This window comes from Aliamphritea hakodatensis (assembly GCF_024347195.1).
Taxonomy (GTDB): Bacteria; Pseudomonadota; Gammaproteobacteria; order Pseudomonadales; family Balneatricaceae; genus Amphritea; species Amphritea hakodatensis.
Genome location: NZ_AP025281.1, coordinates 1,037,564 through 1,268,249, shown reverse-complemented (window position 1 = coordinate 1,268,249; position 230,686 = coordinate 1,037,564). Strand labels below are relative to the sequence as shown.

The 230,686-nt window shown below is 51.7% G+C and carries 215 protein-coding genes, 1 tRNA gene and 3 rRNA genes (2 of these 219 cut by a window edge); 79 read left to right on the top strand and 140 right to left on the bottom strand.

Translation table 11 applies throughout. From position 1 onward, the window contains the following. Both mltF and PCI15_RS05785 read left to right on the top strand, forming a co-directional pair. Positions 1-783: the 3' portion of a membrane-bound lytic murein transglycosylase MltF gene (gene mltF, locus PCI15_RS05790; protein ID WP_271273405.1), read on the top strand. Its footprint begins 732 nt before the window's first position; only the last 783 of its 1,515 coding nucleotides appear in the window; its start codon lies off the left edge, out of view; its stop codon occupies positions 781-783. A 181-nt stretch (positions 784-964) separates the two neighbouring features. After that, positions 965-2,605, top strand: coding sequence for a M14 family zinc carboxypeptidase (locus PCI15_RS05785; RefSeq protein WP_271273404.1), 1,641 nt, complete (start codon positions 965-967; stop codon positions 2,603-2,605). A gap of 3 nt (positions 2,606-2,608) precedes the next feature. Here PCI15_RS05785 and tadA read toward each other — a convergent pair whose 3' ends face one another. From tadA to guaB, 3 genes are all read right to left on the bottom strand, one after another. Further along, positions 2,609-3,124 carry a tRNA adenosine(34) deaminase TadA gene (gene tadA, locus PCI15_RS05780; RefSeq protein ID WP_271273403.1) on the bottom strand — a complete coding sequence of 172 codons (516 nt, stop codon included), beginning with the start codon at positions 3,122-3,124 and terminating at the stop codon, positions 2,609-2,611. 77 nt (positions 3,125-3,201) lie between these two features. Further along, the gene (gene guaA / locus PCI15_RS05775; RefSeq protein ID WP_271273402.1) at positions 3,202-4,782 is read right to left on the bottom strand and encodes a glutamine-hydrolyzing GMP synthase; all 1,581 of its coding nucleotides are present in this window, start codon (positions 4,780-4,782) and stop codon (positions 3,202-3,204) included. A gap of 102 nt (positions 4,783-4,884) precedes the next feature. After that, positions 4,885-6,354 carry an IMP dehydrogenase gene (gene guaB / locus PCI15_RS05770; RefSeq protein WP_271273401.1) on the bottom strand — a complete coding sequence of 490 codons (1,470 nt, stop codon included), beginning with the start codon at positions 6,352-6,354 and terminating at the stop codon, positions 4,885-4,887. 177 nt (positions 6,355-6,531) lie between these two features. Between guaB and xseA the strand changes: the two genes are divergently transcribed. The 3 genes from xseA to PCI15_RS05755 all read left to right on the top strand — a co-directional run bounded on the left by xseA (position 6,532) and on the right by PCI15_RS05755 (position 9,433). Beyond that, on the top strand, positions 6,532-7,878 hold the full coding sequence (xseA, locus tag PCI15_RS05765) for an exodeoxyribonuclease VII large subunit (protein WP_271273400.1): 1,347 nt from the start codon (positions 6,532-6,534) through the stop codon (positions 7,876-7,878). A gap of 77 nt (positions 7,879-7,955) precedes the next feature. Next, positions 7,956-8,582, top strand: coding sequence for a BamJ family beta-barrel-assembly machinery protein (gene bamJ / locus PCI15_RS05760; RefSeq protein ID WP_271273399.1), 627 nt, complete (start codon positions 7,956-7,958; stop codon positions 8,580-8,582). Between the two features lie 80 nt (positions 8,583-8,662). Next, positions 8,663-9,433 (top strand): alpha/beta fold hydrolase, encoded by a 771-nt coding sequence (locus PCI15_RS05755; RefSeq protein WP_271273398.1) that lies wholly within the window; start codon positions 8,663-8,665, stop codon positions 9,431-9,433. A 12-nt stretch (positions 9,434-9,445) separates the two neighbouring features. On the opposite strand, the gene PCI15_RS05750 is transcribed toward PCI15_RS05755, so the two are convergent. The 7 genes from PCI15_RS05750 to bioB all read right to left on the bottom strand — a co-directional run bounded on the left by PCI15_RS05750 (position 9,446) and on the right by bioB (position 15,357). After that, complete coding sequence (locus PCI15_RS05750) at positions 9,446-10,453, bottom strand: putative metalloprotease CJM1_0395 family protein (RefSeq protein ID WP_271273397.1); 1,008 nt, start codon at positions 10,451-10,453, stop codon at positions 9,446-9,448. A 29-nt stretch (positions 10,454-10,482) separates the two neighbouring features. Beyond that, on the bottom strand, positions 10,483-10,728 hold the full coding sequence (locus PCI15_RS05745; protein WP_271273396.1) for a hypothetical protein: 246 nt from the start codon (positions 10,726-10,728) through the stop codon (positions 10,483-10,485). Positions 10,729-10,810: 82 nt separating this feature from the next. After that, positions 10,811-11,497 (bottom strand): dethiobiotin synthase, encoded by a 687-nt coding sequence (gene bioD, locus PCI15_RS05740; RefSeq protein ID WP_271273395.1) that lies wholly within the window; start codon positions 11,495-11,497, stop codon positions 10,811-10,813. Positions 11,498-11,521: 24 nt separating this feature from the next. After that, positions 11,522-12,313, bottom strand: coding sequence for a malonyl-ACP O-methyltransferase BioC (bioC, locus tag PCI15_RS05735; protein ID WP_271273394.1), 792 nt, complete (start codon positions 12,311-12,313; stop codon positions 11,522-11,524). After that, the gene (locus tag PCI15_RS05730) at positions 12,310-13,101 is read right to left on the bottom strand and encodes an alpha/beta fold hydrolase (RefSeq protein ID WP_271273393.1); all 792 of its coding nucleotides are present in this window, start codon (positions 13,099-13,101) and stop codon (positions 12,310-12,312) included. Before PCI15_RS05730 ends, bioC begins: the two co-directional genes overlap by 4 nt. Then, the gene (gene bioF / locus PCI15_RS05725) at positions 13,098-14,255 is read right to left on the bottom strand and encodes an 8-amino-7-oxononanoate synthase (protein ID WP_271274585.1); all 1,158 of its coding nucleotides are present in this window, start codon (positions 14,253-14,255) and stop codon (positions 13,098-13,100) included. The genes PCI15_RS05730 and bioF overlap by 4 nt, the downstream gene beginning before the upstream one ends. Before the next feature lie 58 nt (positions 14,256-14,313). Next, a complete protein-coding gene (gene bioB, locus PCI15_RS05720; protein ID WP_271274584.1) occupies positions 14,314-15,357 on the bottom strand; it encodes a biotin synthase BioB in 1,044 nt (347 codons plus the stop codon). 336 nt (positions 15,358-15,693) lie between these two features. Between bioB and PCI15_RS05715 the strand changes: the two genes are divergently transcribed. The 3 genes from PCI15_RS05715 to PCI15_RS05705 all read left to right on the top strand — a co-directional run bounded on the left by PCI15_RS05715 (position 15,694) and on the right by PCI15_RS05705 (position 17,388). Next, positions 15,694-16,152 carry a ComF family protein gene (locus PCI15_RS05715; RefSeq protein ID WP_271273392.1) on the top strand — a complete coding sequence of 153 codons (459 nt, stop codon included), beginning with the start codon at positions 15,694-15,696 and terminating at the stop codon, positions 16,150-16,152. 64 nt (positions 16,153-16,216) lie between these two features. Continuing rightward, positions 16,217-16,933, top strand: coding sequence for a tRNA (N6-threonylcarbamoyladenosine(37)-N6)-methyltransferase TrmO (tsaA, locus tag PCI15_RS05710; protein ID WP_271273391.1), 717 nt, complete (start codon positions 16,217-16,219; stop codon positions 16,931-16,933). A gap of 32 nt (positions 16,934-16,965) precedes the next feature. Beyond that, a complete protein-coding gene (locus PCI15_RS05705; protein WP_271273390.1) occupies positions 16,966-17,388 on the top strand; it encodes a hypothetical protein in 423 nt (140 codons plus the stop codon). Between the two features lie 71 nt (positions 17,389-17,459). Here the strand turns inward: PCI15_RS05705 and PCI15_RS05700 are convergent, their stop codons facing one another. From PCI15_RS05700 to gyrA, 16 genes are all read right to left on the bottom strand, one after another. Beyond that, the gene (locus PCI15_RS05700) at positions 17,460-18,071 is read right to left on the bottom strand and encodes an HvfX family Cu-binding RiPP maturation protein (protein WP_271273389.1); all 612 of its coding nucleotides are present in this window, start codon (positions 18,069-18,071) and stop codon (positions 17,460-17,462) included. A gap of 16 nt (positions 18,072-18,087) precedes the next feature. Continuing rightward, entirely contained in the window at positions 18,088-18,858 is a 771-nt protein-coding gene (locus tag PCI15_RS05695) for an HvfC family RiPP maturation protein (RefSeq protein WP_271273388.1), read from the bottom strand. Next, positions 18,845-19,717: an HvfB family MNIO-type RiPP peptide maturase gene (locus PCI15_RS05690; RefSeq protein WP_271273387.1), complete on the bottom strand. Its 873-nt coding sequence runs from the start codon at positions 19,715-19,717 to the stop codon at positions 18,845-18,847. The genes PCI15_RS05695 and PCI15_RS05690 overlap by 14 nt, the downstream gene beginning before the upstream one ends. A 100-nt stretch (positions 19,718-19,817) precedes the next feature. After that, positions 19,818-20,243, bottom strand: a complete 426-nt coding sequence (locus PCI15_RS05685) for an HvfA family oxazolone/thioamide-modified RiPP metallophore (RefSeq protein WP_271273386.1) — start codon at positions 20,241-20,243, stop codon at positions 19,818-19,820. 338 nt (positions 20,244-20,581) lie between these two features. Next, positions 20,582-20,920, bottom strand: a complete 339-nt coding sequence (locus PCI15_RS05680) for a ComEA family DNA-binding protein (protein WP_271273385.1) — start codon at positions 20,918-20,920, stop codon at positions 20,582-20,584. A 100-nt stretch (positions 20,921-21,020) separates the two neighbouring features. Continuing rightward, the gene (gene pyrF / locus PCI15_RS05675) at positions 21,021-21,725 is read right to left on the bottom strand and encodes an orotidine-5'-phosphate decarboxylase (protein WP_271273384.1); all 705 of its coding nucleotides are present in this window, start codon (positions 21,723-21,725) and stop codon (positions 21,021-21,023) included. 27 nt (positions 21,726-21,752) lie between these two features. Then, entirely contained in the window at positions 21,753-22,931 is a 1,179-nt protein-coding gene (gene lapB / locus PCI15_RS05670; RefSeq protein ID WP_271273383.1) for a lipopolysaccharide assembly protein LapB, read from the bottom strand. Between the two features lies 1 nt (position 22,932). Beyond that, on the bottom strand, positions 22,933-23,238 hold the full coding sequence (locus PCI15_RS05665) for a LapA family protein (RefSeq protein WP_271273382.1): 306 nt from the start codon (positions 23,236-23,238) through the stop codon (positions 22,933-22,935). 34 nt (positions 23,239-23,272) lie between these two features. Next, entirely contained in the window at positions 23,273-23,566 is a 294-nt protein-coding gene (locus PCI15_RS05660) for an integration host factor subunit beta (protein ID WP_205659763.1), read from the bottom strand. 79 nt (positions 23,567-23,645) lie between these two features. After that, entirely contained in the window at positions 23,646-25,325 is a 1,680-nt protein-coding gene (gene rpsA / locus PCI15_RS05655; protein WP_271273381.1) for a 30S ribosomal protein S1, read from the bottom strand. Between the two features lie 26 nt (positions 25,326-25,351). Next, a complete protein-coding gene (gene cmk / locus PCI15_RS05650; protein ID WP_271273380.1) occupies positions 25,352-26,035 on the bottom strand; it encodes a (d)CMP kinase in 684 nt (227 codons plus the stop codon). Further along, on the bottom strand, positions 26,035-28,254 hold the full coding sequence (locus PCI15_RS05645; protein WP_271273379.1) for a bifunctional prephenate dehydrogenase/3-phosphoshikimate 1-carboxyvinyltransferase: 2,220 nt from the start codon (positions 28,252-28,254) through the stop codon (positions 26,035-26,037). Before PCI15_RS05645 ends, cmk begins: the two co-directional genes overlap by 1 nt. After that, on the bottom strand, positions 28,251-29,354 hold the full coding sequence (gene hisC, locus PCI15_RS05640) for a histidinol-phosphate transaminase (protein ID WP_271273378.1): 1,104 nt from the start codon (positions 29,352-29,354) through the stop codon (positions 28,251-28,253). Before hisC ends, PCI15_RS05645 begins: the two co-directional genes overlap by 4 nt. Positions 29,355-29,385: 31 nt before the next feature. Then, entirely contained in the window at positions 29,386-30,483 is a 1,098-nt protein-coding gene (gene pheA / locus PCI15_RS05635) for a prephenate dehydratase (protein WP_271273377.1), read from the bottom strand. A 39-nt stretch (positions 30,484-30,522) separates the two neighbouring features. Continuing rightward, the gene (gene serC / locus PCI15_RS05630) at positions 30,523-31,605 is read right to left on the bottom strand and encodes a 3-phosphoserine/phosphohydroxythreonine transaminase (RefSeq protein WP_271274583.1); all 1,083 of its coding nucleotides are present in this window, start codon (positions 31,603-31,605) and stop codon (positions 30,523-30,525) included. 137 nt (positions 31,606-31,742) lie between these two features. Further along, complete coding sequence (gene gyrA / locus PCI15_RS05625; RefSeq protein WP_271273376.1) at positions 31,743-34,385, bottom strand: DNA gyrase subunit A; 2,643 nt, start codon at positions 34,383-34,385, stop codon at positions 31,743-31,745. Positions 34,386-34,663: 278 nt separating this feature from the next. Here gyrA and ubiG point away from each other — a divergent pair, with 278 nt between their 5' ends. The 3 genes from ubiG to PCI15_RS05610 are packed head-to-tail and all read left to right on the top strand — an operon-like array spanning position 34,664 to position 36,918. Then, positions 34,664-35,395 (top strand): bifunctional 2-polyprenyl-6-hydroxyphenol methylase/3-demethylubiquinol 3-O-methyltransferase UbiG, encoded by a 732-nt coding sequence (gene ubiG / locus PCI15_RS05620; protein ID WP_271273375.1) that lies wholly within the window; start codon positions 34,664-34,666, stop codon positions 35,393-35,395. Between the two features lie 59 nt (positions 35,396-35,454). Then, positions 35,455-36,147 (top strand): HAD family hydrolase, encoded by a 693-nt coding sequence (locus PCI15_RS05615; protein WP_271273374.1) that lies wholly within the window; start codon positions 35,455-35,457, stop codon positions 36,145-36,147. Positions 36,148-36,177: 30 nt separating this feature from the next. Beyond that, positions 36,178-36,918, top strand: coding sequence for a YciK family oxidoreductase (locus PCI15_RS05610; RefSeq protein ID WP_271273373.1), 741 nt, complete (start codon positions 36,178-36,180; stop codon positions 36,916-36,918). A gap of 124 nt (positions 36,919-37,042) precedes the next feature. On the opposite strand, the gene rluB is transcribed toward PCI15_RS05610, so the two are convergent. From rluB to PCI15_RS05590, 4 genes are all read right to left on the bottom strand, one after another. Beyond that, complete coding sequence (gene rluB, locus PCI15_RS05605; RefSeq protein ID WP_271273372.1) at positions 37,043-37,885, bottom strand: 23S rRNA pseudouridine(2605) synthase RluB; 843 nt, start codon at positions 37,883-37,885, stop codon at positions 37,043-37,045. Positions 37,886-37,993: 108 nt separating this feature from the next. Further along, entirely contained in the window at positions 37,994-38,434 is a 441-nt protein-coding gene (locus tag PCI15_RS05600) for an H-NS histone family protein (protein ID WP_271273371.1), read from the bottom strand. A 92-nt stretch (positions 38,435-38,526) separates the two neighbouring features. After that, positions 38,527-39,144, bottom strand: coding sequence for an L-threonylcarbamoyladenylate synthase (locus PCI15_RS05595; RefSeq protein WP_271273370.1), 618 nt, complete (start codon positions 39,142-39,144; stop codon positions 38,527-38,529). 120 nt (positions 39,145-39,264) lie between these two features. Beyond that, the gene (locus PCI15_RS05590; RefSeq protein ID WP_271273369.1) at positions 39,265-40,125 is read right to left on the bottom strand and encodes a PHP domain-containing protein; all 861 of its coding nucleotides are present in this window, start codon (positions 40,123-40,125) and stop codon (positions 39,265-39,267) included. A 45-nt stretch (positions 40,126-40,170) separates the two neighbouring features. Between PCI15_RS05590 and PCI15_RS05585 the strand changes: the two genes are divergently transcribed. The 4 genes from PCI15_RS05585 to PCI15_RS05570 all read left to right on the top strand — a co-directional run bounded on the left by PCI15_RS05585 (position 40,171) and on the right by PCI15_RS05570 (position 42,298). Further along, positions 40,171-40,719: a septation protein A gene (locus PCI15_RS05585; protein WP_271273368.1), complete on the top strand. Its 549-nt coding sequence runs from the start codon at positions 40,171-40,173 to the stop codon at positions 40,717-40,719. Between the two features lie 12 nt (positions 40,720-40,731). Next, positions 40,732-41,031, top strand: a complete 300-nt coding sequence (locus PCI15_RS05580; RefSeq protein WP_271273367.1) for a YciI family protein — start codon at positions 40,732-40,734, stop codon at positions 41,029-41,031. Between the two features lie 137 nt (positions 41,032-41,168). Beyond that, complete coding sequence (locus tag PCI15_RS05575) at positions 41,169-41,786, top strand: OmpA family protein (RefSeq protein WP_271273366.1); 618 nt, start codon at positions 41,169-41,171, stop codon at positions 41,784-41,786. A 65-nt stretch (positions 41,787-41,851) separates the two neighbouring features. Beyond that, positions 41,852-42,298, top strand: coding sequence for a DsrE family protein (locus PCI15_RS05570; RefSeq protein WP_271273365.1), 447 nt, complete (start codon positions 41,852-41,854; stop codon positions 42,296-42,298). Between the two features lie 45 nt (positions 42,299-42,343). Here PCI15_RS05570 and PCI15_RS05565 read toward each other — a convergent pair whose 3' ends face one another. Then, positions 42,344-43,579 carry a L,D-transpeptidase family protein gene (locus PCI15_RS05565; RefSeq protein WP_271273364.1) on the bottom strand — a complete coding sequence of 412 codons (1,236 nt, stop codon included), beginning with the start codon at positions 43,577-43,579 and terminating at the stop codon, positions 42,344-42,346. 442 nt (positions 43,580-44,021) lie between these two features. Between PCI15_RS05565 and PCI15_RS05560 the strand changes: the two genes are divergently transcribed. The 10 genes from PCI15_RS05560 to PCI15_RS05515 all read left to right on the top strand — a co-directional run bounded on the left by PCI15_RS05560 (position 44,022) and on the right by PCI15_RS05515 (position 55,992). After that, positions 44,022-45,068, top strand: coding sequence for a Leu/Phe/Val dehydrogenase (locus PCI15_RS05560; RefSeq protein WP_271273363.1), 1,047 nt, complete (start codon positions 44,022-44,024; stop codon positions 45,066-45,068). A gap of 21 nt (positions 45,069-45,089) precedes the next feature. Beyond that, positions 45,090-46,181 (top strand): pyruvate dehydrogenase (acetyl-transferring) E1 component subunit alpha, encoded by a 1,092-nt coding sequence (pdhA, locus tag PCI15_RS05555; RefSeq protein ID WP_271273362.1) that lies wholly within the window; start codon positions 45,090-45,092, stop codon positions 46,179-46,181. Further along, positions 46,171-47,163, top strand: coding sequence for an alpha-ketoacid dehydrogenase subunit beta (locus PCI15_RS05550; protein WP_271273361.1), 993 nt, complete (start codon positions 46,171-46,173; stop codon positions 47,161-47,163). The genes pdhA and PCI15_RS05550 overlap by 11 nt, the downstream gene beginning before the upstream one ends. Next, the gene (locus PCI15_RS05545; protein WP_271273360.1) at positions 47,160-48,323 is read left to right on the top strand and encodes a dihydrolipoamide acetyltransferase family protein; all 1,164 of its coding nucleotides are present in this window, start codon (positions 47,160-47,162) and stop codon (positions 48,321-48,323) included. Before PCI15_RS05550 ends, PCI15_RS05545 begins: the two co-directional genes overlap by 4 nt. Before the next feature lie 87 nt (positions 48,324-48,410). Then, positions 48,411-50,333: a PrkA family serine protein kinase gene (locus tag PCI15_RS05540; protein WP_271273359.1), complete on the top strand. Its 1,923-nt coding sequence runs from the start codon at positions 48,411-48,413 to the stop codon at positions 50,331-50,333. A gap of 30 nt (positions 50,334-50,363) precedes the next feature. Then, positions 50,364-51,638, top strand: a complete 1,275-nt coding sequence (locus PCI15_RS05535; RefSeq protein WP_271273358.1) for a YeaH/YhbH family protein — start codon at positions 50,364-50,366, stop codon at positions 51,636-51,638. A 6-nt stretch (positions 51,639-51,644) separates the two neighbouring features. Next, positions 51,645-53,162, top strand: a complete 1,518-nt coding sequence (locus PCI15_RS05530) for a SpoVR family protein (RefSeq protein WP_271273357.1) — start codon at positions 51,645-51,647, stop codon at positions 53,160-53,162. 115 nt (positions 53,163-53,277) lie between these two features. Further along, positions 53,278-53,640, top strand: coding sequence for a histidine triad nucleotide-binding protein (locus tag PCI15_RS05525; RefSeq protein ID WP_271273356.1), 363 nt, complete (start codon positions 53,278-53,280; stop codon positions 53,638-53,640). A gap of 124 nt (positions 53,641-53,764) precedes the next feature. Beyond that, positions 53,765-54,766, top strand: coding sequence for a bifunctional enoyl-CoA hydratase/phosphate acetyltransferase (locus tag PCI15_RS05520; RefSeq protein WP_271273355.1), 1,002 nt, complete (start codon positions 53,765-53,767; stop codon positions 54,764-54,766). After that, complete coding sequence (locus PCI15_RS05515; protein ID WP_271273354.1) at positions 54,763-55,992, top strand: acetate/propionate family kinase; 1,230 nt, start codon at positions 54,763-54,765, stop codon at positions 55,990-55,992. Before PCI15_RS05520 ends, PCI15_RS05515 begins: the two co-directional genes overlap by 4 nt. Before the next feature lie 61 nt (positions 55,993-56,053). Here the strand turns inward: PCI15_RS05515 and rlmB are convergent, their stop codons facing one another. The 24 genes from rlmB to rpoE form a co-directional block, all read right to left on the bottom strand. Beyond that, the gene (gene rlmB / locus PCI15_RS05510; RefSeq protein WP_271273353.1) at positions 56,054-56,791 is read right to left on the bottom strand and encodes a 23S rRNA (guanosine(2251)-2'-O)-methyltransferase RlmB; all 738 of its coding nucleotides are present in this window, start codon (positions 56,789-56,791) and stop codon (positions 56,054-56,056) included. Then, on the bottom strand, positions 56,781-57,803 hold the full coding sequence (gene hemH / locus PCI15_RS05505) for a ferrochelatase (RefSeq protein WP_271273352.1): 1,023 nt from the start codon (positions 57,801-57,803) through the stop codon (positions 56,781-56,783). Before hemH ends, rlmB begins: the two co-directional genes overlap by 11 nt. Before the next feature lie 131 nt (positions 57,804-57,934). Continuing rightward, complete coding sequence (locus tag PCI15_RS05500; RefSeq protein ID WP_271274582.1) at positions 57,935-58,663, bottom strand: amino acid ABC transporter ATP-binding protein; 729 nt, start codon at positions 58,661-58,663, stop codon at positions 57,935-57,937. A 49-nt stretch (positions 58,664-58,712) separates the two neighbouring features. After that, complete coding sequence (locus PCI15_RS05495) at positions 58,713-59,813, bottom strand: amino acid ABC transporter permease (RefSeq protein WP_271273351.1); 1,101 nt, start codon at positions 59,811-59,813, stop codon at positions 58,713-58,715. Between the two features lie 11 nt (positions 59,814-59,824). After that, entirely contained in the window at positions 59,825-61,015 is a 1,191-nt protein-coding gene (locus tag PCI15_RS05490; RefSeq protein ID WP_271273350.1) for an amino acid ABC transporter permease, read from the bottom strand. A 134-nt stretch (positions 61,016-61,149) separates the two neighbouring features. Further along, positions 61,150-62,169, bottom strand: coding sequence for an amino acid ABC transporter substrate-binding protein (locus PCI15_RS05485; protein ID WP_271273349.1), 1,020 nt, complete (start codon positions 62,167-62,169; stop codon positions 61,150-61,152). 488 nt (positions 62,170-62,657) lie between these two features. Continuing rightward, the gene (gene adk / locus PCI15_RS05480; protein ID WP_271273348.1) at positions 62,658-63,314 is read right to left on the bottom strand and encodes an adenylate kinase; all 657 of its coding nucleotides are present in this window, start codon (positions 63,312-63,314) and stop codon (positions 62,658-62,660) included. Positions 63,315-63,605: 291 nt separating this feature from the next. Then, on the bottom strand, positions 63,606-66,212 hold the full coding sequence (gene ppc / locus PCI15_RS05475) for a phosphoenolpyruvate carboxylase (protein ID WP_271273347.1): 2,607 nt from the start codon (positions 66,210-66,212) through the stop codon (positions 63,606-63,608). Between the two features lie 104 nt (positions 66,213-66,316). Continuing rightward, a complete protein-coding gene (locus PCI15_RS05470; protein ID WP_271273346.1) occupies positions 66,317-66,709 on the bottom strand; it encodes a hypothetical protein in 393 nt (130 codons plus the stop codon). A 19-nt stretch (positions 66,710-66,728) separates the two neighbouring features. Then, on the bottom strand, positions 66,729-67,544 hold the full coding sequence (mazG, locus tag PCI15_RS05465; RefSeq protein ID WP_271273345.1) for a nucleoside triphosphate pyrophosphohydrolase: 816 nt from the start codon (positions 67,542-67,544) through the stop codon (positions 66,729-66,731). 23 nt (positions 67,545-67,567) lie between these two features. Continuing rightward, positions 67,568-69,826 carry a GTP diphosphokinase gene (gene relA / locus PCI15_RS05460; protein ID WP_271273344.1) on the bottom strand — a complete coding sequence of 753 codons (2,259 nt, stop codon included), beginning with the start codon at positions 69,824-69,826 and terminating at the stop codon, positions 67,568-67,570. 246 nt (positions 69,827-70,072) lie between these two features. Continuing rightward, a complete protein-coding gene (cysM, locus tag PCI15_RS05455; RefSeq protein ID WP_271273343.1) occupies positions 70,073-70,969 on the bottom strand; it encodes a cysteine synthase CysM in 897 nt (298 codons plus the stop codon). A 162-nt stretch (positions 70,970-71,131) separates the two neighbouring features. After that, positions 71,132-71,506 (bottom strand): holo-ACP synthase, encoded by a 375-nt coding sequence (gene acpS / locus PCI15_RS05450; RefSeq protein WP_271273342.1) that lies wholly within the window; start codon positions 71,504-71,506, stop codon positions 71,132-71,134. A gap of 9 nt (positions 71,507-71,515) precedes the next feature. Next, on the bottom strand, positions 71,516-72,295 hold the full coding sequence (gene pdxJ / locus PCI15_RS05445) for a pyridoxine 5'-phosphate synthase (protein ID WP_271273341.1): 780 nt from the start codon (positions 72,293-72,295) through the stop codon (positions 71,516-71,518). Positions 72,296-72,369: 74 nt separating this feature from the next. Then, on the bottom strand, positions 72,370-73,074 hold the full coding sequence (gene recO, locus PCI15_RS05440) for a DNA repair protein RecO (RefSeq protein ID WP_271273340.1): 705 nt from the start codon (positions 73,072-73,074) through the stop codon (positions 72,370-72,372). 26 nt (positions 73,075-73,100) lie between these two features. Continuing rightward, complete coding sequence (gene era, locus PCI15_RS05435) at positions 73,101-74,036, bottom strand: GTPase Era (protein ID WP_271273339.1); 936 nt, start codon at positions 74,034-74,036, stop codon at positions 73,101-73,103. Further along, positions 74,033-74,716, bottom strand: coding sequence for a ribonuclease III (rnc, locus tag PCI15_RS05430; protein ID WP_271274581.1), 684 nt, complete (start codon positions 74,714-74,716; stop codon positions 74,033-74,035). The genes era and rnc overlap by 4 nt, the downstream gene beginning before the upstream one ends. Then, positions 74,716-75,084, bottom strand: a complete 369-nt coding sequence (locus tag PCI15_RS05425) for a DUF4845 domain-containing protein (protein WP_271273338.1) — start codon at positions 75,082-75,084, stop codon at positions 74,716-74,718. Before PCI15_RS05425 ends, rnc begins: the two co-directional genes overlap by 1 nt. Positions 75,085-75,103: 19 nt before the next feature. Further along, complete coding sequence (gene lepB / locus PCI15_RS05420) at positions 75,104-75,925, bottom strand: signal peptidase I (RefSeq protein WP_271273337.1); 822 nt, start codon at positions 75,923-75,925, stop codon at positions 75,104-75,106. A gap of 8 nt (positions 75,926-75,933) precedes the next feature. Next, on the bottom strand, positions 75,934-77,733 hold the full coding sequence (gene lepA / locus PCI15_RS05415; RefSeq protein ID WP_271273336.1) for a translation elongation factor 4: 1,800 nt from the start codon (positions 77,731-77,733) through the stop codon (positions 75,934-75,936). Between the two features lie 197 nt (positions 77,734-77,930). Next, positions 77,931-79,337 (bottom strand): DegQ family serine endoprotease, encoded by a 1,407-nt coding sequence (locus PCI15_RS05410; RefSeq protein WP_271273335.1) that lies wholly within the window; start codon positions 79,335-79,337, stop codon positions 77,931-77,933. A 23-nt stretch (positions 79,338-79,360) separates the two neighbouring features. Further along, complete coding sequence (locus PCI15_RS05405) at positions 79,361-79,804, bottom strand: SoxR reducing system RseC family protein (protein ID WP_271273334.1); 444 nt, start codon at positions 79,802-79,804, stop codon at positions 79,361-79,363. A gap of 36 nt (positions 79,805-79,840) precedes the next feature. After that, positions 79,841-80,680, bottom strand: coding sequence for a MucB/RseB C-terminal domain-containing protein (locus PCI15_RS05400; protein ID WP_271273333.1), 840 nt, complete (start codon positions 80,678-80,680; stop codon positions 79,841-79,843). Positions 80,681-80,753: 73 nt separating this feature from the next. Further along, complete coding sequence (gene rpoE / locus PCI15_RS05395) at positions 80,754-81,338, bottom strand: RNA polymerase sigma factor RpoE (protein ID WP_205659813.1); 585 nt, start codon at positions 81,336-81,338, stop codon at positions 80,754-80,756. Between the two features lie 255 nt (positions 81,339-81,593). Here rpoE and nadB point away from each other — a divergent pair, with 255 nt between their 5' ends. Beyond that, on the top strand, positions 81,594-83,186 hold the full coding sequence (gene nadB, locus PCI15_RS05390) for an L-aspartate oxidase (RefSeq protein ID WP_271273332.1): 1,593 nt from the start codon (positions 81,594-81,596) through the stop codon (positions 83,184-83,186). Between the two features lie 16 nt (positions 83,187-83,202). Here nadB and PCI15_RS05385 read toward each other — a convergent pair whose 3' ends face one another. Together PCI15_RS05385 and PCI15_RS05380 are read right to left on the bottom strand one after the other, a co-directional pair. Continuing rightward, on the bottom strand, positions 83,203-83,664 hold the full coding sequence (locus PCI15_RS05385) for a protein YgfX (RefSeq protein WP_271273331.1): 462 nt from the start codon (positions 83,662-83,664) through the stop codon (positions 83,203-83,205). Continuing rightward, on the bottom strand, positions 83,642-83,902 hold the full coding sequence (locus PCI15_RS05380; protein ID WP_271273330.1) for an FAD assembly factor SdhE: 261 nt from the start codon (positions 83,900-83,902) through the stop codon (positions 83,642-83,644). The genes PCI15_RS05385 and PCI15_RS05380 overlap by 23 nt, the downstream gene beginning before the upstream one ends. Positions 83,903-84,308: 406 nt before the next feature. Between PCI15_RS05380 and PCI15_RS05375 the strand changes: the two genes are divergently transcribed. Beyond that, positions 84,309-85,538, top strand: coding sequence for an ATP-grasp domain-containing protein (locus tag PCI15_RS05375; protein ID WP_271273329.1), 1,230 nt, complete (start codon positions 84,309-84,311; stop codon positions 85,536-85,538). 43 nt (positions 85,539-85,581) lie between these two features. Here PCI15_RS05375 and PCI15_RS05370 read toward each other — a convergent pair whose 3' ends face one another. Further along, positions 85,582-86,463 (bottom strand): AraC family transcriptional regulator, encoded by an 882-nt coding sequence (locus PCI15_RS05370; RefSeq protein ID WP_271273328.1) that lies wholly within the window; start codon positions 86,461-86,463, stop codon positions 85,582-85,584. 223 nt (positions 86,464-86,686) lie between these two features. Between PCI15_RS05370 and PCI15_RS05365 the strand changes: the two genes are divergently transcribed. Genes PCI15_RS05365 through PCI15_RS05355 form a run of 3 tightly spaced genes read left to right on the top strand, consistent with a single transcriptional unit; the run spans position 86,687 to position 89,913 of the window. Continuing rightward, positions 86,687-87,601 (top strand): DMT family transporter, encoded by a 915-nt coding sequence (locus PCI15_RS05365; protein WP_271273327.1) that lies wholly within the window; start codon positions 86,687-86,689, stop codon positions 87,599-87,601. Positions 87,602-87,610: 9 nt separating this feature from the next. Then, positions 87,611-88,747 carry an amidohydrolase gene (locus PCI15_RS05360; RefSeq protein WP_271273326.1) on the top strand — a complete coding sequence of 379 codons (1,137 nt, stop codon included), beginning with the start codon at positions 87,611-87,613 and terminating at the stop codon, positions 88,745-88,747. Positions 88,748-88,788: 41 nt separating this feature from the next. Further along, positions 88,789-89,913 (top strand): tRNA-queuosine alpha-mannosyltransferase domain-containing protein, encoded by a 1,125-nt coding sequence (locus PCI15_RS05355; RefSeq protein ID WP_271273325.1) that lies wholly within the window; start codon positions 88,789-88,791, stop codon positions 89,911-89,913. Here PCI15_RS05355 and PCI15_RS05350 read toward each other — a convergent pair. Next, entirely contained in the window at positions 89,903-90,436 is a 534-nt protein-coding gene (locus PCI15_RS05350) for a cysteine hydrolase family protein (protein WP_271273324.1), read from the bottom strand. The two genes, PCI15_RS05355 and PCI15_RS05350, sit on opposite strands and share 11 nt — an antisense overlap. Positions 90,437-90,559: 123 nt before the next feature. Between PCI15_RS05350 and PCI15_RS05345 the strand changes: the two genes are divergently transcribed. Beyond that, entirely contained in the window at positions 90,560-91,060 is a 501-nt protein-coding gene (locus PCI15_RS05345) for a redoxin family protein (protein WP_271273323.1), read from the top strand. Here the strand turns inward: PCI15_RS05345 and PCI15_RS05340 are convergent. The 22 genes from PCI15_RS05340 to trmJ form a co-directional block, all read right to left on the bottom strand. Then, positions 91,057-93,435, bottom strand: a complete 2,379-nt coding sequence (locus tag PCI15_RS05340; protein ID WP_271273322.1) for a putative bifunctional diguanylate cyclase/phosphodiesterase — start codon at positions 93,433-93,435, stop codon at positions 91,057-91,059. The two genes, PCI15_RS05345 and PCI15_RS05340, sit on opposite strands and share 4 nt — an antisense overlap. An 838-nt stretch (positions 93,436-94,273) precedes the next feature. Next, a 5S ribosomal RNA gene (gene rrf, locus PCI15_RS05335) occupies positions 94,274-94,389 on the bottom strand. Positions 94,390-94,561: 172 nt separating this feature from the next. Continuing rightward, positions 94,562-97,451: ribosomal RNA gene (locus tag PCI15_RS05330) — 23S ribosomal RNA — on the bottom strand. A gap of 334 nt (positions 97,452-97,785) precedes the next feature. Next, positions 97,786-97,862, bottom strand: a tRNA-Ile gene (locus PCI15_RS05325). Between the two features lie 85 nt (positions 97,863-97,947). Continuing rightward, positions 97,948-99,489, bottom strand: a 16S ribosomal RNA gene (locus PCI15_RS05320). Together the 16S, 23S and 5S rRNA genes with 1 tRNA gene alongside form the textbook arrangement of a ribosomal RNA operon. A 670-nt stretch (positions 99,490-100,159) precedes the next feature. Continuing rightward, positions 100,160-101,575, bottom strand: coding sequence for a ribosome biogenesis GTPase Der (gene der, locus PCI15_RS05315; protein WP_271273321.1), 1,416 nt, complete (start codon positions 101,573-101,575; stop codon positions 100,160-100,162). A gap of 150 nt (positions 101,576-101,725) precedes the next feature. Further along, the gene (bamB, locus tag PCI15_RS05310; protein ID WP_271273320.1) at positions 101,726-102,871 is read right to left on the bottom strand and encodes an outer membrane protein assembly factor BamB; all 1,146 of its coding nucleotides are present in this window, start codon (positions 102,869-102,871) and stop codon (positions 101,726-101,728) included. A gap of 2 nt (positions 102,872-102,873) precedes the next feature. Beyond that, on the bottom strand, positions 102,874-103,527 hold the full coding sequence (locus tag PCI15_RS05305) for a YfgM family protein (protein ID WP_271273319.1): 654 nt from the start codon (positions 103,525-103,527) through the stop codon (positions 102,874-102,876). A gap of 38 nt (positions 103,528-103,565) precedes the next feature. Then, positions 103,566-104,804, bottom strand: coding sequence for a histidine--tRNA ligase (gene hisS, locus PCI15_RS05300; protein ID WP_271274580.1), 1,239 nt, complete (start codon positions 104,802-104,804; stop codon positions 103,566-103,568). 50 nt (positions 104,805-104,854) lie between these two features. Then, on the bottom strand, positions 104,855-105,949 hold the full coding sequence (locus tag PCI15_RS05295) for a RodZ domain-containing protein (RefSeq protein ID WP_271273318.1): 1,095 nt from the start codon (positions 105,947-105,949) through the stop codon (positions 104,855-104,857). Further along, positions 105,946-106,707, bottom strand: coding sequence for a type IV pilus biogenesis/stability protein PilW (gene pilW / locus PCI15_RS05290; RefSeq protein WP_271273317.1), 762 nt, complete (start codon positions 106,705-106,707; stop codon positions 105,946-105,948). The genes PCI15_RS05295 and pilW overlap by 4 nt, the downstream gene beginning before the upstream one ends. A 20-nt stretch (positions 106,708-106,727) precedes the next feature. Further along, positions 106,728-107,867 carry a dual-specificity RNA methyltransferase RlmN gene (gene rlmN, locus PCI15_RS05285; protein WP_271273316.1) on the bottom strand — a complete coding sequence of 380 codons (1,140 nt, stop codon included), beginning with the start codon at positions 107,865-107,867 and terminating at the stop codon, positions 106,728-106,730. Between the two features lie 58 nt (positions 107,868-107,925). Next, complete coding sequence (gene ndk, locus PCI15_RS05280) at positions 107,926-108,333, bottom strand: nucleoside-diphosphate kinase (protein ID WP_205659207.1); 408 nt, start codon at positions 108,331-108,333, stop codon at positions 107,926-107,928. Between the two features lie 131 nt (positions 108,334-108,464). Further along, positions 108,465-108,665 (bottom strand): Fe-S cluster assembly protein IscX, encoded by a 201-nt coding sequence (gene iscX, locus PCI15_RS05275; RefSeq protein WP_271273315.1) that lies wholly within the window; start codon positions 108,663-108,665, stop codon positions 108,465-108,467. A 17-nt stretch (positions 108,666-108,682) separates the two neighbouring features. Beyond that, a complete protein-coding gene (gene fdx, locus PCI15_RS05270; RefSeq protein WP_205659205.1) occupies positions 108,683-109,021 on the bottom strand; it encodes an ISC system 2Fe-2S type ferredoxin in 339 nt (112 codons plus the stop codon). Further along, entirely contained in the window at positions 109,021-110,895 is a 1,875-nt protein-coding gene (gene hscA / locus PCI15_RS05265; protein WP_271273314.1) for a Fe-S protein assembly chaperone HscA, read from the bottom strand. Before hscA ends, fdx begins: the two co-directional genes overlap by 1 nt. Positions 110,896-110,900: 5 nt before the next feature. After that, positions 110,901-111,428, bottom strand: coding sequence for a Fe-S protein assembly co-chaperone HscB (hscB, locus tag PCI15_RS05260; RefSeq protein WP_271273313.1), 528 nt, complete (start codon positions 111,426-111,428; stop codon positions 110,901-110,903). Positions 111,429-111,528: 100 nt separating this feature from the next. Next, positions 111,529-111,852, bottom strand: coding sequence for an iron-sulfur cluster assembly protein IscA (gene iscA, locus PCI15_RS05255; protein ID WP_271273312.1), 324 nt, complete (start codon positions 111,850-111,852; stop codon positions 111,529-111,531). A 56-nt stretch (positions 111,853-111,908) separates the two neighbouring features. Further along, the gene (iscU, locus tag PCI15_RS05250) at positions 111,909-112,292 is read right to left on the bottom strand and encodes a Fe-S cluster assembly scaffold IscU (RefSeq protein ID WP_271273311.1); all 384 of its coding nucleotides are present in this window, start codon (positions 112,290-112,292) and stop codon (positions 111,909-111,911) included. A 39-nt stretch (positions 112,293-112,331) separates the two neighbouring features. Next, the gene (locus PCI15_RS05245) at positions 112,332-113,546 is read right to left on the bottom strand and encodes an IscS subfamily cysteine desulfurase (RefSeq protein WP_271273310.1); all 1,215 of its coding nucleotides are present in this window, start codon (positions 113,544-113,546) and stop codon (positions 112,332-112,334) included. Positions 113,547-113,583: 37 nt separating this feature from the next. Next, on the bottom strand, positions 113,584-114,084 hold the full coding sequence (gene iscR / locus PCI15_RS05240) for a Fe-S cluster assembly transcriptional regulator IscR (RefSeq protein ID WP_271273309.1): 501 nt from the start codon (positions 114,082-114,084) through the stop codon (positions 113,584-113,586). 206 nt (positions 114,085-114,290) lie between these two features. Continuing rightward, complete coding sequence (gene trmJ, locus PCI15_RS05235; protein WP_271273308.1) at positions 114,291-115,043, bottom strand: tRNA (cytosine(32)/uridine(32)-2'-O)-methyltransferase TrmJ; 753 nt, start codon at positions 115,041-115,043, stop codon at positions 114,291-114,293. A gap of 144 nt (positions 115,044-115,187) precedes the next feature. Between trmJ and PCI15_RS05230 the strand changes: the two genes are divergently transcribed. After that, entirely contained in the window at positions 115,188-115,994 is an 807-nt protein-coding gene (locus PCI15_RS05230; RefSeq protein ID WP_271273307.1) for an inositol monophosphatase family protein, read from the top strand. Between the two features lie 135 nt (positions 115,995-116,129). Here PCI15_RS05230 and PCI15_RS05225 read toward each other — a convergent pair whose 3' ends face one another. From PCI15_RS05225 to PCI15_RS05170, 12 genes are all read right to left on the bottom strand, one after another. Continuing rightward, positions 116,130-117,425: an adenylosuccinate synthase gene (locus PCI15_RS05225; RefSeq protein WP_271273306.1), complete on the bottom strand. Its 1,296-nt coding sequence runs from the start codon at positions 117,423-117,425 to the stop codon at positions 116,130-116,132. Positions 117,426-117,464: 39 nt separating this feature from the next. After that, entirely contained in the window at positions 117,465-118,643 is a 1,179-nt protein-coding gene (locus PCI15_RS05220) for an ATP phosphoribosyltransferase regulatory subunit (protein WP_271273305.1), read from the bottom strand. Positions 118,644-118,664: 21 nt separating this feature from the next. After that, a complete protein-coding gene (locus PCI15_RS05215) occupies positions 118,665-118,862 on the bottom strand; it encodes a DUF2065 domain-containing protein (RefSeq protein WP_271273304.1) in 198 nt (65 codons plus the stop codon). A 117-nt stretch (positions 118,863-118,979) separates the two neighbouring features. Next, positions 118,980-119,855 carry a protease modulator HflC gene (hflC, locus tag PCI15_RS05210; RefSeq protein WP_271273303.1) on the bottom strand — a complete coding sequence of 292 codons (876 nt, stop codon included), beginning with the start codon at positions 119,853-119,855 and terminating at the stop codon, positions 118,980-118,982. After that, the gene (gene hflK, locus PCI15_RS05205; protein WP_271273302.1) at positions 119,855-121,042 is read right to left on the bottom strand and encodes an FtsH protease activity modulator HflK; all 1,188 of its coding nucleotides are present in this window, start codon (positions 121,040-121,042) and stop codon (positions 119,855-119,857) included. Before hflK ends, hflC begins: the two co-directional genes overlap by 1 nt. Positions 121,043-121,189: 147 nt before the next feature. Further along, positions 121,190-122,506, bottom strand: a complete 1,317-nt coding sequence (gene hflX, locus PCI15_RS05200) for a ribosome rescue GTPase HflX (RefSeq protein WP_271273301.1) — start codon at positions 122,504-122,506, stop codon at positions 121,190-121,192. Between the two features lie 8 nt (positions 122,507-122,514). Further along, positions 122,515-122,751, bottom strand: a complete 237-nt coding sequence (gene hfq / locus PCI15_RS05195) for an RNA chaperone Hfq (protein ID WP_124925946.1) — start codon at positions 122,749-122,751, stop codon at positions 122,515-122,517. Positions 122,752-122,872: 121 nt separating this feature from the next. Continuing rightward, positions 122,873-123,778, bottom strand: coding sequence for a tRNA (adenosine(37)-N6)-dimethylallyltransferase MiaA (miaA, locus tag PCI15_RS05190; protein WP_271274579.1), 906 nt, complete (start codon positions 123,776-123,778; stop codon positions 122,873-122,875). 79 nt (positions 123,779-123,857) lie between these two features. Then, entirely contained in the window at positions 123,858-125,750 is a 1,893-nt protein-coding gene (gene mutL / locus PCI15_RS05185; RefSeq protein WP_271273300.1) for a DNA mismatch repair endonuclease MutL, read from the bottom strand. A gap of 41 nt (positions 125,751-125,791) precedes the next feature. Beyond that, complete coding sequence (locus PCI15_RS05180; RefSeq protein WP_271273299.1) at positions 125,792-127,138, bottom strand: N-acetylmuramoyl-L-alanine amidase family protein; 1,347 nt, start codon at positions 127,136-127,138, stop codon at positions 125,792-125,794. A 14-nt stretch (positions 127,139-127,152) separates the two neighbouring features. Then, positions 127,153-127,629, bottom strand: a complete 477-nt coding sequence (gene tsaE / locus PCI15_RS05175) for a tRNA (adenosine(37)-N6)-threonylcarbamoyltransferase complex ATPase subunit type 1 TsaE (RefSeq protein WP_271273298.1) — start codon at positions 127,627-127,629, stop codon at positions 127,153-127,155. A gap of 26 nt (positions 127,630-127,655) precedes the next feature. Next, positions 127,656-129,215 carry an NAD(P)H-hydrate dehydratase gene (locus PCI15_RS05170; protein ID WP_271273297.1) on the bottom strand — a complete coding sequence of 520 codons (1,560 nt, stop codon included), beginning with the start codon at positions 129,213-129,215 and terminating at the stop codon, positions 127,656-127,658. Between the two features lie 44 nt (positions 129,216-129,259). Between PCI15_RS05170 and queG the strand changes: the two genes are divergently transcribed. Beyond that, entirely contained in the window at positions 129,260-130,393 is a 1,134-nt protein-coding gene (gene queG / locus PCI15_RS05165) for a tRNA epoxyqueuosine(34) reductase QueG (RefSeq protein WP_271273296.1), read from the top strand. A gap of 31 nt (positions 130,394-130,424) precedes the next feature. Here the strand turns inward: queG and PCI15_RS05160 are convergent, their stop codons facing one another. Then, positions 130,425-132,743 (bottom strand): methyl-accepting chemotaxis protein, encoded by a 2,319-nt coding sequence (locus PCI15_RS05160; RefSeq protein ID WP_271273295.1) that lies wholly within the window; start codon positions 132,741-132,743, stop codon positions 130,425-130,427. Positions 132,744-133,232: 489 nt separating this feature from the next. Then, the gene (orn, locus tag PCI15_RS05155; protein ID WP_271273294.1) at positions 133,233-133,775 is read right to left on the bottom strand and encodes an oligoribonuclease; all 543 of its coding nucleotides are present in this window, start codon (positions 133,773-133,775) and stop codon (positions 133,233-133,235) included. 167 nt (positions 133,776-133,942) lie between these two features. Between orn and rsgA the strand changes: the two genes are divergently transcribed. The 6 genes from rsgA (at position 133,943) to PCI15_RS05125 (ending at position 140,151) form a co-directional block, all read left to right on the top strand. Continuing rightward, positions 133,943-134,965, top strand: a complete 1,023-nt coding sequence (gene rsgA / locus PCI15_RS05150) for a small ribosomal subunit biogenesis GTPase RsgA (protein ID WP_271273293.1) — start codon at positions 133,943-133,945, stop codon at positions 134,963-134,965. Between the two features lie 101 nt (positions 134,966-135,066). Beyond that, the gene (locus PCI15_RS05145; RefSeq protein WP_271273292.1) at positions 135,067-136,662 is read left to right on the top strand and encodes an HDOD domain-containing protein; all 1,596 of its coding nucleotides are present in this window, start codon (positions 135,067-135,069) and stop codon (positions 136,660-136,662) included. 30 nt (positions 136,663-136,692) lie between these two features. Beyond that, positions 136,693-137,511 (top strand): sulfurtransferase, encoded by an 819-nt coding sequence (locus PCI15_RS05140; protein WP_271273291.1) that lies wholly within the window; start codon positions 136,693-136,695, stop codon positions 137,509-137,511. A 90-nt stretch (positions 137,512-137,601) separates the two neighbouring features. Further along, positions 137,602-138,453, top strand: a complete 852-nt coding sequence (gene asd / locus PCI15_RS05135) for an archaetidylserine decarboxylase (protein WP_271273290.1) — start codon at positions 137,602-137,604, stop codon at positions 138,451-138,453. 100 nt (positions 138,454-138,553) lie between these two features. Then, positions 138,554-139,588, top strand: coding sequence for a CAF17-like 4Fe-4S cluster assembly/insertion protein YgfZ (ygfZ, locus tag PCI15_RS05130; protein WP_271273289.1), 1,035 nt, complete (start codon positions 138,554-138,556; stop codon positions 139,586-139,588). Beyond that, positions 139,585-140,151 (top strand): hypothetical protein, encoded by a 567-nt coding sequence (locus PCI15_RS05125; RefSeq protein WP_271273288.1) that lies wholly within the window; start codon positions 139,585-139,587, stop codon positions 140,149-140,151. Before ygfZ ends, PCI15_RS05125 begins: the two co-directional genes overlap by 4 nt. A gap of 71 nt (positions 140,152-140,222) precedes the next feature. Here PCI15_RS05125 and PCI15_RS05120 read toward each other — a convergent pair whose 3' ends face one another. The 6 genes from PCI15_RS05120 to prfB all read right to left on the bottom strand — a co-directional run bounded on the left by PCI15_RS05120 (position 140,223) and on the right by prfB (position 145,995). Beyond that, on the bottom strand, positions 140,223-140,969 hold the full coding sequence (locus tag PCI15_RS05120; RefSeq protein WP_271273287.1) for a Cif family virulence factor: 747 nt from the start codon (positions 140,967-140,969) through the stop codon (positions 140,223-140,225). Between the two features lie 116 nt (positions 140,970-141,085). Continuing rightward, positions 141,086-141,964 (bottom strand): DMT family transporter, encoded by an 879-nt coding sequence (locus PCI15_RS05115; protein WP_271273286.1) that lies wholly within the window; start codon positions 141,962-141,964, stop codon positions 141,086-141,088. Further along, a complete protein-coding gene (gene ung, locus PCI15_RS05110) occupies positions 141,965-142,699 on the bottom strand; it encodes a uracil-DNA glycosylase (RefSeq protein WP_271273285.1) in 735 nt (244 codons plus the stop codon). Beyond that, positions 142,696-143,148 carry a hypothetical protein gene (locus PCI15_RS05105; RefSeq protein WP_271273284.1) on the bottom strand — a complete coding sequence of 151 codons (453 nt, stop codon included), beginning with the start codon at positions 143,146-143,148 and terminating at the stop codon, positions 142,696-142,698. The genes ung and PCI15_RS05105 overlap by 4 nt, the downstream gene beginning before the upstream one ends. 165 nt (positions 143,149-143,313) lie before the next feature. Then, complete coding sequence (lysS, locus tag PCI15_RS05100; protein ID WP_271273283.1) at positions 143,314-144,786, bottom strand: lysine--tRNA ligase; 1,473 nt, start codon at positions 144,784-144,786, stop codon at positions 143,314-143,316. A 114-nt stretch (positions 144,787-144,900) separates the two neighbouring features. Then, positions 144,901-145,995, bottom strand: coding sequence for a peptide chain release factor 2 (prfB, locus tag PCI15_RS05095; RefSeq protein ID WP_271273282.1), 1,095 nt, complete (start codon positions 145,993-145,995; stop codon positions 144,901-144,903). Between the two features lie 205 nt (positions 145,996-146,200). Here prfB and PCI15_RS05090 point away from each other — a divergent pair, with 205 nt between their 5' ends. Continuing rightward, positions 146,201-146,959, top strand: a complete 759-nt coding sequence (locus PCI15_RS05090) for a sulfite exporter TauE/SafE family protein (RefSeq protein ID WP_271273281.1) — start codon at positions 146,201-146,203, stop codon at positions 146,957-146,959. Between the two features lie 5 nt (positions 146,960-146,964). Here the strand turns inward: PCI15_RS05090 and fldB are convergent, their stop codons facing one another. Both fldB and PCI15_RS05080 read right to left on the bottom strand, forming a co-directional pair. Further along, on the bottom strand, positions 146,965-147,483 hold the full coding sequence (gene fldB, locus PCI15_RS05085; RefSeq protein WP_271273280.1) for a flavodoxin FldB: 519 nt from the start codon (positions 147,481-147,483) through the stop codon (positions 146,965-146,967). A 77-nt stretch (positions 147,484-147,560) separates the two neighbouring features. Continuing rightward, on the bottom strand, positions 147,561-147,890 hold the full coding sequence (locus PCI15_RS05080) for a phasin family protein (RefSeq protein ID WP_205659171.1): 330 nt from the start codon (positions 147,888-147,890) through the stop codon (positions 147,561-147,563). Between the two features lie 509 nt (positions 147,891-148,399). Here PCI15_RS05080 and PCI15_RS05075 point away from each other — a divergent pair. The 3 genes from PCI15_RS05075 (at position 148,400) to PCI15_RS05065 (ending at position 151,070) form a co-directional block, all read left to right on the top strand. Beyond that, a complete protein-coding gene (locus PCI15_RS05075) occupies positions 148,400-149,203 on the top strand; it encodes a tetratricopeptide repeat protein (RefSeq protein WP_271273279.1) in 804 nt (267 codons plus the stop codon). 166 nt (positions 149,204-149,369) lie between these two features. Next, positions 149,370-150,572 carry a YeeE/YedE family protein gene (locus PCI15_RS05070; protein WP_271273278.1) on the top strand — a complete coding sequence of 401 codons (1,203 nt, stop codon included), beginning with the start codon at positions 149,370-149,372 and terminating at the stop codon, positions 150,570-150,572. 48 nt (positions 150,573-150,620) lie between these two features. After that, positions 150,621-151,070, top strand: coding sequence for an RDD family protein (locus tag PCI15_RS05065; protein WP_271273277.1), 450 nt, complete (start codon positions 150,621-150,623; stop codon positions 151,068-151,070). Between the two features lie 66 nt (positions 151,071-151,136). Here PCI15_RS05065 and lptG read toward each other — a convergent pair whose 3' ends face one another. After that, complete coding sequence (gene lptG / locus PCI15_RS05060; RefSeq protein ID WP_271273276.1) at positions 151,137-152,210, bottom strand: LPS export ABC transporter permease LptG; 1,074 nt, start codon at positions 152,208-152,210, stop codon at positions 151,137-151,139. Then, positions 152,203-153,336, bottom strand: coding sequence for an LPS export ABC transporter permease LptF (lptF, locus tag PCI15_RS05055; RefSeq protein ID WP_271273275.1), 1,134 nt, complete (start codon positions 153,334-153,336; stop codon positions 152,203-152,205). The genes lptG and lptF overlap by 8 nt, the downstream gene beginning before the upstream one ends. Positions 153,337-153,625: 289 nt before the next feature. On the opposite strand from lptF, the gene PCI15_RS05050 reads away from it, so the two are divergent. The 4 genes from PCI15_RS05050 to PCI15_RS05035 all read left to right on the top strand — a co-directional run bounded on the left by PCI15_RS05050 (position 153,626) and on the right by PCI15_RS05035 (position 160,130). After that, positions 153,626-155,146, top strand: coding sequence for a leucyl aminopeptidase (locus tag PCI15_RS05050; RefSeq protein ID WP_271273274.1), 1,521 nt, complete (start codon positions 153,626-153,628; stop codon positions 155,144-155,146). A gap of 113 nt (positions 155,147-155,259) precedes the next feature. Next, positions 155,260-155,706, top strand: a complete 447-nt coding sequence (locus PCI15_RS05045) for a DNA polymerase III subunit chi (RefSeq protein ID WP_271273273.1) — start codon at positions 155,260-155,262, stop codon at positions 155,704-155,706. 237 nt (positions 155,707-155,943) lie between these two features. Continuing rightward, complete coding sequence (locus PCI15_RS05040) at positions 155,944-158,799, top strand: valine--tRNA ligase (RefSeq protein ID WP_271273272.1); 2,856 nt, start codon at positions 155,944-155,946, stop codon at positions 158,797-158,799. A gap of 518 nt (positions 158,800-159,317) precedes the next feature. After that, positions 159,318-160,130, top strand: a complete 813-nt coding sequence (locus tag PCI15_RS05035) for a hypothetical protein (protein WP_271273271.1) — start codon at positions 159,318-159,320, stop codon at positions 160,128-160,130. Positions 160,131-160,150: 20 nt separating this feature from the next. On the opposite strand, the gene PCI15_RS05030 is transcribed toward PCI15_RS05035, so the two are convergent. Both PCI15_RS05030 and PCI15_RS05025 read right to left on the bottom strand, forming a co-directional pair. Further along, complete coding sequence (locus PCI15_RS05030) at positions 160,151-160,873, bottom strand: spermidine synthase family protein (RefSeq protein WP_271273270.1); 723 nt, start codon at positions 160,871-160,873, stop codon at positions 160,151-160,153. A 218-nt stretch (positions 160,874-161,091) separates the two neighbouring features. Further along, positions 161,092-163,128 (bottom strand): HAMP domain-containing methyl-accepting chemotaxis protein, encoded by a 2,037-nt coding sequence (locus PCI15_RS05025; protein ID WP_271273269.1) that lies wholly within the window; start codon positions 163,126-163,128, stop codon positions 161,092-161,094. 409 nt (positions 163,129-163,537) lie between these two features. Here PCI15_RS05025 and PCI15_RS05020 point away from each other — a divergent pair, with 409 nt between their 5' ends. The 3 genes from PCI15_RS05020 (at position 163,538) to PCI15_RS05010 (ending at position 164,650) form a co-directional block, all read left to right on the top strand. Further along, positions 163,538-163,798, top strand: a complete 261-nt coding sequence (locus PCI15_RS05020; protein ID WP_271273268.1) for a type II toxin-antitoxin system Phd/YefM family antitoxin — start codon at positions 163,538-163,540, stop codon at positions 163,796-163,798. Between the two features lie 3 nt (positions 163,799-163,801). Then, a complete protein-coding gene (locus PCI15_RS05015; protein ID WP_271273267.1) occupies positions 163,802-164,020 on the top strand; it encodes a type II toxin-antitoxin system RelE/ParE family toxin in 219 nt (72 codons plus the stop codon). A gap of 168 nt (positions 164,021-164,188) precedes the next feature. Further along, positions 164,189-164,650: a hypothetical protein gene (locus PCI15_RS05010; RefSeq protein ID WP_271273266.1), complete on the top strand. Its 462-nt coding sequence runs from the start codon at positions 164,189-164,191 to the stop codon at positions 164,648-164,650. 58 nt (positions 164,651-164,708) lie between these two features. Here PCI15_RS05010 and PCI15_RS05005 read toward each other — a convergent pair whose 3' ends face one another. The 3 genes from PCI15_RS05005 to PCI15_RS04995 form a co-directional block, all read right to left on the bottom strand. Further along, positions 164,709-165,059 carry a DUF4870 domain-containing protein gene (locus tag PCI15_RS05005; protein WP_271273265.1) on the bottom strand — a complete coding sequence of 117 codons (351 nt, stop codon included), beginning with the start codon at positions 165,057-165,059 and terminating at the stop codon, positions 164,709-164,711. Between the two features lie 182 nt (positions 165,060-165,241). After that, positions 165,242-165,559, bottom strand: a complete 318-nt coding sequence (locus PCI15_RS05000; RefSeq protein WP_271273264.1) for a helix-turn-helix domain-containing protein — start codon at positions 165,557-165,559, stop codon at positions 165,242-165,244. 119 nt (positions 165,560-165,678) lie between these two features. Next, positions 165,679-166,059, bottom strand: coding sequence for a VOC family protein (locus tag PCI15_RS04995; protein WP_271273263.1), 381 nt, complete (start codon positions 166,057-166,059; stop codon positions 165,679-165,681). Between the two features lie 276 nt (positions 166,060-166,335). Between PCI15_RS04995 and PCI15_RS04990 the strand changes: the two genes are divergently transcribed. Then, positions 166,336-167,316 carry an NAD(P)H-binding protein gene (locus PCI15_RS04990; RefSeq protein ID WP_271273262.1) on the top strand — a complete coding sequence of 327 codons (981 nt, stop codon included), beginning with the start codon at positions 166,336-166,338 and terminating at the stop codon, positions 167,314-167,316. Between the two features lie 59 nt (positions 167,317-167,375). On the opposite strand, the gene PCI15_RS04985 is transcribed toward PCI15_RS04990, so the two are convergent. The 6 genes from PCI15_RS04985 to PCI15_RS04960 all read right to left on the bottom strand — a co-directional run bounded on the left by PCI15_RS04985 (position 167,376) and on the right by PCI15_RS04960 (position 174,726). Next, positions 167,376-167,618: a DUF2442 domain-containing protein gene (locus PCI15_RS04985; RefSeq protein ID WP_271273261.1), complete on the bottom strand. Its 243-nt coding sequence runs from the start codon at positions 167,616-167,618 to the stop codon at positions 167,376-167,378. A 5-nt stretch (positions 167,619-167,623) separates the two neighbouring features. Continuing rightward, on the bottom strand, positions 167,624-167,893 hold the full coding sequence (gene dhiT, locus PCI15_RS04980) for a type II toxin-antitoxin system toxin DhiT (RefSeq protein WP_271273260.1): 270 nt from the start codon (positions 167,891-167,893) through the stop codon (positions 167,624-167,626). A gap of 131 nt (positions 167,894-168,024) precedes the next feature. Then, positions 168,025-169,758: an OFA family MFS transporter gene (locus tag PCI15_RS04975; RefSeq protein ID WP_271273259.1), complete on the bottom strand. Its 1,734-nt coding sequence runs from the start codon at positions 169,756-169,758 to the stop codon at positions 168,025-168,027. Positions 169,759-169,962: 204 nt separating this feature from the next. Next, positions 169,963-171,945 carry a sensor histidine kinase gene (locus PCI15_RS04970; protein ID WP_271273258.1) on the bottom strand — a complete coding sequence of 661 codons (1,983 nt, stop codon included), beginning with the start codon at positions 171,943-171,945 and terminating at the stop codon, positions 169,963-169,965. Next, a complete protein-coding gene (locus PCI15_RS04965; protein ID WP_271273257.1) occupies positions 171,946-173,322 on the bottom strand; it encodes a sigma-54-dependent transcriptional regulator in 1,377 nt (458 codons plus the stop codon). It abuts the gene before it with no gap. Positions 173,323-173,520: 198 nt separating this feature from the next. After that, positions 173,521-174,726 carry a BCCT family transporter gene (locus PCI15_RS04960; RefSeq protein WP_271273256.1) on the bottom strand — a complete coding sequence of 402 codons (1,206 nt, stop codon included), beginning with the start codon at positions 174,724-174,726 and terminating at the stop codon, positions 173,521-173,523. A gap of 398 nt (positions 174,727-175,124) precedes the next feature. On the opposite strand from PCI15_RS04960, the gene PCI15_RS04955 reads away from it, so the two are divergent. Continuing rightward, complete coding sequence (locus PCI15_RS04955) at positions 175,125-175,409, top strand: hypothetical protein (RefSeq protein ID WP_271273255.1); 285 nt, start codon at positions 175,125-175,127, stop codon at positions 175,407-175,409. Positions 175,410-175,438: 29 nt separating this feature from the next. Here the strand turns inward: PCI15_RS04955 and PCI15_RS04950 are convergent, their stop codons facing one another. Then, positions 175,439-176,077, bottom strand: coding sequence for a LysE family translocator (locus PCI15_RS04950; RefSeq protein WP_271273254.1), 639 nt, complete (start codon positions 176,075-176,077; stop codon positions 175,439-175,441). A gap of 175 nt (positions 176,078-176,252) precedes the next feature. After that, positions 176,253-177,110 (bottom strand): LysR family transcriptional regulator, encoded by an 858-nt coding sequence (locus tag PCI15_RS04945; RefSeq protein WP_271273253.1) that lies wholly within the window; start codon positions 177,108-177,110, stop codon positions 176,253-176,255. Positions 177,111-177,297: 187 nt separating this feature from the next. Here PCI15_RS04945 and PCI15_RS04940 point away from each other — a divergent pair, with 187 nt between their 5' ends. Together PCI15_RS04940 and PCI15_RS04935 are read left to right on the top strand one after the other, a co-directional pair. Beyond that, a complete protein-coding gene (locus PCI15_RS04940) occupies positions 177,298-178,854 on the top strand; it encodes a trimethylamine methyltransferase family protein (protein WP_271273252.1) in 1,557 nt (518 codons plus the stop codon). Between the two features lie 119 nt (positions 178,855-178,973). Continuing rightward, positions 178,974-180,038 carry a hypothetical protein gene (locus PCI15_RS04935; protein WP_271273251.1) on the top strand — a complete coding sequence of 355 codons (1,065 nt, stop codon included), beginning with the start codon at positions 178,974-178,976 and terminating at the stop codon, positions 180,036-180,038. Positions 180,039-180,153: 115 nt separating this feature from the next. Here the strand turns inward: PCI15_RS04935 and PCI15_RS04930 are convergent, their stop codons facing one another. Further along, complete coding sequence (locus PCI15_RS04930; RefSeq protein WP_271273250.1) at positions 180,154-181,083, bottom strand: exopolyphosphatase; 930 nt, start codon at positions 181,081-181,083, stop codon at positions 180,154-180,156. A gap of 489 nt (positions 181,084-181,572) precedes the next feature. Between PCI15_RS04930 and PCI15_RS04925 the strand changes: the two genes are divergently transcribed. Further along, positions 181,573-181,959, top strand: coding sequence for a DUF1425 domain-containing protein (locus PCI15_RS04925; protein WP_271273249.1), 387 nt, complete (start codon positions 181,573-181,575; stop codon positions 181,957-181,959). 139 nt (positions 181,960-182,098) lie between these two features. On the opposite strand, the gene PCI15_RS04920 is transcribed toward PCI15_RS04925, so the two are convergent. Then, positions 182,099-182,596, bottom strand: a complete 498-nt coding sequence (locus tag PCI15_RS04920) for a tRNA-uridine aminocarboxypropyltransferase (RefSeq protein ID WP_271273248.1) — start codon at positions 182,594-182,596, stop codon at positions 182,099-182,101. Between the two features lie 185 nt (positions 182,597-182,781). Between PCI15_RS04920 and PCI15_RS04915 the strand changes: the two genes are divergently transcribed. After that, the gene (locus tag PCI15_RS04915) at positions 182,782-184,398 is read left to right on the top strand and encodes an ABC-F family ATPase (RefSeq protein WP_271273247.1); all 1,617 of its coding nucleotides are present in this window, start codon (positions 182,782-182,784) and stop codon (positions 184,396-184,398) included. Positions 184,399-184,485: 87 nt separating this feature from the next. On the opposite strand, the gene PCI15_RS04910 is transcribed toward PCI15_RS04915, so the two are convergent. Together PCI15_RS04910 and PCI15_RS04905 are read right to left on the bottom strand one after the other, a co-directional pair. Further along, complete coding sequence (locus PCI15_RS04910) at positions 184,486-186,045, bottom strand: alanine/glycine:cation symporter family protein (protein WP_271273246.1); 1,560 nt, start codon at positions 186,043-186,045, stop codon at positions 184,486-184,488. A 9-nt stretch (positions 186,046-186,054) separates the two neighbouring features. Beyond that, positions 186,055-186,492: a universal stress protein gene (locus PCI15_RS04905; RefSeq protein WP_271273245.1), complete on the bottom strand. Its 438-nt coding sequence runs from the start codon at positions 186,490-186,492 to the stop codon at positions 186,055-186,057. 398 nt (positions 186,493-186,890) lie between these two features. Between PCI15_RS04905 and PCI15_RS04900 the strand changes: the two genes are divergently transcribed. Continuing rightward, entirely contained in the window at positions 186,891-187,313 is a 423-nt protein-coding gene (locus PCI15_RS04900) for an Lrp/AsnC family transcriptional regulator (protein WP_205659139.1), read from the top strand. A 14-nt stretch (positions 187,314-187,327) separates the two neighbouring features. On the opposite strand, the gene PCI15_RS04895 is transcribed toward PCI15_RS04900, so the two are convergent. The 6 genes from PCI15_RS04895 to PCI15_RS04870 form a co-directional block, all read right to left on the bottom strand. Beyond that, positions 187,328-187,594 (bottom strand): hypothetical protein, encoded by a 267-nt coding sequence (locus PCI15_RS04895; protein ID WP_271273244.1) that lies wholly within the window; start codon positions 187,592-187,594, stop codon positions 187,328-187,330. 56 nt (positions 187,595-187,650) lie between these two features. After that, complete coding sequence (locus PCI15_RS04890; RefSeq protein WP_271273243.1) at positions 187,651-187,992, bottom strand: Fis family transcriptional regulator; 342 nt, start codon at positions 187,990-187,992, stop codon at positions 187,651-187,653. 43 nt (positions 187,993-188,035) lie between these two features. Beyond that, positions 188,036-188,902 carry a phytanoyl-CoA dioxygenase family protein gene (locus PCI15_RS04885; protein ID WP_271273242.1) on the bottom strand — a complete coding sequence of 289 codons (867 nt, stop codon included), beginning with the start codon at positions 188,900-188,902 and terminating at the stop codon, positions 188,036-188,038. Between the two features lie 144 nt (positions 188,903-189,046). Beyond that, positions 189,047-189,508, bottom strand: coding sequence for a GNAT family N-acetyltransferase (locus PCI15_RS04880; protein WP_271273241.1), 462 nt, complete (start codon positions 189,506-189,508; stop codon positions 189,047-189,049). Between the two features lie 15 nt (positions 189,509-189,523). Further along, the gene (locus PCI15_RS04875) at positions 189,524-190,249 is read right to left on the bottom strand and encodes a sulfite exporter TauE/SafE family protein (RefSeq protein ID WP_271273240.1); all 726 of its coding nucleotides are present in this window, start codon (positions 190,247-190,249) and stop codon (positions 189,524-189,526) included. A 95-nt stretch (positions 190,250-190,344) separates the two neighbouring features. Continuing rightward, entirely contained in the window at positions 190,345-190,572 is a 228-nt protein-coding gene (locus PCI15_RS04870) for a DUF2970 domain-containing protein (protein WP_271273239.1), read from the bottom strand. Between the two features lie 180 nt (positions 190,573-190,752). On the opposite strand from PCI15_RS04870, the gene PCI15_RS04865 reads away from it, so the two are divergent. From PCI15_RS04865 to PCI15_RS04825, 9 genes are all read left to right on the top strand, one after another. Then, entirely contained in the window at positions 190,753-191,715 is a 963-nt protein-coding gene (locus PCI15_RS04865; protein ID WP_271273238.1) for an NAD(P)/FAD-dependent oxidoreductase, read from the top strand. Between the two features lie 43 nt (positions 191,716-191,758). Continuing rightward, the gene (locus tag PCI15_RS04860) at positions 191,759-192,754 is read left to right on the top strand and encodes a YbgA family protein (RefSeq protein WP_271273237.1); all 996 of its coding nucleotides are present in this window, start codon (positions 191,759-191,761) and stop codon (positions 192,752-192,754) included. A gap of 34 nt (positions 192,755-192,788) precedes the next feature. Then, positions 192,789-194,180 carry a cryptochrome/photolyase family protein gene (locus PCI15_RS04855; RefSeq protein WP_271273236.1) on the top strand — a complete coding sequence of 464 codons (1,392 nt, stop codon included), beginning with the start codon at positions 192,789-192,791 and terminating at the stop codon, positions 194,178-194,180. Positions 194,181-194,366: 186 nt separating this feature from the next. Then, positions 194,367-195,845, top strand: coding sequence for a MocR-like pyridoxine biosynthesis transcription factor PdxR (gene pdxR / locus PCI15_RS04850; protein WP_271273235.1), 1,479 nt, complete (start codon positions 194,367-194,369; stop codon positions 195,843-195,845). 291 nt (positions 195,846-196,136) lie between these two features. After that, positions 196,137-197,255 carry an ABC transporter ATP-binding protein gene (locus tag PCI15_RS04845; protein WP_271273234.1) on the top strand — a complete coding sequence of 373 codons (1,119 nt, stop codon included), beginning with the start codon at positions 196,137-196,139 and terminating at the stop codon, positions 197,253-197,255. Between the two features lie 49 nt (positions 197,256-197,304). Further along, positions 197,305-198,360: an ABC transporter substrate-binding protein gene (locus PCI15_RS04840; RefSeq protein WP_271273233.1), complete on the top strand. Its 1,056-nt coding sequence runs from the start codon at positions 197,305-197,307 to the stop codon at positions 198,358-198,360. A 71-nt stretch (positions 198,361-198,431) separates the two neighbouring features. Next, positions 198,432-199,730 (top strand): ABC transporter permease, encoded by a 1,299-nt coding sequence (locus PCI15_RS04835; RefSeq protein WP_271273232.1) that lies wholly within the window; start codon positions 198,432-198,434, stop codon positions 199,728-199,730. Positions 199,731-199,736: 6 nt separating this feature from the next. Beyond that, positions 199,737-200,588, top strand: coding sequence for an ABC transporter permease (locus PCI15_RS04830; protein WP_271273231.1), 852 nt, complete (start codon positions 199,737-199,739; stop codon positions 200,586-200,588). A gap of 65 nt (positions 200,589-200,653) precedes the next feature. After that, positions 200,654-202,183: an aldehyde dehydrogenase family protein gene (locus PCI15_RS04825; RefSeq protein ID WP_271273230.1), complete on the top strand. Its 1,530-nt coding sequence runs from the start codon at positions 200,654-200,656 to the stop codon at positions 202,181-202,183. 70 nt (positions 202,184-202,253) lie between these two features. Here PCI15_RS04825 and PCI15_RS04820 read toward each other — a convergent pair whose 3' ends face one another. Beyond that, on the bottom strand, positions 202,254-202,592 hold the full coding sequence (locus PCI15_RS04820) for a DUF6515 family protein (RefSeq protein ID WP_271273229.1): 339 nt from the start codon (positions 202,590-202,592) through the stop codon (positions 202,254-202,256). Positions 202,593-202,945: 353 nt separating this feature from the next. Here PCI15_RS04820 and PCI15_RS04815 point away from each other — a divergent pair, with 353 nt between their 5' ends. Together PCI15_RS04815 and PCI15_RS04810 are read left to right on the top strand one after the other, a co-directional pair. Next, on the top strand, positions 202,946-204,250 hold the full coding sequence (locus tag PCI15_RS04815; RefSeq protein ID WP_271273228.1) for an ATP-binding protein: 1,305 nt from the start codon (positions 202,946-202,948) through the stop codon (positions 204,248-204,250). Beyond that, entirely contained in the window at positions 204,247-204,783 is a 537-nt protein-coding gene (locus PCI15_RS04810; RefSeq protein ID WP_271273227.1) for a response regulator transcription factor, read from the top strand. Before PCI15_RS04815 ends, PCI15_RS04810 begins: the two co-directional genes overlap by 4 nt. Positions 204,784-204,802: 19 nt before the next feature. Here PCI15_RS04810 and PCI15_RS04805 read toward each other — a convergent pair whose 3' ends face one another. From PCI15_RS04805 to PCI15_RS04790, 4 genes are read right to left on the bottom strand one after another with little or no spacing between them, the layout of a single operon-like run. Further along, the gene (locus PCI15_RS04805) at positions 204,803-205,471 is read right to left on the bottom strand and encodes an energy-coupling factor ABC transporter permease (protein WP_271273226.1); all 669 of its coding nucleotides are present in this window, start codon (positions 205,469-205,471) and stop codon (positions 204,803-204,805) included. Position 205,472: 1 nt separating this feature from the next. Beyond that, the gene (gene rimI, locus PCI15_RS04800) at positions 205,473-205,934 is read right to left on the bottom strand and encodes a ribosomal protein S18-alanine N-acetyltransferase (protein WP_271273225.1); all 462 of its coding nucleotides are present in this window, start codon (positions 205,932-205,934) and stop codon (positions 205,473-205,475) included. A 23-nt stretch (positions 205,935-205,957) separates the two neighbouring features. Then, complete coding sequence (locus tag PCI15_RS04795; protein WP_271273224.1) at positions 205,958-206,932, bottom strand: uracil-DNA glycosylase family protein; 975 nt, start codon at positions 206,930-206,932, stop codon at positions 205,958-205,960. 36 nt (positions 206,933-206,968) lie between these two features. After that, the gene (locus tag PCI15_RS04790; protein WP_271273223.1) at positions 206,969-208,510 is read right to left on the bottom strand and encodes a 2-isopropylmalate synthase; all 1,542 of its coding nucleotides are present in this window, start codon (positions 208,508-208,510) and stop codon (positions 206,969-206,971) included. Positions 208,511-208,773: 263 nt separating this feature from the next. On the opposite strand from PCI15_RS04790, the gene PCI15_RS04785 reads away from it, so the two are divergent. Further along, a complete protein-coding gene (locus PCI15_RS04785; RefSeq protein ID WP_271273222.1) occupies positions 208,774-209,910 on the top strand; it encodes a MalY/PatB family protein in 1,137 nt (378 codons plus the stop codon). An 18-nt stretch (positions 209,911-209,928) separates the two neighbouring features. On the opposite strand, the gene epmA is transcribed toward PCI15_RS04785, so the two are convergent. Beyond that, the gene (gene epmA, locus PCI15_RS04780) at positions 209,929-210,906 is read right to left on the bottom strand and encodes an EF-P lysine aminoacylase EpmA (RefSeq protein WP_271273221.1); all 978 of its coding nucleotides are present in this window, start codon (positions 210,904-210,906) and stop codon (positions 209,929-209,931) included. A 111-nt stretch (positions 210,907-211,017) separates the two neighbouring features. Next, positions 211,018-211,581, bottom strand: a complete 564-nt coding sequence (gene efp / locus PCI15_RS04775; protein WP_271273220.1) for an elongation factor P — start codon at positions 211,579-211,581, stop codon at positions 211,018-211,020. Positions 211,582-211,748: 167 nt separating this feature from the next. Between efp and epmB the strand changes: the two genes are divergently transcribed. Next, entirely contained in the window at positions 211,749-212,798 is a 1,050-nt protein-coding gene (gene epmB / locus PCI15_RS04770; protein WP_271273219.1) for an EF-P beta-lysylation protein EpmB, read from the top strand. A gap of 3 nt (positions 212,799-212,801) precedes the next feature. Here epmB and PCI15_RS04765 read toward each other — a convergent pair whose 3' ends face one another. Together PCI15_RS04765 and PCI15_RS04760 are read right to left on the bottom strand one after the other, a co-directional pair. Continuing rightward, entirely contained in the window at positions 212,802-216,086 is a 3,285-nt protein-coding gene (locus tag PCI15_RS04765) for an EAL domain-containing protein (RefSeq protein ID WP_271273218.1), read from the bottom strand. A gap of 360 nt (positions 216,087-216,446) precedes the next feature. Further along, a complete protein-coding gene (locus tag PCI15_RS04760) occupies positions 216,447-216,767 on the bottom strand; it encodes a DUF1820 family protein (RefSeq protein ID WP_271273217.1) in 321 nt (106 codons plus the stop codon). Positions 216,768-217,010: 243 nt separating this feature from the next. Here PCI15_RS04760 and miaB point away from each other — a divergent pair, with 243 nt between their 5' ends. Genes miaB through lnt form a run of 5 tightly spaced genes read left to right on the top strand, consistent with a single transcriptional unit; the run spans position 217,011 to position 222,225 of the window. Further along, positions 217,011-218,369 carry a tRNA (N6-isopentenyl adenosine(37)-C2)-methylthiotransferase MiaB gene (gene miaB / locus PCI15_RS04755; protein ID WP_271273216.1) on the top strand — a complete coding sequence of 453 codons (1,359 nt, stop codon included), beginning with the start codon at positions 217,011-217,013 and terminating at the stop codon, positions 218,367-218,369. A gap of 10 nt (positions 218,370-218,379) precedes the next feature. After that, entirely contained in the window at positions 218,380-219,372 is a 993-nt protein-coding gene (locus PCI15_RS04750) for a PhoH family protein (protein WP_271273215.1), read from the top strand. Between the two features lie 3 nt (positions 219,373-219,375). Continuing rightward, positions 219,376-219,837: an rRNA maturation RNase YbeY gene (gene ybeY, locus PCI15_RS04745; protein WP_271273214.1), complete on the top strand. Its 462-nt coding sequence runs from the start codon at positions 219,376-219,378 to the stop codon at positions 219,835-219,837. A 7-nt stretch (positions 219,838-219,844) separates the two neighbouring features. After that, the gene (locus PCI15_RS04740) at positions 219,845-220,693 is read left to right on the top strand and encodes a CorC family transporter (protein ID WP_271273213.1); all 849 of its coding nucleotides are present in this window, start codon (positions 219,845-219,847) and stop codon (positions 220,691-220,693) included. Positions 220,694-220,725: 32 nt separating this feature from the next. Next, a complete protein-coding gene (lnt, locus tag PCI15_RS04735; protein WP_271273212.1) occupies positions 220,726-222,225 on the top strand; it encodes an apolipoprotein N-acyltransferase in 1,500 nt (499 codons plus the stop codon). Here the strand turns inward: lnt and PCI15_RS04730 are convergent. Further along, complete coding sequence (locus tag PCI15_RS04730; RefSeq protein WP_271273211.1) at positions 222,222-222,761, bottom strand: zinc ribbon-containing protein; 540 nt, start codon at positions 222,759-222,761, stop codon at positions 222,222-222,224. The two genes, lnt and PCI15_RS04730, sit on opposite strands and share 4 nt — an antisense overlap. 207 nt (positions 222,762-222,968) lie before the next feature. On the opposite strand from PCI15_RS04730, the gene leuS reads away from it, so the two are divergent. From leuS to holA, 3 genes are read left to right on the top strand one after another with little or no spacing between them, the layout of a single operon-like run. Continuing rightward, positions 222,969-225,560, top strand: coding sequence for a leucine--tRNA ligase (leuS, locus tag PCI15_RS04725; RefSeq protein ID WP_271273210.1), 2,592 nt, complete (start codon positions 222,969-222,971; stop codon positions 225,558-225,560). A 22-nt stretch (positions 225,561-225,582) separates the two neighbouring features. After that, a complete protein-coding gene (locus tag PCI15_RS04720) occupies positions 225,583-226,107 on the top strand; it encodes an LPS-assembly lipoprotein LptE (RefSeq protein ID WP_271273209.1) in 525 nt (174 codons plus the stop codon). A 6-nt stretch (positions 226,108-226,113) separates the two neighbouring features. Continuing rightward, on the top strand, positions 226,114-227,139 hold the full coding sequence (gene holA / locus PCI15_RS04715) for a DNA polymerase III subunit delta (protein ID WP_271273208.1): 1,026 nt from the start codon (positions 226,114-226,116) through the stop codon (positions 227,137-227,139). Positions 227,140-227,143: 4 nt separating this feature from the next. Here holA and dsdA read toward each other — a convergent pair whose 3' ends face one another. Beyond that, on the bottom strand, positions 227,144-228,460 hold the full coding sequence (gene dsdA / locus PCI15_RS04710; RefSeq protein ID WP_271273207.1) for a D-serine ammonia-lyase: 1,317 nt from the start codon (positions 228,458-228,460) through the stop codon (positions 227,144-227,146). A 134-nt stretch (positions 228,461-228,594) separates the two neighbouring features. Between dsdA and PCI15_RS04705 the strand changes: the two genes are divergently transcribed. After that, positions 228,595-229,527, top strand: coding sequence for a LysR family transcriptional regulator (locus tag PCI15_RS04705; protein WP_271273206.1), 933 nt, complete (start codon positions 228,595-228,597; stop codon positions 229,525-229,527). A gap of 144 nt (positions 229,528-229,671) precedes the next feature. Here PCI15_RS04705 and PCI15_RS04700 read toward each other — a convergent pair whose 3' ends face one another. Further along, a protein-coding gene (locus PCI15_RS04700; RefSeq protein WP_271273205.1) for an efflux RND transporter permease subunit crosses the window boundary here: on the bottom strand, positions 229,672-230,686 show its end. The gene runs 2,123 nt beyond the window's last position; only the last 1,015 of its 3,138 coding nucleotides appear in the window; its start codon lies off the right edge, out of view — the gene reads right to left on this strand; the stop codon is at positions 229,672-229,674.

Sequence of the window (230,686 nt, the reverse complement as noted above, 5' to 3'; positions counted from 1 at the left end):
GCACTCGAAGTGTTTTTCTCAAAACCGGAAACCAAACAACTGGTCGCAGAATTGCAGGAAAAATACTTTAACCGGGAAAACACCCTTACCTATGTGGATATAGAAACCTTTAAACGGGATCTGAACACCCGCTTCTGTAAGCTTGAGCAGTACTTTTACATGGCCGAGCAGGAAACGGATATAGACTGGCTGCTGCTGGCTGCCATTGCTTATCAGGAATCCCACTGGAACCCCAAAGCCGTCTCTCCGACAGGGGTTAAAGGGATCATGATGCTCACCAACGCTGCGGCAAAAGAGGTCGGCGTTGAAGACCGTACCGACCCGGTACAGAGCGTACTGGGTGGCGCGGAATACCTTACCCGGGTCATGAAAAAAATCCCTGAGCGTATTCAGGGGGATGACCGGATCTGGTTTGCACTGGCAGCTTACAACGTCGGTTATGGCCATCTTGAAGACGCCCGCATTCTGACCAGCCGCGCAGGGAAAAATCCGGATATCTGGGAGGATGTTAAGCAGTTTCTGCCGTTACTGACCCAACCCAAATACTATAAAACCGTGAAGCGCGGCTACGCCAGAGGTTATGAGCCGGTTATTTATGTTAAAAACATCCGCCAGTACTACGACCTGATTCTCTGGCAACAGCAACTTGCAGAAATTGAAGCCAGTAAACCTGAGCCAACGCCGGCTGAGAATGAAGGCGAAATCGTGATGCCCGGCAACCCGGAGGATAGCGATCCCAACCTGGATATTACACCCCCTTCTGAACTGGCCACCCCCCCCTGAACCGGGCATCGAAGCACAGATTTTACCCATAGCAAAGCCGGCTATTGAACTTCACAAAAGCGAATAAAAGACTCCACATAACCTCCAAAGGCGATTAAAATGTGATCGATTTTTGCACTTTAATCGCTGTCTCCCTGTTTTTATTCAGCTTTTTTAACCTTAACTAATTAGTTCAGTGCTCATGGCTTTAACACTAGACACCTCTTTTGCTTCAACACCTGAGATTTTATGGCGTAAATCCGCCCTGAGAACGGTTATTTTGGGTTGTCTGTTGATAAATACACAAACAGCAAATGCCGAATCAGCGATCACTGCCAGCGGGCTGACCCTGCCTGCTCAGAGCCTCAGCGAACCGGTCGTTTCCCATCAACAGGAACAGGCTTCTGACGTGCTGACCGGCAGCGCCAGAAATCTGCTGTCCGGCCTTAACAAAAAACTGACAATTGATAACAGCACCGGTACTCATCCCGTGGCTTCAGTAAATGAACAAATGTCGGCTGCCAGCAGTGAGACATCATCAGAGAAGCCACCGGCCACGGCTGGTCAAGTGAACGCATTACCGGCACAGATCACCAAAACGGAAGAGCTCACTAAAGAATCTGAGTTAATCCGGACTGAAAGCACCGCCGCCACAGCGAACACCCTTGCAACCTCGCAATTGTTGAAGCAACCCGCTCTGACACTAAAGCCTGTCAGCACTGCAACGGCACAACCGGCTAAAAACGGCACGCTGAAAGGTAATGCCAAAAAGCTGCTCAGCCAGGCCACTGTTGACGCGAAAATTAACAACGCGCACAACACCCCTATCCTGCCCTCCATGATCAGCGCAACGGCACCCTTGCAGGAAAGCATCAGCCAGGTACACAAACCCACCGCGTCACAGGCAGCACAACGGGAAGCTCAGTCGCTGAACAGCAGCACACTGGAACAGGCGACCAAAGCCGCCCCTGAAAAAGCACTTACAGACCCCAGCTTACCGGCCCGGTATCAGCTTCACCAGGAAGACTACGCGCCTCATCCTGATGTTACCGATATCTGCACAAAAATCGGCAATAAACTCAGCAGCGTTTCGGTTAAAGACTGCCTGGATCTGGAGTTCATATCACCCCGCTTTTATTCAAATAACGGCGAGCTGATCCTTGAAAAACATTACCCGGCCTCACCGGATACGGAAACACCGGTCAAAATCCTCTTTATCGGCGGCATCCATGGCGATGAATATTCCAGCATCAGCGTTACCTTTAAATGGCTGAAAACACTGGATGAAAATCACAGCGGCGCTTATGACTGGCACTTTTTACCCCTGGCGAACCCTGACGGCCTTCTGAAGAAACGCGCTACCCGGGTCAATGCCAATAAAGTAGACCTTAACCGCAACTTTATTCCGGCAAAAGCTGCTGTCGATCCGATAAAACACTGGCAAACTTATGCCAAAAAACGCCCCCGCTACTTCCCGGGTCGCAAACCACTGAGTGAACCGGAATCGCAGGCCATTCACACGCTGATTGATGAATTAAAACCGGATGTCATTGTGTCTGTTCATGCACCCCATGGCATTCTTGATTTTGACGGCAGCATACAACCGCCCCGCAAACTGGGCCCTCTGTACCTGAAACAACTGGGAACCTATCCGGGATCACTCGGTAACTATGGCTGGTTTGTGAAAAGTATTCCGGTCATGACAATCGAACTGAAACATGCGGGCATCATGCCGAAAAAAGCAGAAATATCCCGCATGTGGACGGATCTGATCAGCTGGGTCAAGCTACGGACTAACGGTAAAAACAGCCTGCTGGCACGCCGCACAGACGCAGCACAGTAAAGATCAGTCACCGCCGGTGCGTTCAGCCTGCTGCTTTGCGCGCTTAGCAGCTTTTTTCTCTTCGCGACGTTGCTGAAAAAAAGCGCTGATGCAATCACTGCAACGCTCTGCCATCACACCGCCCTGATACTCCACCCGGTAATTCATCCAGGGCTGATCAAGCACCTGCCCGTTACTGATCACCGCACCGGCCTTGGGCTCTGTTGCACCAAAGACCAGTCGCTTAACCCGGCTGTGTATAATCGCTCCGGCACACATGGTACATGGCTCAATGGTCACATAGAGCGTGGCATCCACCAGCCGGTAATTGGCAACATTTGCCGCCGCATCCCGTAAGGCAATGATTTCAGCATGGGCGCAGGGATCATGTCCTGAAATAGGCCGGTTCCAGCCTTCCCCCAGCACTTCACCGTCACGGACAACCACTGCCCCCACAGGCACCTCTCCTTTTTCCGCGGCTTTATCCGCCAACTTAAGCGCATAGGCCATCCACTTTTCATCGTCTTCAGATGTTGTCATCAGTACCTCTGTCTCACTCAACCGACCTGACACAAAAAAGCCCGCTACTGCGGGCTTTTATCAGAATTAACGGAAGATTATTCCCATTCAATCGTCGCCGGCGGCTTAGAGCTTACATCGTAAGTCACGCGGGATACTTTTGGAATCTCGTTAATGATACGGCTGGATACAGTCTCCAGCAGCTCATATGGCAGATGCGCCCAGCGCGCTGTCATAAAGTCGATGGTTTCAACAGCACGTAACGCAATAACATATTCATAACGGCGGCCATCACCCACGACACCGACCGATTTAACCGGCAGGAATACCGCAAAAGACTGGCTGGTTTTATGATACCAGTCAGCGGCATGCAGCTCTTCCAGGAAGATAGCATCAGCTTCACGCAGGATATCCGCATACTCTTTCTTCACTTCACCCAGAATACGCACACCCAGACCCGGGCCCGGGAACGGATGACGGTAAACCATGTCGTATGGCAGGCCCAGTTCAAGACCGATCTTACGGACTTCGTCCTTGAACAGCTCACGCAGCGGTTCAACCAGCTCAAACGCCATATCTTCCGGCAGACCACCCACATTGTGGTGAGACTTGATGACGTGTGCTTTGCCTGTCTTGGCAGCGGCAGATTCGATGACGTCCGGATAAATTGTACCCTGCGCAAGGAAGTTAACATCCTTCAGCTTGGCTGCTTCGTCATCAAATACTTCAATAAAGGTATTACCGATGATCTTACGCTTGGTTTCCGGATCCGCTTCCCCTTCCAGACGGCCCAGGAACAGCTCCTCGGAATCAGAACGGATAACCTTAACCCCCATGTTCTTAGCGAACATGTCCATTACCTGATCGCCTTCGCGCTTACGCAGCAAACCGTTATCCACGAATACGCAAGTCAGCTGATCGCCGATAGCCTTGTGCAATAACGCAGCCACAACAGAAGAATCAACCCCGCCGGAAAGGCCAAGTAACACTTTCTGATTGCCGACCTGTTCGCGAACACGGGCAATCAGATCAGCAATAATGTTTTCTGCCGTCCACAAAGCATCACATTCACAGATTTCCTGAACGAAACGCGTCAGCATCCGTCCGCCCTGCTTCGTGTGGGTAACTTCAGGGTGGAACTGTACACCAAAGTAGTTTTTACCCGGGTGACACATGGCGGCGATTGGCGCACTTTCAGTACTGGCGATCACATGGAAACCTTCCGGCAGGTCACTGACCTTGTCACCATGGCTCATCCACACATCCAGCAACAATGAACCATTGTTGGCAATGTGATCTTCAATGCCTTCAAACAAACGGCTCGGGCTGTCTTCCAGGCGCACCTTCGCGTAACCGAACTCACGCTTATCAGAGGTAACAACGGCACCGCCCAGCTGCTCAGCCATGGTCTGCATGCCATAGCAAATACCCAGGATCGGTACGTTCAGATCAAAAACGGCCTGCGGTGCCCGCGGCGAGTCACCTTCGGTAACTGATTCCGGGCCACCCGCCAGGATAATCCCCCGCGGATTAAATTCGGTAATTGCGGCATTATCCATATCGTAAGGATAAATTTCACAGTAAACACCGATCTCACGAATACGTCGCGCAATCAGCTGCGTGTACTGTGAGCCGAAATCGAGGATTAAAATCCGTTGTGCATGAATATCTTGGGACATTTCGATGACTCCAAAGGAATCTCTACAAGTGTTGTAGCTTGTTAAAAACAAAAGTGGGATAGCCGAAGCCATCCCACCTACTGGTATTTTTCTGGTCGCGAATTATCCAACCCGGTAATTCGGCGCCTCTTTCGTGATGCTCACATCATGAACATGGCTTTCTGCCATACCGGCGTTTGTAATGCGTACAAACTCCGGTACCGTGCGCATGGTGGTAATATCGGAACTGCCGGTATACCCCATGGAAGCCCGCAGACCACCCATCAGCTGATGCACCACACCGCCCATCGGACCTTTACAGGCTACCCGGCCTTCAATGCCTTCCGGCACCAGCTTTTCAGCACCCTGAGCAGCATCCTGGAAATAACGGTCAGAAGAACCGGTCGTCTGAGCCATCGCACCCAGCGAGCCCATACCGCGGTAAGATTTGTATGCACGGCCCTGGAACAGCTCAACATCACCCGGCGCCTCATCAGTACCGGCCAGCATTGAACCGACCATAACGGCCGAAGCACCGGCAACAATCGCCTTGGACAAATCACCGGAGAAACGGATACCGCCATCAGCGATGCAGGGTACACCATACTCTTCCAGCGCCGCCGCAACGTTAGCAACCGCACTGACCTGAGGTACACCAACACCGGCAACAATACGGGTCGTACAGATAGATCCCGGACCTATGCCCACTTTAACACCGTCAGCACCAGCCTTCGCCAGTGCCACCGCTGCCGCAGCAGTCGCAATGTTACCGCCAATGACCTGTACATCAGGGAAGTTTGCTTTCACCCAGGCAACCCGGTCGATAACGCCTTTTGAGTGACCGTGAGCCGTGTCAACAATGATGACATCAACTTCAGCATTCACCAGCGCTTCAACACGCTCGCCAGTATCTGCACCGGTACCCACAGCCGCACCGACAATCAGACGGCCTTTCTCGTCTTTCGCAGCGTTCGGGTGCGTCTGCGCTTTGTTCATGTCTTTTACTGTCATCATACCGCGCAGACCAAAGCTGTCATCGACAACCAGAATCTTTTCAATGCGGTGCTTGCGCAGCAGGTTACGTACGACGTCAGGATCAACACCTTCCTTCACCGTAACCAGACGGTCTTTCGGGGTCATGATAGACGCTACGGTTGCATCCAGTTTGTGTTCAAAACGTGCATCCCGGCTGGTAACAATACCCACCAGATCACCGTTATCCACAACCGGGAAACCGGAGAAGCCGACCCGTGCACTCAGTGCGTTCAGCTCGCCTACGGTCATATCAGATGTACAGGTAACAGGATCACTGACCACACCCGCCTCGTACTTCTTAACGCGGCGAACTTCGTCAGCTTGCTGTTCAATTGTAAGGTTTTTATGGATGATACCGATGCCGCCTTCCTGAGCCATTGCAATGGCCAGACGGGATTCCGTAACAGTATCCATCGCTGCGGAAGCCAAAGGAATATTCAATTCAATCCCTTTGGTCAGGCGAGTCTTAAGTGACACGTCCTTAGGCAGAACTTCGGAATAACCAGGAACCAAAAGAACATCGTCGAAAGTAAGTGCTTCTTCAGCAATTCGCAACATAGTGAGGGCGTGCCTTTATTCTGTATATAAAGAAGGCACGGGATTATAGCCTTTTACAACAGTGGCGACAATTAATACCGGGTGAAAAAATACAGTTTTCATGACTATTTTTTCAGGCTGAAACGCTGACCCCGTAAAAGCCTTAAATAAGCCTTCTGAATAGTTTACTATCGCGTCATGCAAAGCAACCAAACTCCCCCCGCGTTTACCGTCAGCGAACTTAACAATGAAGTTAAATCACTGCTGGAAAGCAGCTTCAGAATTATTCAGGTTGAAGGTGAACTTTCTAACTTTGTTCGTCCCGGCTCAGGTCACTGGTATTTCACGCTGAAAGACAGCGGCGCTCAGGTACGCTGCGCCATGTTTAAGAACCGCAACCACTACCTGAACTACCAGCCGAAAAACGGTGACAAGGTGCGTGTCCGCGCCAAAGTCAGCCTGTACCCTGGCCGCGGTGACTACCAACTGATCTGTGATTATATGGAAGATGCCGGTATCGGCTCTTTACAGCAGGCCTATGAAGCCCTGAAGTTACAGCTGCAGCATCAGGGGCTGTTTGATCAGTCACATAAGAAACCCTTACCCGCCCAGCCAAAGCGACTTGGCATTATTACCTCACCGACCGGCGCGGCGGTCCACGATATTCTGACCGTCTTACAGCGCCGTTTTCCCTCATTACCGGTCAATATTTATCCGACCCGGGTGCAGGGCAATGAAGCAACCGGTGAAATCGTCGCAGCCATTGAAACCGCGAATAATCATAACGCCTGTGATGTGCTGATTGTGGGCCGCGGGGGCGGTTCTCTTGAAGACCTCTGGTGTTTCAACGAAGCCAGAGTGGCCCGGGCCATTTTTAACAGCCATATACCGGTGATCAGCGCTGTCGGCCATGAAACCGATGTGTCGATAGCAGACTTTGTTGCTGATGTCCGTGCACCAACACCCTCGGCTGCCGCTGAAATTATCAGTCCGGATCAGGCGCATCTGCAGCTGCGCCTGCAGCAGCTGCAGAACAGACTGCAATTAAACCTGCAGCAGAAGCTGAGCCGCTATCAGGAAAAACTCCGCTGGATCAGCAGCCGCCTGAAACACCCGGGCGATAAACTCAACGAACACGCCCAGAGGCTGGACGACCTGGAACTGCGCCTCAGTAAAGCCATGCAGCAAACTGTAACGGTACGGCAAGATAAACTGCAGCAGTTACAACAGCGGCAGCAACGCTGCCTGCAGCAGCCCCGCATCGGTGCTTTACAACAAAAAGTAAACGAGCTGGGACACCGGCTGGAACAGCTCAGCCTCCAGTATCAGGCACGGCAGCAGTTGCGCTTACAGGCCATTGCCGGACGCCTTAACGGCGTTAGCCCACTGGCGACGCTGGAGAGGGGCTATGCTATTACCGAACGCCCTGACGGAAAAGTTATTCAGCAGGTCAGGGCCATCAACCCGGGAGAAGAAATCCATATTCGCCTGCAGGACGGACGGATTCGCAGCCAGGTGACCGAGGTCATCCCGGACCTGCTCTGATACGGCCAGCCATAGCGTTTAACCGCGGAGTTTGCTAGGCTTGGCCGCCTTAATGAACCCTCAATTGATCGAGTCTCATGTCTGAACTAAAACTAGAAACCACCGAACAAATCGCCAGCTACGGTATCGGCCGTCAAATGGGCGATCAACTGGCCAACAACAGCTTTGAAGGCGTTTCCCTGAACGCAGTTGTAACCGGTATCCAGGATGCCTTTGAAGGCGCGGAGCTGAAAGTCGCCGGCGAACAGATCCAGGCTGCATTCAACGAAATCCAGAAGCGCATGCAGGAAGAAGCGGAAGCGGCTGCTAAAAAAGCAGCGGCTGAAGGCGAAATCTTCCTGGAGAAAAACTCTCAGCGTGAAGAAATATTCGTCACCGATTCCGGCCTGCAGTACGAAGTAATCGAAGCCGGTAGCGAAGCAGGCGAAAAACCAACTGCTGAATCAACCGTACGCGTTCACTATCACGGCACGTTCACTGACGGCAAGGTATTCGACAGCTCTTATGAGCGTGGTCAGCCTGCTGAATTCCCTGTGGGCGGCGTAATCGCTGGCTGGACCGAAGCACTGCAGCTGATGACTCCAGGTAACAAATGGCGTCTGTACGTACCGTATCAACTGGCATACGGTGCACAAGGCTCGCCAGGCGGCATCCCTCCTTACGCCACCCTGATTTTTGACGTTGAGCTGCTGGCTGTTCTGTAACAGAACGGGTCTGTTAAGCACAATGACTAAGCCGATGCCCGCATCGGCTTTTTTACGGATATGTAAAAGAGGCTACACGCATGCAACTTCACGTGAATATTCAGGGCCAGGGTGAACCGCTGATCATTCTGCACGGATTATTCGGCACGCTGGATAACTGGGGCAGCCAGATCAAAGTACTGGCTGAGCAGTATGAGGTATATGCCGTAGATTTACGTAACCACGGCCGCTCCCCCCACAGCGATGAAATGAGTTATGCCGCCATGGCGGAGGATATTGCTGAGCTGATGGATAATCACGGCCTGCAAAGCGCCCATATACTGGGACACTCCATGGGCGGAAAAGCAGCCATGCAGTTAGCCCTGACGCAACCTGAACGTATCCGGCAACTGATCATTGTTGATATCGCACCGGTACAGTACAGCCATGACCATGACACTGTTATTCAGGGGCTGAAATCCGTCAGCCTGAACACGGTTACGTCACGGCGGGACGCTGAACAGCAACTGGCAGAACATGTCACGGAAACCGGCCTGCGGCAGTTCCTGCTGAAAAATCTGTACCGGACAGAAAACGGCTTTGCCTGGCGGGTGAATCTGGCAGTTATCGAAAGCCAGTATGACAATATCAGCGCCCCTCCTGAAGGCACCCCCTATCGCGGCAAGACACTGTTCATTAAAGGCGGGCAGTCGGAATACATTACCCTTGATCACAAAGATGCGCTGTTACAGTATTTCCCGGCTGCATCTTATAAAATCATTCAGAATGCCGGGCACTGGCCCCATGCGGAAAAGCCGGCGGCGTTCAGTAAACTGGTTATGAATTTTCTGCAGGAAGCAGACAACGGATAAAGAAAAAACCGCTTACACACTCTGGTCGATGATCAGCCCTTCGGGGAAAAACTTTTTAAACACCCCCGCCTCGACCAGGCGCTGATTCACTTCTGCGAACCGCTCCCCCACTTCGTCAAGACGCTGGTTATAATCTTCCAGACTTTGAGAAACGGCAGCACTGTGTTCTTCCCGATCGGTATTAAGCTCGTCCAGCGCATCCTGTCGGCGTACGGCATCCGCAGCCTGTGATTCACGCTGGGCATCCTGACGGGCAGCGTCCTGCTCATCTTCCTCACGCTCAGAAGCAGCCTGATTATCAGACAACTCTTCTTTTAACGCATCAGCCCGGCCGGCATCCGTCTCACCTGAAAGGCCATCAGCTGTAACAGACTCTTCCCCGGCTGATTCAGCACCGGACGCATCCTGAGTAGAAAGCTCAGCACGTGCCTGTTCGGCCAAAGCTGTTGCGCGGGCGGCGACTGCACGGTCGGCCCCGGACGGCTCAGAAACCGCCAGCGCTGCTCGTAAGACTATTTCTGCCTTCTCCAGAGTCGCCTGAGGGTCGTTAGGCACCGCGGACGTATCAATACTGACTTCACCGGAAACCGCATATAAACGCCCGTCCGGCCCTTTCCTGTATTCATAGCTCGGTGCACCCGCATGGGCACCGCCTGCAGAGGCATGCGCCTGCTCATGCTGGCGAACCTCCCGGTCACGGGTGGCTAACTGTTGTATCTGTTCATTTTCAAGCGCGGTCAGATCTGCTTTTACAGCAGTAGCAGTACGCTGATCAGAACCTGCCTGGTCGGAAGCTTTCTGATCAGACGTATTTCTTTCAGCACTATGAGTATCAGCACCGCTGACATCCGCTGATTTTGGGGTAGACGTAGTTGGCGAAGATTCTGCTGAATGCAGAGATACTGATGACCCGCTGACGGCCGGGTCCCGGACGGAACTGACGGCATCAGTCTGGCTGGTACCGGCAGCACCGCCAACACCTGATGACTGGATCTGAAGGCTATTTATATTGAGTTGCATACCTGCACCTCACTGGTCACAAGACTGAATCAGACGCGAATGTCGATCAGTGTACCGAGCACTTCATCTGCTGACTGTACAACTTTAGTGGACGCAGCAGTTGCGTTTTTCTCAACAGTCAGATCAACCAGTGCTTCATTAACATCCCGGCCTGTCGCCTCTTCCGGCGCCTGCGGTTTACCCGCACCGGCAATATCAGACGCAGCCTTCTGAACACCGTCGAGACCACGGTTTATCCCTAACACACCTGTCTGAAGAGCAGAGGTTACATTCATGGCAACACCCCTAAGTTAATTGGTCTTCAAAGCAACAGACACATCTGTCACCCTGTAAGTATCCGAACTGTACAGTAATTAATCAACCAATCAGAGCATCAATGTCCACAAATTGGGCAATGTTTTGTGGCGAGCAATCATCAGAATGTGGTACTTCCGCAATCAGCGGCGCTGACAGCATGGTTTTTAACGTTTGCAGATTTTCTTCGTAACAGCTCATGTCCGGATCCACCTGATTGGCAACCCATCCGGCCAGCGGCAAACCGTCTCTGACAATGCTTTCAACCGTCAGTAATGTATGGCTGATACAGCCAAGCTTCATCCCCACCACCAGCACAACCGGGGTATTGAGCATTTTCGGAATGTCGGCAATCGTCTGCCGGTTATTCAGGGGCACCCGCCAGCCGCCGGCACCTTCAATCACCGCCAGGTCTGCCGGCTGCAGCATGACGCCGCGGCATAAGGCAGCAATACGGTCTGCATCCAGTCTCCGCCCCACCTGCTCAGCAGCAATGTGCGGCGCAATTGGCGGCTCAAACGCAATCGGATTAATCTGCTCATAGTTCAGCTCAATGCTTGCAGTTGCCTGTAACAACAGCGCATCTGAGTTACGCAGCCCTTCAGGGGTATTTTCACACCCGGCAGCAATGGGCTTTACAGCAACTGTCGTCAGGCCTTTGCGGTTAGCAGCTTCAAGGATACCGGCAGCCACTACGGTCTTGCCGACATCAGTATCAGTGCCTGCAATAAAAATACTTTTCTTTGCCATAACGGATCGTCTTTATTGTAAATATTACTCAGGTTTACGTAATACAACGTAAGCCACTTCATAAGTAGCCGGCAGCAACCCATCATCACGCCGGTACGCTTCATACGCATCTCTGAAGGCAAGCAGATGCCTTTTTCCAGTCAGCCCTTCAGGCCGGCCCGCACTCATATTATGTGCACCAATGCGCTTCAGTTCATTGGTCAGGCCACGCAGTTCACGGTATAACAGCTGCACCGGGACGACATCAAAACTGACTTCCTCAAGGCCCCCAATGCTGCTCCGCAACTGAGATAAAGGGGTAAACTCACTGACATGCTGATAGCGATCTACCGTTGCCCAGGATGCCCGCAGCTCACAAAGGCTTTCCGGCCCCAGCGTACTGAAAACAAACTGCCCGCCCGGACGTAATACCCGGTATACCTCAGCAAACAACCGGGGCAGGTTCTCACACCACTGAATGGCCAGGCTTGAAAAAATCAGATCAACGCTATCTGCAGCCAGCGGCAATGCTTCGGCATCACCGCACACCCAACGGATATTCTCCCCCGCATGATGCTCCCGCGCATAGCTCAGCATACCCGGTGCCAGATCAATCCCCGTCAGGCACTCTGGCTGAAAGCTATCCATCAGCCGGGGAATGAAATAACCGGTGCCACATCCCAGATCAACAGCTTGCCTGACCTGCTGCCCGGTTCCTGCAGACACCGTCGCCAGCAGCTGTTCGCCCACCTGCTGCTGCAGCTTGGCATAATTATCATAGCTGCTGGCCGCACGGCTGAATGAAGTCGCAACTTCCTGCTTGGAAAACTGACTCATTTCAGATGCTCCCTTATCCGCCCGGCAAGCATCTGCGGATCTGACAGCATAGGTACATGGGACGAGCCTGCTAATACGGCCACAGCGGACCCCGGCAGCTGCTGCAGATACTCAGTAGCACTTATCGGCGCCAGCGTATCAAGCTCACACAAAAGATGCGTCACCGGGAGGTCAGACTGATCCGCGGCACTGAAGAGCGACCGGTAATCTGCTTCGAGAACTTCCAGCGCCGCGCTGACAGCCGGATAATCAGGGTCCGGAATACTGCTGATCAGTGACTTCAGTTGCTTGAGATCCTGCCGGGCGCTTGCTGATCCCTGCACCTGAAGCATGGCGAAACGCTGCAGGGTTTTCTGTGGCTGTGTTTTAAAGGCTTCACTGAACTGAGCGAACGTTTCGGCATCCATCCCCGCCGCCCAGTCTTCCCGTGCAACAAAACAAGGGCTTGTGCAGAGTGTCATTAATGACGTGATATTTTCCCTGTAGGTCAACGCATAAGTCATCGCCACAATGCCACCCAGCGACCAACCCAACCAGGCTGCTTGTGGAATGCCGGCTTGCAGCAACGCGTTGTGAATCTCCGTCACCATGCCATTCAGCGTACTGCTTTCAGCGGCGGCCTGACTTCGCCCGTGGCCTGGTAAATCAACCAGCACCAGTGAAAAATCATCTTCCAGTAACCCACTCAGAGGCCGCCAGATTTCACTGTGCATCCCCCAACCATGCAGCAGCACCAGGGTCGGCGCCTGATGCAACGGCTGGCCTGCATAACTCAGATGCAGCTTCATATCTTCACCTCACTGAGCGCGACCAGCAAACGGTCAACGTCCGCTTCAGTATGGCTGGCACTGAGGGTTACACGTAACCTGGCTTCATTCTTCGGCACGGTCGGCGGGCGGATTGCCGTAATAAAGATACCCTTTGCTTCCAGCGCTGCACTCATCTGCATAGCCGTCTCACTGCTACCGACCATCACCGGCTGAATAGGTGTCTGTGAATCCATTAAAGCTAAACCCAGTGACTCACAGCCGGTCCGGAACTGTGCGATCAACGCCCGAAGTTTTTCCCGCCGCCATTCTTCTTCCCGCACCAGTTGCAAGCTCCGCAGGGTTGCAGCAGCAACGGCCGGCGGCATACTGGTGGTATAGATATAACTGCGGGCATGCTGAATTAAGGTTTCGATCAGCACGTCTGAACCGGCGATAAATGCTCCGGCAGTCCCGAATGCTTTGCCCAGCGTTCCCATCAGAATCTGCACATCATCCTGCCCAAGCCCGAAGTGATCAACGCTGCCCCGCCCTTCTTTACCGATACATCCCAGGCCATGAGCATCATCAACCATCATCCAGGCATCCGCTGCGCAGCTGACATCTGCCAGCTCAGATAATGGTGCAATGTCGCCGTCCATACTGAACACACCGTCCGTGATCACTAACTTACGGCGGGTTTCACTGCGCTGCAGACGGGTCTGCAGGTTTGTCGCATCGTTATGTAAATAACGCTGAAAACGGGCACCGCTTAACAGGCCTGCATCCAACAGGGAAGCATGGTTTACCCGGTCTTCAAACACGCCGTCCTGCTTATCAAGCAACGCAGTTACCGCGCCCAGATTTGCCATATATCCGGTTGAAAATAACAGCGCTCTGTCGCGGCCGGTAAATTCTGCCAGTGCCAGCTCAAGTTCATGGTGGGCCTGACTGTGGCCACTGACCAGGTGCGAGGCACCGCCCCCCACGCCGTAAAGATTGGCAGCGTTCTGAAAAGCAGCTATCACATCAGGATGGTTAGCCAGCCCCAGATAATCATTTGAACAGAACGCCAGATAGTCCTTCCCATCCACTTTGATGTTCGGCGACTGAGGCGTTTGCAGGGTTCTGCGGGTACGGTAAAGTGAAGCCTGCTTGCGCAGATTCAGTTCATCCTGTAACTGTGAGAATGACATAGTCGAACCATCAGGTACGGCCATGGCAAGGCGCCATGGCCGGAAGAAATGCGTTTAATCAGGCTTCGTAGAAGAACGAATCGTCCTGCTGCTTTTGCAGTGACTGCATAATCACCTGTTCCTGAGTATCGTCATTTTCACTGATACGCTGTTCAGGATTAATACCCAGGCGCTTAAAGAGCTGCAGGTCACGGTGAGTTTCCGGGTTAGGGGTTGTCAGCAGACATTCACCATAGAAAATGGAGTTAGCACCCGCCATAAAAGTCATCGCCTGCATTTCATCACTCATACTCTCCCGGCCAGCGGACAGACGTACGTGGGAAGCCGGCATCATAATACGTGCTACAGCGATAGTACGGACAAACTCAAGATGATCCAGGTCATCCACATTTTCCATTGGCGTGCCTTTTACCTTCACCAGCATGTTAATAGGCACACTTTCAGGTTGCGTTGGCATATTTGCCAACTGACGCAATAAACCGATACGGTCAGTTGCGGTCTCACCCATCCCCAGAATACCGCCACTGCATACCTTCATGCCGGATTCACGCACGTTATGCAGAGTATCCAGACGGTCCTGGAAAGTACGGGTGGTAATAATCTTGTCGTAATATTCCGGTGAGGTATCCAGGTTGTGGTTATAGTAATCCAGACCCGCATCCGCCAGGCGTTCAGCTTTGTCCTGATCCAGCATGCCCAGTGTCATACAGGTTTCCAGACCTAACTTCTTAACTTCTTTAACCATTTCCAGTACATACGGCATGTCTTTTTCAGCCGGATGCTTCCAGGCGGCTCCCATGCAGAAACGGGTTGAACCGGTTTCCTTTGCTTTACGGGCCTTTTCCAGAACCTTTTCAACCTGCATCAGGCGCTCTTTTTCCAGGCCTGTGTTGTAATGACCACTCTGAGGGCAATACTTACAGTCTTCCGGACAGGCACCTGTTTTGATCGACAGCAGCGTACTTACCTGTACTTCGTTAGGATTAAAATTTTCACGGTGAACAAGCTGTGCCTGAAACAACAGATCGTTAAAAGGCAGGTCAAATAAAGCCTGTACTTCGTCTTTAGTCCAGTCGTGTCGGATAGCACTTAATTGCTGCATACTCATGTCGGTCCTGTCACTTGATGAACGGTTGGAAAACAACCGCTTTTGGCAAGTGGCTAATGATAAACGGATAAGGAAATCTGTCAACTCATGTTACGCAAACCCAAAGACATCTGTACATTTTTTAAGCAGCGCATCTGTCTGATTTGTCAGCTTAAACATCCCTGCGATTCTCAGATATGCAGGGACTGCCAGCTGGAGTTACCCTGGCTTGAAGAACAATGTCTCACATGCGCACTGCCGCTCAGCTCGACAAATAACCACTGCCCGGCATGCCTGCGAACAAAACCGGTTTTTGACCGGGTGTACTGCGCTTTCCGATACGCATTTCCGGTGAACGCGCTGATCCCACCGGGAAAGTTTAACAACCGTACCGATTATCTGTCAGCGCTGCATCAACTTGCCCTGCAAAGCGTCAGTCTGGCGGTCAAACCCGATTGCCTGATTCCTGTCCCGATGCACCCGAGAAAACTGTTAAAGCGGGAATATAATCATGCCTGGTTGCTGGCACGGGATGTGAACCGGAAGCTAAATATCCCGATAAGAAATGACATTTTGCATAAACGCATACACACCCGGAATCAGATTAACCTCAGCGCAGCCAGGCGCAGGCAAAATCTGCGACACAGTTTTCAGTGCGTGAATGCCCCGCCACCTCACGTCATGCTGATTGACGACGTCGTCACTACGGGCACTACGGCAAATATACTCAGCAGAATACTCAAACAGGCCGGCTGCAAGCGGGTTGAGGTTTTCGCTCTGGCCAGAACAGATAAACCGTCCGGTAAATAAAGCCATCATAAACAGCCCGGTTTAGGGCTATAATTGCGCTTCGTTTAACTCAGGACACCTGATAATGATTGCCGAACTCAACCTTAAACCAATAGCTATCATTCACAGTGGATTTAAAGAAAAGTTCGGCATTCCCCGTCAGCCCGGCCTGGCATCTTCAATGACAGCCACCATTGAGCTGCTACCTGAGTTTGCATCCGCTGAAGCTGTCAAAGGATTGGAGACCTGCTCACACATATGGCTGGTTTTTGTATTCAGCGCCTGTGTTGATAAAGGCTGGTCACCCAGTGTCAGACCACCCCGGCTCGGCGGCAATCAGAAACTCGGGGTTCTGGCATCCCGCTCACCGTTCAGACCAAATCCTATCGGCCTTTCACCGGTCAGGCTGGAAACTGTCCGGATTGAAAATAACGGCATCTATCTGGATGTCAGCGGCGCGGATTTACTGGACCAGACACCGATCCTAGATATTAAACCCTACCTTCCGTACAGCGATATCATTGAGGATGCCAGCTTTGAGCTGGCAACCCGGGCTGAATCGCTGGACCTGGATGTCAGGTTCACGCCGGCAGCCGAAGCAGCCTTACACACTCACGCAGCTCGTTTAGCTGTTCCCCTGCAGACACAGATTGAAGAGATTCTTCGCTGTGACCCCCGCCCGGCTTACCACAAGAACAAACAGGACGAACGCGTATATGGCATCCGGTTACATGACCTGAATATTCGCTGGATGATTAATTCCGAGTATATTCAGGTCAACGAAATTATACTGGATAGTTAGTCCTTTCTTCTGCAACTGTGCCGGAGGTATCCATGTCATTTCATCACCTGAAATCTGCACACAGACTGATAAGACATTCGCTGCTGTGCAGCGGCCTGATCATTGCGTCTGCGGTTTCCCTTGCAGGGGACCACGCCGCTTCCGGCCCGGCAGCAGCTGAACCTTTCACTGAGCTCAGACAGCTTTTTCAGACACTGGAGCAGCAAAGCCAGATTCTGGGAAAAAATACAGACGATTATATTCGCTGCATCGAACAGAACACCCGTGCCGAAACAGACAGCCTGCCTGAGATACAAACACCGGAAATGATCACCCGGGAATGGCTCAGTCAGTTACTCAATAATCTGAGCGCAGGCGTGAACAGCAGTGAAACCTGCCAGTTCTTACTGGATGAAATACTGGAGAAACTGCCCCAACGCCCTCCGGCCAGTGCGGAAACCGATCAGAGTATCTGATTAACAGGCATAAAAAAGCAGCACCCAAAGGTGCTGCAAAGGTCTACTCACTGTGGAGAACAGCGAACTACTCAATCCTGGTTACGAAACGACTTCGCCAGCCAGTAATCAATGCTCAGGTAACGGCCACCGCCAGTAAAGAACAGGCTCAGAAGCATAATGAAGTAAGTGATAGCAAACTCAATACCATTATTCAGAATGACCACTGATCCCCGGCCGGTCAGCCAGCTATAGTTACCATTGTCACGTAAAATTTCTTTCGCACGGGCCAGACGCTCTGACGCTTCCATTACCCGGTCATTGGCCAACCAGCTGCTTGCATCGGAAATTGCCAGCCAGCCGTTATCAATATGCACGGTGAACGCCGCCACCAGCATGGTGACCATCAGCGGAATTGAAATCCAGCGGGTCGCCAGACCAATAATCAGTAAAATACCGCCAAAGAACTCTGTACCCGCAGCCAGTGCTGCCATCACTTCCGGAAATGGCAGTCCCAGACCCCAGTCAGGATTACCAAACCAGGCGGCGGTGTCTTCAAAATGAGAAAGTTTGTTATAACCTGCCTGCATCAGCACAGGCGCCAGATAGAGCCGGAGCAGTAAAGGCGCAATGCCATCTGCAAAGCGGGTCTTGTCCAGCAAATTATGTACTGAGTTATAGTGTTTCACCAATTGGTTAGCCATAGAACATTCCTAGCTTTTAGTTATTGTTGGTACCTAAAATTATTTCTGTCTGTCGCAGTTGTTCTAATATGCTCAGCCCGCCCTGCACAATCACTTCCGGATCAGGGTGTGCCATTTCAGCAGCAATCTGGAGCAGCGCGTCACGCCCGCTCAAATCAGTATCTTCAGCTAACAGGTGGAGTAACCGTGCAGTTAACGGATTTATCTCCATAAACTTCACCTGGTCCCGGTTATTCCGGTAAACCACCAGGCAGGTTGGCACTTCAGACTTCGCCTCAGGAATAAAAGATTCACTGATATGATGTACCGGATACTCATACATCAGCGACCATGCAAGCGGAGACTGAACAGGGTGCCCGCTAAGTAAATCCCCTTCAGGATTAACAGTACTCAGATCATCAGGGTCTTCAGCGGTATCCAGCGCCAGTTCAGCCCATTCGTAATGAGCCAGTGCCGCTAAAAAAGGTAAATCTTCGCTGCGCGGTTCCCGAACCTCAGAAACGTAAGTCACGAATTCCTGAGCAATTTCAAGAAAATAAGGCGTCTGACAACGGTGTTCGATCAGGAAGTCACGGATCAGTTGCTGCCAGTAGGCTTCATCAGACAGGCTTTTCAAAACCGGAAATCCGGAATTCACAAAGCCTGCGACGTTGTTATAAAAAAGCTCGCGGTATATTTTCATGCGACGCTCTTCTACATCTTCCAGCGTCGCCACATGCTCAGGGTCGCGGATGGTACCGGCAAACCGGTACTGCAGGTCGGTAAACTCCGGCTTAGGCGACTGCATGCTGAGCCCCCTTCGCAGACGATAAACGCGCCGCGTCTGCTGCCTGCTGATAGCCGCGAATCAGATCAACTTCTTTCAGTAATTCCTGCATCGGCGGGATATTAAAATCGCGCTCCAGCAATGTGGGAACAGTACCGAACCGGGCATAAGTATGCTGCAAAATATCCCAGACAGGATCAATCACATCAGCACCATGGGTATCAACGATCAGGTCTTCCGCTTCGTTATAGTGGCCGGCAACATGAATGTAACTGATCCGCTCACCCGGTACCTGATTCAAAAACTCAATTGCGTCATAACCGTGATTGATACTGTTAACATAAATGTTATTCACATCCAGCAGCATATCGCAGTCTGCTTCCTTCAATACCGCAGTAAAGAATTCCATTTCCGTCATTTCTGAACCGGGCGCGGCATAATAGGAAATATTTTCCATTGCGATACGCTGTTCAAGGATATCCTGCACCTGACGGATACGCCCGGCAACATAATGTACCGCTTCTTCAGTGAAAGGAATTGGCATCAGATCATAAAGGTGCCCGTCATCACTGCAGTAACTCAGATGTTCGGAATAGCCTTTCATATTATGCTCAGCCATAAAGACCTTAAGTTCTTTCAGAAACTCTACGTCCAGAGGTGAAGGGCTACCGATTGAAAGAGATAAACCATGAGCAACAAAGTCATACTGCTCAGTATAGCGGCGGAACAGCTTGGCAAACCGGCCACCTAAGCGCATCCAGTTTTCCGGAGCTACCTCCAGAAAATCAACCCGACCGGATCCGGCCTCTGCCAGCGAATCACCCATACAGCGGCGAAATCCCAGGCCAGCACCTTCAATCTGAAATGCCTGATTAGTCATGGTTTATCCTCTCTTAGTAAATATAACCCCTCTGTTATGAAGTAAAGCTGATAAAGCTCAGCTTTACTTCCCGGAGGGGTCACTTAAGCGGTATCAGGTATTAACCTTCAACGATTGGCTTCTTCTCTCCGCCGCACTTACCTTCGCCACACTTACCTTCTTCAGCTTTCTCGGAAGAACCGCCGCACTTACCTTCGCCGCACTTACCTTCTTCAGCTTTCTCAGAAGAACCGCCACATTTACCTTCGCCGCACTTACCTTCTTCAGCTTTCTCAGAAGAACCGCCGCACTTACCTTCGCCGCACTTGCCTTCTTCAGTCTTTTCAGAAGAACCGCCGCACTTACCTTCACCACACTTACCTTCTTCAACTACTTTCTTAGCAGCTTCAGCTAACTGGTAACCGGAGGTCAGTTCCTGTGCAGCAAACGGGTTTTCAGCAGCAGTAACAGGCATTGAAGCAACACCAGCCAGCAGAACAGCACCAACAGCAGCAGTAATCGGCTTAATTGTAGTCTTAGTTTTCATAGTTCACCTCGGGTTTACAGATATCGTCGTATGGATTTAGTTTAACAACACTTTGATATTAAAAGCATTATAAGAGCGGACTGCGAATACCTATTCTGTGTCCTTCTCTGAGAATGAGTTCACTATAATTTTCCAATCTGAAATTAAACTGAAAAGCCTGAAGAAAAATATTAAAGGAGAAAAATCAGCAACCTGCACCGAGCCGGCTGATTGGGATTGCAGGACTTTTAAAACGACTACAACCGGCAGAACCGGCCTGAAGTGCCCTGCAGCAAAAAGCACAGCCATAAAAAAAGCCCTGCTTGGCAGGGCTTTAACGGTTTATTAGCATTCTTCGCCTAAGACGCGGGCTCAGATTCAGCTTCAGGTTTCATCTCCGGGCCTGACGCAGGCGCCGCAGGCAAAGAGAGCATTATCCTGTCACGGTTTTTAGCAAAGATACCTTCGCCTATTCCCTTTACATCTTTCAGCTGTTCAAGATCTGTAAAACCGCCCAGCTGTTCACGATAAGCAACAATCGCAGTTGCCTTTTTTGCCCCCACACCATTCAGGTGCTCCGCAAACTGAACGGCACTGGCTGTATTGATATCTAACTGATGATTACCTGCAGAAGTAAATGCTGAAGCGATCAGGAAAAAAGAAATCAGAACGGTTTGAAGATATTTCCATATATACATATTAAGCATCCTTGCTGAATAATTAACTGGACTTTAAAAATAGCATATAAAGCCAGCCTGATCCAAACTCCCCATCCCTGATCCGATCTTCTGCATGTAATCAGCCCAGACCGGCAATTTCCTGCTGAATATTAATCAACGCGGTTTCAGGTGCATCAGCCTGTGTAATCGGGCGACCGATCACCAGATAACTGCTGCCCGCTGTAATTGCCTGTGAAGGCGTCATGATACGTTTCTGATCCCCCGCATCCGCCTCTGCAGGCCGGATGCCAGGCGTAACCAGTTTAAAGTCAGACTGAATAATTTCCCGCAGAGGCTTAACTTCCTGGGCTGAACACACAACACCGTCCATGCCTGAACTTTCAGCCAGCAATGCCAGTCGCTTTACCTGATCCAGCGGATCCAGATCAAGCCCCAGCTCAACCATATCGCTGCGTTCCATGCTGGTCAGCACTGTCACAGCAATCAGCAGTGTTTGCGCCCCATTCACCTTATCCAGTTCGTTCCGGGCCGTTTCCATCATGCTGCGACCACCGCTGGCATGAAGATCAACCATCCAGACCCCCAGTTCCGCCGCAGCGCGCACAGCTTTTGCGGTGGTGTTTGGAATATCATGGTATTTCAGATCAAGAAAAACATCGAAGCCCATCGCATGCAGCTTTTCCACCATTGCGGGGCCTGCACGGGTGAATAATTCTTTGCCCACTTTGACACGACACAAGTTTGGATCAAGGCGTTCAGCCATCGCCAGCGCGGCGGCCTGCTCTGGATAATCAAGGGCTACAATAATTTGCTTTTTGCTCATCAGCTTCTCTTACATCAATTGAATATATTATTCGCCTTCAAGGCCCTGAATAGGTTTGGTCGTTCCCCAGCTCTGGCATGAAGGACACTGCCAGAGTAAATTTTTTCCTGAAAAGCCACAGCGATGACACAGGTAAACCGGCTTGCTCTGCTCTAACTGTCCGGTCAGCCCCCTGAGCACAATCAGGCTCTCATTGGTGCCTTTGGCCGCATGCGCGATATACAAATCAATCAGACGGTTAAACCCCTTTACCGCAGGCCGCTTCTTTAACTCATCGGTAATAAACGTGCCTGCAGGGTAAGCCCCCTGCTTTTCCAGAATAATATCCGCCAGCGCCAGCATCACTGATGTTGAGGGTGTACTGATCAGACACTGTTTTAAATATGCTTCAAACTCGTCCGAACGGGTCAGTTCATCATAGCAACGTTTCAGTAAATGAACGGTTTCTGAGACAAATACAGGGTCCTGCTGGGAGACAGCTTTAAGGTCTTTTATTGCCGCACGCCAGTTTTCCTGCTGCATTTCCATCTGTGCGCGTAATAACGAAACCCTGACCGCATTACTGTCATAATTCAGTGCCTGAGACAGGCGCACCCGTGCCTGCTTATAGCGGTGCTTTCTGATATCTTCCGTCGCCAGCTCACAACAGTAATGACTGAGTTCAGTCTGAATTTCCCGGGTTTCATTCGCAGCCAACTGGCGGGCAATCTGCAACGCCTGCTGCCATTCCTGCTCTTTTTCATACAGCTTTGTCAGCAGCGTTAACACTTTTTGCCGGGGTTCTGCAGGGGGGTTCTGCTGGTTTATTTCAAGCAGTAACTTTTCAGCCCGGTCGAATAAACCGATTGCAAAGTAATCTTTGGCCAGCGCTATCTGGATACGCAGAAAGTCATGCCGGGATAAATCCGGTCTTGCAAGCAGGTTTTGATGGATCTGAATCGCCCGGTCAACATCCCCTTTTCTGCGAAACAGTTTTGCCAGGGCGATATGGGCTGGAAGGGTATCGGAGTTAATCTCTAATGCACGAATGAAGCTATCAATAGCTTCATCCGTTTTTTCACTGAGCAGGTAGTCAAGGCCTGCAAAATATTCCCGCTGCAGGGCCCCCGAAGGCTTTTCCTGAGGGGCTGTTTTACGTAATCGCCCGAGCATCCACCCCAGAGCAATTGCTATAAAAAACAGCCCTATTAACAGCAGGTCTGACATATCAGGCACTTTGTTTCAGAGACGCCGTTCTTAGTCGGTCCAGTTCCTGATTAGCGGCATTCATTTTGCGCTTTGCCGCATTTAGCCGTGCCTTTAATAACATCATGCCAACACCGGTTGCCAGAATGCCGGCAAAACCACCGAGGACGAAACTCGCCATCAGCCATAGAGACAGGCTGGCCTCAGGCAGGGTTACAAAAAATAAATCGATCACCACATCATCGGTATTCAGCCAGGCAAAACCGATACCAACAACCAACGCAATTACACACAACATCACGATGATCAGATATTTTAACCAACGCATTACTATCCCCTGAATGACTCAAAAACGCAGCGCTTTACTGCTGCGTCAGACTGTTATTTACCTGCTCACGCAAATCTTTGCCCGGCTTGAAATGAGGCACATATTTCGCTGATAACGCGACCGAATCTCCGGTTTTTGGATTCCGGCCAACACGAGGTGCACGGTAGTGTAAACAAAAACTGCCAAAACCTCTAATCTCAATCCGCTCACCTTCAGACAAAGACTCTGTCATATGATCCAGCATGGTTTTTACCGCCAGTTCCACATCTTTGATAGAAAGCTGCTGATTCTGATCTATCAGTTGCTCGATCAGCTCTGACTTTGTCATAGCTCTCCTCCTGCATTGATATCGTGTTATATATGAAGCATGTAATGAACAAACCGCTAAACAGACTTTTTGGCCAAGTCTATTTTTTCTTATCCATCTGTGCCTTTATTAAATCACCAATCGTTGTTGGCCCACTGCCACCAACATCCTGATTCGATATGGCTTCCATTGCCTCTTTTTCCTGATGTTTTTCAACTTGCTTAACTGACAATCCCAGGTGCCTGTTGCGCCGGTCAATCTGTATCACCAGAGCGTCAAGTGTATCCCCGACCCGGAAATGATCCTGTAACTGATCAATTCGCTCGCGGCTCGCTTCAGCAATTTTGATAACACCTTCCACACCTTCAGCAAGGGTAATAATCAGCTGACGGGGTTCAATATGACTGACAGTCCCAGTCACCACCGCACCTTTACGCACGTCTTCTATGTACATTGAAAAAGGATCACCGGATAACTGACGAACCCCCAGTGATACTCTTTCCCGTTCAGCATCAACAGCCAGCACCACGGCATCAAGGCTGTCGCCCTTTTTATACTGTTTTACTGCTTCACTGCCATCTTCATCCCAGGATAGGTCTGACAGGTGAACAAGCCCGTCAATACCGCCATCCAGCCCGATGAAGACACCAAAATCCGTGATCGATTTGATCACACCGGATATCTGTGTGCCTTTGGTATGGGTATGTGCAAAGGTATCCCACGGATTCTCTTTACACTGTTTCATACCCAGAGAGATACGGCGTTTCTGCGTATCTATGTCGAGGATCATCACCTCGACTTCATCATTGACCTGCACCACCTTGGAGGGGTGAACATTTTTATTCGTCCAGTCCATTTCAGAGACATGCACCAGGCCTTCAATGCCTTCGCGGATCTGGGCAAAACAACCGTAGTCGGTCAGATTTGTTACTTTTGCTTTTACCCGGCTGCCCACCGGAAACGCTTCGCTGAATTCATCCCAGGGATCAGCACTCAGTTGCTTAAGCCCCAGTGATACACGGCTTTTTTCTTTATCAAACCGTAATACCTGCACATCCAGCTCATCACCCATTGTCAGCAATTCACTGGGATGCCGAATCCGCTTCCAGGCCATGTCCGTAATATGTAACAGACCGTCGACACCGCCCAGATCAATAAACGCACCGTAATCGGTCAGGTTTTTAACGATACCTTTAACACGCTGACCTTCTTCCAGACTTGCAAGCAGCTTCTCCCGTTCCTGGTTATACGCCGTTTCAAGAACTGCCCGGCGGGAAACGACAATGTTATTTCGTTTCGCATCAAGCTTAACCAGCTTAAATTCGAGTTCCTGATTTTCGATGTGAGACGTGTCCCGGACAGGACGGATATCCACCAGAGAACCCGGTAAAAAAGCATTGACGGAGTTTACACTGACCGTAAACCCGCCTCTTACCTTGCCGGTTATCCGGCCGGTAACAATTTCATCATTCGCAAACGCCTGCTCAAGCACCTGCCAGGCTTCGTAGCGCTTGGCCCGCTCTCTTGAAAGCTGGGTTTCACCGTTACCGTCTTCCAGCGATACCAGTGCAACCCTTACCTCATCACCAACTGCAATGAGCAATTCACCATTGTCATCGAGAAACTGTTGCCGGGGTATGATCCCTTCTGATTTAAGTCCTGCATTGACTGTGACATAGTCACCGTCAATCGCCATTACCACTCCGGTGACAATCGTCCCGGGGGTCATATCGATTTCTTTTAAACTCTGTTCAAACAGTTCAGCAAAACTTTCATTCATACCCCTCAACCCTCGCAGAATGGTCGTTAGCGCAGGCCTTTATGCCTGGCTTGCTCCAGCACCTCCGCCAAGACTTCATCAATACTCATGGTTGTAGTATCGAGCTTAATAGCATCTTCAGCTGGTTTTAATGGCGCTACTGAACGGCCCATATCCCGTGCGTCACGCGCCCTGATATCCTCTGTGATTGCTTGAAGACTAGCACCCAGTCCCTTATTTATCAACTGGTTATATCTGCGCTTCGCACGCTCTTCAGCACTCGCTGTCAGATAGACTTTAAGCATAGCATCCGGGAATACAACTGTGCCCATGTCACGGCCGTCAGCAATCAGCCCCGGCTCAGCAACAAAGGCCCGCTGACGTTCCAGTAACGCATCCCGAACCGGGCCAAGTGCCGCGACCCGAGAAGCATCTGCACCACACTCTTCTGTACGGATGGTATCAGTGACTTCCTCACCTTCGAGGATAATCTGCACATCACCGGTCTGGCCGGTTAAAAACTGCACATCCAGATGTGCCGCCAGAACAACCAGCGCAGCTTCGTCGTCCAGGGCAACACCATGATGCCGGGCCGCCAGAGCAACCAGACGGTACAGCGCACCGCTGTCCAGCAATGACCAGCCCAGCTCCCGGGCCAGCAAGCTGCATATTGTGCCCTTACCTGAACCGCTGGGGCCGTCTACCGTTATAACCGGAAATTCCTGAGTCATCAGACATCCTCCTTACGGATGTTCAGGCCAAGCTCCTGTGCTAACTCTACAAAGTTCGGGAACGAGGTTGCGACATTATTACATTCACGGATCTCAATATTTTCTGAAGCACGCAAAGAAGCAATACTGAATGCCATCGCGATACGGTGGTCATCATGGCTCTGCACCACACCACCCTGCAGCTGACTCTTACGAATGATTGCGCCGTCGGGCGTACCTTCAACATCCGCACCCAGAATTTTCAGACCATCCACCATTGCCTGAATCCGGTCACTTTCCTTAACCCGTAACTCTTCAGCACCGCTGAGGACTGTCTCGCCTTCTGCACAGGCTGCAGCAATAAACAGCGCCGGGAATTCATCGATCGCCAGCGGTACTTGATCTTCAGGAATATGAATACCTTTCAGGGGCGCGTAACGTACCCGGATATCCGCTACCGGCTCTCCGCCCACTTCACGCTCATTCAGCATGTCAATCTGCGTACCCATCAGGGTCAGGATGTTGATAACACCGATCCGGGTCGGGTTAATGCCAACATGCTCAAGCACCACGTCAGAATCCGGTGAGATAGCGGCCGCCACCATGAAGAAAGTCGCCGAAGAAATATCAGCAGGCACATCAATGTTGGTGGCCTGCAGGCTACCACCGCCCTGCAGATCAATTTCACCGTTACTGGCGTTAACACTGTAGCCAAAACCCTGCAGCATCCGCTCAGTATGGTCACGGGTCGGAGCTGGTTCCGTTACCCGGGTTGTGCCGTCTGCATACAAACCTGCCAGCATCAGGCAGGACTTAACCTGCGCGCTGGCCATTGGCATATCATAATCTACGCCTTTCAGCGCCTGACCACCGGTCACTTTAACCGGAGGACAACCGTTTTCACCGGTTGCTACTTTGGCCCCCATTAACCGCAGCGGAGCAGCGACTCGCTCCATCGGACGCTTAGTCAGAGATGCATCACCGGTCAGTTCAGCATCGAAAGCCTGTCCAGCCAGCAGCCCTGACAACAGACGCATTGAGGTGCCGGAATTGCCCACATAAAGCGGACCCGGCGGCTGACGAAGACCGTTCAGGCCAACCCCGTAAATTTTAACTTCTCCCTGATGAGGGCCTTCAATGACCACTCCCATGTCCCGGAATGCCTGCAGCGTGGCAAGGCTGTCTTCACCTTCCAGAAAACCACTGACATGGGTCACACCATCTGCCAGGGAACCCAGCATGATTGAACGGTGAGAAATTGATTTGTCACCAGGTACGCGTACCTGACCTTTAACCTGTCCGCCAGGCTGTAAATGAAATACGGTTTCTTTTGTTGTAGTCATATCGTTTGCGTAGGCTGAGCCTGATAAAATCTTGGAAAAATGTTCACGAGCCGCCTTTGCCCGGGTAAAAACCCCTAACATAGTACGGCTGTCTTCTGTTTCGATAGCCTGACGTAATTGCGCCAGGCCCTCGGTAAATTCATCTATCTTACTTAAGATTGCAGCTTTGTTGGCAATACCAACATCATGCCACATCGTCGGATCACTGGCGGCTATCCGGGTAAAGTCCCTGAAACCACCGGCGGCATAACGGAAAATATTATTCCGTTCCTGTTCCTGAGAAAGCGTATCCACCAGCGAAAATGCCAGCAGGTGCGGTAAGTGACTGGTGGCAGCCAGTACTTCATCATGACGGTCAACCGGCATACGCAGGACTTCTGCCCCGACCAGTTGCCACATACGGCTGATTAATGTCACAGCGTCAGCATCACTGTCCGGCAAAGGCGTAATAATGACTTTATGGGATTTAAACAGACCTGAGTCTGCGGCGGCGACACCGCTCTTTTCCGAACCGGCAATCGGATGCCCCGGGATGAAACGGGCCGGCATGTTGCCATAAATTGCTTCTGCCGCCCGTACAACATTACCCTTAACACTGCCTACATCGGTAATAACAGTCGTATCTTTCACTACCGGCTTTAACTCAGCCAGCACAGACTCCATTACTTTTACCGGAACCGCCAGAACGATAACATCAGCCTGTTCTGCAGCCGCCACCAGAGAATCAGCAACTTCATCAATAACCCCCAGGCGTAACCCGGCGGCTAATTCATCAGGATTCCGGTCATAACCGATTACCGTCCTGCACAGGCCACGTTCACGCAATGCCTTTGCCAGTGAGCCACCAATCAAACCTAAACCGATCACAGCAATGCGCTGTGCTAAAAAACCACTCACAAATCTAAAACCTTCTGCAACGCATCCAGACAACGCTGATTTTCTTCAGGCAAGCCGACCGTAATACGTAAATGATCGGGCATACAATAATTGGCAACAGGACGAACAATCACCCCTTCCTGCAATAACCCCTGATACACCGGCGCAGCGTCCCGGCCACAATCAACAGTAATGAAGTTTCCCACTGAAGGAATCCAGCTCAGCCCTAATGACGCAAGCCCTTTTTCCAACTGCTGCATACCCTGCGCATTCAGACTTACACTGCGCTGCAAATGTTCTTCATCGCCCAACGCTGCGACGGCCGCCGCAAGGGCCAGAGAGTTCACATTAAACGGGGGGCGCACCCGGTTCAGTAAATCGGTGATCTCAGGGGTGGCAACCGCATACCCCACCCGCATTGCTGCCAGCCCATAAGCCTTGGAAAATGTTCGGGTAACAATGAGGTTTTTAAACGTCTTTTGCAATTCAAGGCCGTTCGGAAAATCAGACTCCGCAACATACTCGGTATATGCTTCATCCAGCACCACCAACACATCCTCCGGCACCTTCTCCAGAAAGCTCTGCAACGCCGCTTTACCCAGCCAGGTACCGGTTGGATTATTAGGATTGGCGATAAAGATCATCCGGGTGTTTGCCGTTACCGCGCCGGCCATTGCATCCAGATCATGGCCCCAGTTCCGGGCCGGTGTTGCCACACCACTTGCACCACTGGCCTGAGTTACCAGCATATATACAACAAATGCATGGGCCGAATAAATGACTTCATCACCCGGCTGTAAAAACACCCGCCCCAGTAACTCAAGCACGTCGTTAGAACCATTTCCCAACGTAATGCAGTCGGCTGTAATCCCTAAGCGTTGCTGCAGGGCTTCCTTCAGCGCAAAACCATTTGCGTCCGGATAACGGCTCAGATCAGCCAGCTCAGCATGTATCGCACGGCCGACAGCACTGCTGGGCCCAAGTGGGTTCTCATTACTGGCCAGCTTAATGCTGTTACTGATACCCAGTTCCCGCTCAAGCTCTTCAACGGGCTTACCGGGCTGGTAGGGGTGCAGGTCCTTTACCCCGGGAACCGCAAGCTTATAAAAGTCACACGCCATGAATGTTTTCTCTTCTGTCACCGGATCGCTGTCAGATAACGGCAACCGGGTAAGATCCCAGTAATTTAAGTTCCACAGAATCAGCAATCAGTGCATTCAAAACAGTCTGCACCCCCGGATCACTGAAATGTCCTTCGAAGTCGATATAGAACATATATTTCCACGCTTCCTGCCCCGCAGGACGGGTTTCAATCCGGGTCAGGCTGATATCTGAGGCATGAAAATGCTGTAACAGTTCATACAAGGCACCGGGCTTATTCTGCGCAGTAACCAGAATCGACGTTTTATCATTGCCGCTCTTGCCAACTTCCTGATCACCGATAATCAGGAAGCGGGTTGAATTATCCGGCTGATCTTCGATATTCCGGGTAATCACATTCATCTGATAAAGATCAGCCGCCATTTCACTGGCAATAGCAGCGACTTCAACACCTTCTTCTGCAGCACGGCGCGCCGCTTCAGCATTACTGCTGACAGCAACCCGCTCAACTGACGGAAAATGGCTGTCCAGCCAGCTGCGACACTGGGCGAATGACTGCTGGTGAGAATAAATACGCTTTATACCACTGATATCATCAGCGTTCTTACGTAACAAATGATGATGTACCCGCAACTCTACTTCACCGCAAATCTGCAAGTTAAAGCGTTTAAACAGATCCAGGGTATGGTTAACCATGCCTTCGGTGGAATTCTCGATAGGCACGACACCGTAATGCGCACTGCCCGCTTCAACTTCACGAAAGACTTCATCCGTTGAGTTGAAAGGAGCTCCCTGCGCAGAATTGCCGAAATGCTTAGTTACAGCCTGCTGAGTAAAGGTGCCTTCCGGCCCCAGAAAAGCAACCCGCATGGGCTCTTCCAATGCCAGACAGACCGACATCACTTCACGGAATAACCGGGCCACTTCTTTATCAGGCAGCGGCCCCTCATTTCGTTCCATTACCCGGCGCAGCACCTGAGCCTCACGCTCCGGACGGTAAAAAACAGCATCACCCGCCTGATATTTCTCTTTAACCTCAGCAACTTTCTGAGCACAACGGGCACGATCATTCAGCAACTGGTGCATCTGACGATCAATACTGTCGATCTGATCGCGTAATACTTTTAATTCTGCTTCCTGATTACTCATCTTCTACAGCAACCTCTTATTATTCTTACCCTAACCTGGTTAACCATGGGTCTCAGCAAAGTCTTTCATAAACGCAATCAACGCATCGACTGCCGCTTCAGGAACAGCATTATAAATACTCGCCCGCATCCCGCCAACAGAACGGTGACCCGCCAGATTTAACAGCCCCGCTGCAGTTGCTTCATCCAGGAACTGCTTATCCAGTTCTGGCTTTGCCAGTATAAAGGGTACATTCATGCGCGAACGCACAGCCAGATCAACAGGGTTAGAGTAGAACGCACTGTTATCAATATAGCCGTACAGTTTTTCAGCCTTTATATCATTCAGCCGGTCCATCGCCGGAACCCCACCCTGCGCCTTCAGCCACTCAAATACCAGACCGGCAAGATACCAGCCAAAGGTCGGCGGTGTATTCAGCATGGAGTCTGCGTCAGCAATGGCTTTATAGCTGAACAGTGTCGGCGTTTTATCAACAGGGGCCTGCAACAGATCATCGCGAATGATAACAACGGTCAAACCTGCCGGGCCTATATTTTTCTGAGCACCGGCATAAATCATCCCGAAGCGGCTCACATCCACAGGGGCAGACAAAATATTCGACGACATGTCAGCCACCAGCGGCACATCGCCGGTTTCCGGGATGTAGTCAAACTCCACACCGCGGATCGTTTCGTTGGGCGTGTAATGCACATAAGCGGCATCCGGATCAAGCTTAAGCTCATCCTGTGCCGGAACACCGGTAAAGTTCGAATCTTCGGCACTGCCTGCAACGTTAACGTCTATATAACGTCGGGCTTCTTTAATGGCCTTAGACGACCAGTCACCGGTGTTAATATAATCCGCACCTGTTTTAGTGCCCATTAAATTCATCGGAATCATGCTGAACTGGCTGGTTGCCCCACCCTGCATAAACAGTACCTGATAGTTATCAGGAATATCCATCAGGTCACGCAAATCCTGCTCAGCCTTCTTCGCCACCCCAACATACTCAGGGCTGCGGTGACTCATTTCCATTACCGACAGCCCCATTCCCTGCCAGTCAAGTAATTCTGTTTGCGCCCGAAGCAGAACATCTTCAGGCAATGCCGCCGGACCGGCGCTGAAATTAAATTTGCGTGTCATGGTCATGATTACAATTCTTTACACTGTTTCCGAAGGATCTTCTCTGAGACCTTTTAAGGGCCTTTACGGCCTCATTGTTAAGTATCTGCCTAAAATAAAATGTGCGGCTTAAGCCGCACATTTTGATCTGTCAGATATTATGCTTCATCGTTCTCAGACGAATCAGCCGGTGCATCCGTTGCCGGCTCGGTATCAGCAACCGCTTCACCGTCACCCGCAGCATCCTGCACCTCACCTTCAAGCTCATCACTCTCAGGCTCGTCAATACGCGCAATACCGACCAGGCTTTCATCTTCAGCAATCCGGATAACACGTACGCCCTGTGTATTCCGGCCCAGCACTGAAATTTCATCACTGCGGGTCCGCACCAGCGTACCTTTATCACTGATCAGCATGACGTCATCGCCTTCAAACATCTGCACTGCACCGGCCAGATCACCGTTTCGCTCAGTACACTGCATAGCAATAACACCCTGACCGCCACGACCATACGTCGGGAAGTCATCAACCAGCGTCTGCTTACCAAAGCCATTGATACTGGTTGTCAGAATCCGGCCACCTTCCTGAGGAATGATCAGGGCAATGACATGAGCCTCATCGGCAAGTTTAATACCACGGACACCACGGGCTGTACGTCCCATCGGACGCACATCACCTTCTGCAAAGCGAATAGACTTACCCTGGTTGGACATTAGCATTACTTCAGCGGTGCCATCGGTAATTGCAGCCCCCACCAGAGAGTCACCCTCATCCAGTGCAAGCGCAATCAGACCGGAAGAACGCGGACGGGAGAAGTTCTCCAGCGGCGTTTTCTTAACGGTACCCGCAGCAGTTGCCATGAACACATAGTGATCATCTGCGTATTCATTCACCGGCAGAATCGTGGTAATCCGCTCACCTTCAGATAAAGGCAGGATATTCACCACCGGGCGACCACGGGCGGCGCGGCTTGCCGGCGGAATTTCATAGACTTTCAGCCAGTAAACCTTGCCGAAGTTGGTAAAGCATAAAATCGTATCGTGGGTGCTGGCGATCAGCAGCTTTTCAACGAAATCTTCATCTTTAACCGCTGTTGCAGATTTACCCTTACCACCCCGGCGCTGGGCCTGATACATCGTCAGTGGCTGGGTTTTGGCATAACCACCGTGAGAAATGGTTACAACCATATCTTCTTCAGTGATCAGATCAGCAACGGTCAGATCTTGCTGGGATGCTGTGATTTCAGTGCGGCGCTCATCACCGTATTCCTCAACAATTGCTTCAAGCTCTTCACGGATAACTTCCATCAGACGCTCGGCGCTGTTCAGAATTTCCAGCAACTCAGCAATTTTTTCCAGCAGCTCACGGTATTCGCCGATCAGCTTGTCATGTTCAAGCCCGGTCAGACGGTGTAAACGCAATTCCAGAATTGCCTGCGCCTGTACCGGTGACAGGAAGTACTGACCGTCGCGCATACCATACTGAGGTTCCAGATCTTCCGGACGACAGGCGTTTTCACCGGCACGCTCCAGCATGGCTGTTACATCACCCAGCTCCCAGGAGCTTGCCAGCAGGCGTTCTTTAGCTTCCGCGGGGGTCGGCGAGCTCTTAATCAGCTCAATGATCGGATCAATGTTCGCCAGCGCAATCGCCAGACCTTCAAGGATATGTCCACGCTCACGGGCTTTACGTAACTCGTAAACCGTACGGCGGGTAACAACTTCACGGCGGTGGCGAACGAAGCACTCAAGGATCGACTTCAGATCCAGCGTACGCGGCTGACCATCAACCAGCGCAACCATGTTGATACCGAACACATTCTGCAGCTGAGTCTGGGCGAACAGGTTATTAACAATAACTTCTGCCACTTCACCACGGCGCAACTCAATCACGATCCGCATGCCGTCCTTATCGGACTCATCACGCAGTTCGGTTATACCTTCAAGTTTCTTTTCTTTTACCAGCTCAGCGATCTTTTCAATCAGCCGGGCTTTGTTCACCTGATACGGAATTTCAGTAAAGATGATCGACTCTTTACCGTTCTTCTCGTTTTCTTCAATATGGTGTTTGGCACGGATATAGATACGTCCACGCCCGGTACGGTAAGCCTGCAGGATTCCGGCACGGCCATTAATAATGGCACCGGTCGGGAAATCAGGCCCCGGAATAAATTCCATCAGCTCATCAATGGACAGATCCGGATTATCGATCAGCGCAATACAGCCACGAACTACTTCGGACAGGCTGTGTGGCGGAATATTTGTCGCCATACCCACCGCGATACCTGCAGAACCGTTAACCAGCAGGGCCGGCACACGGGTCGGTAAGACTTCCGGTATCTGTTCGGTTCCGTCATAGTTCGGAACGAAATCTACGGTTTCTTTGTCCAGGTCCGCCAGTAAGTCATGGGAAATTTTCGCCATGCGTATTTCGGTATAACGCATTGCCGCCGCCGAGTCGCCGTCAACGGAACCAAAGTTCCCCTGACCATCAACCAGCATATAGCGCATGGAGAACGGCTGTGCCATCCGTACAATGGTGTCATATACCGCACTGTCACCATGGGGATGGTATTTACCGATTACATCACCAACCACACGGGCAGACTTTTTATATGCTTTATTCCAGTCATTACCCAGTTCGCTCATGGCAAACAGCACCCGACGATGCACCGGTTTCAGGCCATCACGGACATCAGGTAAGGCACGTCCCACGATTACACTCATGGCGTAATCAAGATACGACTGCTTCAGTTCATCTTCGATGTTAACTGGCAGAATTTCTCTGGCTAAATCACCCATAATAGCTTTGGCTATCCTTGAATCAGACTGCTGAGAATTAATGGATCAGAGTATACAGCTACACCCCTGATCAGAACCGCCGAAGTATACCATAAATATGCAGCAATAATCCCGCAAAATTAAGACCTTGAGCCATACCTGATCGCTCTGTTCTTTACAATGTATTTCTGTAGTTTTTTAAGGCTCCCTGCGCCTCACAGAGAAAGCTTTTTGTATTCATCCTGACTGCAATGCTAAAATCCCCGCCAATATTTTTTAACCGACGGTCAGCCACGACTATGAGCGACACAAACAACCAGCACTCCGCGAATATCGATCCTGAAGAGATCGCTAAATTCGAAGAACTTGCCAGCCGGTGGTGGGATAAAGAAAGCGAATTCAAACCCCTTCATGACATCAACCCCCTGAGGGTAGGTTTTATCGACAAACAGGCAAGTCTGGCGGGTAAAAAAGTACTGGATGTTGGTTGTGGCGGCGGGATTCTTTCGGAATCAATGGCCCAGCGTGGCGCTGAAGTGACCGGCATCGATATGGGCGCCGAGCCTCTGAAAGTCGCTAAACTTCACGGCCTGGAAAGCGGTGTCAGTGTCAGTTACCGTCAGGTAACCGTTGAGCAACTGGCGGAAGAACAGCCCGGTAGCTTTGACGTTGTGACCTGCATGGAAATGATGGAACACGTACCGGACCCAGCGTCGGTCGTTGAAGCCTGCGCCCGACTGACAAAACCCGGCGGAAAGGTTTTTTTCTCGACCCTTAACCGCAATCCGAAAAGCTATCTGATGGCGATTGTCGGAGCTGAACATATTCTGCAGCTGGTCCCGAAAGGCACCCATGATTTCAAAAAGTTTATCCGCCCTTCAGAACTGGCGAACTGGATTCGCTCTGCCGGCCTGCAAAGCAACGAAATCACCGGCCTGACCTATAATCCGATCACCAAAACTTACCGCCTGAATCCACGGGATGTAGACGTTAACTATATGGTTGCCTGCAGTAAACCGGCACTGAGCTGAAACCTCATGCGCAGCCTCTGGCTGCGCAGTCATCCGCCAAGCCAAACAGGCCTGAATCAATGACCCGTCACAGCAAGCAACTTGAAGCCGTTCTTTTTGATCTGGACGGCACGCTGATTGATACCGCCGCTGACTTTCACCGCATTATCAACATCCTGCGCGGGGAGCAAAACCTGCCTCCGATCAGCTACGAAGCTCTGCTGCCTTCAGTATCCGATGGCGCCCGGGCGATGGTAGAAAGCGCATTTTCTGCACATGTGGGCACAATCTCCTCCAACCTGGCTGAGCTGCAAACCCGCATGCTGGAACTGTATCTGCAGCAAACCTGTGTAGACAGCCACCCGTTCAGCGGCATTACGGCGCTGTTACACTGGCTGGGTGAACAGTCCGTTCCATGGGGTGTGGTTACCAACAAACCCTGGTTATATACCGAACCCTTAATGGAGCAACTCAACCTGCAACCGCCAGCAGGCAGCCTGGTATGCCCGGAACACATACAGCACAAAAAACCGCACCCGGAAGGGCTGCTACTTGCCTGCCAGCAGCTTAACTGCGCACCGCAAAACTGTGTCTACGTAGGCGATCATATCCGCGACATTGAAGCAGGTAACCGTGCTGGCATGCTGACAGTTGCCGCCGCTTATGGCTACATTAACAGCAACGAAGACATATCCGGCTGGAACAGCGACTACTGCATCGACCAGGCAACCGAACTGCAACCTTTATTAGCCAGGCATTACAATATTCACTGACCTTTGGCACGCACTCAGGAAACAACAATCATGTTTGATTATCAGGCTCCGGCAAACCTACTCGCCAACAAGAATATTCTGATCACCGGTGCCGGTGACGGAATTGGCCGCGCAGCAGCACTTTGCTTCGCCTCATACGGTGCAACGGTTATCCTGCTCGGCCGCACAGAAGAAAAACTCGAATACGTGTATGACGAAATTGAAGCGGCAGGCTATCCACAGGCAGCCATCGTTCCGCTGAACCTGGAATCTGCAACCGAAACCGATTACGACAGCCTCGCAGCAATGCTGGAGCAGGAGTTCGGCAAGCTGGACGGCATTCTGCACAACGCCAGCCTGCTGGGTATGCGCACCCCGCTTGAAGGCTACGACCCGAGCATCTGGCAACGGGTAATGCAGGTGAACGTCAATGCCGCCTTCATGCTCACTCAGGCACTGCTGTCGCTGACACAGGCCGCTGAGAATGCATCAATCGTCTTCACATCTTCAAGCGTCGGCCGCAAAGGCAAAGCCTACTGGGGCGCATACAGCGTGTCTAAGTTTGCCACCGAAGGCATGATGCAAATACTGGCCGATGAACTTGAATCGGTCACTAATATCCGGGTTAACTGTATTAATCCGGGAGCGACCCGCACCAACATGCGTGCCAATGCATATCCGGCCGAAAATCCATCGACCGTCGCAGCGCCGGCAGACATTATGCCTGTGTATCTTTACCTTTTCGGTGATGACAGTCTCACGATTAAAGGCCAGTCGTTAGACGCCCAGTAAATCCGGAGATTATGCCCCCCTTCACGGGCTGAATTACCCACAAAATGAACACTGCTTTTTTCTGAGCATAAAAAAACGGCTACCTGCATCAGGTAGCCGTTTGTGTTTATTGCCATTCACACGATTATTCAGCGCGCTTAGGTCCTACTTCACGACGGGTTTTCTGCCGCTTAGCTCTCCGCTGGGCAGCGTCTTTCTCTTTTGGCGTCAGCGCCTTATTTCGCTTCTGCTTCATACCCATCATATTGGAAAGCTGATTAATTTCTTTCTGCTCAAGCTCTTTCCAGGTACCGGCCTTAACTTCACTCGGCAAGAAGAAAGGTCCGTAACGCACCCGCTTCAGACGGCTTACCTTAACGCCCTGAGATTCCCACAAACGCCGTACCTCACGGTTGCGACCTTCCATCACAACAACGTGATACCACTTATTGGCGCCGGCACCGTCGAAATACTGAACATCTGTAAATTTCGCCATACCGTCTTCCAACAGCACACCTTTCTTCAGACGTTTAATCATATCCTCATCGACATCACCCAGCACTCTGACTGCGTACTCACGGTCAATGTTGGCTGAAGGGTGCATCAGGTTATTGGCCAAATCACCGTCAGTGGTAAACAGCAGCAAGCCCGACGTATTAATATCAAGACGGCCCACCGCTATCCAGCGCCCCTGCTTCAGAGGTGGCAGATGGTCAAATACCGTGCCGCGACCTTCAGGATCATGCCGCGTGGACACCTCGCCTAAAGGCTTATTATAAACCAATACCCGGCGCTCACTCTTACGGTCAAACACCATGTCTTTCGGATGACCGTCAATCTCAACCTGATCTTTCGGTGAAATCCGGTCTCCCAGCGTTGCTACCTGTTCATTAACCCGGATACGCCCCGCTTCAATCCACCGTTCCATCTCACGACGTGAACCAAACCCGGAACGCGCCAGCACTTTCTGCAACTTTTCATCGCTCATCTGCGCATCCTCAGTGCCGGAGATATAACCCCGGCTTAAATTTCAAAAATAAAAAAAGCTCTCCGGCAACCAAGCCGGAGAGCTTTCAGTAAGTATACAAGAAAGCGCTTATTTAATTAAGCAATCTTCCTTGGAAAAACCTTTATCAAAATGCTTCTGGAACGCAATCGGTGTACGGCCGCGACCAGACCAGAAGTGCTGCTCGCCTTCTTCATCAGTCACCTGATACTTAGGCTCAACTTTTTTCTTAGTTGTGGTTTCAACCATGCCCATTAAATCATCAAGTTCAATACCTGCTTCCTGCATACTTTTTCTGATTGCATCGATTTTATCCAGACGCTCCTGCTCAGCAGCAACCATCGCCTGTTCGCTTTCACGCTTTTCTTCCAGAATCAGGGTCAGATCAGTAACAACTTTTTCAATTTCCGCAGCTGTTAATTCCTGACACTGTTTTCTCAAAGAGTTTTTGCGCGTCAGCATTTTTACAAAATCAGTCATTTTCACCATCCAAAGATATACTAAACAAAAACGATTTATATTATTTTCCATTGATCATATCTTTTCAAGAATATATCAGGGAAAACTCACATCATTTAAACATTATTCGGCTAACAAACCCAGTTTAGTATAAGACTATATATTTAGAAATCAGAAATATCACCGGCACCTTCCCGCACAACAACCGGCACATCATCGACTAAATTAATAACCGACGTCGCTTCCATTCCACAATATCCGCCATCAATAACCAGATCCACCTCATGCTGTAAAAGGTCACGGATTTCATAAGGATCTGTTAAAGGCTGCTCATCACCGGGCATAATCAGTGAAGTACTCATAATCGGCTCACCCAGCGCAGCCATTAATTCCAGCGCAATGGTATTTTGAGGAATACGTAAACCGATTGTCCGGCGCTTTGGGTGCAATAAACGCCGGGGCACTTCTGTTGTTGCATTTAAAATAAAAGTATACGCACCCGGAGTATGGGCCTTTAACAAACGATATGCGACATTATCCACTTTAGCGTATGTCCCTATGTCAGATAAATCCCGGCATACCAGCGTAAAGTTATGCTTATCATCAAGCTTACGGATGCGCTTTATTTTTTCTAACGCAGACTTATCCCCTAAATGGCAGCCTAATGCATATGCACTGTCGGTAGGGTATACAATGACACCACCTTTATTGATTATCTCAACGGCCTGTTTGATTAAACGGGCTTGCGGTGTATCCGGATGAATCTGGAAAAATTGGCTCACGATCAGACCTGCATAAAGGTTATCTAAGATGAACAGAATTCTACTGAATAATAGCCTGTAGCAACAGAGCCGATGTGTAATGCGGTACAAAAAAGGAAATATAAATAACAGGCTTAGCACTCAGAGAAGCTGATTAAGAATATGCATCTCACTGTCAGGTGCTTTAGGGTATTTACCCAACTCACTCCAGCTAAAGCCAGTGCAATGAAAATCACTGCCTGCTGACAGCAATAAACCATGTCGCTGTGCAGCAATTTCGATTTGCCGTGTTTGCCCGGGATCAACACCCGGATAACGAGCTTCTATGCCATCACCTCCGGATTCAGCAAACGCAGCAATCATCTCCCGGATTTTTGTAAAGGTAAGCTTATATTTTGTCGGATGCGCTAAAACCGCACATCCGCCCGCCTGATGTAAACAGGTAATTGCTGCTACCATATCTGGCCAGTCAACTTTAATATCACCGGGCTTACCGGCACCTAAATATAAGCTGAAAGCTTTGGCCGGAGAATCCACAACCCTTGCTGCGACCATCGCCTGAGCAAAATGCGGACGTCCAATCTGCCCCTCGCCTGCCAGCGCCTTTGCCTTCTCAAGCAAATCCGGACAGCCCTTTTTAACCAGCCTGGCTGCAATCAGCTCAGCCCGCTGATCCCGCAACTTTTTAAGATCCTGAAGATACACCTGCAACCCGGGATTATCAGGATCAAACCCCAGCCCTACTATATGAACAACCCGCTTTCCCCAAAGTGCCGTCAACTCAACCCCGGGGATCAGTTTAAGCGCATAGTCATCACTGGCTGCCCTGGCCTCAGCAACACCATCAACCGTATCATGATCCGTTAATGCTAAAATCCTGACCCCTTTATCCGCCGCCCGCGCAACCAGCTCACGGGGCGACAATTCACCGTCAGAGCAGTAAGAATGACAATGAAGGTCAGAAAAGGCGAAATCCTCCGCCAGATTGGGTTTATAACTCATCAGGCTCACTTTATACTGATTGCATTTTTCCGAAGACGAGCGCACATGAAACTATTACTCGATTTCCTGCCGGTTATTATCTTCTTTATCGTTTACAAAAGCACGGACGATATAATTTTAGCAACCGCTGTCCTGATCCCTGCCACCCTGTTACAGATGCTGTATACCTGGATCAAAACCCGAAAAGTTGAAATGATTCAGCTGGTAACCCTTGGCCTGGTGATTGTTCTCGGCGGGGCAACGGTTATCTTTCAGGATAAGACCTTTATTCAGTGGAAACCAACCGTTGTCACCTGGTTATTTGCGGTCGCTTTCCTTGGCAGCCAGTATATCGGCGACAAAACCATCATCCAGCGCCTGATGCAAAGCGCTATTCAGTTACCCCAGTACGCCTGGCGTCAGCTTAATTACGCCTGGGTTGTTTTCTACATTATTCTGGGGGCCCTGAACCTCTTCGTTGCCTTTACGATGGATGAAGAAACCTGGGTTAACTTTAAACTCTTTGGCATGATGGGGCTCACTTTCCTGTTCATCCTGCTACAAGGGTTTTACATTTCTAAACACATCGAAACCGAGTCTACAAACAGCGACTGAGGAATTCAGAACATGTTTTACGCAATCATCAGCGAAGACAAACCCAATACACTCGAACAGCGCATGGCGGCGCGCCCCGCGCATCTCGAGCGGCTGATTGCACTTAAAGATGAAGGCCGCCTCTTAATTGCCGGGCCTCATCCGGCTATCGACAGTGAAGACCCGGGCCCTGCCGGCTTTACCGGCAGCCTGGTTGTTGCAGAGTTTAACTCCCTGGAATCTGCGCAGGAATGGGCCAGCGATGACCCTTATCTGCACCAGGGAGTATACGAGCGGGTAGTAGTCAAACCCTATAAAAAAGTATTACCATAAGCTGCTTGATGCAGTAATAGTGGCTGTTTTTTCGAGGCGATTTTGGACAAATTTAGCTGCTGTTCAGGTTAATCTGGTATACATAGCGGTTTATTATGTACCCGATTTTATTTGATCTCTCATAAGGACGTATAACAATGAAAAAGCTTGCACTGTGCGCTGGTTTAATCACAGCAATGGGCCTTTCCGGTGTTGCCCAGGCACACAACGATCATACTGGTTACGCAGTAAACTCTTCTGACACTAACTGGAAAACAAGCGCCGGTGAATGCTGGCAGATTTCCGAGTTTAAATCTGAAGACCTTACTGTTGACTGTGGCGCAGAACCGGCCAAAGAGCCTGCACCGGTTATGGCAAAAGAAGAACCAAAAACTAAAACAATGATGGTTTCAGAAAGCAAATCATTTGTTGTTAACTTTGCGTTTGACAGCTCTGAAGTAGAATCTGTCAGCAACATTGCGAACTACGCAAACTCTCTGAAAAAGCTGGACGCGATCCGTTTAAACGGTTACACCGATGATATCGGTAGCAACAGCTACAACAACGCGCTGTCTGAGCGTCGTGTTAAAGCGGTAGAAGCTGCTCTGACTAACGCTGGCGTTAGCACGTCTAGCATCGTTTCTCACCACTACGGTGAAGCTGACCCGGTTCGCACCTGTGCAGAATCAGGCAAAAGCCAGATCAGCTGCCTGCGCGCTAACCGTCGTGTAGAAGTTATGATTGAAGGTCAGAATCAGGTTACTGTTAGCCAGTAATTCCCTGACAGTAAAAAAACCGATAGGCTATTCGTTATATCATTAACGAAACTATCGGTTTTTTTATGTCTGTTTATCTGCTTCGTATTGTTACAACCGCTGTACTGCTGCTCAGCCTAACCACGAATATCAGTGTTGCTGAACAGACTTACCCGCCACAAAAAGTCATTTATCATATAAATTATCCTGACACTTCCCGGATAAATGCCACCTTCACAAATATAAGCAATCATCTTGCCGCTGTTGGTGAAGACAACATTGATCTTAAAGTTATGATTCACGGGGCAGCGCTGGAGTATTTTCTTTCAGCCAGTGAAGATGAGGCAAAACAGATCCTCCTTGACAGCATCAGACTGGAAGGTGCACACCTATTATTTTGCGGTAATACTCTCGACGCTTACAGCAAAACAATTGATGATATATACGGTGCTGAAACACAAGACCGGGTTCAGGCGGGACTGCCTGCTATTGTAGCGTTACAACAGCAGGGATACATTTACGTTCGCCCATAAAAAAACCACGCCGTGTTCGTGGTTTTTAATACTTTCATTTCAGGCCTATGGAATACCTTTACTGGGCGCACCTTCATACGCAATTTGCCACTTACCGTCCTGCTTTACCCAGTACTGACGTTTAATGCTGTCACCGTTGTAATTATTACTGCTGTAACTTTGTTCAAACGATGCAACCAATAAATCTGGCTGATCCGGGTACTGATATAAACTCAGGTTTTCGATATCCACATCAATAAAAGACTTTGCCGCATTTACCCGGCGCTTATGCGCCACAAAACGCTTATAGTCTTCTTTACCGTTATCAAAATCCCGCGAGTAATGGCTGACAAACTTATCGGTATCCAGGCTTTGCCAGTCATCCCGCCAGTTATTCACAACCCGAACTAACTGTGCCTGATTTTCCAGCCAGCTTTGCTGATCAATCCACTCGAAATTTGTGCCTAACAATACCGGCGTTGCATTAAAATCGACAATTCCATCCAACTCAGAAAAATGCTGATTCGTTAATGACAGACATCCTTCACTGGCCTGCGGCGGACGGCTGAAGGTATCTTTTGGAGAGCCGTGCAGCCATATACCACTGCCGTTATAACCGTTACGGACATCCCACACATTAGGATAGTTAATCGGTAACGCACCTGAACCGTAGCGGGCAGGCAGCTGTTCATCCGTCAGCCGGCTGGTTGTAAAATACACACCCAGCGGGGTTTTTAAATCCCCCCGGATACGTTTATTCACCCCGCCACGACCATAAGATACGTAATAATCTTTAATTAAAACGGGAATACCCTTTTGATTTTCAAAAAGGTACAAACGTGAACTGGACATATCAACAACGATGACATGCTCCTGATCACCAGACATCTTAATCAGGCTTGAAGGAATCAGCCCGGTATCAGGACGAACCGATGCAATGTTCATCCGGGCCTTAGCTTCTTTAATCAACCCGCTCAGGGCTTTGGCATCAGCATCCGTTTTATTATTGCCAACCGTGCTCAGGGGGGCTCCCTGTGCAGCCATCAGATCTGCATAGATTAACTGAGCGAGACGGAAATCAGGCTGCTCATCAATCAGTGTTTTCAGTTTATCAACCGCACCGTTAAGCTGGTTTTGCTGTAAATCACCCAGGCTTGATAACAGTAATGTTTCACGGTCCAGCGTCTGATCAGCATACGTAATCTGATCGGCAACCACTGATGCTGAAAAACAAGCACAAAAGGTCAGTAAACTGACACTGCGTCGCAGCGACGCTCCTTGATTAATAAATCGTCGTATCATTATGAAATCAACCAGGCCCTGATGCTATTTATTGACCGAATTATACAGTTCTGTACATTCGCCGCAAACAGGAATGTTAGCGATTACAAACCCCTATGGTTATATAATTCTTTAGATATTCCCTGAAAAGATATCAGAAGCCGGATTCACAGGTCAGGTTACCGGAAAACAAAACCATGCCGCTTTATACATTCATCACATGCTCTGTTTAACAATTTTAATTGCCACAATGATCATTTTTTATTTCCCCCCCGGAAGCGGCACGGTGCGGGGGTTTATAGCGTACTACACAAAAAAAACAGTATATAAAATAAACAATTGTCAGCTGAACTTTACTGAATCCTGTGCTATCCAATTATTAAACGCTAGTAAAATCAGTTCCGGTTGATTTATCAGTTCAACCCGGAATTTCCAAAGTTTTATGCGTACGGAGGATCCCGTCATGTTTAAACAAATGGAAACCGACGCGCTGGAACAACTGCATTTTTTCAGCGACCCTGGCACCGGATTACGAGCCGTGATTGCTATACATAGCACAGTACGCGGCCCGGCTCTCGGCGGCTGCCGGTTTATTCCCTACAGTACGAATGATGATGCCATCACGGATGCGATCCGGCTGGCGAAAGGCATGAGTTATAAAGCCGCGTTAGCGGGGCTGCCATTCGGTGGCGGCAAAGCCGTTATCATCCGGCCAGACAATCTTAATGACCGGCACGCGCTGATGCGCAGCTTCGGTCAGGCCATAGACAGCCTCAGTGGTCAGTATATTACCGCCATGGACAGCGGCACCCTGGTAGATGATATGGATGACATCGCAACCCGGACGTCCTATGTATCCTGTACACAGCAGATGGGAGATCCTTCTCCGGCAACCGCCAGAGGCGTCTTCGCCGGCATCCGCGCAAACCTGCAATATACCACCGGCAGCGATTCCCTGAAGGGACGCCACATTGCCATACAGGGCCTCGGTCATGTTGGTCTTAATCTGGCATTCCGGCTGCGTCAGGCCGGCGCTCATCTGACCGTTACAGACATCGATGACAATAAAATGCTGCAAGCCAGACAACAGCTCAGTACTGCTATCTGCAGACCTGAAGAAATCTATGATGTGAGTTGCGACGTATTCAGCCCGTGTGGTCTGGGTGCAGTGATCAACGACGATACCCTGCCCCGGTTACGCTGTAAAAGCATTGCAGGATCTGCAAATAACCAGTTGAAAACGCCGGCCGCAGGCCTGCAACTAAAACAGCGGAATATACTTTACGCGCCGGATTACGTCATTAATGCCGGTGGTCTGATGTTTGTTGCTATGCGTTATCAGCAACAGACCGATACCGCTATCGAAGCAAAAATAACCGGCATTTTTGACACATTATCAGACCTCTATATGGAGGCCAGACAAAGCAGTCAGGTTATCAGTGATATCGCTGATCAGCGCGCATCAGAGATTATTCAACAGGCAGATTCGGGACAGTTTCAGGCAGCCTGAAACCCTACAGGAGTGCAGCATATGACACAGGTATATCAGGGCGAAATACAATTTCGCCGCTTTCTGGACGAACAGGGCACCCCGGTTGCTGATCTCCCCGAATGGGCCAGACAGCCCGAACCCCTGCAAAGCTACTACCGCAATATGGTACTGGCACGGCAACTTGATACGAAAATCATTGCCCTGCAACGCACAGGCCAGATGGGCACCTACCCCTCAATGCTGGGCGCAGAAGCCATAGACGCTGTCAGCGGAGAGTTAATGCAGCCGGACGACGTACTGGTGCCGTATTACCGCAATCACTCTCTGCAGATAATCCGTGGTGCAGAGATACTCGACATTCTCAATTACTGGGGCGGAGATGAGCGGGGCAATGCTTCTCCCGGCTACGGACAAGACTTTCCAAATGCGGTACCGATTGCCACCCAGAGCCTGCACGCCACCGGGGTCGCCACAGCATTAAAAATCCGCGGTGAAAAACGTGTGGCTGTCAGTTTTTGCGGTGACGGCGCGACCTCGAAAGGTGACTTTATGGAAGCCCTTAACCTGGCCGGCGCCTGGCAATTACCGGTGGTGTTTTTCGTGAACAATAACCAGTGGGCGATTTCTGTGCCCAGAAGTATTCAGTGCGGCGCTGAAACACTGGCACAAAAAGGCCTCGGAGCAGGTATCCGGTGTGAGCAGATTGACGGCAATGATGTCATCGCCATTCACGAAGCAATGGCAGATGCCCTGAAGCATGCCCGTGACGGTAAAGGTGCCACCCTTATTGAAGCGATCAGCTATCGGCTGAGCGACCACACAACCGCTGATGATGCAACCCGCTACCGTCACAACGATGAGCTCAAAGCGGCCTGGCAAAAAGAGCCGGTTAAACGCTTACAGAACTACCTGGTTGCCAACGGATGGTGGGACGAGGTTCAGGAACAGGCCTGGCTGAATGAAGTCCAGAAAATTATTCAGGATCAGGTTGATGCGTATCTGAACATGGACACGCAGCCGGTGGAAAGCATCTTTGATTACCTCTATGCAGAGCTGCCCAAAGCACTTCAGGAACAACGGACCAGTGCAGTCATCAAAGCAATGACGGGAGGATCACATCATGAGTCATGAAGTCCATAACGTTACCCTGGTAGAAGCCGTCAATCTGGCACTGATGTCTGAAATGCAAAAAGACGAATCGGTTATCGTTCTGGGGGAAGATATCGGCACCAATGGTGGTGTTTTCCGCGCCACAGTGGGCCTGCGTGAAGCTTTTGGTCTGAAACGGGTACTCGACACCCCCCTTGCTGAAAACATGATTGCCGGCCTGAGCATTGGCATGGCTACCCAGGGACTTAAACCGGTTGCTGAGATTCAGTTTATGGGATTCATTTTCCCCACCATGGAACAGCTGATCTGCCATGGTGCCCGGATGCGTAACCGCACCCGGGGACGCCTCAGTTGCCCGCTGGTCATCCGCGCCCCTTTTGGCGGCGGCATTCATGCCCCGGAACATCATTCAGAAAGCACAGAAGCCCTGCTGGCGCACATTCCGGGCATCCGGGTAGTCATTCCCTCCTCGCCGGCCCGCGCATACGGCCTTCTGCTGGCAGCAATACGGGATCCTGATCCGGTGGTGTTTCTGGAACCCAAACGAATATACCGGCTCAGCGCACAGCCTGTTGAAGATAACGGCCAGGCCCTGCCACTGGATACCTGCTTCACCCTCCGGGAAGGTAACGACATAACACTGATCAGTTGGGGGGCTATGATAAAAGAAACTCTAGAAGCCGCTGACGCCCTCAAAGAACAGAACATCGACTGTGAAGTCATCGATGTTGCCTGTATGAACCCGCTGGATCACGACACCATACTTTCCTCAGTGGCCAAAACTGGCCGGTGTGTGATTATCCACGAAGCCCCTAAAAGCTGTGCAGTCGGTGCTGAAATTTCCGCCACCATCGCGGAAAGGGCCCTGCTCAGCCTCAAAGCGCCGGTACAGCGTGTTACCGGCTACGACACAGTAATGCCTTACTACAAGCTTGAGCAGCAATATATGCCGAACACGGCAGACATTCTCGCAGCAGTTCAGACAACACTGGAGTTCGCATGAAGTATTTCAAATTACCGGATTTAGGCGAAGGCTTACCGGAAGCCGAAATTCTGGAATGGCGCATACAGGAAGGTGATACCGTTAAAACCGATCAGATACTGGTCTCAGTTGAAACGGCAAAAGCAATCATCGAGATTCCCTCCCCTCAGGACGGCACAATTGCTCACCTGTTCGGCGCAGCTGGCGACACTATTCATACCGGTGAACCCCTGATTGAATTCGCTGGCGAAGAAGATACCGACAGCGGCACCGTGGTCGGCAAGCTCAGCCAGGAAGCCAGCAGCACAGATGATCATTTTTATATCGGTGCAGCCCCCAGTACACAAAACCACCAGCCACAGATGACGCCGGCGGTAAGAGCACTTGCACAGCGTCTGGGGGTCGATATCAACCAGCTACAGGGCAGCGGGCACGACGGCCATATAACCCCGAGAGACATTGAGCATGCCGCCCATCTTGATCAGTTGCACGGTAAAGCAGAGCCCCTTCGCGGCGTGCGTAAACAGATGGCTAAAAATATGGCCCGTGCACAGGCTGAAGTGGTCCCCGTTACCCTGAATGATGACGTCAACATCAGTAACTGGGAAGGCAAGCAGGACATAACCATGCGGCTGATGCATGCCATTGCCGCCGGCTGTCGCGCTGAGCCTTCACTCAATGCATGGTTTGACGGCCCGCGGCTGGCCAGACGGCTGCACAGCAAAATTCATCTCGGAGTGGCCGTTGATACCGAGCAGGGATTATTTGTGCCGGTCATGCGGGATATCGGCAACCGGGACCTGAACGACCTTCGTCAGGGCCTCGACAACCTGCGCAAGGATGTTATCAACCGGACAATTCCACCCGCTGAACTGACCGGTAACACCATTACCCTTTCCAACTTCGGAACCATCGCCGGACGCTATGCCAACCCCATTGTCGTACCGCCAACCGTTGCTATTCTCGGTGCCGGCGCCATCTACATGGCCGCCTATCTGAATGCTCAGGATGAACCTGAAATGCACCCCACCCTGCCTCTCTCCCTGACCTTTGATCACCGCGCAGCCACCGGGGGCGAAGCCGCCCGTTTCATGCGGGCTGTTAAAGAGGATCTGATTAAAAATCAAATAGTTGATTCAACACAAAATGAGGAAAATTTCGTCAGGGAAGAGCAATCTTGAACTACACTGATTAATAAAGGTTGACCGAGAAAAGCGTTATGAGTCCTTAAGTAAGACAATTTAATTCACGTTTAAGGAAGGTGGGACATGAATATTTTTGAACAATACAAAGCACGCTTTGATGCCACGCAAGAACAGGAATACAGCCTGCAAGAGTATTTAGATATCTGTAAAGAAGATCCGATGGCTTACGCCAGTGCAGCAGAGCGTATCCTTGATGCCATCGGCAAACCTGAGCTGGTTGATACATCACTGGACCCAAGACTGAGCCGGATTTTCTCTAACAAACTGATCCAGCGCTACCCTTCTTTTGATGAGTTCTACGGCATGGAAGATGCCATCGAACAGATTGTTTCTTACTTTAAACATGCCGCACAGGGCCTGGAAGAACGTAAACAGATTCTGTACCTGCTTGGCCCGGTGGGCGGCGGTAAATCTTCTCTGGCCGAACGCCTGAAAGCACTGATGGAGCACATTCCCTTCTATGCCATTAAAGGGTCTCCTATCAACGAATCCCCACTGGGTCTTTTCAATCCGGCTGAAGATGCGGACATTCTTGAAGAAGAATACGGCATTCCACGCCGTTACATTAAAGGTCTGATGTCCCCATGGGCAGTAAAACGCCTGAACGAATACGGTGGCGATATCAGCCAGTTCAGAGTCGTGAAACTGTATCCCTCCATCCTGAATCAGATCGCCATCGCAAAAACCGAACCGGGTGACGAGAACAATCAGGACATCTCCAGCCTTGTCGGTAAAGTGGATATCCGTATGCTGGAAGAATATCCGCAACACGATCCCGATGCCTACAGTTTCTCCGGTGCGCTGTGTCACGCTAACCAGGGTATGATGGAATTTGTCGAAATGTTCAAGGCGCCGATTAAGGTACTGCACCCGTTACTGACTGCCACGCAGGAAGGTAACTACAACAGTACAGAAGGCATGGCATCCATTCCGTTCGAAGGCATTTTGCTGGCCCACTCAAACGAATCAGAATGGCAGAGCTTTAAAAACAACAAAACCAACGAGGCCTTCATCGACCGGGTATATATCGTCAAAGTACCTTATTGCATGCGTGTCTCTGAAGAAATTCATATCTATCAGAAACTGCTGGAACACAGCTCATTACGTAACGCACCCTGCGCACCGGATACGCTGCATATGCTGGCACAGTTCTCCGTTCTGTCACGGATTAAAGAACCAGAGAATTCTAATACCTTCTCGAAGATGCGTATCTATGACGGCGAAAACCTGAAAGATACCGATCCTAAGGCTAAATCCCTGCAGGAATATAAAGACTCTGCCGGAGTGGATGAAGGCATGGAAGGCCTGTCGACCCGTTTTGCCTTTAAGATACTCTCCAAGGTATTCAATTTCGACCCGGTGGAGATTGCCGCGAACCCGGTACACCTGATGTATGTACTTGAGCAGCAAATTGAACAGCAACAGTTCCCGGCGGAAGTTCAGGAACGTCTGATTGGCTTCCTGAAAGAATATATTGCGCCGAAGTATATTGAGTTCCTGGGTAAAGAAATTCAGACCGCCTATCTGGAATCTTATTCTGAGTATGGTCAGAACATCTTTGACCGTTATGTTACCTATGCAGATTTCTGGATTCAGGATCAGGAATACAGAGATCCGGAAACCGGCGATATTCTGAACCGGGTAGCCATCAGCGAAGAGCTTGAGAAAATTGAGAAGCCGGCCGGTATCAGCAACCCCAAAGACTTCCGTCATGAAATCGTCAATTTCGTACTCCGTGCCCGGGCTGACAACAAAGGCAAAAATCCGGCGTGGAACAGCTACGAAAAAATGCGCACGGTCATCGAAAAGAAAATGTTCTCTAATACAGAGGATCTGTTGCCGGTCATTTCCTTCAATCCGAAGGCATCCAGCGAAGACCAGAAGAAACACAGCGAATTCGTGAAACGTATGACCGAACGGGGTTATACAGAGAAACAGGTTCGCTTGTTGTCTGAATGGTATATACGGGTCAGAAAGTCGCAGTAACTGCCCCCCTAAAACAGCTGGAGGACGAGTATGAGTTATATCATTGACCGTCGCCTCAACGCGAAGAAGAAAAGTACCGTGAATCGCCAGCGCTTTTTACGACGGTACAAAGCGCATATCAAGCGTTCAGTGGAAGAAGCAGTAAACAGCCGGAGCATCACCGACATCAATCAGGGCAGTGAAATATCTATCCCGAATAAAGATGTCTCAGAACCGGTATTTCATCACGGTAACGGTGGTTTCAGGCAACGGGTGTTCCCGGGCAACAAAGAATTTGTTGTCGGGGACGAAATCGAACGCCCGCAGGGTGGCGGTGGCGGCGGTGCCGGCGAAGGCTCCGCCAGCAATCAGGGGGAAGGTGAAGACGACTTCACCTTCCAGATCAATCAGGAAGAGTTTCTGGACTTCATGTTTGAAGATCTTGAGCTGCCCTACATGATCAAAAAGCAATTGCGTGACGCCACCAGTTTTGAAACCCGCCGGGCAGGATTTACCAATGTGGGTTCCCCGGACAAACTGAATGTCGTCCGCTCCCTGCGCTCGGCTCAGGCACGGCGAATCGCATTGTCAGGTAAGGAACGCCGGGAAATCAGAGTACTTAAGAAAGAGCTGATGCAGCTGCAAACCATGCTGCCTGATGACGATGCTGCCCTGAAAATAGCCGATATCGAAGCACAGATCGAAGCCCTGCAGAAACGCATTAAGCGAATGCCGTTTATCGACGAGTTTGATCTTAAATATAACAACCTGATACGCACCCCTGTTCCCAGCAGTAAAGCGATGATGCTCTGCATCATGGATGTCTCAGGTTCGATGACCCAGTCGATAAAAGACATCGCCAAACGTTTTTTCATTCTCCTTTATCTGTTCCTTAACCGGAACTACAAACAGATAGAACTGGTATTTGTGCGGCATCACACCCATGCCAAAGAAGTCGACGAACAGGAGTTTTTCTACTCCCGTGAAACCGGCGGCACCATTGTATCCAGTGCCCTGAATCTGTCGGCAGACATTATCCGCGACCGCTATCCAAGCAATGACTGGAACATCTATGTTGCCCAGGCTTCAGACGGTGACAACTGGGATGGTGACTCACATATTTGCCGTCAGGTATTGCAGGAACAGATCCTGCCACTCACCCAGTATTTCGCCTACATAGAAATCACCACAGGCCCACCCCAAAACCTCTGGCTGGAATATCAGCAGATACAGGAACAGTTCGAAGAAAGTTTTGCCATGCATAACATAACCGAAGCGGCAGATATCTATCCGGTCTTCCGCAAACTGTTCGAAAAAAAGGAGTGACCTAATATGAAGAAGCGCGAGCCGATTTCTACCGGGTCAGAATGGACCTTCGAACTGATCCAGAAATACGACACTGAAATCGCCCGGGTGGCAAAACACTACGGGCTGGATACTTATCCCAATCAGATCGAAGTCATCACCTCAGAACAAATGATGGATGCTTACTCGTCTGTCGGGATGCCACTGAACTACAACCACTGGTCTTACGGCAAGCAGTTCGTCTCCACCGAACAGCAGTACCGGCGTGGCCAGATGGGGCTGGCCTATGAGATAGTGATTAATTCAGACCCGTGCATATCCTACCTCATGGAAGAAAATACCATGACGATGCAGGCTCTGGTGATCGCCCACGCCTGTTATGGTCATAACTCGTTCTTCAAAGGCAATTACCTGTTCCGCACCTGGACAGACGCCTCCGCAATCATTGACTACCTGCTGTTCGCAAAAAATTACATTACCAAATGTGAAGAACGGCACGGACTGGAAGCCGTCGAGCAGATACTTGATGCCTGCCACGCATTAATGAATTATGGCGTAAACCGCTATCAGCGCCCTCAGCCAATTACACCGGATGAAGAAAAAGCCCGTCAGGCTGAGCGGGAAGAATATGTCCAGCGGCATATTAATCAGCTTTGGAATACCATTCCCAAAAAAGACGAGGCAGAAGTTGTTCAGGAGATTCGCTTCCCCAGCGACCCTGAAGAAAACTTACTTTACTTTGTTGAAAAAAATGCACCATTACTTGAATCCTGGCAGCGGGAGCTGGTGCGGATAGTACGCAAAATTGCCCAGTATTTTTACCCACAGCGTCAGACTCAGGTCATGAACGAAGGCTGGGCCTGTTTCTGGCATTACACCCTGTTGCATCACCTGCACGATGAAGGCCTGGTAACAGACGGTTTCATCATGGAATTCCTGCACTCGCACACCAGCGTGGTGTTTCAACCCCCTTTTGACGCCTCCTATTTCAGTGGCATAAACCCTTATGCGCTGGGCTATGGCATGATGCAGGACATTCGCCGGATATGTGAAAATCCAACCGATGAAGACAGGGAATGGTTTCCGGACATTGCCGGCAGTGACTGGAATGACACCATTCAGGACGCCATGCGCAACTATAAGGATGAAAGTTTTATCCTGCAGTTCCTGTCCCCCAACATGATCCGTGAACTTAAACTGTTCACCATTGACGATGACAGCCGCAGCAATACCCTGCAGGTCAGCGCTATCCATAACAGCAGCGGCTATCAGAAAGTCCGTGAAAACCTGGCGGCTCAGTACAATATCGGTAACCGGGAACCCAACATTCAGGTCTATAACGTGAATGTTCGCGGCGACCGCTCCCTGACACTCCGCCACTACATTCACAACGGACAACCGCTGGGTGACTCCACTCATGAAGTCCTCAAACACCTTCATGTACTCTGGGGCTTTGATATACATCTCGAATCGGTCACACCGGAGGGGAATGTCCATAAAAGTCATCACTGTCCGCCGCAACCGGAACCTGCTGTAGCAGAATAACCTGATCCGGCCTCTGTGCCTCAGAGGCCGGCACTTTATCCGCCTGCTGGCTTATTCAGCCCACCCCGATTAGTATCATCAGCATAGCCAACAAGATAATTCTTAAGGACGCACCATGGATTGCCTTTTCTGTAAAATCCTTAATCAGGAAATACCCGCCCAGATCGTTTATGAAGACGATAAAGTCATCGCATTCAACGACATAAACCCTGAAGCGCCCACTCACGTACTGATTATTCCCCGCAAACACATCGCCACCATTAATGATATCGAACCTCAGGACTGTGAACTGGTCGGTCACATGGTCATGGTAGCCAGTATAATCGCCAAACAGGCCGGTTTTGCAGACGACGGCTACCGTACGGTATTCAACTGCAATGAACACGGTGGCCAGACGGTTTATCACATTCACCTGCATCTTCTGGGTGGCAAACCAATGGGCTGGCCCCCTTATCAGGATAAGCTGAAAACAGTCTGATACCCGTCTGTCCGGCACGCTGTTGCCGGACTTTCCCATTGTCCCGGCATTCAACTTTTGTCGCACATCAATAAACACTCACTCTTGAGCGCTGTTACTCAAAATCAGATATTTTCATATTGCAGTGCAACATAGAGCGGCGCAGAATACAGCCAACGATTTAACCGAGCAGAGAACGGCTACCATGATGCCCTCCCGCCTTGACGACATAATCAGCCAGTCAAAACAACAGCCACCCGTACAAACAGCGGTCGTGCATCCGGTAGACGCGAACGGTCTGAGGGGCGCACTGGATGCGGCAGAACAGGGCATTATCACTCCGGTACTGGTAGGACCGGCCGCTCGCATACAGGCACAGGCAGAACAGCTCAGGCGCCCTGTTGATCATTACCGGATCGTCGATACAGCCCACAGCCATGCAGCGGCACTTAAAGCGGTAGAACTGGCGAAAACAGGTGACGTTCAGGCACTTATGAAAGGCGACCTGGCAACGGCCGAACTGCTCAGCGCCATTTTAGATAAAACGTCCGGTCTGAGAACCGAGCGCCGGCTAAGCCATGCCTTTCTGATGGATATCCCCCGCTACCATAAACCTTTGGTGATAACCGATGCTGCCATCAACGTCACACCGGACCTGATGGCCAAAGCAGATATTCTGCAAAATGCCATCGACTTCTGCCGGGCACTGGGCATTGCCACTCCGAAAGCCGCTATCCTGGCGGCTGTCGAAAAGGTAAAGCCGGCCATGCCCAGCACTCTGGACGCTGCTGCTTTATGCAAAATGGCAGACCGCCGGCAAATTCAGCATGCCATTATTGACGGGCCTCTGGCTTTCGATAATGCCATCTCCCTGCAGGCTGCCCGGGATAAACATATTCAGTCCCCGGTAAGCGGCGACGCTGATATCCTGCTCGCCCCGGACCTGGAAGCCGCTAACATGCTGGCAAAACAACTGATTTATCTGGCAGACGCCCGCTCAGCGGGACTGCTACTCGGTGCCAGCGTCCCCGTCATACTGAACAGCCGTGCCGACGGCAGCGAAGCCCGTCTGGCTTCCTGTGCACTGGCCTCACTGATCATGCAACATACGCAACAATCCCTAACAGAGATTCTGACAAACTCATGAGCTTAATACTGACCGTTAACGGTGGTTCCTCCAGCCTCAAATGTGCACTCTTTATCCGCTATGCTGACCACGATGAATGCCTGTACCGGTTCCGGTTCAGCAATATTCTCGAAAAAGCCCAGGTGCTGGTCCGCCGTGACAAAGCCTTTGGCCGTGAATCCAGCGTTGAGAAAAACGATCTGCCGCTGTCGGAAATCCCCCGTGAAGAGCGTCATCAGGCTTGCCTTAAGTACGTCATGGAATGGATTGATGCGCAATTTCTGGACGGTGAAATCTCTGCATTTGGCCACCGGGTCGTACACGGCGGAGAAACCTTTACCGCACCGGTACTGGTGACCGATGATGTGATGCAGGAACTGGAGCAGCTAATCCCTCTGGCCCCTCTGCATCAGCCTTACAACCTCAAACTGATTGAAGTCTGCCAACAACTGGTACCTTCCGCCATTCAGGTGGCCAGTTTCGACACTATGTTCCACCATGGCCACGCGCCGGAAGAAAAGTATTACGCCATCCCGCGGGAATACAGCGAGGCAGGCATCCATAAATACGGTTTTCACGGCCTGTCTTACGAATTCATCAATCATAAACTGAACGAGCTGCCTGAACCGGATAAAAAGGCCAATACCATCGTTTGCCATCTCGGAGCCGGTGCCAGCATGTGCGCCATCAAAGACGGTCAGTCTGTCGCTTCCAGTATGGGCTTCACCGCTGTTGAAGGCCTGCCAATGGGCACCCGGTGCGGCACCATTGATCCCGGGGTTTTGCTGTTTTTACAACGCCATTATCAGTTGGATAACGATCAACTGGAAAACGTCCTGTATCAGCAAAGTGGCTGGCTGGGAGTCTCCGGGGAAAGCGCCGATATGCTGACCCTCCGTCACAGTGATAATCCCCACGCGCAGGAAGCCATCGATATGTTCTGCTACCGTGCAGCACTTGAAATTGGCCGTTTAAGCGCTGCGTTAGGCGGCCTTCAGCAACTGGTTTTCACCGGCGGTGTCGGGGAAAACGATAGCTATATACGTGAGCAGATTTGTCAGCGCAGCGCCTGGCTGGGCGTTAAAATCAATGATCTGGCTAACAGCAATAACCTGGCATGCATCAGCACGTCAGACAGTTCTGTCAGCGTCCGGGTCATTGCCACGAATGAAGAAGCCATGATTGCCCGCCATACTGAAGAAGTGATGGACTGGCTTGCTGCACGGGAAGAACAGGCAGCGGTTTAACTCTGAAATAAACAAAAATGCCGGATTCAGCTCCGGCATTTTTTTAACAATACGGATTGAGTCAGCGACGCTGACGCACTGCCTCAAACAGGCAGACCCCCGTTGCAACGGAAACGTTCAGACTGCTTACTTCTCCGGCCATCGGGATTTTAATCAGATGGTCACAGTGCTCCCGGGTTAAGCGGCGCAGCCCTTTACCTTCGGCCCCCATTACCAGTGCCATCGGGCCTTTCAGATCAGCGTCATATACCATCACTTCGGCCTCACCGGCAGTTCCGCTAATCCAGATGCCTCTCTGCTGCAGATCTTTTAAGGTCCGCGCCAGATTGGTCACCTGCACATAGGGCACAGCATCCGCCGCCCCGCAGGCCACCTTACTGACAGTTGCATTCAGCGGTGCCGATTTATCTTTAGGCGCAATCACAGCATGTACACCGGCAGCATCTGCAGTACGCAGGCACGCGCCCAGATTATGCGGGTCTGTTACACCATCCAGCACCAGCAGAAAAGCAGGCTCTTCCGTTCGGTCAAGCAAGGCCTGCAAAAACTGTTCATTTTTAGCCTGCACCAGTTCGCAGCCTAGCACTACCCCCTGATGAACCCCATCACCGGCCAGCTCATCCAGCTGTTTACGCTGAACCTGTGTGCACTTAAGTCCGTTCTTTTGTGCCAAATGCAGGATTTTCTGAACTTTGTCATCCTGACGCCCTTTCTGAACCAGCAGTTCCCGGCAGCGTTTTGCATCACGCTGTAATGCTGTGGTAACAGCGTGAATACCAAAAATATAATCAAGCTGCATGATTCTTCTCCGCCTTTAGCCAGTCATTTGCCTGCGCTTCAGTCAGCGCAGCCAGTAAATCAATCATCATCGTTGACGCATTCAGCGCCGGAATATACTGATAGCCTTTACCACCGGCCTCACTGAAAACCTCACAGTTTTCAACCGTGATCTCCTCAAGCGTTTCAAGACAGTCCGCAGCAAACGCCGGACACATGATATCCACCGATTCACAGCCTGATTTTGCAAGAGAGTCCAACGTTTTATCTGTGTAAGGCTGTAACCATTCCATCGGTCCGAAACGGGACTGGAAGGTCTGCTGCCACTGGCTTTCCTGTAACCCCAGTTTAGCTGCCAGTAAAGCAGAGGTCTGCTGGCACTGAACTGCATACGGATCACCTTTATCCGCATATTCCTGTGGAATACCGTGATAAGAAAGAATCAGTTTATCGTTGCGGCCATTTTTCTGCCAAAAGTCCGTCACACTGTTCGCCAGCGCACTGATATACAGCGGATGATCGTGATATTCCTTCACAATCCGTATATCCATTACGTTACGCTGCTGGCGCTGGAATGCCTGCACCTGATCGTAAACCGGTGCTGTAGTGGTCGCAGAATACTGCGGATATAACGGAATGATCAGCACTTTCTCATAACCGGCCGCGACCAGATCAGTAAGACGTTGTTGCAAACCGGGCGAGCCGTAGGTCATAGCCGGAAACACCTGAACACTGGCCGCCGGAAATGCATTCTGCAACCGGACGCTTAAACCCGCCACCTGCTGATTCAGAATTTTACGAAGCGGGGAATCTTCATCCCAGATACTGGCATACAGTTTCGCCACTTTTTTTGGCCGGATATTGAGAATAATAAAGTTCAGTACCGCGAGCCAGAACAGACGCCGTAAACCTTTGCCTTCAACAACGCGGGCATCAGATAAGAACTCTTTCAGATAGTGGCGCACGGCACCGGGGGTGGGTGCATCCGGTGTTCCCAGATTCACCAGAACAACAGCGAGTTTTTGCTGTGGCATTAATCTTCCTAAACAATCAGTAATTCAGGCGGCATTATCCCAGAATTCCAGTGACAACACAGCCGACTGACATCAAATTCCGGGCATAAAAAACGGGCCTTACGGCCCGTCTCTGAATTCAGATCATAAGATCAGTGATTCAGGATCTGACTTAAGAACAGCTGGGTACGTTCATGCTGCGGATTATTGAAGAACTCCTGAGGTTCATTCTCTTCAATAATCTGTCCACCATCCATGAAGATAACCCGGTCTGCGACCGTTTTAGCAAACCCCATCTCGTGTGTTACACACAACATGGTCATGCCTTCATGTGCCAGCTCAATCATTACATCCAGTACTTCCTTGATCATCTCAGGGTCAAGTGCGGATGTAGGCTCATCAAACAGCATGACATCCGGGTTCATGCACAGGGAACGGGCAATCGCCACACGCTGTTGCTGACCACCGGACAGCTGACCCGGATACTTCAGTGCCTGCTCAGGAATTTTAACCCGCTCCAGGTACTGCATCGCTAACGCTTCTGCTTCTTTACGGGGAACCTTCTTCACCCAGATAGGTGCCAGTACACAGTTCTCCAGCACAGTAAGATGCGGAAACAAATTAAAATGCTGGAACACCATGCCCACATCTTTACGGATGGCATCAATCTTTTTAATGTCCGATGCCATTTCAATGCCGTTAACAAAGATATCACCTTCCTGATGCTCTTCCAGGTGGTTGATACAACGGATCATGGTTGATTTACCGGAACCTGAAGGCCCACAAATAACGATTTTTTCACCGCGGCGAACATCAAGATTTACATTTTTCAGCACATGGAAATCACCGTACCATTTATTCATGTTACGGATCTGAACCATCAACTGGTCTTCTTGCTTATTTACTTCATTCATTATTCTTACTCCAGAATCAGGCTCGACTTCCGTGACCGGTATGCAACATTCTTTCTAAGTGCTGGCTGTAACGGGACATACCGAAACAGAAAATCCAGAAAACAAAGGCAACAAAGACGTAACCTTCCGTTGCATAACCTATCCACTTAGGATCGTTCTGAGCGGCCTGCACAATCGCCAGCAGGTCAAACAGACCGATAATCAATACCAGACTGGTATCTTTAAACAGTGCGATAAAGGTATTCACTACGCCCGGAATCATCAGTTTCAGCGCCTGCGGAAGAATGATCATAACCATCTTCTGCCAGTACCCCAGACCCAGTGCGTCAGCCGCTTCGTACTGCCCCTTAGGAATTGCCTGAAGACCACCACGGATAACCTCTGCCATATAGGCAGTCTGGAACATGGTAATACCGATCAGTGCCCGCAACAGCTTATCAAAATGCATATCCTCAGGTAAAAACAGAGGCAGCATTACCGACGCCATAAACAGCACGGTAATCAGCGGAACACCCCGCCAGATTTCGATATACGCCACCGACATCGCACGAACGATTGGCATTTCGGAACGGCGTCCCAGCGCCAGCAGAATCCCCAGCGGTAACGCAGCCACGATACCCACCACAGCCAGTACCAGTGTCAGACTCAGTCCGCCCCATTTGTGGGTTTCAACGTGCTCTAATCCAAAGTAACCGCCGCTCAGCAACACGAATGCGATAAACGGAAAGACCAGCAACGTAAATGCGGCAACCAAGCCTTTTTTCGGCAGGTTAGGCCATACAAGCCAGGCAATCAGGGCAACAAATGCAAGAAAGGTCACATCCAGACGCCAGGTTTCATCTGCCGGATAAAAGCCATACATAAACTGGTCTATCCGCTGGGTAATAAATACCCAACATGCGCCACCGCTGGTGCAACTCTCCCGGGTTGTTCCCGCCCAGTCAGCGCTGATAAATACCCAGTCAAATATCGGCGTCAGCCAGATATAACAGAGATACAGCATCACCAGAGTTGCCACACTGTTCACCGGAGTGTTGAACAGATTGGTGCGCAGCCAGCCTACCAGGCCAATGGTACTCGCCGGTGCGGGCAGAGTAGGTTGTTGTTCATTAATCATTAGCCCGCCTCCTATCGTTCAATCAGCGACATGCGCTTGTTGTACCAGTTCATGAAGACCGAGGTGAGGATACTCATGGTCAGATAGACTGCCATGGTCATCGACATAATCTCGACCGCCTGTCCCGTCTGGTTCAGTGTGGTACCGGCAAACACCGCCACAAGATCCGGATAGGCAACCGCAGCTGCCAGCGAAGAGTTCTTCGCCAGGTTCAGGTACTGACTGGTCAACGGTGGGATGATTACCCGCATCGCCTGTGGAATAACGATCAGGCGCAAGGTACGCACTTTAGGCAGACCCAGAGCGAACGCGGCTTCAAGCTGCCCTTTAGGGACGGCAAGAATACCTGCACGCACGGTTTCTGCGATAAACGCAGCGGTATAGATTGTCAGCGCTAACCACAGGGCTACCAGTTCCGGAATCAGCGTCATACCGCCACGGAAGTTGAAGCCCTTAAGCACCGGATAATCCAGGTGCATAGGCATACCTGCCAGCATAAAGACAACCAACGGCAAACCAATTATCAGACCCAGACCCGCCCAGAACATAGGAAATATCTGACCCGTCTGATCCTGACGTTTATGCGCCCAGCGTGACGTAACAAAGGTCAGCACGATACCGATTACAAACGCACCGATCACCAGATTAAAACCGCTTTCTGGCACTGGTGCCGGCATTGAGAGCCCCCTGATATTCAGGAAACTGCTCATAAACTCAATACTCTGACGTGGCGAAGGCAAGGTTCGCAGTACAGCAAAGTACCAAAAGAAAATTTGTAACAGCAAAGGAATATTACGAAATATCTCGATATACACCGATGACAGTTTAGCGATTAACCAGTTGTCAGATAAACGCGCGACACCCATGACAAAACCAAGGAAAGTCGCCGCGATAATGCCCAGAACAGACACTAACAGGGTATTTAACAGACCAACCCAGAAGGTCGTTCCGTAGGTAGATGCTTCATTATACTCGATAAGAGTCAGTGGAATACCGAAGCCGGCTTTCTGGGATAAGAAATCAAAACCGGTGGTGATACCACGTTGTTCAAGGTTGTTAAGCGTATTAGATATTAAAGACCCGGCGAAGAGAAGGATTGCGCCAATGAGAAGAACCTGGAAAAGAAGTGCTCGTTTAGCCGGATCATTCCAAAAACGAGTTTTCTCTCCCGGAGGCGCGCTGCGAGATAGATCGGTAGGCATATAAAATCTCCGCTCATCTGATAACCACTGCGACAAGTGCTGCAGACGACAACTTATCTGAGTATCAGACGGTTTATTTCAAAAGATGACCCCGGCAGGTATAAGCCTGCCGGGGTTTCAGCTAATGATTTAAATTAGCGGATCGGTGGCGCGTACAGGAAACCACCCTGGTTCCACAGTGCGTTGATACCGCGGTCGATACCCAGTGCAGACCCTGCACCCAGGTTGCGGTCGAAAGACTCACCGTAGTTACCTACCTGCTTAACAATACGGTATGCCCAGTCGTCATCTACACCCAGACCTTTAGACAGACCTTCAGAACCGCCCAGCAGACGCTGGATGCTTGGGTTCTTGCTGTTGGCTTTCAGGTCATCAACGTTTTCAGAAGTAATACCCAGCTCTTCCGCGTTGATCATTGCATTCAGAGACCACTTAACCATGTTGAACCACTGGTCATCCGCCTGCTTAACAGATGGACCCAAAGGCTCTTTAGAAATAACTTCTGGCAGCGCTACAACAGAGTTTGGATCACCCATGCGTGAACGCAGTGCGAATGCCTGAGACAAGTCAGTTGTGAAAGCGTCACAACGGCCGGTATCAAATGCTGTTGCCGCCTGATCGTTAGTATCGAAAGTTACCGGTGTGTGAGCCAGACCGTTCGCATTGAAGTAGTCTGCAGTATTCAGCTCAGTCGTTGTACCGGACTGGATACAGATAGTTGCACCGTCCAGTTCTTTAACGCTGCTTACGCCCAGATCTTTCTTCACCAGGAAGCCCTGACCGTCGTAATAGTTTACACCGGCAAAGTTAATACCCAGCTGGCTGTCGCGGGTAAGAGTCCAGGTTGTGGTACGGGATAAAACATCAATCTCGCCGGAAGACAGTGCAGTAAAACGCTCTTTCGCTGTCAGAGGGATATACTTAACTTTGCTGGCATCGCCCAGAACAGCGGCAGCAATTGCACGGCATACGTCAACATCCAGGCCAGTCCAGGTACCTTTATCGTCCGGTACAGAGTAACCAGGTACACCGGAGCTCACACCACACTGCAGGGAGCCACGCTCTTTAACGCTGTCCAGAGTGCCAGCAAAAGATGCAGAAGATGCAAGAGCCGCAGATACTGCAGCGGCGGTCAGTAATTTTTTATTGAACATTGAAAGTGTCCTCACGATAGTTTTGTCCAAACACAGTTTTATTATTGTTGTGCAGCCTTGAAACGGTAAATCTATTCAAGATGAGCTATTCAAACACCCCAATTTAATAACATGAGGTATTTTCAGGCGCAACACGACCGTCGGTTAAATATAGTACAAAAACAACATCTAACTGACCGGCAGGTAAAAACTATGGAACTTAAATGACCGTTTAAACACCGCTAAAAGCAGCATATTTCCTCGGTTTTCGCTTGCGAAACCAGTAATTATCACTGGCACAAAAAAATCTGTTACATAAGTCGTAAAGCACAAAAAAACTGTGCATTATTCTGCACATAATCATTTCTTCTTAATTAAACCTCCCTAATATAAAGGCGTTAGGGACGATTCAAGCTGTGCAAAATTCAGCCCTCTTAAGCAACAAAAAAGAAAATCAGACAAAAAAAATGGGCCATCCGGCCCATTTTTCATCATTATAAACGCTCTGATCAGGCATCCAGTGCTGCAAATACTGCATCCCTGATATCGTCTACGCTGCCAACACCGGCAATATACTTATACTGCGGCGCAGACTCAGGCGCTTCTTCAGACCAGCCCTTGTAGTAGCTAACCAGTGGTGCAGTTTGCTCATGGTATACACCCAGACGCAGACGTACAGTTTCTTCCTGATCATCATCACGCTGAACCAGATCTTCTCCGGTTACGTCATCTTTGCCTTCTTCTTTAGGCGGATTGAAAACCACGTGGTAAGTACGTCCAGAACCCGGGTGAACACGGCGACCGCTCATACGCTTGATGATTTCTTCGTCAGCAACATCGATTTCAACCACGGCATCAATCTCGACACCGGCATCCTTCATAGCATCGGCCTGAGGAATGGTCCGCGGGAAACCGTCAAACAGGCAACCATTTACGCAGTCAGCTTCTTTAATACGCTCTTTAACCAGACCAATGATAATGTCATCAGATACCAGACCACCAGCGTCCATTACCTTTTTAGCTTCAATACCCAGAGGCGTACCTGCTTTTACCGCCGCGCGTAACATATCGCCGGTTGAGATCTGTGGAATGCTGTACTTGTCACAAATATACTGTGCCTGAGTACCTTTACCGGCACCCGGGGCACCTAAAAGAATGATACGCATATCAGGATTGCTCCTCGTCAATTTATAATAATCCGGACCCCGGCTGCCGTAGCAACCGGAGTATAATTCTGTTGTCCGTACTTTTGCACGTCACGCATTATTTGCGCGTACCGCCAGCCCTGCTTAACTCGGTGAAATCTGCTCAGACACCGGCGCTTCGCTCTGAATTGGCAATGCTGAAACTGCCAAAGCAAATACAAGCCATCAAGGCTAGTCAAAACCGCAGCCGGGTTCAACCCCCTAATAGACTAACATCTTGCCCGGATACGACAGTTTTGATCTGAAACCCGGTTATCCGGTATTTCTCATCCCGGCGGAGATGCCTGCCATGGTAATCATCAATGCCTGTTCAAGCCGCTCATCTGGCTGGTTTCTGTCGCGGTAGAGCAACTCAGCCTGCAATAAATGCAACGGATCAATATAAGGATTGCGAACATCTATCGACTGTCGGATAACAGGATTTTCCAACAGCAAAGCCTGCTGACCTTTAATCTGTTTCACCAGCGATATCGTATGCGCCAGCCGGCAACGTAAATCAGCACCCAATACCGCCAGCTCATCTGACACCAGACGCTTATCATAATAAGCCGCGATATTTCCATCCGCCTTGGCAACCACCATTTCCAGCATGTCGATATAGGTACGGAAAAACGGCCACTGCTGCCGCATTTCATTAATCAGCGGCAACTGCTGTTGATCAACAGCATCCTGTAAGGCGTTATCGCTCCCCAGCCAGGCCGGCAACATCAGCCTTATCTGCGTCCAGGCAAAGATCCAGGGAATCGCCCGCAGGCTTTCTACCCCGCCATCGGCACGTCTTTTCGCCGGCCGGCTTCCCAGCGGCAGTTTTGCCAGCTCCTGTTCCGGCGTCGCAGCCCGGAAATAAGCAACAAATTGCGGATCATGGCGTACCACTTCCCGATAATGCTTTAAACCGGTTCCCGACAGCTGCGTCATCAGCCCCCGCCACTCATCTTTCGGCGGCGCATGAGGATTTAATGTCGCTTCCAGCGTGGCTGAGGTATACAGCTCCATATTGCGCTCGGCAATTTCCGGCACACCAAACTTAAACCGGATCATCTCCCCCTGCTCTGTCACCCTGAGACTGCCATCTACTGACCCGGGAGGCTGCGCAAGAATGGCAGTATGGCTCGGACCACCACCACGGCCTACCGTACCACCACGCCCATGGAACAGCTTCAGATGTACCCCGTGGGATTGACACAATTCTGTCAGTGCTTCCTGCGCCCGGTACTGACCCCAGGCAGCGGCAAGCTGACCGGCATCCTTGGCGGAATCGGAATAGCCGATCATCACTTCCTGGTGCCCGCCGATATAGGCTTTATACCAGGGAATATCTAACAACTGGCCAATACACTGACGGGCATTATCCAGATCATCCAGTGTTTCAAATAACGGCACGACCGGAATATTATGCTCAATACCCTGTTCTCTCAGCAGCAGGATGACCGCCAGTACATCCGATGGCTGACTGGCCATTGAAATCACATAAGAGCCCAGCGAGTCCGCCTCTTCACGGGCGACCACCTTACAGGTTTCAAGTACCTCTGCGACATCAGCGGTTGGTTGCCAGCGGGCAGGCAGTAACGGCCGCTTATTCTCCAGTTCACCGATCAGCCAGGCCTGTTTTTCGGCTTCTGTCCAGCTGGCATAGTCACCCAGATCATAATATTCACTGAGTTCCGAAAAGACCTGTTCATGGCGGTCCGAATTCTGCCGAATGTCCAGACGCACAAGATTCATTCCGAAACAGGCCACCCGCCGTAGCATATCCTGCAGCAGCCCATCGGCAATTACCGCCATCCCATTGGCCCGCAGCGAACGGTCGATCAGTAATAAGGGGACTTCAACCAACTGACGGGTAATAACCATCTCATAACGGTCAACCGGCTCCCCCCTCAGACATTGCTGCAAACACTGCTGGCTGGTTTGGAAACGCTGACGCAACCTACGTAATAACTCCCGGTAAGGTTCTTTATGGTCACCAACAGCCGCCCGCAGCTCGTCTGAACACGCCCCCATGGAGAGCTCAATACGTAACTGTTCGATATCTTTCAGGTACAGGTCCGTTGCCATCCAGCGGGATAACAGCAGCACCCGTTCAGTGACTTCTGCGGTCACATTCGGATTACCGTCCCGGTCGCCGCCCATCCAGGAAGCAAACCGGACCGGCGCAGCATCTAAAGGTAAATGATGCCCTGTGGCATCAAACAATTGCCGGTCAAGCCGGCGCAAAAATGCCGGAACTGCCTGCCATAAAGAATTTTCAATGACCGTAAATCCCCATTTCGCCTCGTCAACCGGCGTGGGGCGCTCGGTACGGATTTCGTTGGTATGCCAGGCCTGCGCAATCAGATCCCGTAACCGGTGTTCAACCACTTCTCCCCGGTCATTGCGTTTTAAGCAATCCGTAATCGCATCAAATTTCTGAATCAGGGTACGGCGGTTAACTTCGGTAGGATGCGCAGTCAGCACCAGCTCAACATCCAGCTGACTCACTTGCTCTGCAATCTTTTCTTTACTCAGCCCCTGCGCTAGCAGCCGGCCCAGCAAGCCACAAAAAGAATCACTGTGGCAGGCATCGAGAATACCTGAACGGCGCCGCACCCGGTGGTGTTCTTCAGCGAGATTAGCAAGATTTAAAAACTGGCTGAACGCTCTGGCGACAGCCAGCAGTTCATCATCGGAGAGTTGTTTAAGCGCTTCCAGCAGCTCATTGTCCGCAGGCTGCCCGGAGGCCCTTGCCTGCTTGGCCAGATGGCGGATCTGTTCAATTTTTGCCACAAAATCATCGCCACGTTGCGCTGCTATGATTTCCCCCAGACAATCCCCCAGCATCCTTACATCATCGCGAAGGTCTTCGTGCAGACTATTCATCGTAATCTCCTCAGACGGGCATGTGATTACGATACTACTCTATTCTGAAACGGGCACAATAGGCCTTAAGGACGAACAGACAGAGGGGATCTGTCAGCAAATTCTCAGTCAGAAAGCAGCTTATCCAAGGTATATTTAGCCAATTCTAACTGATGATCATTCTGAAAATGCACCCGCCATTCCGTTGAATCAGCATCACGAAGCGTGATGACTAACTGCCGGTTCATACGTTCCTGCTGCTTGTTCAGCTGAAAATCCATCGCCACTGCGGAAACCTCACTGAAGGGGCTGCGCACAAAACCATCAGGATACAGCACCGCCAGTTGCTGACGGGCTTCACTGATAAGAATCGCCGGGGAGCTATCCAGCTCACGGCTCACAATAAAACCTTCTGCCAGCAGCAATTGACGCTGATCGGATTCGCGGAAGTGATTCCAGACTGCCAGCAGAGCAATCAGCCCTGCTATAACAAAAAATTTAACCGGAGGTCGTTTCATAAGTATTGAGTCTCAGAGGTTACAGGCCTTTGGCTTTGGCCTCATCCCACCACTCGTCCAGCTCATCCAGCGTATAGGCATGCCAGTCGCCTTTGCCTGAATCGACCTGATCTTCGATATAATTGAAGCGGCGTTCAAACTTCTGATTACAGCCCCGTAACGCAGTATCCGGGTTAATGCCTAAATGCCTGGCCAGATTAACCTGGGCAAACAGCAGGTCGCCAAACTCATCCCGCACTTCATCCAGATTTCCTTCAGCGATGGCTTCACGCAGCTCGGTAATCTCTTCTTCAATTTTGTCCAGAACCGGCAACGCTGCGCCCCAGTCAAACCCTACCTGTGAAGCTCTGCGGGTCAGTTTTTCGGCCCGGGTCAGTGCCGGTAACGCTCGCGGGACATCATTCAGTACACGCACCTTCTCTACCGGTTTGTCCGCCCGCTCCTGACGTTTAATCGCTTCCCAGTTGGCTTTGATGTCAGCATCAGACAATTCGCCAGCAGGCCGTTCAGCACGTAAATTCCCATCAGGAAATACATGGGGATGACGGCGTATCAGTTTGGTAACAAGACCATCGACAACCGCTTCAAAATCAAAACTGGACTGTTCTTTCCCCAACTGGGCATAAAAAATCACCTGAAACAGCAGGTCACCCAGTTCATCCTGCAGATGCGGCCAGTCTTTCCGCTCGATGGTATCAGCCACTTCATAGGCTTCTTCCAGTGTGTGCGGCACGATACTGGCAAAATCCTGTTTCACATCCCACGGGCAGCCCGTTTCAGGATCACGCAGCCGGCTCATCAGATAGAGCAAATCTTCCAGAGTATAGGGTTTCATGAAACTTCCTGCTGAAGCGGCCTTTACAGGCCGCTGTTACGCTGACGGTGAACGTCGGTGACGTTTGGTACCTGATTGATCTTATCCATTATCCGCCCCAGTAAATCCAGACGGCCGATTTCAACGGTCAGGCTAAGCTGGGCAACGTTGCTCTTTTTATCTGAGCGGGTCTGCGCAGCAATGACGTTAATGTCTTCATTAGCCAGTACCATCATCACATCACGCAATAAGCCGGAACGGTCAAATGCTTCAATAAAGATATCCACCGGATAGGTTGATTCGCCTTCTTCGCTCCAGCTAACCTCAATGATACGTTCGGCTTCATTCTGGCGCAGCTGGAAGGCATTGTTACAGTCTTCCCGGTGAATCGAAACACCCCGTCCCAACGTGATATATCCGATAATCGGATCACCCGGCACCGGTTTACAACAGGAAGCAATAGTCGTAAGCAGATTACCGACACCGCGGATTTTAATACCTTCATACGTCTCTGATGACTGCTCCGCAAACGATGGCAATTCCAGATCAAGCTGCTCGTCCGCCTGCTCGGTTTCTACCTGCTGCTGAGCGGCATTAATGATCTGCGAGAGGCGCAGGTCACCGGCGCCCAGCGCGGCATTCATATCTTCAGCGTTTTTATAATTAACCTGCTCAGCCAACTGATTAAAGTTAATTTCCGCCAGCTCTATGGCCAGACGGTGGAATTCGCGTTCAATAATCTTCCGGCCAGCGGCAGCGTTTTTGTCTTTGTCCTGCTCTTTAAACCAATGCTGTACCTTGGCACGGGAGCGGGAATTGGTAATGTAACCCAGGTTAGGGTTTAACCAGTCCCGGCGAGGATGCTCAACATTCGACGTCAGAATCTCAATCTGATCACCGGTTTGCAGCTGACGGGTCAGCGGAACAATTCTTCCGTTAACCTTGGCTCCCCGACAGCGGTGGCCCACTTCGGTATGTACCCGGTATGCAAAATCCACCGGCGTGGATTCAGACGGCATGTCCACCACATGACCGTCCGGCGTGAATACATACACCCGGTCGTGGGTCACGTCGCCACTGATCATATCGGAAAATTCTTCGCTGCCGCCCAGATCCTCAGTCCACTCAAGCACCTGACGCAACCAGGCAATCTTCTCTTCATAAGAATTGCTGTGAGACTGAGTATCAGTCCCTTTATACAGCCAGTGAGCACACACACCCAGCTCAGCTTCTTCGTGCATGGTGTGGGTACGCACCTGGATTTCCAGAACCTTATTATCCGGCCCGAAAACAGCAGTATGCAGTGAGCGGTAGCCATTCGCCTTAGGCGAGGCGATATAGTCATCAAACTCGTGGGGAATGTTGCGCCACAGCCCATGCACGATACCTAATACGGTATAACAGTCACGGATTTCCGGCACCAGGATGCGCACTGCCCGAATATCGTATACCTGATTAAAGTCGATATTCTTACGCTGCATTTTGCGCCAGATACTGTAGATATGTTTGGCCCGGCCAGACATATCACCTTCGATACTGGCTTTATCCAGCTCGGTATGCAGTATTTCCAGAACCGTATCAATAAATTCCTGACGGTCCAGACGCTTTTCATCCAGTAAACCGGCAATACGCTTATAGTCATTTGGCTTGAGGTAGCGGAATGAAAGGTCTTCCAGCTCCCATTTGATATGCCCGATGCCGAGGCGATGCGCCAGCGGCGCATACACATCGAAAACCTCGCGGGCCACGATGTAACGTTTCTTGCGTGAGCCCTGCTTTACACCACGAATCGCGCAGGTACGTTCTGCGATCTTGATCAGTACCACACGGACATCGTCGATCATTGAGACCAGCATACGACGGACATTGTCCAGCGGATTACCACTTTGCCCCAGTACCTTTTCACGGCGGGGATTCTGCCGGCTGCCAATGGCCGCCATCTGCAGAACACCATCGACCAGCTTTTCAATATTGGCACCGAAACGGCGGCGTACATCATCCAGTGCCAGCTTCTGTTCACGAACACTGCGGTACAGAATCGCCGCCACCAACGCATCCTGATCCTGATTCAGTTCAATCAGAATCTGTGCCATTTTCAGACCGGTGACATAACTGTCTTCAGTTTCGGCCCAGGCCTCCTCGGACGGTGCTTCCTGTTCTTTTAAACTCTGAGCTAACTCACAGGCCTGCCGAACGACTTCTACATCGTCCAGCTCAACCTGTTCCTGCAAACGTTCTATCCATAAATCCAGGTCAACACTGCCGTCATCATGGATAGGATGATCTTCACGTACTTTAACCATGGCTCACGCCACTCCCTCTATGCCAGCAGGACAATGCCCTGCTTGCTTATTTACCCCTGAGAAAAACACTTATAATTCTTATTCTTCGTCAGTAAGCGTATACAAAATACCTATAAACCCCTTACTGACTGCGCGCACATTTTAGTCTTTATGACCTTCGATAGCGAGCAAGTTCAGTTTTATTCAGTGATATCCAAAAACGCAAAAAGGCAGCCGAAGCTGCCTTTAAAACAGAGATCAACAACCTTAAGGGTTAAACACGCCGGTCGACAGATAACGGTCGCCGCGGTCACAGATAATGCAGACAATCACCGCATTCTCAACCTGCTGAGCAATACGTAATGCACCGGCTACCGCGCCACCGGAAGAAACCCCGCAAAAGATGCCTTCTTCTTTGGCAAGTGCACGCATGGTATTTTCCGCTTCTTCCTGACCGATATCCAGCACGGTATCGACCCGGGAAGCATCAAAAATAGACGGCAAATATTCTTCCGGCCAACGGCGAATCCCAGGAATTGAGGCACCGTCACTGGGCTGAAGACCAATAATTTCTATGTCCGCATTCTGCTCTTTAAGATAACGGGAAGTTCCCATAATCGTACCGGTTGTACCCATAGAACTGACAAAATGAGTGACGGCTCCCTGAGTCTGCTGCCAGATTTCAGGGCCGGTTCCGGTATAATGTGCAACCGGGTTATCCAGATTGGCAAACTGATCCAGCACCACTCCCTGACCTTCAGCCTGCATTTGCAATGCCAGGTCCCGGGCCCCTTCCATACCTTCTTCAGGGGTCACAGTGATCAGCTCAGCGCCATAAGCCGTCATTGAAGCTTTACGCTCTTCACTGCCATTGTCAGGCATGATGAGCTTCATTTTATACCCTTTGATTGCAGCAGCCATCGCCAGTGCAATACCGGTGTTCCCGGATGTCGCTTCAATCAGAATATCACCGGGTTTAATATCCCCCCGGTCTTCCGCCTGCTGAATCATGCTCAGTGCCGGACGATCCTTAACCGAACCCGCCGGGTTGTTACCTTCCAGCTTACACAGTACGGTATTGCCCTTGCCAACATTGAGGCGCTGTAAACGCACCAGTGGCGTATTGCCGACATAATCTTCGATGGTTGGGAACTGAATCGTCATAGGTCACCTGACAGGCCCTGAACTTCAGGGCGCATAAATATAACTTTTTCGCATAAAAAAACTATTTTTTAAAATGCATTTCTAAAAGCGGATACTAACGACACCATTCGCAAAGCTCAAGTGAAACAGGCGCATCTTATCGCTACTAAAGTGGTAAAGCTGTCAGCTTTCGGCAATCACAAACGCAACCACGTGAGCCTGCTCATCACTGTAGGACACATGCCAGCTTCTGATCCCCAGCTCAGTCGCTCGGGCCTGAGCATTTCCGGTTACCTCCAGCAGAGGCTTGCCCAGTGTATCGTGACCGATCTCGAACTGCTGCCAGCCGATACCGTGCCCAATACCGGTGCCAAGCGCTTTAACCGCCGCTTCTTTCGCGGCAAAACGCTTGGCGAGAAATCTGGCCGGCTGAGCACTCTGAGCAAACTGCTCGTGCTCCGCCGGGGTCAGGATTCTGCCCGCCAGCTTAGGGGTACGGTTCAGTGCAGCTTCAATTCTGGCAATTTCAAGAATATCGGTGCCGATACCGCAAATCATAAATGGCTCTTACTCAGCATTCTGAAGGGCATCACGAAGCGGTTGTACCCGTGCCTGAGTCACCCGTAACAGATCACGCATTTCAGAAACAGCATCCTTCAGCCCGACAAACACCGCCCGGGCAATAATGCCGTGGCCTATATTCAGTTCTGTCAGCTCCGGAATTTCAGCGATTTGTTCAACATTATGATAGTGCAAACCGTGACCGGCATTCACAATCAGACCTTTTTGATACGCATAGCTGGCGGCTTCACGGATACGGGCCAGCTCTGCTGCCTGCTCTTCTGCTGTTTCTGCATCAGCATAAGCACCGGTATGTAATTCAATGACCGGGGCACCGCAACGGATGGTGGCGTCTATCTGTGCATTATCAGGATCAATAAACAGTGAAGCTTCAACCCCGGCACTGGCCAGACGGTCACAGGCGGCTTTTACCTTATCTTCCTGTCCGACAACATCCAGACCGCCTTCAGTGGTCAGCTCTTCACGCTTTTCCGGTACCAGACAGGCATGGGATGGCTTTACTTTTTCAGCAATCGTCAGCATTTCATCAGTGACGGCCATCTCAAAATTCATCCGGGTCTGCAGTGTTTCAGCCAGAAGATAGATGTCACGGTCCTGAATATGGCGACGGTCTTCACGCAGGTGTACGGTTATACCGTCTGCACCGGCCTCTTCGGCCATCGCCGCAGCCTGTACCGGATCAGGGTAACGTGTTCCGCGCGCCTGACGTAAGGTCGCGATATGATCAATATTCACCCCAAGAAGTAAGCGTTTTGGTTCGACCACTGTAATCCCCTAATACACCGGACTCTTTTTGAGCCGGAAAAAATCAAAAAAAAAAAATGATCAGCCCTTATCAGCTAATCGCCGGCACCCGCCTGAATACTTATTTTAGTGAATAACTCACGGCTGCGTAAACGCTGATGTCCGAGTAAATGATCAAACACCTGACGCATTAATCGCTTGGCAACCTTTCTGACGGCTGCCTGAGTATATTCTTCCCGCCCCATCGCCTGCAGTAGCTCGGCAGGCAGAGCTGCTTTATTCATCGGACTGGTCTGGCAAAAACCCTGTTCCGGATGATAATAATAGTGCCGTTCAGGGAGACAGCGGGTAAAATCAAAATCATAACCCAGCTGTTGTAACAGCTGACGCTCAAAGACCCGCAGCGCTACCTCTATATCGGTGCCGTCAAGCAACTCATTCAGCACATACTGATAATAAACATAGAGTCTGGGGTGCGGATCAATATTTTGCAGCAACCGTTCCAGAAGTTCGTTCACATACAAACCGCATAACAGCGCAGAGCCGGTCAGAAAAACCGGCGCAGCAACAGCTTCAGCCGTGATCAGCGTTTTCAGTTCCTGGCGGCCCCGCCAGCTAATTTGCAGAGGTGTGAACGGTTGCAGAACGGCACGGAATTTTGACTTGGGATTGCGGGCGCCTTTCACGACCGCACTGACTTTTCCATGCTCAAGTGTGAAGAAGTCCACCAGCGCACTGGTGTCCCGGTAAGGCCGGCTATGTAAAACATAAGCGGCCTGCGCATCTACCTGAAACGCCATCTTAAGCCGCCTGCCGGAGGGTCAGATCAGTCCAGATCGTTATAACCAAGGCTGCGAAGCGCCCTTTCATCATCGGACCAGTTAGAACGGACCTTAACCCACAGGTTCAGCATGACCTTGGTCTCGAACATATCTTCCATATCGATGCGGGCATCCCGCCCGATGCCTTTGATCTTGGCACCTTTATCACCGATAACTATACGTTTCTGCCCTTCCCGCTCGACCAGAATCAGTGCATGAATCACCAGGATGCCCCGCTCATTTCTGCCGAACTCTTCGATTTCCACCGTCGTACCGTAAGGGATCTCATCCCCCAGATTACGCATCAGTTTCTCACGCACAAGTTCTGCCGCTAAAAAACGGGAACTGCGGTCAGTAATCTGATCTTCCGGATAAAAATGCATGCTTTTTGGCAGCTGCGCATTCACCGCTGCTTCAAGCCGGTCAACATTGGTGCCTTTCTCCGCAGAGATAGGAATGATTTCCTGAAAATCCATTTTTTCAGATAGCACAGCCAGGTGTGGCAACAGGGATTCTTTATCTTCCAGCTGATCAATCTTATTGACCGCCAGAATGACTGGGCATTTAGCCCCCTGAACCTTGTCGAACACGATCTGGTCTTCATCTGTCCAGGCGGTACGGTCAATGATAAAAATCACCGCATCCACGTCCCGGAGTGCAGAACTGGCCGCTTTATTCATGTAGCGGTTAATCGCTTTATCCTGGTCTTTATGCAAACCCGGCGTATCGACATAAACCGCCTGAATGTCCCCTTCAGTCTTAATGCCTGAAATCTGATGACGGGTTGTCTGAGGCTTACGGGAAGTAATACTCAGCTTCTGGCCAAGAATGTAATTCAGCAGCGTCGACTTACCGACGTTAGGCCGGCCAACGATCGCCACAAATCCACAATGCTGATTATCATTCGGCTCAGCCAGCATGTAACTCAGATCCCGGCTCATGCGACACCCACTTTCAGTTCAACAAGTGCCTCACGGGCCGCTTCCTGTTCCGCCTGACGGCGACTGTTACCGGTTCCTTCGGTAGGTTTATCCAGCAGGCTCACAGTACAGCGGATATAAAATGTCTGCTGATGGGCTTCCCCTTCAACGGACATCAGTTCGTATTCAGGCAAAGCAACCCGGCGGGACTGTAAAAACTCCTGCAGGCGGGTCTTGGAATCTTTCTGGGTATTCTGCAAATTCGTCTGCTCGAGACGTTCTTTATACCAGCGCAAAACGTAACCGCGGCAGACCTCCATATCGCTGTCCAGATAAATGGCACCGATAATCGCTTCAACCGCATCGGCCAGAATTGAATCACGACGAAAGCCGCCGCTTTTCAGCTCACCGGACCCCAGCTTCAGATAATCTCCCAGTTTCATTTCACGGGCGATCTCGGCCAGGGTTTCACCCTTAACCAACTGTGCCCGCAACCGGCTTAACTGACCTTCTTTCGCTTCAGGAAAACGTTTAAACAACGCCTCAGCGATCACAAAATTCAGAATAGAATCGCCAAGAAACTCCAGACGCTCGTTATTCCGCTTTCCATGACTGCGGTGGGTAACAGCCAGCTCAGCAAGACTTTCATCCTTAAAGGTGTAATTCAGCTTTCGGGCCAGCTCTGTGACAGACTTAATAATCAACGGGGAATCACTTCATACTTCTCATCAAACTTTACCAAAGCAGCAACGTTAAAGAACATTGGCACTTCGACCTGGTAATTCAGTGTAATAGTTAATACACCTTCGTTCCGTTCCAGTTTCAGCGCTTCTTCTGAAGGCAGCTTAACCTGATTTATGCGGAAACGTTTCGATAACGACAACCGGATTTCCCGGTTCGATTTGGCAATTTCTGACTGATTTTCAGTCAGATCAACAACCGTTGAATTGATCAGGTAATGATCAAAAAAAACCGGGTATAGCTTCAGGCCCACGGCTGCAAAAATACCGATGACCATCAGAATCATCATGGTTGAAAAAAAAGATGCACCACGCTGTTGTCGTCTCATATTGCAGACCTCTCCGAGGTTACTTAATCATCCTTGCATCACCAAAGTCAGGGACAGAGAAGAAGGTATTCCAGTGCATCCACACTGCAAACGCCTTACCAACCAGCAACTCATCAGGCACAAAGCCCCAGTAACGGCTGTCGTTACTGTTGTCGCGGTTATCCCCAACCATGAAATAATGTCCTTCCGGCACTACCCACTCTGCCGCAATCCTTGGCGGAGTCAGATCACGATACATTTCGTGAGTCACCGGCCCCAGCTGTTCTTCGATCAGCGCCCGCACCGGCTTACCCGGAGGCAGCTGCGCCAGCACCTTCTGCGGCTGGGGTTTATCATTAACATATAGCACTTTATTAAAGTACTTAATACGGTCACCGGGTAAACCGACTACCCGCTTTATGTAATTAATGGCCGGCTGTTTAGGGTATTTGAAAACAACCACATCGCCCCGCTGCGGGTCATTCATCGGAATAACCTTGGTACCCAGTACCGGCAAACGGAACCCGTATTCCCATTTATTAACCAGTATAAAGTCGCCGATTTTAAGGGTTGGCAGCATAGATCCGGACGGAATCTGGAAAGGTTCTACCAAAAAAGAACGAAGAATAAGGACAATGAATAACACCGGAAATAAAGACCGCGCAGTATCAATCAGCGCATTTTCTTTATTCAGCCCGTCGAGCGTATCATCAGAAAGTGAGGTACCGTTCTCAGCTGCCTGCGCAGCCGCAACAGCAATCCGCTGACGACGGTTCGCAGACAACATAACCCGGTCATATACCCACCCAAGCGCAGCCAGAAAGGTTAACGCGACCAGTACCAGTGCAAAGTCAAAGTCCATGCTTGTTCCTAGTTATCAACTTTTAATACAGCCAGGAATGCGTCCTGAGGAATCTCAACACGGCCAACCTGCTTCATACGTTTCTTACCTTCTTTCTGCTTTTGCAGCAGTTTCTTCTTACGGCTCACATCACCGCCGTAACACTTAGCCGTTACGTTTTTACGCAGCGCTTTTACAGTTGTCCGGGAAATGATTTTACCGCCAATGGCGGCCTGAATCGCCACATCAAACATTTGACGGGGAATCAGTTCTTTCATCTTTTCACACAGCATACGGCCACGGTACATAGCATTATCTTTATGCAGAATAACCGCCAGTGCATCGACTTTTTCACCGTTAATCAGAATATCAAGCCGCACCAGCTTAGCTTCTTCAAACCGAACAAAATTATATTCCAGCGAAGCATAACCCCGACTGACTGACTTCAGACGATCGAAGAAATCCAGTACCACCTCGGCCATTGGCAGCTCATATGAAATCTGCACCTGATTACCGACAAAGTTCATTTGCTTCTGAACACCACGCTTATCGACGCACAGACCGATAACCTGGCCAAGATAGTCCTGCGGCACCAGAATATTGGCTTCGACGATTGGCTCACGCATCTCGTTAATAGAGCCAAGATCCGGCAGTTTCGAGGGGCTGTCGATATGAATAATATCTTTATTATTCATTTCAAGTTCGTAAATTACTGTCGGTGCAGTGGTCACCAGGTCCAGATTATATTCACGTTCTAAACGCTCCTGAATGATCTCCATGTGCAGCATGCCAAGGAAGCCACAGCGGAAACCGAAACCCAGCGCATCGGAAGATTCTGGTTCAAAAAATAAAGAAGCATCGTTCAGCGTCAGTTTATCCAGCGCCTCACGGAAGTCTTCATAGTCATCTGAACTGGTCGGGAATAAGCCGGCATATACCTGCGGCTGAACTTTCTGGAAGCCTGGCAGGCTTTCAACTTCAGGAGTTTTGGCGTGGGTTATGGTATCACCTACCGGAGCGCCATGAATGTCTTTGATGCCCGCGACAACGTAGCCTACTTCACCGGCTTTCAGCTCATTGGTTTCATGCCGTTTCGGGGTAAAAATACCGACACTGTCGACACTCTGAACCTGACCGGTCGACTTAATAACAATCTTATCTTTCTTACGCAGCACACCGTCTTTAACACGTACAAGTGAGACCACACCCAGATAGTTATCAAACCAGGAATCAATAATCAGGGCCTGAAGAGGTGCATCCACATTACCTTCCGGTGCAGGGATTGTTTCCACCAGCGCTTCGAGTACATCATCAATGCCCAGGCCACTTTTTGCACTGCAAGGTACGGCATCGGTCGCATCAATACCGATGACTTCTTCAATTTCCAGCCGAACGCGATCAGGTTCAGCCTGTGGCAAGTCCATCTTATTCAGTACCGGCAGTACTTCCAGTCCCTGTTCCAGCGCTGTATAACAGTTAGCAACAGACTGGGCTTCAACACCCTGCGCGGCATCAACCACCAGCAAAGCGCCTTCACAGGATGCAAGTGAACGGGATACTTCATAACTGAAGTCCACGTGCCCCGGCGTATCGATAAAGTTCAGCTGATAAGTTTCGCCGTCTTTCGCTGTATAGTTCAGCGTGACACTCTGCGCCTTAATCGTAATACCGCGCTCACGCTCAATATCCATTGAGTCAAGCACCTGGGCTGCCATTTCACGTTCAGACAAACCTCCGCAGGTCTGAATAAAGCGGTCTGCCAGGGTAGATTTACCGTGGTCGATATGGGCAATAATTGAAAAATTTCGAATATGATCGAGCTTACTCACCGTGCATTCACCAGCATAAGATATAGGGCGCGCGATTGCTTACAAACAGGCGCGAAATCAGAAGCGGCCAAGTGTACCGTATTTAACTTTGCGCGGCCATTGAAAACCCGCCGATAAAGCCAACCTCTGCAAGCAGTCAAAAGAAGAAAAGCACAAAAAAGAAGGGAGTCATGCTCCCTTCCTGTTTCACGGTCTGTTTACTTCAGTTTAAGCGGGATAAACATTGGGCTGCCGCGGCGAACAATTCGCATTGGCACAGCTTTTCCTGTTGGCAAATCAGCAACCACCTCACCGAACTGTCCCGCAGATTCAATGCGCTGGCCGTTCAGTATTGTAATAACGTCACCCGGTAGCAGACCGGCATCCGCCCCAGCCCCGGCATCAACACGGCGCACAATCACCCCGGAGGCGACATTCCAGCGATCTTTCACCTGCTGGTCCAGCTCGCCAATCTGAATATTCAGCCGGTTAGCATCAGGCTTATTACTCTTTGGCGAACGGGTATTCATGGCCATCGCACCGTCATCAAGCACACCAATTGCTACATCAATATTCTGGCGGCCGCCATTACGGATCACGCTCACAACGGCATCAGAACCGGGCTTAACTCTGCCCACATGATGCGGCAAATCACTGGAACGGTTAATCGCCATTCCGTTAAAACTGTAAATCACATCACCTTCCATCAGACCTGCCGCCTCGGCAGGGCTGCCCGGCAATACTTTTGCAACCAGAGCACCTTCTGGTTTATCCAGACCAAAAGACTCAGCCAGATCCCGGCTGACTTCCTGAATCACCACACCTAACCAGCCGCGCTGTACTTCGCCATTTGCCTTGAGCTGATCGACAACATCCATTGCCACATTCATGGGAATCGCGAATGAAAGCCCCATAAAACCGCCAGAACGGGTATAGATCTGCGAGTTAATTCCGATAACTTCACCGTCCAGATTAAACAGCGGACCACCCGAGTTACCCGGATTAATCGCAACGTCCGTCTGAATAAACGGCACGTAGGTGCCATTCGATAAGCTACGGTCTGTCGCACTGATAATGCCTGCCGTTACAGAGTAATCGAATCCAAATGGCGATCCGATTGCCAGCACCCATTCACCCACCTCGGCCTTATCTGAATTCCCCATCGGAACCGTTGGCAGGTTATCCGCGTCTATTTTCAAAAGCGCTACGTCCGAACGTTCATCCGAACCAATCACCTTTGCTTCCAGTTGCCGACGATCATTAAGACGAACAATGACCTCATCCGCATCTTTAATCACGTGGTGATTAGTCAGCACGTAACCGTCTTCAGAAATGATGAACCCGGAACCCAGTGACTGAGGCGCCTGACGGCGTGGCTGGGAACCTTCATTACCCGGAGGCAAACGGAAGAAATGCCTGAATATTTCAGGAATCTGTTCGCCGTTAGGCCCTTCAAACTCTGGGAAATTACTCTGCCGCTGTGCCTGAGACTGGGTAGTACTGATGTTAACAACTGCTGGCGATGCTTTTTTTACCAGTTCCTTAAACTCAGGTAATGCCGCCTGAACAGGCGCTACAATGACGAACAAAATGATAAAACTGAATAATTTATGTAATGATTTCATACAGGATCCTTGAATCATCCACATCAGATATGAGTAACAACACGCAATAAGACGGGCTGAAAACGGCAGTTTCTGCCAAAGCGCCGGCTAATTAAACGCACAGCCAGAAACCCCACCAGCAGGCCTGCCAGCGCACTGAAAATGACGACAGGTTCTGAATATGCTGCCATTTGTGCACATACAGCCAGCACAAACATAGCAACCAGAGGCAACAGATAAATAAGTAACGAAGCACTCAGGAAGGTACTTTCCTCAACCCCCAGAACAACCTGATCATCAGGCTTAACCGGCAGGTTATCCGGATTATCAACGGAGATTTTCAGCTTCCTGCCATCGCCTACTTTTGCCAGCAAACTTTGCCCGCAATTTTTTTGAGAACTGCAAGTTGAACAACTGCTCTGCTTAACCGTTTCCACGACCAAGTTATCGTCATTTACAGAGATAACCCGGCCTGTTTCTTCAATCATGTCAGATATCTACACAATAAGATTCAGTCACCTGAATCAGTCTTTTGCTTTAACTGAATTAGCAATCCGGTCTGCAACGGTTAAAGGCACATCACCGACAACGGTTATAAAACGGTCATCCTGTGTTTTTCCGACAGCCACAACGTCGCCAACCCGGGTCACGCCTTCAAGCGAAGCCTGTTGTTTCAGTTCTTCAACACACACAGTAAATGCATTCTTACCATTAGAAAAGACGGCAACTTCAGCGGTAGAAGTGCGCCCGTTTTTCACTGGGGAATACCCTTCAGGTACCCAGTTCGGCTGCCAGGACGATGCTTCTGCAGCAACCAGTGTTTCATGTTGTTTAATATATTTTGTGAGGCTCTGGTTAAGACGAATAACATCAGGCTCACCTTCAGCAGTCTCCGCCGTACGATCACCATACTGTGCCGGTAACACATCCGCAGAGACAGGCGTATTCGGCAGAATAAAGCCAGTATTCGGAGTGCTTTGCGCTAAACCTTCACCGGCAGGAACTCCACCGTATTGCTGAGCTCCCAGAATAACAACGGCTGTTACAGAAGCCGCCATTGCCATACTTGCCACAGGTTTCAACAGATACTCACGCCAACCAATTGTCCGCGTCGCCGAAGAGTCTTCACCCGGCTTCATTGTATACGTCGGTTCATCATCGACTGCAGCCATGACAGCGCTGCTGATATCCATCACTACCGGAGACTCATCCTGTTTCATAACAGAACTGGCCAGATGATACCGTTGCCATTTTTCGCCGGACTTCTGATCTTCAGGCAGCCGTTTTAGCAGACTTCTTAACTCTAACTCACTGACTTCATTATCCATCAGAGCTGAGATAGTCTCTTGCTGATGATCACTCATTGCTGATCTCCTCACACACTAAAAGTAGTACGCATTTCACCTTTTCTCTATACAACACCAGACCTCTCAATCCTTATTGTATAAACGGAGCAATTTCTTTATCGATTGCTTCACGTGCCCGGAATATTCTGGAACGGACGGTGCCCACCGGACAATCCATAATATTCGCGATATCTTCATAACTGAGCCCTTCAAACTCACGTAACGATAAAGCCGCTCGCAGGTCTTCAGGAAGCTTATCTAATGTCTTTCTTACCACTTGTGACAACTCATCGCGGTATAAGTTGTTTTCCGGATTCTCAATATCTCTTAATCCCCGGCCACTCTCTAACTGATGTGCATCATCCACGTCCACATCCATATCAGGTGGCCGCCGGCCTTTAGCCACAAGATGATTCTTGGCCGTATTGATTGCTATACGGTATAGCCAGGTATAAAACGCACTGTCGCCGCGAAACTTTGGCAACGCCCGGTACGCCTTAATAAATGCTTCCTGAGAAACATCCATCGCCTCATGGTGGTCATATACATACCGGCCAATGAGACCAATGATCTTGTGCTGGTACTTTTTTACCAATAAATCAAAGGCGGTCTTGTCACCCGCTTGAACCCGCTCAACCAACCTCTGATCAACCGATGCTTGGCTTTCGCTAGACATTCGTTTCCTTAATACAAAACTCTACAATAATGGCTATCTTATTCAGCCCGCAGGAAAAAATGAATGCCTGCTGTGCAATCAGCTCACCAATGACTGCCAAATCATAGTGTATGAACCTTGTCGGCACGTTAAGTTCCACCAGTGTCATGTTTTTGATAAATATTTTTCGGAATTATTATTTCAGGCTGGTGACAGCACGGCGTTCAGGCAATAATTAGCAGCTGATAAACAGCCTTTTGCTTGCGGACCTTTCTCATGGGTAAAGAATTTCAGTACGACGTTTTAATTATTGGCAGCGGTGCTGCAGGTCTGGGCCTTGCACTGCAATTGCCCGAACAACAGCGAATTGCCGTACTGAGCAAAGCCGATCTTACCAGCGGCTCAACCTATCAGGCACAGGGCGGCATCGCAGCCGTAATGGACAACACAGACACTCCGCAGGCGCATATAGACGACACAATAACAGCCGGTGTTAACCTGAGCCGGCCGGAGGCCGTCAGCTTCACGGTCGAACAGGGTAAGAACAGCATCGACTGGCTAATTGGCCAAGGCGTACCTTTTACCCAGCATGACGGTGAATATCATCTGACGAAGGAAGGCGGTCACAGCCACCGGCGGATTATTCACTCTGCAGATGCAACCGGCCAGGCAATTCAGCAAACCCTGATCCAGCGGGCCAGGGAAAGTGAGAACATTGACCTGGTTGAGGACTGTATCGCTGTTGACCTGATTACCCGGCGCAAGCTGAATCTGGCCAGTAACGCCTGTATTGGTGCGTATGTCCTCAATAACAAGACTGAGAAGGTCGATGTATTCAAAGCCCGGGCGGTTGTGCTGGCCACCGGCGGTGCCAGTAAAGCTTACCTTTATACCAGCAACTCCGACGGTGCCTCCGGTGATGGCATTGCTATCGCCTGGCGGGCGGGCTGCCGGGTCAGCAACCTTGAATTCAATCAGTTTCATCCAACCTGCCTGTACCACCCTCAGGCCAAATCATTTCTGATTACCGAAGCGGTGCGGGGAGAAGGTGGAAAACTGCTGTTACCTGATGGCAGACGTTTTATGGACAAGTTCGATCCCCGCGGAGAACTTGCCCCCCGGGATATCGTCGCCAGAGCCATTGACCACGAGATGAAACGTCTTGGTTCCGACTGCCTGTTTCTTGATATCTCCCATAAACCGGCAAGTTTTATCAAAGAACATTTCCCCACGATTTACGAACGGTGCCTGAGTTACGGCATTGATATTACCCGCCAGCCGATCCCGGTAGTACCTGCTGCACATTACACCTGCGGCGGCATTATGACGGACAAACACGGCCGTACCGACATAGAAGGCCTGTACGCCGTGGGCGAAACGGCATTTACCGGACTTCACGGGGCCAACCGGTTAGCAAGCAATTCATTACTGGAATGTATCGTTTACGCATCGTCCGCCGCCCGACATATCAGCAAAAACCTCAACACGGACTCGGTCATTCCCGACGTGCCCGGCTGGGATGAATCTCAGGTAACGGATTCTGACGAAGATGTAATTATCGCCCACAACTGGGATGAACTGCGCCGTTTCATGTGGGATTACGTCGGCATAGTCCGTACCGACAAACGTTTGCAGCGCGCCAAACACAGGGTTGACCTGCTACAGCAGGAAATTACTGACTATTACAGTAATTATAAAATCAGCCGCGACTTACTGGAATTAAGAAATCTGGCGGTCGTGGCAGATCTGATTATCCGCTGTGCAATGCTTCGCAAAGAAAGTCGCGGGCTGCATTACACGCTGGACTATCCGGCGACACATGCAGAACCCCGCGACAGTATTCTTACACCGATTAACTATGACTGGTAAGCCGCTCCGGTAATTACTAACCGGTCGGCAACAAACCGCCTTTAATCCGCGCATACCGGCAAAACACCCTGAATTGCCGGTACTGGGAAAAATCGCTTAGCGAATCAGACAACACGATCAGATTCAGTGCCTCTTTACCTGAGCCGTCCACCCTGACTCGCAGGGCCGTCAGCCAGGGCCAGAGTATCCGCTGTTCTACCGAAGCAACTGTCAGCCACTCACCGGAAGCTGTGCAGAGACGCATATATTTATCTTTCGCCTGCCAGTGCAGTGCAATAACAGAACGGTCATGCGTCAGGGAAATATAGCGACGCCAGGTGGTGACAAATAATCCCCCCAGCAACACAGAGAAAACAACATTCAGAAACCAGGGAAGGTGCAACAGCCAGATGCTGTAATACGCAATTGATGCCAGCCCGGAATAAAGGACTCCAAGCTGGCGGGAAGGAGAAAACTTAATCTGCAGCAGGCTGGACACGGTCAAGAATAATTCTGACGATGCGCTGTAAATCCGGATCGACAGGCTCTTCCCGCTCCATTAACCAGACGAACAAATCAGTATCTTCACAGGCCAGTAATTTCACAAAACGGTCCTGGTCTGCTTCATCAAGATCAGAAAAAGCTTCTTCAACAAATGGCACAAACAACACATCCAGTTCCAGCATACCGCGCCGGCTTTGCCATTGTAATCGTCGTACATCTTCTTCTGTATACATCAGGACTTCCTCAGCTTAATTATGCGGGCAATATATAAAGTAAGCGTACCCGGAGCAAGCCCGGCATCCCAAAGTATTGATCTGACAACGGCGGATTGTTGCCGCTTTGAGAAAACCGGACGGCAAAACCTGCCGCCTGCAAGCCACCCCAAAAGCAAGTCACCGGATAAACCGGCCCGCACCAGCCTGACCACTCAGGTCTAAGTGTAAGTACACACTTTCACCCTGGGTGCCGAATTTATAGTAACTCAGATATAAACCGCAATTCCTCTAAAAATCTCAATAAGCTGATAACGGCAGCGGCAGCACATTTCAATCATACTTTCGGATGTACTGGCACAGGAATTGCTTTCCTCCTCCGTTACAAAGCCCGGCTTCCACCGGGTTAACAGCTGTAGGGATTGCTATGAATAGTCCAGCACCGCAACTCAATCCAGATTCTCATGTGCCTCACCTGCACGGCCTGGCAAACCTGATGTCCAGGGTATATCACGGCGAAGACCTCACTGATCTCGGTCTCGACTTCATTGACCGTGGTGGTAAAGGTGATGCCCAGGCACTGTTTGATCTGTCAATTCTGTTGCAGTTACGTGGACAACCGGACACCGGCGTAGCCGTTCAGCAACAGGCGCTGGCAATTCAGCAGCATTACTGCCTCGAACCAACCGTTAAACGGCATACCGTACGTTTGCTGGCTCTCGTTGCACCCGGCAATCTGATGACCAATACACCGCTGGAATTCATCGCCGAAGGTGCCGGCTTCAGCATGCAATTTCTTTACGTTGATCCCGCCCTGCCATTTCCGCCGGAATTACCGGATCATGATATAGCAATCGTGGCGCTGAGCGAGCTGGACAGAAACCTTGCAACACTGGACTACATTGACAGCTGGATCAGCCAGTGGCTCCGTCCGGTTCTCAATATGCCGGCACCGGTCAGCGTTCTGGGAAGGGACTTAATCTGCCACCAGTTGCAAAACCTGCCACACATTGAAATGCCTGTGACCATCCGGGTCAGCCGGGAAACATTACTTCAGGTCGCCGGAGGCAATCCGCCTCTTGAAGCACTTATTGTCGACGGCAGGATGCCGGTGATTATCCGTCCGGTGGACTCCCATGCCGGCTATGGACTGGAAAGACTCGACCAGCCTGAAGCCTTGCAGGATTACCTGACACGTTACAGTGATGCAGAATTTTTTGTCTCCCGCTATGTAGACTATCGCAGCAAAGATGGCCAGTTCCGTAAATACCGTGTTGTGATGATCGATGGCCAGCCAGAACTGGCGCACATGGCGGTTTCTGATCACTGGATGGTTCACTATGGCAATGCCGGCATGGAACAAAGTGCAGCTAAACGCTTTGAAGAAGCCGGGGCAATGGGCAATTTCAGGCAGGGGTTTGCCAAACGGCATGCCGCAGCCATTCAAACACTGCATGAAACCGTGGGCCTGGATTACTTCGGAATGGACTGCAGTGAAACACAGGACGGCAAACTGCTGATCTTTGAAGTAGGTGCCTCACTGAACATTCACGCGATGGATTGCAGCGAACTTTACCCTTACAAACGCCCTCAGATGCAACGGATATTTAACAACTTCCAGGCAATGCTACAGCATAAGTCCCGGTTACCGGAGTAAGCTCCCATGATCTGCCGGCGCAGGCGTCAGCGCCGGCAACAGATCACTTACCTGAGCGGCGTGCCTGGGCCGGGCTGACCCCAAAGCGTTGCTTAAACTTCTTACCGAAATGGCTCTGATCATTAAACCCCAACTCCAGAGCAAGCTCTTTCAGCGACATCTTACTCTCCAACACCTGCCGGCGGGCTTTCTGCAACCTCAGTTCAGTCATATAACGGTGTGGTGGCTCCCCAAGAGACTGCTTAAACATCCGCGCAAAGTGATAGCTGCTCAGGTTGGCCAGATCAGCCAGCTCTTCAAGACGAATCCCCTGTCCCATATGTGCATGCATATACTCAAGCACCTGACGTTTCACATGGGGTGCAAGCCCTCCGGAAATATCCGGCAGAGATTTCTCACGGGCATAATGCTGCAACAGGTAAGTCATCAGCATATCAGCGGCACTGCTCAGGGTGAGCCGGTCCGCCGCAGATGTCCAGTTAAGCGGCATCACGACATTTCGGCACAGCGCATCAATCCAGGCAATGTCTTCGAAGGTAAGATCCGGCATCTGAACCTGATGATCACGGTCCCAGATCCGGGTTGTCAGTTCAGCAAGCTTATCGTGATCAAAGTACAGATGAAAAAATCGCAGATAACCGGCAACTTCCCAGAAAGACTCATGCCCTTGCGGCATAACACATACTTTACCCGGCGCCCCGCCAGTCAGCCGCTGCCCGTCACTGCTGCGGCTGATATCGTAACCACCATCCAGATAGCAGCTGAGCGTATGATGAGACGGCCCGTCATAAACGACATAGTCCTCAGCATTCGACCAGACGGCCGCCGCGACACCGCTGCCAAGATCGATACTTTGCTCAAGCGTCGCGTTGGAAGCATTTAACTGACTGAAAACCAGATAATCCTGGTGGCTTAACTGACTCATAACTGCCCGCTTTACTGGTGAACCTCTGAATAAAAATCGCTGACCTTACACGCTATGCTAATTCAGCTATCGCGTGCTGACCATTCCCCGGCAGACAAAACAGCAAGAATCTACCAAAAACCGTCACCAAGCCTCCGCATTGCGCAATAAACTACCAGCTATAAAAGCGTCCTCATGCAACACTTTCATCAGCACCCACTCACATATGACGGAACACTCTATTATGCTGACAGCCTTTCTATACCTGTTAACAGTGATCATCTGGGGAACAACCTGGATAGCGATCAAGCTGCAACTGGGTGACGTTGCGATCGAGGCATCAATCATTTACCGGTTCTCACTGGCAGCCATTGTCATGTTCAGTTTGTTACAACTGTTCAGAAAACGGCAGCCTATAACCCCAACAGACCATCTTTTCTGTTTGCTGCAGGGAGCCTGCCTGTTTTGCGTTAATTTTTACTGTTTCTATCTGGCAACAGGCTATGTATCCAGCGGATTAGTCTCGGTTATTTTCTCACTGGCAACGGTACTTAACGCACTGAATAACTGGTTCTGGTTTGGTAAACGACCAACAACACGGGTACTTTGCGGCGCAGTACTGGGCTTGCTGGGAATCAGTGTTCTGTTCTGGCCAGAATTGCAGCAACAGTCAGATATCTGGACGCTGTTACCCGGTATCGCTCTGGCAGCAGCGGGCACCTACTGTTTTTCACTGGGCAACATGCTCTCTGTCAGGCATCAGAAACAGGGCCTGAAGCCGCCGACAACCAACGCCTGGGGTATGTTTTATGGCGTAGCTATTTTGCTGATTATAAGCCTGATAAACGGCGTCGAATTTACCATCAGTTATGAGGTAACCTATATCAGCGCCCTGCTTTATCTGGCCATTCCCGGAACGGTCATCGGCTTTACCGCCTACCTGATGCTGGTCGGACGGATAGGCCCGGATTCTGCAGCCTATGCGACGGTTATGTTTCCGGTGGTGGCACTGACAATATCATCACTATATGAAGGCTATAGCTGGTCACCTGTGGCGATCAGTGGTTTACTCCTGGTTATCAGCGGCAACATCATAATTTTCAGCAAACTCAGGTTACCGGCTTTCGGCTTTAAACGCCTGTCAAATGCCTCAAAATAATAAGACGCTATGCACAAAACTCACTGGCAAAAAATCCGTCACCGGCTACATCAACACCCGGAATTATCAGGAAACGAACTGGCTACCGCCCGGTTTGTCACCAGCCGGTTGCAACAGCTGAAACCTGACCGGCTGTACACCGATATTGGCGGCTATGGAGTAGCGGCATGCTTTGACAGCCCACACCCGGGCCCGGTCGTCCTGTTCCGTGCGGAACTTGATGCCCTGCCAATTAACGAAATAAATACTTTTGCTCACCGCTCTGTTACGCCGGGGGTATCTCATAAATGCGGGCATGATGGTCATATGACAATCCTGCTGTCCCTTGCCAGTTATATAGCCGACAACCAGCCTGAGCGGGGAACAGCAATCGTACTGTTTCAGCCAGCAGAAGAAACCGGAGAAGGCGCCAGAGCCATTGTTGGCGACCCGGCATTTTCAGAGCTTGCGCCAGACTACTGCTTTGCACTGCATAACCTGCCTGGCCACCCCATGGGGCAGGTCATGATACGCTCAGGCAGCTTTAACTGTGCATCACGCGGACTCACCATTGAACTTACCGGAAAAACAGCCCATGCCGCTTATCCGGAAACCGGCATCAGCCCGGCCAGCGCCATCGCCGAACTGATCCAGACCTTGCCCGGCCTGGCCAGCAACATCAGCCAGGATGAACGGGTTATGCTCACCCTGATTCACTGCACACTCGGCGAAGCCGCATTCGGCACATCACCCGGGCAGGCAAAACTCCTCGCCACACTGCGAAGCGAATCAGATTCAGCAATGCACCGGCTAATTGAAACGGTTACAGATCACTGTCATGCAATCGCAGCGCAACACAGCTTAAGTATCGGCTTTCAGTGGGATGATGTTTTTGCCGCAAGCCGTAACGATGCCGAATGTGCAGAATATGTAGCACAGGCAGCAAGAGAATGCGGGCAACCGGTAAAATGGCTGGACGAACCCTTTCGCTGGTCTGAAGACTTTGGTGCTATAAGTGCAGCCAGCCGGGGGGCTATGTTCGCGCTGGGTGCAGGCGAAAAAACGCCACAGATTCACAATCCGGACTACGACTTTCCTGATCAGTTAATCACCACAGGTACCGATATTTTCGCTGCCATTTACAGACAGTTACTCAGGGAAACTTAACCGCTATACTGCCCTCCCCGAAGCGATACCAGAGTTGCACAGTGAAGATCCTGTTACTTTCCGCCTATGATGCCGACAGCCACCGGTACTGGCATCAAAATCTGATCAGGCAATTTCCGGAACATGAGTGGACAGTACAGACGCTGCCGGCCCGATACTTCGCCTGGCGAATTCGCGGTAACAGTCTGAGCTGGGCTTTCGGTGAGCAACGTCCTTTGCTCGAACAGCCATACGATTTGCTTATCGCCACCTCCATGACCGATCTTTCGGCGCTGAAAGGTATGATCCCCAATTTAGCCAGCATACCGTCAGTGGTGTACTTCCACGAAAATCAGTTTGCTTACCCGGCGACGGACAAGGCACATAAAAGCGTGGAACCACAGATTCTCAACATCTACACCGCCGCCTGCGCCGACCGTATCTTATTCAATACCACCTATAACCGGGACAGCTTTTTTAACGGCGCACGGGCATTACTGAAAAAACTGCCGGATCATGTCCCTGCAAAGCTGATATCTCAACTCGAAGAACGTGCTTCAATCCTACCTGTACCTTTAGAAACAGAGCTGTTTAAGCCTGTTCAGGCGCACCTGAAAGCATTAACAGAATGGCGTGACAACAACCACAAAGCATTAAGAATCGTCTGGGCAGCCCGCTGGGAGTACGACAAGGGGCCGGCGCATTTACTGGCCATTTTGGAACAGCTGGAAGAACAGAATACCGACTACCGCCTTTGCCTGATGGGCCAGAGTTTTCGCCACTCTCCCAAGGAATTTAAGCTTATCGGTGAACGCTTTAAGCACAAGCTGGTTCAGTTTGGCTACGCCGAAAGCCGTGAGGAGTATCTTCAGTGGCTGCGCACAGCAGACATTTTTCTGTCCACAGCATTACATGAATTTCAGGGCTTATCGGTGCTGGAAGCCGTCGCCTGCGGCTGCACGCCGGTATTGCCGGCACGGGAGGTATACCCGGCCCTGTTTCCGGAACAATATCTTTACCGTTGCTCAGAAGATATTAGCCGGGAAGCGACAGCTGCCTGCGCTAAGCTGACCGAAACAACAGCCGAACATGAAACCTGTGAGCCTCCCGACGTCAGTTATATCAGTTGGCAAAACCAGCGTGCGGCCTATGACGCTGTGCTGAAATCAACAACCGCTAAAAACTGACTGATTGGCTGGTAACCGCCTCAACCTTTTGCGGAAAACTCATAATGGACGTCAGGGTATTGGAATGATGTAAGCTGATCTGCTCACCTGCCGCATGGGGTTTGTCGTGGGTCGTGTGCGCATCGGTCACCAACTCTACCCGGTATCCGAGGCCAGCCGCCCGCCGGGTAGTGGTATCTACGCAAAACTCACTGGCAAACCCACAAATCACCAGTTGATCCGCACCAGCTTCTGTCAGCTGTGACTGCAAATCGGTATCCAGAAACGCATCCGGCGTGGTTTTTCTTACCTGCCGGTCGTCCGCACCTGTGATCAGATCCTTCTGTAACTGCCAGGCGTCTGAGTCTGCAAACAGACCATTCTGGGGACGCTCATGATAAACGAATATCACGGGTACAGACGCAGCCCTTGCAGCCACCGTGACCCGGTTAATATTTTCAATCGTCGCTTCAGCATTGGCCGGCAAAGGCTCCGGCTCAAAAAACGCACGCTGCACATCAATCACAATAACTGCTTTAACCATAAAACTGACACCACTCTGAAGACACTGAAATTAATACCGGGTTTACATCTGACAGGCTGAATTTTTTAGCAGGTTCCGTTGTCTGATCTTTAACTGAATCAATTCGATAACAATAAGACATCTATGCCTGCCATCCTGAATCCCAAAACACTGTTAAAAAAGTACTGGAAAGATATCGCTCTGATACTTGCCGTTTTTATCGGTATCACCGCCTGGCAGGAACGTAACTTACTGGCAGATAATCAGCCCGCAGACAACTTTGAACTGCCGATTCTTCAGTCCTCCGAAAGCTCGCCACTGTTCACCCCAGGTAAACAGACACTGGTGTATTTTTTTGCTCCCTGGTGCAGCATCTGTAAACTCAGTATCGGCAATCTGTCAGCAGTATCAGGTGAAGTAGATGCAGTAGCCGTGGCTCTGGATTACACATCAGCCAGTGAAGTCAGTGAATTTATTGGTGAGCAGGAAGTTCAGGTGCCGGTATTAATGGGCAACCAACGGGTGAGTAACGCCTATAAAATTTCTGCTTTTCCAACCTATTACCTGATTGATACTGACGGAACAATTGCTGAGAAAAGTATGGGCTACAGCAGCTCTCTGGGCCTGCGCTGGAGAACACTCTAGATCAGGGCCCCATACTTGTCCTCATACCAGTATTCAACAGCTGCCACACCCACAGGCCGCGAGAAATAGTATCCCTGTGAACACACTCTGGAATGCTGTTTCAGCAGCTTGTAGTGTGCTTCGGTCTCAACCCCCTCAGCCGTAACATTCAGGCCCAGCGTATTGCTCATCGCGATAATGGCATTAACAATCGAAAGATCACCGTCGTCCTGAACAATATCGCGGATAAAAGAACGGTCGATCTTAAGACGGTTTATGGGCAGCTGCTTTAACCGCGCCAGTGAAGAATAGCCGATCCCGAAATCATCAATTGCTAAATGAACACCCAGGCTGCGTAGCGACTGCAACACCCGCTCAGGCCGTTGTAAGTCAGTCATCAGATAGGTTTCTGTAATTTCCAGCTCCAGAAAGCTGGCAGGCAATCCGGTTTCTGCCAATACCCTTTCAACAAGCTGATAAAAATCCCATTCCAGTTGCCCCCCGGAAACGTTAACTGCAACGTACTCAAAGACAAGTCCGGCATCCAGCCAGCGCCTTGCCTGAGCACAGGCCTCACGTAACACCCATTCTCCAAGACTGATAATGATCCGTGAGCTTTCTGCTATATGAATAAAATGATCAGGAAAGACCAGACCTCTCTCAGGATGCTGCCAGCGAACCAGAGCTTCAAGCCCTTTCAGATTACCTTCCGCACACAGAACCGGCTGATAGTGCAGCACAAACTGTTCAGCCACCAGGGCTTCACGTAGCTCCCGTTCTACGATGAGTATTTCGTTGGCCTGCTTTGCCATATCATGATCATACACACGGTAACTCTGTCGTCCTTCAGCTTTCGCCTGGTACATCGCAATATCAGCACTTTTCATAAGTTCAGAAATGCAACTGCCATCCCGCGGATACATAGCAATACCAATGCTGACGTTCTGATAGTAATCATGACCGGCTACCTCCATCGGCTCAGAGATACAGCTAATAAGCCGGGACGCGAGATGCTCAGCCTGCTCAATACCGGGAAGGTTCTGACAAACAACCGTGAACTCATCACCACTGAGACGGGCTACCATATCATCCGGATGACAACATTCCCTGATACGCCTTGCGACTTCCTTGAGTAACTCATCGCCAACCGCATGGCCCAGGCTGTCATTAATATTTTTGAAATAATCCAGATCAAGAAACAACAGAGCGATTTTTTGTTGCCGGCGCTTAGCCCGGAGAATCGCTGTATCCAGCTCTTGATTAAGAAGCAGACGGTTAGGTAAGCCGGTGAGATGATCATAATGGGCTAAACGGTCAAGTTTGGCCTGCGCTTCTTTAGTGCTGGAGATATCGGAAAAGACAAACACCAGACTGGTCAGGCTTTCATTGTCCGTATATACCGCTGACATAGTCATCCAGATCGGATAAATCTGACCATTAGCCCGTTTCGCCCAGATTTCACCCTGCCAGCACTTCCCCTGCGCGGCCAGAGCAAACAGGTCGGCGATCCGGATGTTACGGCGATCTTTGTTGGAAAGAAAATAAATCGGCTGACCCAGCAACTGCTGTTCAGTATATCCGGAGGTATCAAGCGTGGCCGGGTTAACAGCAATGATCCGGAAATCAACATCTGTGATAACAATCCCCTGACCGGCACTGGCAAACACTGCTGCGGCCTGCCTGAGCTGATGTTCGGTCAACTTACGCTCAGAAATATCCCGGCAGGTACAGATCAAACCGACAGGCGTATCCGCTTCATCGCGAATCAGTGTCAGTGAGACTTCTACATCAAATCTGCTCTGATCCTTACGCTGTCCCTTAAGCTCACCGCGCCACTTACCTTCAGCAAGAACCACCGGGAAATATAATTCATTGATCAGTTCTACCTGGTCAGGACAATATAATTTGCTCCAGTGCTCACCGATCAGCTCATCAACCCGGTAACCATACAACTCTGCTTCAGCAGGATTCACGTAAACAAACAAGCCATCAGCATTGTGGAGGGAAAGCCCTTCCATACCACTGTCAACGGCATGGCGCAGACGGGCGTGAAGATCATCATCTAAGGAAGTAAACACCGGGCCTGCAGAAAACTCTGCAAGCCACTGCGTCTCGGAAAAGCCACTTAACCTGACGGATATATTATGACCGGACTTGCGCAGTAAAGCGCACCAGAACGCTTCAGCCAGAAAGCTTCCTGCTGATTGAAAAAGATCCGGAACCGTTCTGCCAATAAGGTCAGCCGGACTGGAATTTAGCGGACTGGACTCTAAAAGAACCGCCGCCTGCTCATTGGCGAAACTGATCAGACCATCAGAATCAAAAATCAGTATTCCTGATACCGCAATATACGTCTTATCCAAAGTAGCTGAGTCACCCACTACAACCGTATCCACTCAACCCCCTTACATCCAAGGATTCACGCTGAGACACATTTATAACATACGTTTGATTCTTAAGACTAACGCATCACTGAAAAATATCGCAGCTGACGATCCAACACTTCCCCCAATGGATAAAATCGGTTAAAGCGCTGTATTCAGTATCTTAAAGAGAGTCTTGATCAGGCCCATAACGGTGGAAGCCTTTCCTCCAGACAAAAAAAACCTGCTACAAGGTAGCAGCCTGTGCCTTATCAAGAGCCTTAAAGAGAGCCTTAATCAGGTGCCTGGCGGTGGAAGCCTTTCCTGCAGACGAAAAAAAACTGCTACAAGATAGCAGCCAGTGTCTTAAAGAGAGTCTTAATTAGGTGCTTGGCGATGGAAGTCCCAGAGCCGGTGGCTCTGATCGTAAAACCGGGCCAACGCTTCGCGTCGTTATGAAGTGTATTAAAGGAGGGCCTTAAAGAGAGCCTTAATTAAGTGCCGGAGGATAGAAGCCTTTCCTGCAGACGAAAAAAAGCCCTGCTACAAGGTAGCAAGCTGTGCTTTATGAAGGGGCTTAATCAGGTGCCTGGCGGTGGAAGCCTTTCCTGCAGACGAAAAAAAACCCGCTACAGCGTAGCGGGTTTTCTTAATTAGGTGCTTGGCGATGGAAGTCCCAGAGCCGGAGGCTCTGATCGTAAAACCGGGCCAACGCTGCGCGTCGTCTCATTCCGGTTTTACCCTACTCTACATGGGACATGAACGCGCAAGCGCGCCTCTTTATTTGCTTCCCCATGCGAGCACTGGATTATCAAACTCGTAACATGAAAAAACCCCAGCCGCTTCGCGACTGGGGTTTCTCATATTAGGTGCTTGGCGATGACCTACTCTCACATGGGGAAGCCCCACACTACCATCGGCGCTAAGACGTTTCACTTCCGAGTTCGGTAAGGGATCGGGTGGTTCCATCTCGCTATGGTCGCCAAGCAAAAAAGGTAACAATCTAAATCCTGTGTGCCTTATTCAGGCCGAGTCTTAAGCTTATGTTTCAAAACAATGTACAAACTCTAATCCGTCTCGCTTTTCAGCAAGCTCTTCAATGTATCTTCAGTTCTTGATCATGTTGTGCCTGTGCACAACCAAACGCTTTTGGCGTTATATGGTCAAGCCTCACGAGCAATTAGTACTGGTTAGCTCAACGCCTCACAACGCTTACACACCCAGCCTATCAACGTCCTGGTCTTGAACGGCTCTTCAGGGGACTCAAGGTCCCAGTGAGATCTCATCTTGAAGGGGGCTTCCCGCTTAGATGCTTTCAGCGGTTATCCTGTCCGAACATAGCTACCGGGCAATGCCATTGGCATGACAACCCGAACACCAGAGGTTCGTTCACTCCGGTCCTCTCGTACTAGGAGCAACTCTTCTCAAATCTCAAACGTCCACGGCAGATAGGGACCGAACTGTCTCACGACGTTCTAAACCCAGCTCGCGTACCACTTTAAATGGCGAACAGCCATACCCTTGGGACCGGCTTCAGCCCCAGGATGTGATGAGCCGACATCGAGGTGCCAAACACCGCCGTCGATGTGAACTCTTGGGCGGTATCAGCCTGTTATCCCCGGAGTACCTTTTATCCGTTGAGCGATGGCCCTTCCATACAGAACCACCGGATCACTAAGACCTACTTTCGTACCTGCTCGACGTGTCTGTCTCGCAGTCAAGCGCGCTTATGCCTTTATACTCGATGCATGATTTCCGACCATGCTGAGCGCACCTTCGTACTCCTCCGTTACTCTTTGGGAGGAGACCGCCCCAGTCAAACTACCCACCACACAATGTCCGCGATCCCGATAAGGGACCTGCGTTAGAACCTCAATAGTACCAGGCTGGTATTTCAAGATTGGCTCCACTCGAACTGGCGTCCAAGTTTCAAAGCCTCCCAGCTATCCTACACAAGTAATATCAAAGTCCACTGCGAAGCTATAGTAAAGGTTCACGGGGTCTTTCCGTCTAGCCGCGGATATACGGCATCTTAACCGCAATTTCAATTTCACTGAGTCTCGGGTGGAGACAGTGTGGCCATCGTTACGCCATTCGTGCAGGTCGGAACTTACCCGACAAGGAATTTCGCTACCTTAGGACCGTTATAGTTACGGCCGCCGTTTACTTGGGCTTCGATCAAGAGCTTCGCCGAAGCTAACCCCATCAATTAACCTTCAAGCACCGGGCAGGCGTCACACCCTATACGTCCACTTTCGTGTTTGCAGAGTGCTGTGTTTTTAATAAACAGTCGCAGCCACCTAGTATCTTCGACCCCCAACAGCTTAGAGAGCAAGTCTCATCACCGTCAGGGGCGTACCTTCTCCCGAAGTTACGGTACCATTTTGCCTAGTTCCTTCACCCGAGTTCTCTCAAGCGCCTTGGTATTCTCTACCTGACCACCTGTGTCGGTTTGGGGTACGATTTCTTGTTATCTGAAGCTTAGAAGTTTTTCCTGGAAGCATGGCATCAACCACTTCGTCCAAAAGAGGACTCGTCATCAACTCTCAGCCTTAGGGAACCGGATTTTCCTAATCCCCCAGCCTACAGCCTTAAACACGGACAACCAACGCCGTGATGGCCTAGCCTTCTCCGTCACTCCATCGCAATAACAAGAAGTACAGGAATATTAACCTGTTTCCCATCGACTACGCCTTTCGGCCTCGCCTTAGGGGTCGACTCACCCTACCCTGATTAGCATTGGATAGGAACCCTTGGTCTTCCGGCGGGGAGGTTTTTCACCCCCCTTATCGTTACTCATGTCAGCATTCGCACTTCTGATACCTCCAGGATGCCTTACAGCTTTCCCTTCAACGGCTTACAGAACGCTCCTCTACCACGCAGACAAGCTGCGTCCGTAGCTTCGGTGTATGGTTTGAGCCCCGTTATATCTTCCGCGCAGGCCGACTCGACTAGTGAGCTATTACGCTTTCTTTAAAGGGTGGCTGCTTCTAAGCCAACCTCCTAGCTGTCTAAGCCTTCCCACATCGTTTCCCACTTAACCATAACTTTGGGACCTTAGCTGACGGTCTGGGTTGTTTCCCTTTCCACGACGGACGTTAGCACCCGCCGTGTGTCTCCCATAATTGCACTCTACGGTATTCGGAGTTTGCATCGGGTTGGTAAGTCGGGATGACCCCCTAGCCGAAACAGTGCTCTACCCCCGTAGGTGAGATATGAGGCGCTACCTAAATAGCTTTCGAGGAGAACCAGCTATCTCCGAGCTTGATTAGCCTTTCACTCCGATCCACAAGTCATCCGCTGGCTTTTCAACGACAGTCGGTTCGGTCCTCCAGTTGATGTTACTCAACCTTCAACCTGCCCATGGATAGATCGCTCGGTTTCGGGTCTAATCCCAGCAACTATACGCCCTATTAAGACTCGGTTTCCCTACGGCTCCCCTAAACGGTTAACCTTGCTACTGAAATTAAGTCGCTGACCCATTATACAAAAGGTACGCAGTCACAGAACAAGTCTGCTCCCACTGCTTGTACGTACACGGTTTCAGGTTCTATTTCACTCCCCTCACAGGGGTTCTTTTCGCCTTTCCCTCACGGTACTGGTTCACTATCGGTCAGTCAGGAGTATTTAGCCTTGGAGGATGGTCCCCCCATATTCAAACAGGATATCACGTGTCCCGTCTTACTCGATTTCACTGCGTATAAGTTTTCGTATACGGGGCTATCACCCACTACGGCCGCACTTTCCAGAGCGTTCTACTAACTACAACACAGCTTAAGGGCTGGTCCCCGTTCGCTCGCCGCTACTAGGGGAATCTCGGTTGATTTCTTTTCCTCCGGGTACTTAGATGTTTCAGTTCCCCGGGTTCGCCTCTCTAAAGCTATGTATTCACTTAAGAGATACCCAGCTTATACTGGGTGGGTTTCCCCATTCGGAAATGTTTGGATCAAAGTCTGTTTACCGACTCCCCAAACCTTATCGCAGGTTACCACGTCCTTCATCGCCTCTGACTGCCAAGGCATCCACCGTGCACGCTTAGTCACTTGACCATATAACCCAAAAGGGTCTGATTCAAAGTAACTGATAAAACTTCATAGCCAACTGTTAAACAGTTAACGCTGAAGTAACGATACATTTACGCCGGATTAGCGCTTGTACATTTGTCTTACTTAATTCTCGTTTTTACAGGATTTAAATTGTTAAAGAGCGTTTAAAGCAAAAAGCTTTAAAAGATAGTCACTTAAGCGTGAGTATTTTTTAAAACTTTCCTAAACTTGAGCGAAATTTCGATCGTCACTGCCGAACTTTTCATTAATCGAGGCAAGTTTTGAGGACGTGTAGCCTGCTACACGACGAGAAACTTAACGAAGAGAAATGGAAAGTTGGTAGGCCTGAGTGGACTTGAACCACCGACCTCACCCTTATCAGGGGTGCGCTCTAACCAGCTGAGCTACAAGCCTATATCTTGGTATAAATACCAATTCGCTCTCTTTACATTCTGATCAGATAATTCGTGTGAACGCTTGCTAAGAATCCGCTATCGTTTAAGGAGGTGATCCAGCCCCAGGTTCCCCTAGGGCTACCTTGTTACGACTTCACCCCAGTCATGAACCACACCGTGGTAACCGCCCTCCCGAAGGTTAAGCTAGCTACTTCTGGTGCAATCCACTCCCATGGTGTGACGGGCGGTGTGTACAAGGCCCGGGAACGTATTCACCGTGACATTCTGATTCACGATTACTAGCGATTCCGACTTCATGGAGTCGAGTTGCAGACTCCAATCCGGACTACGACCGGTTTTGTGAGATTAGCTCCCCCTCGCAGGATTGCAGCCCTCTGTACCGGCCATTGTAGCACGTGTGTAGCCCTACTCGTAAGGGCCATGATGACTTGACGTCGTCCCCACCTTCCTCCGGTTTGTCACCGGCAGTCTCCTTAGAGTTCCCACCCGAAGTGCTGGCAAATAAGGACAAGGGTTGCGCTCGTTACGGGACTTAACCCAACATTTCACAACACGAGCTGACGACAGCCATGCAGCACCTGTCACTGCGTTCCCGAAGGCACATCAGAATCTCTTCCGACTTCGCAGGATTTCAAGAGTAGGTAAGGTTCTTCGCGTTGCGTCGAATTAAACCACATGCTCCACCGCTTGTGCGGGCCCCCGTCAATTCATTTGAGTTTTAACCTTGCGGCCGTACTCCCCAGGCGGTCTACTTAGTGCGTTAGCTGCGCCACTAAGACATCAAGTGTCCCAACGGCTAGTAGACATCGTTTACGGCGTGGACTACCAGGGTATCTAATCCTGTTTGCTCCCCACGCTTTCGCACCTCAGCGTCAGTATCAGACCAGGTGGTCGCCTTCGCCACTGGTGTTCCTTCCTATATCTACGCATTTCACCGCTACACAGGAAATTCCACCACCCTCTTCTGTACTCTAGTTATCCAGTATCAGGTGCAGTTCCCAGGTTGAGCCCGGGGCTTTCACATCTGACTTAAATAACCGCCTACGCGCGCTTTACGCCCAGTAATTCCGATTAACGCTCGGACCCTCCGTATTACCGCGGCTGCTGGCACGGAGTTAGCCGGTCCTTCTTCTGCAGTTAACGTCACAGTATGCACGTATTAAGTACACACCTTTCCTCACTGCTGAAAGTGCTTTACAACCCTAAGGCCTTCTTCACACACGCGGCATGGCTGCATCAGGCTTGCGCCCATTGTGCAATATTCCCCACTGCTGCCTCCCGTAGGAGTCTGGGCCGTGTCTCAGTCCCAGTGTGGCTGATCATCCTCTCAGACCAGCTACGGATCGTCGCCTTGGTAGGCCATTACCCCACCAACTAGCTAATCCGACGCAGACTCATCTGATAGCGCAAGGCCCGAAGGTCCCCTGCTTTCCCCCGTAGGGCGTATGCGGTATTAATCCAAATTTCTCTGGGCTATCCCCCACTACCAGGCAGATTTCTACGCGTTACTCACCCGTCCGCCGCTCGTCAGCAAAGTAGCAAGCTACTCTCTGTTACCGCTCGACTTGCATGTGTTAAGCCTGCCGCCAGCGTTCAATCTGAGCCATGATCAAACTCTTCAGTTTAATTTTTTCGACACCGGAATTTGGTGTCTTAAATCTAGCTCAAAGTTACACTAACTTTCATAAAAACATCTTAAATGAATTCACGTGTTTGTCCGAAGACAAAAGTTGCTTACTTTGATAAAGCTTTTGTGCTTCATCTCAACAAGCGCCCACACGAATTATCTGATCAAATTGTTAAAGAGCGTTGCTTGAAACCACTTTCGCAACCGGTGTAACCGTCGTTGCCGTCGTCTCGAGCGAGGTGCGTATTCTACTCAACACCCGGTGGAAGTCAACGGTTATTTTCAGAAGATTTTGATTAATTCCGAAGAACTTATCAAAACCGGAAAACACCTTTTTCGTTCCGGTCGAATCAGCTAACTCACACTTCAAAACAATTTGTTTTTCAGTGGTTTATTCTGACTCTCATTAAGCTTGTCTAGCTGCGTTGCCGCTGCCCTGCGTCTCAATGTGGGGGCGTATTATAGGCACGCAGCCAAAAGTGTCAACAGGCTTTTTCAGTTTCTTAATATTTATGTCACTTGCCTGAAACAACCTTATGCACCTGACCGAACAGCATCATTATATGTAGTACATAACAACGCGTTTTGCTAACCCCGTTACGCATAAACAGAATGCAACCTTCAGATACAAAAACGCCGTCATAGACAGACGGCGTTTTTTTAACTGATCAGCGCTTTTTAGACTTCTTCTTTTGCTTGGCCAAATGCTGTTTATAGCGCAGCTTTTTCATCTGCTGGCGTTTGGTCAGCTCATTCTTCTTATCCTTGAACGGATTATCGCTGCTTCTGAATTCAAAGCGTAACGGCGTACCCTTAATGCCTAATACTTTCGTGAACTTGTTTTCCAGGTAGCGCTTATAAGAGTTAGGCAGTTCTGCAGTCTGGTTACCATGGATAACAATCACCGGAGGGTTTGATCCCCCCTGGTGCGCATATCGCAACTTAATCCGGTGACCACGGACCATTGGCGGCTGATGATCTGCAACGATATCTTCCAGTAAACGGGTCAGTTTATTGGTTGCCCATTTCATCATTGCAAATTCATAGGCTTCATCTATCGAAGCATACAGCTCGCCGACTCCGCTACCATGCAACGCTGAAATGAAATGCATACGGGCAAATGATACGAAGTCCAGACGACGGCGTAACTGTTCACGCACTTCTTCTTTTTCTTCACCGCTCATTCCATCCCACTTATTCAGTGCGATAACCAGAGACCGGCCAGCATCAAGCACATAACCCAGCATGTGCAGGTCCTGCTCTGAAATTCCTTCCTGAGCATCGATTACCAAAACAACTACATTGGCATCTTTAATGGCCTGCAGAGTTTTAATAATGGAAAATTTTTCTACCGCTTCACGTACATTCTTACGCCGGCGAACACCCGCGGTATCAATAAGGGTGTACGGCTCCCCGTTACGTTCGTAAGGAATATAGATACTGTCACGGGTTGTGCCGGCCTGGTCAAATACCACGACCCGGTCTTCACCCAGCAGACGGTTAACCAGCGTCGACTTACCCACATTAGGCCGGCCGATAATGGCAATTTTCTTACTCCGCTGCAGTTCTTCCTCTTCTTCGCTGAGTTCAATAACCGGAATTTCTTCCAATACATGTTCAATCAGCTGGGTAACGCCCCGACCGTGAGAGGCTGCTATAGGCAATGGCTCAGACAGACCTAGACTGTAGAAGTCGCTCATCGCGATATCCGGATCAATACCGTCGGTCTTGTTAACGATCAGGTAGGCATCTTTTTCACAGCGGCGCAGGTGGTCGGCAATAAGTTCATCTGCCGGGTTCAGGCCGGCACGGCCATCCACAAGAAATAATACGATGTCTGCTTCATCAATGGCCAACAGAGATTGTTCAGCCATCTTATAATCAATACCCTGTTCATCACCGGAGATACCACCGGTATCCACAACGATATAATCACGCTCGCCCAGGCGTCCTTCACCGTATTTACGGTCCCGGGTCAGGCCTGAATAGTCAGCAACCAGGGCATCACGGGATCGGGTCAGCCGGTTAAACAGGGTCGATTTTCCAACATTTGGCCGGCCCACAAGGGCGATTACAGGAATCATATTCTGATCAGACTCTTAAAAATTAAGGTATTGCTGAATAGGGATTAACATTCCGGATCTGATTTATGATCCAACCATTTTCTCAGCAATATAAAACAAAATGGCGACCCGCTGCACAGCAACGGACCGCCATTATATAGAATTTAAAACTTATTGCAGTTTTATAGCAGCCAGACGACCGGCGTTAGTAAGCACATACAAAGTGTCATCAACCACTTTCATGTCACTGCGGATACCTGATCCGTCAACCTGATAGCGGGCGACGAAGCGACCGTCAATCTGAGACATGAAGTGCAGATAACCGTCAAAGTCACCGACTACAACTGTGTTACCGATTACTGCTGGCGCAGATGCTTCACGTAATTCCAGTGCAGGCTGCTGCCAGACACTGGCACTGGTACGCTGATCGTAAGCCTGAATGAAGCTGTTATCTTCACTGACATAGATGTTACCGAAACCTGCAGCTAACTGGCGGTAGCTGGAAGCATCCTTCGACCACAGTACCTGTGCATCCTGTACACTGACAGCAACAAGCTTACCCTGATAGCTGACAACGTAGACAACACCGTTCGCAAGAATTGGCTGACCATCAATATCAATGATGCGTTCCAGTTCCGATTTGCCGTCAGCCGCTGCAATTAAGCGCTCCCACAGTAAACCGCCGTTACGGTTATCCACGGCAACCAGCTTGCCGTTAGCAAATGCTGCCAGCGTCGCATCCAGCGCAACGATAGGCGCACTGGTTCCGCGCAGTGTCAGCGCCGGAATCTGAGTATCGTAGGTCCACTTTTGTTCACCGGTGTTAACATCAAATGCCACCAGACTGCCGTTTTGCAGCTGGCTTACCAGCAACTGCTCGTTCATCTGAGCAGGGCTAAGCGCTTCAGCCTGTAACTGCTTACGCCAGATCTCTTCACCGTTTTCATTGTTCAGGACAATCAGCATTCCCTGCTCAGTTGTCACGGCGATCTGTTTCGGACCGACACCGACACCGCCAGCAACCGGCACATCAAGCTCAGCCGACCAGACAACATCGCCACTGGCACGGTCTAGCGCATAAACATTACCTGACACACTGCTGGTATAGATACGGTCAGTGGTAATGCCCATGGTTAGCTGATTAAACTTTTCCCCCAGGCTTCCCACAGAAGTACGCCAGAGAAGATCAACGTCTTTTTCAGCTTCAAATTTAACCAGAGGCGCCGGCTCAACCTCTACTTCACTGCTAAACCAGCCACAGGCACTCAGATTTGCAGCCATAAGGCCAACGGCCGCCAGGCGTGTCAGATAGTTCATTGTTAACCCTCAACGGCCAGATTATCGAGTTTCATAACTAAAATAGGACGAGCTTCATCACCCGCCAGATCCAGCGCTTGCTGATAGCTTTCACGGGCCTTGACCGGCTCGTTATTTTTCAGCTGCAGATCGCCTTTCAGCTCCATCAGGCTCACCTGGAAGGCATCAGAACTCACACCATTCAATAACGTAATTGCTGCTGCAACATCGCCTTTTGATGCCAGCACACGGGCTTTACGCATTGTTGTTACGACTGTCATCACCGGGTCTTCAGATTGCGACAGCACCCAGTCGAACTCCGCGATAGCACCTTCTTTATCACCGGCATCCAGTAACAGACGGGCATTAAGCAGAGCACCAAAGCGGGCGTAAGCTGTGTCGTCAAAGTCATCTTTAAGATTACCCGCTAGGTGAGCAGCGGTTGATTTCTGCTCTTCAGTTGCCTGCGGGGCGCTGGCTAATGCAACCGCCTGAATCAGGTTCTGATAAAGTGCGGCTGCTGTTTCAGCTTTTACTTGCTGGTTATTCTGCCAACCTTTCCATGCAAAAATAATTGCACCGGCCAGAAGCACACCCAGAACCAGTGACTTACCATTTTCCTGCCACCACTTCTTTAACGCTTCAACCTGTTCTTCTTCTGTGCGCAATTCAGCCACAACATACTCCCGTGCTTTATAAAACTCTAAAAACTAATTTATGCCTGCTGTTGCTGTAATAAAGCAGCAATATCCGACTCAGCAACATCGTAGCTCGGCTCGGAGTTATACCACAGGTTTGACACCAGTGAACCTTCTTCATTCTGGCGTACCAGGATTACCCAGGCAGCGCCGGTCTGCCGGGCTTTATTGGCGATGTTTTTCAGCCCACTGCAATGCAGCTGAATACGCAGCCCGGGCACAGCATCCCGCAGCTGATCGGCCAGAACAACCATACGGGACTGAATGCCTTTATGCTCCGCCGCCAGGTAAACATCAAATGGCTGACGCAACGCGTCCGGTACCACATTGAGGGTTTCCAACAACAAAATCAGGCGTTCAACACCCATGGCAAAACCTACACCGGGTGTTGCCCGGCCGCCCAGTTGCTGTACCAGACCGTCATAACGGCCGCCTGCACAGACAGTCCCCTGAGCCCCTAACTTATCAGTCACCCATTCGAATACTGTTTTACAGTAGTAGTCCAGACCACGTACAAGACGGGGATTGATTTCGTACTTAATTCCGGCAGCATCAAGGGATTCACACAGCTCAGCAAAGTGCGACTTAGAATCTTCATCCAGATAATCATTCAGCACAGGTGCTTTATCCAGCAAAGCCTGAGTACCGGCATCTTTACTGTCCAGAATTCGCAGCGGATTTGACTCAAGACGCCGGCGGCTGTCTTCATCAAGCTCATCTTTATGTGCTTCCAGATAGGTAACCAGATCTGCACGGAACACCGCCCGCGCTTCATTGCTGCCCAGTGAATTCAGCTGCAACGTCACCGCATCAAGGATTCCCAGCTGTTTCCAGAGGCGCGCACTGAGCATGATCACTTCTGCATCAATATCAGCACTGGCCATACCGAAAGTTTCAACACCAATCTGATGGAACTGACGGTAGCGTCCTTTTTGCGGCTTTTCATACCGGAACATCGGTCCCTGATACCATAAACGCTGGGTCTGATTAAACAACAAACCGTGCTCTTCACCGGCACGCACGCAGCTGGCAGTACCTTCAGGACGAAGCGTCAGGCTTTCACCGTTGCGGTCCTCAAAGGTATACATTTCTTTTTCAACAATGTCCGTGACTTCACCGATCGAACGTTTAAACAAATCAGTCTGTTCAACAACCGGCATACGGATTTCGCTGTAGCCGTAGGTAGCCAGTACATTTTTCACAGTTGATTCGAGGAATTGCCAGACGGGAGTCTGCTCCGGCAGAATGTCGTTCATTCCGCGGATGGCTTTGATTTTTGCCAATTTAACTAGTCCTAACAGATAACTTATTCACTTGCGGGCAAATTCAGCTTTGCCACATCTAAACGGGTGTAACTACTCAGATCAACCGGCTGGCCGTTAAAGGTGATACTTTTAACCGCGGAGACTTTGCCAATCTGAATTTTCAGAGGACCGGGACCTGAAACATCAAGCCGGCTGCCTGCCGGTTTAATTCGCATTGCCAGGACCCGACCATTTACATCTTTCACACTGATCCAGCAATCATCTAGAAAATCGATCAGTAACCGGCCAACACTTGAATCGGTCCCAACAGACTGACGCTCTTCCTGTGCTGGCACCAGAACCGGAGGATCAACCTGCGCAGTCTCAAGCTGAATATCCGTTTGCGCAGTAATACCCGTTACCGGCTCAGCATTCAAAGCAGCCTCAGGCTGTTCCGTTCCACTGTCATTAGTCGCTTCTTCAGGCTGTGCATTATCACCTGAAACATCCTGCACAGCTTCCGCTGCCTGCTCCAGTACAGCTTCAGCGCTGGCTAAAACCTCATCTGCTTTTTCGGTTACAGGCACACTGACAGGGTCAACATCTACAGGCGGAAAACTGTCAACTTCCGGCTCCGCTTCAATGTTTAACTGCAGCGTTCCGTCACCTTCAACAACGACTTCCTGCGCTGCTTCCCCTGCCGGCCACAGGTCAGATAACAACTCAGGATTACTTTGAGCCTTCCACCACCACACTGAAACACCGATCAGGGCCAGCAAAATAATCCAGGTAAAGCTTCTGACGGCAAAATCACCTGACTTAGCCTGCTGATCAACTTTTCCTACCGCACGGATCGGGCGGCGGCGCTGCTTTCCACCCGGCGTCGTCAGCTCATCAAAAATTGCCAGATAACGGTCCGCATCCAAACCGAGCAACTTGGTATAGCTCTGGATGTATCCACGGGCAAACACCATACTTGGCAGCGCTTCAAACTCAGCCGTTTCCAACGCCTGAATGTATCGCATCGACAGACGCAGCTCCTGTGCCACATCATCCTGAGTACGGCCGCTGTCTTCACGCGCCTGAATCAGCTCATCAACAGGAAAAACCAGTTCCTGCAGTTCACTATCGCCACTTTGCGGTTCTTTTCTACTCACCGAGATGACTCCTTATACTCACGGTATTCTTGCGAATCTGGAAATAAATTCTTAAGAATCAAACCATAAGTCGCTGCACTAATCGAATTATTTTTGACTCTGGAGATGCGGATACCTAACCAAAGGCTCCTAGCGTAATGTTCGACCTGACGGTTATCAACTAATTCACCGAAACGCTCAAAATAGATGAAAGCCTCATCCGGCTGATTTTCAGCCAACAGCGTATCTGCCAGTTCGATTAAGGCAACAGGACGATTCGGGTTAAGATTGAGGCTTCGCTTGAATGCATGTTCAGCAGCCGGAAAACGTTTCAGGTTCTGATAACAACGCCCCAGATTTTCAAATGCCTGAGCCCGCTGTGCGTAAAACGGATCCTGTGTCGCGACCGCCAATTCTTTACAGGCTTCTTGATAACGCTCCTGGCTAAACAGAAATGCACCGTAATTATTTCGCAGAACAGCATTATCCGGTGCGATAGAAACAGCCCGTTTAAAATACTCTTCAGCCAGATCAGCTTCATTCTCCAGCTGAAAGACCATCGCCAGCCCGTTATAAGCCAGCTCTGTATCCGGGTCTATCTGTGTGGCACGGTGAAAAGCCTGCTTGGCATTGGCGTTATCGCCATCACGCAGATACTGAATACCCAACTGGGTATAAGCATCTGCCGCACCGTTATTCAGATTACCGTTTGTCTGAGTTGTATTACCCGCGCAAGCTGCGAGCAGTACTGATAACAGAACAACTAAACAGCTTTTCAATCGCGTCTCTCCTGACAAACTTAGTGTTTAACAGCCTGTTGTACCTGTACAGCATCAGCAGGAGTTAACGGAATATACTTTTCACTGCGGCGGGTCCGGTCCATAACCTGGCCAACTAACTGACCACATGCCGCATCTACATCATCCCCGCGGGTCCGGCGGACAGTAGTAATAATACCCGCTTTAACTACAATCATCTTAAATGCCTGAATGGCATCTTCCGACGGCCGCAGATAATCCGAATTAGGGAAAGGATTAAAAGGTATCAAATTCAGCTTACAAGGCAAGCGTTTCAATACTTTAACTAACTCCCGGGCGTGCTGAGGCTGATCATTAATGCCTTCGATCAATGTGTACTCGACCGTAATTACACGCTTATCGTTAAGGCTGTCCATATAGCGGTTACAGGCCGCAACCAGCTCATCAATCGGATATTTTTTATTGATCGGTACTAACACATCACGCAGATCGTTGTTACCGGCGTGAAGTGAGATTGCCAGAGAAACATCCGTTACTTCACGAAGCTTATCTAGCGCAGGTACCACACCCGAAGTACTCAGGGTCACGCGGCGCTTGGATAAACCATAAGCGTTGTCATCCATCATCAGTTGAATAGCATCAACAACGTTATCAAAATTCATCAGGGGCTCGCCCATACCCATAAACACCACGTTCGTCACACGGCGGTCACCGGAAGGATCAAAAGGACCAAAAGAGCGAATTGCCACCCGTACCTGACCGATAATTTCGGCGGCACTCATATTACGGTTAAACCCCTGCTTACCTGTGGAGCAAAAACTGCAGTCAAGCGAACAACCGATCTGCGAAGATACACACAGGGTTGCCCGGCCATTTTCCGGAATCAGTACAGCTTCAACACAAGAGCCGCCTTCCAGCTTAATGACCCACTTACGGGTACCGTCTTTGGAAATGTTCTGAACCAGAACTTCAGGCTCACGGATTTCTGCCACCGAGGCAAGCTTTTCCCGTAACGCCTTGCTGATGTTAGTCATCTCAGCAAAATCGCTGACACCGAACTGATGAATCCACTTCAATACCTGGGTAGCACGGAACGGCTTTTCACCGATGCTCTGAAAATATTCAGCCAGCTTTTGTGGCGAATGTCCCAGTAAATTAACTTTTTGTGTGGCTTCAGTCATATCTCACCTAACATCATAAAACAGTGGGCCGAAACACGGTGTCCCGGCCCAACAGATATTACTTACCGAAGAAGTAAGCAATTTCACGCTCTGCAGAAGCAGGCGCGTCAGAACCGTGTACAGCATTCGCGTCGATAGACTCAGCGAAATCGCGACGGATAGTACCTTCAGCAGCTTCCTGTGGGTTAGTAGCACCCATCAGCTCGCGGTTCAGAGCGATAGCGTTCTCACCTTCCAGAACCTGAACAACAACAGGACCGGAAGTCATGAAAGCAACCAGATCGCCGAAGAATGGACGTTCTTTGTGCTCTGCGTAGAAACCTTCTGCTTCAGCCTGAGACAGAGATTTCATCTGCATTTCAACCACTTTCAGACCCGCTTCTTCAAAACGAGAAACGATCTTGCCGACAACGTTCTTGGCAACTGCATCGGGCTTAATGATTGAAAAAGTACGTTCGATAGCCATTTGCTATAAATCCTCTTAAATTTTAGGACACAAGGGATATTAGAAAAACGCGCCATTATACGCCATGAGCCTGACAGATAACAGCATCCTCAAAGACGAAAAAGCCCGCTTTTGCGGGCTTTTTACGGTGTTCACTGTCGCTCTTCGATCCAGGCCATCTGAATAGCCTCAAGAATCTTTTCGCCGCAACGGTCAGGGTCATCATCAAAGCCTTCCAGCGCCATCACCGATTCATACAGATCCGGAAAACTGACGGTTAGCGGATCCGTGTCCGGATACCGCTCATCAAGCTCGATGGCAATGTCGTGCACATCTACCCATTTAAAAGACATAATACTGTTCTCCCGCCTCAGTGGCGTTCAGATACCTGGTTGATCGTATATTTAGGTATCTCCACCACCAGGTCTTCATCACCTACAACAGCCTGACAACTCAGGCGTGACTCAGGTTCCAGCCCCCATGCTTTATCAAGCATATCGTCTTCCAGTTCGTCAGACTCTTCCAGGCTGTCAAACCCTTCACGCACAATCACATGACAGGTCGTGCAGGCACATGATTTTTCACACGCATGCTCAATCTCAATACCCTCAGCCCAGGCAGCATCACAGACGGTCACACCCGGCTCTGCTTCAATTACCTTACCTTCAGGGCATAACTCATCATGGGGTAAGAAAATAATTTGTGGCATTACATATCCCCTTCAATATCATCAACGCTCTGACCTTTAAGCGCTTCTTTAATGCTTAAATCCATGCGGCGTGCAGCAAAGAAATCACTGGCCTTAGCCAGCTCCTTCACGCCTTTTTCGATTAACTTGTAATTTGAGCCATGACGCAACTGAAGCAGCAGCGCCATCTGCTCGCGCAAATGCTTCAACTCTTCAGCACTGAGCAGCACATCACCATCGGCTTCAATTGCCTGCTCAAGTGAAATCAGAATACGGTCAGCCTCAACCTGCTGTTCACGCAGGCTACGGGCATGCATATCTTCTTCAGCATTACTGTAAGAAGCTTTCAGCATGTCGGCAATTTCATTATCCGCCAAACCGTAAGACGGCTTCACCTGAATTTCGCTGACCACACCCGTGGACAACTCTTTGGCTGACACATTCAGAAGACCGTCAGCATCAACCTGGAAAGACACCCGGATTTTAGCCGCACCGGCCGCCATCGGCGGGATACCGCGTAAAGTAAAACGCGCCAGTGAGCGGCAATCATCAACCAGCTCACGCTCCCCCTGAACAACATGAATAACCATGCCGTTCTGGCCGTCCTGATAGGTGGTAAAGTCCTGCGCCTTAGCCACAGGAATCGGCGTGTTACGGTGGATAACTTTTTCCGTCAGCCCGCCCATGGTTTCCAGCCCCAGGGACAACGGCAGAACATCCAGCAGCAGCATTTCACTGTCCGGCTTGTTGCCTGCCAGCAAATCGGCCTGAATAGCGGCACCAATTGCCACCACCCGGTCCGGATCAATATTCACATGAGGTGCACGTTTAAAATAGTTTTCAACCCGCTCACGTACCGCCGGGACGCGGGTGCTGCCACCCACAAGCACGACTTCACTGACTTCATCCAGCTCTACCCGGGCATCCTTCAGGGCCCGGCGACAGGCAGACAGCGTCTTCTTAATTAATCCTTCAACTAAACTGTCAAAAAGCTCCCGGGTCACATTCAGAGATGGCGCCCCATCAAGCAATTCAAAGGTCACATCCACAGCAGCATTCGCCGACAACTGCTCTTTAACCCAACGGGCACGACCTGTCAGCTCACGGGACTGCCTGGCATCAACATCTGCCAACTGAAGCTGATCCTTAAACCACCCGGCCAGCGCCAGATCAAAGTCATCACCACCCAGGGCACTGTCGCCACCGGTGGATAACACTTCAAACACACCCTTATTCAGACGCAAAATTGAGATATCGAAGGTACCGCCGCCCAAATCATAAACAGCAATAACCCCTTCCGCACCTTCATCAAGTCCGTAAGCAACAGCGGCAGCTGTAGGCTCATTAAGCAGGCGCAAAACCTTAATACCGGCCAGTTGAGCAGCATCTTTCGTTGCCTGACGCTGAGCATCATCAAAGTAAGCAGGCACGGTAATAACAGCACCTTCCAAGTCACCGGCAAGCGTATCTTCGGCCCGCACTTTGAGGCTGGACAGAATATCAGCCGACACCTGGACCGGGCTTTTATTTCCCGCAACCGTTTCAATATAAGGCATCCCACCATCAGCAGGCGCAAAGCGATAAACCGCCTGACCATCCAGGGCCTTAAGGTCAGCAATGCCACGCCCCATCAGACGCTTCACAGAAACGATCGTATTGAACGGATCCCTGGCTGCCTGCGCCAGCGCTGTGGCACCCACTTCAGGCTCAGCTTCGGTATAGCGGACAACCGAGGGCAGCAAATGCTGACCGTCATGATCCGGCAGCGTAACAGTTTCACCATTACGTACAGCAGCCACTAAAGAATTGGTTGTACCTAAATCAATCCCCACTGCCAGCTTGCGCTGATGGGGTTCCGGGGTTTGTCCCGGCTCTGCAATCTGCAATAAGGCCATAATGATTAATCGTAAAGTTTGTCTTCAAGCGCTTCTACGTCCCGCTCCAGCTTATAAATGAACTGCATTTTTCTGACAGTCACTGCTGCAGCCGGATAATCCGCCTGATCATAAAGGGTTTGAAATTCAGCCTGGAACACCTGCTTGCGCTCAGCAACCTCGGTATACATGTCTTCAACAGCCGCATCCGGATCGTCGGCATCCGCAATGTCTTCAACAGCTTCACGCAGTTCCATTTGCTGCATCAGAAACATGGGGTCAAGCTGAACAGATGATTCTGAATAAGTATCTTCTCCCCGCAGAGAAAGCAGGTACTGTGCGCGGCTTAACGGCGACTTCAGGGTCGCAACCGCTTCATTCAGATACGCGGTATATTGAACCGAAAGACGGCGCTCATGATCTGCAAGATGTGCAAACTTATCCGGGTGTAACGTTTTCTGCAGTTCGCGGGTACGCTCAGACAACGCCTGCTTATCGAGCTGATAACTCTCCGGCAGACCAAGAAACTCAAAATAGTTCTGTTTTATATCCATGAAAGAGCCGGCAGATACGATTCAGCCGTTGCACGACCGGATGCAATCCGGACAAGTACAGCGGCTGAAAAAGAAACGGGAGTCAGGAACCTCTAACGGTTCAGATGTTGAAGCTTTCGCCGCAACCACACTCATTTTTAACATTAGGATTGTTAAACTTAAAGCCTTCATTCAGGCCTTCTTTAACAAAATCCAATTCGGTACCGTCCAGATAGAGCAAGCTTTTCGGGTCAATGACAATCTTAACGCCTTCAGCTTCAAAGACCTGATCTTCATCCTGAACAGCATCAACAAACTCAAGGACATATGCCATACCGGAGCACCCGGAGGTTCTCACACCAAGACGAATACCTGTTCCCTGCCCTCGGGATTCAAGATAACGGTTCACATGATTGGCCGCAGCACTGGTCATTGTGATTGCCATAAGTTTCCTCCTAGAATACCGGTCAGCACCCGGAGACGACCGGGTGCCGGACAAGCTTACTTAGCCTGCTTTTCTTTGTAATCAGCAACAGCCGCTTTAATTGCATCTTCAGCCAGTACTGAACAGTGAATTTTCACTGGTGGCAGCGCAAGCTCTTCCGCAATTTTAGTATTCTTCAGCTCGGCAGCCTCATCCAGAGTCATGCCTTTAACCCACTCAGTTACCAGCGAGCTTGAAGCAATCGCGGAACCACAACCGTAAGTTTTAAACTTAGCGTCTTCAATAACACCTTCATCGCTAACCTGAATCTGCAGGCGCATAACGTCACCACATGCAGGTGCACCCACCATACCTGTGCCAACGTTGGTATCTTTATCATTCATTTTGCCGACATTACGCGGATTCTCGTAATGATCGATTACCTGATCACTGTAAGCCATAACGACCTCCTCAGTTTGGTTTCACCAGCCAAGCGACGCTTAGTGATGAACCCATTCAACCTTGCTTAAATCAACACCGTCTTTGTACATGTCCCACAGAGGCGACAATTCACGCAGCTTGGAAACCGCTTCGCGAATCTGTTCGACAGCATCGTCAATATCCTGTTCGGTAGTAAAACGCCCGATAGAGAAACGGATCGAGCTGTGCGCCATCTCATCATTCAGACCCAGCGCACGCAGTACGTATGAAGGCTCAAGGCTCGCAGATGTACATGCAGAACCTGAAGAAACCGCCAGATCTTTCAGTGACATCAGCAGTGACTCACCTTCAACGTAGTTGAAACTTACATTCAGGTTACCAATGTAACGCTGATCAACGGAACCGTTGATATGAATCTCTTCCATATCTTCGATCGCATTCCAGAAACGGTTACGCAACGCGGTAATCTTGTCTTTATCAAGCTGCATGTCTTCTTTGGCCAGTCGCGCTGCCTCACCCATACCAACAATCTGGTGGGTTGCCAGGGTACCAGAACGCATACCACGCTCATGACCACCACCATGCATCTGAGCTTCCAGACGAACACGCGGCTTACGGCGTACATACAAAACACCGATCCCCTTAGGGCCGTACATCTTGTGACCTGAAACAGATACCAGATCCACTTTCATTGCAGCTACGTCGATATCAACCTTGCCAGCACTCTGAGCAGCATCTACGTGGAACAAGACACCGTTAGCACGGGTAATTTCACCGATTGCTGCAACGTCATTGATCACGCCGATTTCATTATTCACGTGCATAACAGATACCAGAATCGTATCTTCACGCAGTGCATCAGCAACTGCCTGAGGCTGAATAATACCGTCAGCATCCGGATCAAGGTACGTCACCTCAAACCCTTCACGCTCTAACTGGCGGCAGGTATCCAGAACTGCTTTGTGTTCAATTTTGGAGGTAATGATGTGCTTGCCTTTTTTAGAATAAAAATGCGCCACACCTTTAATAGCCAGGTTATCCGACTCAGTTGCACCGGACGTCCATACGATTTCACGCGGATCAGCGTTCATCAGGTCAGCAACCTGTCGACGTGCAGTCTCAACAGCTTCTTCAGCTTTCCAGCCATACAGATGAGAACGGGAAGCCGGATTACCGAAATTACCTTCGATGGTCAGACATTCAATCATCTTCTCAGCTACCCGGGGATCAACCGGTGTAGTGGCTGCGTAGTCAAAATAAATTGGCAACTTCATTACATCAACTCTCCAAAAACGTCTCTTTATCAGAGACTCAGGCGCTTACTTTCGCCTCTATTAAACTCGTATCTATTAACGTCTGCTGTTCACGATCCTGACGTTTTGCGACGGCCTGAACATCTTGGCGGGCCATCAGATCAGCCAGACTGATCTGGCTTAGAAATTCATGTATCTGGCTACTGAGATCACACCACAGATGGTGTGTCAGACAGGTACTCCCCCCCTGACAACCACCAGTATGACCACCACCACTGTGCCCGCATCCCGTCGCATCAACAGACTCATTAACCGCATCAATCACTTCAGCGACATCAATCGCATGCTGCTCACGGTTAAGCTGATACCCACCACCGGGACCACGTACACTGCGCACCAGATCATTACGACGCAACTTAGCGAATAGCTGTTCTAAATAAGACAGGGAAATCCCCTGACGTTCAGATATATCCGCCAGGCTGATAGGTCCGTCACTTGCGTGAAGCGCAAGATCAAGCATCGCGGTAACCGCATATCGGCCTTTCGTTGTTAATCGCATAAAATACTTCCCTCACCCCAAACTGAGCACGCGGGGGATTATGCAATACCCTAGTATTTTAGTCAATTATATAACCAAGTAATTCACTTGGTTTTTAAATACCGTTTCAGGCTGAAAATTCATCCGGACCGGAGACAGCAAAATCCGGTCAGATAATCACAGCCGCCACTGAGGGCGGCGAGATTCTAGCACCTTTTGCAGGATGACTAAACGTCTGCGTCTGACTTCTTCAGACGTTTCTGAGTCGCGGTAAGGATTCCCCGCAGCACATTGACTTCAATTTTATCTGGCAGCGCTCTCAGAAACAGCCGCCGTAACCGCGGCATGAGCTGGCGCGGCTTCTCGGGATCAAGAAACTCAATATCAATCATGGTCTGCTCCAGATGCTCGAACATCCGCTCCAGTTCCTGCATATCCGCCAGGTCCACATCCCAGTCCGTCCCCCACTGGGGCTTATCTTCCATACTGCCCTGCTGCAAAGCGGCCATGCGAAGCTCGTAGCAAATAACCTGTACAGCCGCACCGATATTCAGCGAACTGAAGGTCTCTTCCGTAGGGATATGCACATGATAATGACAACGCTGCAATTCTTCATTGGTCAGTCCGCGATCCTCACGGCCAAATACAACCGCCATTTTCTGATCAGCACCCAGACCTGAAGACACCCCTCCCAGCTCGCGGGGGTTCAGCAACGGCCAGGGGATATTCCGGCTACGGGCACTCGTACCCACCACCAGATGACACCCTTCCAGCGCCTCATCCAGCGAACCAACAACCAGCGCACTTTCCAGCAAATCAGTGGCACCCGAAGCCCGGGCAACAGCATCTTCGTGAGGGAACAGTTTAGGCTCAACAAGACACAGTTCAGCCAGCCCCATATTTTTCATTGCCCGGGCGACCGCACCGATATTGCCGGGGTGAGTGGTATTTACCAGTACAATTCGTATATTTTGCAGCATCAAATTCAGACTTATAGTATAAAAAGGCGATTATTTTACCAGAACCTGCCAAGTATTCGCGGTTTGTTGTTCTTTATCTCAGCAAGATTTTGCTATAATCGCGCTCTTTGATTTCTTACCCTCCCGACGACTGGTATTAGATAGATGCAACCGATGGTAAATATCGCCCTGCGCGGCGCACGCATCGCAGGCGAACAAATCGCCCGCGCAGTGGAACGACTCGACCTGATTAAATCCGAACAATCAAGTGTCAGTGACTTTTTCGAAGAGACCTGCAAGCAGGCAGAAAAGGCGATTGCCAGCACAATCCAGAAAGCCTATCCGGACCACGAAGTAAATGGTGAATTCACTGGCCAGCACGCTGCAGAAGGCACCGCCGCCATTACCTGGCAGGTAAACCCTATCGACAGCACCAGCAACTTCGCAAACGGCGTACCTGTGTTTGCCCTGAGCATCGCCGGTTACCAGCGCGGCCGCCTGGAACACGCCATCGTACTGAATCCGATGAACGGTGAAGAATTTACCGCCAGCCGTGGACGAGGCGCACAGTGTAACGGCAAGCGCCTGCGCGTCAGCAACCTGAAAACCCTTCAGGGCGCACTCATCGCCAGCAACTACTTTGGCCGCAACCAGAAACAGCATCTTGATTCATTCCAGCGGGTATTCAGCAACATCACCCTGGAAGACGGCAGCATCTACAACGCCGGCTCACCGGTACTGAACATGGCTTACACCGCTGCCGGCCGCTTCGACGGCTTCTTCCAGTTCGGCATGAAAGGCGCCGATATGGCAGCCGGCACCCTGCTGATCCAGGAATCTGGCGGCTTACTGTCCGACTTCAATGGCGGCAACTCCCACACCCAGAACGGTAACCTGATCGTGGGCAATCCGAAAATGCTGAAAGCGCTGCTGAAAAGCATCCACCCGGCAGTCAGCGATGATCTGAAATAGGTCAGTCTGAACATCTACAAAACCGGCCTTGTGCCGGTTTTTTTATACCCCGAAAACAGCAGACACAAAAAAACCAGCCGTAGCTGGTTTTTTTAGAAAACCGATGACTGAAAGCCGCCGGTTCAGCAAGCACTGTTACGCATCAAACGGGTGGCGCAATACAATTGTTTCCACACGGTCAGGACCGGTAGACACAATATCAATTGGTGCATTGATCAGCGCTTCAAGACGCTTAATGTAAGCACGTGCGTTTTCAGGCAACGCTTCCAGCGTCTGAGCACCCAGAGTATTTTCACTCCAGCCTGGCAGGGTTTCATATACAGGCTCAATCGCCTCGTAATCTTCACTGCCTGTCAGCGAGTAAACCGCATTACCCTGTGCATCTTTATAGCCAACACATACTTTGATTTCTTCCAGACCATCCAGAACATCAAGCTTAGTCAGACAGATACCGGATACCGAGTTAACCTGAATAGCATGCTTAAGCGCAACCGCATCAAACCAGCCACAGCGACGGGCACGGCCAGTGGTCGCACCGAACTCGTGACCTTTGGTGCCCAGGTGGTTACCGATTTCGCAATCCAGCTGCGTCGGGAACGGACCGGAACCTACACGGGTCGTGTAAGCCTTGGTAATACCCAGGATGTAATCCAGATACAGAGGACCAAAACCACTACCGGTAGAGGTACCGCCAGCAGTTGTGTTTGAAGAGGTTACATACGGATAGGTACCGTGATCGATATCCAGCAACGAACCCTGCGCACCTTCAAACATGATGTTGTCACCACGCTCACGGTACTCATGCAACTTAGAAGTAACATCCATCACCATAGGACGTAACACTTCAGCCATCGCCAGAGACTCTTCCAGAACCTTCTCATAGCTAACCGGCTCAGCGTTATAGTAGTTCTGCAGCATGAAGTTATGGTATTCCATTACTTCCTTAAGCTTCACCGCAAAACGCTCGCTATTCATCATGTCATCAAGACGCAGACCACGACGGGCAACTTTGTCTTCGTATGCAGGGCCGATACCACGGCCGGTAGTACCGATCTTGGCATTTCCGCGGGCAACTTCACGGGCCTGATCCAGTGCAACGTGATATGGCAGAATCAGCGGACAGGCAGGGCTCAGACGCAAACGTTCACGTACCGGCACACCACGCTCTTCCAGCTCTTTCATTTCTTTCAGCAATGCTTCAGGAGACAGCACTACGCCGTTGCCTATCATGCAAAGAACATTGTCACGCAGAATACCTGAAGGGATCAGGTGAAGAACCGTTTTCTCACCATCAATAACCAGGGTGTGACCTGCGTTATGGCCACCCTGAAAGCGTGCCACGGCAGAAGCCTGATCTGTTAAAAGGTCAACGATCTTGCCTTTACCCTCGTCTCCCCACTGCGTTCCTAAAACAACGACATTTTTACCCATGCTAGTCTCTAACGTTTAACTCAATCTAATTTCAAGCGGTTACAGGCTCTGCAGAACCCAAACCCCATCCTGCTGCACCAATTGCTGCGCGAATACAACATCATCAGATGCCGCACCATCGAGCTGCTGCACAACCCGCTTACCGGTCGTGCGTAGTTCACTGATCGCCTTTAATAGCCCTGCATCACTGCCAGCTGGCGCCAGTACCGCACCGTCCTGCTGACACGACAGAGCAGACAGCTCAACCAGTGTCTTAAGGTCAGCACTAAAACCTGTTGCCGGGCGCGCCCGGCCAAAATCACGCCCCACTTCATCATAACGACCACCTTTGGCAATCGCCTGACCGAAACTTGGCGTATATGCACCGAACACAATGCCGGTGTGATAGTTATAACCGCGTAATTCGCTGAGATCGAAATACAGATCAACCTGCGGATAACGCTGACCAATCTGCTCAGCAATCTGACGCAGATAATCCAGCGCTGGCGTAATCGCATCACTGATAGGCGCCAAGCTCTCCTGAGCCGCATCCAGCACTTCCGCACCACCATGCAGCGCCGGCAGCTTAGCCAGCATCGCAGCCTGCTCAGCTGAAATATCAACCTGACTCAGAAAGCGTTCAATCTCAGGCATATCTTTGCGTTGCAGTAATTCGAAATAATCATTTTCCTGAACATCGGTCAGCCCCGCACCGGCAATCAGTCCGCGATAGATACCTACATGGCCCAGATCAATACTCAGTTCCTGACTGACACCCAGCACATGCAGAGTTTCAAGCATCAGGGAAATAATTTCGACATCACTGGCCAGGCCCGAGTGGCCGAATAACTCAGCACCTACCTGTAAGGGATTACGAGACGCCAGCGGATTTGCTGGCAAGGTATGCAGAACAGTACTGCAATAACACAAACGATTAGGACTATCGTTTTTCAGACGGTGGGCATCAATCCGCGCCACCTGCTGGGTAATATCAGCACGGATGCCCAGCATCCGGCCTGTCAGTTGATCCGTTACTTTAAATGTATTCAGATCAAGATCCCGACCAACACCACTTAACAAAGAGTCCAGGTGTTCGATCATTGGTGTCATGACTAATTCATAACCCCAGGTATTATACATATCTAGCACTTGCCGGCGGGCCGCTTCAACCTGACGCGCCTGTGGTGGCAAGACTTCTTTGACACCGTCTGGTAATAACCAGCGATCTGCCAAGGCCATGCAACTCTCCTAATCGATCGATCAGTTAATCATATACAGTATGCACAGCCCAGCCAGCATACTGATTAAACCGGTTATCCGCAGCGCCTTATCACTGATATTTGCTAACTGCTGAACTAACCTGCGCCAGCGTCCGGGATACAGAAAAGGCACAATTCCCTCGATTATCAGCATCAGACTGAAACCGATTAACAGGGGTTGCCAAAGCTCCGACCACATAACGCCTCGCACAAAACCGCATAAAAAAACCGGGCTTAAACCCGGTTACAGAATTCTACCACGGAACAGGGCAAATAGTGCAGCCTATTCCGGGTAAAAATTAATCAAAAGTAGCAATTAACGCTCCAGACCCGGCGCATTCAGGTAACGGAAGAATTCACTGTCCGGTTCCAGAATCATGATATCGCCTTGCTGGTTAAATGCTTCTTTATAGGCATTCAGACTGCGGTAGAAAGAATAGAACTCCGGATCACGGCTATATGCCTTGGCATAGATACCCGCAGATTCCGCATCACCTTCACCACGCAACTCCTGTGCATCACGGTACGCACCGGCTTCGATAACCGTTTTCTGACGGTCAGCATCAGCCCGGATACCTTCCGCAAGCTCCTGACCACGGGAACGCAGCTCACGGGCTTCACGCTCCCGCTCAGTACGCATACGGTCATATACAGAGTTGGATACTTCCTGCGGCAGATCGATCTTCTTAACCCGGATATCAATCAGCTCAATACCCAGCTCGTCACGGGTCGACTGGCTCAGTGACTCAGTCAGCTCAATCATTAACTGATCACGCTCACCGGATACCACTTCAGTCAGCGTACGCTCACCGAACTGCGCACGCAGACCTGCATCCACACTCGGGAACAGACGCTCCGCTGCACGGAACTGGTCACCGGAAGTCGCGGTGTAGTAAGTTTGCGGATCAATAACACGCCATTTAATGAAGGAGTCAACCACCAGACGCTTCTTCTCAACCGTCAGATAAGACTGCGGCTGCGCATCCAGGGTCAGTACCCGGCCATCAAACTTACGCACTTTATTGATAACAGGAATCTTAATATGCAGACCAGGCTGCAGGTTAGGATTCACGATTTCACCGAAGCGCAGCAAAACTGCACGGTCAGTTTCCTTAATAATAAACAGCGAATTAGATGCCAGCACGACCAACAATAGCGCGATGACGACGCCTGCCATAGATTTACCAGACATTACCGGGCCTCCCGACGGTTGGTTTGCTGACGCTGACGCAACTGCTCAATCACCTGATCAGTGATATCACGGATATTATCGTTACTCAGACGGGTGTTTCCTGAACGGTTAAACTCAACAGGTACCTGACGACGCTCGGATAACTTATCCAGCGGCAGATACATCATGTTATTACCGCCCTCAACATCAACCAGTACCTTAGAGTTGTTCGCCATAACAGACTCCATTGCATCCAGATACAGACGCTCACGGGTTACATCCGGTGCTTTCAGGTACTCACCCAGCAGAGACTCAAAACGCTGCGCATCACCCTGTGCCCGAGCAACCACCTGTTCGCGGTATGCACTTGCCTCTTCCTTCATACGCTGGGCGATACCACGCGCTTCAGGAATAATACCGTTACGGTAAGACTCAGCTTCGTTAATGACCCGTTGCTCATCCTCACGCGCTTTGATTACGTCATCAAATGCATCCTGAACCTGAGACGGTGCCTTAACTTCTTTAATGTTCACCTGAGTGATACGTAAACCGGTCTGATAATCTTCCATAGACTGCTGCAGACGACCCTTCACATCCGTACCAAGTACCTCACGGCCCTCAGTCAGAATGGAATCCATTTCTGAACCACCTACAATGTGACGCAATGCAGACTCAGAAGCATTCGCCAGACTGGCTTCCGGATCGCGGACTTTCAGCAGGTAATTCTTAGGATCAGAGATGACGTACTGAACGGTAATAGATACGTCAACAATGTTCTCATCTTCTGTCAGCATCAGGGAACGGTGATCATAAGCATTTACCCGGGTCACATTGACCTGAGTAACCTGATCAATCAAAGGCGGGTTCCACTGCAGACCCGGCATAACCGTTTCGCTGAATTTACCCAGACGCAGTACGACACCCCGCTCCTGCTGATCGACAGTGTAGAAGCCCAGAGCTGCCCAGCCAACCAGCAGAATGACGATAAGGATGCCAAACAGACCGCCTGACGGCGCAGCTGATTTGCCACCGGAACCGCCGGTCTTGTTCGGTTTACCGAAAATGCCGTTAAGTTTTTCCTGTAGCTTTTGCAGCGCTTCATCCAGATCAGGAGGTCCCTGATCATTATTGCCGCCACCGTTACGCTTGCCACCAGAGTTCCAGGGATCCTGATTATTCCCGTTACCACCAGGCTCATTCCAAGCCATACTGTTCTCCGTTCTAGAACCGTTAATGCTTTGTCTTTACCGAATCGACAGGTAAAGCACCAAAAACTACCAAAATTGTATGTAGCTTAATCATAGTATGCAACGTCCGATGTACGCAGCTTACTTTTAAAATTCAGATATTTGTCGTCACTGAAGCCACTCAGGCTTGTTGACATCAACCCCCAGATAACGTTCCGCCGGAATACTTACCCTGCTGAGAATCTGCATAAAGTCTTTACGCTGCAAGCGTACTTCCAGATGACTTTCACCGGCATCATCATAGGTTTCATTCAGGACTGCCCCCTGACCATACAGCAGGGCACGGAAAGCACCTTCAGAAGGTGCCACCTGAATGGAATCATGGAACACATCATCCGCCAGACGCTCAGAAATAGCCTGAAACAGCAAGTCAGTACCCTGTCCGGTTGCCGCAGACACCCAGACCCGTACCGGTACACCTTCATCATTACGGTCAATACGCGGTTCAATACCCGTCATACGGTCAATCTTGTTATAGACCTCAAGACAGGGCACTTCATCCGCATTAATTTCCGCCAGTACCGCATTCACTTCGTCAATATGCTCCTGACGATCCTCATCAAAGGCATCAATCACATGCAGCAGCAAAGTGGCCTCGGTGGTTTCCTGCAACGTCGCACGAAACGCCTCAACCAGTTTATGGGGTAAATGACGGATAAAGCCTACCGTATCAGCAAGGATTGCCTGCCCGACATCCGCAACTTCAATGCGGCGGAGGGTCGGATCAAGCGTCGCGAACAACTGATCAGCGGCGTACACCTCAGCCTCAGTCAGCTGATTGAACAGCGTCGACTTTCCGGCATTGGTATAACCCACCAGCGATAAGCCCGGCACTTCAGCGCGGCTACGGGCACGACGCCCCTGATCACGCTGCTTACGGACTTTTTCCAGTCGTTTGAGAATACTTTTGATGCGGGCACGCAGTAACCGGCGGTCGGTTTCCAGCTGGGTTTCACCCGGGCCGCGTAAACCAATACCACCTTTCTGACGCTCAAGGTGTGTCCAGCCACGTACCAGACGTGTCGACATATGCTCTAACTGTGCCAGCTCCACCTGAAGTTTACCTTCATGGGTACGGGCACGCTGAGCAAAAATATCCAGAATCAGACCGGTACGGTCCAGCACCCGGCACTGCAACTCTCTTTCGAGGTTACGTTCCTGGCCGGGGCTTAGCGAATGATTGAAAATAACCAGCTCGGCATCATACTGATGCACCATGGCCTTCAACTCTTCGACCTTACCGCTACCGATAAATAACTTAGGGCTGGGCTGATGGCGACTACCGGTAAGAATATCTACAGGATCGGCGCCAGCAGAAAGCGCGAGTTCTTCTAACTCTTTCGGGCTTTCCCGGTCCGCCTCATCAGCCATATCTATGTGGACAAGAATGGCGCATTCGCCAGACTCGGGACGCTCAAAAAACAAATAGAACCTCAGTCAGCCGATTCATCACCCTGTGGTAACTTAACCGGACGGGCCGGGACCACAGTTGAGATTGCATGTTTATAGACCATCTGGCTGACAGTATTTTTAAGCAGGATAACAAACTGGTCGAATGACTCAATCTGCCCCTGTAGCTTGATACCATTTACCAAGAAAATAGAAACGGGTACGCGTTCTTTACGCAGTACGTTCAGATAAGGGTCTTGTAAAGATTGCCCTTTTGACATTGGAAGCTCCTTCCTGTGAATCGATAATAAAAAGGTATGCGCAACTCAAATCCTGTTAAAAATCCTGCGCATGTGACCGCCTCAAAAAAGCCGGACGGTCCGAAAAATTCAAGCTACAGCATTATATAATGCCACCCTCTAACAATTTCAAGGCATTATTTGTTAAATTTGGATCATTTGAGGCTAAAGTTTTCAAATCGGGCCAGCTGCGCAACCAGGTTATCTGCCGTTTTGCCAACTGACGGGTCGCCACAACGCCTTTATGGATCATAGTTTCACGGTCCCACTGGCCCTGAAAATATTCCCACATCTGCCGGTAACCGACACAGCGGACTGAAGGCATTGATGCATCCAGATCACCACGGTCCCACAATGCTCTGACCTCCGCTTCAAAGCCCTGTTCCAGCATCAGATGAAAACGCTGTTCGATCCGCTGATGCAATACCGAACGCTCGGTGGGCATCACACACAGCGACTGCATGTTATAAGGCGCACGAGAAGCCTCCTGGGCCTGCCAGTGCTCAGTCATGGACTTACCGGTCAGCTCATACACCTCCAGCGCCCGCTGCAACCGCTGCGGATCATTCGGATGAATCCGTTGGGCCGACTCAGGATCAACCTCCGCCAGCCGCTTATGCAAACATTCCCAGCCGTTACTGTTTGCCTCCTCCAGCAAACGCTGGCGCACCACAGGATCAGCTTCCGGCATATCGGCCAGACCTTTCATCAGCGCCTGGTAATACAGCATGGTTCCGCCCACCAGCAGAGGAATTTTTCCTTTGGCAGTAATATCCGCCATATGCTGCAAGGCATCACGGCGAAAATCGGCCGCAGAATACGCTTCGGACGGGTCGAGGATATCCACCAGCCGGTGGGGATACCGGGCGAGTAACTCAGCTTCCGGCGTGGCGGTACCAATGTCCATCTGACGATAGATCATGGCCGAGTCCACACTGATGATTTCACAGTCCAGCAAGTCACAGAGAGCCATCGCCAGGTCAGTTTTGCCTGCCGCAGTCGGGCCCATCAGAAAAATTGCCGGTGGTAAAGACGTTGTCACGTCGTACTCCAAATTAAAAACAGTTTATTGCGAACAGCACCAAGGCTCACTGACCACGCATGAACAGGCCATCGAGCTCCTGCATAGACATCTGGGTCCAGGTCGGCCGGCCATGGTTACACTGGCCACTGCGTTCAGTTTGCTCCATATCCCGCAGCAACGCATTCATTTCCGGCAGGGTAAGCTGGCGATTCGCCCGGACAGAACCGTGGCACGCCATGGTCGCCAACAGTTCATTAACATGTTCCTGAACCTTACGGCTGTTACCGAACTGCTGCATATCGGCAATCACGTCAAGAATCAGCTTGGTCACATCACCGTTGGCCAGCGCCACCGGCACCTGCCGGATCACGATGGTTTCTTCTCCCATCCGGGCGATTTCAAAGCCTAACTGGCGGAACACTTCCTGCTGCTCTTCAGCACAGTCAGCCTCACCGCTGCTGACCGCCATACTGACCGGCACCAGCAACGGCTGGCTGCGTACACCTTCCGCTTCATAAGCAGCCTTCATCCGTTCATATACAATCCGCTCATGGGCGGCATGCATATCCACCACCACAAGGCCGGCATCGTTTTGCGCCAGAATGAACACCCCGTGTAACTGCGCGACAGCATACCCCATTGGCGGGCATTTAGTCTCATCAACATCCGGCATCATGGCACCGGACACACCGCCCGTTACAGGGCCACTGAACGAGGGGGTGGCAGGTGAAGGATGTAGCTGACCATATTGCTGAATCTGTTCACGCACCTGACCGGCAGCAGGCCTGTCAGCCTGCACAGACGACTGATACAGTGGCATCCGCCCCTGCTGAAACGTCTGGCCCATGCCGGCAACACCCGGCGAAGGCAGAAAGTCACTGGTCGGTGCATTGCCACCATTCGCCAGCACAGCCTCAGGAATACCGGTGGTGTCTTCACCGGTTTGCGGTCGCATATCCGCAATTACCCGGTGCGTGGTTCGGAAAATAAAGTCATGTACCAACCGGCTTTCACGGAAGCGCACTTCGTGCTTGGTGGGATGAACGTTGACATCCACCAGCGCCGGATCAAGCTCCATAAACAGCACATAAGCAGGGTGCCGGCCGTGAAATAGCACATCCTGATAAGCCTGACGCAAAGCATGGGACACTACCTTATCCCTGATTACCCGGCCATTAACAAAGAAATACTGCAGATCGGGCTGGCTGCGGGAAAACGTCGGCAACCCTACCCAGCCCCACAATCTAAGGCCGGAGGCATCGGCACTGACATCCACCCGCATCGACTCTTCGATAAACGCCGGGGACATCAGGCTGGCAATACGCCGTTCCTGCTCAGCTTCAGTGGATGCCGGGCGCAGCTGATGGATAATTTTCTGGTTATGCCGCAGGGTAAAGCCCACGTCAAAGCGGCTTAACGCCAGCCGCTTAACCACCTCTTCCAGGTGTTTAAACTCGGTCTTTTCGGTTTTGAGAAACTTACGCCGCGCCGGGGTATTAAAAAACAGGTCACGCATTTCCACGGTAGTACCCGCAGGATGCGCCGCCGGAGAAATCTCCGCCACCATATCCCGGCCTTCAGTTTCGACCTGCCAGGCACTTTCCTGATCTGCCGTACGGGAAGTCAGCGTTAACCTTGATACTGAACTGACCGATGCCAGCGCCTCGCCGCGAAACCCCAGGCTCTGCACCGCTTCCAGATCATTCAGATCACGGATTTTACTGGTAGCATGGCGGCTCAGGGCTAAAGACAGATCTTCCTTCTCAATGCCACTGCCGTTATCCCTTAAGCGGATCAGTTTGACCCCGCCCTGCTCTATATCCAGCTCAATACGGTCAGCACCGGCATCCAGGCTGTTCTCAAGAATTTCCTTAACCACTGAGGCCGGGCGCTCTACAACTTCACCGGCAGCGATCTGGTTCGCCAGCCGTGGCGAGAGCAAATGGATACGGGACATAAATTACACTCGATACAGAAAAAAACGGTTGACCAGACTCATCAGCTGGTTGGGATCTGCAGCACCTGACCAATCCGGATATGGTCCGCATTTTTCAGGCCGTTAGCTTTACGTAACGCTGCCATGGAAATACCGTTTCGGCGGGCAATCACCGATAAAGTATCCCCTCTGACAACCTTATATTTACCGGCGACAGACTTGCCTTTATTACCGCCCTGTTTTTGCCAGGCCAGATACGTAAGCGCCGGAGGCTTGGCCACGAAATGCGCCTTAATGCCGGCAAAAATCGCCTGAGCCATCTTCTTCTGATAGGACTTAGATTTCAGTTTCCGTGCTTCATCCGGATTGGTAATAAACCCGGTTTCCACCAGAATCGACGGAATATCCGGGGATTTAAGCACTACAAACCCGGCCTGTTCGACCCGCTTCTTATGCATTTTTGCAAAGCGACTCATATTTTTATGTACCGTTTCAGCAATCACCCGGCTGTCACTGCGGCTCGCCGTCATCGACATATCAAGCAGCACTTTTGCCAGCACATCGTCTTTATCTTCAAGGCTGACACTGCCAACACCGCCAATCAGGTCGGTACTGTTTTCCCGCTTGGCTAACCAGCGCCCCATTTCGCTGCTGGCCCCCCGCGGCGACAATACCCATACAGACGCCCCCTTGGCACGTTTATCCTTAAAACCGTCCGCATGGATAGACACAAACATATCGGCGTTATTTTTCCGCGCCCGGCTGGTGCGGCTGCGCAGGCTGATGTAATAGTCACCGTCCCGGGTCAGCTGTGGCGTAAAACCCGGCTCTTTCTGCAGCAGCTTCTTCAGTTCCCGGGCAATGCCAAGCACCACATCTTTCTCTCTCTCGCCCCGCGGCCCTACCGCGCCGGGATCATCGCCACCGTGCCCCGCATCAATGGCAATCACCACGTTGCGTAATTTATCCGGATTATTGGCTGTCGTTGTCGCCCGCTTAACGGTCTGGGCAACTTTCTCTGGCTGATAAAGATCCACCACCAGACGGTGGCCATATTTATCGTTAGGACTCAGGGCAAAACTTTTGGCACGAACATCCGACTTAAGGTCCAGTACGATGCGCAGGTCGTTTTTATCTTTAGCGCCGCTGCGAATACGCTGCACCGGGCTCTTGGTCAGATTCAGCTGGTTAAGGTCCGCCTTAAATTTAGCGTTATCCACATCCAGCACGATGCGGTCAGGATTCTTCAGGGTGAACAGCTTATGGTCCGCACTTTCACTGAGGTCAAAAACTAAACGGGCGTGATCCGGCGCAATCCACAGGCGTACGTTTTTAACATCGGCAGCACCAACCACAGCCGATAGTAACGTACACACAAATACCAGACTTAAACGAACAACACGCAACATACTCTGTCTCATCCTTACTCGGCAGTGGCCTGCAAATTCACTAACAACTGCTCCCCTTTCGCAGTTTGGGGCAACAGTTCAATCTCGCGCCCCTCCCCCTGTACAGTAATATTCAGTAATAAATCGGCAGGGGGTAACACACCTTCACCTTTTTCCGGCCATTCAATCAGACACAAAGCATCATCGTGGAAATAATCCCGGATTCCGAAATATTCAAGCTCTTCCGGATCTCCCAAACGGTAAAGGTCAAAATGATAAACGTCCCGGCCGATCAGTTCATAGGGTTCCACCAGTGTATAGGTAGGACTCTTAACCGCACCCTTATGCCCGGCCCCCTGAATGATTCCCCGGCACAGAGTGGTTTTACCCATCCCCAGATCACCATTAAGAAAAACCACACCACCGCTGGCGGACGCCGCCAGATTACTGCCAAAAGCCACCATGGCCGCTTCATCAGCGATAAAAAAACACTGCTGCTGATCACCTGACACCGTACTCACTTCCTTCACTTTGCCTGCTATTTAGGGAAAACGTTAACAACTTTCGGCAATTGTGCCAACAGATCAGTGGCTTGCATACCTCGCTGACCATTTTTTGCAGCCTCATCCGCCGCTTTTCCGTGAATATACACCCCAACACGGGCAGCATCGGTATATTCCAGCTTCTGCGCCAGCAACGCGCCTATAATTCCGCTAAGCACATCCCCCATCCCGCCACTGGCCATACCGGGATTACCCGCTGAGCACAGATGCATGGCGTCACCATCACAACTCAGGGTCCCTGCCCCTTTCAGCACCAGGGTACCGCCAAACCGGTCCTGCAGGGCTTCTGCCGCGGCAAAGCGGTCCGTCTGAACCTTTGGCACCGAGGTTTCCAGCAAACGGGCAGCCTCACCGGGATGGGGTGTCAGTAACCAGTTACTGTGCTTAGTGCCGTCCAGTTTGCCATTTATCACCAACAGGTTAAGCGCATCCGCATCCATTACCAGCGGCTTTTTATCAGATCCGCAATTATCCAGCACCGCCATCAGCAGCTGTTCCCCCCAGGCACTTTGCCCAAGGCCCGGACCAATCACTACCACTGACGCACGCTCAATCAGCACCGCCAGATCATGACCACTGCGTACCCCGTGAACCATGATTTCCGGTGCCCGGGTCAGCGCAGCAGTTACATGCTCTGCCCGGGTTGCCAGACTCACCAGACCGGCACCGGTCCGGCCCGCGGCCTGCGCGGCCATGATTGCCGCACCGCCCATGCCATAATCGCCACCGATCACCAGCACATGACCAAAGTGCCCTTTATGACTGGCAGCGCCCCGCGGCGGCAACAGCGCCGCCAGATCTTCCCGGCAGGTACGGAAACCACTGACCGGAATAGACTCATAGATATCATCCGCAATGCGCAGGCTGTCAAACTGCAGCTGACCGCAATAATCCACCCCTTCATGAGTGAGCATCCCCTGCTTCATGCCGATAAAGGTCACCGTATGATCGGCACGCACAGCATCACCCAGCACCGCACCGGTATCACTGCACAGACCCGAAGGTATATCCACCGCAAGCACGGGTTTGTCTGACAGATTGATCTGCCGGATCGCCCCCACAAAGGGTTCCGCCACAGCACCGTTAAGTCCGGTGCCGAGTAAAGCATCGACGATCACATCCCCCTGCAGGTTCATCCCCAAACGGTAACGGTGGCATTCAACCCCCTGATCACACATCCAGTCATAGGCCTGCCGGGCTTCGCCACGCAGCTGCACCGCAAAATCATCCAGTCTGGATACACAGACCACCTGCACCTGAATGCCCTGCTGCTGAGCCAGAGCCGCCATCACAAAGCCGTCACCGCCGTTATTGCCGGTGCCGCAAAGAATGCTCAGGGATTGTACATCCGGCCACTGGTGCATTAACCGGTCAAAGGCCACATGCCCGGCCCTTAACATCAGTTTAAAGCCAGGCATCCCGGCACTGATTGCTGCCGCATCCAGTGCCCGGGTCAGTTCAGCTGTGTATAATGCAGCGGGTAATTGCGAAGACTTAGCCACGGTATAAGATCTCGACTCGGAATTTGGCTTCATTATATCCAACCTACAGTAAAAACAGCTACTAAGACCCGGCCATAATGCATCAGGACTCAAAATCACTTGCCGCCCTCAGTCAGGCAATCAAAGCCGCCGCACTGGAACAGGGCTTTCAGCAATGCGGTATCAGCGATACCGACATCAGTCCGGAATCAGAGGCCTACCACCGCTGGCTTGAAAACGGCTATCACGGGGAAATGGGGTATCTGGAAAACAATATCGACAAACGGCTGGACCCATCGCTGCTGGTTGAAGGTACCCGCCGGGTCATCTGCGTCAGGATGAACTGCCTGCCACCGGATATTCAGACGCTGAAGATCCTTAAAAACCCGGATAAAGCTTACATTTCCCGCTATACCATGGGGCGTGATTATCACAAACTGATGCGCAAGCGCCTGACCCGGCTGGGCAAGGCAATCGAAACCTTAATCGGAGAGTTTGGCTACCGGGCCTTTGTCGACAGCGCCCCTGTACTGGAACGGCCACTGGCCCGCAAAGCCGGCATTGGCTGGCAGGGAAAACACAGCCTGATCCTGAACCGGGAAGCCGGCTCCTGGTTTTTACTGGGCGAACTCTTTGTCGACCTGCCCCTGCCGGTCGACGCCCCCTATGAAGAAGAACACTGCGGCAAGTGTCAGGCCTGCATCGATGTCTGCCCGACACAAGCCATTGTTGACCCCTATGTGGTGGATGCCCGGCGCTGCATTTCTTATCTGACCATCGAATACAACGGCAGCATTCCCACTGAACTGCGTCCACTGATGGGTAACCGGATATTCGGCTGTGATGACTGCCAGCTTATCTGCCCCTGGAACCGCTTTGCACAGGCCTCCGCAGAAGACGACTTTAAACCCCGCCACGGGCTGGATGATAAAAACCTCAGAGACTTACTTAACTGGGATGAAGCCACATTCCTCAAGCGCACTGAGGGATCAGCCATACGACGCAGCGGCTATCAGGGCTGGCAACGGAATATTGCTGTCGCACTGGGCAATGGCATAAACAGCCCGGAATCCAGAGCGGCGCTGCACAGCCTGCTCAGTAATCCCGACACCGGCGAACTGGTTAAAGAACACGCCCAGTGGGCGCTGGATCACCTGAGTAACCGTGAAGATTCTGCAGAAAATCCCCTGCCCATCGCAGCACACCCAAGAGCTGCTAAGCTGGCCGACTGACGCCGGCCAGCACAGATACATATTCAGGGCATCAGGTTTTAAACCGGCCCACAAGGCTGTGCAGACGGTCCGCCATCTGACTCAGTTTATCGGTATCGCCGGCCGATTCCTGCGCACTGTCCAGTGTGGTTTCAGACAGGGTATCGATTTCAACCGCGTTCTTCTCAATGTCCTTAATCACATCAAGCTGTTCATTCACGGCGGTCGCTATCTGCGTTTGCATCGCTTCCACGTCCGCCATCAGGCGCTTGGTTTCATCCAGCTCAGAAGCGGTTTCATTCACCATGGCGATGCCCCGTTCGGCATTTTCCATGGAGTCTTCCACCCGGCGAACAGAATCGTCTGCGGTTTCGCGCAGTTTCTCCATGGTTTCCTGAATATTCACTGTGGCTTCCTGAGTTCGGGAAGAGAGCGTGCGAACTTCATCTGCTACCACGGCGAAGCCCCGTCCCTGCTCACCGGCCCGGGCCGCTTCAATCGCAGCGTTCAGCGCCAGTAAGCTGGTCTGTTTAGCAATGTCATTAATGACTTCCAAAATGGAGCTGACCTGATCAATCTCGCCGGACAGCGCATTAATAGAGCTTGCTGATTCACGGGTAAAGCCCACTAACTGATCAATCTCATTCACAGAACGCTGGGCATTATCCGCGCCGCTGACCATCTTCTCACCGGCACTGACCATCGCGTTCAGCGTTTCATTACTGCTCTGCGCCACATGATCAATCGAATAAGAAAACTCGGTCATGGCCGTGACAATCAGCTCACTCATGGAGCGCTGCTGCCCCATGCGGGACGCAGTATCACCGGACTGCCGGGCCAGTTGATTGGTCACTTCCGTCAGGCTTTCAGCGGTTTCGCTGGCCTGTGCCACCACGCCGCGAATGTTGGCAACAAAGGCATTAAATGCCGTTGCCAGCTCACCGATCTCATCCTTGCGCTTAGCACTTGCCAGTTGGGTTGTCAGATCGCCATCGCCGTTTGCAATCTCCTGAAAAGACGTCACCAGTTCCCGCAGCGGATTCACCAGCAACCGTGACAACAACAGGCCAAACAACACTGCAGCAATCAACACCACCAGCACCACAACACCGCTGGTACGGGTAATCGAACCAAGGATCTGTTCTTCGCTGGCAAAGGCTTCTGAACTGCTCATTTCCGAAATCAGCGCCCAGCGTAATCCGTCAATTTCCACCGGGGTATACGCCGAAAGTACCTCTTCACCGTAGTAACCCTGCGCCCGGGTCACGCCGGTATCGCCCTGTAATGCCGCCTTAACTCCGTCGGAACTGACTTTTTGCAGCGCCACACCGGTTCGCCGGTTCTGAATCTGTTCAACGCTGTCCTGCCAGCCGGTGGCGGCAATTTCGCTAAAGTACTGATCCGCAGATTCAATCAGCCGGCGACTGTCGGTGCGTAACCGCTCATCATCGCCCACCAGATAGACTTCGCCACTTTTGCCCAGCCCCACATCTGCCCAGTGCTTATTACTGGTGAGGGCCATGGTTACCCGTTCAACCGGCAACCTGACCACCAGGGTGCCAACATTCTTGTCTTTCTCAAACACCGGGGATGAAAGAAATGCCGCCGGCGTCCCAAAATCTGCAAAGTAAGTATTAATGTCTGTCAGGTACACGTCACCGGCCGCACCGTCACGGGCTTTGTTCCAGGCCTGCACCAGGCCGTTATCGGAACCGGCGGTCAGGTCAGTGGCGTAATCCACATTCTTGGCCACCGAATACACAACCCGCCCTTCAGGGCTGACAATCAGTACATCCGGGAAACCAAACTCTTCCTGCAGACGGCGCAATCCGGGATGGTACTGGGAGTGGTATAAATCATAACGGGCATTGAATTTAGTAATTTTCTTTGCCTGATCCAGCGCCTGCTTTTCCCCTAAAGGATTTGGATTGGTGCTGATATAACGCATCTGAAAATAACGCGCCGGATCATCCAGCGCAGACTGGGCACTGCCGGCATCAGCGCCGTTGAATCCCGGATCACGCTGTTTGAATTCGTCAGCAAAGGCACCGCTATAGAAACTGTTCAGGTTTTGCTGCTGCTCATCATCAACCTTCTTATTCAGGTCAAACGAGCTGGAGAAGTAACCGGTGGCGACCACCGTCTGCTCATTGGCAGCAATGCTTTTTACCAAACTCTTCAGATCGCTGATGTAACTGACCAGCTGATCTTTTTTCATTTCCCGCACCGCAATCAGCTTGGCGGAGGCAGCATCATCAAGGGCAACGTTTACTTCGTTGGAGGTGGCGTACATTACAACTGCACTGGCGCAAATCAGGGGAATAATGCCAATCGATACAATGGCCAGTAAGATACGTGTCTTAATCGTCATACTGCTTCTCTCAATACTCGAAGCCGCCGACAGGGAATGTTTACGCAAATAACTACACGCACATCCGGCCCGGCAACAGCCACCGTTACGCACGTCCTTATGTCACTTCACCAGCGTCCGGCTGAGATTTATTGTTTTAGGAATAAAATGCGGCGGACACAGCGACATTTAACTTGTACCGGCAAGCCCCCTCAAGCCACCGGACAGATGCCTATTAATAAACCCTGTTTGAAAAAAAATATAAACCCTGCTGGCAGGCTGATAGTTGCAGTCCGGGAGAGATAAACAGCTTTATAAAAAAATAAACCCCGGACAAGCCGGGGTTCTGTACGAAAAAACAGCGCTAATAAAAACGCTTAACCTTTGAAATACTTAGAATAAAAGCGCCCAAAGTAATAGATATTAAAACGCTAAATTAGCAGCCACTCATTCTAAAGTTTAAGATACTCATTTTGGGCATTGGTTGCACAACCAACCAACATGACCCCATTACAGGTTAAAAAAGTGCTCCCGGTAATGTTTTAACTCATTGATGGAATCTTTAATGTCATCCATCGCCAGATGCGAGCCTTTCTTCTCAAAACCGTTCAGCACTTCCGGCCGCCAGCGGCGGGCCAGTTCTTTAATACTGCTGACATCCAGGTTACGGTAATGGAAGTAGCTTTCCAGCTCAGGCATATACTTCACCAGAAAACGCCGGTCCTGACCGATACTGTTACCGCATATCGGTGAAGCCCCCTGATCCACATACTGTTTGATAAACTCAAGGGTCTCTTCTTCTGCCTGGCGCTCACTGATCTGTGATGCCTTCACCCGGGCCGTCAGCCCGGAACCGCCATGCTGATTGGTACACCACTCATCCATCGCATCCAGCAACGCATCAGACTGATGCACCACCAGACTCGGCCCCAGCGCCAGAATATTCAGATCCGCATCGGTCACAATGGTGGCAATTTCGATAATTCGTTCCCGTTCAGGATCAAGACCGGTCATTTCCAGATCGATCCAGATCAGATTATCTTGCCTAGACATACGGCAATTCCCCTTAGATTTCAGCACTGTTATTTAAAAGTGTTATAGAATACCTTAGCAGGCCGCTGAAAAACTATCTGTGCGACACTCAGCACAGCAAAAACTTTGTTTTCGGCGACCCGGAATATAATCAGATTTTACTGTATCTATACGGCGCAACAAACTTAATGGCCAAACGCAAACTCACCCGCCGCCAGGCGTGGCGCATACAAAAGATTCAGGACGAACGTTCTGAACGGGCAAAGCGTAAGAACTCCAATATCGACCAGCAACTGGAAGGCGGTGACCTCGGCCCGGAACAACACGGCCAGATCATCTCCCATTTCGGCAGGCAGGTCGATGTAGAGGCACTGGAAGGCGAACACAGCGGCGAAATATTCCGCTGCCACATGCGCACCAACCTGAGCGCGCTGGTGACCGGCGATAAGGTTATCTGGCGTGCCGGCGCAGAACACGGCGTGGTGGTTGCAACAGAAGAACGCCAGTCAGTCCTCCAGCGGCCAAACAACCACGGCGAACTGAAACCGGTCGCAGCCAACATTGATCACATCGTTATCACCATTGCGGTGGAGCCGATGCCCCATTACAACCTGATCGACCGTTATCTGGTGGCTGCAGAAGTCAGCGGCATTGAACCGGTCCTGCTGGTCAATAAACAGGATTTGCTCAACGACGATAACCGGGAATACATCGAAGGGATGATCAGCCTGTATACCGATATCGGTTACAAGGTGCTGCAGGTATCCACTACCCGTGAAGACGGTCTGGATGAGCTTAAAGCCATACTCAACGGCCGGATCAGCGTTTTCGTGGGGCAGTCAGGAGTCGGCAAGTCCTCGCTGATCAATGCGCTGTTACCCGGGGTTGACCTTAAAGTCGGCGCCTTGTCGGAAGCTACCCGTAAAGGTACTCACACCACAACAACCGCCCGGCTGTTCCATTTCCCGGACGGTGGCGACCTGATCGACTCACCGGGGATCCGGGAGTTCGCACTGTGGCACATCGAAAAAGACCGCATCATCGAAGGTTTCACAGAGTTCACGCCGTTTCTGGGCCTGTGCAAGTTCCGTGACTGCCAGCATGAACAGGAACCTCATTGCGCCATAAAGCAAGCAATTGAAGACCATAAAATCAGTGCTCAAAGAGTAAATAGTTACAAACATATACTCACTTCGAGGGAAGAAACTTAACTATCTTGTAAATAAAAGGTTTAATGTGCCGAAAACCTCTCTTAACAAAGACTTAACCAGAGTGGTTTTCGTTTGATAAGTGACCGGCATCAGGACCATTAATGAGCACGATCCAGCCCTACGACGCAGAAGAATGGACGCAATACCTGACGGATAAAGATTTTTCCGTCCGGGCCAGCAGTCTGCGCCGCATTCAGAAGGCATTGCAGTCGGATAAAACATCCATGAAGGATCTTAACCGACTGATTAAAGCAGACCCTCTGCTCTGCCTGCATGTCGTTAAAGCCGCCAGTATCCTGCACGCCGAAAAAGGCTCCGTGGTCACCGGCGTCGAACATGCCATCAGCTCACTGGGCACTGACAACCTCGAAAACCTGATCAACGGCATGAAAGGCACCCGTCTGAATGCCCACAGCACCGCCGACAAAATGTACTTTCGCGCCACCGCCAACAGCCACCACGCCGCGGTTCAGGTCCGTTCCTGGCTGGAACGGGCCCGCAAAGGTATGTTTACAGAAGAAAGTTATCTTGCAGCGCTGTTTTACGGCATTGGCCACTGGGCGCTCTGGCACCATGCGCCGCTACACATGTCGCAGATGCAGATCAAGATCCGGGAACAGGGCAAAGACAGCGAGACCGTCGAACGGGAACTGTTTGGCTGCACCATTAAAGATATCTCCCACGGTCTGGCAGTATCCTGGAATTTACCGGAACTGGTACAAACCTCTCTGGCAGAAGACCTGCCGCTGAACAAACGCACCCTGATGAAACTGCATCAGCGCTCACTGGAAGATCCCCGTCTGCGGGGTGAAGAGCTGCGGGAACTGAACCATCTTGTCCAGCAGCGTTTCTTCCCGGTGAAACTGTCCAACTGGCTGGCGGGCACCGCCACCTTTGGCTGGCACAAACCCAACACCCTGCACATCATTGACATTGTCAGTGACTATCTGAAAAGTGAACTGGGTGCCACCATGGCGCTGCTACACCAGAACTGCGCCCAGTCATCCCGTGATTACTTTGTGGTCGGCACCCTGACACCGGCAGCCGAAATGCTGTTTATGCCGTCCAACAACAATCAGGGCGGTTACAAACTGTCGGAAACGGAATACAAATACTGCAGCAAGCATTTCCTGATCCCCCGGCCACGCAAAATTCAGACGGCGGTCGCCTCAGACTCCAACCTGAAAGATCCGGCCCTGATTGCCACCGTGAACGAACGCTTCCTGCAATACCCGGAAGATTATCAGCACCCCACGGAAGTACTGAAAGACCTGCTTAAAGTGCTGATTCAGGGTGTCGGTCTGGAACGGGTCAGCCTGAATACCGTCAATACCCAGAACCAGATCGTTAAAGTGATTCACAGCATTGGCTTCAATAAAGACAGTCCGCTGAACCAGTCCATGCATCAGATTGACGCGCAGAGCCTGTTCAGCCGACTGTATGACAAAGTCGCCTGCATCCTGGTGAATCAGGACAATACCCACCGGATCAGCAAAATGCTGCCCGACAGCTATAAGCAACACATTAATGATTCTAACTACTTGCTGATGTCAGTCTTTATGAACAGCAAGCCAGTTGCTATTGTCTATGCAGATATGGGCGAAGACGCCAGCCTGATAGAAACCGTACAGCACAAACAGTTTAAGCAACTCTGTACGGCAGCAACCAGCTGTCTGGCGGCACTGTCCAAGAATTAACTTTAATCCGCCTATTCCGGGATACTGTCTATGTCACTGCCTCTACTGGTTTCTCCTGCACAGCTTGCCGAACAGCTTGACCGCGATTCGGGTCAGATTGTCATCCTTGACCTCTCATCCGCTGAAAACTACGCCACCAAACACCTGCCCGGCGCCCGCCACATGGCACCGTCCGGGCTGCTTTGCGGTGAACAGCCGGTACCTAACAAACGGCCGTCAGACGCACAGCTCAGTACGCTGTTCGCGTCATTGGGGATCACGCCGGACAGTCAGGTTGTGGTCTATGACGATCAGATGGGCCCTCAGGCCGGCCGGATGATCTGGACCCTGCACGCCGCAGGCCACACCGCCTGCTCATTTCTGGACGGCCATCTGAAAGCCTGGGAAGACGCCGGCTTTTCTACCACTGCCGACGTGCCGCAATATGAGCCAACGGATTACCCGGTCAGCCTGGATACCCACAACCTGGCCGACATGGAATATATCCTCACCCATCTGAACAACCCTGAGCATTGCATTCTCGATGTCCGCTCCCCAGCAGAATACCGGGGCGAAAAAGTGGTCAACGCGGCAAAAGGCGGCCATATTCCCGGCGCAGTTAACTACAACTGGACCAATGCCCTGATCTCTGAACAGGACACCCGCCTGCGACCGGCAGCAGACATTCTTGCTGAACTTGCAGCGCTGGGGGTCACCCCTGAGAAAACGGTTATCACCCACTGCCAGACCCACCGGCGATCCGGTCTGAGTTATCTGTTCACTAAGCACCTTGGCTTTGAAAATGTCCGCTGCTACGATGGCTCCTGGTTTGAGTGGGGCAATCATCCAGGTACACCGGTTGAGCAGTAACCCCTTAAACACCGTTAAAAAATTTCGCTTACCCGCCGTCAGCCATCGCTTTCGGCGGGTAAACTTTGTTAAACGACCTGGATTATTTAAGTGAAAGATAAAATCTTCATCCTGTTACAACACCTCCTGCCACAGCATCTGTTGTCCCGTTTAGTGGGAAAACTGGCTGACTGCCGGACCAACTGGGTAAAAAGCACCTTTATCAGTTGGTTCGCCAAACGCTACAACGTCAATATGAGTGAGGCCGTACAGGAATCGCTGAATGCTTATCCGGACTTCAACAGCTTCTTCACCCGGGAAATAAAACTGGAACGCCGCCCACTGGCAGACACAGATATCATCAGCCCGGCAGACGGCGCTATCAGCCAGTTAGGGCCGATTGACCACGGCCGTGTGTTTCAGGCAAAAGGCCGCGGCTACGCGTTAACCACCCTGCTGGGTGGCTACAACGACCTGGCCGAGCAGTTCATTGATGGCCAGTTCGCCACAGTCTACCTGTCGCCGAAAGATTATCACCGGGTACACATGCCGGTAACCGGTACCCTGCGGGACACTATCTACGTACCGGGTGATCTTTACTCGGTAAACCAGACCACCGCTGAAGGAGTGGAAAACCTGTTCGCCCGTAACGAACGTCTGGTGGCAATTTTTGATACCGAATACGGCCCGATGGCAATGATTCTGGTAGGCGCTATGATCGTCGCCGGCATCGAAACCGTCTGGGCCGGTCAGGTCGCGCCGCAACAGCGCAAGATCTGGCGAACAGAACACACACCTGAACCTCAGGCACCGGTTGTGCTGGAAAAAGGCGCTGAAATGGGCCGCTTTAAACTGGGCTCAACCGTGATTCTGCTGTTCGGCAAAGACGTTATAGAATGGCAGGAAAACCTGCAGGCAGGCAGCCCGGTCAACATGGGCCACGCTTTCGGTAACCGGGTTTAATTCCCGCATTTGCCATCCTATAACAGGCACATACTTAACAAAGCAGTCACCTCCGGAATAAACCGGTACCGTGACTGCTTTACGGCAAGAAGGTCATGCTATGAGCACCTGGCACAGCATCTTAGAAACGCAGCAGATCAGCATTGATGAGCAGGGCTACAGCCGCAGCTCTGCCCCGGTAAACCCGGCACTCAGTATTACCCCCCTGACACACTTAGGCCTGTTCAGCGTTATCGGCCCGGATGCAGAGAAATTTCTTCAGGGACAGATTTCCTGCGACATGCGCGACATCAGTAATGGTTTCAGCCGCCTGGCATCACACAACAATGTCAAAGGCAGCATGATCAGCCTGAGTCGGGTAATGCCCGCTGAAGGCGGTTACTGGCTGCGCACTAACCGTCAGATACTCAGCAACGCGCTGACGGCCCTGAACAAATATATGCTGTTTTCCAAGGCCGACGGCACAGACATCAGCGATACCGTGGTGGGTTTGGGTATACAGGGCAGCGACGCTGCATCAGCCCTGGCGGCACTGAGCAATGAACTGCCGGCTGAAACCGATCAGTTTCTCTCTCTGGACGGCGGCGTACTGATTAAAGTCGCCGGTGAACGTTACGAACTGTGGCTTGAACAGGCCCAGGCAGAAACCGCACTGGATCTGCTGATTCAAACAGGCTCGCTGAACGGCAGCGAAAACTGGTTACTCAGTGAAATTCAGCAGGGCATTCCGTCCCTGACACCGGACACGCTGGAAACCTTTATTCCGCAGATGACCAATCTGCAGGCGTTTGAAGGGGTCAGCTTCCGTAAGGGCTGTTACACCGGGCAGGAAATCATCACCCGGCTGCAGCACCGCGGCAAACTGAAGCGTCCGATGTTCCGTCTCAGCGTACAGGCGGATACCGCACCAGCGGCTGGCACAGTGCTGGCGACCGCAACCCGCGCCAGTGTTGGCAACGTGGTGTGCAGTGCACTGTCCGGCGAGGGTGAATATCAGTTGCTGGCGGTGATGCTGAAAGACGTCTTCGACGACGGCTCCCAGAGCGTGCATCTGGACACCCAGGAAGGCCCACAACTGGAACGCCTGGACCTGCCTTACACCCTTGATCCGGAAATGTTTGAAGCCAAACGATGAGCGATCCTATTCTGCTAAAAGTCCTGCACCTGGATAAACAGGCGCAGGACGCGCTCCAGGAACTGTTCAGTCATTCTGTACGGCGTATCTGGATTGAAGGCATGAGCAGTGGTTTTGGCAGTGAACTGTACCGTGCCCGACAACTGCGTTTCAGCTGCGGCGATACCCAGTGGCTGGAAATCGGTACCCTGCGACAGGCATTTCAGGATGGCTTCAGTTTTGGCCGGCTCGACTGTCAGCTGCGCAATGACATCACCCCGGACGAAGACACCAGCTGCTGGCTGGAACTGCCTGCTGACAGCTACCTGCAGAGCATCGAGATCTATCAGCAGCAGGAACGCTTCGACATCGTCGCCAGCAAACTGCAGATGCCGTCAGAAGCATTCAACTACGATGCCCTGATTCTGCTGCGCTTCGATCAGGGTCCAGGCCTGATGATCGGCATTGAGCAGGACTTTATCGACGGTGAACTGGTGGTTCTGCTCAGCGAGGACCCGGACAGCCAGATCAGCGAAAACCTGCAGCTGCGCCGTCAGTTTAACGGCCGGGAAGATCTCAGCTGACCCACCTTACTTGCGGGCAATAAAAAACGGCATCCCCTTTCAGGCATGCCGTTTTTTGTATCGGTACCGGCTTAGAGTACGGTACTCATCTGCACCTTAACCTGCCAGCCTTCAGCGGTTTTCTCCACCGCGTTAAACACTAAATAGCTCTGGCCTTTACCGGTCAGACGGCTGATCAGCAAGCCGTTGCTGCCCTGCTCCACACTGAGCAGGTTATCCACTTCAAAACCTTCCGTGAAATCCGGTAAATCCGCATTTTCAGTCAGGCTTACCCGGGCAGCATTCACCGAACGCTCAGCATAATTATCCGCCAGACTATTAAAGGCCGTGTTATCAATTTCTGTATCCGTGCCGGCAAACCCCGCTGCTGAAGTTAACCCGCCGGCCCCGATATCAATACGGCGTTTCCAGCCGTCAGATGTATGGCTCAGTACCTCAACTGCCAGCCCCTTAAAACCGCCTTCTGCGAAACTGATATCCCAGTTCTTCACCAGCAAAGCAGTATCGTCTTTCGCATCCAGCGCCAGCGTATCCACCTGCGCTTTCAGTTCAGGTAAACCAAACGGCCCACCGGCAAACATCTGACTGATCGCCTCCAGCCCCTGCAGATTTTTGCTGCTGTCATAGGGGAACTGTCCCAGCAATGAATCCGCATCGTAAAACTTATCCAGCCCGTCGACATCTTTTGCATTCATCAGCGGTTGCCACTGGTTATTCAGCGCCACCAGCTCCTCTGGCGCAGCCGCCTGTACACCGGCAGACATTAACATGCTGACCGCAACTGCCGGCACTGCCAGCTTACCCATCCATTTTTTCATTCCCTGATTCCTTGTACATTGAATTAAAACGTTTTACCCGCCCGACAGGCGTAATCCGCCATATTCAGACAGGTCATATATTTACCGGTTCCCGGCAAATTATTCACCAAAAACCTTTAAGGCTTTTCCGCCAGACGGGATTCCCGGTAGAAGCTGTAAACACCGGCCATCGCGATCACCAGACCGCCCAGCAACATATAGTTATCCGGCACTTCATCAAATACCAGATACCCCAGCAGCGCGGCCCAGATCAGCACCGTATAACGGAACGGAGATACAAAGGCAATTTCACCCACCCGCATGGTCATCACCCCACACAGGTAACCGAAAAAAATAAACCCGGCAGCCGCACTCAACCCGGCCATTATCTGCCAGGTGAGCGGCTGCCAGGTTTCAAATAATGACAGCACACCACTGCTCACCGTCACCAGAAGCGAACCGACCAGCGCCACGAACAGCGATGATACATCCGCCGAAAACTGCCGGGTGGAAAGGTCACGGAGCACCAGAAACATCACCCCGGCCACCGAAAACATGACATACACGTTGAAACTGTCCGCCCCCGGGCGAACAATCAGCAACACGCCCATAAAGCCGACAATGATCGCCGTATAGCGCCGCCAGCCAACCTGCTCACCTAACCAGATTGCCCCGATAAAGGTAATCACCAGAGGAACGGCCTGCTGAATCGATGCTGCCGCGGCGATGGGGATATGCATCAGCCCGGTCAGATAACACAGGGTTGAGCCGCTTTCCCCCAGCGCCCGCCAGCCCATCCAGACCCGGTCACGGCGCTGCAGGCTCTGGCGTAATACACCGTAACGCCAGGCCAGCGCAGCAATCAGGGCGGTTACGATCAGACCCCGGATAAAGATCGACTGATACAGGCTGATATCCGCCGACATAAATTTCATGATGCTGTCGTTGAACACAAAACCGGCCATGCTGGCCATCATCAGCATCGCACCACGCATATTAGGGTTATCAGCAAACACTCAGAACAGCGCTCCCTGATCAGGTTTGGCTTCAAGACTCTCCAGCTGCCACTCCACCGGCGTGCGGCCACTGGCTTCCAGATATTCATTAATCTGACTGAATGGCCGGCTGCCGAAGAAACCGCGAAATGCCGATAATGGAGAAGGATGCACAGATTCAAGTATCCGGTGTCTGGTGCTGTCTATCATCGCTGCCTTTTTCTGGGCATGACTGCCCCACAGCACAAAGACTACACCATCGCACTGGCTGTTCACCGTTTCAATAATCCGGTCGGTAAACGGCTCCCAGCCTTTTTTCTGGTGAGAACCTGCTTTGTTATATTCAACCGTCAGCACTGTGTTCAGCAGTAACACACCCTGTTCGGCCCAGTGCTGCAAAAAACCGTGATCCGGTTCCGGCAACTGCAAATCCGTCGCCAGCTCTTTATACATATTTCTCAGGGAAGGCGGCACCTTTACCCCCGGCTGCACCGAAAAGCTCAGCCCATGGGCCTGACCGGGCTGGTGATACGGGTCCTGCCCGAGAATCACCACTTTTACCGCGTTCAGCGGCGTACTCTGCAAGGCCTGCAGCCAGTCAGCTGTCTGTGGATAAATATCTTTACCGGCCGCTATTTCGCCGTCCAGAAACGCCACCAGCCGGTGCATATAATCCTGCTCCAACTCCCCTTTCAGATGCGCCTGCCAGCCTTCAGCGGCCGATAACTGCTCCTTAAGCGCAGCAATCGCAGTCATTCGCTCTCTCCACTGTCTTTTACTTTTCCCAGCGGCCTTCCCTGCATTACATCCCGGGTATACACCCTGCCATGCCACAGGGAGTAATAGCGCAGTTTTCCCGGGCCATGGGAAATAATGCCCGAGAGAACGATCGACAGCATGTAAATCCACAGATCGTAGGCTTCCCAGTAAAACCAGGCCATCGCCAGTAATACGATCTTCAGCATGATAATCTGCCCGCGCAGCTGCACCAGCCAGATACCATCGCTATACAGCTCTTTCAGCACCATCAGGCCACCGCTGATCAGCGTCAGTATCAGATAGTTGTGCCAGGCAGACATCGGCAAATCAAACAGAAACGCCCCGGATAAACCGGCAATGCCGATCAGATGCAGGGTACGTAAACAAATACTCAGCCAGCGTTTACCGGGAATATTGCGTTTCTTTTCAGGAACTAACCAACTCATTCATCACACCTGTACTGCGGTTATCAGCAACCGCTATTTCACACCGGCTGTCACAGATTATCCAGCCACAAATCCGGTTACAGCTGTCCTGTATCAGTTTACGGCGGGCTTAAAGCAAAAAAGCTGCGGCGACTTCTCGCGGCAGCTTTTCCCCTGTTCCGGTACTTACGCCCGCGGACGCATCGCCGGGAACAGGATAACATCACGGATTGAATCACAATCAGCGAAGAACATTACCAGACGGTCGATACCGATACCTTCACCGGCAGTCGGCGGCAGGCCGTATTCCAGCGCACTGATGTAATCATCATCGAAGTGCATTGCTTCGTCATCACCGGCATCTTTCTCTTCAACCTGAGCGCGGAAACGCTCAGCCTGATCTTCAGAGTCGTTAAGCTCCGAGAAGCCATTCGCCACTTCACGGCCACCGATGAAGAATTCAAAACGGTCGGTAATGAACGGGTTTTCATCGTTACGGCGCGCCAGCGGAGACACTTCCGCCGGATACTCAGTGATGAACGTCGGCTGGTCCAGACGGTCTTCAACGGTTTTCTCGAAGATCTCGATCTGCACCTTGCCCAGGCCGTAGCCGTCTTTAAGCGGGATACCCAGCTTATCAGCCACTGCACGGGCAGACTCGATGTTATCGATGTCCGAAGCCGTCAGATCCGGGTTGTAATGCAGGATAGAATCGAACACGCTGATACGGCGGAACGGCGCACCCAGGTCATATTCCTGTTCCTGATAGGTCATAGTGGTTGAACCCAAAACATCCTTCGCCAGTGTGCGCAGCATGTCTTCGGTCAGGTCCATCAGGTCATTGTAATCCGCATAGGCCTGATAGAATTCCAACATGGTAAATTCAGGGTTATGGCGGGTTGAAAGCCCTTCGTTACGGAAGTTACGGTTGATCTCGAAGACCCGCTCAAAGCCACCCACAACCAGACGTTTCAGGTACAGCTCCGGCGCAATCCGCAGATACATGTCGCGGTCCAGCGCGTTGTGATGCGTGACGAACGGACGGGCCGTCGCACCACCCGGAATTACCTGCAGCATCGGCGTTTCCGCTTCTACATAGCGGCGCTCAGTCAGGTAGTTACGGATACCGGATACAATCTTGGAACGGATCTCGAATACCCGGCGGGAAGTATCATTGGTGATCAGGTCAACATAACGCTGACGGTAGCGCATTTCAGTGTCCTGCAGGCCTTTGTGCTTATCCGGCAGCGGACGCAGGTTCTTGGTCAGCAGTTGGTATTCACCCAGATCCACATACAGATCGCCCTTACCGGACTTATGCAAAACACCGGTCACACCAATGATGTCACCCAGGTCCAGGCTCTTGGCAAACTTACGGGCTTCTTTGTTCACGTAGAACTGAATACGGCCAGTCATATCCTGAACAACACCGAAGGCACCACGGTTAAGCATGACACGGCCAGCAATGCTTACTGTAATTGCCAGCTCTTCCAGCTCTTCTTTACACTTTTCGCCATAGGTTTCCTGCAGATCCTGCGCGTAACTGTCGCGACGGAACGCATTCGGAAACGCCTGACCCGCTTCACGCAGGGCATTCAGTTTTTCACGGCGCTCGGCAATCAAACGGTTTTCATCTTGTTGCTGAGTATTATCAGACATGGTGTTCGGAACCTTTAAATGGTGAAATCTTGTCAGTATCTCAGCGCTGCTCTGGCAACGCTGACAATTATATTTTTTCAGTAACGGCGTATTAAGACCGGTTTGAAGACCTTCTTACAGTCCTGCTTTGAGGCTTGCCTCAATAAACAGGTCCAGATCGCCGTCCAGTACCCGGTCACAGTTGCTGCTCTGAACATTGGTACGCAGATCTTTAATACGCTGATCATCCAGCACGTAAGAACGGATCTGGCTGCCCCAGCCAATATCCGCTTTGTTATCTTCTGTTTCCTGTGCCGCTTCGCTGCGCTTGAGCATCTCCATCTCGTAGAGCTTGGCCCGCAGCTGCTTCATACAGGTATCTTTGTTCTGGTGCTGGGAACGCTGACTCTGGCTCTGCACCACAATGCCGGACGGGCCGTGGGTAATACGTACCGCAGATTCAGTTCTGTTTACGTGCTGACCACCGGCACCGGATGCACGGTATACATCCACCCGCAGATCTGCCGGGTTAATTTCGATCTCGATGTTGTCATCAATCTCCGGCGATACGAAGACTGAAGAGAATGACGTATGACGGCGACCGCCGGAATCGAACGGAGATTTACGTACCAGACGGTGTACACCGGTCTCAGTGCGTAACCAGCCGAAGGCGTACTCACCCTGAAAACTGATCGTTGCGGACTTGATACCCGCCACATCACCGGCGGAACATTCCAGCAATTCAGTTTTAAAGCCTTTATCTTCACCCCAGCGCAGGTACATGCGCAGCATCATTTCTGCCCAGTCCTGTGCCTCGGTACCACCGGAACCGGCCTGAATGTCCAGGTACGCATTGTTACCGTCGGCTTCGCCAGAGAACATGCGGCGGAATTCCAGCTGCCCCAGCAGAGCTTCCAGCGCAGCCACTTCGCTGCGCACTTCTTCAACGGTATCTTCGTCGTCTTCCTCAACGGCCATTTCCAGCAGCTCTTCGGCTTCGCTCACACCGTTGGTCAGATCATCAATGGTCTTTACCACCCCTTCCAGAGCAGAACGTTCCTTACCCAGTGCCTGAGCACGTTCAGGTTCGTTCCACACCGCTGGATCTTCCAGTTCACGGGTCACTTCTTCCAGGCGATCCTGTTTCTCGGCATACTCCAGATATCCGCGCAGTACTTCAGTACGCTCACTGATATCCTTCAGGCTGGTAATGATTGGATTAACTTCCATCGTTGATGATCACACTCGACAGTTAAATGAACGGCTGTAAAGCGGGAATAAACACCGCCTGCCAAGCCAAATAAAAAGGCACAGTATTTTACCCGAAGTAAGGGCCAGTGAAAACGTTTCGGCGTATGAAACCCGGCAATTTCCGCTTATCCTGCGAATTAGCTATGATGCATCCCCCGGATATGGAACCCAACGGACCGCAATAATGGAACTGTCACTTGTCACCATCCTGCTACTGATCGCCGTTGGCATCGCTTCCGGCATTATCAACGTCCTCGCAGGCGGCGGCTCCAACCTGACCCTTCCGGTACTGATGGTCATGGGCATGCCGGCGGAAATTGCCAATGCCACCAACCGGCTGGGCATCTTCCTGCAGTCGCTCACCGGCGTCTTCGGCTTTAAAAGCAAAGGCAAGCTTCCTGCTGATGATATCGGCCCCATTCTAATACCCACGCTTGCCGGTGGACTGCTGGGCGCAATTGCCGCCGCTTTCGCCCCCGGCTGGATACTGAAACCCCTGCTACTGGGCGCGATGCTGACCATGGCACTGATTATTCTGCTGCGTCCGTCGGTGGTCTGCCCGCCGCAAGGCACTCAGGCGTACAAGGTCCGTGACAAGCCTTCATCCTGGTGGTGGCTGGGAATTGCCGGATTTTACGGCGGGTTTGTTCAGGCCGGGGTTGGGTTCATTCTGCTGGGCGCACTGGCCGGCAGCCTGCGTTATGATCTGGTGCGCGCCAACGCACTGAAACTTATCTGTTCACTGGCCTTTACAGCAGTTGCGCTGGGAATCTTCATTTCGCAGGATCAGGTACTCTGGTTACCCGGGCTGATCCTGGGGGCCGGCGCCATGATCGGCGCCAGAATCGGGGTACACTTTGCCGTCAGCGTGAAACAGCAGACCCTGAAATGGTTCCTGTTTATTATGACTCTGTGTGGCTGTGGCGCGGCGTTGCTGTTTTAAAACGCTTAAAGACCCAGCTCAGGTTTAATCTGCGCACACCATTCAGCAATCCGCTCATCGGTTTCACCGGCCTGCCCGTCGTCATCCAGCGCCAGCCCGACAAATTGAGACGCGTCTGCAGTTAATGCTTTGGACGCCTCAAAGTCATAGCCCTGATTGGGCCAGTAACCCACCACACGGGCACCGCCTTTCTGTAACTTTTCATGCAACATGCCCATGGCATCCAGAAACCATTCCGGATAGCCAATCTGATCGCCTAATCCAAACAGCGCGCAGGTCATCCCACTGAAATCCAGATCATCCACTTCTGACCAGATATCATCCCAGTCTTCCTGCAGCTCTCCGAAATCCCAGGTGGAAATGCCAAAAATCAGACTGTTGTACTTATCAAACCCGGCCAGGCCATTATCCGCCACGTCATGTAAGCAAACATTGTCAGACCCTAGCTGTGCCGCAACCCGCTCTGCAACATCTTCCGTATTACCGGTGGTGGAACCGTAAAATAAACCGATCGTCTGGGACATATATTCATTCCGATAGACACATAAAAACGGCCCTTAAACAGGACCGTATAAGATGGCACGCATATTACCCGCGCGGTTCAGGGTTTGGAAGCAAATGCCTCGAAGGAATCCTGAGCCAGTTTTTCCACTGACGCCTGGGCATCAGCCAGTGCTTTGAGGTTACTTTCATTGGCCGCGGTCAGGTTAGCTTCCAGCTGGCTGGCATAGGCTTTTTGCAACTCAACCAACTGCTCTGCGGATGAACAGCCCTGCAGAGCCTGAGTTTGCTGCATAGTGGCGTCAATACAGGCTTTGGTACAGGCCATTTGCTGCTGGGTCAGCTGCTCCAGCATTTTTGTTTGTATATCCACCAGCTCCTTAAAAGGGCTCATCGACTGATTCAACGTCTTCGACATATCCTGAAACATACACACCTCCGCAACCCCGGTTATCCGCCAGCATCCTGCCGACAATACACAACAATATTAATAACAATATCAAACAGATACTAATAGAACAGCCTCAGTTTGAGTACTCTCTGAATGCGCTTCTGACACTCTATTGCACAACGCAGAAACCCGCAACCCGTTAACCGTTGACCTAAACACCGGTCAGCAAGTTCAGCCCCGGTGGGGAAAAACTGTCTTGATCCTGATCACTCAGACAACCATTGCTGTGGACAAATCGTCGCACCGGCCTGTTTTTTTGTCAGATATCCGTTAAAATCCACCGCTATATTAGACACCGTTAATATTAAACCCGATTGCAACCTTCTGGCAAAAAACAGGTCTTACCGCCAATCACCGGACTCCGCCGGAAAAAGGAACACCGCATGAGTCCCGGTAAAAATGAATATAACTGTACCTTTCGATACTGAACAATCGGGCGTTATAATGCGCCCTGTTAAATAATATCCGTCATATACGAGCGTCCGCCAATGAGCAAAAAACTTCTGATCGCTACCGGCCTGCTGCTAAGCCTGCATACAACTGCCACTCTGGCAGCAAACCTGGCAAAGGGTATTCAGGCTTTTGAAAACAAGGACTACGCGATTGCGCTGGCCGAGCTGGCCCCACTGGCCAAGGAAAATAATCTGGAAGCCATGAACTATCTGGGCCAGATGTATGAGTTCGGTCTGGGGGTTGACGCCGACGAACAGGAAGCACTGAAACTGTATAACCGCTGTGCCGATCAGGGAAACCTGAGCTGCGTGGATTCCCGCCGGGCTTATAAAGACAAAGGCTACAAAGTAGAACTGGAAACGGTTCAGCCTGCGGCAGAAGGGGGTGACGCCACTGCCCAGAACCGTCTGGGTGAAATGTATGAATTCGGTTACGGCGTCAAACGTGACCCGGCCAAAGCCATTGAATGGTACAAGCGCGCCGGCGATCAGGGACTGGTCATCGCACAGCACAACATTGGCCGCAGCTACAACTTTGGCACCGGCGTTCAGCAGGACTTTACCCAGGCAGAACGCTGGTACCGCAAAGCCGCTGAACAGGGCCATACGGATGCGATGTTCTTCCTCGGCGCACTGTACTCCAACGCCCACGGCGGTGATGCCAGCCATGGCACAAATATCTCAGCGTATGCCTGGTTACAGAATGCCATGGAACTGGGTAACCCGACCGCCCGCGCCATTCAGTCACGGATTGTCATGAAACTGTCCGACAAGGAACTGGAAGAAGCCAAGCGCCTGGCCGAAGACTACAAGAAAAAATTTGTAACACCGTTCAAGTAAGCGTACCTGAATATTCAGAAAGCCGGCTCACATGCCGGCTTTTCTGTATAAGAAAAATGTGCCACAAAATTGGCCTCACTTCTGACATCCCCTATACTCCCCGCTCGCAACTAATCGTTCGTTACTAACCGTTCACAGCTAACCGCTCACCGTACAGGGACCAACCATGAGCCAGACTGCGCCACTGATCAGCCGGCCTTTATTCATCTCACTGGGGCTTTTTGCCCTGCTGGCGGGATTACTTTACCGCGATATCAGCGCCCATGCGGCCCTCCTGCTGATGCTTGGCGGCGCACTGGGGCTGGCATTATATCAGGCCTCCTTCGGTTTCACGGCAGCCTGGCGAAACCTGATCACTGAACGCCGCGGCCGTGGCCTGCGCGCCCAGATGCTGATGCTGGCCGTCGCTGTCTGTCTGATATTTCCGATTCTCGATGCCGGCAGCGCGTTCGGCAACGATGTTAACGGCTTTAACCGCCCGCTGGGCTTCTCAGTACTTTTTGGTGCTGCCCTGTTTGGCATTGGCATGCAAATCGCCGGCGGCTGTGGCTCAGGTAATCTGTTTCAGGTCGGCGGGGGCCAGTTACGGGCAATCCCGTCGATTATCGGCTTTATGGCCGGGGGCTTCTGGGCAACTGCCGATTACGAATGGTGGACCACCCTGCCCCAGCTGGCACCGGTTTCCAGCTTACAGAACCTCGGACTGATCACCGCGCTGGCGGTGAATCTGGCAGCGTTTGGCTTAATCGCCCTTGGCACCGTCTGGCTGGAAAAACGCCGGCACGGCGAATTACAGGCGGATGATGCCGGCAAGAACCTGCCACTGAGTAAGCGGTTACTTCGCGGCCCCTGGCCACTGATCTGGGGCGCAGTTGCGCTGGCGGTACTGAATTATATCGTGGTGATTGTGACCGGCCGTCCGTGGTCCGTTGCCCTGTCTTACCCCCTGTGGGGAACCAAACTGGCCCTCTGGCTGGATACCAGCCTGCAGCTGGGCTATGAACTGGAACCGGACTTCTGGACCTACTGGCTGCAGCCTGGCCGGGACGACGCCCTGCTGGAAAGCATCTGGGAAGATACCGTGTCCGTTATGAACATCGGCATTATACTCGGTGCTCTGCTGGCTGCCTCGCTGGCCGGGCGTTTCAGCTGGCAGTGGCGCATTCCGCCGCTGCACTGGCTGGCATCCGCATTAGGCGGTCTGATGCTGGGCTATGGCGCCACCATTTCCTTCGGCTGCAATATCGGAGCCTTCTTTGGCGGCATCGTTTCCGGTAGTATGCACGGCTGGCTATGGTTGGTCGGTGCCATCATCGGCAGTTATCTGGGCATCTGGATACGGCCGGTATTTAAACTCAGCCGAGCATAAACATCCGCCACCAACAGCTGACTGTTTTTACCTGTATACGAGACTGTAATGAATAAACCTTTCCCGGAACTAGACGGCGAACTCCGCCAGCCATCCCTGTTACGCCGCCTGGCAGCAATGGTGTATGACGGCCTGCTGGTTGTCGCGATCTGGATGTGTACAGGCTTTGTTGCGGTTGGCCTGAACGGTGGCGAATCCGTCTCCGGCCCGCTGTTCCAGAGCGTCCTGTTTTTAATTACCTTCGCCTTCTTCGCCTACTTCTGGATCCGTTTAGGTCAGACGCTGGGCATGCAGGCCTGGCAAATGCGGGTACAAACGATCGACAACTGCCACATTAATCTTAAACAGGCCCTGCTGCGTTTCATGATGGCAATCGTCTCATTTGCCTGTGGCGGCCTGGGCTTCCTGTGGATGCTGTTCTCTCCCGGAAAAGCCACCTGGCATGACAGCTTCTCAGAAACTCAGATTGTACTGCTGCCTAAAAAGCAAAAGTCATAAAACACGGTTACAAAAAAGCCGCTGCCTCCCCGGGAGACAGCGGCTTTTTTGATTCTGAGGCAGGCCTTACCCTGCCCGACGCAATAACCAGCTGCCAATTAACCCGCAGATAAGAATTGGCATCAGCGCGGCCCAGAAAGGCGCAATGCTGTACAGGGTACTGACCGGTGCCAGCAGATCCTGCGCAAATTTAAACATCACCCCAACGACCACACCGGAAATCACCCGCTGGCCAGTGGTTACGCTCCGTAGCGGCCCGAAAATAAACGAGATCGCCACCAGCACCAGCGCGATCATGGATAATGGCTGGAACAGCTTGCTCCAGAACGCCAGCATATAGGTGGTCGACTCCAGCCCCTGCTCACGCAAATAACTGCTATAGCTCAGCAAACCGGATATCGGCAGCTCATCCGGCTCAACGATGATCACCGACAACCGCTGTGGCGTCAGCTTTACATCCCAGTTCTGGGTGTCATAGCTGTTCGCCTGAGTGCGGTCTTCACTGAACAGGGTTTCCCGCACATTGCTCAGCAGCCACTTATCATCCGAATAACGGCCACTGGCGGCATAGCTACTGGAAATCAGGCTGTCATCCTGATCAAACTTATAACGGGTGACGCCTTTCAGAGAACCGTCCGGCAGCACCGCATTAATATGGATATATTCATCCCGCTCCCGGTGCCAGATACCATAACCGGACGTGATCGCCCCGTTACTGACCTTCACCGCCCGCCGGCTGTCCGCCAGCGTTTCGGTAACAGGCACCACGTACTCACCCAGCAGCACGGTAACAATGCCCAGCGCAATGATCGGCTTCAATACCGCCAATACGATCCGGCCAATGGAAATACCCGCAGCCCGCATCACTGTTAACTCACTGCCAGACGCCAGACTGCCCAGCCCGATCAGACACCCCACCAGACAACTCAGCGGAATAAAGTCATAAAAGCGTTTCGGTGTGGTGAGCGCCAGATACTCCAGTAACGCGCCCATGGTGAAACGGTCATTCACATCTTCCAGCTGATCCAGCATGGCAAACAGCACATCCAGACCAATCACAATGGCCAGCACCACCGCCAGAGAAGACAGCACCGCCGAGCTGATATAACGGTCCAGCCGGTTCATCATAATATCAGGCATCACCGGACTTCCCTTTCAGTAAGTTTTTAACCGACACTTTATCAGTAAAGATGCCCAGCCTGTCGCCAAGCTTTTCCCAGAACCGGCCGGCGAACAGCAAACTCATGGCAAAGCCGAAAAATGCCAGATGCACCACCCACATCACAAAAACCGGCGCATCGCCGTCTTCCACCAGCGTACGGGTGTTAGTCAGCAACAGCAGATACAGAAGATACAGCAGGATCGAAGGAATCAGTTTGGCAAACCGCCCCTGGCGTGGATTGGTTTTGCTCAGAGGCACCGCCAACAGGGCAACAATCAGACACATAACCGGCAGTGAAATGCGCCAGTGCAGCTGGGCCACTTCTTCAGGGGTACCGCCGAATAAATTCTCTGTGGTGGCCATATCGGTACCGGAAACCTCCGGTTCATCATCCGCTTCAGGTAAACGTATACCGTACTCTTCAAACTGAATTTCGCGATACTTTGCCTCACCGGGCTGGCCTTCGTAACGGAAACCGTTCTCCAGCACCAGATAACGGGCACCGGTTTCCGGATCAGTGACCTGTCGGCCAGTCTCAGCAGCCACCACCGCCAGCGGCTGGCCTGGAATGGTTTCGGACACAAAAATGCCCTCCATCCGGCGCGACTCACTGTTCAGCATTTCAATATAGGTTGAGCGGAAACCGTCCGGCTGCTCCTGAAAACGGCCCGGTACCACACTGTCCAGCGTACTTTGCTGGCTCTGCTGAAACACCGTTTCGGCTTTCTGTACGCCGGCAGGGGTCAGCCACAGGCTCATTACCGCTACGACCGCCGCCACCAGAGTGGCAGGCCCCAGCGTGTACAGAGATAAACGGCGCTGGCTCATGCCGGTGGCTTTCAGCACCGCCATTTCACTTTCCAGATACAGGCGGCCGTAGGCCAGCAAAATCCCCAGAAACAGCCCCAGTGGCAAAATAAGCTCAAGAAAACCCGGCATCCGGTACAGCATGAACTGAAAGACAGTATCCACGGAATACTTACCGGCCGCTGCATTGGTCAGGTAACGGATAAAACGGCCGCTCATAATAATCAGCAACAGGACGCCGCTGACGGCACTCATACTGAGCAAAACTTCACGGCTTATATAACGGAAGATAATCAACTTTTAATCTCTCGATGGCTTGAGATAAAACACATTCAACATACTGACTCTGCAAAGCCCCTGATGTTCCCGGAGCCGCTGGCCACAACGCGGTAAAAACATTTCCGATGTCACTGATCCGGTTGGGCAGATGCCACACATTCATATACACTTCAGCAAACGGCTGCACACAACCGTCTGACCCTTTACCGGTCAGCACCGGGTACAGTGCCAGGCCAACTGTTTTTACCGGCAAAACACCGCCGGCATTATCTTACAAAGCTGACACGATGTCTTCTCTGGAGTAACCATGCAATTTGAAATCTTTACCGATGCGGTCACCGACCTTGAAACCGAATGTCTTATTCTGGCCATTGCCCCGGAGGGTAAACTCAGCCCGTCCGCATTAGAAGTTGACGCTAAATCCGGCGGTTACCTGAGCGATATCGCTGCTGACCACAACGGTAAAGCCGGTGAAACCCTGCTGCTGCACAAGGTTCCGGGCATCAACGCCAAGCGCGTGGTACTGATGGGTGTTGGCAAACAGGAAGACCGTACCGACCGGACTCAGCGGAAAGTGATTGTTGCCGGTATGGGCCAGATCAAAGCCCTGAAACTGAGCAATGCGGTATTCGCGCTGGATCACATGGAAAGCAACGACGACGACCTGTACCGTCAGATCCGTCACAACACGGAATGGGCCAGCGCTGAGCTGTACCAGTACGATACCACCAAGAGCAAAAAAGCTGACGAACTGGCACTGGAATCATTGGCATTCCGTGTAGATGAAGCAGACGCAGAACTGGCGGAATACTCCATCGCCGACGGCAGCGCCATCGCCAACGGTGTTACCACCGCCCGTGAACTGGGCAACCTGCCGGGTAACATCTGTACCCCGACTTACCTGTCTGAAATTGCCATGGCACTGGACGCCGAATGCGACCAGCTGACCACCACGGTACTGGAAGAAGACCAGATGGCAGAACTGGGGATGTTCTCCCTGCTGTCGGTGGGTGAAGGTTCTATTCAGCCATCCAAACTGATCGTTATGGAATATAAAGGCGGTGAAGAAGGCGACAAGCCACACGTACTGGTCGGTAAAGGCATCACCTTTGATACCGGCGGCATCAGCCTGAAACCAGGCGCCAAGATGGACGAAATGAAGTTCGACATGTGCGGTGCCGCCAGCGTTATCGGTGCAATGGAATCCCTGACTGAAATGGCCCTGCCAATCAACGTGGTTGCCATCGTAGCCAGCGCCGAAAACATGCCATCCAGCAAAGCGACCAAGCCGGGCGATGTCGTTACCACCATGTCTGGCCAGACCGTTGAAATTCTGAATACCGACGCCGAAGGCCGCCTGGTACTGTGCGACGCCCTGACCTATGCCGAGCGCTTTGAGCCTGCATCTGTGGTCGACGTAGCGACCCTCACCGGTGCCTGCATCGTTGCACTGGGCCACCACACCGCTGGCCTGCTGAGTAATAATGATGAACTGGCCGACAGCCTGCTGGCAGCCGGTGAATTCTCTGCCGACCGCGCGTGGCGTCTGCCAATGGGCGAAGAATATCAGGAACAGCTGGACAGCAACTTTGCCGACATCGCCAACATCGGCGGCCCTTCTGCCGGTACGATTACCGCGGCATGCTTCCTGGCACGTTTCGCGGATAAATTCGCCTGGGCGCATCTGGATATCGCCGGTGTTGCCTGGAACAGCAACGGTAAAGCTAAAGGCTCTACAGGCCGCTGCGTACCGTTACTGTGCCAGCACCTGCTGAATCAGGTGGATGAAGGCGAAGAAGAACAGGAAGGCTGTGGCCACGACCACTGAGCCCGGCTATCTGAGCCCTGAACAGGCACAACGGCGGTTGAAATAACCGCCGTTTCTTCTTACATTAGCTACACACTGAACCACAGTCCGATTCACTTTCCTGAGACAAACCATTGAGCCAGGCCGACTTTTACGTCCTTACCGATACCCAGCATGACAGCCGCTATACCTTTCTCTGCCGGCTGGCAGATAAAGTGCTGGGCAAGGGCCGCCAGGTATTCATCTCAGTGGCCAGCGAACAGGAAGCCGAACGGCTTGATCAGCTCCTCTGGGATTACCGCCCGGAAGCCTTTATTCCTCACGGCATTATCAGTAATGCCAGCTCCGGAGCCGACACGCCGGCACCGGTTCAGATTGGCTGGGGCGATACCCTGCCGGAACACCGGGACGTATACATCAACCTGCATCTGGATACCGCCGGGGAAACCCTGAAGTTCGAGCGCATTCTGGAAATCGTCGTCCAGCAGGATGATATCCTGACCGCCACCCGAAAAAACTACGCCACCTACAAAGACGCCGGCATCGAAATCAAAATGCACGACATGCGGCCAAAATCCTGAGTTCTTACACTCAGTAACCAGCGCCCCACAACGCTTTACCTCCCCCAAAACCGGGCATACGGCTAACTGAAGCGAATTCATCCTATATTTGTGCCCTGCTCTATGTTTTCTGGCCCCGTCTGCCGGTATAATCGACACCAATTTTTTGCCAATTTATCACCCTCGCTGCTTTTAGCTGCAAGCCCGCCTCTGGGCTGTAACCGGCAAGTGTGAACATCTGCGTTTTGGACGAGCATAATGGATAAGACCTACCAGCCCCACGAGATCGAAAAATCCTGGTATAAAACCTGGGAAGACAACGGTTACTTCGCCCCATCCGGCGAAGGCGATTCATACTGCATCATGATTCCGCCACCGAACGTCACCGGCAGCCTGCACATGGGCCACGCTTTCCAGCACACCATCATGGACGCCCTGACCCGTTACCAGCGTATGCAGGGCAAAAACACCCTGTGGCAAGTGGGCACCGATCACGCCGGCATCGCAACCCAGATGGTCGTTGAACGCAAACTGGCCGCTGAAGAACAGAAAACCCGCCACGATCTCGGCCGTGAAAACTTCATCAACAAGATCTGGGAATGGAAAGAAGAATCCGGTGGCACCATTACCGGTCAGATGCGCCGTCTGGGTAACTCCGTCGACTGGCCAACCGAACGTTTCACCATGGACGACGGTTTCTACAACGCCGTCCAGGAAGTCTTTATCCGCCTGTATGACGAAGGCCTGATCTACCGTGGCAAACGCCTGGTGAACTGGGACCCGAAACTGCACACCGCTATCTCCGATCTGGAAGTGGAAAACCGCGACGTTAAAGGCAAGATGTGGTACCTGCGCTACCCGCTGGCCGACGGCGCAAAAACCGCTGAAGGCGATGACTTCCTCGTCGTGGCAACTACCCGTCCGGAAACTATGCTGGGCGACACCGGCGTCGCCGTTAACCCGGAAGACGACCGTTACAAAGCGCTGATCGGCAAAGAAATCATCCTGCCGCTGGTTGGCCGCCGTATCCCAATCGTTGCCGACGAACACGCCGACATGGAAAAAGGCACCGGCTGCGTGAAAATCACCCCGGCCCACGACTTCAACGATAACGAAGTCGGCAAACGCTGCGGTCTGCCAATGGTGAACATCCTCACCCTGAATGCAGACATCCGTGATGAAGCAGAATGCTTCAACACCGACGGCACGCCAAACACCGAAATGGACACCTTCATCCCGGAAAAATACCGGGGCATGGAACGTTTCGCGGCTCGCCGTGAAGTAGTTGCAGACTTCGAGGCCGCTGGCCTGCTGGTGAAGATCGACGAAAACGACATGACCATCCCGTACGGCGACCGTGGCGGTGTGGTTATCGAACCGATGCTGACCGACCAGTGGTTCGCCGATGCCAAGACGCTGGCCAAGCCAGCGGTTGAAGCGGTTGAAAACGGTGACATCCAGTTCGTGCCTAAGCAGTACGAAAACATGTACTACGCCTGGATGCGCGACATTCAGGACTGGTGTATCTCCCGTCAGTTGTGGTGGGGCCACCGTATCCCTGCTTACTACGACGCAGAAGGCAACGTATACGTGGCCAACAGCGCCGCAGCTGCCCGTGAGAAATACAATCTGGACGACAGCGTTGAGCTAACTCAGGACAACGACGTACTGGACACCTGGTTCAGTTCCGGCCTGTGGACCTTCGGTACCCTGGGCTGGCCTGAAAACACCCAGCGCCTGCAGACATTCCACCCGACCGACGTACTGGTGACCGGCTTTGACATCATCTTCTTCTGGGTTGCCCGGATGATCATGATGACCATGCACTTCATGAAAGACGAAGACGGCAAACCACAGGTACCGTTCAAAACCGTTTACGTTACCGGTCTGATCCGTGATGAAAACGGCGACAAGATGTCCAAGTCGAAGGGTAACGTACTGGACCCGCTGGACATGATCGACGGTATCGACCTGCCGGCCCTGCTGGAAAAACGTACCGGCAACATGATGCAGCCACAACAGGCTGAGAAAATCGGCAAGCGTACCGAAAAGCAGTTCCCGGAAGGCATCTCTGCACACGGCACCGACGCCCTGCGCTTCACCCTGGCAGCACTGGCCTCTACCGGCCGTGACATCAACTGGGACATGAAGCGACTGGAAGGTTACCGTAACTTCTGTAACAAGATCTGGAACGCTGCCCGTTACGTTCAGATGAACACCGAAGGCGAAGACTGTGGCCAGAATGGCGCAGCGGTAGAGCTGTCTCTCGCAGACCGCTGGATCATCAGCCAGCTGCAGCGCGTAGAAACCGAAGTGCAGAAGCACATGGACGAATACCGTTTCGACATGGCCTCTCAGTCACTGTATGACTTCATCTGGAACGAATACTGCAGCTGGTATCTGGAACTGTCCAAGCCGGTACTGTGGGACGACAACGCCTCAGCTGAAGCCAAACGCGGCACCCGTCAGACACTGGTTCACGCACTTGAGCAGATCCTGCGTCTGGCCCACCCGATCATGCCGTACATCACAGAAGAAATCTGGCAGTCAATCAAGACAGAAGCCGGGAAAGAAGGTGACACCATCATGCTGCAACCTTTCCCGCAGGGCGACAACGCCAAGCTGGATACAGAAGCAGAAGCCAACATTGAATGGCTGAAGGGTGTTATCACCGGTATCCGTAACATCCGTGGTGAGATGGGTATCTCCCCGGGTAAAGATCTGGACGTCCTGTTCAACAACGGCAGCGACGCTGACAAAGCACTTCTGGAAGCCAACCAGGCCTTCCTGTCCAAGCTGGCAGCACTGGGCTCCATCACCTGGCTGAACCCGGGCGATGAAGCACCGATGTCTGCAGTACAGCTGGTTGGTGATATGCAGGTACTGGTACCCATGGCCGGCCTGATCGACAAAGATGCCGAGCTTGCCCGTCTGAAGAAAGAAATGGACAAACTGCAGAAGGAAGCCGGCCGTCTGGAAGGCAAGCTGAACAACGAGAAGTTCGTTGCCAATGCCCCTGAAGCAGTGGTGGCTAAAGAGCGTGAAAAGTTAGGGGAGTTTAAGGCTTCGCTGACGCAGCTGACTGAGCAATATGGGAAGATTGAGGCGCTGTAATCAGCCCTCCATTTTCTTTGTCTGATAAAAATCCCAGCCTTTGAGCTGGGATTTTTTTTTGGTTCTTTTTTAGGTTGCTCCTTACTTTTCTTTAAAAAAGTCAGGAGCGGAGAGATCAGTGTATTTCTTTGTTACTCTGGTGGTGCTTAGCTTGGGATGGTCTTTTTCGACTTCGTCGAGTCAAGACCTTTAAACGGCTAAAGGTCTTAACAATCTAAAGGCCGCCCCACTGCTTGTCCAGCTTCGCCGGATGCCCTGCGCGTTTCACTGCCAACAGGCCTTCGCAAAACTCAGTCGCTCCGCTCCTTCAAACAATTTCTCAGGCTTATCTGTTGTCAGTTGCAATGCTCGGCTGCACAGAAGGGGAAGCTTGGTGCCAGTAGCTATATCTAATATTCAGCAAAAAACTTAGAAAAACGAACCAATACAACAAAATTATTTTTTGTTATCTTGATGTAACGTGCCACAGGAAGATACTGATTTACTTCATATTTTTTTATTAACAGGGAATAAAGTTAATGAATCAACAAGCTATTCAGAATTCAAAAAAAGTAAACTTTGAACCTTTTCGCTTAAGTAAATACATCGAACAGCATGGAACAATTATCACCCTGTTTATTGCAACCGTAGGCTTATTAGGCCCTATTGGCTATCTGACGGGTACTATCTATCATCTCGTGTACCTAAGTGAATTTGGTATAAACTCAGGTTCTTTTTCCTTAAGTGTACAAGAATCATATCTATACGCTTACTTGGTAGGCACACATTATATAAATTCATTTTCAAATATTATTTCCAGTAAATCAGGACTAACTTACTTCTTATGTTTTATAGCTGGCTCAGTGTTATTTACATACTTAGTAGCTAAAATTGCACGTTATTGGATAGAAACAAAAGAACATCCAACGAAAACAAGTTCAAAACTAAACAACTTCTTTCAATTTTTTCACTATGAAAATAACGACTTCTCTAAAGCCATTATCGTTGTCTACGAAACTGTTCATTGGCTGGGAAGTACGACCCTAACAGTCCTTTTTTTCATACTAATATGGTCATCCATCCTATTAAGTTCCTACGAACAAGCACAAAGTACAGCACAAAAAGGAATTACAACTTACCTGGAATCTGGCTGCCACTACCCTGAGGATAAAGAGTTATATAACTGCTCTCAGATTTTAGATCAAACAGGAAAAATTATAATAGAAGGAATGCTCGTCATTTCATCGAAAGACAAGCTGGCAGTTTTTACAAAAAAAGGAACCTTCATTCATACCTTACAACCTAACGAAACACTGTTCAGACCTAGACAGCACCAAGTCATAAAAAATTAAGACAGCAAAATCGTAAGGTGTCAGCCTTTTACGCAAACATAAACCGAATTCGTAGACTCACTACCCAGGAACGGGTTGTAGAAAGGTACGATGTGGGATTCGACACTGTCGAATACGGTCTTCAGCAGCTCGATAAAACTATCTTCAGGGAGGTTTTGGGACCACATGGCGAACACGCCTTTCGGCTTTAGTTGTTCAGCCATGAGTGACAGATTTTCGGTGGTGTAGAAACTGGCGTTAGATGCGTTCAGGTATTCTGTTGGGGAGTGGTCGATATCCAACAGGATGGCATCAAACTTCCGGCCCGGACTTTGTGGGTCGAAGCCGTTTTCAGGGTCGGTTGCTAAATCGAAGAAACTGCCGTGTACATAGCGATTACGGGTATCTGCATTCAAAACCTTGCCCAGCGGCACCAGTTCATCCTGATGCCAGCCGATTACCGTATCCAGTGCATCTACCACCAACTGCTCAGAGATGCGTTCATCCTTTAGCGCAGCCACAGCGGTATAACCCAAGCCCAGACCACCGACGACCACAGAGAGATCATCCCCCTCCACTGCGGCAAGACCCAGATCAGAAAGCGCTTCTTCCGCCTCAACAAACATGCTGGACATCAGAAACTCATCACCGAGCTTCACTTCATAAATGTCTCTGTCACTGAACGCAGGTAAGCGCCGCCGACGCAGGGAGATATTACCCAGCGGCGACGGCTGGCAGTCGATTTCTTTGAAGAGCAGAGACATGAGCAGGGTTATCCTGAAGAACTGAATGTTACATGATCATACCGAATAGATTTTAGCCACTAAAGGGAAAACTGCTTTAACAGCAGAATATACCGGTACAAATCTCAAAGCAGTAATAAAGCTAAACAGAAACAAACATACGCGCTTCCGTAGTTAATAGAATAAGCCAGCTTAGCTCCTTGCAGCATCTGATGCTGGCTTATTTACAAAGCTCCTGTTTAAGAAACCTTAAACGTCGCGACCACACTCTTTAACTGTTCCAGTTTAGAGGTCATCTCATGGCCGGCTTCCACGGTGTCATTCGCATGGGTGGAGGTTTCCCGGGAGATGTCACTGATGGTCTGTATGTTCTGGCTGATATCAGCAGTTACACTGGCCTGCTCTTCAGAGGCCACAGCGATCTGGCTGGCCATGTCCTGAATCTGTTTCACCGATTCAGATATCTGCTGTAGCGATTCGCCGGACACCCGTGCCTGTTCGCTGGTTTCTACCGCAATGTTTTGGCTTAAGCCCATCACATTCACGGCTTTATCAGCCCCCTGCTGCAGCGAGTGGATAATATCGTTAATGCTGGTGATTGAATCCTGAGTCTTGGAGGCCAGTGAACGAACCTCATCAGCAACCACCGCAAAGCCCCTGCCCTGTTCACCTGCCCGCGCCGCTTCAATAGCCGCGTTCAGTGCCAGCAGGTTTGTCTGGTCGGCAATGCCACCGATGACTTCAGATATCGAGTTAATCGCCAGGCTCTGTTCCTGTACCGCAGAAATAGATTCTGAGGCCCGGGCAATTTCAGCGCACAGCTTTTCAATGGTCACTATGGTTTGTTCCACGTTCCGCTGACCTTTCTGCGTAATCGCTTCCGAGTCATCAGTTATCTGCGCACAGCCGGCGGCGTTCTGAGCCACTTCGTTAACCGTCAGGGTCATTTCTTCAACAGCCGTGGCCACCAGCTCGGTTTGCTGGTACTGGGACTGCACATTGTCGTTGGTCTGCTCTGCAATGTTGGTCGTCGCCTGGCTTGACTGGGCAATCGCACCGGACAGATCATGAATGTTCCCCACCAGATTCTTCAGGTTGTCGTTCATTCTGATCATTGAAAGGTACAGCCCCTCAGCCTTATAGCCCGGCTCAAACTGAGTGGTTAAGTCCCCTTTCGAGATCCGGTCTGCCAGTCGGGCCATATCTTCCGGCTCACCGCCCAACGGTTTGGTCACGGCTCTGCTGATAACATAGGCAAGGCTGGCACCTAACACGACGGTTAGCAGTAAACTGCCGATCAGTACACTGTGTAAGAAGTTCACCGCATCTGATAACGCTGCCTGATCCGTCTCATAGAGTTTCTTCTGCGAGGTCCGCATATCCACCAGTATCTGCTGAATCTCTTTCGCTTTCGGTGCAGCTTTAGTGCCTAACCACGCATTCGCTTTGTTCCAGTCAGTGTTGCTGCGCGAGGCAAACATTTCTGTCACATAAGGGTAAAACTCTTCACGCAGCGACTTATATTCCTGCCATAACGGCAGCTGTTTATCTGTAAAAAACTCCGTACGCCCTTCGAGGCTTTTCACCTGCTGGCTGTTTTTATCCCACAGGCGCTCAAAACTGTTTCTGAACTTTTCATCACCGGACAACAGATAAGCCCGGATATTCGCCAGACTCAGAGCAAAGGAGGCCCGGCTGTCGGCAAAACTCTTCAACAGACGTTTACGTTCAAGGCCTGCAAAGGCATCCATTTCGTCTTCAATGAGTTCTGTCAGCACTTCTATGGTTTTCGCTGCAGTGGGCGCAGCCTGTGTTAACAGAATGTCATAGGAAGGGATGTTCGCACCGGTGTGGGCGATATCTTCAATTTCCTGCTGGGCAACCCGGAACTCTTCAATGAGCGATTTCATCCGGTTCAGCTTGTCGATGTTGTCCGGTACGGTCCAGCTCTGAGAGAAAGCTTCCAGTTCCTGTAACGAAGCATCAAGTACCTGCCACCCTGTCGCCCGTTCACTTTTAAAAACATCAGCTTTCACAGGATCGGCGCCTAAAATCAGATACCCCCGTAACCCGGATAAGGTCTGGTTAATCGCTCCGGATAACTTAATTCCGGACTCCACCGTCGGTGCCCGGACATTCAGCAACGATTCCTGCGCCTTAAGCGTGTTCCCCAACTGAACATATACCGCAATAGAACTGACTATCGATATAACAATCAGAATTCCAAATCCCAGAAAAAGCGTCGACCTGACCTTTAACCCTGACAGCAGAACCATATGTAATCCTTGTTATGATTATATTTTTGTTCGCTAATATAATCAGTCCAGCCTGATACTTCTATCCCAATAACAACCATTTTGAGACACTATTGTCATATGTTTATGTTCAGCGCTGCTTAAGTAAACGTCCTAGTCTGATTCCTGCATGCATGCCCGGCTAATCAAGCCCCGAAAGCTTAAATTCTGCATGACATATCCATCGCACTGATCAAACACAGCAGCACAATTACCTTTCTGAACAGACTCTCTCAGTACGGTTCTGAACAGCACTTCAGCCCAACCGGAACACAAAGGTATATCTCCTGCACAAATAAGGAAAAAATCTGCAAAATTCCCCCCGATGGAACAAAGTATGCTTTCAACTTATACTGATTAAACTGATCAATTTAATTACTCCGGGGGACAGATGGAAACTCTCAGTGCCAGTGATGCCAAACGGGAATTCGGAGAACTGATTCTTAAAGCTCAGAGCGGCCCGGTCGGAATCAATAAGAACGGCAAGCCCGTTGCAGTGGTATTGTCGGCAAAAGAATATGAGCGCCTTCATCAGTTACACATGAAAACACTACAGGCCGAACTTGAAGAAGGTTTAGAGGATATAAAAGCCGGTCGCATCAGTGACGGTACAGAAGTCATCAACCGGCTCAGGAACCGTCTGGGAGATTAAACCATGCAGTACAGCTTTACGGATAAAGCTGAGCAAGATCTGGAAGGAATCATAGATTTTACAGTGTATCGCTGGGGAAGAATTCAGGCTGATGCTTATATTACCCGGCTCCAGCAAACACTGGCGCATCTTTCTGCGTTTCCGAAAACAGCTAAACACCGTCCGGAACTGGGAAACGGCATTTACAGTTCCCGTTTCAGCGCCATATTATTTACTTCGTAATCAGTGAAAACAGTCTGACGGTGCTAAGAGTTCTGCACAGCGCTATGGACCTGCACCATCATATCGCCCCGTAAAAAAGCACTAATCATCCGATAAGTATTTATCAGTCGAACAGTCCCTGCCAAACCAGTAACCTTGTTCCTTTTTAACTGTTACGAGTGCCCTGCCGTGTCTGCCGATATCACCCTGGTTAACCAGCAAATTGAAAACTACTTTACTCACATTGAAACCCAGATTTTCAGCGGCGATATGTTCGCTCAGTGGCAGGGTGCTTTTGAGGTAAAGAAGGTCTGCGTTAAAAAAGATAATGCCGATATCAAGTATGATCTGGATGTGCGCCTGCAGCACTGGCCAGAAGGCGTGGTCGTGAAGGTTTACAAACATAAGGCACTGGCAGCCCTTCCGAGTGTGAATAACCCTGCCGTTGCCTGTGAATATCTGAAAACGGAAGCAGCGGTGGCGGCTAAATTCTGGAAAGACACCTTCTACTTCTCACACCGGACGGATCTGGATGATGCCCGTTACGTACTGCGTGAAGGCAACGATATGACGGAAGAGGATGCGGTTACATGCCTGAATATGCTGAAAGCATTTATCGAAGAAACCGAAAGCATTCTGGCTGCAAAATAACAGTCGGTCATACAGGCAGACAGATTCATGCAGAGCTGTCTGCCTGTAAGCCGGATGTTTATTTGATCAGACGAATCGCATACGGCACCCGAAACGGTTTGCCCTTTGAGGTAGCCACGGCCCCCATAATGCAAAAAATCAGATGACACAGGCCGATCAGCGGAATCAGGATGACGCCGATCACAATAAAGCTAAGCAGGAAGGCAACAAAATAGGCAATCATTGCGGTGATTGACCAGTTCAGAGATTCTTTAGACTGATCCTGCACATAGGCATCGTCGGTTTTAATAAGATACAGAAGTAAGCCGGGAATAAATCCCAGAAAGAAGGTGCCAATCCATGACAGTAATGCCATGTTCTTAGCATCCTGAGACACGCCGTTAACATCCTGTGCCGTACCATTATCCATTATTCGCCTCATAAACCGGTAACTGAAAGGAAGGTTATCAATCTATCCGGCACAGCTCAGCGACTCAAGTATCAATAGCTGTTTTTTTACAGAGAAAAGGCTTACCTCCGCCAGACAAGCATGTCTGTCAGAACTGGCTGGCAGGCAGCACGGGCGCTTCATTCAGTCAGCGCAAGCCCCGGTTACTCCTGTTCGGCGATATACGCCAGCGTATCCGGATGATCCTTAATTAAACGAATTAACGTCACCGCCTGATCATTTGGCCGGGCCAGATCATGCTCCCAGGATTCCAGGGTGGTCACGGTAGTGTGTAACAAGGCGGCAAATTCTAACTGTGAAAGGTGGAGTGCCTGCCGGAGATGAAGAATCTCCTCAGCGGTAATATCAGGGACAGGTACTTCACCTGTTTCAACAGACTCAAGAACGTCTTTTCCCTGAAAATAATGGCAGGCTTCGCTTAACGCACTGCTTAATTCATCTAACAAACTCTGGCTACTCATGGAGTCCTTCCTGGATAACCTGCACCGGCACATTACCGGTGCCCCTACTCATAATGTAGACCAACAATATGAGTAGTCACGTACCGAACAGCCTTTGGTCAGCAAAACGGGCTCCTTCTCTAAATATTTTGCCCGATTCGCCACAACACGCCGCTGGGGTCGGTCAGCACAAAGTCCAGCATCTTCCAGGGCTGTTCTGTCACTTCTGATACCTGCACGTCATACTTAGCAGTGATGCCGCTGTTCACGACATGCCGGTGCCAGGCGGCAGCATCATTTACAAGCAAGTGCATCATGAAGTTTTCGCAGTGTCTGGGTTCATAAAACTCCTGCAGTAAAAAGCTGCTGTTACCATAGTAAAAATAGGCAACCCCGCCGCCTTCTGATGCCTGAGTGAAGCCAAGATCAGCATAAAACTGCTTCGAGAGTGCAAAATCTTTTGCCGGCACAAAGGCTTTAATTTCGGTGACCTGCAGATCTTTTTGTAATGCCGTGCTCATATTATTCCCCGGGTCATGATTCACCTTCAAACAAATAGTAATAATTACCATTTACACAACAATCAAACAACATTTGGATATCCGCTACCGAACCGACATGCCCCTTTACGACAGGCCCTACGACAGCAGGTAAACTGGCCCTACACCAAAGCCCAATCCCTGAGGATCATGGCTCCATAGGGTACATGCACATATCAGGTTCAGGGCTGCTCAGATGCTGCTGACGAATCCATACCGCACACACTAATTCCACACTTACACCCGGAGATACATCCCATGACCAAACCTGTTGTTCTGGTTACTTCTGCTACCGGCCGTATCGGTAAAGAACTGGTTGCCCGTCTGTCTCAGGCTGGCGAATTCACTGTCCGCGCCTGCTATCACAGTGAATCTAAAGTTGCCGACCTGAAAGCCGTGGGTGCTGATGAAACGGTCTTCTTTGATCTGAATGATGCCGCTACCTGGGACGCTGCTCTGCAAGGCGTAAGCGCAATCTACTCTGCGTCGCTGGACCCGATGCTGGAAGGTCACCTGAATTTCTGTAAAGAACTGGGTAACCGTACCGACAGTATCAAACATGTTGTTCGCGTGAGCTGCATGGGCGCCGATACCAACACAGCCTCTTACGAAGCCGACCAGCACTCTTCCCGTGAAGGCGCATCTATTCCGCTGATGCTGCAACACTACTGGTGGGGTGAGAAAGCCCTGATTGAAGCAGGCCTGAACGTTACCGTACTGCGTAACAACTTCTTCATGAACCACCTGCTGAAAACCGATTGCGATAACATCGCGCAGGAAGGCTGGTTCACCAACCCACTGGGTAAAGCCCGTAATTCTTTTGTTGCCACCCGTGACATTGCTGAAGCAGCAGCAGTTGTGCTGACTGAAGGCCCTGACCGCCACAGCAACAAGTTCTATGACATTACCGGCCCGCAACCACAGACCATGGCTGAAATCGCTGCGGATCTGGGCCGTGCGATGGATAAAGACATTGAATACCGTCCACAGTCTATGGAAAGCTTCGAAGCGGATTTCGGTGCAACCCGTGCGGAATTCTTTGAATATCTGGTCAACGGTTTCTATTGCCGTTGCAGCCCGGACTTCTACAACCTGACCGGTCACAAGCCAACGTCTTACTACGACTACCTGACCACCAAAGGTGCTTCCGGCGAGACCGGCCTGGAAGAACTGTGGCAGGGTAACCTGTGGAAAAAAGGCGAAGACGCCATGAAAGAAGCTGCAGCGGTTAAGAGCTAAGCCCCGGCATAAAAAAATACCTCTTCGGGAAAACCTGAAGAGGTATTTTTTAAGAACAGTTAACCGCTTAATTTCACACTGTTTAAATACAAAGTATCTTTACTGAAATCCTGCCCGTCAGGCCACTCCACGGCACCAAAAGCCACTCTGGCCCGCGCAAAGTACTCACGGTTATTTAACGCACGAAAAACACCTTTATCCAGATAAGGTGAAACATCAAATTCTTTTACCGCATTGTCTGAAAAAACAATTCTGAGCCGGTAATTATCTATCGGAAAAACATCTATCACTTCAGGATTCATGCTGGTCACTTTAATGGAGGAATCTTAAATACAGGCTCTCCGTTAACCGCTAACTGCCAGTCAGCCAGTAAATCTTCTTTGTGTATTTCGATCCATGCATCTACCAGCTTTAACTTATTTGCCGGCAGGCTGCCTTCCAGCAATCTTCCGTCATGTATAGCCAGTACAGCGCTGCGCTCCTGATAATACACATGAATATGGGGCAGCTTGTGCTGCTGGTTATCAAAATAATACATACGGATTATTAAACCGTAAAACATCGAAATCGTCGGCATAACATCTTCCCTGATAAACCCGTACGAACCGTCCTGTCTTGCTAATGTTAATCCTCCCTGTAAATCACTGCAATCAGAGCGTTAAAGAACGACCATCCCTTCAGAAGTGACAGCCGTTCTGTTCCAGAGAATTACTTCGCCTCACTCAGTTCCGGGTGAGTGTTCTCCAGATGGTGTTTCTCTTCCACATGCTTCAGACCTTTATTGGCAACAAAGGCAACCACTAACAGCGCGGCCATCGCATACATGGTTGAGTTGTACAGGCTGGAAGTCGGGTCAAGCGTTCCCGGCGGCGCGACCGCCATCAGCTTGGCAATCGTTACCGTTTTAGCCTCCACCAGCGACTGTAGCTGGCCAATGCCTGCGCCGAAGGTCTGCAGGAATACGGCCGGATCGACCTTGGCAGCCAGATCACTGATCGCATTATCCACCGACTGCTGGCGTAAGTAAGTGATCGCAAACGGCCCCAGTACCCCGGCGGTACTCCAGGCAGTCAGTAAGCGGCCATGAATGCCACCCACATGCAGGGTACCGAAGACATCCGCCAGATAGGCCGGAATCGTCGCAAACCCACCGCCGTACATGGTGAAGATAACCATGGTGGCACCGTAGAACAGCACCAGCCACATCACCGAGGGTGATACGCTGACCTGAGTTGCCACAAACGGAATCGACACATACAGCAACATACCCAGCAGGAAGAAACAGTGATAGGTATTCTTACGCCCAATCACATCCGACATCGACGCCCAGAAGAAACGGCCCACCATGTTAAAGACACTGATCATCAGTACATAGGTTGCTGCAAAGCCTGCATCCACAATGCCCGGCAGCGTCGAGCCAAAAATCTCTGTCATCATGGTCTTGGCGACCCCGATCACGCCGATCCCGGCCGTCACATTCAGGCACAGCATGATCCATAAGCGATAAAACTGCGGGGTCTTAATCGCCTGGTCGATATGGACATGATTATCCGAAATCATCTTTTTGGCAGACTCATCCCCAGTGGGCGGTGTCCAGCCTTCCGGCTGCCAGCCTTTCGCCGGCACTCTGTATGAGAATGCCGCGATCATCATAATGATGAAGTACACCACCCCTAAGGTGATAAACACACTGGCCGCACCGGTATCACCGGTACCCACCGCATATACACCTTCCGGCCCCGGCACAGGTACCTTGGCCATATCTGCCGCACTGGCGACCACCACTTCCACCTTGTTACCGGCCACTTCTGCAAAGCGGCGGCCGTTCTCGGTAATCAGGGAAACATTAGCCACGCTGCCCAGATACTCAGGGGCCTGATAAAACAGGCTCAGCAACCAGGTTTTCAGCGGTGCACCAATCATGGCACCGCCACCGAAGCCCATAATGGCCATCCCGGTGGCCATTCCCCGACGGTCAGGAAACCAGCGAATCAGGGTACTCACGGGCGATACATACGCCAGCCCCAGACCACAGCCACCGATGGCCCCGTAGCCCAGATACACCAGCCAGAGCTGATGATAGGCAATCCCCAGACTGCCGATTAAAAATCCCCCACCCCAGCAGAACGCAGCTAATACACCCACCATCCGCGGCCCGACTTCTTCAAGCCATTTTCCGCCGATAGCAGCCGCCAGCCCCAGAAACACAATCGCCGTTGAGAAGATCCACACCACGGAACTGAGGGTCCAGTCGTCCGCAGCACTGGCCACCACGCCGATCTGTTTGACCAGTGGGGGGTTAAAAATACTCCAGGCGTAAACCGAACCGATACACAGATGAATGGCAATAGACGCAGGCGGGACCAGCCAGCGGTTAAATCCGGATTTGGCAACAATGCGCTCCTTTTTCAGAAACGCCAGGCCATCGTGAGACTCTGACATAAGCTTTACTCCAATATTATTTTTATCGTTGTTTCAGAATGAACTCGTCATTACGAAACACTTGGACGTAAAGTCAGTTTGCAAGCCATATGCCAGCCAACCAAAACCCATAAAATCAACAAGTTATGAAAACAACAAAAGATCATAGCGGGTCAGAACAACCCGGGCAGAAAGCCAGCTGTGTCAGAATAACCCGGCTAAGGATCAGGCCTTATACGCCGGTATCCAAATGAAGAAAGTGGTGCCATGACCTTCGCGGGAACGGACATTAATCTCCGCATTCATGGATTGCAGAATTGAATAGGTCACCGATAAACCCAGCCCTGTTCCGCCACTTGTACGGCTGAAAAACGGGTCGAAAATCCGCCCCAGCAAATCTGCTGCAATGCCGCAGCCGTTATCACTGACACTGAGCAATACGCCGTTATTGCGCCAGTCCCGGCTGCGGACAGTAATCCGTCCATTATCACCCACTGCCGCAGTGGCATTAACGATCAGGTTAATCAGCACCTGCTGTAACTGCTGACGGTTACCCGCCACCTGACAGCCAGCCCGTAAATCCATTTTCAGCCGAATCTGTTTCTGCCCCAGATCATGCTTCACCAGTAACTCAGTGGCCCGCACAATCTCGTTGAGATCCAGTGCCACCAGCGCCGGCGAGTGATCTCCCGGCCGGGAAAACTGCAACAGATCATTGATGATGCAGCGAATCCGTTCCACCTGCTGCACAATCAGCTGAACCTCATCTTTCACCTGATCTCCGGCATCCCCCAACTCAACCACTAACAGGTCCAGATAACCGAGAATCACCGCGGTGGGGTTATTAATTTCATGGGCAATGCCCGCGGTTAACTCACCAATGGCGGCCAGCTTACCTTTCGCAACCAGCTGTTCACGGGTGCGCTGTAACAGCTTGATATGTTCATTCAGTGCCAGCGTCCGTTCCGCCACCTTCATTTCCAGCTGTTCGGCCGCCTGCTGAATATGGTCGTGCTGTTGCTCCACCTGATCCAGCATCAGATTAAACTCCGTCCCCAGCGTCATCAGATCCGAACTGGTGGTAACGGGTAAATCAATACGTTCACGCCGGCCTTGTCTTATCCGCCCGATCACCCCGACCATCGCTTCCACCGGCCGGTAAATGCCTTTCGCCCCCCAGACCGCCAGCCAGGTACAGATCAGCATAATGGCCCCGGTAATGATGATCAGTTGCCAGACCCAGCTATAAAACTCCTGCTCGAAAGGCGCTTCCAGAAATCCCGCGTATAGCATGCCCACCCGTTCACCGCGGATATCCACAATCGGCTGATACCCGGAGATATACCAGTCACTGACCACGAATGCCCGGTCCAGCCAGCGCTCCCCCTGTTCAAGCACCTTTTTCCTGACCTGATCAGACACCCGGGTGCCCAGCGCCCGGACAGCTGAATCCTGCGAAGCCGGCACATTGGTGCTGATCCGCACATCATCCAGAAAAATGGTCACCGTGCCCACACTGCCAAACGCCAGTGAACCGGAGCCATACACCGTTTCCTTAATCCGGTCGACAAAGCCTGCGTTACCGTTCATCAGTAAACCGGCACTGAGCAGCGCTTCGGTACGACCTTCCTCATCCGGTAACGGATACACCAGATGCACAACCATGCCACGGTCTTCGGTATCCCGGTCAACAGGCCGGGCTTTTTCCGTCGCGGTCAACGGCAACAACGCCCGCTGAGCCAGTTCCGGCGACAGGCTTTGCAAACGTTGCTGAGTGAATATCTCAATGCCGCTGACCGGCTGGCCAGCAGTGGCACTGACAAACAGCGGGCTGCCAGTTCCCCGGCAGACGCCGGAAAAATATCCGCACCCCTGCGGGGTAATCAGTTGAATATAATCCAGCCCAACCTGATCCCGGATGTCACTGACAGTCTGTACCAGAGCGGCTTCGTCCCGGGCCCGCCAGGCATCCTGAAAGCGCTGGGTCTGAGCCCGCAAAGCCAGCCGTGTCAGATAACTTGCCTGCGTGTTATTAAAGCTCTCCTGAGTTACCGCAAGGTCCGTGCTGGCTTTCATCAGCAAATGCCGGTAACCCACTTCACTGGTCCAGACATAGAACAGCGCCAGTAACACACAGGTCATCAGGAAAAGCGGTAACAGCACCAGCACCAGTAACCGCTGACGAATACTTCTCAGCCGGCTGAGCATTTATAAACCGGGAATGAGATCGACATCAGCATCACCGGCCCCCACTGAAGCGTCCAGATCACGGCGCTTACGGTCCAGCGTTTTGCGGGTGATACCCAGTTGTCTGGCGGCCCGGGACTTATTACCCTCACAATGCTGTAAAACCTGCTCAATATGCCGGACCTGAACCTGGGCCAGCGACCAGTTAAGCGGATAACCGGCATGCTCTGCCGTCACTGAATCGCTTAACAGCTCCGCCGGTGCGCAGCCCAGCAAGATCGAGCGTTCCAGTAAATTACGCAACTCACGTACATTCCCCGGCCAGTGATACCCCTGCAATGCCTGCAAGGCACCCGGGTGAAGCTCCGGAGCAGATAAACCCAGTTCCTCCGCCAACTGCCGGGTAAACAAGGTCGCCAGTAAGGGAATATCTTCAAGGCGTTCCCGCAGTGGCGGCAGCTCAATTGGCAGTATATTCAGCCGGTAATACAGATCGGCCCGGAACAGCTTCTGCTCAACCAGGGCCTCCAGCGGTTTATTACTGGCCGCGACAATCCGCACATCCACCGACTTTTCACGGTCGGTCCCCAGCGGACGGATTTTGGCTTCCTCCAGCACCCGCAGTAACTTGCCCTGCAGCGCCAGCGGCATCTCGCTGATCTCATCCAGAAACAGGGTGCCGCCGTCAGCATAATCAAAGACTCCCTGACGGGCCTGTGCCGCACCGGTAAAGGCCCCCTGAATATGGCCAAACAGTTCTGACTCGGCCAGTTCAGGCGCCACAGCTGCACAATTAACCGGCACAAAGGCACCGCTGCGGCCGCTTTGCCGGTGCAGCTCACTGGCCACCAGTTCTTTGCCGGTCCCGGTTTCACCTTCGATCAGAATGGATGCCGGCGTTGCTGCCACCCGGCTGATCAGCCCGTTCACCGCTTGCATGGCGGCACTGTCACCGATCAGGCTGCTGTCGGCATAATGACGGGTTAAACGGTGCTGCAGGGCCTGATTTTCCCGGGACAGTTTCAGCCGCTGATAACAGCGCTCCACTGCACCCAGCATCTGCTCTAAACGAAACGGCTTGAGAATAAAGTCGCTGGCACCGATACGCACCGCTGCTACGGCATTATCCAGCTCGGCAAACCCGGTCATAAAGATCACTTCAGACGGTAATTCAGCATTAAACCGGCTGACCCATTCCAGACCGGACAACCCCGGCATATTAATATCAACAATGAGTAAATCGTAAAGGCGGGAAGCGCGGAGCTTATCTGCGCTGCTGCTGTCTGCAGCAACATCCACCACCGCATATTTTTTGCGCAGGGCGCGCGCAAGAAAATCACAGATACCCGGCTCATCATCCACGATAAGCACGGAAAAAGACGCCGTTCCGACTGGCAAAGACTCCGACTCCTGGCAGCTCATAAAACACTCTTGTTGTTATTATAAGGCCCTAAAACCTACCGTATTCCCTCCGGGTTGCCAAGCTGACGCCCGGCGATTAAAACTTTCGGATAATAAAAAACCGCGGCCTCTCAACTGACTGAGAGCGCCGCGGTTTTAAGTCAGAAACACCGGTTCCTGAGCGGGATATTCCCTTTAGTGCACGGATTCGATCTTATCGAAATTAAGCTCGCGCCCTTCCGGAGAGCTCTGGATCGCCGCCACTTCTTTGCGCTTTTTCAGCAGAATGTAAGCGAAGCAGCTGAAGTACAGACCGATCACCAGTGCGCCTACCCACTGAATTTCCAGGAAGTTCAGTTTGAACAGCATGGTCAGGGCACACAGCGCCACCAGGTTACCGATGATGTACTTGGAACGGCCCACCCGTGACGTGGTCAGGTTCAGGTTATCGGTATACAGACGGATCAGGGAATCCAGCGAGTTGATTACAAAGGTAATTCCCACGATCACCATCGAGATACCCACGAAGCCGGAACTGTCCAGACCATTGTTATGGTAGAAATACAGCACGCTGAACCAGATCGCCAGAGGAATAGACGGGAAGATCAGCAACGCTGCCAGCACCTGCCAGGTACGCAGACCGCCCACAAAACGTGAGGTGAACTGGCCAATCATGATGCTCCAGGCAAACCACCAGAACAGGTAGAAGGCGTGGTAATCATTCAGCGGCAGCACGAACTTATGAATATTCACAAAATAGTTGCCGATCAGATTTGCCGCATCCAGCATTTCATTCGGGCCCATCGCTGCCAGGATCCACATCACTGCAATCAGCGCCAGGAACAGCCAGGTCGACGCCAGACTCAGAATACGCACGTACTTGATATCCGTGCTTGAGAATACCGCCGCCATAATCACTGCAAATACAATTACATAGAAGGTGGCAACAATGCTGCCCTCTTCACTGAGTTGCGGCAGGTACCAGGGCAGGTTCGTCAGCAACAGGTACGCGGTAAATGCACAGGTACCGATAATGACCACGTTATTGATCCACTTCACCACAGGGATTTCAAAAAAGCCCACCCGGGGTTCAATCACGCAGAAATAGAAGCTGGTCAGGAAATAGAACCCCCAGATCAGGAATCCCCAGTAGGCAAACTCAATTGCCAGCGGATTACTGAACGCATATTCAGGGCTGGTTGCGGTATCGGCGTAGCCTGCAAACTCGGTCAGCGGGAACATGATCAGTCCCACATCCAGCCCGGAGGTAAACAGAATGGCGATGAAGGTAAAGGTTTTTACCGGCGTCACCCCGACGCATTTCAGATTACCCCAGCGATAGAGACAAAACACGATTGCGAGCAGGGTAAAAATGATCCCTGCACTCAGTAAAGTGTTCATAAACACTCCTTGCGGTTGTTGTTATTGTTTGCAGAAACAGCCCCCGATTTGCACACTCACTGCGCAGACATAAAATCTGTTTTCTTCCTTAAAACGGGATAAACAACTGAAATAACTGCAATTTTTATTTTAAATAACCATTTAATTAAATAGTCATTTAACAAAAATCTCATGCCCCTATAAGAAAGTCAACCGACGCAGGCAGGACGGGCCTTTCCGGTCGTTTTCGGTCAGTTAGCAAAAACAGTGAAACACCCGGATATAAAGCCAACCAAAGGGCTAAAACTCACCGCAGGAAGAACAGGCAAAAGGCAGGTAAATATGGCAGAATCCGGCTTCAGAAATATTTACTGTACCGTCCCCGGAGAACAGGGCACGGTGGTTCCCATGGAGTCGACATGTTTAAAATGAAAAAAACCACCAAGGTTAGCTGGCTTATTCTGGTCGTCGGTCTGATTCCGCTGATCATTATGAATGAATTGCTGGTCTCCCGTGATGTGGACTCCACCCTGCGGATCGCATTTGCGGCCTTCTACTACATTTCTCTTAAAGGCATCTCTTTCATCATTATTCGCAAGATGGACATCAAAGAAGATGCAGCCGCCGGACAGGTTGCTGAGAAGACACAGGAAACGCAAACCGAAGCAACAGAGCAGACTGCTGAGAAAAAAGATCAGCCCTGAACAGGCTGATCCCGCACCCAGGCTCTTTGCTAACTGCGCTGTAAGCTTGCAGTAATCAGCCCGGCACTGACCAGTGCAGTGCCGCCGATCCGGTTCAGCCTTTTACGGGCCTGATAGCTTTGAATCCGCTGGCGTACGGTGCCGGCAAAGTAAGTATAAACACTGATATTTATCCCCACCAGACACAGCAGGGTTGCCATCAGAATCAGCCACTGTGGGAATACAGCCATGTGGGGATCAATAAACTGCGGCAGGAATGCCACAAAGAAAATGATATCTTTCGGATTCAGCGCGGTGACCAGAAACGCTGAACGGAACATATTCCGTCCCTGTTCACGCCCCACGGTTTTAGCTCCGTCAAAATCTGCTTCTGCAAACCGTTGCGGGGTTTGCCGCCAGGTTTTTATCCCCAGATAAATCAGATACCCCACGCCGAACCATTTCAGCACTAAAAACAGGCTGGCGGACGCCGCAAGAATCGCCCCCAAACCGATCACTGATAAGGTCATCGCAGTAAAATCACCAGCCAGTACGCCGGCAACCAGAGGAATAACAGACTTCTTCCCATGGGCAATTGCCTGCCCGATAACCAGAATTACGGTGGGGCCGGGAATAATACAGAACACTACTGTTGCCATCACAAAGGCTAACCAGATTTCCAGACTCATACTCACTCCTGCATTGTTAACGTCACTGTCAAAAATGTCAGGCTGAGAATCCGGACGATCAGTTCAGGACAAAAATTCAGACCAGAAATCCAAGCCGACACAAAACAATAGCAGTGATTTTTGATACCGCCAGTTTCGGCCTGATTTTTTTTATCCGTTTTTCAGATAGCTCTGTTCACATCACCTTAGGCAGTTCACGGCGAAGGGTTTCAATAAAGTCAGCCAGAAACGGCGAGCCGTGTCCCATCTGATAAATGCGGATATCCGCCTGCCCCAGCGCAGGCAAACGCCAATCATCAGGGGCTTCCACCAGCGATTCAGGAATGATTCCCTCAGCCATGACCGACAATCCCATGCCGGTACCGACTGCCGCCTGCACACTGATCGACCCCTGCGCAGAGAACATCACCCGGTGTGGCCGACCCAGGGCATTCAGGGTTTTGAATACATGCTCCCGGAAAATACAGCCTTCCGGGTGCAGCGCCAGCGGCAATGGCTGATCCGGCTGATACTCGAACCCCGGCGCACAGACCCACTTGAGTTCACGGGATGCGATTGCCTCGCCACCCTGATAATCCGGCATGGCATTGATCAGAGCGATATCCAGCTCCCCTTCACAGAGCATCTGTACCAGATCCCGGCACAGGTGCATGCTCAGCTCAATCTTATCCACATATTCATCGTGATTAGCGAGAAAATTATGGAAAAAACCGGCGGTCATATCCTCGGGAATTCCCAACCGGATGGTGTCGCTGCTGCCATTGTTCTGCGCCACCTGAATCATCGCATCATGACCCGCCAGCACCTTAACGGCTTCCGGCAGCAGCATCGCACCGTCAGCAGTCAGTTTCAGGGTGTGATAATTACGGTGAAACAGCTCACAGCCTAACTGCTCTTCCAGTTTCTTGATCCGCAGCGAGAGCGCCGACTGCGAACAGTGCAGGCCAACCGCTGCTGCTGAAAACGACCCGAGATTCTCTGCCAGAACAAAGCTGCGCAACGCGGCGATGTCCATATTGATTACACTGGCCACCAGAAATCCTCATAGCAACTATAGAAATTACTCAATTTACGGGTAGGTAGGCCCTCTGTAAAGTTTTCTGTATCACAGCTTAGCTGTCCAATTAACGTGAACCTGTACATGAGACAGCCCGCGCCGGAGCTTCCCAGGCCAGCCATCATGTCAGTGTCCCAATATAAAAAAACCGGAGCCGGTCCTTATGTCTGTTGCAGAAAAACCCCGCCGCCGTCGCGGCAGCGCCCGTACCTCATTACGTGAATTACGCACCCGGTCCGTTGATACCATGCTGCCGGGCCTGAGCCGTGGTCTGCCGCTGACTGAGCCACTGGATGATGATCAGATCAGACGGATTGACCACGAATCCATGCGAATTCTGGAAGAAGTCGGCGTGATGTTCCGCGACCCGATTGCCCTGCAACAATGGAAAGAGGCCGGTGCACATGTGGAAGGTGAACTGGTTAAGTTTGACCGGGGCATGATCCGGGACCTGATCTCGTCTATTCCGTCAGAAATCACCTACCACGCCCGTAACCCGGAAAAGAACGTCGATCTGGGCGGCAACAACTCCATTTTTGTACCTATGACCGGCGCGCCTTTCCTGCGTGACCTGGAAGACAAACGCCGCTGGCCAACCCTGAATGACCTGGGAGACTTCCACAAGCTGGCGCATATGCTGCCGGCCCTGCACTCAACGGCGCACCACATCGTCGAGCCGATGGACCATCCGGTTTCCCACCGGCACCTGCGCATCACCTACTCATCCATGAAGCACTCCGATAAAACCTTCATGGGCATGACCACTTCCGGGAAAAATGCTGAAGACGTCATGAGAATGTGTGCCATCCTGTTCGGTGAAGAATTCATGCAAACCCACCCGGTCACTACCGGCAACATCAACGGTAACTCACCGCTGGTCTGGGATGAAACCATGCTGGGTGCCATGCGGGCCTTCGCCAAATATAACCAGCCGGTACTCTGTTCGCCGTTCGTACTCGGCGGTGCCAATACCCCGGCTTCCACCGTACCGACAGTCGTGCAGCTGAACGCTGAAGCGCTTTCTGCGCTGGCCTATACCCAGCTGGTCCGTAAAGGTACCCCGGCGATCTACGGGCATTACCTGTCCACCGTATCCATGGCGTCCGGTGCACCGATGGCCGGAACGCCGGAAATCAGCCTGATGAACTTTATGATCGGCCAGATGGCCCGCTTCTACGATGTACCATGGCGGACCTCCAATACTCTGGGCGGTGCGAAAACCTTTGATGCCCAGTCCGGCTATGAAAGCGCCATGACCATGAATGCGGTGCTGATGTCCGGCGCGAATTACATCTGGCACTCAGCAGGCTGGAACGAAGCCGGCATGCACTGCTCCATGGCTAAATTCGTCGTCGATGCCGACGTCTGTGGCATGGGGTACCGCATGGCCGAAGGCCTGCGCTGGGATGACTTCGACGAAGCGCTGGCGGCTGTCCGCGATGTAGGCCCGGCCGGTCACTACCTGGGCCATGCCCATACTATGGAGAACTTCGAACGGGCCTTCTACATGCCGAAACTGTTCGACAACAACTCCTATGAACAGTGGGAAGCGGAAGGTGCCAAAGAAATCACCGAGCGGGCGCTGAATTATGCGAAAAAACTGCTCAGCGAATATCAGGAACCGAAGCTGGATGACGCCAAAAATGACGAACTGCAGGACTTCATTGCCCGCCGCGAATCAGAAATTCCGGCTGTCGACGCGCTGAACGAAACCCACTAGAGCAATACAATACCTACCTGCCGGCAAAATCCCGGCAGGTTAGCCCGCTTTTAAGTACCCGTCTTAACATCCCCCTGATAAAATGCTGCCGGGCTCAGTTTCTTAGCAGATTTTTTATTATGTCGGTCATCCAGCAATTCATCCTTACTATTTCCCAGCAGCAACACCTGACGGCAATCATTTTGCCACCGTCTGATACAGCACCACACGCAACAGACCTGCTTATTGAAAGCAGCACTTATACAGACTTTCTGACACCGCTGTTACGCAGCCTTAGTCAGAACGGATACAGTTTCTGCATTGATTCCCGTACCACCGGTAAGGTCACTATCCGCTGCAGACCGGCAGAAGGTCCGGAAGAATCCCTGAATATCCACACAGAGATCTTACTGTCTGACGGTCAGATAGCCATCATTGATCTGGCGTTACTGGAGCAGAAAAACCTGCCCTTATTAGCCACTCTGATTCAGCAAAGCTCCCCGTCGGCCAGTGAATCAGAAGCAGTATTCAGCCAGTTGCCCGGGGTTGAGCTTCACCCTGCAGATAACAGCGAACAGCCGGTAACGGTCAGTGCAGATATCATCCCGGTGATCGGCCCGGACGGCGTTGGTAAAACCACCCTGATCACTGCGGTACAGAAAAAGATTGCCGGGAACAGCCATTATTACCGGTTTAAAAAACTGTTCCGGGGCAGCCTGGGCTACCAACTGAACCACTTCCTGACGCAGCTGCGCGAAGGCAAAGGCTACGATAAGAATCAGCATAATGATCAGCACGGTCTGAAAATGATGGCAATCGCCAGACGCCGCTATCCGGACTTACTGAAGCAGGCCCGCAAGGCCGGCAGCTATTACTTCAGCGACCGCTTCTTCCACGATTACATCATCGAAAACCTGCGCTTTGATGATAAACCCGCCGCGTTACGCAACCAGTGGCAAAAACTGCTGGAGGTATCTCCCAACACCCATTGGTTTATTCAGCTGGATGCCCCTGCCGATGTAATTCTGAGCCGCAAAAACGAACTCAGTGCAGAAGATATCGACACCTACCGGGAAGCCTGTCTGGCCATGTACGTTCACCGGCCATCACCGGTATTCAGTTTCATTAATACCAGCCATACACTGGAAAAATGTGTGAAGCATTTATTGGATGATGCTGAACGGGCAGGGGTAAAAATACAGTAAGCGGGCAACAAACAGCCCGTGTGGATAAAACCGGAGAACGGTTACAGGGTGAGGAAACAGTGAACAGACAGTAAAGGCAGGCAATCTGCCTGCACTGTCTGTTCAGATTGAAAAATCAGCCGTCCGCGTTAATCTGGGCAATCAGCTCACCCAATACTTCAGAGGCCTGATCATTGGCCACCTGGCAGGTTCCGGCCGCATCATGGCCACCGCCACCGTATTGCAGCATCAGGCTACCCACAACGGTTTTGGCGCTGCGGTCAAAGATCGACTTACCGGTGGCAAATACCGTGTTCTGCTGCTTCAGCCCCCAGAGTACATGAATCGACATATTACACTGCGGGAACATCGCATAAATCATAAACCGGTTACCGGCATAAATCGTCTCTTCGTTCCGCAGATCCAGCACCACCAGATTGCCATGTACCGTTGAGCAACGCTCAATCTGTTCCTTAAATTTATGCTGCTGCTCAAAATACAGCTCTACCCGCTCCTGAACATCCGGCAACCGGATAATGTCATCAATGCTGTGGTGGCGGCAGTAATCAATCAGATCCATCATCAGCGCATAGTTAGAAATACGGAACTCGCGGAAACGGCCCAGCCCGGTCCGGGCATCCATCAGGAAGTTCAGCAGCTCCCAGTTAGACGGTTCCAGTACTTCCTGCATGTTAAAATCAGCAGAATCTCCTTTATCCACCGCCTTCATCATGTCATCCCAGGCGCGGGGGAAGGTATCGAAACCGCCGTAGTAATCAAACACCACCCGGGCTGCTGAGGGCGCATCCGGATCGATGATGTGATTCTCACGGGCGTCGTTACGCAGGGTTTCAGAAAGGTGGTGGTCAAAGGCCAGGTGCACACCATCCACATACGGCAGGTTTGTTGTTATATCCCGGTCAGACGTATCTACGGTGCCGTCCTGCATATCTTTGGGATGTACAAACTTAATATCATCAACCAGATTAATATGCTTCAACAATACAGCGCAGACCAAACCATCAAAATCACTGCGGGTAACGAGTCGATATTGGGTATCTTCCATCTGTAATATCCCTTACCAGGTCATAGAATAATCACCCGAGTATAAGAAAGCCCCTTTAAAGTACAATCACCCCTATACCCATCCCGTGGACTCCTGTTCAAACAGGTATTTGAAATCAGCTGTTTCAGATATCCAATAATGGTTAATTAAAAAACTTCAGACGGATGTAACCGATACACAAAGTGAGTTAACCTACCCGCTGACGAAACAAGCTGTTACACCGACAAGAACGTTTCGGTTAAAGGCACAGGTCTGTGTGCCTGCACTTAAAGATCGGCCACTGTTTTCAGAAATCTGAAATCATGAAGAGTCATCTTTTTTTAACGCTGCCTGATTCTTTCGCCGCAGGGCCAGCAGCAAAAAACGTTCAGGCTGAATGTATACATATCTGACCGCTTAAACCGGCTTCAGCATTGTGCGCATACAGGCACCGGTACAAATTACACACTTGTCTTAAGACGACTGGCATCAACGCCTAAGGAAGACTAAATGAACAAACTTTTTATAACGTTTTTTACTCTGCTGCTACTGACTGGCTGCCAGATGCTGCAAACGCAGCCGGTCGACTATTCACATATTGAGTTTTCTCCGGAAACAGCCACACATATGAAGGTCCGTAATATTACACAGGGCCGTACCGAAGGTGATTTACTGCGGGTAGCGGTGCTCGTTCACAGTTCAAGAGTCATGACCGACAGCTATTACTTCCGTTTCATCTGGCTGGACAAAGAGGGCAATGAAGTGAAGGGCCTGTCATCACGCTGGGAAACACTTGTAGCAACAGGCATTGACGACGCCCTCGTGATCAGCCGTATTGCAAGTAACCCGGACGCAGTGGATTACCGGCTGTTAATCTCTGAAAAACCCGGCATGTAGATCGTTCCATAGTTGCGCATCCAATGCTCTGTAACTACCAACAGGCCCACCCGGCGGGCCTGTTTCTCACCAAAGAAGTACTCAGATATCGCCACACGTTTCCCCTGCTCAGTTAACCCACAAGGCTTTGCCTGAACAGTTATTTCCGGTGTGCGTAAGCCTCAATGAATGCTTCCAACCGGTGGCTCAACCTCTTCGCTTCGGCCCCCCGCCCCAAGGTCTGTAACACATAAGCAACACATTCTGCTGTGCATAAGCCTTCAGCTTTCTGATTACGCCGCAGGCTATAGCGGGAAGCTTCGCTGACCTCCAGGGCGATACGCGGCAGCTTTTGCAGGTACGGGCTTTTATTAAACATTTTGCGGGCTTCCTGCCAGGTGCCATCCAGCACCACCAGCCCCTTAAGCCGACCAGATAAACCGGCATCAGCCAGCGCCGCCGAGAGCTCTGTACTGCCCTCACCAGGATAAATCAGCGCCAGCGCACCCTGCTCTGCCAGTTGCAATAATTCCGCATCCGGCCCGATTCTGGACCATTCCACCAGCCGTACTGACGCCCCTAATACCTCAGTCACCAGCTTGCCGGTATTGGTGGGTTTTGGCAGTTCCCGGGGATGCGTCAGCAGATAAATTTTCACAATGTCTCAGTTCTTTTAAAGGGAATATACAACCAGGCGCTTACAGACGGCTTCTGTGTACAAATTTCACACAAATTTGCTCGACCTCAGGCGGCCAAAACTCTATAGTGTCGGGCTTTTGCGGCCCTCCGGGATAATACCCCGCCTGTGGCCAGAATTCACCGGTTTACAGCAGGACAACTCTCTTGATCTCTACCGCCAATATCACCATGCAGTTTGGTGCCAAACCTCTTTTCGAAAATATCTCGGTTAAATTCGGTAACGGAAACCGTTACGGTCTGATCGGCGCCAACGGTTGCGGCAAATCAACCTTCATGAAGATTCTGGACGGCAGCCTGACACCCACGTCCGGCAACGTCAGCATCAGCCCTAATGAGCGACTGGGCAAGCTGCATCAGGACCAGTTCGCCTTTGAAGAATACAGCGTTATTGACACTGTTATCATGGGCCACAAAGAGCTGTGGGAAGTCAAACAGGAACGGGACCGCATCTACAGCCTGCCGGAAATGTCTGAAGAAGACGGTATGAAGGTCGCTGAGCTGGAAACCGTATTCGCTGAAATGGACGGTTACAGTGCCGAAAGCCGCGCCGGTGAAATCCTGCTGGGTGCCGGTATTGAGCTGGGTCTGCACTTTGGCCCGATGAGTGAAGTGGCACCGGGCTGGAAACTGCGGGTGCTGCTGGCACAGGCACTGTTCTCTGATCCGGATATTCTGCTATTAGATGAGCCGACCAACAACCTGGACATCAACACCATCCGCTGGCTGGAAGGCGTGCTGAACGAACGTAACAGCACCATGATCATCATTTCCCACGACCGTCACTTTTTAAATGCGGTATGTACTCATATGGCAGACATCGACTACGGTGAACTGCGTGTCTACCCGGGTAACTATGATGACTTCATGTTTGCATCCACCCAGATCCGCGAACGTCAGTTGGCCGACAACGCCAAGAAAAGTGCGCAAATGGCCGACTTACGCCAGTTTGTAAGCCGTTTCTCTGCCAACGCCTCTAAAGCAAAGCAGGCGACCTCCCGTGCTAAGCAGCTGGAAAAGATCAAACTGGACGAAATCAAACCGTCCAGCCGTTCGAATCCCTTTATTCGCTTCACCCAGGAAAAGAAACTGCACCGTCAGGCTGTCGTTCTGGAAGAGCTGGGTCACGGTTTCGATGGCGAGTCGCTGTTCAAAGACGGTAACCTGATTCTTGAAGCCGGCAGCCGCCTGGCCATCATCGGTGAAAACGGCGTCGGTAAAACCACCCTGCTGCGTTGCCTGATGAATGAGCTGCAGGCACAGAACGGTACCATTCAGTGGGCTGAAAGCGCCACAATTGGCTACTGCCCACAGGACACTAACGCTGAATTTGAATCCGAACTGAGCCTGTTTGAATGGGTCAGCCAGTGGCGTAAACCAAACCATGACGATCAGATCGTGCGGTCAACCCTGGGCCGTCTGCTGTTCAGTGCCGACGATTTTGAAAAAAAAGCCCGGGTATGCTCCGGTGGTGAAAAGAACCGCCTGTTATTTGGCAAGCTAATGATGGGCAACACCAACGTGCTGATCATGGATGAGCCGACTAACCACCTGGATATGGAATCCATCGAAGCCCTTAACCTGGCCCTGGAAAACTACGAAGGTACGCTGATTTTTGTCAGCCACGACCGTGAGTTTGTCTCCTCCCTGGCGACCCAGATCATCGATATCCGTGACCAGAAGCTGTTCAGCTTCCAGGGCACCTACGAAGAATACCTGGCTCACATGGATGCCAAAGAAAAAGCAGCCAAAGCCAAGAAGTAACTTTCCGGTTTAGCCGCTCAAAAAAAAGGCCGCTGACGAAAGTCCGCGGCCTTTTTTAGTGCCCCCGATGACTGAGGCAGTCAGATATTACTTCGCCGTCACACCTTTAAACTTCACAATTTCACCGGTTTTCAGACGGGACAGATAAGAATTCAGTTCCCGCTTAATGATCGGCAATAAGAAGTACAGGCCTATAATATTGACAACCGCCATGGCAAAGATCGCCGCATCAGAGAAATCGATAACCGGGCCAAGGTTAGCCGCCGCACCGATAACAATGAACACGCAGAACATAACTTTATACGCCAGCTCCTTGGACTTACCTTCACCGAACAGGTACGTCCAGGCTTTCAGGCCGTAGTAAGACCAGCTGATCATTGTCGAGAAAGCAAACAGCACAACCGCGACTGCCAGAATATAAGGGAACCAGCTGAATGCAGAACCAAAAGCTGCAGATGTCAGCGCCACACCGGAAGAACCGTCAGCCGTCAGAATACGGCCGTTTTCACCCACCATATACAGACCGGTTGCAGGGTCAGTCATTAACTGCCCGGTAATGATAATCACCAGTGCAGTCATGGTGCAGATCAGTACTGTATCAATGAACGGCTCTAATAAAGACACGAAGCCTTCGGTAACCGGCTCATTGGTTTTAACCGCCGAGTGCGCAATCGCCGCAGAGCCAACACCCGCCTCGTTGGAAAATGCGGCACGTTTGAAACCCTGAATCAGAGCGCCGACAAAGCCACCGGCAATGCCCAGCCCGGTAAATGCACCTTCAATAATCTGACCGAAGGCCCAGCCAATCTTATCCGCATTCATCATCAGAATAACCAGCGCCGCCAGGACGTACATAACCCCCATAAAGGGGACAACTTTCTCCGTCACCCGGGCGATAGACTTGATGCCGCCAACAATCACTGCAAACACGATTGCCGCAAACAGCAGACCGGTAATCCAGCCGGGATAGTCACCGACAATGCCGCTGATCTGCGCATGAGCCTGGTTAGCCTGGAACATATTACCGCCCCCCAGCGAACCGAGAATACAGAAGATAGCAAACATGACCGCCAGCACCTTACCGCCCGGCAGACCACGCTCTTTAAAACCTTTGGAAATGTAATACATAGGGCCACCGGAAACGGTTCCGTCGCTGTATTCATTCCGATACTTAACACCCAGAGTACACTCGGCAAACTTGGACGCCATGCCCAGTAAACCAGCCAGAATCATCCAGAACGTCGCACCGGCACCACCAATGCTCACTGCAACCGCCACACCGGCGATATTACCCAGGCCGACTGTGCCCGACAGCGCCGTTGCCAGTGCCTGAAAATGACTCACCTCACCGGCATCGCGGGGGTTGGTATATTCACCCTTAACCAGTGCGATGGAGTGTCCCACCGCACGGAACTGAATAAAGCCGAAATACAGGGTAAATACCGAGGCACCGACCACCAGCCACAGTACAATCCATGGGAAACTTGTACCGGGTAAAGGCGCAAAGATCAGACCGACAAACCAGCCCGTCGCCCAGGAGAAAACTTCATTTACAGTTTCATCAATGCCACTGGCCATCACCATCTGACTGTGCATTAACAGCACCAGCGTACTCAAAGCACAGAAAAATTTATTTTTATTATTCATGAACTTGCCTCAGTTAACCACAGTTACAGGTACGCTTGCATTCATCACCAGATTGGCTGTCACGCTGCCAAAAAGACGGGATGTCAGCCCCCCTTTGGATGAACGGGCAACCACAATCTGATCAGCTTTCTCTTCAACCGCCACCAGATTCAGCAGCTCTGCGGCATCGCCATGCATCACGCGCCCGTTGGTGGTAAAGCCTTCTTTGCTAAGTGCGCCTACGGCAGGATCAATCACCCGTGACGTCGCCACGGCAATTTCCTCTTCACGGCGTTTATGCCGCGTCGCGTTTTCTTCAGGGGTCTGAAAGCTGTAGGGCGTCCACTCAATGACGTAGACAAGCTCCAGAGTACAGTCGGGGATAAGTGAAGCGAGCCGTTTTGCGTAAGCGAGTGCCCGGGAACCGGATTCACTGCCATCTAGGCCAACGATAAGTGTATTAGACATATATGCACCTTTATTGTTTTTGTATGGATGCATCGTATCCGCCGGCCTGTTGCGACCTGTCTCAGATACGACCGGTCAATGATCCCCTGACAAACAGGTGTTTTACAGCGCGATTCGTCGTAATAAAAAACCGAAACGATCTTTTTAGCCGTCGAATCGACGTCACTAATGTTATCCGCAGGCCCGGTTCTGCAGTGCCCACCACAGGCCATGACAGACAAACCGGAAAAAATCTCCTTACAATTGCCTTATTCAGAGAATAAAAATTCATCAATTCACCAGTAAACACGCCGATTTAGCATGGTTTACCAAATTTCATTAATCAGATGGCCGACCACCCAAGGATGATTTTTTATATGGTAAAGTTTGTCAGAACAATCTGAATCCTGAGTAAGCATATGGATAAGTTTGATCAACTGATCATTCAGCACCTGAGCGAAGACGCGCGACAATCCAACGCCGAGGTCGCCCGTAAAATTGGTTTATCAAGAACAGCCGTGGCCGGCCGGCTCAAACGGCTGGAAGACAAGGGAATTGTCAGCGGTTATAAAATAGAATTGCGTAACCCCGGCAAACAGGTAGCTGCCTATTTCCAGATGAATTTCACCCACCTTGATTACGACAAACTGCTGCCACTGATCAGCCAGATAGAAGAAGTGAAAGACTGCCGTTCCATTACCGGGGATATAGATCTGATTGTCTATGCGGAAGCCGACACGATGGAACAGCTGGACACCGTCAGAATCCGGCTAAGCGAATTACCGAAGATGTCCTATCTTGTTACCCACCCGGTGCTTAAAGATCTGAAATCATGCTTATGAAATAACCGGCACACTCACTGAAAATCTGCCACAAACTTATGCACAGGAATCATCACATCCCTGCCGGTTTGCTGATAAAGCCGGTAGGCAGCGGTTATCCGGTGACCACCGTCTTCAAGCATATACGTTTTACCACACCCACAATTAAGCAGCCGGATCGGCTGACTGACCGGGTCTCCGGTTTTCAGGGATCTGAACACAGTCTTCAGCCGCTCATCATCTCCCCGAACCCAACTGATCGGTAACTCCACGAGCTCACTGACCGGTATTCTGGTACACATGTATTTTCTCCTGAATGGGAGAAACAGTGTAAGCCAGTACCTGCTTTCCGGCCACTTCAGCCCAGCCGCCGGGCCCAGTTCCCCTGATGGGATGCTTCACAGGCGTCTTCACTGTCGAACCGGATCTGCGCTTCAGGATTTGCCAGCTGAATACCGATATCCGCCAGCGCCTCACTGATCAGGTTACGCAGGCTGGTATCTTCATGCTGCATCCTGATCCGCTCAAGGTCAGACTCATCGGTAAATACGCAAGTGATCTTTAATGAGGCAGGAAAACGCTGATAATCAACCCGGTGTGTCAGCCACTGAAACCCATAGATATGTTCCAGTGCTGTTTCACACACCACCGTCAGGGTTTTACAGATCTGGTTATCCAGCTTCTTATCAGACTTACGCATACTTACCCACTACACCCGGAGAAAAACAGCAGTGTACCCCGCTTCAGCTCTCAACACTAAAAGACTGACTAAGAGACTGACGGCTCTCCACATGCCGGAACCAGCGATACATAGGCGTCGTCGCGGCGTTATCCACATTAGGAGCCATACGGCCGGCGGCCAGATCACTCTGATGAATGGTCCGCATTTCAACACTGTAACGGATCGCATCCGTGGTATTGGGCACACTGGCGTGTAAATGGGCACTGGAAAATGCCAGCACATCTCCCGGCTCAATAACCACCTTCACCACCCCGGACTCATCCACCGTTTCTGTCGGTTGCGGCGCAGACGGATAAGCAATGCCACGTTCCGGCTGAGCCGTTTTCCGGGTGGCCATATACGCCTCGAAACTCCATTCAGCCGTGTTATTGGCCAGAGGCTTCTCCCAGTAATCAGGATAAAACGCAATCGTGCGCTCAGCGTCCAGACTGAACACCGGTGCCCACCAGTTCTGCTGACTCTGCACATTGCTGCCCCAGGTATCCCGGTGATGACCAATCGCCGCCCGGTGTGCGCCATTATGAGTGGTATCAAAAGGCACGACTCTGAGCGGAAAATGATCGTAATAACACTGTTCAGTCGTGACCCCGCACTCACGTAACACATCAAAGAAGATAAGTTTGGCCGCTTCACTGGTGCGAAATCTTGTCTGTACCGCCCCGACCCTGTTCAGAAAATCTTCCCGGGAAAGGTGCTCCTGCACGGTCACCGGATCCAGCCCCGACAGCTCATCTGCCAGTAACTCACGGGTATACTCAATCATGCGCAACATCGCCGGCCGCTGACGGTACACCAGTAAATTACCGGCAAATAAAAGCGCTGCCCGCTCGGCATCACTGATGGCCTGATCTAGCTGAATAATATCCACAACACTATAACCCTGCTGTTAACTGATTTTCTGGCCGCAGCTTAGCGCAGCACAAAAGCCCTGCTCAAGGGAACAGAGCCGGGAATTTCGATAGAGACAGGAAACAATGTCGCAAATGAACAAGCCCGGGGTTTTCTTGATTATTCAGGGGGAACGCAACAACATTTCAATATGAGGAATGCCATCTTCATCATAGGGAGCCGAAACCGCCCGGAAACCAAACCCGGCATAAAAACGCTCAAGATACAGCTGCGCTGAAATCCGCACCGACTGACCGGGATACAGCAAAGACACTTCATCCAGCGCCCGGCTGACCAGTTGCCTGCCCAGCCCGCTGCCCCGGGCGGACTCTGCCGTCAGAATACGGCCTAAGGCTACTTCATGATACGCCAGCCCCGGCGGTACGACCCGCAGATAGCCCTGCAGTTCACTATCACACCAGCCGCTGAGGTGATGACACTGCTGATCTTTATGATCAATGTCGGCATAAAGGCAGGACTGTTCGAGCACAAATACCTGCTGACGCAACGCCAGAATGTCATACAGCTCAGTATTGCTTAACTGCTTAAAAGTCTGCCAGCGCCATTCAGTTGCGGAAGTACTCAAGGTTATTCTCCTCAGCTATAGTGCCATCAGCCCTTTACTCAGCACCATCACCGCCGATACGGCAGAAATAATCAGCAACGCCGGCCGGGCAGACTGCTGCTTCAGTTTCCCGCCCAGATAGCGGGATAACAGCCAGCCAATAAACATCCCCGGCAACAGCTTCACACTCAGCATAATATGCTCGTCAGTTACCGTCCCCTCAAGAAATAACAGCACCAGCGACAGCGGTGAGCCAATCAGGAAAAATGCCGCCAGCTCATTACGCGCGGTAATCCGGGTTTCATTCTGATACACCAGTGCAATAGGCGGCCCGCCCACAGAAGTCGCCGTACCGACAATGCCGGAAATAAAACCACCGATACCAAGGTTCACAGGGGTCGCCGTAATATTGAAACGCCGGCAACTGACATACACCGCAATCAGTAAGCTGCTGCCAAACACTATGGCCAGAATATGTGACGGCATCGCCAGTAACAGTAACACCCCGATGTAAGAACCCGGTATCCGGGCAAGAATCGCCGGCATGACCCGTCGCCAGTGCAACTCATGCCGCTGGGACGACACCACCAGCAATGACAGCATGAAACCGCCAAAAATAACCGGCACCGGCACATAAGCAGGATCAATCAGGAACAGTAAGGGAGCGGCCAGCAAACCAAAACCAATACCCACCATGCCTTGCAGCGTACTGCCGACAATGGCAATGGTCAGAGCCAGTAAATCAATCAGGGTAAAGGTCACCGGGCAGCCCGTTCAGAAATGAAAATTAAGAACCGCTATTATTCCACAACCGGACAGCTGTGGAGAACCGGAAGAAGTATTAAACCGTCAATAACTTAAGCCGCAGCAGCGGCCAGCAACACCAGTTTAACGACCGTATATACCAGCAGGACAAAGATCGCTGCGACCAGTAATCCAATCAGAATAAAATGGTGGGGCTTACCCTGGCTGAAATCCCGTTCACGGTTACGGTTACTCTGCACCCCGAAGAATGCAGCCAGTACACTTTTAAAAATGTCCCAGAAGGTAATATCCCGGGGTGTTTGCTGTTCTTTCTGCATCATTAAATTCCTGCTTTCCATCTGCCTGAAAGTATAGACGCTCAGACAAAAACAGCCTGCCGGGAAAGCCAGGCATTAGTTTTTTTCACGCTTAACTCCTTGATCTTAAGAGTAAATTCTTCGTATAACAGCTAAGATCAATAGAGCATTTAGCGAAGAAGATACAAAACAGGGGCTGGAATTATGTCTGACTCATACGACTTTGCAATCATAGGTGCAGGCCTGGCAGGCAGTTTTTGTGCCGGCCTGCTGCAAACCGACTACCCGAAACTCTGTGTGCTGGAAAAAAGCCGCGGCACTGGCGGGCGGCTCAGCAGCAGACAGTACCAAAGCCTCAGTTACGACCTTGGCTCCCCCTGCCTGCACCTTGATCCTGAACAGTTCGGCGATGAACTGTTGCAATGGCAAAACGCCGGGGTACTGAAACGCTGGCCGGAAGCCGACCATGACCCCTTTCTGGCGTATGTGGGCCGCCCCAACATGAGCAGCCTGACCCGGCATTTAATCGGTAATGCGGAAATACATACCCGAACACGGATAGAACGGCTCGAACATCTGGGCGACTGCTGGCAGCTGAAGGACATCGACGAACAAACCATCTGCTATACCAAAGGCCTGATTATCTGCGCTCCGGCACGTCAGACTTGTGCCCTGCTGGCCGGCACTCCCTGCTCAGAGGACTGGCTGACCCGCAGCCACACATCCAGCCAGACCAGCCGTGCCCAGTGGTGCATGGCGATAGAGGTCAACCGCGAACTGCCCGCTCCGGGGTATATCGCACCGGATAACAGCATCATTACCCGCATTGTCAACGACAGCAACAAACCCGGCCGGGAAAATATTTTTAACCTTTGGATGATCCAGGCGGACACCGAATGGAGTATACAGTATGCAGACTCCCACCATGAGCAAGTTCAGCAGGAGTTGGAGCAGGAGTTCTGCCGCATCATGCAGCTTGATCCACAGGACATCACCAGCCAGTCGCCGCACCGCTGGAATCTGGCAAAGCATGAGCGAACCGCGGGGCCACTTGCCCTGTGGGACAGCGAACTGAAACTGGGTATCGCTGCCGACTGGCTCGGAGAGGCAAATATCAACAGTGCCCTCCTCAGCGCCAGAAACTTATGTGAACTGATACGCAGCTGACGCACAGGCTATATCACCGCATCAGTTGGAAGGGGAGAAGATCATGAAAGATAAGCGCCAGCTGATTGCCAGCACAGACAACCAAACAAAGTCCGGCATTATGGTGGGCATAAGTGCCTGCCTGTTGGGCGATGAAGTCCGCTTCAACGGCGGACACAGCCGGTCAAAATATTGCTGCGGCCCCCTGCAGGATTACTTCCGGTTTGAAAAGTTCTGCCCGGAAGTGGCAGCCGGCTTTGGCATTCCCCGGGCAACCCTGCGCTTAATTGGCGAGCCTCATGATCCGCGCATGGTTTACACCCGTGATCAGGAAACCGATGTCACCGAACAGTTTCATGCCGGTTATCAGGCCCGCCTTGAAAAACTGGCCCATCTGGACGGTTACATTCTGGCAAAGAACTCCCCGAGCTGTGGCATGGAAAGGGTTAAGGTATATCAGCCAAACAGCCATCCCCACGATATAAAATCAGCAGGCCTGTTCGCCAAGGCCCTGATGGACCGCTACCCTCACCTGCCGCTTGAAGAAGACGGCCGCCTGAACGATGCTCACCTGCGGGAAAACTTTGTTCAGCGGGTATTTGCCCACCACACCTTTCGTCAGCAGGTGCTGACAGCGCCCTCAGTCAAAAACCTGCTGGCGTTTCACAGCCAGTATAAATACATCCTGATGGCGCATTCACAAACGGAATACCGCGGTCTGGGCCGGCTGTTAGGTCAGGAGCATCAGCAGTACACAATCAATGAACTGTGTGATCTTTACCTGCAACGGTTCATGAAAGCCATCAGCAAACCTGCCAGCCGGGGTAACCACTACAACGTACTGCTGCATCTGTTCGGGTATCTGAAACCCCACCTTGAAGGCGAGGTAAAACAGGATATTCTCAATACCTTTGAAAGTTACCTTCAGGGCTACGTCAATCTGGCCACCGCACTGACCCTGCTGCATCATTATCTGCGACTGTTCGGCAGCCACTACGTACAGGCCCAGCGCTACCTGAGCCCTTACCCAAAGGCTCTGGGATTACGTAATCAGGTATAACCACGGCATTATCCGAACAGGGAGATAGAACGGCATGACGCAACTGGTCTGGCTTCGCAATGACTTACGCATCACCGACCATCCGGCTTTTCAGCAGGCATTGCAACGAAGTACCCCGGACAGCCCGGTTGCAGCGGTGCACATCGCCACCCCGGCACAGTGGAAAAAGCATAATGAATCGTCGGCAAAGCTCAGTTTACGGGCTGCCCTGCTGCAAAACCTGCAACAGCAGCTGAGCGCCCACGGGGTTAAGCTCTACCTGCTTGAATGCAATGATTTTTCCGCATGTCCACCATTACTCGCCCAACTGTGCCGTGAACTGAATTGCCGCAATATTCACTGGCTGGCAGAAAGCCCGCTGGATGAAAATCAGCGTGACATCCACACCCGGGCATTCCTGAGCAGCCAGGATATCCAGTGCCATATACAACCGGTTGATCAGTTGGTTAGCACTGCGGTACTTAACCAGCAGGAGCAGCCCTATAAGGTATTTACGCCCTTTTACAAACGCTGGTTACAGATGCTGCAGCAACAGGATCTGACACCTCTTAAAACCTTCCCAGAAGTCAGTCATTCAGAAACGCCGGCTTTCCCTCTGGCCCACTGGGCCGGCACATACCGGGATGATCTTTGGCCTGCTGATGCTGCCAGCATTCACCGGCGGTTAATGCATTTTTGCCAGCAAAAACTCGCAGATTACGGCAACAAACGGGACATACCCTCGGAACCGGCCACCAGCCAGATTTCTCCCTACCTTGCTCTGGGTGCCATTGGCCCACGGGAACTGCTCAGCGCGATGCGCAATTCAGCATGGGGCGCCGATTACTGGTCGGAATCCGACTGGTTACGGGAACTGGCCTGGCGGGACTTCTACCGGCAACTGCTGATTCAGTTTCCGGCAATCAACAAACATAAACCGTTTAAAGCCGACACTGATCAGATCTGCTGGCAACAGAATGATGCTCACTGGCAAGCCTGGTGCACCGGCCGTACCGGCTTTCCGATCATTGACGCGGCTATGCGTCAGTTGCTGCAAACCGGCTGGATGCATAACCGCCTGCGCATGCTGACCGCCAGTTTCCTCACTAAGTTGCTGTTTCAGGACTGGCGCAAAGGCGAAGCCTTTTTCATGCAACACCTGGTGGATGGCGACTTCGCCTCCAATAACGGCGGCTGGCAATGGAGTGCATCCGTTGGTTGTGATGCCGCTCCCTACTTCAGAATCTTCAACCCGCTGCGGCAATCAGAAAAGTTTGATCCGGAAGGCCTGTTTATCCGCCGTTTTTTACCGGAACTGGCATCCCTGGATGACAAAGCCATTCACAACCCGGGTTGCGAACAGCGGCAAATGTGCGGCTATCCTGAAGCGATCATCGACTATTCTTCCGCCCGGCAGTATGCCATTGAAGTATTTAAACAGCTCTGACACAAGCGCTGACCGGATCACAGAGACACCTTTTCGCTGAAAGGCCAAAACTTCCCTCTTAAGTCTAATCCGCCTGCTATGCTGCTTATCTGGATAAAACCGGAAGTTGCAACAAAACTGACATTTATGCTTATTTGTTCGCCTTGAATACTTGCCGTATCACCCGGATCAGGAAGCAATACACCTATGCTGAACCACTTGTTTCACTTATCGCCGGACAGCGATGCCAGCCTGCAACAACAGATCCGGGAGCAGATCAGCACCGCCATTATGGACGGCCACATTCCCTGTAATGTACCGCTGCCTTCTACCCGTAAACTGGCAGAAATGCTCCATGTTTCCCGTAATACGGTCATTCTTGCCTATGAACATCTGATCGATGACGGCTATCTGATCTCCCGTGAGCGGGCCGGCTTTTACGTCAACGAAGAAATCCTCCGGGCCAGTGTTGATGGTAATAATAACCAGCAAACCGACAGCGAAGAGATTCAGGGCAATGCGCCCCAGTGGCAGAATTTTCTTAAGTTCCGCCCTACCGAACATAAGCTCAACAAGGTAAACCGCTGGCAGGATTATCCTTATCCGTTTATTTACGGCCAGCTGGATCCGAAAATGTTTCCCACCAACCATTGGCGGGAATGTTGCCGGGAATCCGTATCCGTCCAGGCTATCAGTGACTGGTCCGGTGACCGTTACGACGAAGATGATCCGCTGCTCATCGAGCAGATTCACTCCCGGCTGCTGCCCCGCCGGGGCGTCTGGGCGGACCCGGAAGAAATTCTCATCACCGTGGGCGCCCAGCATGCCCTGTACATGATCCTGCGGCTGTTGCTCAACCGCGACGCCTGCTTTGGTCTGGAAGAACCGGGCTATCCGGATCTCACCAAGATGGCTGCCAGCACCGAAGCCCGTATTAAACCACTGGCCGTTGATGGTGACGGCCTGATTGTTGGCGAACAGCTCAGTGATTGCGACCTGCTGTTCACTACCCCCAGCCACCAGTTTCCCACCACAGTGACCATGCCGCTGGAACGGCGCAGGCAACTGCTGGAACAGGCCTCACGGGATGATTTTCTGATCATTGAAGATGACTACGAATGCGAAGTCACCTTTGCGGACACCCCCACCCCGGCCCTGAAAAGTCTGGATAAGAACGACCGGGTCATCTATCTGGGCAGCCTGTCCAAAACCCTGTCGCCGGGGCTACGGGTCGGTTATATCGTGGGGCCTAAAGCCCTGATCCGGGAAATCCGGGAATTCCGCCGCATGATGCTGCGCCACCCACCGATGAACAACCAGCGATCCATTGGCCTGTTCCTTGCGCGCGGTTATCACGACTCATTGGTGCGTAACCTGATTCAGGCTTATGAAGCCCGCTGGCAGGCCGTCGGAGATGCCCTGCAGGACTGCCTGCCGGAATCCGCAATTCCGCCGGTATTTGGCGGCTCGGCCTACTGGGTTAAAGGCCCGGAACATCTTGACGCCCGGGAACTGAAACGGCTGGCCCTGCAAAAAGGTGTGGTCATTGAATCAGGCGATATTTATTACTACGCCGACAATCCGCCACTGAATTATTTCCGGCTGGGCTATTCATCCATTGCCACCGAACGGATCCGCCCCGGCATTGACCGCCTGGCCGCCATCATCCACCAGCTCGGCGAGTAATTACTTACCAACAGCCCTGATACCAGTAAGCTACCAGCAGACTATCTGCTGGTACCAACCCACCTGATTTTCTCCTTTTCCGCCCCTTATTAATTTAATTCAGATTCCCTGAAGACACCGTCATTTCTGGCTCTCAGCCTGGAACTACATTTCGGTTCAGCGTTGGGTCTATAGCCAGAAAAGCCCTCTCTCCTATAGTGAATCCTGCCTGATAAGGCACACAAAAAAGCTGTTTCTAAGCAAAACAGCCCTGAAAACGACACCGTGACCATAATAAAAAGAGTAATCACCATGTCTGTTACAACCGCCACACACGCAACATCCGACGACCAGTACGTGCGCTTCGTCAACGTCAAGAAGAGTTACGATCAGCAAAATCTGGTGGTTAAAAATTTCAATCTGGATATCAAAAAGGGTGAGTTCGTCACCCTGCTGGGGCCTTCCGGCTCAGGGAAAACCACCTGCCTGATGATGCTGGCAGGATTCGAAGATGTTACCAGCGGCGAAATTCTCATTGCCGGCAATCCGGTGAATGATATCGCCCCTTACCACCGTAACATCGGCATGGTGTTCCAGACTTACGCGCTGTTTCCGCATATGACCATCAGTGAGAATCTGGCGTACCCGCTGAAGGTACGTAAGATTGCCGCCAGCGAAGTTGACCGCCGGGTAAAAGAAGCGCTGGCACTGGTGGAACTGGCAGACTTTGGTAAACGCTATCCGGGCCAGTTGTCCGGTGGCCAGAAACAACGGGTGGCACTGGCACGCTCGCTGATCTTTGAACCCAGCATCGTATTAATGGATGAACCCCTGGGCGCACTGGATAAAAACCTCCGCGAACAGATGCAGTTCGAAATTAAACGTCTGCATGAAGATCTCGGCTTTACCGCCATCTACGTCACCCATGACCAGACCGAAGCACTCACCATGTCTGACCGCATCGCGGTATTTGATGACGGTGTGGTGAAACAGTGTGCCGCCCCGGATGTGCTTTACGAGCAGCCAAGCTGTGCCTTTGTGGCCGACTTCATCGGTGAAAACAATCATATTCCGGGCACAGTTACCCGGGTAGATGCCGGCAAGGCGGAAGTACGTCTGGCCGACGGTACCCTGACCACCACACAGAACCCGAACTGCCCGGATGCAGGTGAAGACTGTGTCGTCACAATCCGGCCGGAAAACCTGTTTATCGCCCGCGAAGGTCAGGTGCTGGATAACTGCGTTGACGCCAGTTTTATCACCCGCCTCTATGTGGGGGATTCAATCCGTTACTTCTTCCGCCTCAGCGACGGCTCAGAAATCATGGTGAAAACCCTTAATGATCAGGATGCCCCGCACATTGCTACCGGCAGCACAGTGCAGCTCACCTGGGCGGGCAATGGCGGCCTGGCTCTGGCCCGCGCCAGTTAACGTTTTTTAGCACAGCAATACCCGTAAACACGTAAGAGGAAAAATAATAATGAAACATCTCAAACGATTCGGCGCTGCTCTGGCGCTATGTACGGCAATGTCACCGGCGATGGCTGAGCAGTTTACTGCCGTCTCCTTCGGCGGCGCGTATGGTGCGGCCCAGCAAAAACACATGCTGGATCCCTTTATGGAGAAAACCGGCCATAAAATCCTGTTCGAAAACTATTCCGGCGGTATCGCCGAGCTTAAAGCGCAGGTAGAAAGCGGCAACATCCTCTGGGATGTGGTGGACGTGGAAGTAATTGATCTGGAACGGGCCTGTTCCGAAGGTTTGCTGGAAGTATTCCCTCAGGACACCCTGCCACCGGGTGATGACGGTGTCGCGGCGAAAGACGACTTTATCCCTCAGGCGCTGGCCAACGAGTGTGGCGTCGGTAACATCATCTGGACCATACTGTACGCCTACAATCAGGACACCATCAAAGGCGGCAATCCAAACTCCATCGACGATTTCTTCAATACCTCAAAATTCCCGGGCAAACGCGCGCTGCGTAAACGCCCACAGGTCAACCTTGAGTGGGCACTGATTGCCGACGGTGTGCCGAAAGATGAAGTCTACGACCTTCTCTCCACCGATGAAGGTCAGGCCCGCGCATTCGCCAAACTGGATACCATCAAGAACGATTTGGTGTGGTTCGACAGCTGGTCACAGGTGCCACAACTGCTGAACGACGGCGGTGCCATCATGGCGCAATCGGCCAACGGCCGAATCTTCGATGCCATTCAGAAAGACAACAAGCCATTTGAAATGGTGTGGGATGCTCACATCTATGATCTGGATGTATGGGCCATCGTACGCGGCTCTAAGAAGAAAGAAGTGGCCGAAGAATTCATCCGTTTTGCCACCGGTTCCAAGCCGGAAAGCGGCATGCAGGATGTGGCCTACGGCCCGACCCGTAAATCTGCCTACGCCTACATGGATGATGCCATTTTACCGAAACTGCCATCAGCTCACCTGGATGAAGGCCTGAAAGCGTCCGGTGAATTCTGGGCTGACTACGGCGAATCTCTGGGTGAAAAATTCAACGAATGGCTGCTCAACTGAGCCGATAGCTGACACTGTGCATGCCGGGCACTCTGCGGAGTGCCCTTATAACAATAAGAAAGGGCCGTCCCATGTCTCAAGCTGAATTAACCGCCGCGCATACCGCCGCTTCGTTTAATGAAGACAGCGGTGCGCATTCCGGACTGACACCGGAAGAAAAGCGCCAGAGCAAGCGTAACCTGCGTCGCCGCAAACTGATCGCCACCGCCTTCGTTATCCCGCTGATCGTCTTTGTACTGATCGCCTTTATCGCCCCTATCGGAACCATGCTGTACCGCAGTGTTTACCATCCGACAGTTGCCCAACTGATCCCGGAGACCTTGCAGGCACTGCAATCCTGGGATGAAAGCGGAGACAGTATTCCGGACACAGCCACCCTGAATGTATTCGCGAAAGAGCTGCACTATCTGGCCCAAGAACGCCGCTCCGGCAAACTGGCCGAAGAAATTAACCGGGGCCTGCCGGGCAGTTCAAGCACCATCAAGTCCAGCGCCCGTAAACTGAAAAAACTGGATGAAGCCACGCTGATCAGTGAAGGTGGCGAGCACCTGCTGGCGGCAAAAAAACAGTGGCAGGATGTGCGCATCTGGCGGACGATGAAGTCCTCCGGCGAAGTGTTTACCGACAGTTTTTATCTGACCGCCACCGACCTGACCCGTAACGAACAGGGGGAGATTGTTGCCCGGGACACCAACATCTACATCAAACTCTTTGCCAAGAGCCTGAAAATTGCCCTGCTGATTACCTTTTTAACCGCCGCCATCGGCTTCCCGCTGGCCTACTATCTGGCCACAGCGCCGGCCAAGGTCGCCAACACCCTGATGGTATTCGTATTGCTGCCATTCTGGACATCCCTGTTAGTGCGGACCACCGCCTGGATCGCCATTCTGCAGACCAACGGAGTCATTAACGACTTCCTGATAACTCTGCACATCATCAGCGAACCCATTGAGATGCTCTATACCCAGTTCTCAACCGTCATCGCCATGACCCACATACTGCTGCCCTTCATGATCCTGCCCCTGTACAGCGTCATGAAAGGCATCGACCCGAGCTACTTCCGGGCGGCGCTGTCACTGGGGGCAAAACCCCTGTCAGCCTTCTGCCGGATTTATTTCCCGATGACCCTGCCGGGCCTGAGTGCCGGTGCCTTGTTAGTGTTCATCATCTCCATCGGTTACTACATCACCCCGGCACTGGTCGGCGGCACCGACGGCCAGATGATCAGTAACATTATCGCGTTCCACATGCAGTCATCTAACAACTGGGAACTGGCCGCCGCACTGGGTTCCATCCTGCTGATACTGATCACCCTGCTGTACTGGATCTACGACCGGTTAGTCGGCGTAAGTAACATCAAACTGGGGTAACTGACGATGCAATTTCCTAAATACTTTAATTTCTGGCACAAGCTGGGCATGCACAGCCTGCGGCTGACGGCCTGGGCCGTGCTGGCTTTTCTGATGTTGCCGATTCTGGTGATCATTCCCCTGTCGTTCAACGTTGAGCCTTACTTCAGCTTCACCGAAGGCATGCTGGCCTTTGATCCCGACGCCTATTCGCTGAAGTGGTATGCCGAGATCATCAATGACGATAAATGGATTCTGGCCATTAAGAACAGCTTCCTGATCGGTGCGGCCGCGACCGTCATCGCCACCGTGCTGGGTACGTTGGCGGCGATTGGCCTGTCCCGGGCGGACATGCCGATGCAACGGATGATCATGGCCATTCTGCTGTCGCCAATGATCGTCCCGCTGATCATCACTGCGGCGGGGATGTACTTCTTTTATACCCAGTTGGGGCTTGCAGGCAGCTATCTCGGCGTCATTATTGCTCATGCTGCACTCGGCACCCCGTTTGTGATCATTACCGTTAACGCAGCCCTCAGCGGCTTTGACTACTCACTGGTCAGAGCATCTCTGGGCATGGGCGCTTCGCCAAGCTATACCTTTTTTAAAGTCATTATGCCGCTGATCCGCCCCGGCGTGATCTCCGGCTCACTGTTTGCCTTCATTACCTCCTTCGATGAAGTGGTAGTGATCCTGTTCCTCGCCGGCCCTGAGCAGCGCACCATTCCGCGCCAGATGTTCTCCGGCCTGCGGGAACAGATTAACCCGACCATTCTGGCGGTCGCCGTATTACTGGTGGTGGTATCAGCCCTGCTGTTACTGACCATTGAATACCTGCGGGCCCGTGGTGAACGGATCCGTACCGGCCAGATTTCATAATTCACCTTTCTGCCCGGCATGCTTCGGACCGGGCAGAGTTTTTCAGACATGCAGGAAATACAGAAATGAGCAGTCAATACATCAAAATTAAAAACCACATCAACGGTGAGTGGCTGGATGAAAGCAACGGACAATACGAACCGTTAAAAAACCCGTCGACCGGTGCGGTCATCGGTGAAGTACCGCTGTCTTCCGCAGAAACCTCCCGTCAGGCAGTGGCGGCGGCGGCAGAAGCCTTTCCGGAATGGAGCGCCATGCCATTACCCAAGCGGATGGACTTTATCTTTAAAATGCACCGCGCCATGGTGGATAACCACGAAATGCTGGCAGAAGCCATCGCTGTAGATCAGGCAAAACACATTGCCGAAGCCCGCGGCGAAGTGGGCCGGGTTATCGAAATTCTGCAGATGGCCTGCAGCATTCCGGCGCTGATGCAGGGCGAAACCATTCAGGGCATCGCCAACAACATCAACGGCCGGGTGATCAAAGCACCGTTGGGCGTCTTCTGTGGTGTAGCACCGTTCAACTTCCCGGCGCTGGTATTCGGCTGGTTTATTCCGTTTGCCATCGGTACCGGCAACACATTCGTCTACAAGCCATCTACCGAATCACCGCTGTTCATGCAGCGCATGATGGATCTGATTGTCGAAACCGGCCTGCCAAAAGGCGTGGTAAACATTGTTCACGGCGACCGTGACACCGTAGAAGCCTGGTACGACGATGAAAACGTTACCGGTATCTGTCTGGTAGGCTCTACCCCAACGGCTAAGTCCATTGCGGCGGGTGCCGGCAAGCATGGTAAGAAAACCATGCTGTTAGGCGGTGCGAAAAACTTCCTGCTGGCGATGGAAGATGCACCGATGGATCTGCTGATCGAGAACGTCCTGATGTCAGGCTACGGCTCTGCCGGTCAGCGTTGTCTGGCGGTGTCCAATATCGCAGTGGTGGAAGAGATTTATGATGAATTCATCGAACGCCTGCTGGAAGCATCTAAAAATCTCACCGTGGGTGATGCAATGGATCCGGACGTTTTCATGGGCCCGGTGATCTCAGCCAAAGCTAAAGAACGCATCCATCACTACATTGATCTGGGCATTGAAGCCGGTGCCAAACTGGCGCTGGACGGCCGTAACCCGGACCTGCCTGAAGCCAACCGTGACGGTTACTTCGTTGGCCCGACCGTATTTACCGATGTAACCCCGTGCATGCCGATCGCCAAAGATGAGATTTTCGGCCCGGTACTGAGCATCATGAAAGTCGGCTGCATTAACGGAGGCCTTCGCATGATCCGCAATCACGAGATGGGTAACGGTGCCTGTATCTTCACCCAGAACAGCTACTACACCGAAAAATTCATCAACGAAGCCGATGTTGGCATGATCGGCGTGAACGTCGGCGTGTGCGCGCCGCACCCTTACCTGCCATTCGGCGGCATTAAAGGGTCACTGGTCGGTAACAACAAAGTACAGGGCAAAGATGCCATCGATTTCTTCACCCAGAACAAGGTTGCCACCATCCGTACGGTTGATCCGAAAGCAGGCCAGCCTGCCGCGGCCAAAAAAGACTCCAGCGTACGCAGCTGCGTCGCCGGTTAACCGTCTTGTAAAGCGTAATAAAAAAGCCGCGTCAGTCTGAGACTGTCGCGGCTTTTCTGTAATCGGCAATTCAGAAACTGACCACCTTATACCCCCGGGCTTTAGGCACCCAGCGGTAGTAGACATTGTTATACCGGTAATACGGCTGGCCTTTATGCTTAACCAGCACAGCCCCTTTTGGGACCCGCACCAGTGTCGCGCCTTTCGGTGAGGCGACTCTTACATAGACATTATTCTGTTTACGGTAATACACATCATCCTTCAGCCAGTACTTCATACCGGATAGCACCACGCTGACGGCGCCCGCCGGTAAATGTCTTACACCATGGTGATTACCCGGATGTGCGGCCACCTGCATGGCTGAGAATGTCAGTATGCCGGTCAGTGATGCGATCAGTATCGTCTTCATTCGTCAGTCCTCCTGTTGAAAAAACAGTTCCTCACCTGTTCGCCCGGCCACCCTCCCCATTCAGCGACACGTCCCACACAATTAACGGCAGCCTCCCGGCCGACGCAAATCTCTTCCCGAGAACAGATAAAAAGATACTGTAAACAAGCCTGAAGGGTCTGCTACGGCAGCAGAACGGGGGGAACCAGGCCTGCTCACAGTGGCTTAAGCATGCCTGTTTCACGGGTTAACTTGGGTAAAGTGTCTGTAAAGTTAGGTAAAGTTGATGCGACAAACCGCCACAATCATTTGCGTTTACCTTCAGGTATAATCGCCTTTTCCACACACCCGTTAATAGCCACGCACCGACGCACATGCCCCACTTCAGCGATTCGCGCCATCATCTGCTGCAGCTCAGCTACATTCGCACCGTGACCATTATTGCGCAGGCCTGCCTGCTGTTTTATGCCGTTGAAGGGCTGGGCGTAATTGTTCATCTGTGGATGGCTATCGTTGCCCTGCTGGCCATGACCCTGCTTAACCTGCTGACCCTCTACCGGTTAAAAGCTGACCTTCCCCTGACCCCGCTGGAATTTTTATTTCAGCTCATGGCGGATATTTTCTTCTATGTCTGCCTGTTGTATCAGCTCGGCGGCACCGGCAACCCGTTCTCCTCTCTGTTGCTGATTCCGCTGATCATCAGCGCCATGACCCTGCCCCGGAATTACACCTGGCTGGTCGCCACGCTGGTCACCAGCAGCTATACCTTCCTGCTGTTTTATCATGTACCGCTGAGGCCACCCACCACGGGGCACCACCTGCCAATCCTCAGTTACATTGACTTATACGCCACCGGTATCTGGATTAATTTTATTCTCACGGCTCTGCTGATTACCTACTTCATTGTTAATATCAGCGAAAATCTGCGCCGTAAGGAACACGGATTTAACCGGGTTAAGGACCGCCTGACTCAAGATCAGCAATTACTGTCACTGGCAACCATGGCCGCCGGCACTGCCCATGAAATGGGTACTCCGCTGGCAACCATGCGGGTCCTGCTGAAAGAAATTTCTCTGGATTACCCCCAGGATAAAGCCCTGCAGGAAGACCTTAAAATCCTCCGTCAGCAGGTGGAAAACTGCACCGGTCACCTGCAGCAACTGGCCGCCACCGTTAAGGAAGAACAGCAGCAGACGCTGCACCTTCCGGCAGACCGCTTCCTGAATAACTTACTGGAACGCTGGTCAGTGTTACGCCCCACAGCGCGGTATCTGAAGCCGGTCATTACACAGCAGCCCCAACCAACCATCGCCAGCTCCATTCCTTTACAGCAGGCGGTCATCAACCTGCTGAATAATGCCGCCGATGCAGATAAATCCGGCCAGGCACTGGAGCTGCGTCTGGAAGCAGATGCAGACAGAGTCCGGATCAATATCCGTGATCATGGCCCCGGCATTCCACTGGATCAGGCCGAAGCGATCGGAAAACCCTTTGTCACTACAAAGGGCAGTGGTCTGGGGATCGGCCTGTTTCTGACCGCCTCAACACTGACCATTTACGGCGGTGAAGTCCGCCTGTATAACCATCCGCAGGGTGGCACACTGACAGAGGTATCACTGCCGGTATCAACCCCTGACAGCCCTGTCCACCCAGCCGACACCCGGGAACATTTACAATGAGCGACACCCCGACATTTCTGATTGTTGATGACGATGAAACCTTTACGCATGTGCTGTCCAGAGCCTTGCGGCGGCGGGGATTCGAACCTCTGGTTGCCAACAGTGCGGAACAGGCAGAACCACTGCTCAGCCGTCAGATACCGGATTATGCAACCCTGGACCTGAAAATGGACGGGGCATCAGGCATCACCCTGATCCCGGAACTGATCCGCCTGAATCCGCAGATAAAAATTCTGATCCTGACCGGCTATGCGAGCATTTCTACTGCCGTTGAAGCCATTAAACTCGGCGCCAGAGATTACCTGACCAAGCCCGCCGACGCGGATGAGATTCTTGCCAAACTGAATCACAGCGAACCGGACCCGAACATTGATATCGCTGAAAAGCCCATGTCAGTGGGACGGCTGGAGTGGGAACATATTCAAAAAGTGTTAGGGGAACATGACGGCAACATTTCCGCCACGGCCCGGGCACTGGGCATGCACCGTCGCACGCTGCAGCGTAAACTGGTAAAACGCCCGGTGAAGGAATAACCGGGCAGCTCTTCAGCACCTACTGCTCGTCGATGTAGGCTTTGGCATCAAAGGTGCGGATCCAGTCCGGATGAAACACCATCATCGCCGTCATAATGATGCCGTTCAGCAGGCCTTCCGGGAACATGATCAGCGGCAGGTACTGAATGTATTCGTTATGAATTTTCTCCAGCGGGTAAACATCGTTTATCCACAGCATGAAGGCCATCGTCAGGCCACCGGTAATACTGGCAATCCCTGCGCCGATAAACGCACAGAGAAACAGGTACACAAAGAAGTTTTTCGCCAGCTTCGCTTCCACCAGCCTGAGTATGCCGATGCTCACCAGCGCCGGAATCACAATGGTGCAGAAACCGTTCACCCCGAAACTCTGCCAGTTTTCCTGACCCACAATGGTCAGCCCCAGCAATGCCATACTGGCCGCCAGAATCGCCAGATCCCAGCCGAACATCAGCGTCAGCACCGTAATGCCCACGAAATGAATCGCCAGCCCTGGAGAAATCCCGGCCCGCAGTTGCCACAGCAGCATCAGTGCAACAGTGGCCCCCAGGAACAGGTGCTGTAACTGACGGTTATTAAACAGGGTTCGCCAGGGTGCCCGGTAAATCGCAAACAGCAGAAAAAACAAATATCCCGCCTGGGCCAGCCAGAACCATGGCCCGCTAAGAAGGTCCGGTGACAGGCTCATGTTAACTCTCCTTACCGGCTGCTAAGCCAAGCCGCATCAGCAGGGCATCCTGTCTGCCCTGAGGCGTCGTATAATAATTTTTCCGACAGCCATCCTGCCGGTAATGGTGTTTCTTATACAGTGTAATCGCCGGAGCATTCGTTGCATTGACCTCCAGCAGAATATCCGTCACCCCCTGCTGCCCGAGCTGACCATGCGCCGCACTGAGCAACTGGCTGGCAATACCCTGCCCCCGGCACGCTTCAGCAACCGCAATCTGCAATAACTCAGCATCGGTTTCAAAGCGGGAGAAAATTGCAAAGCCCTGAAGGGTATCCCCGTCGAGTATCCCCAGACAGAGATTTTCAGGATTACCCAAATAGAGATTAAGAGTCGCCGCCGACCAGTGTGGCTGAAAACAGGCCTGTTCGATACGTTCTACATCAACAAATCTGGCCTGCGCCAGAGGGATTATGCGTGGCATACCTTCATTCCCTGAGTTGCCGTTCAGCCTTCGTGATTGTCCGCTGAGGCTTCCGGCTGAGCGGCTGCCACTGACTGAACATGCTGAATAAGCGGCTGCAGATCCCGCCAGACATCTTTCTTGCATCCCGGCACGGTCATCATTTCAGACAGGCTGGCACTGGCCAGCACTTTAACGTCAGAGCGCAGACTGAACAGAATGCCCCGCAACTGATCAAGGGGTTCAGAGCGCTGAATGATCATCTGCGCGGCGGCTTCACCAAACAGAATCACCTGGTTCACCGGCTGACCAGCGAGGCTCTTGTTGAGTTTATGCATCACCGCCTTACGGGCCTGGGTTGCGCCCTGATCAAGGGTTTTGCTGGCGAACATCGGCCACGGCAGCAGGAAAACCTCTCCCTGACCACCCTTCAACCCCACAGAACGGAGTATTTTATCCAGCAGGCTCTGATGCTGCGTGGATAACCCTTGCCGGGACTGAGGCGGCAGGGTATCAATCACCAGACAGTCACCAAACGCTACAAAAGCCAGCTTGAACGGCGCCTGTACATCGCTGTCGGCATCCGTTTCAGTGGAGGCTTCCGGTGCTGCAATATTACTGGCATCAAAGGCTTTATTCAGGGATGGTGCGGCGGCAGGCGCAACGGCGGTTTTATCCACCACCTGCTGTACGGCCTGCTCAGCACTGTCCGGTTGCTGAACTTTGGGAACCGGCGCGGCTTTCCCGGCAGGTTTATCCCCAAGGCTTGCCGCCAGCGCAGCCCGGGCCTGCTGGGCAGCCTGCTGATTTTGCTGGCTGTTCTGCGGTTTCGGTGCAGCAGCTGATGTTCCGGCAGTTGCCGGTGAAGGCTGAGCGGTCTGCGGCTGCAGATCTTCCGGCAGAGAACAGAATTCCCACACCCAGTCAGGTGTGGGCAATGCGCCTGGCAACTGTTCACGGGGCAACCAACTGACTATGCCCATGGCATCCAGATACTGGTGTCTTAGTTGTTGCTCCATGAAGCTATCCTGCTCAGTCTGTGTGATTGCCCGGCATTATACCTGCGGATGGGCTTTCTGGTCAGTGGTTTCAAGCATATTCAGTGCATGAATATAAGCTTTGGCCGAAGCGATAATAATATCGGTATCCGCCCCCAGCCCGTTAACGATCCGGCCACCTTTTTCCAGCCGTACAGTTACTTCACCCTGAGAGTCAGTGCCACTGGTAATGGCGTTTACAGAATACAGCTCAAGTACCGCGTCAGAATTGACCATAGCTTCGATGGCTTTAAATGCCGCATCAACAGGGCCACTGCCGGACGCTTCTGCCTGCTGCTCACTGTCATCCACCCCAATGGTCACCGTCGCCACCGGCACTTCGCCGGTCTGAGACATCACCGACAGGCTGCTCAGCTTATATTTTTCATACTGCTTGGCTGTCTGGGTGTCACTGACCAGCGCCTGTAAATCTTCATCAAAGATTTCATGCTTTTTATCCGCCAGAATCTTGAACCGGGAAAAAGCATCGTTCAGTTCTGCATCAGTCGCAAATACAGTGCCCAGTTCTTCCAGACGGGCCCGGAAAGCATTCCGGCCAGAGTGTTTACCCAGCACCATCTTGTTAGTTTTCCAGCCGACACTGTCAGCCGTCATGATTTCATAGGTTTCCGGATGCTTGAGCATGCCGTCCTGATGAATACCGGACTCGTGGGCAAAGGCATTCGCCCCGACAATGGCTTTGTTCGGCTGTACCGGGAAACCGGTCACACCGGATACCAGACGGGAAGCCGGCACGATCTGCGTGGAATCGATGCCGGTATGCAGGCCCAGAATGTCCTGCCGGGTCCGCAACGCCATCACAATTTCTTCCAGCGAGGCATTACCGGCCCGCTCACCCAGACCGTTCACCGTACACTCAACCTGACGGGCACCGGCAGATACCGCGGCCAGCGAGTTGGCGACCGCCAGTCCCAGATCGTTGTGACAGTGAACGGAGAAAATCGCCTTGTCCGCATTGGGAATATTTTCAATCAGACGGGCAATGGTATTGCCGAATTCATTGGGTACCGCGTACCCCACGGTATCCGGAATGTTAATGGTGCGGGCACCGGCATCGATGACCTGTTCGATAATCCGGCACATGAAGTCGAATTCGGAACGGCTGGCGTCTTCCAGCGAGAATTCAACATCGTCAATCAGGTTACGGGCCCGCTTTACCGCGTGCACCGCCTGCTCAACCACCTTATCCGGCGCCATCTGCAGCTTATATTCCATATGGATCGGCGAGGTGGCAATAAAGGTGTGAATCCGGCCGGAGTTGGCATTTTTCAGGGCTTCACCGGCACGGTCGATATCTTTATCCAGCGCCCGGGACAGGGAACAGATGGTGCTGTCTTTAATGGTATTGGCGATAGTCTGTACCGCCGTGAAATCACCCGGGCTGGCTATGGCAAAGCCTGCCTCGATAACGTCAACACGCATTTTTTCCAGCTGCTTGGCAATGCGCAGCTTTTCCTCACCGGTCATCGACGCGCCGGGGCTTTGCTCACCGTCGCGTAATGTTGTATCGAAAATAATAACCTGATTGTTGTCAGACATGGTTTTGGCTCCAGGCACTGATGGCTGTTGTCCCATTTGGAGAGGTCGCTCTGCAGGCGGTTAAGGCCGGCTGTGGTAACCGGTTGCCTGTTGTATAGTAAAGCTGTTCTGAAAAGGAACCCTGTTGCGGCAGCGGCACATATAACCGGCCACTGTCGTGATCCGTCTAATATAACCCGACAGGGTGTATTTGCAAGGTAATAACCTGCCAGCCGGGCAGGTCAGATCAGGCACCGTTACTGGGATCAGGAGTAAAACCCGCTGTGAAAAAAGACCACTTTGATGTACCGGTTGACCGCCGTGAAACGTCCAGCATGAAATGGGAGCGCTATAAAGACCGTGACATTCTCCCGATGTGGGTGGCCGATACCGATTTCACCACCGCGCCGGTGATTACTGAAGCACTGCAGGCCCGGGTTGCCCACGGGGTATTCGGCTATACCCAGCGCCCGGCGGAACTCAACGGCGTCATCACTGAACGCCTGCGCCGCCTGTATGGCTGGGAAACCGACGAACAGTGGCTGGTATGGCTACCCGGACTGGTCAGCGGCTTACACCTGAGCTGCCGGACAGTCGCCTCACCGGTGACCCTCACCCCCGGTACAATCTATCCTCCCTTCCGTTCTGCACCAACACTGTCCGGCGGACAACATCTGGGCATTCCGATGATTCAGCAGCAGGGTCGCTGGCTGATCGACTTCAGCGCCCTGGAAGCAGCCATCACAGCGGAGACCCGCCTGCTGCTGTTCTGTAATCCGCACAACCCGGGAGGCACCGTCTACCGGCGGACAGAACTGCAACAGCTGGCTGAGATCTGCGTACGCCATGATTTACTGATCTGTTCGGATGAAATCCACTGCGACATAATCCTCGAGCCGGGTGTTGAACACATCCCGCTGGCATCACTGAGTCCGGACATTGCCGCCCGGACAATTACCCTGATGGCCCCCAGTAAAACCTTCAATATCGCCGGGCTGGGCTGTTCAGTCGCCATCATTCCGGATCAGACATTACGGAACCGCTTCCGGAAAGTGCGCCGGGGCATAGTGCCGGACGTCAATCTGCTGGGCTATACTGCGGCACTTGCCGCGTATCAGGATGGCGATGACTGGCATCAGCAACAGCTGAGTTATTTACGCAACAACCGGAATTATCTTCTACAGGAAATCAACCGGGTTCCCGGCCTGCAGCTGGCGCATTTTGATGCCACTTATCTGGCCTGGATTGATATCCGCGACGCGCAACTGGATGACCCGACAACCTTCTTTGAAGCCGCCGGCGTGGGGATGTCCCCCGGTAAGGATTTTGGTGACGGCCACTTTATGCGGCTTAATTTTGGCTGCCCCCGCAGTACACTGGAGGAAGCCGTCAGACGCTTAACACGGGCACTGGCCGGTTAATGGGCCAGCACTCAGGGCTCAGGCCCGGGGCAGAGGGAAGGCAATGACATCGGCAATGTTATCGGTACCGATTGCCTGCATCACCAGCCGGTCGATGCCCACGGCGACACCGGCGCAGTCCGGCATGCCATGCTCCAACGCTGCAATCAGCAGATCGTCCACCGGACGCTCCGGCAGATTTTCTGCCCGGCGCTGGCGGTTGTCCGCCGCAAACCGGCGGGCTTGCTCTGTTGCATCGGTCAGTTCATGGTAACCGTTGGCCAGCTCAACACCGTGCACAAATAACTCAAAGCGTTCAGCTACCGCCCGCCCCTGAGCGTCTTCAGAGACCTTCGCCAGGGCTGCCTGACTGGCCGGATAATCATAAACAAACACCGCCCCTTCACCGGCCAGCCGTGGCTCAATCACATGGGACATCAGTAAATTCAGCCAGTTATCCCGGTTATCATCTTCATAATTACTGTCGATGTGTTCAGCAGCAATTGTCCGTAACTGATCCACACTGGCGCTGTGCGGGTCGATGCCCAGATGAGTCTCAAACACCTGTGCATAACTGTATTCTGTTGCTTGCGAAAGCCCCAGCAGCGGTAACAGTAACTCAGCCACTTCGGTCATCAGCCGGCGGTGATCATATTCTGGCCGGTACCATTCCAGCATGCTGAACTCAGGGTTATGCCGACGGCCCACTTCACCGTTACGGAATGCCTTACTGATCTGGTAGATCGCGCCACTGCCGCTGGCCAGCAACCGCTTCATGGCATATTCCGGTGAGCTCTGCAGGTATTTCATTTCCACATCACCGCCCACCAGCGGTTGATACCGGCATTCAACCGTATTGATATACGGATCACTTACCGCTGCGTTAGACATCACCGGAGTATCCACCTCCAGAACATCTTTACCGGCGAAAAACCCCCGGATAGCGGCAATGATTGCCGCCCGGCGGCGCAGATTTTCAATTGGAGCAGCGCTGCTCCAAAGTGATTGATCAGTCACGGGAAAATTCCTGAAAATTTACAATTACAGAGCGTATCCGACATGCCACGCCGGATGACAGACATAAAAAATGGCAGCCCGGGCTGCCATTTTCAGGATATCACCGGGCAATTATGCGCGGGACACGTACTCACCGGTACGGGTATCGATCTTCAGCACTTCACCGCGCTCGATGAACAGTGGTACACGGACAACAGCACCGGACTGCAGCGTAGCAGGCTTGGAACCGCCCTGGGCAGTATCACCTTTCAGGCCCGGATCAGTTTCTACCACTTCCAGTTCAACAAAGTTCGGCGGCGTAACAGAAATAGGGTTACCGTTGAACAGGGTTACCTGGCAGGCATCCTGTTCTTTCAGCCACAGGTGCGCATCACCGATTGCAGTTTTATCCGCAGCAACCTGCTCATAGCTTTTAGGGTCCATGAAGTGCCACATTTCACCGTCGTTGTACAGATACTCCATATCGGTATCCATTACGTCTGCACCTTCAACGCTTTCGCCAGACTTGAAGGTACGCTCCCAGGTACGGCCGGACATCAGGTTTTTCATTTTAACGCGGGTAAATGCCTGGCCTTTACCTGGCTTTACGAATTCAACATCAACCATTGAACAAGGGTCGCCGTCGATCATGACCTTCAGGCCATTTTTAAACTGGTTAGTAGAATAGTTTGCCATAATTGTCTCGATACCTAAGGGAATATGCTAAAACTGAGCGGCCGGGAAATCAGTCTGCACAGGGCTCAGACCCGCTGCAACTTTTCCGGCGTATACAAAATTGACAGCCATTCTACTTGAAAGGAGAATGCGAGCCAATTTTCCATGCGAATTAAAGTAGCCCCGACATGAAACCTCTTAAACTTGCTGATCTGAATCACCCTTCTGAATCAGCAAACAGCTGGCAACAACTGCTCAGCCAGGCCATCACCGACCCGGCTGAACTTGTCAGAGCACTGGATTTGCCCCCGGAAACAGCAGACGGGGCGCGACAGGGGCACAAAGATTTTCCTGTGAGAGTACCGGCTCCGTATCTGCGACGGATCAGACCCGGTGACCTGAATGACCCTCTGTTGCGGCAGGTACTGCCCGTCAGTGCAGAAGCCGATAATATCCCCGGCTATGTCACCGACCCGCTGGCGGAAGCAGACAGTAACCCCCGTGACGGCCTGATACATAAATACAAAGGCCGGGTGCTGATCATTCTGACCGGGGCCTGCGCGATCAACTGCCGTTACTGCTTCCGCAGACACTTCCCCTACGAAGACAACCGTCTGGGGCCGGATCAGTGGCAGCAGGTGGTGGATTACATCGCCGCCGACTGCAGTATCAGAGAAGTGATATTCTCCGGTGGCGACCCGCTGGCAACCAATGATAAACGCCTCGATAAACTGATCAGCTCACTGGAAGCCATTCCGCATCTGCAGCGTTTACGTATCCATTCCCGGCTGCCGGTGGTGATTCCCCAGCGGATAACGCCAGAGTTAAGCGACCGGCTGGCCGGCAGCCGTTTGCAAACCGTAATGGTATTACACATCAACCATGCCAACGAGATAGACGACGCCGTGACTGCGGCGGTCACGCAACTGAAACAGGCTGGCGTGACCGTGCTGAACCAGGCGGTGCTGTTGCGGGGGGTCAATGATTCGGTGGACACACTGGAAGCGCTCAGTGAAACCTTGTTCCGGGCGGGAATTCTGCCTTATTACCTGTTTACCTTTGACCCGGTCGCCGGTGCTGCGCACTTCGACATTGCCGACCGGGAAGCGCAACAGCTGGTCAGTGAGTTACAGAGCCGTTTACCCGGCTATCTGGTACCGAAGCTGGCCCGGGAAATACCCGGCAGAGCCTCTAAAACCCTGCTGCCGGTTGCCAGCACGCCAGCCCCGGCAGAATAACAACTACGAGATTTCCAGCGCCCGTAACTGCTGTTGTTCCAGCAGCAGTTCAACCAGGGGTTTAGGGCGGCCAAGGCCGTAACCCTGCCCGTAATCAATGCCGATTTCCCGTAGCAGTTCAAGAATCTCATCGTTTTCCACAAACTCTGCAACGGTTTGCATACCCATTACATGGCCGATTTCATTGATGGATTTCACCATCGCCAGATCAAGTTTGTTTTCAACGATTTCCCGGATGAAAATGCCGTCAATCTTGAGGGTATCCACCGGCAGGTTTTTCAGATAGGCGAAAGACGACAAACCGCTGCCAAAGTCATCCAGTGAGAAATGACAGCCAAATGCTTTCAGGGCGTTAATGAAATCCTTGGCGTCTGAAAGATTGGCGATCGCAGAGGTTTCTGTAATTTCAAATTTCAGGGTCGATGCCGGTATTGTGGATGCTTTCAGGCGCTGCAGAATGGCATCCTGAATGGTGCTGTCACCGAGGGATCCGCCAGACAGATTAATGGCACAGCGACCAATCGTGCGGGAGAAGACCATGGCATTCTGTTCCAGCCAGTCAAGAGTATGTTCCACCACCCAGCGGTCAACCCGGCTGCTCAGATGGTAACGCTCCACCGCCGGCAGAAAAGCTCCGGGAGGCACAAGATTGCCATCTTTATCCCGCAAACGCAGTAACACTTCGATATCCGGTTTCAGGCCCTGATCCTGCAGCGGCAGAATAATCTGCCCGAAGAGTACAAAACGGTCTTCATCCAGGGCGGCATTGATTTCCGATACCCACTGCATTTCCCCTTCCCGCTTCAGCAGCATGGCATCATCCTGCTGGTACAGATGCACCCGGTTCCGGCCGTTTTCCTTGGCGGTATAACAGGCTGAATCTGCCTGTTTCATCAGCTCAATCTTATTCACACTGTGCTGATCGATTTCAACCACACCGATACTGACACCCACGCTGAAAATCTGTTTTTCCCAGCTGAACTTGAAGGAGGCAATTTTTTCCCGCAGATCATTGGCAACCCGTTCCGCCTGCTGCAAATTGCAGTTACGCATCAGAATACCGAACTCGTCGCCCCCCAGACGGGCCAGCGTATCACCACTGCGAATTCTTTCCTGCAGCAAATGCGCTAACTGGCGCAGTAATTCGTCACCGGCAATGTGTCCGCAGGTATCGTTAACCACCTTGAACTGATCCAGATCGAGAAAGCAGAATACGTGTTCTTCACCGGTAACCTGGCTGTGTTCCAACGTCTGTTCAAGCAATTGTTCAAACGCCCGCCGGTTCACCAGATCCGTCAGCTGATCATGACTGGCCTGATAATTAAGCTGTTCAGAAATTTCCCGGGCTTCGGTGATGTCCTGATGGATTGATACATAGTGGGTAACCTGATCTTCTTCATCATAGATTGGCGCAATGTGTACATTGGCCCAGTAAGCCTGGCCATTCTTACGCAGGTTCAGTAGCTCACCCTGCCACTCCCGGGTGCTGCGCAACATTTCCCAGATGGTGTCATAGGATGTTTCCTGTCCCTGATCGTAATGCAGCATGTTAATTGGCTGACCAACCACCTCATCCTCTGAAAAACCGGTTACCTCCAATACTTTAGGGCTGGCGTATTCAACCGTGCCGTCAAGCCGTGAGATCACCACCATGTAGGGGCTGTACTCAACCGCTTTAGACAGTTTACGCAGCGCCAGCTCCGCGGAACGACGCTCCTCAATTTCATGTTGCAGGTTAGCGGTTTTTTCATTCACCAGCTCCCCGACCCGAACGGTCCGGCCGGTCAGGGTCAGCAACCAGCCGCAGATCAGAGACGCAAACAGCATGCCCGCCGACAAAATCAGCCAGCTGGAAGAGATTCCATCTTTGTACAGGGATTCACTGGCCGGTAAATATTCGAACTCCCACTGACGGCCACCCAGCAGGAATAAACGCCGGATGTGCCGGTCATCAGCCGGGTCCATCAGACGCTCTTCAAACCTGGGAGACCGGTACAGTTCCTTAGGCGTGTCATCGGTTACATCCGTAATCCGGATGTATATCTGCCGTGTCAGGGATGTATTCGGCCCGAGTAAATGGCTGGTAATAAAGTCATCCGCCCGGTATACCATCGCCACAAAGCCCAGATGATTATCCCAGACATGCTCCTTACCCTTCTGACTCATCGACAGATAGACCACCACACCGGCCTGCTGGCCGGATTCCTGAATCAGCCGGATCGGGGCTGTCGCACCGATGCTGTTATACAGAAAGGCGTAATCCTGCGCCTCTTTAGCCATCGGGTTGGAAGACACATCGTACCCATACGCCCGCTCGTTACCGGTTAACGGCTGGACATACTTAACGGGGTAATACACCGCTTTATCCGGGGCACGTTTAATCTTGTCACCGTCGAATACCTTGATATCACCGGGGCCATCATTGGCATTTTCAAAAGATGTCCGGTTGAAACTGGCCACCCGGGGAATCCACTCCAGCGCCTGAATACCTTTACTCTGATCCAGCAACCCCTGCCCGAAAATGGAAAACTCGTCTTTGGATACATAGCCGCCACTTTCCAGGAAAGACCGGGTCATATTCAGCAGCTGAAAACTTTCCTGAAACGCCCCGACCACTTGTAAATGCAGGGTTCCTGCCTGACGAACGAATAACTGGTTACGCTCATCTTTTTCCCGTTCGCCGGTCACCACAAACAACAGGCCGATGACCAGCAACAGACCCAGAATGGGCATCCCCACACTCACCCGGCGATTGAAGCGGCCTACCGGGCTGGACTTTATCAGCGACAGCAACAGCGGCGTTATAATCATGGCGCCGATGCTGTCACCCAGCCACCAGGTCAGCCACACGGCTCCCAGCTCAGCAACCGGCATGGTATTGAAAACGGCAAAACAGATAATCGCCGTGGTACAGGCCACCAGCGAACTGAGCGGCCCGACAATCAGCAGAAAACGCAGAATCGCCCGGTCATCAATCAGCGGATCATCTGGTCCCACATAACGGTTAATCAGACGGACCGCTATCACCGCCTGCAGCATTGCACCAACACTGATGATGCCGCCTAATATAACCTGAAGATGAAGTGCTGTTTCGGGGGCCCCTGTGAACCAGAAATACAACTGATGGGCCAGCATGCCGGCAAACAGGCTCGGCAGAGCACGTTTCCCCAGCAGCATAAGAATGACAATGGCAAAGCCGGCCGGTGGCCAGATGATGGAGGGTTCACCGGGAGGTGCCGTCAGCAGCACCGTTAACCGGGCTAACAGGAAATACATAGCCCCAGGCATCAGATATACCTGAAGGCAAGTCAGTAAATTGGGACGACTGTTATCTGGAGTATTCAATCCTTTCCCCGCCCGAAGCGCACATCTGCAACAGTTTATCCTTAGAGATAACTGCAATTCTCCGCAAACTGTCCATCTGCAAATATGCCTGAAATTAGTCGGTCAGCTGTGCCGGGCAGCGTTAATTTATAACCCGATTCAAACGTTCCACAACTGTTTAGCTCATCATAGACAACGGACAGAGCCAGCTCAATCCGGGACTACCCATCCCGACAGATTAATTCAAACATAGGTTATGGTCGATGTTTGAAGCACGTAAAACCTGCCCTAAGTCAGTGAAATTATTAAAGCTATATATTTGTTCTACTTGTGCTTTGGCGGCATTCCGGGGAAAGCCGCTACATTTGTTCCCCGGGCCGGCGTGATTTTAGCCACGCCATGATGTTTTACTTCATCGATACGGATAACAGACTGCATCGGAATATAGCTTCGCTCCACATCTTCAAACTGTTGCTTGAGCTTTTCTTCCGACGGGTCGACCACCATCTGGGTCTGACTGCCAAAGACAAACTCTTCCACTTCCAGAAATCCCCATAAATCGCTTTGGTAGAGATGCTTGGCATACACCTCGTAGACTTCATCCTGATTGAGAAACTTAATCCGGTAAATCGCGTCTTTTTCCATGATTTAACTCTGCCAGCCCTCTACCGGGCATTTACTGCTGGATGATCAGAATGTGATCGTAAAAATTTCAGGCAGCAAATATACGGGCAGCACACTAAAATTCAAGAGTAAGCGGCGGGATAATTCCTCAGATATAAATATGAGCACAGACAGGATCTTGCTGATTAATAACTAGGCACCCTTTCGACCTTAGCGTATAATTCCTGCCCCTTTGATCAATCCCAACGTTACAACAGGTGTGTAATGGCGAAGAAGCTATTCATTAAAACCCATGGCTGTCAGATGAACGAATACGATTCAGCGCGTATGGCCGACCTTCTGGGCGAAAGCCACGAGCTGGAACTGACCGACAACCAGGAAGAGGCAGACGTTTTGCTGCTTAACACCTGTTCTATCCGGGAAAAGGCGCAGGAAAAAGTATTCCACCAACTGGGACGCTGGCGCAAACTTAAGGCCGGTAACCCAGAGCTGAAAATCGGTGTTGGCGGCTGCGTCGCCAGCCAGGAAGGCGAAGCGATTCTCAAGCGTGCGCCTTATGTAGATATGATTTTCGGCCCGCAAACCCTGCACCGTCTGCCGGAAATGATTGATCTTACCCATGAAAACAAAAAAGGCATTGTGGATATCAGCTTCCCGGAAATCGAGAAGTTCGACCACCTGCCGGCCCCGAAAGTCGACGGTGCCGAAGCCTTTGTTTCCGTCATGGAAGGTTGCAGCAAGTATTGTACCTTCTGTGTTGTGCCTTACACCCGTGGCGAAGAAGTCAGCCGCCCGCTGGACGATGTACTGACCGAAGTGGTTGAACTGGCGGAACAGGGTGTCCGCGAAGTTAACCTGTTGGGCCAGAACGTTAACGCGTACCGGGGTAACACCCACGACGGCGACGTGGCTGATCTGGCTGAACTGATCCGCTGTGTTGCGGCGGTCGACGGCATTGACCGCATCCGCTTCACCACCTCGCATCCGGTTGAGTTCACTGAAAGTCTGATCGATGTTTACGCCGAAGTGCCGGAACTGGTCAGCCATCTGCATTTGCCGGTACAGAGCGGCTCAGACCGTATCCTGATGGCAATGAAACGTGGCCACACGGCGATTGAATACAAGTCCAAGCTGCGCCGGATAAAAGCCCTGCGCCCGAACATCTCGTTCTCTTCGGACTTTATCATTGGCTTCCCGGGTGAAACCGACGCTGACTTTGAAGCCACCATGAATCTGATTGCCCAGATCGGCTTTGACCACTCGTTCAGCTTTATCTACAGCCGCCGTCCGGGTACACCGGCATCGGACCTGCCGGATGACGTCAGCGATGACACCAAAAAGCAGCGTCTGAACATTCTGCAGGAACGGATTACTCAGCAGGCAATGCAGATCAGCCGCCGCATGGTGGGTACTGTAGAGCGCATTCTGGTCAACGATTATTCCAAGCGCGATCCGGGTATGCTGTCTGGCCGGACTGAGAACAACCGGGTGGTGAACTTCCGCTGCGATAATCCGGACCTGATCGGTCACTTTGCTGACGTAGAAATTGTCGAAGCCTATGCCAACTCCCTGCTGGGTCAGTTGGTCAGCTCCGAACTGAATAACTTTGCTAAAGATGCCTGAGGTATCCTCATTGAACACCGCTGACTCCCTAAGCTTCAGCCTTCACCCAAACGATCCGCATCACCTGGCCAACCTGTGTGGCCAGCTGGATGAACATCTGAAACTGATGGCCGAACGGCTGGGTATTGAAATCAGCAATCGCGGCAACATTTTCAAGCTGGCCGGTGACGCCAGCTCCATCAAAGCCGGCGAGCAGGTCATTACCCAGCTGTATCAGGAATCTCAGGACGGCGAAGAAATTACCGCCGAACAGGTGCACCTGCTGTTACAGCAATCCGGCGTGGAACAGATCAAAGCCCGCCCGGAACCGGCAGACATTTACCAGCCGGATATTTCCATCCGCACCCGTAAAGCGCTGATCCGCCCACGTGGGCCTAATCAGCAGGAATATCTGCGTTCCATTCTGCGCCACGACATTAACTTTGGTATCGGCCCGGCCGGTACCGGCAAAACGTACCTGGCGGTCGCCTGTGCCTGCGAAGCCCTGGAACGGGATGAAGTCAGCCGGATTCTGCTGGTCCGCCCGGCGGTTGAAGCCGGTGAAAAACTCGGTTTCCTGCCCGGTGACCTGAGCCAGAAAGTCGACCCGTACCTGCGTCCGCTGTATGACGCCCTGTACGAAATGCTCGGCATTGAACGGGTGACCAAGCTGATCGAGCGCAACGTCATTGAAGTTGCCCCGCTGGCCTATATGCGTGGCCGGACCCTGAACGGATCATTCGTGATTCTGGATGAAAGCCAGAACACCACCCGGGAGCAGATGAAGATGTTCCTGACCCGGATCGGTTTCGGCTCCACCGCAGTCATTACCGGCGATACTACCCAGATCGACCTGCCCAAAGGCGTCCGTTCCGGCCTGATCCACGCCCAGCAGGTACTGCGTGATGTGGAAGGCATCGGCTTCACCCGTTTTCTGGCCAAAGATGTGGTGCGTCACCCGCTGGTGCAGCACATTGTTGAAGCCTACGACGAATTCGACCTGCAACATAACTCCGGAAACTAACGCATGAGCTATTACGTTGACCGCCAGTGTCAGATCGAAGACATCAACCTGCCGGACGAAGCTGAACTGACCCGCTGGGCCAGCCTGGCAATCGCCGATTTTCGCGACACTGCTGAACTGTCCGTACGGATCGTTGATGAAGCAGAAAGCCAGCAGCTGAATAACGACTACCGCGGCAAGGACAAACCCACCAATGTGTTGTCCTTCCCTTTTGAAGTGCCGGAAGGCATCGAGCTGGATTTACTGGGGGATCTGGTGATCTGCGCGCCGGTCGTCAGCCGTGAAGCCGACGAGCAAAACAAGCCGCTGATGCACCACTGGGCGCATATGGTCATCCACGGATGCTTGCATCTGTTAGGATTCGACCATATAAATGACGCTGATGCTGAAGAAATGGAAGCATTAGAGGTTAAACTGCTGTCACAGTTAGATATCAGTAACCCATACGATAATCAGGACCCTTAAGGACAATATGAGCGAAGACCGAACGGAACATGGCACACAGAAAAACTGGCTGGGCAAAATCACCCAGGCCTTTTCTGATGAGCCGAAAACCCGCGAAGACCTGTTAGCAGACCTGAAAGACGCTGCCGACGATAATATTCTGGACCAGGAAGCCTACAGCATCATTGAAGGCGCCATGCAGGTTTCTGACCAGCAAGTCCGGGATGTTATGATCCCCCGCTCACAAATGGTGGTGGTCGAAGCCGACCAGACACCCAAAGAATTTTTACCCATCATCATTTCCAGCGCCCACTCCCGGTTCCCGGTCATCGGTGAAAACCCGGACGACCTGCTGGGTATCCTGCTGGCAAAAGACCTCCTGCCCCTGATTCTTGATGACGCTGGTCTGGAAAACTTCGATATCACCCAGCACCTGCGCAAACCGACCATCATTCCGGAAAGTAAGCGCCTGAACATCCTGCTGAAAGAATTCCGTGCCAACCGTAATCACATGGCCATGGTGGTTGATGAGTACGCCGGCGTTGCCGGACTGATCACCATCGAAGACGTGCTGGAACAGATCGTCGGAGAAATCGAAGACGAACACGACAGTGAAGATGATGAAAGCAACATCAAGCCATTTGATGAAAATGGCTATATAGTAAAAGCCCTCACCCCGATCGAAGACTTCAACGAATACTTCGATATTGGCCTGCCTGATGATGATTTTGATACTGTCGGAGGCCTGGTGACACAGAAGTTCGGACACCTGCCGCACAAGGATGAAGTGGTCAGTATCGATGAATTTACCTTTAAGGTACTCAGCGCTGAAAACCGTCGCATCCGCTTGCTACAGGTAACCCGGGCCAGTATTTAGCCCATTTTAATAACCTGACGGATACCTTAGCTATGCCACAAAAAACTGCGTACATCTGGCTTCGGATCATCCTGGCAGTTATCGCCGGCGGACTGGCACCGCTGGCACTCGCCCCTTTCGATTACTGGTATCTGGCACCGGTTTCCGCTGCTCTGTTATTTATTCTGCTACACGAAAGCAGCTTCCGCGGGGCGGCACTGATTGGCTGGTGCTACGGGTTGGGGCTCTATGGCGTCGGGGTTTCCTGGGTATTCGTCAGCATTCACGAACACGGTAACGCCCCCGTCTGGCTGGCCACCCTGCTGACCGCTGTTTTCGTCGCAGCCATGGCGCTGTTTGTCCTGGTGCAAACCTGGCTGTACCGGCGCTTTTTGTATAACGGCATCGGTTTTATTGCCATCTGGGTAGCGTTTGAATGGTTGCGCAGCTGGCTGTTTACCGGCTTCCCCTGGCTGTATATGGGCTATGCCCTCACCGACACGCCCCTGTCGGTCTACGCCCCCTTTGGCGGCGTCTGGCTCCTCAGCCTTTACACAGTTGCGCTGGGCATCGCTGTGGTCGGTCTCATCAGTTGTTACCGCCGCCCGCTGCCGGCACTGGCATTAATCGTAATGTTCAGCGCCCCCTGGCTGTTACTGGACAAGATCCCGCAAAACTGGACCACCCAGACCGGGGTAACCAAAGTCTATCTGGCCCAGGCCAGCATCCCTCAGCAGCTGAAATGGCAGCGCAGCCAGATGCCGGAGATCCTGCAACGCTATGTGGATCTGAGCCAGACCGACCAAGACATTGATATGGTGATCTGGCCGGAAACCGCCATCCCAACCTTCTACCCTGATGCGGTCAAAATTCTCGCACCGTATCTTGAACAGCTGGAAGACCAGGAGCGGACACTGATCAGCGGTATGCCTTCAGTATTCAATAATCCGTCCCGCACTAATAATCTGGGGTACTACAACAGCATTACCATCCTTGCCGGCGGCGAAGGCAGCTACCATAAGCAACGTCTGGTGCCTTTTGGGGAATACGTGCCCCTTGAAAACTGGCTGCGCGGCACCATTGATTTCTTCAACCTGCCAATGTCGCAGTTCAGCCTCGGACCGGATGAGCAGTCCTTACTGCAGGTAAATGATGCCGCCATGGCGCCGTTTATCTGCTATGAAATCGCCTACCCGGAACTGGTGCGCCGTTACGGAGTCCGCAGTAATGTGATGCTGACCGTCAGTAACGATGCCTGGTTTGGTGATTCCATCGCCCCCCAGCAGCACCTGCAGATAGCCCGGATGCGGGCGCTGGAAAATGGCCGCTGGCTGATCCGTTCAACCAACAACGGCCTGACCGCCATTATGCGGCCGGACGGCAAAATTGATGCAGAACTGCCCCAGTTTGAAACCGGCGCACTCTATGCCGAGGTGCCCCTGATGCAGGGTTCCACCCCTTACCAGCAATATGGCGATCAGCCATTACAGGTTATGATGGGCATTTTACTGCTGCTGAGCCTGCTGTTCAGCGGCCGCCGCAAATACCGCTAGCCTTCAGACGTACCTTCCCAGGGGCCTGACTGCCGGGAAAAACGCTCACCGCCGCATACCAGGCAAGGTGTCAGACTGCTGGGCCGGGTAAGGCGGTTATCTGTGCCGCAGGCCAGACAACGGAAGGTACCCGCGCCGGCAATTTCACCGGCCAGATACATTTCTTCCTGCAATGAACGCTGCTCCAGCTCTGTCAGACCGATCCGTGTGCGGTCCGCCAGATCCATCAGTTGGGCACCGATCTGATGTTCCAGAATATTCAGATCAAAATTCAGCCAGGCGGCAATCCCTTCGCCGGTTTCATGGGCATAAAAACCCAGTTTTTTCAGGTCCCGCTTGATATAGGCAGCTAGCAAGTCCATTTCATCCCGGGTCATTTCCTCTGCCGTGAGCTCAAGCTCCACCGCCTCTTCGATGCGTGCCTGAAGAAAATCCCATGACTGATATTCAGCAGCCTCGAGCTGGTCACGTAAACGTGCCATTACCCGGTCATACTGATCCGAAAAATCAGTTTTTCCCTTAGGTTTATCGCTCATACATCCTCCTCTTGCCCCCCGGTTTACAGGGTGTCAGCGGACAGTCAATATAAATCGCATATTTGTTTTCCCATCAACGGGATATCTGCCCACGCTCTCTATCTGTCAGTTGCCTTATATTGTATGCTATGCGCCAATGCAGAAACTTTCCAATTGAGATAAAAACCGGCTTCGCTAAAAAGTCGGTTTTCTTATTACTGAGCAAAGATGAACGAACAATATATCCCACAGCAGATCGAGCCCGAAGTTCAGCAATACTGGGTGAAAAACGACAGTTTCAAAGCCACCGAAGACACAAGCAAAGAAAAATTTTACTGCCTGTCTATGTTCCCTTACCCAAGCGGTCGCCTGCACATGGGTCACGTGCGCAACTACACCATCGGTGATGTAGTTTCCCGTTACCAGCGTATGCAGGGTAAAAACGTACTGCAGCCAATGGGCTGGGACGCTTTCGGTCTGCCGGCGGAAAATGCTGCTCTGAAAAACAACGTCGCGCCTGCTGGCTGGACGTATGAAAACATCGACTACATGCGTAACCAGCTGAACCAGATGGGTTTCGGTTACGACTGGAACCGCGAAGTTGCCACCTGCCATCCGGAATACTACCGCTGGGAACAGTGGTTCTTTACCCGTCTGATGGAAAAGGGTGTGGTATACAAAAAAGAAGCCGAAGTTAACTGGGACCCCATTGACCAGACAGTACTGGCAAACGAACAGGTTATCGACGGCCGCGGCTGGCGCTCAGGCGCACTGGTTGAGCGCAAGAAGATTCCTCAGTGGTTCCTGAAAATCACTGACTACGCTGATGAACTGCTGGATGATCTGGACCAGCTGGAAGAATGGCCTGAACAGGTACGCACCATGCAGCGTAACTGGATCGGCCGCTCTCAGGGTGTTGAGCTGAGCTTTGATGTTGACGGCTTTGGCCCGATGGAAGTGTTCACCACCCGTCCGGATACCCTGATGGGTGTAACCTATGTGGCAGTCGCTCCGGCACACCCGCTGGCACAGCAGGCCGCTGAGAACAACCCGGAACTGGCGGCATTCATCGACGAATGCAAAAACATGAAAGTGGCCGAAGCCGACATGGCGACCATGGAGAAGAAAGGCTTCGCACTTGGCATTGACGCGGTTCACCCACTGACAGGCAAGAAAGTCCCCGTCTGGACGGCCAACTTCGTCCTGATGGATTACGGCTCAGGTGCTGTTATGGCCGTACCTGCGCACGATCAGCGTGATTACGAATTCGCCACCAAATACGGTCTGAATATCCAGCAGGTTATTCGCCCGGCAGATGACAGCGCCGAATACGACCTGAGCAGCGAAGCCTATACCGAAAAAGGTATTCTGGTGAATTCCGGCGACTTCGATGATCTGGACTTTGACATGGCATTCAAAGCGATCTCATCTGAGCTGCAATCCAAAGGCAAGGGCAAGGTTACGATCAACTACCGTCTGCGCGACTGGGGTGTTTCCCGTCAGCGCTACTGGGGTACACCGATCCCAATCATCAACTGCAACAGCTGTGGTCCTGTACCGGTTCCGGAAGATCAGTTACCGGTTGTACTGCCAACTGACGTTGAGTTCGACGGTGTCGGCTCGCCGATCAAGAAGATGGACAGCTTCATTCAGACAACCTGCCCTAAATGTGGCGGCGATGCTGAACGTGAAACGGATACTTTCGATACCTTTATGGAATCGTCCTGGTACTACGCCCGTTACGCCTGCCGTAACGCCGACACCATGCTGAACCCGGAACAGGCCAACTACTGGCTGCCGGTTAACCAGTACATTGGCGGTATCGAACACGCCATTCTGCACCTGCTGTACTCACGTTTCTTCCACAAGCTGATGCGTGATGAAGGCCTGGTCAACTCCGACGAGCCGTTCGAGCGCCTGCTGTGTCAGGGCATGGTTCTGGCTGAGACCTACTTCCGTGAAGACGAAAAAGGTGCCAAAGACTGGATCTCCCCGCAGGATGTGACTGTCGAACGTGACGAGAAAGGCCGCATTACTCAGGCGATCCACACAGAAGACGGCCTGCCGGTTGAATCCGCAGGCATGGGTAAGATGTCCAAGTCCAAGAACAACGGTATCGATCCGCAAATGATGATCGATAAGTACGGTGCCGATACCGTCCGCCTGTTCATGATGTTTGCAGCACCGCCGGAACAGTCGCTGGAATGGTCTGATTCAGGTGTGGAAGGTGCACACCGCTTCATGCGCCGCCTGTGGAAACTGGTCTTCGACCACCTGCAAATGCCGGGTGAAGCGGTTGCCCTGGACCCTGAAGCACTGAATGATGCGCAGAAAGCCCTGCGTCTGAAAACCCATGAAACCATTAAGAAAGTCGGTGATGATATTGAGCGTCGTCAGACCTTCAATACCGCCATTGCCGCGGTTATGGAACTGTGCAACGCCATCAGCAAGTTTGTTGATGCCAGCGATCAGGGCCGTGCGGTCAGCCATGAAGCGCTGTCTGCAGCGGTTAAACTGCTGTCGCCGATCACGCCGCACATTACCCATGAGCTGTGGAACAAGCTGGGTTATGCCGAAAATCTGCTGGACTCTCCATGGCCTGAATTCGACGAATCGGCCATGGTTCGCAGCAGCATCCAGATGGTTGTTCAGGTGAACGGTAAGGTACGTGCCAAAATTCAGGTTCCGGCTGACGCGGATGAAAGCATTGTCCTGCACACGGCACTGGCAGATGACTCTGTTCAGAAGCACATGGCAGATAAGACAATCCGTAAGCAGATCGTTGTACCTAACAAACTGGTCAACATTGTCGTTGGTTAAACCGGCCCAAAAGGAATTAAGCATGACCCACCAGAGCCCACGGACATTTTCGCTGCACAGGTTTTTTGCGATCACCGTTATGGCACTCTTTCTGAGTGCCTGTGGTTTTCAGCTGAAGGGCATCATCAGCCTTGATGAAAGCCTTAAGCTGGCGGTTATCAATAAAACCGGCAGGGAAAACTATTCGGTGTTTCGTCCGCTGGAACGTAACCTGAAGGCGAACGACGTGAAACTGGTGGGCAATATTGAAGCCAACTACCGGATTAACCTGCTGGAAGAACGTCAGGAACGCAGAACTTCAACCATCAGCTCCAGCAACAGTGTTGATGAGTATGAACTGCGCACCACCATCACCTTCGAAATTCTCGACCGGAATAACGAAATCGTGGTGGCGCCGCAAACCCTGCGCCTTGACCGTACTTACGATTACGATGCGAACGCGCAAACCGCCAGTGACGCAGAAGAATCCCAGCTGCGCACTGAAATGTCTGAACGTCTGGCTGACCAGATCGTTCGGATTTACAGCGCCATCAAACCAGCGCAGTAATTCGCCATGAAGGCCAAGCCGGAACAACTTGCCAGCCAGCTTAAGGGCGCACCGCTACCGGTTTATCTGGTGACCGGTGACGAACCACTGCTGATTGAAGAAAGTTGTGACCTCCTGCGTCAGTATCTGGTTGATCAGGGTTTCTCGGAACGGGAAACCCTGCACGCCGAAGCTAATTTCAAATGGACCTACCTGCTGGAATGCGCCAACGCCCTGTCACTTTTCGCTGAAAAGAAAATTATCGAACTGCGCTTAGGGGGCAGCAAGCCCAATAAGCAAGCCAGTGAAATTCTCCGTGAATATCTCGCCAACCCGGCACCGGACAACGTCCTGCTGATCATCGCTGATAAGCTCGACGGTGCGGCGCAGAAAAGCGCCTGGTTTAAAGCCATCGACAAAACCGGCATGATCGTTCAGATCTGGCCGGTAGAAGCGCAGCAGTTACCCGGCTGGCTGAATAACCGGGCAAAGCAGATTGGCCTGACCCTCGACCGGGATGCCGTCCAGCTGCTGTGCGAGCGGGTGGAAGGCAACTTGCTGGCAGCTAAGCAGGAACTGGATAAGCTTAACCTGCTCTACCCCGGACAAACACTGGACGCCGATCAGGTGATCGACAGCGTGTCCGACAGCTCCCGCTACGATATCTATGGTCTGGTAGACGCCGCCCTGCTGCAACAGACCGCCCGCTGTAACAAGATCATTCAGGTACTGCGTCAGGAAGGCACCGAAGCGCCGGTCGCCCTGTGGGCCATCAGCCGTGAAGTGCGCACCCTGCTGACCGTTCAGCAGGGCCTGGCTCAGGGCCAGCAATACGAGGCTATCTGCCAGAAAGAACGTATCTGGGGTAAGCGCAAAGGCCAGCTGCAGGCTGCTGCCCGCCGCATTGCTCCGCAGGCACTGCAGCAGATGCTCAGCCAGTGCATGACGGTTGACCAGCAAATCAAGGGCGCACCGGGTGATGCCTGGTTAACCCTTAACAGCATTGTGCTGCGCCTCAGCGGCATCGAGCTGGGGCTGGCTGAGATCCACTGATCTGCTATACGCCGGCAATCACCCGGGCTTTATCCAGATAACGCCCGTACTCTTGCTCAGGTACAAAACTCCCCCCGGTCAGCCAGGCGATATGGGTGGCATTTTTCATCAGCCCTTCCAACTTATGCGCCTGCAGATACGCCCTGCCAGCCTCCCCTGTCAGCACTTCCGGTCCCAGGCAACCAATCGCGGCAGACGGCTCTACCTCGGTATCCGCGAACTGCTTTAGCCGGTAAAGCTGCCGGTATAAAGACGCGTCCGGTGCCGTATACACTCCGGAAATCAGATTACGGGTCGCGTCACACACCCACTGGGAAGCGGTCCCTACCGCCAGTCCGTCGGCCTCGGTATCAATGCTCAGCCCAAATTCGCTCACGCTGACAGGCGCATCACCTGCATTTCCAGCCATACCCAGTAACATGCAGGGCGCCTGTACCGGCTCAGCAAAAAAACAGTGCACATAGCGGCCAAACAGCATCTTCAGGCCAAAAGCTATACCACCCGGCGCACCGCCAACTCCCGCTGGCAAATATACAAACAGAGGGTGCTCAGCATCCACCCTGACCCCGGCGGCCTGTAACTGGGATTCCAGCCGCAGCGCGGCGACGGCATAACCCATAAACAGATGAGGCGAACGTTCATCATCAACAAAGTATCCGTAAGGGTCGGCTTCAGCAGCGGCACGGCCGGCGGCCACTGCGGCACCGTAATCCGCCTGATGCTCAATCACTTTCACGCCCCGGTCAGTCAGGCGCTGCTTCTTCCAGTCTTTGGCATCCGCAGACATATGCACTTCGGCTTTGAAACCCAGCGCCGCACTCATGATGCCAATGCTCAGCCCCAGATTGCCGGTACTGCCCACTGAAACCCTGTAGCGGGAAAAGACCTCCTTAGCAGCGGCATTGTTCAGGGCCCTGTAATCCCCTTCAGCATCCAGCAACCCTTCCTGCCGGGCCAGCGCTTCCGCGAAGCACAGTACTTCATGAATGCCGCCCCGGGCTTTAATCGAACCGGCCACCGGCAACTGATGATCCGCTTTCAGGAATAACCGGCCTTCGCAGCCCTTTGTAAATTCAGTGCCAAACGGCTGTGTATCCGTCAGGCCTGACTCGATCAGACCGCCACTGGCCTGTAACTCAGGAAACAGGATTGCCAGCAAGGGGGCAAAGCGCTGTAGCCTAGCTTCTGCCTCATAAAGTGCATCAACCTCAGGCGCTGCCAGAATCGCCCGATCCTGCAGATACTGCGGGTTTAACCATAACTGTGGTGTAGCTGCACGTAAGTGATCCTGCTGTTCAGCGGTCAGATTCAGTGATGACACAATCTCTCTCCCGTATTCCCATTCAGGTGAATGGCTTTAGTAATACTCATCAACAGGCTGTATCCTGAATACAAAGCGCGCTATAAACAAACGATACCTTTTAAATACCCCTTTAGAAAAACTACAGGCAATCTATGACAGACTTACATCCCCGGATATTTACCACCCTGGTGTACTTTTCCGCCTGTGCCCGCCATCTGAGTTTTACCGCCGCCGCCCGGGAACTGCACATCACCACCGGAGCCGTCAGTCAGCAAATCCGCAAGCTGGAAACCCAGTTGGGGTTACAACTGTTTACCCGTCAGCCGGACGGTATCCGGCTAACGTCTGCCGGTGCAATGCTGCAACAGGTCACTGATCAGGCAGTCAGCCGGATCAGTGGAGCCATTCACGAATTGCAGCAATCTGAACATTCCGAACTGCGGCTGTATTCCACCCCGTCACTGGTCTTTAAATGGCTGATCCCCAAACTCAGGCATTTCAGTCTGGAATATCCACAGATCAAGGTTTCCGCCTTTGCTGAAACCTCGCTGGTCGATCCTGATAAACACACCGGCTTTGATCTGCTCATCGACTATTCCCTGGACAGTGAAAATGCCGGACCAGACACTGAACGGCTGATGGATGAACATATCTTCCCGGTGGCCAGCCCCGCTTACCTGCAGGCGTTTAATATCACCGCGAATGATTTCTGGGAGCAGGTTACCCTGCTACATGACGATAAACCGTGGCGGAATGCACAGAGGGATGACGAATGGCGCTACTGGCTGGACCGTACCGAACGTCAGCACATTGCCAGTAACACTGGCCATTTCTTTAACCGTTCAGATATGGCCATTGCGGCGGCGACTGCAGGGCTTGGAATCGCCATGGCACGCAAAGCGCTGGTCGGCACTGAACTGCAGAACGGCCAATTAATCGCACCGTTTGAGACCATACAGTCTAACTGCAGTTATTACCTTTCGGCACCGGCGATGGAGGCACACAGCAGCCATCAGAATGGCGCAACGCTCAGGGACTGGTTACGCCTTCAGGCAACAGAAAAAAATGATAAAAATACCGGGTAAACAACCGGTTAAAGCCGTTTGTTAAAAAGTTGTTTGAAAATTAACCTTAAGTCTTAAACAGTCACAGAATGGCCGCTATAAGGAGTTACCAAAAGGTTATACACAGAGTTATCGCTATGTTTCTGTGTATAACCTTAAACAGACTCAGACGGCGGGAGAATCAACAGGCTCCGCAACTTCTTCAGCTACCTTATCTGCCTTACGGCGGAACAGTTTTCTGTCTCCCAGCACCAGCAGGCAGGGTGTCAGGAACAATGTCAGAATGGTTGCAAAGGATAACCCGCCGGCAATGGCACTGGATAACTGCGTCCACCACTGGGTGGAAGGTGCCCCGAAGCTGATATCCCGGTTAATCAGATCAATGTTCATCGCCAGTACCATCGGCATCAGGCCCAGTACAGTGGTCACTGCAGTCAGCACCACCGGACGCAGACGCAGACTGCCGGTATGCAGTGCCGCATCAAAGGGCGAATACCCGTTGCGGCGCAGATCGTTATAACAGTCAATCAGGACAATGTTGTTATTCACAACAATGCCTGCCAGCGCGATGATCCCCACCCCCACCATGACGATGCCGAACGGCTGGCCGGTCACCATCAGGCCGATCAACACACCTGCCGTGGAAAACACGATTGCGGACAGCACCAGCCCGGCCTGATACAGGCTGTTAAACTGGGTGACCAGAATCAGTGCCATCAGGAACAGTGCCGTACTGAAGGCACTGACCAGAAACTCGCCGGTTTCTTTCTGCTGCTCATCTTCACCTTTAAAGGTCAGCTTGATCTGCGGATCAAAAGCATATTTCGCCAGCGCCGCCTGCATGGCCAGCACCTGATCATTGGCCAGCACGCCTTCCTGCACATCCGCCTGAATGGTAATCGTACGGCGGCTGTCCACCCGCTTCAGGGAACCGGTTTTAGGGGACGGTTTCAGCGTCACAAAATTAGACATTGGCACCATGCCCACGCTGGTACTCAGCTGTAATTGCATGAGCTGATCCAGGTTGCGTTTGTCCGCCGGGAAACGAATCATGATATCCACTTCATCGTCGGAGGTTTCCGGCCGGTAGTCGGTCACTTTCACCCCGTTGGTAATCAGCTGTACCGCCTGCCCTACCAGCGCAATACTGGCACCGTAACGGCCCGCTTCTTCACGGTCG

Excerpts from the sequence above, each read along its gene's own strand:
- rlmB (WP_271273353.1), bottom strand. The coding sequence starts at position 56,791 with ATGCAGCTTGATTATATTTTTGGTATTCACGCTGTTACCACAGCATTA.
- pdhA (WP_271273362.1), top strand. The coding sequence starts at position 45,090 with ATGACACAGGTATATCAGGGCGAAATACAATTTCGCCGCTTTCTGGAC.
- tsaA (WP_271273391.1), top strand. The coding sequence starts at position 16,217 with ATGATTGCCGAACTCAACCTTAAACCAATAGCTATCATTCACAGTGGA.
- PCI15_RS04705 (WP_271273206.1), top strand. The coding sequence starts at position 228,595 with ATGACAGACTTACATCCCCGGATATTTACCACCCTGGTGTACTTTTCC.
- PCI15_RS05075 (WP_271273279.1), top strand. The coding sequence starts at position 148,400 with ATGAGCAAAAAACTTCTGATCGCTACCGGCCTGCTGCTAAGCCTGCAT.
- PCI15_RS04955 (WP_271273255.1), top strand. The coding sequence starts at position 175,125 with ATGTTTAAAATGAAAAAAACCACCAAGGTTAGCTGGCTTATTCTGGTC.
- PCI15_RS05370 (WP_271273328.1), bottom strand. The coding sequence starts at position 86,463 with ATGAGTCAGTTAAGCCACCAGGATTATCTGGTTTTCAGTCAGTTAAAT.
- PCI15_RS04985 (WP_271273261.1), bottom strand. The coding sequence starts at position 167,618 with ATGAATCCTGAAGTGATAGATGTTTTTCCGATAGATAATTACCGGCTC.
- rluB (WP_271273372.1), bottom strand. The coding sequence starts at position 37,885 with ATGAGCGATGAAAAGTTGCAGAAAGTGCTGGCGCGTTCCGGGTTTGGT.
- der (WP_271273321.1), bottom strand. The coding sequence starts at position 101,575 with ATGATTCCTGTAATCGCCCTTGTGGGCCGGCCAAATGTTGGAAAATCG.
- PCI15_RS04820 (WP_271273229.1), bottom strand. The coding sequence starts at position 202,592 with ATGAAGACGATACTGATCGCATCACTGACCGGCATACTGACATTCTCA.
- PCI15_RS04790 (WP_271273223.1), bottom strand. The coding sequence starts at position 208,510 with ATGTCTGACAACAATCAGGTTATTATTTTCGATACAACATTACGCGAC.
- PCI15_RS05180 (WP_271273299.1), bottom strand. The coding sequence starts at position 127,138 with ATGTTGCGTGTTGTTCGTTTAAGTCTGGTATTTGTGTGTACGTTACTA.
- xseA (WP_271273400.1), top strand. The coding sequence starts at position 6,532 with ATGCAAAGCAACCAAACTCCCCCCGCGTTTACCGTCAGCGAACTTAAC.
- PCI15_RS04830 (WP_271273231.1), top strand. The coding sequence starts at position 199,737 with ATGCAATTTCCTAAATACTTTAATTTCTGGCACAAGCTGGGCATGCAC.
- PCI15_RS05705 (WP_271273390.1), top strand. The coding sequence starts at position 16,966 with ATGTCATTTCATCACCTGAAATCTGCACACAGACTGATAAGACATTCG.
- PCI15_RS05020 (WP_271273268.1), top strand. The coding sequence starts at position 163,538 with ATGGAAACTCTCAGTGCCAGTGATGCCAAACGGGAATTCGGAGAACTG.
- PCI15_RS04740 (WP_271273213.1), top strand. The coding sequence starts at position 219,845 with ATGAGCGAAGACCGAACGGAACATGGCACACAGAAAAACTGGCTGGGC.
- hflC (WP_271273303.1), bottom strand. The coding sequence starts at position 119,855 with ATGTCTGGTAAATCTATGGCAGGCGTCGTCATCGCGCTATTGTTGGTC.
- iscX (WP_271273315.1), bottom strand. The coding sequence starts at position 108,665 with ATGTCTTTTAAATGGGTAGATGTGCACGACATTGCCATCGAGCTTGAT.
- rpsA (WP_271273381.1), bottom strand. The coding sequence starts at position 25,325 with ATGAATGAAAGTTTTGCTGAACTGTTTGAACAGAGTTTAAAAGAAATC.
- lepB (WP_271273337.1), bottom strand. The coding sequence starts at position 75,925 with ATGGACTTTGACTTTGCACTGGTACTGGTCGCGTTAACCTTTCTGGCT.
- rpoE (WP_205659813.1), bottom strand. The coding sequence starts at position 81,338 with ATGTCTAGCGAAAGCCAAGCATCGGTTGATCAGAGGTTGGTTGAGCGG.
- lnt (WP_271273212.1), top strand. The coding sequence starts at position 220,726 with ATGCCACAAAAAACTGCGTACATCTGGCTTCGGATCATCCTGGCAGTT.
- PCI15_RS04975 (WP_271273259.1), bottom strand. The coding sequence starts at position 169,758 with ATGTCAGAGTCTCACGATGGCCTGGCGTTTCTGAAAAAGGAGCGCATT.
- miaA (WP_271274579.1), bottom strand. The coding sequence starts at position 123,778 with ATGGGCCCGACTGCGGCAGGCAAAACTGACCTGGCGATGGCTCTCTGT.
- iscU (WP_271273311.1), bottom strand. The coding sequence starts at position 112,292 with ATGGCTTACAGTGATCAGGTAATCGATCATTACGAGAATCCGCGTAAT.
- PCI15_RS05070 (WP_271273278.1), top strand. The coding sequence starts at position 149,370 with ATGAGCCAGACTGCGCCACTGATCAGCCGGCCTTTATTCATCTCACTG.
- hisS (WP_271274580.1), bottom strand. The coding sequence starts at position 104,804 with ATGAACGACATTCTGCCGGAGCAGACTCCCGTCTGGCAATTCCTCGAA.
- PCI15_RS05365 (WP_271273327.1), top strand. The coding sequence starts at position 86,687 with ATGCTGACAGCCTTTCTATACCTGTTAACAGTGATCATCTGGGGAACA.
- PCI15_RS05575 (WP_271273366.1), top strand. The coding sequence starts at position 41,169 with ATGAAAAAGCTTGCACTGTGCGCTGGTTTAATCACAGCAATGGGCCTT.
- PCI15_RS05685 (WP_271273386.1), bottom strand. The coding sequence starts at position 20,243 with ATGAAAACTAAGACTACAATTAAGCCGATTACTGCTGCTGTTGGTGCT.
- PCI15_RS05545 (WP_271273360.1), top strand. The coding sequence starts at position 47,160 with ATGAAGTATTTCAAATTACCGGATTTAGGCGAAGGCTTACCGGAAGCC.
- PCI15_RS05500 (WP_271274582.1), bottom strand. The coding sequence starts at position 58,663 with ATGGTTCAGATCCGTAACATGAATAAATGGTACGGTGATTTCCATGTG.
- PCI15_RS05005 (WP_271273265.1), bottom strand. The coding sequence starts at position 165,059 with ATGGATAATGGTACGGCACAGGATGTTAACGGCGTGTCTCAGGATGCT.
- cmk (WP_271273380.1), bottom strand. The coding sequence starts at position 26,035 with ATGACTCAGGAATTTCCGGTTATAACGGTAGACGGCCCCAGCGGTTCA.
- rsgA (WP_271273293.1), top strand. The coding sequence starts at position 133,943 with ATGGCCAAACGCAAACTCACCCGCCGCCAGGCGTGGCGCATACAAAAG.
- PCI15_RS05695 (WP_271273388.1), bottom strand. The coding sequence starts at position 18,858 with ATGCAGTCGCCTAAGCCGGAGTTTACCGACCTGCAGTACCGGTTTGCC.
- PCI15_RS04960 (WP_271273256.1), bottom strand. The coding sequence starts at position 174,726 with ATGAACACTTTACTGAGTGCAGGGATCATTTTTACCCTGCTCGCAATC.
- ygfZ (WP_271273289.1), top strand. The coding sequence starts at position 138,554 with ATGAGCACCTGGCACAGCATCTTAGAAACGCAGCAGATCAGCATTGAT.
- PCI15_RS05565 (WP_271273364.1), bottom strand. The coding sequence starts at position 43,579 with ATGATACGACGATTTATTAATCAAGGAGCGTCGCTGCGACGCAGTGTC.
- PCI15_RS04840 (WP_271273233.1), top strand. The coding sequence starts at position 197,305 with ATGAAACATCTCAAACGATTCGGCGCTGCTCTGGCGCTATGTACGGCA.
- PCI15_RS05615 (WP_271273374.1), top strand. The coding sequence starts at position 35,455 with ATGACCCGTCACAGCAAGCAACTTGAAGCCGTTCTTTTTGATCTGGAC.
- PCI15_RS05170 (WP_271273297.1), bottom strand. The coding sequence starts at position 129,215 with ATGAAGCCAAATTCCGAGTCGAGATCTTATACCGTGGCTAAGTCTTCG.
- PCI15_RS05405 (WP_271273334.1), bottom strand. The coding sequence starts at position 79,804 with ATGATTGAAGAAACAGGCCGGGTTATCTCTGTAAATGACGATAACTTG.
- PCI15_RS05665 (WP_271273382.1), bottom strand. The coding sequence starts at position 23,238 with ATGCGTTGGTTAAAATATCTGATCATCGTGATGTTGTGTGTAATTGCG.
- PCI15_RS05090 (WP_271273281.1), top strand. The coding sequence starts at position 146,201 with ATGGAACTGTCACTTGTCACCATCCTGCTACTGATCGCCGTTGGCATC.
- guaB (WP_271273401.1), bottom strand. The coding sequence starts at position 6,354 with ATGTTGCGAATTGCTGAAGAAGCACTTACTTTCGACGATGTTCTTTTG.
- lysS (WP_271273283.1), bottom strand. The coding sequence starts at position 144,786 with ATGTCTGATAATACTCAGCAACAAGATGAAAACCGTTTGATTGCCGAG.
- PCI15_RS05600 (WP_271273371.1), bottom strand. The coding sequence starts at position 38,434 with ATGGAAAATAATATAAATCGTTTTTGTTTAGTATATCTTTGGATGGTG.
- hscB (WP_271273313.1), bottom strand. The coding sequence starts at position 111,428 with ATGGATATAAAACAGAACTATTTTGAGTTTCTTGGTCTGCCGGAGAGT.
- pdxR (WP_271273235.1), top strand. The coding sequence starts at position 194,367 with ATGCTGAACCACTTGTTTCACTTATCGCCGGACAGCGATGCCAGCCTG.
- PCI15_RS05755 (WP_271273398.1), top strand. The coding sequence starts at position 8,663 with ATGCAACTTCACGTGAATATTCAGGGCCAGGGTGAACCGCTGATCATT.
- PCI15_RS04930 (WP_271273250.1), bottom strand. The coding sequence starts at position 181,083 with ATGGAAGATACCCAATATCGACTCGTTACCCGCAGTGATTTTGATGGT.
- PCI15_RS04810 (WP_271273227.1), top strand. The coding sequence starts at position 204,247 with ATGAGCGACACCCCGACATTTCTGATTGTTGATGACGATGAAACCTTT.
- PCI15_RS04730 (WP_271273211.1), bottom strand. The coding sequence starts at position 222,761 with ATGAGCGATAAACCTAAGGGAAAAACTGATTTTTCGGATCAGTATGAC.
- PCI15_RS05745 (WP_271273396.1), bottom strand. The coding sequence starts at position 10,728 with ATGAATGTAACCTCTGCTCTTCAGACAGGTGTGTTAGGGATAAACCGT.
- gyrA (WP_271273376.1), bottom strand. The coding sequence starts at position 34,385 with ATGGGTGATTTAGCCAGAGAAATTCTGCCAGTTAACATCGAAGATGAA.
- PCI15_RS05105 (WP_271273284.1), bottom strand. The coding sequence starts at position 143,148 with ATGAGTTGGTTAGTTCCTGAAAAGAAACGCAATATTCCCGGTAAACGC.
- PCI15_RS04935 (WP_271273251.1), top strand. The coding sequence starts at position 178,974 with ATGTCGGTCATCCAGCAATTCATCCTTACTATTTCCCAGCAGCAACAC.
- dhiT (WP_271273260.1), bottom strand. The coding sequence starts at position 167,893 with ATGCCGACGATTTCGATGTTTTACGGTTTAATAATCCGTATGTATTAT.
- PCI15_RS05410 (WP_271273335.1), bottom strand. The coding sequence starts at position 79,337 with ATGAAATCATTACATAAATTATTCAGTTTTATCATTTTGTTCGTCATT.
- bamJ (WP_271273399.1), top strand. The coding sequence starts at position 7,956 with ATGTCTGAACTAAAACTAGAAACCACCGAACAAATCGCCAGCTACGGT.
- iscR (WP_271273309.1), bottom strand. The coding sequence starts at position 114,084 with ATGCGATTAACAACGAAAGGCCGATATGCGGTTACCGCGATGCTTGAT.
- hscA (WP_271273314.1), bottom strand. The coding sequence starts at position 110,895 with ATGGCCTTATTGCAGATTGCAGAGCCGGGACAAACCCCGGAACCCCAT.
- PCI15_RS04845 (WP_271273234.1), top strand. The coding sequence starts at position 196,137 with ATGTCTGTTACAACCGCCACACACGCAACATCCGACGACCAGTACGTG.
- bioC (WP_271273394.1), bottom strand. The coding sequence starts at position 12,313 with ATGAGTCAGTTTTCCAAGCAGGAAGTTGCGACTTCATTCAGCCGTGCG.
- PCI15_RS05470 (WP_271273346.1), bottom strand. The coding sequence starts at position 66,709 with ATGAAACGACCTCCGGTTAAATTTTTTGTTATAGCAGGGCTGATTGCT.
- PCI15_RS05550 (WP_271273361.1), top strand. The coding sequence starts at position 46,171 with ATGAGTCATGAAGTCCATAACGTTACCCTGGTAGAAGCCGTCAATCTG.
- efp (WP_271273220.1), bottom strand. The coding sequence starts at position 211,581 with ATGGCAAACTATTCTACTAACCAGTTTAAAAATGGCCTGAAGGTCATG.
- PCI15_RS05040 (WP_271273272.1), top strand. The coding sequence starts at position 155,944 with ATGGATAAGACCTACCAGCCCCACGAGATCGAAAAATCCTGGTATAAA.
- leuS (WP_271273210.1), top strand. The coding sequence starts at position 222,969 with ATGAACGAACAATATATCCCACAGCAGATCGAGCCCGAAGTTCAGCAA.
- PCI15_RS05590 (WP_271273369.1), bottom strand. The coding sequence starts at position 40,125 with ATGAGTTATAAACCCAATCTGGCGGAGGATTTCGCCTTTTCTGACCTT.
- PCI15_RS04870 (WP_271273239.1), bottom strand. The coding sequence starts at position 190,572 with ATGATGCAGAAAGAACAGCAAACACCCCGGGATATTACCTTCTGGGAC.
- trmJ (WP_271273308.1), bottom strand. The coding sequence starts at position 115,043 with ATGCTGCAAAATATACGAATTGTACTGGTAAATACCACTCACCCCGGC.
- PCI15_RS05160 (WP_271273295.1), bottom strand. The coding sequence starts at position 132,743 with ATGACGATTAAGACACGTATCTTACTGGCCATTGTATCGATTGGCATT.
- bamB (WP_271273320.1), bottom strand. The coding sequence starts at position 102,871 with ATGAACTATCTGACACGCCTGGCGGCCGTTGGCCTTATGGCTGCAAAT.
- PCI15_RS04860 (WP_271273237.1), top strand. The coding sequence starts at position 191,759 with ATGAAAGATAAGCGCCAGCTGATTGCCAGCACAGACAACCAAACAAAG.
- PCI15_RS05035 (WP_271273271.1), top strand. The coding sequence starts at position 159,318 with ATGAATCAACAAGCTATTCAGAATTCAAAAAAAGTAAACTTTGAACCT.
- PCI15_RS04720 (WP_271273209.1), top strand. The coding sequence starts at position 225,583 with ATGACCCACCAGAGCCCACGGACATTTTCGCTGCACAGGTTTTTTGCG.
- serC (WP_271274583.1), bottom strand. The coding sequence starts at position 31,605 with ATGACACGCAAATTTAATTTCAGCGCCGGTCCGGCGGCATTGCCTGAA.
- PCI15_RS04900 (WP_205659139.1), top strand. The coding sequence starts at position 186,891 with ATGGATAAGTTTGATCAACTGATCATTCAGCACCTGAGCGAAGACGCG.
- PCI15_RS04970 (WP_271273258.1), bottom strand. The coding sequence starts at position 171,945 with ATGCTCAGCCGGCTGAGAAGTATTCGTCAGCGGTTACTGGTGCTGGTG.
- PCI15_RS05350 (WP_271273324.1), bottom strand. The coding sequence starts at position 90,436 with ATGGTTAAAGCAGTTATTGTGATTGATGTGCAGCGTGCGTTTTTTGAG.
- PCI15_RS05690 (WP_271273387.1), bottom strand. The coding sequence starts at position 19,717 with ATGACTAATCAGGCATTTCAGATTGAAGGTGCTGGCCTGGGATTTCGC.
- PCI15_RS05245 (WP_271273310.1), bottom strand. The coding sequence starts at position 113,546 with ATGAAGTTGCCAATTTATTTTGACTACGCAGCCACTACACCGGTTGAT.
- PCI15_RS04990 (WP_271273262.1), top strand. The coding sequence starts at position 166,336 with ATGACCAAACCTGTTGTTCTGGTTACTTCTGCTACCGGCCGTATCGGT.
- PCI15_RS05400 (WP_271273333.1), bottom strand. The coding sequence starts at position 80,680 with ATGAGTGATCATCAGCAAGAGACTATCTCAGCTCTGATGGATAATGAA.
- PCI15_RS04825 (WP_271273230.1), top strand. The coding sequence starts at position 200,654 with ATGAGCAGTCAATACATCAAAATTAAAAACCACATCAACGGTGAGTGG.
- recO (WP_271273340.1), bottom strand. The coding sequence starts at position 73,074 with ATGGCGTTTCAGGTAGATGCGCAGGCCGCTTATGTTTTACATAGCCGG.
- PCI15_RS04950 (WP_271273254.1), bottom strand. The coding sequence starts at position 176,077 with ATGAGTCTGGAAATCTGGTTAGCCTTTGTGATGGCAACAGTAGTGTTC.
- PCI15_RS05220 (WP_271273305.1), bottom strand. The coding sequence starts at position 118,643 with ATGGCCTTGGCAGATCGCTGGTTATTACCAGACGGTGTCAAAGAAGTC.
- PCI15_RS05700 (WP_271273389.1), bottom strand. The coding sequence starts at position 18,071 with ATGGCTAACCAATTGGTGAAACACTATAACTCAGTACATAATTTGCTG.
- fdx (WP_205659205.1), bottom strand. The coding sequence starts at position 109,021 with ATGCCACAAATTATTTTCTTACCCCATGATGAGTTATGCCCTGAAGGT.
- ndk (WP_205659207.1), bottom strand. The coding sequence starts at position 108,333 with ATGGCTATCGAACGTACTTTTTCAATCATTAAGCCCGATGCAGTTGCC.
- ubiG (WP_271273375.1), top strand. The coding sequence starts at position 34,664 with ATGAGCGACACAAACAACCAGCACTCCGCGAATATCGATCCTGAAGAG.
- PCI15_RS05535 (WP_271273358.1), top strand. The coding sequence starts at position 50,364 with ATGAGTTATATCATTGACCGTCGCCTCAACGCGAAGAAGAAAAGTACC.
- iscA (WP_271273312.1), bottom strand. The coding sequence starts at position 111,852 with ATGGCAATCACAATGACCAGTGCTGCGGCCAATCATGTGAACCGTTAT.
- PCI15_RS05490 (WP_271273350.1), bottom strand. The coding sequence starts at position 61,015 with ATGCCTACCGATCTATCTCGCAGCGCGCCTCCGGGAGAGAAAACTCGT.
- PCI15_RS05360 (WP_271273326.1), top strand. The coding sequence starts at position 87,611 with ATGCACAAAACTCACTGGCAAAAAATCCGTCACCGGCTACATCAACAC.
- mutL (WP_271273300.1), bottom strand. The coding sequence starts at position 125,750 with ATGTCCCGTATCCATTTGCTCTCGCCACGGCTGGCGAACCAGATCGCT.
- PCI15_RS05610 (WP_271273373.1), top strand. The coding sequence starts at position 36,178 with ATGTTTGATTATCAGGCTCCGGCAAACCTACTCGCCAACAAGAATATT.
- ybeY (WP_271273214.1), top strand. The coding sequence starts at position 219,376 with ATGAGCTATTACGTTGACCGCCAGTGTCAGATCGAAGACATCAACCTG.
- PCI15_RS04855 (WP_271273236.1), top strand. The coding sequence starts at position 192,789 with ATGACGCAACTGGTCTGGCTTCGCAATGACTTACGCATCACCGACCAT.
- bioF (WP_271274585.1), bottom strand. The coding sequence starts at position 14,255 with ATGTCATTCTCACAGTTACAGGATGAACTGAATCTGCGCAAGCAGGCT.
- PCI15_RS04865 (WP_271273238.1), top strand. The coding sequence starts at position 190,753 with ATGTCTGACTCATACGACTTTGCAATCATAGGTGCAGGCCTGGCAGGC.
- PCI15_RS04890 (WP_271273243.1), bottom strand. The coding sequence starts at position 187,992 with ATGCGTAAGTCTGATAAGAAGCTGGATAACCAGATCTGTAAAACCCTG.
- bioD (WP_271273395.1), bottom strand. The coding sequence starts at position 11,497 with ATGGCAAAGAAAAGTATTTTTATTGCAGGCACTGATACTGATGTCGGC.
- rlmN (WP_271273316.1), bottom strand. The coding sequence starts at position 107,867 with ATGACTGAAGCCACACAAAAAGTTAATTTACTGGGACATTCGCCACAA.
- PCI15_RS05380 (WP_271273330.1), bottom strand. The coding sequence starts at position 83,902 with ATGTATACAGAAGAAGATGTACGACGATTACAATGGCAAAGCCGGCGC.
- PCI15_RS04795 (WP_271273224.1), bottom strand. The coding sequence starts at position 206,932 with ATGGAGCAACAACTAAGACACCAGTATCTGGATGCCATGGGCATAGTC.
- rimI (WP_271273225.1), bottom strand. The coding sequence starts at position 205,934 with ATGCCACGCATAATCCCTCTGGCGCAGGCCAGATTTGTTGATGTAGAA.
- hisC (WP_271273378.1), bottom strand. The coding sequence starts at position 29,354 with ATGGCGTGTGACTTTTATAAGCTTGCGGTTCCCGGGGTAAAGGACCTG.
- PCI15_RS05125 (WP_271273288.1), top strand. The coding sequence starts at position 139,585 with ATGAGCGATCCTATTCTGCTAAAAGTCCTGCACCTGGATAAACAGGCG.
- lptG (WP_271273276.1), bottom strand. The coding sequence starts at position 152,210 with ATGCCTGATATTATGATGAACCGGCTGGACCGTTATATCAGCTCGGCG.
- guaA (WP_271273402.1), bottom strand. The coding sequence starts at position 4,782 with ATGTCCCAAGATATTCATGCACAACGGATTTTAATCCTCGATTTCGGC.
- ung (WP_271273285.1), bottom strand. The coding sequence starts at position 142,699 with ATGACTGCGATTGCTGCGCTTAAGGAGCAGTTATCGGCCGCTGAAGGC.
- PCI15_RS05540 (WP_271273359.1), top strand. The coding sequence starts at position 48,411 with ATGAATATTTTTGAACAATACAAAGCACGCTTTGATGCCACGCAAGAA.
- PCI15_RS05215 (WP_271273304.1), bottom strand. The coding sequence starts at position 118,862 with ATGTGGTCGGAGCTTTGGCAACCCCTGTTAATCGGTTTCAGTCTGATG.
- PCI15_RS05050 (WP_271273274.1), top strand. The coding sequence starts at position 153,626 with ATGCAATTTGAAATCTTTACCGATGCGGTCACCGACCTTGAAACCGAA.
- hfq (WP_124925946.1), bottom strand. The coding sequence starts at position 122,751 with ATGTCAAAAGGGCAATCTTTACAAGACCCTTATCTGAACGTACTGCGT.
- mazG (WP_271273345.1), bottom strand. The coding sequence starts at position 67,544 with ATGAAACCCTATACTCTGGAAGATTTGCTCTATCTGATGAGCCGGCTG.
- tadA (WP_271273403.1), bottom strand. The coding sequence starts at position 3,124 with ATGACAACATCTGAAGACGATGAAAAGTGGATGGCCTATGCGCTTAAG.
- PCI15_RS05025 (WP_271273269.1), bottom strand. The coding sequence starts at position 163,128 with ATGGTTCTGCTGTCAGGGTTAAAGGTCAGGTCGACGCTTTTTCTGGGA.
- PCI15_RS05065 (WP_271273277.1), top strand. The coding sequence starts at position 150,621 with ATGAATAAACCTTTCCCGGAACTAGACGGCGAACTCCGCCAGCCATCC.
- PCI15_RS05145 (WP_271273292.1), top strand. The coding sequence starts at position 135,067 with ATGAGCACGATCCAGCCCTACGACGCAGAAGAATGGACGCAATACCTG.
- PCI15_RS04910 (WP_271273246.1), bottom strand. The coding sequence starts at position 186,045 with ATGAATAATAAAAATAAATTTTTCTGTGCTTTGAGTACGCTGGTGCTG.
- fldB (WP_271273280.1), bottom strand. The coding sequence starts at position 147,483 with ATGTCCCAGACGATCGGTTTATTTTACGGTTCCACCACCGGTAATACG.
- PCI15_RS04835 (WP_271273232.1), top strand. The coding sequence starts at position 198,432 with ATGTCTCAAGCTGAATTAACCGCCGCGCATACCGCCGCTTCGTTTAAT.
- PCI15_RS04760 (WP_271273217.1), bottom strand. The coding sequence starts at position 216,767 with ATGGAAAAAGACGCGATTTACCGGATTAAGTTTCTCAATCAGGATGAA.
- PCI15_RS05015 (WP_271273267.1), top strand. The coding sequence starts at position 163,802 with ATGCAGTACAGCTTTACGGATAAAGCTGAGCAAGATCTGGAAGGAATC.
- PCI15_RS05750 (WP_271273397.1), bottom strand. The coding sequence starts at position 10,453 with ATGCAACTCAATATAAATAGCCTTCAGATCCAGTCATCAGGTGTTGGC.
- cysM (WP_271273343.1), bottom strand. The coding sequence starts at position 70,969 with ATGACGATTCAGTTCCCAACCATCGAAGATTATGTCGGCAATACGCCA.
- PCI15_RS05485 (WP_271273349.1), bottom strand. The coding sequence starts at position 62,169 with ATGTTCAATAAAAAATTACTGACCGCCGCTGCAGTATCTGCGGCTCTT.
- adk (WP_271273348.1), bottom strand. The coding sequence starts at position 63,314 with ATGCGTATCATTCTTTTAGGTGCCCCGGGTGCCGGTAAAGGTACTCAG.
- relA (WP_271273344.1), bottom strand. The coding sequence starts at position 69,826 with ATGGTTAAAGTACGTGAAGATCATCCTATCCATGATGACGGCAGTGTT.
- PCI15_RS05345 (WP_271273323.1), top strand. The coding sequence starts at position 90,560 with ATGCCTGCCATCCTGAATCCCAAAACACTGTTAAAAAAGTACTGGAAA.
- PCI15_RS05560 (WP_271273363.1), top strand. The coding sequence starts at position 44,022 with ATGTTTAAACAAATGGAAACCGACGCGCTGGAACAACTGCATTTTTTC.
- PCI15_RS04895 (WP_271273244.1), bottom strand. The coding sequence starts at position 187,594 with ATGTGTACCAGAATACCGGTCAGTGAGCTCGTGGAGTTACCGATCAGT.
- miaB (WP_271273216.1), top strand. The coding sequence starts at position 217,011 with ATGGCGAAGAAGCTATTCATTAAAACCCATGGCTGTCAGATGAACGAA.
- era (WP_271273339.1), bottom strand. The coding sequence starts at position 74,036 with ATGAGCCGGGATCTGAGTTACATGCTGGCTGAGCCGAATGATAATCAG.
- PCI15_RS05495 (WP_271273351.1), bottom strand. The coding sequence starts at position 59,813 with ATGATTAATGAACAACAACCTACTCTGCCCGCACCGGCGAGTACCATT.
- PCI15_RS05730 (WP_271273393.1), bottom strand. The coding sequence starts at position 13,101 with ATGAAGCTGCATCTGAGTTATGCAGGCCAGCCGTTGCATCAGGCGCCG.
- ppc (WP_271273347.1), bottom strand. The coding sequence starts at position 66,212 with ATGAATAGTCTGCACGAAGACCTTCGCGATGATGTAAGGATGCTGGGG.
- PCI15_RS05000 (WP_271273264.1), bottom strand. The coding sequence starts at position 165,559 with ATGAGTAGCCAGAGTTTGTTAGATGAATTAAGCAGTGCGTTAAGCGAA.
- bioB (WP_271274584.1), bottom strand. The coding sequence starts at position 15,357 with ATGCAGCAATTAAGTGCTATCCGACACGACTGGACTAAAGACGAAGTA.
- PCI15_RS05375 (WP_271273329.1), top strand. The coding sequence starts at position 84,309 with ATGAATAGTCCAGCACCGCAACTCAATCCAGATTCTCATGTGCCTCAC.
- queG (WP_271273296.1), top strand. The coding sequence starts at position 129,260 with ATGCATCAGGACTCAAAATCACTTGCCGCCCTCAGTCAGGCAATCAAA.
- PCI15_RS05680 (WP_271273385.1), bottom strand. The coding sequence starts at position 20,920 with ATGTATATATGGAAATATCTTCAAACCGTTCTGATTTCTTTTTTCCTG.
- PCI15_RS05120 (WP_271273287.1), bottom strand. The coding sequence starts at position 140,969 with ATGAAAAAATGGATGGGTAAGCTGGCAGTGCCGGCAGTTGCGGTCAGC.
- PCI15_RS05585 (WP_271273368.1), top strand. The coding sequence starts at position 40,171 with ATGAAACTATTACTCGATTTCCTGCCGGTTATTATCTTCTTTATCGTT.
- PCI15_RS05580 (WP_271273367.1), top strand. The coding sequence starts at position 40,732 with ATGTTTTACGCAATCATCAGCGAAGACAAACCCAATACACTCGAACAG.
- hflK (WP_271273302.1), bottom strand. The coding sequence starts at position 121,042 with ATGGCTTGGAATGAGCCTGGTGGTAACGGGAATAATCAGGATCCCTGG.
- PCI15_RS05525 (WP_271273356.1), top strand. The coding sequence starts at position 53,278 with ATGGATTGCCTTTTCTGTAAAATCCTTAATCAGGAAATACCCGCCCAG.
- epmB (WP_271273219.1), top strand. The coding sequence starts at position 211,749 with ATGAAACCTCTTAAACTTGCTGATCTGAATCACCCTTCTGAATCAGCA.
- hemH (WP_271273352.1), bottom strand. The coding sequence starts at position 57,803 with ATGCCACAGCAAAAACTCGCTGTTGTTCTGGTGAATCTGGGAACACCG.
- PCI15_RS04925 (WP_271273249.1), top strand. The coding sequence starts at position 181,573 with ATGAACAAACTTTTTATAACGTTTTTTACTCTGCTGCTACTGACTGGC.
- PCI15_RS05225 (WP_271273306.1), bottom strand. The coding sequence starts at position 117,425 with ATGGGTAAAAATGTCGTTGTTTTAGGAACGCAGTGGGGAGACGAGGGT.
- PCI15_RS05570 (WP_271273365.1), top strand. The coding sequence starts at position 41,852 with ATGTCTGTTTATCTGCTTCGTATTGTTACAACCGCTGTACTGCTGCTC.
- PCI15_RS05515 (WP_271273354.1), top strand. The coding sequence starts at position 54,763 with ATGAGCTTAATACTGACCGTTAACGGTGGTTCCTCCAGCCTCAAATGT.
- PCI15_RS04765 (WP_271273218.1), bottom strand. The coding sequence starts at position 216,086 with ATGCCTGGGGCTATGTATTTCCTGTTAGCCCGGTTAACGGTGCTGCTG.
- nadB (WP_271273332.1), top strand. The coding sequence starts at position 81,594 with ATGGGTAAAGAATTTCAGTACGACGTTTTAATTATTGGCAGCGGTGCT.
- PCI15_RS05080 (WP_205659171.1), bottom strand. The coding sequence starts at position 147,890 with ATGTTTCAGGATATGTCGAAGACGTTGAATCAGTCGATGAGCCCTTTT.
- PCI15_RS04995 (WP_271273263.1), bottom strand. The coding sequence starts at position 166,059 with ATGAGCACGGCATTACAAAAAGATCTGCAGGTCACCGAAATTAAAGCC.
- orn (WP_271273294.1), bottom strand. The coding sequence starts at position 133,775 with ATGTCTAGGCAAGATAATCTGATCTGGATCGATCTGGAAATGACCGGT.
- PCI15_RS04905 (WP_271273245.1), bottom strand. The coding sequence starts at position 186,492 with ATGTCTAATACACTTATCGTTGGCCTAGATGGCAGTGAATCCGGTTCC.
- acpS (WP_271273342.1), bottom strand. The coding sequence starts at position 71,506 with ATGATTTGCGGTATCGGCACCGATATTCTTGAAATTGCCAGAATTGAA.
- PCI15_RS05230 (WP_271273307.1), top strand. The coding sequence starts at position 115,188 with ATGCAACCGATGGTAAATATCGCCCTGCGCGGCGCACGCATCGCAGGC.
- PCI15_RS05530 (WP_271273357.1), top strand. The coding sequence starts at position 51,645 with ATGAAGAAGCGCGAGCCGATTTCTACCGGGTCAGAATGGACCTTCGAA.
- PCI15_RS05425 (WP_271273338.1), bottom strand. The coding sequence starts at position 75,084 with ATGAGACGACAACAGCGTGGTGCATCTTTTTTTTCAACCATGATGATT.
- PCI15_RS05140 (WP_271273291.1), top strand. The coding sequence starts at position 136,693 with ATGTCACTGCCTCTACTGGTTTCTCCTGCACAGCTTGCCGAACAGCTT.
- PCI15_RS05660 (WP_205659763.1), bottom strand. The coding sequence starts at position 23,566 with ATGACAAAGTCAGAGCTGATCGAGCAACTGATAGATCAGAATCAGCAG.
- holA (WP_271273208.1), top strand. The coding sequence starts at position 226,114 with ATGAAGGCCAAGCCGGAACAACTTGCCAGCCAGCTTAAGGGCGCACCG.
- PCI15_RS04940 (WP_271273252.1), top strand. The coding sequence starts at position 177,298 with ATGTCTGTTGCAGAAAAACCCCGCCGCCGTCGCGGCAGCGCCCGTACC.
- PCI15_RS04805 (WP_271273226.1), bottom strand. The coding sequence starts at position 205,471 with ATGAGCCTGTCACCGGACCTTCTTAGCGGGCCATGGTTCTGGCTGGCC.
- PCI15_RS05030 (WP_271273270.1), bottom strand. The coding sequence starts at position 160,873 with ATGTCTCTGCTCTTCAAAGAAATCGACTGCCAGCCGTCGCCGCTGGGT.
- prfB (WP_271273282.1), bottom strand. The coding sequence starts at position 145,995 with ATGGAAGTTAATCCAATCATTACCAGCCTGAAGGATATCAGTGAGCGT.
- PCI15_RS04815 (WP_271273228.1), top strand. The coding sequence starts at position 202,946 with ATGCCCCACTTCAGCGATTCGCGCCATCATCTGCTGCAGCTCAGCTAC.
- pyrF (WP_271273384.1), bottom strand. The coding sequence starts at position 21,725 with ATGAGCAAAAAGCAAATTATTGTAGCCCTTGATTATCCAGAGCAGGCC.
- lapB (WP_271273383.1), bottom strand. The coding sequence starts at position 22,931 with ATGTCAGACCTGCTGTTAATAGGGCTGTTTTTTATAGCAATTGCTCTG.
- pheA (WP_271273377.1), bottom strand. The coding sequence starts at position 30,483 with ATGAGTAATCAGGAAGCAGAATTAAAAGTATTACGCGATCAGATCGAC.
- PCI15_RS05785 (WP_271273404.1), top strand. The coding sequence starts at position 965 with ATGGCTTTAACACTAGACACCTCTTTTGCTTCAACACCTGAGATTTTA.